We start from the raw sequence: 192,184 nt of genomic DNA, 5'->3' as shown, positions 1-192,184 counted from the left end.
CATGCCCGGGATGCCGATCTCGTGCCGCTCGTGCTCGGCGAGGTTGAACCGGCGCAGCCACAGCCACATGCTGACCCAGCTGCCGAGGGCGGCGGTCCACAGGCTGAGCCACGGGCCCCCGCGCAGGTGCACCGCGGAGGCGCCGAAAAGGAGATAGCCGATCGTCGCCAGGCTGCCGAACAGCAGGCTCGTCGCGACGCTCGGGTAGTAGAACTGCACCATTCCGTACAGCAGCCGCTGGCGCGCCCGCAGCCTGATCCCGGCCTTCGCCCGGCGGCGCAGCTTGACGTCCCAGACGCCGTACGCCCAGCGTTTCTGCTGGTTGAAGTAGTCGGTCCAGGTCGTCGGCGCCTCGCCGACCGCGATCACGTCGGGCGTGTAGACGCCTTTCCAGGGGCTCCCGGTCGCCGGGTTGATCGTCCCCTGGACCCGCATGCTGGTCAGGTGGTCCTCGATGATCGAGTCCTGGTAGCCGCCGATCTGCCGCCAGGCCGCCGGCCGGTAGAGATGGTTGGTACCGATGAGCAGCGGGGCGTCGAGGCCGTTTCCGCCGCGCTCGATCACCCCGTTGAACAGGTACTGCTGCATCGAGGCGCCCCGCGTGACCAGGTTCTCCAGCATGTTCCCGTAGACCTGGGGCGCGACGACGAAGGCGACGTCCGGATCCCGGAAATAGCCCAGGGTCCTTTCCAGGAAACAGGTCAGCGGTACGTGGTCGGGGTCCATCTGGGCCACCACGTCATAGTGGCTCTCGTGTTCGGCGCGCCAGGCGTTGTGGTTGCCGGCCTTGCTTCTCGCCCGGAACTCCCCGGTGGGCTGGTTGTATTCTGGGCGGCCGCGCCGGGTGAAATGCCTGACGCCGAGGCCGGCGGCGGTCCGGCGCACCTCGGGGTCGTTCTCCTCGTCCAGGATCCAGGTGGTCAGGAAGCCGTCCGGATAGGCGATCTCCCGCATCGCGCCCAGCGTCCGTGCCACGGCGGAGACGGGCTCCTTCGACGGGACGATCGTGGTGAGCACGGCGACGCGCAGCCCGGGCGCCGGGACCAGAGGCACCGGATCCCGGGCATGCCAGGCGAGTATCCAGATGATGGTGACCTGGACGATCCTGATGACCTCGACGAGGATGACCAGGCAGAAGCTCACCCGGGCCAGGGACAGCTGCCAGCCGCCGCGCCCGGTGACGCCGGCGCCGGGCACGTGCGCAGGCAGCAGCAGCCAGCCGACGAAGATCAGGTTCACCAGCGCCGTGAACAGGAACAGCAGTGTCAGGGCGAGCCGGCGGCCCGGCGGCACGACGGAGCGGAACTGCACCCTCGGGTTGTCGCCCCGCGGCGCGGTCAGCGGCCCACAGATCTCGGCGCAGCGGGCATAGGCCACCCGCACCGCGGTGCTTCTCCGACGGGTGCCTCTCCCCAGTCGCCGCGCGGCCCTGTGACTGGCGACCGCCAAGCCCCCTCCTCGTCAGCGTTGGTCGTGGGAAGAGCTCATCGGACGCTGACCGCGTACAGGTTGTTGTCCTCGGTCCCGAAGTACGCGGTCTCGCCGGTGACCGCGACCGAGTGCACGCCGCTGGCGGCGGTGAACTTCCATTTCTGGGCGCCGGTGGCGGCGTCCACCGCGTAGAGGTTGGCGTCGCTGGTGCCGAAGTAGACGGTGCCGTTCACCACCACGGGCGCGCCGACGTCCCCCGAGGCGGGGAAGGTCCACACCTTCCTGCCGTCCGCGGCGCCGAGCGCGTACAGGCTGCGCTGAGCACCGCCCATGTAGACCGTCCCGTTCGCGATGGCCGGCCCGGCGCCGACGGACACGCCGTCGAACTTCCAGGCCCGTTTCCCGCTGCCGGCGTCGACGGCGTACAGGCTTCCGTCGGTGCTGCCGAAGTAGACGATCCCACCCAGCACGGCTGGCATACCGGAGACGGCGCCGGCGGTGGGAAACGCCCAGTGCGGGTTGCCGGAGAAGGCGTCCACGGCGTAGAGGTTGGTGTCGCTGCTTCCGACGAACACGGTGTCGCCGGCGAGCGCCGGTGAGTGGGTGTCGTTCTGGGCGGAGAACTTCCACCGGAACGCGCCGGAGGTCGCGTCCAGCGCGTACAGGTGGGCGTCGGCGCTGCCCACATGCACCAGGCCACCGCCGGCGGCCGGGGAGTGCACGATCCCGTCGGTGTGGTACTTCCAGCGGGTCCTGCCGGTCGTGGCGTCGAACGCGTACAGGTAGCCGTCGTCCCCGCCGAGGTAGACGATGCCGCCGAGGGCCAGCGGGGTGGACCCGATCGCGCCGCCGGTGGTGAACTTCCACGCCTGCGCGCCGCTCGACGTCCGCACCGCGTGCAGGGTTCCGTCGTTGCTGCCCGCGTACACCAGGTCACCGGCGACCCGGGGGCGGCCGAGCGTGATCCCGGCGGTGGGGAAGCGCCAGCGGACGGTCCCGGGCGGGCTCGCGGGCGGCGCCTGGCGGCCGCTTCCGTCGTCCAGGAGGCGCCACACCGTCGTCCCGGCCGCGGCGGCCCCGACGGTGCCGATCGCCCCGCCCAGGAGCAGGCGGCGGCTCGGTCCCTGCCGGGCCGGCTCGGGAGTGGTGCGGCCCAGGGAGGGCTCGGACGGCACCGGTGCCAGCCGGGTCGCCAGGCCGCCTCTCGGGTCGGGTGGCGTGGAGGAGACCGTCACTTCCCTGGTGGCCTCGCTCGCCGGCGGGCGGGGCCCCCGCGCCGCCGACGGCACCGACCGGTCGCCGATCCCGGGCACCGGGACAGGAGTGGTGCCGAAGGGCGTAGGCGTCGGCCCTAGCGGGAACGCCGGCATCGGCCCGGTCGGGATCGGCGACTTGGCCAGCGCAGCGGGCAGCCAGCCCGGCGGGAACATGTCGGCCGCGGGCCGGCCGCCGGTCAGCTCCCGCAGGATGGTGGCCAGGTCGGGCCGGCGCGCGGGATCCTTGTCCAGGCAGGAGGCCAGCAGCGGGCGCAGCTCGTCCGGGACCTTGGTCAGGTCCGGCGGATTGTGCACGCTGCGGTAGAGCATCGACGGCAGCGAGCCGACACCGAACGGGCCGGTCCCGGTGACCGCGAACGTGAGGACAGCGCCGAAGGCGAAGATGTCGGTGGCCGTGCCCACCGTCTCGCCGTTTATCTGCTCCGGCGACATGTAACCGGGCGAGCCCATCACGGCACCGGCGTGCGTGAGCGGCCCGGAGTCCTCGAGCGCGGATATTCCGAAATCAATCAGCCGCGGGCCGTCGGGCGCCAGCAGCACGTTGGCGGGCTTCAGGTCCCGATGGATCAGGCCGGCGGAATGGACGGCGGAAAGCGCCTCCGCCAGGGCGGCGCCGAGCGCGCGTACCGACGCGGCCGGAAGCGCCCCGGCATCACGGACGGCGGCGTTGAGCGAAGGGCCCGGAATGAAGGCCGTCGCCAGCCAGGGCGGATTGGCCTCCAGGTCGGCGTCGATGACACCCGCCGCGAAGAAACCGTTCACGGCCCGGGAGGCGGCCACCTCGCGGGCGAACCGCAGCCGGATATGCCGCTGCTGGACGAGGTCGGGCCGGATAATCTTGATCGCTACCCGGCGCCCGCTCGGAGAAAAGGCCAGGTAGACTCGGCCCATACCGCCGGTGCCCAGCACGGCCGCGAGCTGATAGTTACCGACGGCCGTCGGGTCGCTCGGCCCCAATGCTTCCAAGGCCGCTCCTTCCCGCGCGCCGGCGGATCATGATTCTTGGCCCTGCCGAGACTCTACCTGCGCCGATCGAGGGGACGAACCTCCCCCGGTCCCGCGCTTGGTCAAGAATCCGATAATCTCTCCGCCGAGTGGTGTGGTAGCCAAAGACGACGCCGCTGCCACCCGTGGCAGAACGCATTCCGCCCGCCACCTGTTACCTCGCTCAGAGTCGTTCTTCCATTGCGGCGCGTAGCGGAATGTGTTCGTGAGCCAGCGCTGATCGGCGGTAGCCGAGGCGTGAACGCCGGGTGATGCACGTTTCGGCCAGCACAGGAAGAGTCGCAGTGCGCCGCGCCGACGCGGGCCGGACCGGCGGACGTGAGACGGTGGGGGAGTGCTGGGTGACGCTGAGCTGATCGCCTTCGTGCCGACCGTCGACCTCGACCGGGCCGTGGCCTTCTACCAGGGCGTGCTCGGGCTTCGGCTGCTGGAGGAGACGCCGCAGGCCGCGGTGTTCGCCGTCGACGGCACGATGCTGCGGGTGAGCGCGGTCGCCGACGTGGTGCCGCAGCCGTTCACGACTGTCGGCTGGCGAGTCGCCGACATCGTCGGGACCGTCCGCTGGCTGGCCGACCGGGGCGTGCGCGCCAACCGCTACGCGGGCCTCGAGCAGGACGAGCTGGGCATCTGGACCGCCCCGGGTGGCGACCGGGTCACCTGGTTCTCGGACCCGGACGGCCACACCCTCTCGGTCACCGAGTTCGCGCGCTGAGCCCGCTCGGGCCAGTCGGCGCGGGCGTGTAGCGACCGCGGGCCCGGGCGGACGCGGGCACGGTCGAGACCGGCGGCGGCCCCACCGACGGGCGGATCAGCTCGGCCGGCACTCCGGCCCAGACCTCCGAGTCGCCGACGTCCCTGGTCACGGCCGCGCCCATCCCGATCAGCGACCAGGAGCCGATCGTCAGGCCCTCCCGGATCGTGCAGTTCTGGCCGACGTAGGCGCCGGCCCGGACCCGCACACTTCCGGCCAGCGACGCGTTGGCGCAGACGGTGACGTAGTCCTCGACGACGACGTCGTGGGTGAGTACCACGTTCGGCATCACCGCGACGTGCTGACCGAGGGTGACATCGGCCGTCAGCACCACTCCGGCCAGCAGGATCGACCCCTGGCCGACCGCGCAGGACGGTGGGATCACGGCCCGCGGGTGGATCACGCTGGTGTACCGGTCGGCCGTCACCCCCATCTCCTCCAGCCGGTGGCGCAGCACCGCACGGGAGCGGCCGGTGCCCGGACCGAGCAGCAGCCGGGCCCGCGGATAGTGGGCGACCCGGTCCATCCCGCCGAGCACCTGGGCGCCGCCGATCGGCGCGCCCCACAGGGCCGGGTTGTCGTCCAGGAAGCCCACGACGTGGTGGTCGCCGGACGCGCGGGCGGCCTCCGCGGCCTCCCGTGACAGCCCGCCGGCACCGACGATCAGGAGGGGTATGGGCCCGGCGGAGGTCATGGTGTCCTTTATACGGCCTTGCTGGCGCGTGGGTCGCGCCACCGAATTTCGCGCCGACAGGCCGCCCGGGAGTTTCCAATGATCGCCGATGCGCCGGTAGATCCCGGTATGGTTCTGCCGCGACACTGTTCTCGGCGCGGCGACAAGACAGGGGTAAGCCGTGCGCGGATCGGGGAACCTTCCCCGGGGGAATTTGTGACAACGGGAAGCGGCTGCCACAGAAGCGATTGTCGCCGTGGCGCGTATCGGTCACGGACGCGCGCGCCACGCCGACCAGGTGGCCTTCCGGTGAGCGCCGCCGCCGGCGGTGTCGAGCTCGCCGGGGCGCGTTGCCTCATCACCGGCGGGGCAGGCATGATCGGCTCGGCGGTCTGCGACCAGCTGCTCGCGGCCCGGGCCAGGGAGATCGTCGTCGTCGACAACCTCGTCCGCGGCCGGCGGGCAAACCTCGCGGGCGCGCTGGCCGCCGAGGTCGACCTGTCCGTCGGCCTGCGCCGCCTGGTCGCCTGGTGGCGCGCCGGGCGGTGAAAACGGCCGGCCCGCGCACCGGACCGGCCATCAGGGGGTGAGCCGGCGGGCCGGTCCGGTTGTGTGCCGGACCGGCCGGCGCCTACTCGGCCGGAGCGTCGGTGGCCGGCGGCTCCTCGGCCGCGGGGGGCTCGGTCCCGGTGGGCTCGGTCGCGGTGGTCGCGGTGGTCGCGGCGGGCTCGCCGGCGAGGAGCAGGTAGAGGGCGCGGCGGGCGTCGGTGAGCACCTTGTGCGCCGCGGCGGCCTGGCCGGCGTCGCCGGCTCGGGCCACCTGCCAGACGGCACCGGACAGCTCCTGGACGGCGCCGAGCAGGTCGACGCCGTCGGCGTGGCCGGCCCGGGCGGTGAACGCAGCGAACGGGTCGCCGATCGTGTCCCGGTTCTTGGCGAGGTAGGCCTGCCCGGTCTCGGTGATCGTGACGAGCCGGCGCCCGCCGTCGGCCGTGACCGTGACCAGGCCCTCGTCCTCGAGCTGGCTGATCGTCGGGTAGACCGCGCCTGGGCTCGGCTGCCAGGCGCCGCCGGTCCGCTCCGCGATCGCCTGCATCAGCTGGTAGCCGTGCTGCGGGCCGTCGGCCAGCAGCAGCAGGACGGCGGCGCGGACGTCGCCGCGACCGGCACGGCCACGGCCGCCGCCGCCGCGGTGACCAGGCCGAAGCCGCGGTCCCCAGGGGCCGGGCCCCCAGGGACCCGCGCCGGGGCCCATGGGCGGCGGCCCGGAAATCGGGCCCAGGTCGCCAGGGACCGGGCCCATGCCAGGGCCGGGGTGATGTGCGTGCCAGTGGCCGTGCCGGCGGAACGGGCCGTGGTGCAGCCGCGGGTCGGCGCCGGGGCCGTCGTGCACTGATCTGCGTGGGTGGTGGGACTTCATGATTGTTCTCCTTGATGAGAGGCGCGCGGGCGCGCTTGAGGTAGGGGCGCGGGGCGCCGGCTGGCGGGCGGCCGGTGGCCGTCACCGCGGCCGGGGCGCCGGACCGCTGGTGCCGCCGGCTTCCGGCAGGCCCAGTCGAGCGGGCCGGTGTTCCAGCGACACGCTCACGATATATCGCGTTAGAACTTAAAACAAGGCCCTCGTTCGCCGGTCCGTCCCGGTGGGCCGTGACCTGGGCCTGCGTGTGGTTCGCCGGCGTCAGGAAGCGCGGCGCAGCCGCAGCGCCAGCCGCGGGCAGGTCTCCACCGCGCGGCGCGCGTGCGGGGCCAGGTCATCCGGGACCGGGATCTCACGACACTGCCGGCCGGCGCCGGGCGCCCCGTCGCGGGCAGCCGCCGCTCGGTCGGCGTCGGCCTGGGCGAGCGGGTAGCCCCACCGGTCCTGGACGAGCAGCTCCGGCAGCAGCTCGACGCACCAGCCACGGCCGTCGCACGCGGACCAGTCCACGCCGAGCATCCACCCGATCGGCACCAGGCTGGGCCCGGATGGCCGGGACGAGGATGACTGCATGGTCGGTCCTTTCTCGAAAGCAAGAAGATCAACCGGCTGAGCCGGCGCAGTGGCCGGCGGCGTGGGCGCGCAGGTCGGCGGCGAACACGCGCAGCGCGGAACGGACCAGCCGGGCGGCGCCGTCGGGGTGCCGGCAGGCGCCGCGGCCGTCGACGAGCTCGGCGACCTCGGCCGCCTGCCTCGCCCACGAGCCGGTCATGGCACCGCCCGCGGCCAGCTGCCCCATCGCCGCGGCCAGCTCCGGCAGCCCGGCGCGGCACGGACCGCACTGACCGGCGCTCTGCCCGGCCAGGTAGCCGGCGAGGCGGGCCGTCTCCGCGAGGCCGCACGCCTGGGCCCGAAGCACCTGGACCAGCCCGGGTCCCGGGCCCGCGTCCCAGGCGGCGAGGCCCGCGCGGGACAGCGGCACGTCGGGCGTCCGGTCCGCCGGCAGCCAGGCGCCGCCGTACCCGCCGACCCGGATCGCCCCCGGCCGCTCGGCCGCGCCACCGGCGAGGCCGACGACCTCGGCGAGCGTCGCGCCGATTGGCACCTCGACCAGCCCGGGGGACCGGACCGCCCCGCTGACCGTGACGAGCGTGGTGCCCGGCTCGTCGACGGTGCCGCGCTCCCGGAACCAGGCCGCGCCGTGGCGGGCGACCAGCGCCAGGTGCGCCAGTGTCTCGGCGTTGCAGACGACCAGCGGCCTGCGCAGCCGGCCCTGGCGACCGGCACCGCGCGGGGCCGGCGCGGCGAGCGGTACGAACTGGGGGAACGGCCTGGCCGCGCCGCCGTCCACGACCGCCGCCGCGGCGGAGGCCTCGCCGGCGACGAACACGCCCGGCGGAGCCAGCCTCACCCCGGCCGGCCGCTGGTCGACCCGGGCCGCTCGGCGTTCCGCCAGCGCCCGCCCGACCGCCTCGGCCGGGCGGCCGGGCTTCACATAGACAAAGGCGTCGGCGGCGGAGACCGCCTCGGCGACCAGCGCCAGCCCGTCGAGCACCAGGTGCGGGGCCCGCGTGAGCAGCCAGGCGTCCTTGGCGCTCTCCGGCTCGCTCTCGGCCGCGTTCGCGACGACGCTCGCCGGCCCGCTCCAGGCTCCGCCGCCGGTGGTGTCCGGCCCGAGGGCCGCGGCGAGCTTGCGCCACATCGGGAAGCCGGCCCCGCCACGGCCGGTCAGGCCGGCGGCGCGGACGTCGTCCACGAGCTGGCCAGGCCGGCCGCGGTAGGGAACCGGTCCGAGCCGGGCCATGTGCTCGGCGAGGGTCGCCGCGCCCGCGGCGAGCAGCCGGCCGCCGTCTCCCGGCTCCGGCGACGACGCTGTCGCCGGAGCCGGGCCGGATCCGGTCGGCGTGGTCATCGGGTCAGCGCCCCTGCGCCGGCTGGCCGGGCGGCGCCGGCCCGGAAGGATGCCGAGCAGCGCCAGCCGACGGCGAGCACGACCGCGACCGGGCAGATGACCGCGACGGCGAGCTGCCACCAGGCGCCGACGTCGGTGCCCGTCCCCAACGAGTGGATGAAGGCCACCGGCCAGGCGGCGTAGGCCGCCCAGTGCACACCCCGCCAGGCCCGCGCGCCGATCCGGTGGCGCACCAGGCTGGTGAGGAGCACCGCGAGCAGCAGGTCGGCGGCGCACGTCCCGAGCCCGGCCCACAGCGGCCGGTACCCGGCGGCGAAGGGCACCACGGTGTCGAGGACGGCGATGTGGGCGAACGGGTCGAGGACCAGCGTGGTGACGTGGACGACGAGCAGGGCCAGCGCCAGCAGGCTCGCGTTGCGGTGCACGGCCGCGAGCGCGAAGCCCGGCAGCCCCGCCGCCGGCCGTCCCCGCCTGGCCACGATCCCGAGCACGACCGTCAGCGTCAGCACCAGCAGCAGCGTCAGCCCGGTCCCGCGAGCGGTGTACCAGAGCACGTTCTGACTCACCGGACCGCTCCGGAGCGGGTCAGGGCCAGGGGGCCGGTCCGCAGCCGGCCGGTCGGCGTCGGGTCGTCGTCGGGCCAGCCGTTGACGGTGACGACGGCGCCGTCCGCCGCGACCAGCCGCGCCGGGAGGCCGAGCCCGTTCAGCCAGCCGACCGCGCCGCGGCCCCGGACCAGCGCAGCGGTCGTCGCCGTGTTCGCGGCCAGGCAGCTGGTCGCGGCGACGGTGACCGTACGCCAGACGACCGGCGCGGGCCGGCAGGTCCGCGGGTCGAGGACGTGGTGCAGGACCCGGCCGTCGCGCCGCCAGCGCCGGCCGATCGTGCTCGACGTGGCCAGCGCCCCACCGGCGGCCAGCGTGACCGAGCCGGCCGGCTCGCCGGGCCGGTCCTGGACGTACACCCGCCACCCGCCGACGGGCGGCGGCCCCGCGGTCGCCAGGTCGCCGCCCAGGCTGACCAGCGCGCCGGTGCCGAGCCGGTCGGCGACGAGAGCGGCGCAGCGGTCGGCGGTGTGCGCCTTCGCCGTCGCGCCGAGGTCGAGCTGGATGCCTGCCGGGACGGTGACCTGGTCACCGTCGAGCGTGATCCGCCGCCACGCCGGCCCGCGCCGGACCGCCTGGCTGGCGACCGCGCCGGCGGCCTCGGCTGGCTCGTCCGGGTCGCCCCGGCGGCGGCGATGTGCCGGGCGTCGACGGTCTATGGGGATCAGCGCGATGTCCCGGTCGTAGCCGAGCGCGGCGAGCGGGCCGCCGAGCGTCGGGTCGACATCGCCGTTGGTCGCCGCGGCCGCGGTCAGCGCGACGGCGATCAGCTCGGCGAGCACCGGGCTGACCCGGCGCGGCTCACCGCTGGCCGTCGCGAGCCGGCTGACTTCCGAGTCGTCGCGGAACCGGCTGGCCGCCGCGTCCACCGCCGCGAGCTGGCCGGCGACGATCCGGCGCGCCTCGTCGAGCGCGGCCGGGTCGGTGACGACGAGGCGGGCCTTCGTGCTCCAGACCGGCCACTCGGCCGCGGCCGGCTCGGGGCCGGGGCCGGCCGCGGTGGGCTTGTGGTCGGCGCCGGCTGGGGCGGACCTGGGCTCGGTGCCACGGTCGGCCGAAATGGGGCGGTGGGTTCGGTCGGGCATGTCAGCTGCCCCTCGTCTGGCCGTGGAACGTGCCGGCGGAACCGGCGCCGCCGGAGACCAGGCCCGAGCCGCCACCGTCGAGGAGTGTTCCGTCCTGCGGGGTCGTCGTTCCGGTGCTGGTCTGGCTGTCGCTGCTGGTGGTCCCGGTGCTGGCCGCGGCGGCGGTGTGCTCGTGCGCGAGGAAACCGAACGTGACGACGGCGGCGGCGCTGGCGGCGACCACGCCGGTCGTCACCCGTCCGGTCCGCCGCAGGCCGTCCTCCCGGGACGGCCGGGCGGCCGCGTCGCGCGATGCCATGGGCTGTCCCTCCGTCGGCTGGTCGCGGACCGTCCCCGCTCCCGGCCCGGCGGATCCGTTCGGGCCCGGCTTGGGCTTCGGTGCGCGTGCAACGGGTGCCTACCTCTCCAGAGTGAGCCCCAACCCTTGGAGACACCTGAGAAACCTCTGTGCGGTCGCGACGAGGCTGGTCGGGGCCGGTGTCGTGGGCCCGACAGGCCGCCGGGACGGGTGGCCTGGCCACGACCGCGCCGTTCGCCGTGGCCACCCCGGCTGCGCGATGGCCCCGCCACCGAAGTGGTTTGCCTGCCGCTCTCGGCGGCTGTGAGCCCTGCCGGCGAAGGGCGCTGTTTCTCATTCCGGCGAGCGGGTGCAGTGGGATTCCTGGCGGTGGCGCCTCCACCAGGAGTCGCCCGGTCTGGGTGTCCCCCTGATCGCCGTTTCGGCCCTTTCTCGGTCGTAACCGAGCCCGTTTCTTGGTCAAAAGGGCGCTAGGCCGATCAGGTCGACGAGCAGACCTTGGCGAGCACAGCCCATGCGTCCTTCGGAGTCGATTTCTGCTGAATGCCAGTCGTAGAAGGGCTGGTCGGCGAGGCATCTTTCTCGGGATCTGTCAAATGGCGGGGTCAGCGGCGCGGATCGGCCGGTTTGGACGGGCGGTCGAAAGCGTGCTTTCGTTGTGGCATGTCCATTGGCGCGACGGGTCCGCGGCACCACACGCTCGCCGCGCTCGACGATGTGGTCGTGAGCCTGGAGAAGCTGGCTGGCGCGAATCTCTGGGCGTTGGCCGAAGGCGAGGTGCTGGAGGTCCTCGACGGTGTCGAGCGTGCCTCCCGCCTGCTGTCCGCGCTGAAGCTCGCGGCGGTCCGCGAGGTGCAAGGCCGTGACCTGCGCCCATTGTTCGGCGAAGAGGAACTGCCCACCGTGGCGGATCTGCTGCGTAAGCACCTGAGGCTTCGGTACGCCGATGCCCGCCGTACCGTCGCCCTCGCCCGTGACCTCGACACGACGTATCGCCGGGTCGGCGAGGCACTGACCGGCGCCACGATCAGCCACGGCCAGGCGGATGCCATCGTCGCCGCGCTGAACTCGCTGCCTTCCGACACCCCGACGGAGCGGCGCGACTGGGCCGAGACCTTCCTGTTGGCTCAGGCTGAGACCCTCGACGCGGGCGAGCTCGCCATTCTCGGCAAGACCATTCGTGGCCGGATCCGCGATGAGCAGCAGCCGCCTGGTGGCGCCTCTGGGGACGATAGCGACCAGGCCCGTCGCCGGGAGCTGCACCTCACCGACCAGCCCGACGGAACCACTCGCCTCACCGGGACGCTGGACGCCGAGGCCGCCGCGGCCATGCGCGCCGCACTCGAGCCGTTGGCCAAGCCACGCCCGCTCGCGGAGAGCCCCGAGGACCGTCGGACGGTTCCCCAACTGCGCGCCGACGCCCTGGTCGAGATCATCGAACGGGTTCTGGCCTCGGGCACCCTGCCGTTGTCCAGGGGCACCCGCCCGCACCTCACCGTCACGACGACGGTCGACGCACTGCTGGGCAGAGCGGGTGCCACCCCGGCCAGCACCGGCTACGGGATGCCGCTTTCCCACGCCGTGCTCGAACGGCTCTGCTGCGACGCGGACCTGACCCACCTCCTGCTTTCCAAGGAGGGCATGCCCCTGGAGCTTGGCCGGACCCGCCGCATCGTGCCGCCGTGGCTACGCCGGGCGCTGGTTGCCCGGGACGGTGGGTGCGCCTTCCCGCAGTGCCCGAAGCCAGCGGCCTGGGCCGATGCGCATCACGTCATCCCGTGGGTTGCTGGCGGAGCGACGAACCTCGGCAACACGGTGCTGCTGTGTCCCTTTCATCACAGGGTGATCCATCGCGGCGACTGGACGGTGGCAATGGGCTCCGACGGCCATCCGAGCTTCGTACCGCCCTATTCCGTGGATCCGGCGCGCCAACCCCGTCGAAATCCGTTGCATCGAAATCTCGACCATCTGTACACCGGGATGTGGGAACCACCTGATGCGGTGGCGGCCTGACGCGTTGGCGCTATGGCCGGGGGAATGGGGCGTCCTCGGGGAGGCGGCGAACGGCTGAGTCGTAGGCGTCCAGCTCGCCGGGCATAAAGCGGCGGTTCTTCACGACCCACCAGAACCGGTTGCGGTGTTCGCCGACGAGCTTGTAGGAGCCGTCGGGCAGCAGGGCCGCCCAGCTGCCGTCGGGGAGGTCGATCAGCGTCGCGATCTCGGAACAGGTGTCCGCGTCCCAGAGCCGGATCGTCGCGTCGTCAGCACCGGTGACCAGGGTGCGGCCGTCGGGCGAGAAGGCCACGGTCCGGACTTGCGCGTCATGGCCGATGAGAAACCCGCGGGGGCTGCCGGTCGAGGTCTGCCAGAGCCGGACGGTGTGGTCCGCGGAGGCCATGGCGAGGCACTGGCCGTCTGGCGAGAACGACAGGGCATGGACCGGTTGCCTGTGTGCGGCCATCTGGACTTTGGCTCTCGGGCCTTCGGGGTCCTGGCTCCATTTCGCCTGCCACTGCGCCTGCGGGCCGTTGTCGTCGGTCTGGTCCAGGTAGGCCTGGGAGAGAATGACGATGACGCGGTCGGCTTGGCGGAGGCCCTCCTGAATGCGGTTGACGAGGTTGTCGCCCGGTACGGCGTCCCAGAGGTCGAGAAAGGACTCGTCGACCAGCGCCGGAGCCGCTGGCAGCCGGGTCAGTGCCGGGATCATGTAGTGCAGGTCGGGCAGGCACGGGCCCGACCTGTTGAACCGGCGTGGCCCGGCCCGGCCTGCCCCCTTCACGCTCGCGGTCAGGGACCGTTCTCACACCTTACGGATCATTGGCCCGCCGGCGGGTCAGGGCAGGCGCGTCGCGGCCAGCCTGCCGAGGGTGCGTGCCGCGCCGGGCGGGGCGCCGGCGCCGATCTCCAGGCTCAGGTAGTTGTTGCCCTTGGAGACGTAGGCGGTCTGGATGTCCGCGCCGGTCGTGCAGACCAGGGCGCGGTAGCTGGCGCCGTCGGCGTTCTCGAACTTGCCCGAGCAACTGGGAGCCGACCTTGCCCCGGGCCCCGCGCCGCGCCAGGTCCACAGGCTGGCGTACCCCTTCGGCGAGTTGTACCAGCAGCCGATCCTTTTCGACTGGCCCTCCGATACCTGTTCCCTGCCACGGGCGAAGGTCGATCCCACGGCGGCGCTGATCTCCGCGGGGGTGAGCAGCGGGCAGGGCGCGACGGCCTGGGACGCCGGGCCCGACGAGCCGCAGGCCGTCGCCAGCCCGCTGAGCAGGCCCGCCGCGACCAACAGCGCGGCGGAGCGGCGGATCCGGGCGGCCCGCGGGTGTGAGGTCATCGTGCGATCCTCCCGGAGCGATGTTTCCGCCCAGGTCGCGGGGGTGGCGTTCGACGCAGTGAGCCCCGGAAGGCTTGCCCGGGCGCGGTCGGCTCGGCTGAATGAGGCGTCATGGGGACGTTGCTGCGGGGCGGGGTCGTGCTGCCGATGGCGCCGGAGCGCCGGCGGCGGCTGTTGCAGCCTGGGTCGGTGCTGTTCGACGGTGTCGAGATCGTCGCCGTCGGGACCGTCGAGGAGCTCGACGCCGACCCGCGGTCCGCCGGGCCGGGCGTCGAGGTGATCGACGCGACGGGGTTCGCGGTGCTCCCGGGCCTGCACAACTGCCACCTGCACTCCGGTCTGCTGCGCGGGACCGCGGAAGGGCTCGCGCTCTTCGACTGGCTACAGACCTACGTCGATCCGGCGCACCGAGCGCTCACGCCCGAGATCGCAGAGGCGGCGAGCTGGCTGTGCTATGCGGAGGCACTGCGGTCGGGTACGACGTCCGTGATGGACATGTGGCGCTTCCTCGATGGCTCGGCGCGGGTGGCCGGGGAGCTCGGCATCCGGGCGACACTCGTCCCGTACGTCGCGGACGAGACCGGGTACGACTACTTCGAGTCGATCGACTCGACCCGGGCGCTGCTGGCGCAGCACCGGGAGTCGTACGACGGCCGGGTCCGGTCCTGGGTCGGCCTGGAGCACCTCTTCTACTGCACCGAGCGCGCCTTCGCCGACGCGTCCGCGCTCGCCGCCGAGTACGACACCGGCCTGCACGTGCATTCCAGCGAGAGCCGGTGGGAGGTCGAGGAGTCGCTGCGGCGCTACGGGCACCGGCCGCTGGCGGAGATCGCCCGGCGCGGCGCGCTGGACGGCGGACGTGCCGTCGTCGCGCACTGCGTCTGGCTCGACGACGCCGAGATCGACCTCATCGCCGCGACGGGCACCCGGGTCGCGCACTGCCCCGCCTCGAACATGAAGCTCGCCTCCGGGCCGGCGCCGATCCCGAAGCTGTGGTCCGCGGGTGTCACCGTCGGCATCGGCAGCGACGGCGAGAAGGAGAACAACAACCTCGACATCCTCGAGGAGGCAAAGATCGCCTCGCTTCTCCAGAAGCTGGTCGGGCTGGACCCGACCGCGGGCGACCCCTGGGACATCCTCGCGATGGCGACGATCGAGGGCGCCCGCTGCCTCGGCCTCGGCGAGCTGACCGGGAGCCTCGAACCGGGCAAGCGCGCCGACATCATCCTGGTCGACCTGCGCAAGCTGCACACGACGCCGTTGCTGTCCGGCGCGGACGCCAACGTGGCCGCGCACCTGGTCTTCTCGTCGTCGGGCCAGGACGTCGACAGCGTCTGGGCCGACGGCCGCCGACTGCTCGACGGCGGGAAGCTGGTCACGGCCGACGAGGCCGCGATCCGCGCCCGCGCCCAGACCGCCGCCGAGGAGCTGTTCGCCCGCCGCGCGGCGCTGACCTGAGCCGCGGGTGCCGGCAGCCCTGGCGCCAGCAGCTCAGAGTGCCGCGACGGCGGCCTGGGCGACGGCCTGGTCCTGGGTGGGACCGCCGCCGCTGACGCCGATCGCGCCGACGACGGCGCCGTCGCGCAGCAGTGGGACGCCGCCCGCCGCGGGCGGCCCACCGGCCCGGCCGGGCTCCCGGTCCGGCTCGCCCCTGGCGTCAGCCGGGTAGCCGCCGTTGGGAGACTCCCAGCGAGCGCCGGCGGCCGCCAGGTCGAACACCCGGCCACCGGCCACCCCGGCGCGGGCCCAGCACGCGTCGACCGCCTTGCGGATGGAGACGTCGACGCTGCCGGTCCAGGCGCCGTCCATGCGTACATGGGAGACGAGGTTGCCGTCCCGGTCGACGACGGCGATGTTCATCGGCTGGCCGAGCTGGTGTGCCCGCCGCTCGCCCGCCGCGATGACCCGCCGCGCGTCGGCCAGTGACAAGATCACGGTCCCCCCTAGCAGCCCCGGCGGCATCGCCCCGGCGGCGTCGACGTGTCCGGGCGGAATGCCCAGCTCACGACGCTAGGTCCCGCGACGCGCCGAACCCGCGCGCGCCACGTGGCACACCTGTCCGCGGCCGACGGCGGCCGGTGTGGCGCAGCGGGTGGCCGTGGCCGTCGCGGGGACGGCCGCGGCCACCAGGCGACCGGCTACGCCGCCGGCGGGGCGAAGAACTCCAGCGCGATGCCGTCGGGGTCCTTGAACGACAGGTTCGAGCCGTAGTGCGCGTCGACGATGTCGCCGTGCTTGATGTCCAGCTCCTCGAGCCGGTCGCGCCACGCGGCGAGCTCGGCCCGGCTGAGGCAGCCGAAGGAGACGTGGTCGAGGCCGACCCGTCGCGGGCTGAACTCGCCCGGCCACGCGTTGCCCGGGAAGTAGTGCAGCCCGAACAGCTGCTGGCCCCCGGCCAGCGCGAAGACGACATGGCGGAACGGCCCGGTGTCCTCGTCGAGCACTGGCTCGGCGCCGAACAGCCGGCCGTACCAGGGAACGCTCGTCGCGAGGTCGCTCACCGTGACCGCGACGTGGTTGACGGCGGGGAAGAACGTCATGCCAGGAGGCCGAGGCCTGGCTGGCCCGCGCCGAGGACGACCAGGCGAGGGCGAACGAGCTGCAGACCGCGGCCGGCCGGCTGTTCGACTACGCCGGCCACCCGGCCGACGCCGCCCGCTGCCACGCCGCCGCCGCGCCGGCCGGCGAGCACGCCGCCGACGCGGCGGGCCAGCCTGCAGGGTCCGGGGTCAGCAGCCCCATCGCCTCGACCGAGGCGCCGACCTGCCGGGCGACCTGGCCGGCGAGGTGGCGCAGCACGTCCTCCTTGCTGGAGAAGTACTGGTAGAACGACACCCGCGAGCGGCCGGCGCGCTTGGCGAGTTCCGCGATGCTGGAGGTGTGGTGGCCGCCCTCGGCGAAGACGCGCAGCGCCGCGGCCAGGATGCGCTGCTGGGTGCGCTGCCCGCGCCGGCCGACCGCCGGGTTGTCCGAGAACGGCGCCCGACGGGCGATCGACTCCGGCGCCGGCAGCACCCAAGTCGGCTCGCTGGTCATGGTGCAGCGATTATCGCAAATCGGGGGTGGCCGTGGGCCCGCGACGGGCTCTTGCCCGGCCGGTCCGGTCAGACCGGGTCGGGCGGGGCCGTCGCGGGCGCCGCGCAGGGCGCGGTCCAGCGGACCAGCGTGCCGGACCCCTCCGGGCCGGGGCCGATCTGGAACGCGCCGCGCAGCTCGGCGGCGCGGCTGCGCATGTTCGCCAGGCCGCTGCTGCGGGCCGGCTCGCCGACGCCGACGCCGTCGTCCACGATCTCGGCGCTGACCTGGCCGCCCGCGACCGTCACCGTCACCGAGGCGCTCCGGCAGCGGGCGTGCCGGGCTGCGTTCGACAGGCTCTCCCGCACCACCGCGAGCAGGTGGTCGGCCACCTCCGCGTCGACCGCGCTGTCCAGCGGCCCGTCGGCCAGCAGTCGTGGCGCGAAACCGAACGCGTCGGTCATCTCGTCGACCATCTCGCGCAGCGCGATCCGCAGCCCGGTGCCGCCCGCCGCCGAGCGGCCACGCAGCTCGAAGACCGTCTGGCGGATCTCGCGGATCGTCGCGTCCAGGTCGTCGACGTAGGTCGCCAGCCGGCGGGCCCGGTTCGGCTGCTGCTCGCCCTCGGCGAGCCCCTGCAAGCCCAGCGCGACGGCGTACAGCCGCTGCATCACGTGGTCGTGCAGGTCACGGGCGATCCGGTCGCGGTCCTCCAGCATCGTCAGCCGGCTGCGTGCGGACCGCGACTCGGCCAGCTGCAGCGCGATCGCGACATGGCCCGCGAACGCGGCGGCCATCTCCAGGTCCGCGTCGGTGAACGGCTCGGCACCGTGTCGCCGGCCGAGGATGACGGCACCCGACGTCAGCTGCGAGGCGACCAGGGGCACCACCATCACCGGGCCGAGCGCCGGCTGCCCGTCGAGCAGCCGGGCGATCTCGGCCGGGGCCTCGGCGGCGAACAGCGGCGCGCGCTCCCGCATCGCCCGGCCGGCCAGCGAGTCGTCGACGGCGAGCAGCCCCCCGGCCAGCCGGTCCGCCCCGGCGCCGGCGGTGATGTCCAGGCTCAGGTGCCCGGCGTCGTCCGCGCCGAGCGCGAGCGCGGCCGTGTCGGCCCTGGCCACCTCGCGGGCGCGCCGGACGATCATCTCCAGCGGCCGGTCGCCGTCGCCGAGCAGATGGCGGGTGATGTCGGCCGACGCCTGCAGCCACTGCTCCCGGTGCTGCGCCTGGCCGAACAGGCGGGCGTTGTCGATCGCGACGGCGGCGCTCGCGGCGAGCGCCTGGACCAGCTCCTCGTCCTCGGCGGTGAACGCCCGGCCGCCGCGCTTCTCGGTGAGGTAGAGGTTGCCGAACACCTCGCCGCGGACCCTGATCGGCACCCCGAGGAAGGTGCGCATCGTCGGGTGGCCCGACGGGAAGCCGACCGCTGCGGGATGGTCGGCGATGTCGGCCAGGCGTACCGGCTGCGGGTCGCTGATCAGCGCGCCGAGTACGCCCTCGCCGCGCGGCAGGTGGCCGATCTCGGCGACCAGCCGGGGGTCGATGCCGACGTGGATGAACTGTTCCAGCCCGTCGCCGTCCTTCGCGGTCACCCCGAGGGCGCCGTAGCGGGCGTCGACCAGCTCGCAGGCGGCCTCGGCGATCCGGCGCAGCACCACGTCGAGGCTCAGGTCGGCGGCGACCGTCGTCGTGGCGCGCAGCAGGCCGCGCAGCCGGCTCTGGGTGGACATCACGTCCTGGGCGCGCTCCATCACGTCCTGCGCCCGTTCGACCAGCTGGGCGAGCAGCTCGTCGAGCTCCAGGCGACCGACGCCGGCGTAGTCCGGCTGGCCGTGGACGGCGGCCGGGCGCGGCACCGAGTCCATTGAGGCGCGCGGCACCGGTGCGAGTGCCGGTGGCTCAGGCTCCATGTCCTCGAACGGTAGCCGACGGCCGCCCCCCGCCGGCGGGTCACCGGCCCCGGAACGGTCGGGCACGGCGGTTCAGTGCAGCTGGCGGCGCGCGGCGGCGGCCGCCTCGGTGATCGGTGCCGCGGTGTGGACCACGGCGGCTGACGGCCACGGGTCGGCCCGGGTCGACTGCGCCTCGTGCACCGCCGCCGTCGCGTCCGACGCGTCCGCGCGGGCCGCCGCCCGGCGGGCGATCCGCGCCGCGGCGACCTCGGGCGTCGTCACGCAGCGCAGCTCGATCAGGTCCGCGCGCGCCGCGGCCGCGAGCCGGTCCGCGGCGGCCCGGTCCGCCGCGGCCGACCACGACGCGTCCAGCAGCACGTTGTCCCCGCGGGCGAGCGCGCGGCCGGCCCGGCGCAGCAGTTCGGCGTAGACTGCCGCCGTCGCCGTCGGCGCGTACAGCCCACGGTACAGGCCGCCGTCGAACAGCTCCGGCGGCGCGGGCCGGTCCGTCGGCAGGCCGGCGAGCTCCTTGCGGACGGTGTCCGAGCGCAGCAGCACCCAGCCGTCCTCCAGCTCGGCCAGCCGGCCGGCCAGCGTGGACTTGCCGGTGCCGGGCAGGCCGCCGACCAGCACCAGCCGCACCCGGCCACGGCGCAGGTGGTCGAGCGCGAGGCCGGCCAGCCGGCGGGCCAGGTCCGCCGCGTCGGGGTCGCCCTGGCCGGCCCGGACACAGCTCACCTTCGTCCGCACGAACGCGCGGTAGGCGAGGTAGAGGTGTGCGAGCGACGGCGGATGGGTCTCGCCGGCGAACTCGCTGTACCAGCCGAGCAGCTGCTCCGCCTCCGCGCGGGCGCCGAGCCGCTCCAGGTCCATCGCGAGGAACGCGACGTCACCGAGCACGTCGCCGACCCGCAGGCGCTGGTCGAACTCGATGCAGTCCAGGATCCGCGGGCCGTCCGGCAGGCAGAAGATGTCGTCGGCCTGCAGGTCGCCGTGGCCGTCGCGGACCAGACCGGCGTCGATCCGGGCGCGCAGCAGCGGCTCCCGGCCGGCGAGGTAACGCGCGGACAGCCGGTCGATCTCGGCGATCACCGTGCCGTCGAGGACGGTGTCCCTGTACTGGGCCACCTGGTCGACGCCCTCGCGCCACAGGCCGGCGAGCGTCTCACCGCTGCCGGCGGCCGCGATCAGTTCCGACGTCGCGCAGGCCGCGTGGAAGGCGGCCAGCCGCCGGGCGATCGCGCGCAGCGCGGCGCCGACGGGCTGGCCGCGCTGGACGAGCGACGTCAGCCGGAGCCGGTCCGGCAGCCGGCGCATCACCACGGCGTGGTCCACGACCCGGCCCCGCCCGTCGCGCAGGTCGGCGACAGCCAGGTAGACGTCCGGCGCGAGCCGGCGGTTGAGCGCCACCTCCTGCTCGCAGGCGGCCAGCCGCTTCGCCCGGGTGGAGAAGTCCAGGAAGCCGAGGTCGACCGGCTTCTTGACCTTGTAGACGAGGTCGTCGACAAAGGTCAGCGTCGCGGAGTGCGTCTCGACGACCTCGCCGGGCGGCAGCGCGGCCAGGTCCCACCTCGGGACGGCGTAGCCGCCGGCCGGGGTCGCGTCGAGGGCTTCGGGCAGCACTCCTCCAGCATCCTCGGTGGCTGCCGCCGCGCCCGCCGCCATAAGTAGCGCGCCGTCGGGACGTTCGGACCGGCCCCGCGCCGGCCGACTGGCCCGGTTCAGCCGTTCTTTGCCCGGGCCGGCCAGGTTGGCTTGTCGAGACTGGTCATCCAGGCGATGTCCGCGGCGCGCACGCCGAGCCGGGACGCCAGCTCGGTCGCGTCGCGGCCCTCGCCGATGGCGGTCCGCAGGGCGTCGGCGCGGAGGTCGCGCAACTGGCCGGGCCGGGGGTGCTTCCCCCCGAACAGCTCGTGCGCGCGGGCGGCCCGGTCGACGGAATCGGCTATAGAGGCGACTTCTTCGCAGGTCGGCACAGGCACATGGTGCAGGCATGGGCCGGACGCGACAACCTCCCGCAGCGCAACGGTTACCACTGGCAGCACATTGGTGCCGGCCGGACCCGTGACCAGGCTCGCGCTGCCCTCGTCAGGCGCCCAGTGGGCCGGTCAGGCCGTGGCGCAGCAGGTTTGCCAGCTCGGCGTAGGCGTCGGCGTCCGACAGGCCGGTCGCGGTGGCGATGTCCCCGCGCTGGATCGCCACCATCACCGCCGTCGCCGACTGGCCGACGAAGGCCGCGTCGACGCCGCCGAAGACGCCGGCCGCCACCCCGGCGGCAACCAGCTCGCGGATCCGGCGTGCGGCGATCCGGGTGTTGCGCTCGTACTCGGCCCGGGTCGCCGGGTTCGCGGCCAGGTCGTGGCGGAAGACGGCCGACGCCGGGCGCAGCTCCCGGGCGACCCCCCGCAGGTAGGCCCCGACGGTGTCGGCCGGGCTGGCGGCGGCCGCCTGGGCGACGTCGCGCTCGATGCGGTCCGCGGCGGCGCGGAAGAAATGGCCGACGACGGCGACCGCGAGCTGCTCCTTGCTGCGGGCCAGCGCGTAGAGCGTGCTCTTCGAGCAGCGCAGCCGCCCGGCCAGCTCGGCGAGCGTGAACCGAGCGAAACCCTCGGTCAGGAAGATCCGCAGCAGCGCGTCGAACAGGTCGGCCTGCCGTGACGTGCGGCCACCGGCCGCTGCCGGCCCGGCCGCCGCGGCCGAGGGCTCGCCGGGCGAGTCCGCCACCAGCGCGTCGTCGACCTCCGAACCCGAGAACGCCGTCATGATCGTCAATTTACCCTGTCCCGGCGACCACCGCCGGCACCGGCGCCACACGGGCCACGTCAAACGGCGTGGGCCGGCTTTTGTCGGCGTATGTCCGCCGGCCGGGACACGCGCGGCCGCGGTCTTCCGCAGCCTACGCTGTCGCTACCTGACGTAACTACGCGACCACTGCCGACCATCTTCGGCGCCATGGCCACTCCACTCGCCCCGCGCGGCTGGCCCGTGACCTCGCGCGCTCGCGCTCGCGCTCATCGCCGTCCTGCTGCTGGTGCTGTGGCTCGACGAGCTGCCGCTGGCCACCGTCGGGCTCGTCACGCTGCTCGTGATGCGCGCGCTCGGTCAGGCCTCCGCTCTCGGCGCCACCGCGCACCAGCTGCGGGAACGGCTGACCCACCTGGACCGCGTCGAGGAGCACCTGGCCGCTGGGCGACCGGCCGCGCCCCAGGGGGGCGGTCCTGCCCCAACGTCGGCGCGATCCGGCTCGCCGGGGTCGAGGTGACCTACCCGGGCACGGCCCGGCCCGCGTTGACCGGCACCGGGCTGACGCTGCGGCCGGGCGAGCGGCTCGGCGTGGTCGGGCGCAGCGGTGCCGGCAAGACGACCCTCGCCGGCGTGCTGCTCGGCCTGCCCGAACCGAGCAGGGGCCAGGTGCTCGTCGGCCCCGGTGACCGGCCGGTCGACCGGGCCGACGTCGACCCGCGAGAGGGCCAGCGCCAGCGCGTGGCGCTGGCCAGGGCGCTGGTCCGGCTGCCCGGCCTCCTGGTGCTGGACGAGCCGAGCAGCGCGCTCGACGCCCGCGCGGAGGAGGCGCTGCGCGCCGCGGTGGCCACGATCGGGCCGGCGGCCACCGTCATCGCCCACCGAATGTCCACCGTGCTCGGCTGCGACCGGGTGGTGGTGCTGGAGGACGGTTGGCTGACGGCGCTGGCCAGCCCAGGCGAGCTCGCCGAGACCGAGGGCTTTTTCCGCGACGCGCTGCGACTCGCGAGCGCCAGCACCTCACGATCCGAACACAGAGTGCTTTGATTAACACTCTTAGTATCCATACTCGGTGTCCGTCTCGGTGTGGTCCCGGCCGATGTGGCGCCACCCACCGGAGGCCGATGTCATGAGCTTCTGCGGAGAGCTCCGCCTGGACGGCAAGCCCGGCTCGACCGAGCTGGCCGCGACCATGCTCGCCACGTCGGCCACCCCGGCCGGCGGCCCGGTCCACCTGCGCGCCGCGGGACCGCTGGCCGTCGCCGCGGCGCCCGGGCCGGGCCTCGGCGCCGCCGCCGACCTCGCGCACCCCCCGAACGGGCTGCTCGCCGTCGTCGACGGCTGGTCCACGGGCGGACCAGGCAGCGGCGGGGTGTCCGGCCGGGTCGTCGAGTCCTGGGGGAGATACGGCCTGACCTGCCTCGACCACCTGCTCGGCGACTGGGCGCTGGCCGTCTTCGACCCGGCCACCAGCCGGCTGGTGCTGGCCCGGTCCCCGCACTCGATGCGCAGGCTGGTGGTGCACCACACCGGCGAGCGGCTGCTGTTCGGCACCGAGCCGAGCCAGCTGCGGGCCGCCGGCATCCCGCTGCGGGTCGACGAGGCCGTGCTCGCCGAGACGCTGACCCGCGACCTGACCTCCCTGCACGAGACGCTGCTGCTCGGGGTCGAACGGGTGCCCGCCGGCCACGTGCTGGAGGTGGTCCCGGGCCGCGCACCGTCGCGGCGGCCCTTCACCTCGTTGTTGTCGGTGGTCCCGCCGCTGCGCGCTACCCCGCTGCCTGTCGCCGCCCGGGAGCTGCGCACGGCGCTGGACGCCGCCGTCCACGACGCGACGTCGCGGGCATCGGTGGCCATCGGGCTGTCGGGCGGCCTCGACTCGAGCACGATCACCGGGATCGCGAGCCGGCTGGCGGCCCGGGACGGGGGCCCGGCCCGGGTCGTGCCGATCAGCATGGTGTTCCCGGGCCGGTCGCACGACGAGTCCCGGTGGGTCGACGCGGTCGAGGAGCACACCGGCACGGCCGTGCTGCGGGTCAAGCCGGAGCCGTACAACTGGGACCGCTGGCGGCAGTGGACCGCCGACACCCTCGACATGCCGCCCCGGCCGAACCTCGCCCTCGCCGAGGCGGTCAGCGCCGCGGCCCGCCAGGAGGGCCTTGGGGTGCTGCTGTCGGGCGAGGGTGGTGATGACTGGCTCACCGGGTGGCGCAGCCACTGGCCCGGCCTGTGGCGGGCCGGCCGGCTCGGCCCGCTGTGGCGGCAGACCGGCGCCGGGATCAGCCCCCGGTCGGTGCGGACCCGGCTCGCCGTCGCGCGCCACCACGCGCTCGCCCCGTTCCCCCGCGGCATCGCGGGCGAACGTCTGACTCTGCCGTGGATCCGGCCGCGACGGCTGCGCGGGCTGGACCTCGATGGCCGGTTCGCCGCGGCGGACGCCGCCGACGCCGCCCTGTTCCGGTCGTACGACCAGCGGGAGCGGTGGCGGCTCGCGGTGGTGCGCTCGTCGCTGCCGCTGCTCGACACGGCGCGGACGTTCTACACGGGCGCGGGCGTCGACTGGCGCCACCCGTTCCACGACCGCAGGGTGATCGAGGTGGCCTTGTCCACCCCGGGCCTGACGCTGTACCGCCCCGGCGAGACCAAACCGGTGCTGCGCGCGGCGGCCGGCGACGTGCTCCCCGAGTCGGTGCGGACCCGGCGCGGCAAGGCGCGGTTCGACCTGGAGCTCGTCGACGCGGTGGAGGACGCGGGCGGGATCGGCATGCTGGCAGGTGGACCGCTGGTCGAGGACGGGTGGGTGGACCTCGGGATCGCCGAGGCCGCGTGGGCGACGGCGGTGGCGGCGGCTCGCGACGGCCGGATGCCGCCCGAACCGCAGCACGGGCTGGTGGCGCTCTGGCAGCTGGTTGGTTTGGACATGTGGCTCGCGCGGAGCGGGGTGCGCCTCTGAGGCCACCCCAACTGTTGCTCTCTGCAGTCGAAAGGCAATCAGGCGTCACCATCAGCAGCGTCCGTAGTCGATCCTGGAGAGTGTGGTGATCGCCGACTTCGCCGCGCCGCCCGGGCCCGCGCGGCAGGACCCCCGCTACCGGGCCAGCAGCCGGGTGAGCCACTGCAGGCGGGCGGCCTTGGCCTGGCGGGTCAGGGCAGCGTGCGGGGCGAGCAGGTCGAAGCCGTGGAAGGCACCGGGCCAGACGTGCAGCTCGGCCTGGCCGCCGGACCGCCACAGCCGAGCGGCGTAGGCGACGTCCTCGTCGCGGAAGGTCTCCGCGGAGCCGACGTCGATGTAGGCCGGGGGCAGGCCGGACAGGTCGCCGGCCCGGGCGGGCGCGGCGTAGGGGGAGACGTCGGCGCCCCCGGCGGCGTCGCCCAGCAGGGCACCCCAGCCGGTCGCGTTCGACGACCGGTCCCAGATGCCCCGGCCGGCCAGCTGGACGGCCGAGGCCGTGTCGTTACGGTCGTCCAGCATCGGCGACATCAGGACCTGGCCGATCAGGGCCGGGCCACCGCGGTCGCGGGCGAGCAGGGTGAGCGCGGCCGAGAGGCCGCCGCCGGCGGACAGGCCCGCGACGAGCAGCCGCTCGGGGTCGCCGCCGATCTCGGCGGCGTGTGCCGCGGTCCAGAGCAGCCCGGCGTAGCAGTCCTCCACCGGGGCGGGGTGCGGGTGCTCGGGCGCGAGCCGGTAGTCCACCGAGACGACGACGAGGCCGAGATCCTCGGCCCAGTCGAGGATGTCCGGCAGCCCGGAGCGGGCGTCACCGATGATCATGCCGCCGCCGTGCGAGTGGTAGACCACTGGCTGGGCCGCGGCCGGGTCGGCCCCGGCGGCCTCGATGGCCGCGGCCGCCGGCTGGCAGACCAGCAGCGCCACGTCGGGCGCGCCGTCCGGGCCGGGCACGGCCACCTCGGTGATCGTGAAGGCCCCGCCGCGGGCCAGCTCCTCGTTCGTCGGCCCGAGCTGGGGACCGCCGCGCATCAGCGGGATCATCTCCGGCGTGATCGCCATCGGCAGCACGCCGGCCAGCGCTTCCAGCGCCGCGCCCATCTCCGCGTCGAACGGCGGCGGTGGGCCGACGGGACCGGGGCCCGCGGCCGGCTGGGCTTCTGGCGAGGGCGTGCGCGGTGTCGCGGTGGTCATGCCGAGATTTGTAGCGCGCCACAACCCGGCAGGCGACCCGAACCCGCCGCCTCACGACGCCTTGGCCGGCCTCAGCCACACGAGCCGCTCAGCGGTCCGGGACGCGGACCGCACTGCCAAACGGGCAGAGGTGATGCACCGTGAGAACCGCCGCAGGTCGCGTCCCCGCTGACGACGCTGGCGCTGGCCGACGTCCCACCGGCGGACGCGGGCCTGGCGTCGGGCATCGTCAACGTCTCCATGCAGATCTCGGCGGCCGGCACCGCGGGTGGGCGACGAGCTGGCGGCCGGCTCCGGCGAGGCCGTCCGGTAGCTCGACCGGCGCGCCCACCCGCGGTGCCGGCCGCCGTGGTGCAGCCTGCCCGGTGAGATGTGTGACGAGGCCCCGGTGGTACGGACGGCGGTTCCGGCCCGGCTCGACCAACTGCCGTGGGCCCGGTTCCACCGGCTGGTGGTGGTCGGGCTCGGCGCCGTCTGGATTCTCGACGGCCTCGAGGTCACGATGATCGGCGCCGTCGGGCCGCGGCTGACCGAGGCGGACAGCGGGATCGCGCTCTCGGCGGCAGGGATCGGCCGGGCCGCCGCGGTCTACGTGCTCGGCAGCTGCCTGGGAGCGCTGTTCTTCGGCCAGCTCACCGACCGGTTCGGCCGCAGGCGGCTGTTTCTCGTGACCCTCGGTGTCTACATCGTGGCGACGACCGCGGCCGCGTTCTCGTGGACGCCCTGGTTCTTCTTCCTGTGCCGCTTCGTCACCGGCGCCGGCATCGGCGGTGAGTACGCGGCGATCAACTCCGCCGTCGACGAGCTGATCCCGGCGCGGGTCCGCGGCCGGGTGGATCTGCTCATCAACGGCTCCTACTGGCTCGGTTCGGCGGGGGGAGCGGGGCTGGCGGTCCTGCTGCTGTCCGAGTCGCTGTTCGCCGTCGACGTCGGCTGGCGGCTGAGCTTCGGGCTCGGCGCGTCGCTGGGGCTGCTGATTCTCGTCGTGCGCCGCAACGTCCCGGAAAGCCCACGCTGGCTGATCATCCACGGGCGGGGTGCCGAGGCTGAGCGGATCGTCGCGGGCGTCGAGGACGCGGCCGCGCGGGAGACTGGTGCCCCGCTGCCCCCGCCTGCCGGGTGGATCGAGATCCGCCCGCGGGAGAAGGTCGGGCTCGGCGCGGTCGTGACGGCCATCGCCAGGACGCACCGGAGCCGGGCCGCGCTGGGCCTCGCGCTCTTCGTCGGCCAGGCCTTTCTCTACAACGCGGTCACCTTCGACCTGGGCACACTGCTCTCGACGTTCTACGGCGTCGACTCGTCGTCGGTCCCGGTGTTCTTCGTCGTGTACGCGCTGGGCAACTGCGCCGGCCCGCTGGTGCTCGGCCGGCTGTTCGACACAGTGGGGCGCCGCCCGATGATCGCCTCCAGCTACCTGGCCGCCGCCGTGCTCGCGGCCGCGCTGGGAGTCCTGGTCCACGCCGGACTGCTCGGCGCCTGGACGTTCCTGTCCGGCGTCGTCGTGATGTTCTTCTTCGCCTCGGCCGGGGCCAGCGCCGCGTACCTGACGGTCAGCGAGATCTTCCCGATGGAGACCCGCGCGCTCGCCATCGCGTTCTTCTACGCGGCCGGGACGGCCATCGGCGGGATCACCGGGCCGCTGCTGTTCGGCCGGCTCATCGAGACCGGTCGCACCGGCCCGGTCATGGTCGGCTTCCTCGTCGGAGCCGGCGCGATGGCGCTCGGCGGCGTCGCCGAGCTCGCCCTTGGTGTCGAGGCCGCAGGCCGTTCCCTGGAGGACATCGCGAGCCCCCTGACGGCGGTGGACCAGCAGAGGGCCACGCCGGATGGACGCGGTCGTGATGCGGAGAGCGACCGCGATGCCTGCGGGTAGTCGGATATTCTCCCGTGCGCTGTGACCGCGTTGACCATGGTGGCGTGGCCGGCGGGTCAGTGCAGCAGCAGGACCCGCATCAGGATCAGCGCGACGCCGAACGCGCCCGAGACGAGGCCGTAGGCGAGCGAGGCCCAGGTGCCGCTGCCGCCCTGCCGGCCGGCGATCTCCCCCCACAGGATCAGCGAGCCGACGCCTGTCCACATGCCAGCGAGCGACGCGGTCTGCACCGACGCGCCGGCGGCCGACGCCAGCAGGACCGCGAGCAGCGGGACGAACGACGCCGTGACCAGCGACCACTCGTGGGACATCGTCTCGCCCAGCCGGCGCAGCCAGCCCCGGCGGCCCACGTGCGGCTGGGAGCCGAGGAACGCGGCGTACACGTGGGCGAGCCAGTAGATGAGCACCGTGATGAGCTCGGCGTAGATCAGGTCGCTCAGCGTCGTCTGTCGTTCGGCCTCGACCGCGAGCACCGAGTCGGCGAGGACCGTGCCGTAGATCGATCCGGCCGGGTTGCGCGCGAGCGCCAGCATGCCGGCCCGCCAGCCGTGGCGGGCGGCGGCCGGCCGGCCGAGGCTGTCCTGCGCGTCCACGCGGTCCATGTCCTTCTTCGCGCCCGGGCCGCTAGCCGCGCGGGCCGCGGTCGCCGATGCCGAGGGCGTTGATCCAGATGCGGGTGAGCGCCTCGATCGCGGTGTCGGGATCGGCCTCGACCGGTTCGTGGGAGCTGAACAGCAGCTCGGCGAAGTAGGCGACCATGCCGCCGAGGGCCTGGGCCGCGTAGTAGGGCTCGACGGCCGGGTCCGCGAGCCCGTCGGCCTGGAGGCGGCGGATGCGCCGCTCGATGGCGTGCGCGAAGGCGTCCTGGCGCTGGAAGCGGATGCGCCAGACCTCGACGTCGATCGTGGCGACCTGGTGGATGACGCGCATGATGCCCGCGTTGGCCGCGTAGGCACGCAGGTAGTGCTCGTTCGCCGCGCGGATGCGCCCGACCGGGTCGTGGTCGTCCTCGGACGCGGGCTCGACGGTGAGCAGGTCGAGCTCGATGGAGTCGACGAGGGTGCGGAAGATTTCTTCTTTGGAGACGAAGTAGGTGTAGAAGGAGCCGTGGGAGACGCCGGCCTCGTCGCAGATGTCGGCGACGCGGGCCTGGAGGAAGCCGTCGCGTTCGAAGACGAGGCGGGCCGCGTCGAGCAGTTGGTTGCGGGTCTGGCGGCCGCGGCTGGTGCGCCCGGTGCCGCGCCGCGTCTTCCTGGGCGCGCCCTGCCAGCCGCGGGTGGCGTTCGGGATGGCGGCCCGTTGCTCGACGCGGTCGGTTCCTTCGGACACCGTGGCTCCCTCCTGGGCGACGCGAGCCGTGCGGGCACGCTGCCGCTGTCTGCCCTCGCTGGACAGGATCTTGCTCATCGTAGTGAGGGGAGCCCGCGCTGGGCACGCCACACGAGGCGCGCCGCCCTGCGGCGCCCTCAGGCACGGGGACGATCGACCACGGCGCCGAAGCCGCCGTCCGGCCGCGTCCTCCCAGGGGTTGGCCCTGCCGTCGGGCTCCCCTGACGGGGCTGGTCAGGGGAGTGGAGAGGCTCTAGGCAGGGCCGGTAGCGACACTACCTTTCAATAAATCGACATCGACGTAGAAAACTAGTTCGCCTTTCCGCAAACGCGGTTCGGGGTGCGGAACCGCTTCTACCGGTGGCCGTCACCGCCGTCGCCGACGAAGTCGAACAGGTGGGCGTCCGGCTGGTAGGGCAGGGCGGGGCCGGCGAGCCGGTGGGTTCCGACGCCGATGAGATAGCCGTCCTCGACGTCGAAGCCCACCTCGTCGAAACCCGCGTCGGCGAACCAGCCCCGCACCCGGGGCGTGAGGTCGGGGGAGCGGCGGTGCCGGGTCCAGATCACGGTTGCTCCCGGCTGGCACAGCCGGGGCAGCTGCTCGACGGTGCGCTGGACGTCCGTGTCGCTGAGGTTCCCGAACACGCCGCACACGAGGGCCAGGTGCACAGGGGCGACGTAGTTGTACAGCCCCGCGTCGGCGGCGTCGCCCACGACGACCCGCACACCGTCCAGCCCGGCGGCGCGGGCGACGTGTGTGGCCTCGGCGGCGAGGTCGGCGTCGAGCTCGACCAGCGTCGCGCGGACGTCCCCGCGCCGCGGGTGGCCGGGCAGTACCCCGAGCAGGTCGCGGCCCTGGCCGGCGCACATGCTCAGCACCCTGATCTCCCCGGCCGGCTGCGCGTCCAGCGCCTGCCCGACCCGGCGCTGGACCAGCGCGAGCCGCCGCCGCAACGACGAGCCCTCGACGTCGTACTGCCGGTGCCATCTGACCCAGTGGCGGTCGGGCGCGGTGTGATCCACGAATGCCACCCTAGAGGCGCGGGGCGGGGCGAAGGCGGCTATCAGCCGACCGGGACTCGGTCGGCTATCCGCCAGCCCGCGTTGGTGCGCACCAGGGTGACGTCGCTGCGGGCGGGGGCGGACGCGTCCTGGTGGGCGAGCACCGCGCCGTCAGAGTCGAGGAAGTCGTAGGCGCCGGTCTGCTCGGTGACCACCAGCCAGACCTGGTCCGCGCTGGTCTGCTGGACCCGCAGCGCGAGGATCCGCGTCGTCAGCTGGGAGACGTGTGCACCCCTGCTGGTGGTGTCGCGCATCAGGGCCAGGTCGGCGGTGTGGACGGCGCTGCCGTTCTGGTCGACGTCGTCGAGCGCGGCGGGGTCCGCCACCTGGAAGGCCCGGCCGCGGGCGGCCTCCAGCCCGGCGAGGACATCGCGCCAGGCCTGCTCGGCCGACTGGCTCGGCGGTGCCGCCGCGCCGCCGTGATCGCCCGCCGGCTTGGCGGCGACCGCCACGACGGTGGCGATCACCGCGACGGCCGCGGCGGCCGCGACGACGGTGGCCGCCCAGACCGCGAGCTGCCGGCGCAGCGGCCGGCGGGCGGGGTGCGCCGCGCCCCCGCGCGGCTCCCACGTCCGGCCGGCGGGTGCGCCGGCGGGGCCGTCGGCCGGTTGGCGTGGGCGCGGGGGGCGGCTCGCCTGGGCCGGGGCGGGTGCCCGCGGGGCGGGTGGCTCGGCTGGTCCGCCGTCCTCGGCCTGGCCGCCGGAGGCCGGCCGCGCGGCCGTAGGCGCGGGTGGCGGCGGCACGGCGAGCTGGACCGGGAGTGGCCGGGTGCTGTGCGCCAGCGCGTCGGCCAGCTGGGCCGCGGTCGGCCGCTTGGCCGGGTCCGGGACCAGCGCGGTCGAGACGACGACGGCGACCGCCGCGGCGTCCGGGCCGGCGGCGCCGCTGATCGCGTCGCGCAGCAGGGCGGCGAGGGCATTGACGTCGGCCGGCCCGGTGTCGGGGTCGGGCCCGGGCCGGGGGACGGCGAGCTCGGCGATGCCGACACCGGCGAGGTGCGGCCTGCCGTTCGGTTCGAGCAGGATGTCGGCCGCGGTGAGGCTGCCGTGGCCGAGACCGGCCGCGTGCGCCGCGGCGAGCGCCTGCGCGATCGGCAGGCCGATGGTGACGGCCTCGCCAGGACTCAGCTGCGGCCGGCGGGCGAGCAGCCGGCCCAGGCTGATCGCGCTCGGCACGGCGGCCGAGACGACGGCGAGCCCCCGGCCGGTCTCCAGCACAGCCAGCACCGGCACCAGATGGGCGTGGTTCAGCGACGTGAGCCGGCGGGCCGCGTCGGTCGCGTTCTCCCGGTCGGCCGAACCAGCCGGGACGCGGGTGAGCCGCACGGTGCACGGGAGGTCGCCGTGCTCCCACGTGCCGGCCCACTCCTGCCCGACGCCGGCGTCGCCCGAGGACGGCCCGAGTGCCGCCACCCCTGGTACCGACGGCGGCACGTTGACTGGCGGCCCAGGCGGCGGGCGCTGGCCAGCCTGGGCGCGCGGCGGCGGCACGGGACCGGTCAGGCCGCGGCCGGCGGCTGCAGCTGCTCGCCGACGTGCAGTATGTTCGGGTCGGAGCCGATCACGGCCCGGTTGGCGGCCCACCACCGCGGCCACTCAGCCGCGATCTGGGCGTCGGACGCGCCCGGGCCGAGGTGGCGGGCGGCGATCGTCCACAACGAGTCGCCGCGCTGGACGACCTGCGGGTCGAAGCTGCGGTCCGCCGGCGTCGGCGCCGCCGGTGCTGGTGCCGAGACGGGCACGGAGCTGAAGGGCGGGGCCAGGTTCGGCCAGCCCGCGTCCGGCGAGGTCGCCGCCTGCCCGCCGGCGGCCTCGGTCGCCGGAGCGCTGTCGACGACCGTCGGGGTCCACGGCGCCGGGCTCGGGGTCGGGTCGGCCGTGGGCTCGCCGGCAGGCGTCCCGGCCGGGCTCGTCGGGCTCGTCGGGCTCGCGGGGCTGGCGGTGCTGGTCGGGGAGTCCGGCGTCGTCGGCATCGGCGTGGCCGTGCGGGACGCGTCCGGGGTCGGCGCGGGCGTGGGGGCCGCGGTGCCGGCGGCGGCCGGGCTGCTCGGTGCCGGCGAGGAGACCGGCGTGAGGACGAACGCGGGGATGGTGATGCTGGTCGGGGCGTCGTCCGGGGTGCTCGCCGGTGCCGTGGCCGTCGGGGGCTGCGGGGTGGGCGAGACGTCGGCCGCCGAGGCCGGTCCCGCGGTCAGCAGGCCGGTGGCCGCCGCGACGCCGCCGGCCAGGGCGGCGACGAGGACGGGGTGCTCGGGCCGTCTGGTCGTTCTCATCCTCGTCCGCCTCGCTTCGTCTCGGGTGTTCTCACGCTCAGGCCGACTGCGACGGGGGAAGCAGGTCGCCTGCCTTGACGACGAGCTCGATCCTGCTGCTCGCCTCGTACTTGGCCATCAGCTCGCTGATGCGGCGCTGGACCGTGCGTTCGGAGTAGCCGATCTGGGCGCCGATCCCCTTGTTGGTGGTGCCGGCGGCGATCAGCTGGATGATCTGGCTGTCCTTCTGGCGCTGGCGGAACTCGGCCGGGTCCGACGGGACGAGGTGCTCCCCGTCGGCGAACAGCGCGTCGATCTGTTGGGCGTAGAGGGCGACAGTCGGTGGGTGGGTGATGACGAGCGCGCCGCTGGTGAGGTCGTTCGGTAAGCGCTGGACCAGGATCGACTCGTCGTCCTTGAGGACCGCGCGGTAGGGCACGTCCGGGTTGGACCTGACCCAGCCGAGCGGGGGGAGCCGGCCGGCCGCGCCGCGCCGCGCCGCCTCGATGCACTCCGGCGTCCAGACGCTGCTGAGCTGCACGCCGCGGCCGGCCGCGCGGATCATGGCCTCGATGACCGGGGTGTTCTGCCCGAAACTCATCAGGCCGGCCAGCATGAACCGCAGGCTGTGGGTGGCCTGCTCGACCAGCTCGACGATGCGGATGTTCACGTCGGCGTGGCTGATCATCTCGCTGCCGTCGCCGCCCACCAGCTTGCGGGTGCCCTGGCGGTGCATCGACGGCAGGTGGCTGCGCAGCAGGTCGGCGCGCTGCCGGGCCCGCTCGGCGGCGGCCGTGGCCTGCTCGGCCTGCGCCCGCGCGTGCAGGGCGTCGAGCCAGGCCGCGAGGTCCTGGGCGACCCAGGTGCCGCCGACGCAACGGACCTGGCCGCGCTCCGACTGGGCGCGCAGCTCGACGTCCACCTCGTCGGGGGTGGTGCCGAGCAGCTCGGCGATGGCCTCGGCGGACGAGAACGGGTGCAGCGCCACCTGTTCCCAGATCGCGAGGCCGGTGGGGCTGAGTTCGAGGAACCCCAGGTCCAGGTCGCTCACTTGGTGCTCTTCTACGAGTCGTTGTGGTCTGGTCTGGTCTGGTCCTGACGACGGTCGGTGCTGCGTGCCATCGAGCTCCGGGGCAGGGGGCGGTGTTCGCTGGCTTACGGCCAGCCGCTTGGTGTGCGCGGACGGTACCGCGATTGCGGCGGTCGGTGCTATCCCTATGGTCCGTAATTGGCGTGGTCAGGACAACCTGGCGTGATCGCGCCACGTATGTGGAGCTGCGCCCCGTGCTCGGCGTGTCGCGTGGTGCGCCAGCGCGGTGTGGGCTGGTCGTTCCATGGTTGGGTTTGTCGTGTTTGTTGCCCTCTGGCTCGTGGCTGTGGCTGCCGGGGGCCTGGGGTTCGCGCCCTGCTCGGGCGCCGTCACCTGATCTGGCCGCTTCCTGTCAAACGATGCGCCATCACGAAACGGCCTGACTCTGCGTGCCGACCATCGGACTCGGCGGTGAACTGAGCCGTCCGACAGGGGTCCCGGGAGACAGGGCTCGAGAAGTTCGGATTGGCCGCCGGCAGCCGGCGTTTCCCGCGGCCCGGAGGTCGTGCCGGTTGGCGGGGTCACGCCACGTCACGAAAAGTTGGCGGACTCTGGCCACATCCGCGACCTATGCGCACGTTTGGTTACCAGTTATGTTCGGCCACGCCGGGGCTGGCTTCGGCTTCCACGCGGTGCTCCCCCGTCCGCGTGGGAGCAGGCGGCCGTAGCCCCTCCGAGACCATCTCTGTCGCGGGTCGGGACTTCTCCGATCGTCCGTGGGTCGGCTCCGGCATGTGCGTGCCCGATTTGCGGCATTTGCGTGCCGGTGAGGGGAGTGGACATGGAGCGATGGCCGGTTCGGTACCGGCTCGCCGCCGCGTTGGTGGTGCCGCTTCTGACCGTCGTCGCGCTCAGCGCGTTCCTGGTCGCCGCGCAGGTGCGCACCGCGCACGCCGCGTCGCGGACCAGGTCCGCCGCTGAGCTGACGATCCGGGTGAACGGGCTTGTACGGGCACTGGCGCAGGAGCGGTACACCGACTCGACCTGGGTGGCCTCGGGGTACCGCGTCGGTCTGGCTGACTCCTCGGCGTCACGTGCGCCGGTCGACAAGGCCTACGCGCAGGTGCTGGCCGGGAGCACGCCTGATGACTCCCGGCTGCGCACCGCCCTGGCCACGGCCGAGAAGCAGATGGCCCAGCTGTCGGTGGTCCGCAAGAGCATCGACGCCAAGACCGCGGTCATCGGCCCGGTCGGTGACGCCTTCAACGGCATCGTGGCCTCCTGGCTGGGCGTGACCGCCGCGCAGGTCGGCGTCGGCGCGAGTGACCAGGCGGTGGTCCGCACCGTCACGGCGCTGACCGCGATCTCGAACCTGACCGAGCAGGTCGCCCAGCAGCGCGGCTACGTCTCGCTGACCGTCTTCCTGCACGACCAGATCGACGGCAACGTCGCCCGCATCCGCGCTGCCGAGGGCAGCGAGGCCGCGTGGATGTCCCAGTTCACTGCCGCGGCCGATCCCGCCCAGCGCCAGCTGTACGACCAGCAGGTCGCCCCCGCCCGCGGACCTGCCGTCGCGATGCGGGACAAGGTGCTCGCCGAGGCCCAGGCCGGCAAGCCGATCGACATCGACCCCCTGCAGTGGATCGCCAACGTCGGCTCCGAGATCAACCAGCTGCGTGGCGTCGAGGCACAGATCACGGCGGACCTCACCCACCGCAGCAGCTCGTTGGCCTCGGCCGCGACCACCCGGGCGTGGCTGGTGGGACTTGGGGCCGCCCTGATCATGGCCTTGGCGGTGGGCGTGTCCGTGGTGATCGCCCGGCGGCTGGTCCGCCAGCTGCGCGCCCTGCGCGAAGGCGCGGTCGCGGTCGCCGAGGAGCGGCTGCCCGCCGTGACCGCCGCGATCAGGGAGCGCCGTCCGCTGGACCACACCTTCGACGACGGCACCGACCTGGAGTCGGACGACGAGATCGGTGACGTGGCGAAGGCGATGCACGACGTCTACACCGCCGCCGTGAACTCGGCGATGGAGGTCGCCGCGCAGCACTCGCTCTCGTCGTCGATGCGCAACCTGGCCCGCCGTAGCCAGGCCCTGATTCATCGGCAGCTCAGCCTGATCACGGACCTGGAGCGCGACCAGCAGGACCCGGACATGCTGGAGCGGCTGTTCCGCCTCGACCACCTGGCGACCAGGATGCGCCGGGAGGTCGAGGGCCAGATCGCGCTGTCCGGCGGCCGCCCGTCCCGGGTGTTCCGCCAGCCGGTGAAGGTGATCGACTCCATGCGGGCCGCGGTCGCCGAGGTCGAGTCCTACACCCGGGTCGAGGCGGCCACGACGGTCGAGGACCGCCTCGTCGGCCCGGTCGTCGGCGATGTGATTCACCTGCTGGCCGAGCTGATCGAGAACGCCTGCCAGATGTCGCCGGAACGGACCCCGGTGATGGTCAGCGCCAGCAGGGTCGGCACCGGCGTGGCGATCGAGGTCACCGACCGGGGCGTCGGGATCGTCGCCGCGACGATGCTCGAGCTCAACCACCGGCTGGCCGACCCGCCACCGTTCAACTCCGAGTCCGAAGGCGACAAGCTGGGCCTGTGGGTCGTCGCGAACCTCGCGGCCCGCCACGGGATCAGCGTGGAACTGGCGCGCAGCCCCTACGGCGGGGTGACGGCCATCGCGCTGCTGCCGTCGAGCGTGCTCGCCGAGGCCGATCTCGGCGACGAGCCGGACGTGCCGGACGACGAGCCGCTGCGCGCCGCGCTGGCGCGGATGAACGCGTTCGACCGGCTGGACATGGTTGGCGCCGGCTACGAGGAGCCGCCGCTCCCGCCGATGCCGATCCGCGGCCGGCCCGGCGAGGAGGTCTGGCCGGGCAGTCGGTTCGAGGAGCCGCGGCCCGCGGCCCGGTTCGGCGAGGCGCGCCCGGCCGAGCGGCGTCCCAGGCCGCTCGCCGACGCCGACGCCGACGCCGGCGACGTGCCGGAGGCGGCGGTGGTCCGGGCCGCCTTCTTCGCCCCGCCGCCCGCGCGCAACGGCGCACCCAACGGCGGGCCCCATGGCGCTCCTAACGGCGCCCCGGCCGGCGCGCCCGGCGGCCGGGCGGATGGTCTGCCCGTCTTCGACACGGTCGCCGCCGACTGGACGCGCGGCCCGGTGCCGGTGGCGCCCCAGCCGCCGCCGACGGCTCCGCTGCCCCCGGTCGCCCCGAGGCCCGTCCCGCCGGCGCCCCGGCCGGTGCCGCCCCGGCCGGTCCCGGCGGCGCACGTGCCCGGCCCGGTTCCAGACCTCCCGGCTGCCCGTGCGGTCCGGCCGGTACCGACGGACCCGCCGCTGGGCCACCTGCCCCATCGGCGCCGGGGCGTCAACCTCTCCGACGCGCTGCGTGGCGGCCGGCCGGTACCCGCACCCGGCGGCCCGGCCCGCAACGAGCCCGACCCGGAGAAGGCCCGGCGGCTGGTGACCTCTTTCCGTGCTGGTTTCCAGCAGGGGCAGGGACTGCCCGCGGCCCGCGATGACGAAAGGACTGGCGATGCCACCCACCGGTAACCTCGACTTCCTGCTGAACGACCTGGAACGGCGGATCGCCGACGTCCACTGGGCGGTCGCGCTGTCCGCCGACGGCCTGCAGCTCGCGCGGTCGGCGGCGCTCAGCCGCGAGGGCGGCGACCAGATCGCCGCCGTCGCCTCCGGGTTCCGCTCGCTGGCGCTCGGCGCGTCCCGGTACATGGACGGCGGCGACGTGCGCCAGACGATCGTCGAGATGGACAGCGGCTACCTGTTCGTCTCCGCGATCGGCGACGGCGCGTGTCTGGCCGTCTCCGCCGCCGGGACCGCCGACCCGGGGCTGATCGCCTTCGAGATGGCGCGGCTGGTGACCAGGGCCGGCCAAGCCCTTACCCCGCCGATTCGCGCGACCGCTTAGGAGCGTGTGGTGTCCCGGGGCGACGACGAGCTGCCCGAGGCGGAGGCCGGACCGGTCGTGCGCCCGTACGCCGTGACCGGCGGGCGGACCCGTCCGACCTCGACGCTGGAGATAGTCGCCCTGGTGGCCACCACCAGCCGGGGACTGGGCGCCGCCCGTAGCCCGTCCTTGCCCCCCGAGCAGCGCGAGATCGCCTTCCTGTGCCGCCACCTGCAGTCGGTGGCGGAGATCTCGGCCCATCTCGACCTGCCCCTGGGCGTGGCCCAGGTGCTGGTCGCAGACATGGCCTCCGCCGGCTTCGTCGCGGTGCATCGGCCCGAGCGCCCCGACTGGCGGCCCGACTCCGAACTGCTCCGAAAGGTCCTCGATGGCCTACAGCGGCTCTAGACCAGACACCGAGCCCACCACCATCCCCCTGAAGATCATCGTTGCCGGCGGGTTTGGCGTCGGTAAGACGACCTTCGTCGGCTCCATCAGCGAGATCCCCCCGCTGCGGACCGAGGCGCACATGACGGCGGCCTCGGTCGGCGTCGACGACACCTCCAAGGTCGCCGGGAAGACGACGACGACCGTGGCGATGGACTTCGGCCGGATCACCCTGCCCGAACAGGATGTGGTGCTCTACCTGTTCGGCACCCCTGGCCAGGACCGCTTCTGGTTCATGTGGGACGAGCTGACGCTCGGCGCCGTCGGCGCGGTGGTGCTGGCCGACACCCGGCGGCTGGAGGACAGCTTCGCGGCGATCGACTTCTTCGAGGACCGCAAGCTGCCCTTCGTCGTCGCGGTCAACCAGTTCGAGGGCGCGACCGTCCATCCGCTCTCCGACGTGCGCGGGGCGCTCGACATCGACCATCCGGTGGTGACCTGCGACGCGCGCAACCAGCCGTCGACCCGGTCCGCGCTGGTCGCGCTGGTGGGCCACGCCCTCGAAGCGACGCTCGCCGAGGAGGCGCGCGCCGCCCACAGCCCACTGCCGACAAGGAGCTGAGCCATGCCGTCCGCGCAGTCCCGCCGTGTCCTGATCACCGGTGCCGCGGCCAGCTCCGCCGCGCTGAGCACCGTGGCGGCGGCTGGTGCGGACCGGCTCGGCCACACGCCGGTGCCGGCCTCCTGGGCCGAGGCGAACCTGGTGGCGCTGGCGTGCGACGCGGCCCTGACCCCGCCGCAGCGTCGCCAGACCGCCCGGCTTGCGGCGGAAGGGTGCTGACCGTGGCCGCCACCTGGCTGGAGACAGTCGAGGCCGAGCTGTACGTGGACCGGGTGCACCTGATCCGGGCCGGCCTGCCGCCCGGCACGGTCCTGCCCGCCGTCACGGTCCGGATGCCGCCGTACACGGCCGGCGGCCTCGCCCATCTGGTCGACGACTGGAACACCATCTTCGCGATCATGAGCGGGTGTGCGTCGCCGTGGCTGGCCCTCGCCCAGGCGCTGCTGTGCGCCGGGCGGGACGCCCTGCCGCTCGCCCGGGACGTGCCCGAGCTGGTCGACCTCGCCCTCCCGCTGCCCGACGGCGGCGACGACGAGCCGGGGCTGGAGTTCGAGGTCGCGGTCGATCGGCGTCAGCTGATCCAGGCCGAGTACCCGGCCGGGAGCCTGCTGCCCGCCGTCGTCGTCCGGATGCCGCCCTACGTCGCGGCCATGCTCGCGCACATCGTCGACCAGTGGGCCGCGATCGGGGGCATGCTCGGCGCGCCTGGGGCGGAATGGGTGCCGGCGGCGCAGGCGCTGCTCACCGCGGCGCGGATCGCCGCGCCCGCCGGGGCCGCGTCCGGGGAGCTCGGCGACCTGGTCCACCACCCACTGTCCGGCGGACGCCGCGGCGACCTGGTGCCGGGAGGCGGCGGAGATGCGTGACCTGCGCGTCGACGCCATGGTCGCGCGCCTGCTGCCGGCGGACCTGCTCGACGAACTGCGGTGCGGCCCGCATCCCAGCCGGTACCGGTGCCAGATCTGCCTGGACGAGGGCGGCCTGATCGGCGGCGACCCGACGTCGCTGGTGCCCGGGGAGCTGGTCGGCCCGGTGCCCTCGCACGCGCTCGCGACCCGGCGGCAGGGCCGGGATCGAGCGGCTCCCGCACACCATCCCCGTCGAGTGGCGAGCCGCCGTGCGCGCCCGCGGCAACCGAGTGGCCCTGCTCATCGGCCGGATGGGCCTGTCCACGGCCGTCCGTGTCCCCTACCCGTCTCCCGCCAGCCCGCGTGCGCGGGTGGCCACACCCGGTCGTCCGCCGCCGCCGCGTTCGCGGTCGCGAAGGCCGCCGGCCTGGGCCGGGTCGCGGCGGGGTGCGTGACCGTCGAATGGGCTCGGCCCGTCTGACCAGGGGCCGTCCGGCCCCGCTGTTCCTCGTCGGCGGGCTGGAAGGGCCTCCGCACCCTGGACTGCCGCTGGCGGGCGCCCTCGGTCCCGAGGTGCCGTGCCGTGGCCTGGTCCTGCCGGGCCGTGCCGGCGAGAGACCCCCGCTCGACGACGTGCTGGCGATGGCCGTCCACCTGCTGCCCGGCGTGCTGGTCGCCCAGCCCTTCGGGCCCTACCAGATCGCCGGCTACGCGTCCGGCGGGCACGTTGCCTACGAGTTGGCCCGGCTGCTGCGTGGTCTCGGCCAGCCGGTCGGCCCGGTGATCCTCCTCGACACCGTGCTGCCGCTGGCCGGTCACCCGCCGGTGCCGGCGGAACCGGTGCTCGCGGTCCGGGAGCTGGCCCGGTTGCGACACCTGGCCTGCCGCTGGCAGGGCGCCTGCCGCTGCGGCGTCGACCACGCCGCGCCGCTCGCCGCGCAGGGCGCCCGCATCGCCCGCGCGCTGGGAGCAGCCGAACCGGACCGCTACGAGGAGCACATCATCGCCGCGACCGGCGTCTACTCCGCCGCGGTCCGCGCCTTCGCCGCCTACCAGCCCGGGCCGTCGGACCTGCGGGTCGTCCTGATCCGGTCGGCGGACTGGTCCAACGTATGGGGACTGCCGTCGCAGATCGCTCGGCACACCTTGCCCTGCCTTGGGTGGGAGCGCGTCCGGCTTGCCGGCCTTCGCCTGCACGTCGTGGCCACCGACCGGCCGAGCCTGTTCGCCGGCCCGGCGCTGCACGATGTCGCCGGCATCGTCCGCCACTACGTGATGCCATCGCCCACCGTGCGGGGCCAGCTCTCGACGCCGTCATCGGACGTGGCGCCCATCCTCCCCTGGCCGCTCGCTGTGACCACGACCGTGGAGGCGAAGCCGGTCGCCAGGCCGGCGCCCGTAGGCCGCCGCGGGCCGGTGGGGTGGGCCGACGACCTGCAGGTCAGCGTGTCGTGATTTTCGTCGCCGCGGTGCGGGCATCTGCCGGGACCGCGGCACCTCCTGTATCGGAGCCGCACCGCGGCGTCCGGTCCGAATCGCGCTAAATCTGTTGTCTCGCGCGCGGGAAGGTTCCGGATTGCCGGGAATCAGGACCGGCGGGGTGATCATCCCAGTATCGTGCTGGCCAGCTAGTCACCTGCCTTCCCTCCGCGCGGGCCCGGGTCCGCGAGATTGGACGACCACGTGACGCTCGCTCCGCAGGCGACTGCCCGAGCTGCCGATCTTTACCTGGACCTGATGAAGCGGGTCCTCCCGAACACGATCTATCGGGATGCACCGATTCCCAACCCGATCCAGCCCGTGCACGACTACGACTCCTCACGTCGTGCCACCGGCCAGGATTGGCCAAGCGTCGCTCACACCATGGTCGGCCGTCTCCGCCTGGACAACGTGCAGGAATGCATCACCACGGTGATCGGCGACGGCATTCCCGGAGATCTCGTTGAGACCGGCGTCTGGCGCGGTGGGACGGTCATTTTCATGCGGGCCGTGCTGCGCGCGTTCGGAGTGACCGACCGCTCGGTGTGGGCGGTCGACTCCTTCGAGGGGATGCCGGTCACTGGCGAAGACGGTCATGACCTTGATCGGCAGATCCCATGGCATATGGCGAACCACGTGATGGCGATCTCACTTGAGCAGGTCCAGGCGAACTTCGAGGCCTACGGCCTGCTCGACGATCAGGTCCGGTTTCTCAAAGGCTGGTTCGCTGACACCCTGCCCACCGCGCCGATCGAGCGGATCGCCGTTCTGCGCCTGGACGGCGACCTGTACGCGTCGACCATGGACGCATTGACCAACCTGTATCACAAGGTGTCGCCGGGCGGTTTCGTCATCATCGACGACTACCACCTGCACACCTGCAAGGAGGCGGTGCACGATTTCCGCGCGGCGCGGTCCGTCACCGAGCCCATGGAACAGATCGACCAGGACGCGGTGTTCTGGAGGCTTCCAGCGACGGCGTGACGCCCGGCCGGATGAAATGGCTGCCAGGTCACCGGACCTGGCTCGCCGACCTCGCCCGCCTGCGAGAGACGTCCGCCCGGGCCGGCCACCCGGATCTCGCGGTCGCGCGCGATCGCCGACATCGCCACAGAACGTAGCGCCTGAAATCGGCGCAGGGGGAGATGGCGCGATGACCGATCTGACGACCAAGGCCCGGCCGAACGCCGGCGTCCGGCCCGGCCAGGCCAGGCCGACCAGCGGGCCGCCTGGTGACGCTCTTCGACCACGGGGCGGGAGCACTTGCCGCCTATGGCCGGCTCATGGCGCTGATGACCCGACTAGTCGAGCAGCAACGCCAGGGGGAGGGCTTCGACACGATCTCCCGGCTGCTGTGGCATCGGGCGGCCTAGCGGGACGACGAGGCGCTCCAGGATCTCTTCGCGGTCATCGCCTCCGCGCAGCAGCCGGTGGCGTACTGGATCGGGAACACCCTGCGGCTGCTGCTGGCGGACGCCCGGTTCGCGACGCCGCTGGCCGGCGGGCGCCGCAGCGTCGGGCAGGCGATGTCCGAGGTCCTCTGGGAGGACCCGCCGGTCGCCGGCTTCACCGGCCGCTGGGCGGTGCGCACGGGCCAGCTCGGCAGCCAGCGCATCCAGGCCGGCGACATGCTGGTGCTCAGCGTCGCCGCGGCGAACAACGACTCAGGACCTACCAGCTGCGCGGCGGCCGGGTCGTGCTGGAGATCTCCGCGACCTCGGCCCGGCTGGTGTCGGCCGTCCCGGACCAGGGCTGGCGGGTCCAGGCCTGGCAGGCGGACGGCTGGCTGCGGGCCGACTTCAGCCGGGACGACGACACGTCGTCCTGCTACGTGGCCTGGAACGGGCATCCGCCGACTGTGCAGACCACCTGACCCGGACGGTGGGGCGCGGCCGGCCCGGTGACTCGTAGGCGGCCGAGAGGATCTCCAGGCCGCGGCGGCTCAGGGCTTCTCCACCGGAACCGGCGAGGCGGTTGGCGATCGCGTGGCCCAGCCCGTCGCCGCCGGCCCCGGTGACGATCGCCTTCTTGCCGGTCAGGTCCAGCGGCGCCCTGGGCGGCGCGCAGCCGGCGCGAGCCGCCGGCCCGGTGCTCGGTGGCGAGGATCGTGCGCACGAGCTCGACCGTGCTCGTCTTGCTGCGCGGGACGGAACGGGACGCCACGGCCGAGGATCTTACGGGGTCAGAACGAGTAGGTGACTCCGGTCAGCCGCTCCGAGTGCTCCCACAGCAGCGCGGCGACGTCGGCGTCCCGCGAGGCCGCGTTGGACGAGTTCGGGACCGGGCGCCCGGTCATCTTCAGCAGCCCGGACGGGCCGTAGTACGTGCCGCCCTTCGCCGCCGGGTCCGTCGCGGCCCGAAGGATGGGCAGGGAGCCCTTGTGGGCCGGCTGCACGATCGGGTTGGGGACGTGGTCGATGAACCGCTTGAGGTGTCGCTTCAGCGCGCCGTCACCGCCGAAGCCGCCGGCGTCGGTGTTCGCGCCGCCGGGATGCGCGGCGAGCGACCGGGCCGACAGGCCCGCCGCCGTGAGCCGGCGGTCCAGCTCGTAGGCGAACAGCAGGTTCGCGAGCTTCGAGCGGCCGTAGCCCCGCAGCGGCTTGTAGCCGTTCTTGAAGTCGAGGTCCTCGAAGTCGAGCTTGCCCATCCGGTGCCCGTTGCTGCCGACCGTCACGACCCGGCCGGCTTCGGCCGCCCGGATGGCGCCCAGCACCAGCCCGGTGAAGGCGAAGTGCCCCAGGTGGTTGATCCCGAGATGCTGCTCGAAGCCGTCCTCGGTCTGGCCGTACGGCAGCATGATCACGCCGGCGTTGTTGATGAGCAGGTCGATGACCGGCCGGTCGGCCAGCACCGCCTCGGCGGCCTTGCGCACCGAGGCGAGCGAGTTGAGGTCCAGCTCCAGCGTGGACACGTCCGCGCCGGGGGTGACGGCGCGGATGCGGTCCAGCGCGCCCTGCGCCCGGCCCGGGTTCCGGCACGCCAGCACGACCGTCGCGCCGCGCCCGGCCAGCACCTTGGCCGCCTCGAAGCCGAGCCCCGAGTTCGCTCCCGTGATGACGACCGACTTCCCGGTCAGGTCGGGTACGTCGACCGCGCTCCAGCGTCGCTGCACGGGCACTTCGACCACGACGGCCTCCACGATCCACGAAGACGAGGTTCAGCCCCGGTTCGACGACCTGCCGGCCGTGAGATGAACAAGATCCTCGGACCTGCCACCGCACGTGCCACATGCGCCATCTCATGGGCTGGTGCTTCCTGTCACGCGAAATGGGTCTATATCCGCGCTCAGGAGATGAGCGCATGGTAGCCGTCCGAGCCGGTAGCGGGCGATACGGGACTTCCGCGCACGCGGCGGGCGGCCGCCCCGAAATCAGGACGGCCGCCCGTTGTCCAGTGCTGGATGTCAGCCCAGTTCGAGGCCGGCGCGGTTATGAGATCGGCGCGGTCAAGGATCAGAGCCGTTCGATGATGGTCGCGTAGGCCACGCCGCCGCCCTCGCGCATGGTCTGCAGGCCGGAGCGGCCGCCGGTCTGCTCGAGGACCGAGGGCAGGGTGGTCCTCAGGCGGGCGCCGCCGGCGCCGAGCGGGTGGCCGATCGCGGTGGCGCCCCCGTTGACGTTGACCCTGGCCAGGTCGGCCCCCGTCTCGGCCTGCCAGGCCAGCACGACGCTCGCGAACGCCTCGTTGACCTCGAAGGTGTCGATGTCGTCGAGGCGCAGGCCCGCGCGCGCCAGCACCTTCTCGGTCGCCGGGGTGATGCCGGTGAGCATCAGCAGCGGGTCGTCGCCGACGACCGCGAAGCTGTGCAGCCGGGCCCGGGGCCGCAGCCCAGAGACGCCTTCCCCGGCTGCCACCTAATGTCCTCGGGTGGACACGCCCCCCTGGTGCTTCTGGTTCCCTGCGTCGCGTCGATCGTTGTGAGATCCAGCTGACCCGGTTGTGACCTTGTCGAGGGGCGGCGGGATTGGCGGTCGAGCGGTGTCAGTGGGCCGCGCCGAGTCGAACGACGCGGGTGTTCTGACCCCAGACGACGCGCTCGCCGCAGTGCGAGCGCGTTCGCGATCGAGCACTCCCGCCCTGTCTGGGCCATCGCGACCGCCTCCCTCGACGACTGCCGGCCGCCCCGGCACGCACCGGCCGGCGGGCGCGGACGAGTAAGTCCGAAACCCCAGCCTGCCATCTGCGCTGGTGGCCCCGGCCCTCGGAGCAGGCACGATCAGAGCCTCTGGACCTTCCAGATGACTCCCGCGGGGTCGACGCGCTCGATCTCGCTCCCGTTCTCGATGTAGAAGGAGCCGTCGCCGACCAGCGCGATCCGGTCCGGTCCGTACAGCGGCTCGTTCACGGCCGGCTTGCCCTCGGTGAGAGAGCCCGGGCCGTTGCCCGCGACCGTCGTTATGGTTCCGTGCGCGTCGACCCTGCGCACCCGGTAGTTGCCGGTGTCGGCGATGTAGAGAGCGCCGGAGCCGTCGAGCGCCAGCTCCGAGGTGTGATGGACGACAGTGCTGGACAGATTGAGGCTGGCCTGGTTCGCGGTGCCGGCGTCGCCCGAGTACCCCTTCTGGCCCGTCCCGGCGAAAACGCTGACGGTGCCATTCCCGTCCAGAACCTTGATCTCGTGCGACGTCTCGTCGGCGGCGTAGAGCCGGCCGTCCCCGGCGGCAAAGCCGCCGAGCAGGCCGTCGACGAGCTGGGGCAGCGCCGCGTCCGGGTCGCTCCCCCCGAGGATCGGGGTCTCGCGGGTGCCGATGTGGGCGATGGGCGTGAGCACGCCGTCGGTGCCCAGCCGGTAGAAGTGGGACGTGTCCGCGAGGTAGAGGTCGCCGGTCGACCGGTCGAGGGCGATGTCGGGCGCGAGGAAGCTGGTCGCCGCCTCCGTCGCCTTCACCGGGCCGGTCGGCTGGGCCGCCAGCCCTGAGCTGGCGCCGCCGACGATCGTGGTGATCACTCCGTCAGGGTCGATCCGGCGGATGCGGCCCTCGCCGTCCACGAAGTAGAGGTTTCCCCTGGCGTCGATCGTCAGGCCCATCGGGCCCAGCAGGGAGGCCTGCGTGGCCGGGCCGCCGTCACCGTCCGTCCTCTTGATGCCCGTCCCGGCGATGACCGTGGCCTTCCCCGTGGCGTCCCGGCGGAAGATCCGGCCGCTTGCCTCGTCCGCGAAGTAGAGAACCCCGCCGGGCCCGGCGGCCCAGCCACTGAACTGCACCGGGATCGCGGCCTGCCCGGCGACCCCGCCGGCCGTAACCCGGCTGGCGGTCGGTGTGGTGACCGGTGCCGCGCCCGATTTGCCCGTGCCACCGACGGTGATGACCAGCGCGGCGGCGACAGCCACGGCGACGACGGGCCCGACGGTGGCGAGCAGCACGCGCCAGTGCCGGAGCCTGGCCCAGCCGAACCGGCGGCCCCCGAAGGGGGTGCCGTCGAACGGGTGGGTGCGCTCGGGCCGGTCGGCCGTGGTGCGCGTGGCGCCGGTGCTCGTCCAGCCCGTCCGCGCTCCGGTCGTCGCGGGGTCCGCGCCGGTGTCGTCCGGCGTGGACGTGGCCGGCCGCGCTTGGCCGTCCGCGGCGACGGCCTCGCCCGTGAGCGGGTCAGGCGGTGGGTGGACCGTCAGGTAGGCGGGCGGCTCGTCGAGGCGCGCGGTGGCCGGCCTGAAGACGTGGCCGCCCGAGTCGGGCCGCCCGCGTGGCAGCTGGACGTCCGGGCTCTCGTGCAGCCGGACGATGAGGCCCGTGAGCGAGAGCCAGTCGGGCCCGTAGGCCGCGGCGGCGGCGTCGGCCAGCGCATGGCCGAACGCGGCCGCGTCCGGGTGCCGGTCCGCCGGGTCCTTCGCCAGCGCCCGCATCACGACGCCCTCGACGGGTGCGGGGACCCCGTCGAGGGCGGGCGCGGGCTCCTCCAGGTGGTGGCGTAGTAGTTCCGGCACGGGCAGGCCCGGGTTGAACGGCGGCCGCCCGGCGAGCTGCTCGTAGAGGACGACCCCGAGGGAGTACTGGTCGACGGCCGGGCCGAGGTGCCGGCCGATGATCTGCTCGGGCGCCATGTAGCGGGGCGTGCCGGCCAGGTGGCTGGTCGAGCCGGAGGTCTCCACGAACACCCGGCCGATGCCGAAGTCGGTGAGCTTCGGCTGGCCCGCGACGGTGAACAGGATGTTGTCGGGCTTGATGTCGCGGTGCAGCACGCCGTGGCCGTGCGCGTGGCTGAGCGCGTCGGCGACGGCGAGCCCGACGGCGCAGGCCGACGCGGGCGGCAGCCGGTGCTGGGCGAGGGTCCCGCCGCCGAGCAGCTCCATGATCAGCAGGCAGAACTCGTCCTGCCCGATGTACTCGTAGATCCGGACGATGTGCGGGTGGTCGAGCCGGCTGAGCATCCGCGCCTCGGCCCGGAACGCGGCCGTGAGGGAGGGCCCGTTCGCCGGGTCGTCGATCGGCAGGACCTTCACCGCGGCCGCACGGTCGAGGTCGAGGTGACGGCCCGCGAGGACGAGGCCGAACGACCCCGAGCCGAGCTGCTCGCCGAGGGTGTAGCGGGGCAGCGCGGCGGCCACCCGGGCGCGGTCGATGGCGGGCACGGCTGGTCCTTCGCGTCGTCAGGAGCTCGCCACGACCGGTGCGGTGGGCGACGGGAGGCCCGAGGTCGTGGTGGGGATCGGCGGGGTGGCCACGGGGCTGGCTGAGGGGCTCGCCGACGGTCCCGCCGTCGCCGAGGCTGTCGCGGAGGCGCTGGCTGACGGGCAGGGTGGGGCCGCGCACGGCGGCGGCGCGACGCGGACGGCCCGCATCCGGCCGGAGACGGTGTCGAACAGGTAGAGGATTCCCTGCTTGTCGTCGAGCGCCAGTCCGTAGGCCAGCCCGATCTCGGCCCTCACCGCGGGCCCGCCGTCGCCGGACAGGCCGGACTCGCCGGTGCCGACGATCGTGGTGATCACGCCGTGGGTGTCGATCCGGCGGACCCGGGACTGGTCGGAGAAGTAGACGGTGCCCGCCGAGTCCACGGCGATGGCCGTGCCGGTCGCGTCGATCTGGGCGCTGGTGGCCGGGCCGCCGTCGCCGGAGTAGCCCCGCGTGCCCGTCCCGGCGATCGTGGTGATCTGCCCCTTCGGGGTGACCCGCCGGATCCGGTTGTTGCCCTGGTCAGCGACGTAGAGGCTGCCGTCCGGGCCGATCGCCAGCCCTTCGACGTACTTGAAGAAGGCGTCGGTGGCGGGGCCGTTCCCGTCGCCACCGTCCTCGACCCCGCTTCCCGCGACCGTCGTGATGATGCCGTCCCGGCCGACCCGGCGGACTCGCTGGTTGGAGCCGTCGGCGATGTAGAGGTTGCCCTGCCCGTCGAAGACGACGCTGTTGGGTTCCCGGAGCATCGCCTTCGTGGCGGGGACGCCGTCGCCGGCGTAGGTGAGCCCGTCGTTGCCGACCGGGTCGTTGTAGCCGCCGTTGTCCCCGGTGCCCGCGACCGTGGTGATGACCCCGTGCGGGTCGACCCGTCGGATCCGGTTGTTCGTCGAGTCCGCGATGTAGATCGAGCCGTCGTCGTCCACCGCCACGTCGGTGGGCTGGTCGAGCTGGGCGCTGGTCGCCGGTCCGCCGTCGCCGGCGAAGCCCTCGATCCCGTTGCCGGCCACCGTCGTGATGACGCCGTTGCGGTCGATCCGCCGGACCCGCTGGTTGTAGTAGTCGGCGAGGTAGATGTAGCCGCGCTTGAGGTCGAGCGCGACGCCGCCCAGCGAGTTGAACTCGGCGAACGTCGCCGGCCCGCCGTCGCCGGCGAACCCGCTGCCGTCCGCGCCGAAGACCGAGGTGATCGTTCCGAGCGGGAGCGCGGCCGGCTGCCAGGCGGGCGGCGGCAGCGGGGGAGCAGTTGTCGCCGGCGGATGGTCGCCCCGCAGGGCCCAGCCGCCGGCCCCGCCCGCGGCCGCGCCGGCCCCGAGCGTCACGACCAGGAGCGCCGCCGTGGCGCCGACGCCGGCCCACGCCAGCGGGCGGGGCCGGGCCCGGCCGCCCGTGCCGCCGGCAGCGGTCAGCCCGCTCAGGCGGCTGGTCGTGACGGCTCGTAGGTCCTCGGAGAGCCGGGTCGGGGTGCCGGCGCGGTCGAGCCAGCCGCGGCCGAAGACCTTCGTCGCGGCGCGGGCCAGGTCGGCGGCGAAGGCACGGGCGTCCGGGTGCCGGTCCTCGGGGCGCTTGGCCAGGCTGCGCAGGACCATGTCGGCGAGCGGCTTCGGTACCCCGGGCGGCGGCGGGGGGATGACCTCCAGGTGGTGGCGCAGCAGCACCGGCAGCGGCACCCGCGGCGGGACGAGCGAGCTGCCGGACAGCAGCTCGTAGAGGACGGCGGCCAGCGCGTACAGGTCGGTGGCGGGGCTCAGCCGCCCGCCGGTGATCTGCTCGGGGGCCATGTACTTCGGCGTGCCGATGACCCGGCTCGCGGTCGAGGCGGACCCTTCGATGACCTTGGAGATTCCGAAGTCGGCGAGCTTGGGCTGGCCCGTCTCGGTGAACAGCACGTTGGCCGGCTTGATGTCGCGGTGCAGCACGCCGTTCCCGTGGGCGACGGCGAGCGCGTCGGCCAGCGCGAGCACGACGGCGCAGGAGGCGTCCGGGTGCAGCCGCCGGCCCGCCAGGGTGCCGCCGCCGAGCAGCTCCATGACGAGCAGGCACAGGTCGCCGCGGGCCACGTAGTCGTAGGTCCGCACGATGTGCGGGTGGTCGAGGCGGGCCAGCAGCCGGGCCTCGGCGCGGAACTCCGCGGCCGCCTGCGGCTCGGCGTTGACGAGCACCTTGACGGCCACCTGGCGGTCGAGGTCCTGGTGGTGGGCGGCGAGCACCAGGCCGAACGCGCCGGCGCCGAGCTCGGCGCCGATCGTGTAGCCCAGCAGCGCGGCGGCCACCCGCGCGCGGTCAACGACCGCCACGGCACCGCCCCCCTTGTTGCGTGGCCATCCGTCGGCCCTTTCGCTCGGCTTCGGCTGTGTGGGTGTCCCGGGCCCGGTGCGGGCTATCCGGTGAGGTCGATCCGCGCGAGCCGGTTCTGCGACCGTTCTGCGACGAAGAGGTGCCCGGTGTTGTCCACCGCGACCGGGCCGTCCGGGTAGAACCCGGCGGAGGCGGCCGAGCCCTTGGAGCCCGGCGGGGACGTGCCGGCGATCGTGGTGATGATCCCGGCGGTGTCGACCTTGCGGATCCGGTTGTTGTCGGTGTCCGTGATGTAGACGTTGCCGGCCGCGTCCACCGTGACTCCGCGCGGGTCGCGCAGCGTGGCCGCGGTGGCCTTCCCGCCGTCGCCCGAGTAGCCGGCGGCACCGGTCCCGGCGATCGTCTCGATGACCCCGTCGAGGCCGATCCGGCGGATCCGGTGGTTGTAGGAGTCAGCGATGTAGATCCGGCCCTGGCGGTCGAGGGCGACGTTGAACGGCTTGCTGATCATCGCCTGGGTGGCCGGCCTGCCGTCGCCCCACGAGCCATAACCGAACCGGCCGGCGACGGTGGTGATGATCCCGTCGACACCGACCCGGCGGATGATGTCGTTGCCGTTGTCCGCGATGAAAAGGTCGCCGGTGGCGTCGACCGCGATGCCGCTCGGGTACCACATCGCGGCCTGGGTCGCGGGCTTGCCGTCGTCGTCGGGGTTCCAGGGGCGCTCGCCCGAGCCGGCGACGGTCGTGATGATCCCGTCGGCGCTGACCTGGCGGACCCGCATGTTGAACGTGTCGACGATGTAGAGCGTCCCGCCGGGGCCGATCGCGACCGCCACCGGCTTGTTCAGCATCGCCGCCGTCGCGGGGCCGCCGTCGCCGCCGAACCCGGCCTGCCCGCTGCCGGCGACGGTCGTGATCGTGCCGTCCGGGCTGATCCGGCGGACCCGGTTGTTGTCGAAGTCGGCGAAGTAGAGGTTGCCGGCGGCGTCGATCACCGGGCCGTACGGGTGGTCGAGGTTCGCCGTGGCCGCCGGGCCGGTGTCGCCGGAGAAGCCGGCCTGCCCGCTGCCCGCGACGAGGACGACCGGCAGTGGCGGGGGATTGGCGGATGGCAGCGCCGCCGAGCCGGCCGCGGGCCGGACGGTCGGGGGAGCGGTGGGCCCCGCGGGCAGGACGGAGGCCCGCGTCTGGGCGGGTGGCTTCGTCTCTCCGCCGCCGAGGGCGCGGGGCAGGACGACCGCCGCGGCGACGGCGAGAACGGCCACGACTACGGCGATCGGCACCGCCGTCCGCCAGATCCGCGATCGCCCGGTCCGGGACGCGCGCGGCCCGGCGGGGCTGGCGGGCGCGCCGGCGCTGGCCGTGACCGGGCCGGCCACGGCGGTGCGCCCGGTAGCGCTCGGCGCGGCGGCGCCAGGGGCGGCCGGCGGCGCGGCGAGGAGGGCCGTCGCGGTCTCGGGTGGCCGCGGCTGCCCAGGCAGGGCCGCGAGCGTCGCGTCGGGCGAACGCTTGAGCGTGGCGTCGGGGTCGGCCGGCGCACCGGACGGTTCCGCCGGCCGGGACGTGAGCTCGCGCAGCCCGGCGGACACCCCCAGCGGGATCCCGGCCGTCTCCAGCCACCCTGGGCCGTAGCCGAGGCGGGCGGCCTCCGCCAGCTGGAGGGCGAACTCGGTGGCGGTCTGCGGCCGGTCCGCCGGCGCCTTGGCCAGCGTGCGCCCCAGCAGGTCGGCGACCGGCGCCGGGACCCCCGGCGGGGGTGGCGGGACGACCTCGCAGTGGTGGCGGAAGAGGTCCTGCGCGGTGCGGCCCGCGCCGAACAGCGGCGCGCCGGCGAGCAGCTCGTAGAGCGTCGTGGCCAGCGCGTAGAGGTCGGCCGGCGGGCCGAGCGGGCCGCCGGTGATCTGTTCGGGCGACAGGTACTGGGGCGTGCCGACGATCCGGCCGGCGGTCAGGCCCGAGTCCTCGGCGAACGCGGCGACGCCCAGGTCGGTGAGCTTCGGCTGCCCGTCGGCGGTGAACAGGATGTTCGCCGGCTTCAGGTCGGCGTGCAGGATGCCGACCGCGTGGGCGTGGGTGAGCGCGTCGGCGATCCCGAGCGCGACCGCGCAGGCGGCCTGCGGGCTGAGGTTCTGGCGGTCCAGGCTGCCGCCGGGCACCAGCTCGGTGACGAGCAGGAGCAGGCGCTCGACGGCGATGACGGCGTAGGTCCGGCTCAGGTGGGGATGGTCGAGCCCGGTCAGCGGGTGCGCACTGCTGGCCTCGGCTCGCAGCGCGGGGGAGGGGCCGGCGGCGCCCAGGTCGATGACCTTGACGGCGACGTCACGGTGCAGGTCGCGCTGCCGCGCGGCGAGCACCAGGCCGAAGGCGCCGGAGCCGAGCTCCCGGCCGAGGACCTGGCCGGGCAACGCCGCGGCGATCCGCCCACGATCGACGATCGGCACAGCCATGCCTCCCGGTCTCTAGGCCAGCGCCGCGCCCCCACCGCGCATCGCCCTCGCTCGTCCCGACCTCGTACGAGCGCAAATAGTAGCCAAAAGGGTCCAATACGGCGCCAACCGCGCACTATCCGCTAAATGACAGATCGTCTTCGGGCTCCGTGCCAGCGGCGCCGCCGGCGGTGACCCGCGGGTCGGGGCTGTCGGGGCGCAGCCGCCAGCCGCGGGCGCGCTCGCGCTGTCGCCAGAACGCGGTGTACCGGCCGTCCCGGGCGAGCAGGTCGGCGTGCGAGCCGCACTCGACGACCCGGCCGCCGTCCAGGACGGCGATCTGGTCGGCGCGGGTGATCGTGTCCAGCCGGTGTGCGATGACCAGGACGGTGCGCCGGACGGCGAGCTCCGCCAGCGCGGCGTGCACGGCGGCCTCGTTCTCGGCGTCGAGCGAGGCGGTGGCCTCGTCGAGGAGCACGATCGGCGCGTCCTTGCACAGCGCCCGGGCGATGGCGACGCGCCGGCGCTCACCGCCCGACAGCAGCCGCCCGCCCTCGCCGACCCGGCTGGCCCAGCCGTCCGGGAGCCGGGCGACGATGGAGTCCACCCGGGCCCGGCGCGCGGCGTCCCGGATCTGTTCCGGGGTGGCGTCCGGGTTTCCGAACCGGATGTTCTCCTCGATGGTGGCGTCGAGCAGGTAGACGTCCTGGAAGACGAGCGCGAGGTGCTCGAGCAGGTCGCCGCTGGTGAGCGCCCGGACGTCGACGCCGCCGACCCGGACCGAGCCGGACCCGACGTCGTGGAACCGGGCGATCAGCTTGGTCACGGTGGTCTTGCCCGCCCCGGAGGCGCCGACGAGCGCGGTGGTGCGCCCGGCCGGGATCGTCAGTGTCAGCCCAGTGAGCACCTCGGGGCCGCCGGGGTAGCCGAAGTGGACGTCGACGAGGTCGATCCCGGCGTGGGCGATCACCCCGCCGGTCGCGGGCTCGGGCAGCGGCTCGACGGCCAGCAGCTCGGTGATCCGCGCCGCCGAGGCCTGGCACGACCGCAGTGCGGAGCCGAGGTCGACGAGCGGGTCGAGCGGGCGCAGCAGACTGATGCCCAGGACGACGAGCGCGATCATCCGGGCTGGCCCGAGCTGGTGCTGGGTGGCCAGGGCGAGCCCGGTGAGCAGCAGGGCGGTGAAGGCCAGGTGGATGCCGAGCTGGCCGAGGTACTGGCCCCTCACGGCGCCGACGACGTCGCGCCGCGTCGCCCGGTACTGCCGGGCCAGCGCCTCGTCGAGCGCCGCCCGGCCGGCCGCCGTGTGGCCGGCGGCCCGCAGCGTCGGCTGGGCGCCGGCGAACTCGACCAGCCGGCTGCCGGCCTCGGTGGTCGCGGCATGCTGGGCGGCATCGAGGCGCTCGGTGACGCGGCGGCCGACCGAGAGCGCGACGAGCACCACCGGGACGGCGACCAGCGCGGTGAGCCCGACCCGCCAGTCGTAGCAGAGCAGGAACACCCCGATCGTGACGGGCGTCAGGACCGCGCCGACCAGCGCCTGCGCGAGGAACACGGTGGTGGCGACCCGGGTCACGTCGCCGATGACCAGCTGCGGCACCTCGCCCGCCCGCGGCCCGTCGAACCAGCCCAGCGGCAGCGTCAGCAGCCGGTCGCCGAGGCGGGTGTAGAGGGCGCGCCGCCAGGCCGACGACAGCCGCGGCGCCCGCGAGCCGAGGTAGTAGTGCGCGAGCCAGCCCGCGACCGCGGCGGCGGCCAGCGGGACGATCCACCGTCCGGCGGTGGCGGTGTGGCCGTCGAGCAGCGCGGTCAGCAGCGGGACGAGCACCCCGAAGGCGACGCCCTCGCTGACGGCATAACCGGCCGACGCCGCCAGGTAGCGGCGCAGCGGCCGGTGCTGACCGGCCGGGACGAGGGCGCGCAGCTGGCCTGTCACGACCGGCCTCCGTTCTGGGCGTGCCACAGCTGGGCATAGCGCTCGCCTGCGGCGAGCAGGTCCTCGTGCCGGCCGCGCTCGACGATGCGCCCGTCGTCGAGGACGAGGATCTGGTCGGCCTCGGTGATCGTGTAGAGGCGGTGCGCGATGACGAGCAGGGTCCGGCCGGTGGCGAGCTCGGCGAGCGCGTCCTGGACGGCGGCCTCGGAGTCGGGGTCGGCGAACGCGGTGGCCTCGTCGAGCAGCACGATCGGCGTCTCGGCGAGCAGGCTCCTGGCGATGGCGACCCGCTGCTCCTCCCCGCCGGACAGGTGGGCGTCCTCGCCGGCCACCGAGTCGTAGCCCCGGGGCAGGGCGCGGATCCGGTCGTCGATGCCGGCGGCGCGCGCCGCCGCGCGCACCGCGGCGTCGGTCGCGTCCGGGACGGCCAGCGCGATGTTGTCGCGGATCGAGCTGCGCAGCAGGGCGACGTCCTGGAGCAGGAAACCGACGTGGCGGTACAGCTCGTCGCGGTCGAGGTCGCGCAGGTCGGCGCCGCCCAGCCGGATCGCGCCGGCGGTGACGTCGGCGAAGCGGGCCACCAGCATGGCCAGCGTCGACTTCCCGGCGCCGGACGGCCCGACGAGCGCCGTCACGGTCCCGGGCAGCAGCGTCGCGCTGACGCCGCGCAGGACCTCGTGGCCGCCCGGATAGCTGAAGTGGACGTCGTCGAGCCGCACGGTCAGCGGTGTCCCGACCGTGCCGGCCAGCTCCGGCGCGACGTTCGGCTGGCGGGGCTCGCGCAGCAGCCCGGCGATCCGGTGGGCCGCGCCCCGGGCCCGCTGGTGGTGGTCGTGCGCGAGGTAGAGCGGGGTGAGCTGCTCGAAGAGCCCGACCCCGAGCAGCGCGAAGGCCACCAGGTCGACCGGGTCGGTCCACCCCGCGGCGACGAGGCCGACGCCGACGGCGGTGACCACGGACACCACGGTCGCCGGGGCCACGGTCGCCCGGGCGACCCCGCGGGGCCGGACGAAGATGAGCTGCGCCTGCTCGTCGGCGTCGGCGTGCTCGGTGGCCGCCGCGGTGTACCGGGCCGCGCCCCGGCCGCCGGCGAAGGCCTTGACGACGCTGATGCCCCGGACGGTCTCCAGGACGGCGGCGGTCAGCTCGGCGTTCGCGGCCGCGATCCGGTCCACCTGCTCGCTGGCCCGGGCCGCGAGGCGCATCCGGATCGCCTGGGCCAGGCTGACCAGCGCGACCGTGACCAGCGCCAGCGGCCAGTCGACCCAGAGCAGGTAGCCGACGACGACCGCCGGGCCGGCGACCGCCTCGGCCAGGTCGCCGCGGGCGTGCGCGACGGCGTGGTGCAGGGTCGCGACGTCGTCCTGCGCGGTGGTTCGCACCCGGGCGGACACGCCGCCGGCGAACCAGCTCAGCGGCAGCGCGCTGAGCTGGTCGGTCAGGCGGCGGCGCAGCAGGTAGGCGAGGTCGGCGTCGGCGAGGTGGCTGAGCAGGCTCGCCCCGGCGTACAGCGCGAACCGCGCCACCAACAGGCCGACCGCCAGCCACGCCAGCGGCCAGACCGGCCGTCCCGGCTCGGTCAGCAGCCGGCGGGCGATCTCGACCAGCACCACCGCCGGCGTGACCGCCAGCACGGTGGCCAGCGCCTGCAGAGCGGCGGCCGTGGTGATCCGGGCCAGCACCGGCCGCTGCAGCTCGGCCAGGTCCGCCCGGGCGGTGTCGGCGGTCATGACGTGGTCTCGGCGGCGTCGCGGCGTGGTTCCGGCGCCGCGGCGGGCACCGGAACCGGCGCGGGCGCGGCCCGGCGGGCGGCCGGGATCACCAGCGGCGTTCCGGACTCGGGATCGGTGATGACGCGGCAGCGCAGCCCGAAGACCCGCTCGACCAGGTCGGCCGTGACGATCTCGGACGGGTGTCCCTCGGCGACGATCCGCCCGTCCTGCATGGCGAGGAGGTGGGTCGCGTAGCGGCAGGCCTGGTTGAGGTCGTGCAGCACGAGCACGAGCGTGTGCCCCCTGGACTGGTGCAGCTCGGCGCACAGGTCGAGAACGTCGACCTGGTGGGCGATGTCGAGGAAGGTCGTGGGCTCGTCCAGCAGCATGATCGGAGTCTGCTGCGCCAGCGCCATGGCGAGCCACGCCCGCTGGCGCTGGCCGCCGGAGAGCTCGTCGACGTAGGCGTCGGCGAGGTCGCTGATGCCGGTCGCGGCCATCGCGTCCACCACGGCGAGCTCGTCCGCCGCCGACCACTGCCGCAGCAGGCCCTGGTGCGGGTAGCGGCCCCGGCCGACCAGGTCGGCGACCGTGATGCCGTCCGGGGCGATCGGGCCCTGCGGCAGCAGGCCGAGGCGCCGGGCGATCTCCTTGGACGGCAGCGACCGGATCTGCTTCCCGTCCAGCAGGACCAGCCCGGCCCGCGGGGTGAGCATCCGGGCGAGCCCGCGCAGCAGGGTGGACTTCCCGCAGCCGTTGGCGCCGACGATGACCGTGAAGGACCGGTCGGGGATGCTCACGTCCAGGTCGTGCACGATGCTGCGCTGGTCGTAGCCCAGCTCCAGGCGCTCGGCGCGCAGCTGGCTCATGTTCCTGTCTCCTTCATTGGTTCGCTCCGTCCGGGCGGCGCGCTCCGGCCCCGTACTCGCTTCGCTCCCACGGGACCTCCGCGCAGGCGCGCCTCCGCGCCTGCGCGGTCACCCGACGCTGCACGTCAGCCACGTCCGCGGCGCCACTCGCGGCTCAGCAGCCAGGCGAGGTAGAGGCCGCCGACGACCCCGGTGGCGACGCCGACCGGGAGCTGGGTGGGCGCGAAGGCCCGTTGGGCCGCGAGGTCACTCGCCGTCAGCAGCAGGGCACCGGTCAGCGCGGACGGGATGATGTTGGGCCCGGGCCGCCTCGTCAGCCGCCGGGTGACCTGTGGCGCGGCCAGCGCCACGAAGACGATCGGACCGGCGCAGGCGGTGGCGGCCGCGCTCAGACCGACGCCGACGACGACGCTGGCGGCCCGGGCCCGCTCGGCGTGCACGCCGAGCGCCCGGGCCGTGTCATCGCCGAGCTCCAGCATCCGCAGGTCGCGGCCGAGCCAGCTCGCCAGTGGCAGCAGCACGGCGACCGCGACGGCGACGGGGCGGACGTGCTCCCAGCCGCGTCCGTTGAGGCTGCCGGTCAGCCAGACGGCCGCCGACTCGGCGTCGTTGATGCTGGCCCGGGTCAGCAGGAAGTCGTTGACCGAGGAGAGCATCGCCGCGATGCCGATCCCGACCAGGATGAGCCGGTAGCCCGCCACCCCGCGCTTCATCGCCAGCAGGTACACCAGCAGCGCGGTGGCGACACCGCCGACGACGGCCCCGGTGGCGACCTGGGCCATCGTCCCGTGCGCCACCAGGATGACCAGCAGCGCCCCGGTCGCCGCGCCGGTGTCGAACCCGATGATGTCCGGCGAGCCGAGCGGGTTGCACGACAGGCTCTGGAACATCGCGCCCCCGACCCCGAGCGCGACGCCGACCAGCACCCCGGTCAGCAGCCGGGGGAGCCGCAGGGTGATCACGATGAAGCGCGTCGAGGCGTCGCCGCCGCCCAGCAGGGCGCGGACCACGTCCGGCAGCGGGATGTGGTAGTCGCCCGTGGTCAGCGCGACACAGCCGACGGCCACGAGGAGCGCCACCAGCGCCGCCCCGACCACGCACGACCGCACCGGCACCAGCAGCGACACCCGCCGCCCCGGCGTGCCGAGCACCCGGGCCCGGCCCTGGGCGGCCCGGCCCGGGGCGCGCGCGTCGACGAGGCTGGTCACAACGCGGCCAGCCGCCGCCGGCGGGCCAGCAGCACCAGGACCGGCGCCCCCACGAACGCCGTCACGATGCCGGCCTCGATCTCACCCGGGCGGGCGACGACCCGGCCGGCGATGTCCGCGGCCAGCAGCAGGATCGGCGCGAGGACCATCGAGTAGGGCAGCACCCAGCGCTGGTCGGGGCCGGTGATGGCGCGGGCCACGTGCGGGACCGTCAGCCCGACGAAGCCGATCGGGCCGGCGGCCGCCGTGGCAGCTCCGCACAGCAGGGTGGTCGCCCCGATCCCGAGGATCCTGGTCCGGCCCAGGTGGACGCCCAGCGCCCGGCCGGCCTCGTCGCCGAGCGCGATCGCGTTCAGCGGCCGGGCCAGCCCGAGCGCGACCACCGCGCCGCCGAGCAGGAACGGCCCGGTCTGCCAGACCACGGACAGGCTCCGCCCGGCCAGCCCGCCGACGGACCAGAACCGGTAGCCGTCGAAGGTCGTCGGGCTGGTCAGGGCGAGCCCCCAGACGAACGCGATCAGCACCGCGCTGACCGCCGCGCCGGCCAGCGCCAGCCGGACCGGGGTGGCGGTCGAGCGGCCCCTCGCGCCCAGCAGGTAGACGGCGACCGCGGCGACCGCGGCGCCGGCCAGCGCGAACCAGACGTAGGCGGCCGGGGAACGCAGGCCCAGCGCCCCTATGGCGACCACCACCGCGGCGGCGGCGCCGGCGTTCACGCCGAGCAGGCCCGGGTCGGCGAGCGGGTTGCGGGTCAGTGCCTGCATGACGGCCCCGGCCAGCCCCAGCCCGGCGCCGACCGTGAGGCCGAGCAGCGTGCGCGGCACCCGCAGGGTCCGGATGACCACGCCGTCGCCGGAGCCGTCGTAGTGGAACAGCTCATGGACGACGGTGCCCGGTGGGATGGGCTTCGCGCCGACCGCCAGGCTCGCCAGCGCGACGAACGCGAGCACGGCGAGCGCGGCGACGAGGCCCGCGGCCCGGGATCCCGTCCGGCCGCCACGGCGGGCCGGGGCGGCCGGCGCGGCGGAGCGAGGCCGATCGATGACGTCCACGCGCTTCGCCGGCCCTAGCCGACCGGGACCGCGGCCTCGCCGCGCCCGCCGGCGTGCGAGCGGACCTGGCCGCGGCGCTCTGCCATCGAGCGCACGAGCTCACCGGCCCGCACGGCCACGTTCGACAGCAGGGTCGAGGAGATGCCGTGCGAGTGCTCGGTCGCCCCGAGCACGTACAGGTCGGCGCGGACGTCGGGGGTCGTCGCCAGCCGGTAGTCGCGGTCCAGTGCCGGCTTCCCGGCCGCGTCGTCCAGGCAGTACCCGGACATGGTGGCGAGCAGCTGGCGCGGGTCCCGGGACCGGTACCCGGTGGCGAAGACGATGACGTCGGCCTCGACGGTCTCCCGGTTGCCGGTCGGCAGGAACTCGACGTCGGCGGCGACACCGGACTCGACCGGGCGCAGCTCGGCGAGCCGGGACGCCCGCATGATCCGCAGCCGTTCCCGGCCCTGCACCTTCTCCTGGTAGACGCGGCGGTAGAGCTCGTCGATGAGGTCGATGTCGACCACCGAGTAGTTGGTGGCCCGGTGGTAGCCGTTGAGCATGTCCTTCACCGCCGGTGGCGAGGCGTAGAAGTCGTCCACGGCGGTCGGGTCGAAGATCTGGTTCGCGAACGCGCTGTTGTCGGCCGGGCTGTAGCCGTACCGGGAGAACAGCGCGACGACCTGGGCGCGCGGGTACCGGGTGTGCAGGAACTCGGTGACCTCGGCCGCGCTCTGGCCGGCGCCGACGACGACGAACCGGTCGCGCACCATCGAGGGCAGCTTCCCGACCCGGCCGAGCAGGTCGTGGTTGTGCCAGACCCGCTCGGACTGCTCGATGCCCGGCGGCAGGACCGGCTCCAGCCCGGCGGCGATGACGACGCCGCGGGCCCGGCGCACGACCGTCTGGCCGGTCTGTCCCCGGACGGCGACGACGTCCACCATCGTGACCTCGCCGTCGACCGTCACCGGCCGGATGTCGACCACCCGGGTGTCGTACTCGACGAGGCCGTCCAGCCGGCGGGCCGCCCATTCCAGGTAGTCGTGGAACTCGGCCCGCAGCGGGAACATCGTCTTGTGATTGATGAAGTCGACCAGGCGGTCGCGTTCGTGCAGGAATGACAGATAGCTGAAATCGCTGGCCGGATTGCGCAGGGTTACCAGGTCCTTCAGGTAGGACACCTGCATCGTGGCCCCGTCGAGGAGCATGCCGCGGTGCCAGCCGAACCGCGGCTGGCGCTCCAGGAACGAAATTCTCAGCGCCGCCGCCGGCGGCACCCGCGCGTTGTGCTCCGTCGCGGCTATGGCCAGAGCCAGGTTCGACGGACCGAATCCAATTCCGACGATGTCCAGAATGCCGATGTCCGTGGACGCCGGACCTCTCACCACGCCCGATCCTCCGGTCCCTGGGCGCGCCGCCCTTTCCCGTCGGTAACGAGACGCGTACGCAAGATCTACTAAAGGAAACCTTACCTATATTCGGGGTGACCCTCCGGGGTGTCAAGCCTCGGTCGCGGCTGGGGCCGGCGGCGGGACGGGTCGCTTGGCCGGGCCGCGTTGGGGCTGGCGGGGCCCGGCATCGTAAGTTAACCTATCTTTAGTATATTGACGCATCGTAATACTATCGACACTTCAGGTAGTCGATGACCGCACCGATTGGAGGGGTTGACGATCGTCGTGAGATTAGGTTAGGAATACCTAACTTCTTCGGGCAGGCAGTGGCCGCCCGCTGTCGCCGAGCATGCGGGCCGCGGGCTGCGCCTGCGCGGGCCCCGACGGGTGCGTGGGTCATCGGACGGCGCGGGCATGATCCGTCAGGACGGTGCTGGGTTGAACAGCTCGACGGGCAGCCGGCTGTTGCGTGCGCAACTGCTGCGTCGGCGGGGGGACCTCACGCTCGGCGCGGCCGCCACCGTCGTCCAGCAGACCGCGATGCTCGCCCTCCCGTGGTGCATCCAGCGCGCCCTCGACCGCGGGGTCACCCCTGGCTCGGCGCGCGGCACGCTCACCTGGGCGATCCCGACCGCGCTGGTCGCCGTGGTGTTCATGCTCGGCGGCGTCGGCGGCCTGCGCTGGTCTGGCCGGGCCGCGAACCGGGTCTCGCACGCGCTGCGAGCGGCGCTCGTCGAGCGGGTCGCCGCCTTCGACCGCCCCGCCCTGGCCCGCTACGGGCACGGCGACCTGGCGACCAGGGCCACCCGGGACGTCGACCTGATCCGGCTGTGGGTGGCGAGCCTCGCCATCTGGGTGCGGATCCTCGTCACGATCGTTCTGGTGCTCCCGGCCCTCGCCCTGCTGGAATGGCCGCTGCTGGTCGTCGGGGTGGCCACGATCCCGCTGGTCGCGCTGGCCAACGCCTATTTCCCCGGGCGGTTCGACGCCGCGAACGAGCAGCTCTCGACGGCGTTCGCGGCCCGCGCCGACGCCGTGGAGGACCTGCTCTCGGCCAGTGCCGCGGTCCGCGGGCTCGGCGGCGAGGCTACCCTCGTGCGTCGCCATCACGAGCGCAGCGCCGCCGTCACCGACCACACGCTGACCGCGGCGCGGATCTCCGCCTCGTGGTCGGCCGTGCCGCCGGCCGTGCCCCGGCTCGCGATCGCGGCCGGCCTCGCGATCGGGGGGACGGCCGTGCTGCACGGCGGCCTGACCGTCGGCGGCCTGGTCGCCTTCACCTCCTGGATGACCACCCTGACGCTGGCCGTCACGATCGCCGTCGACCTGCTCTCCCAGCGCGGCCAGGCGCTGGTCGCCGCCGGCCGCATCGCCGAGATCCTCGACACCCCGGTCGCCGACGACGGCCCCGCCGACGCCGAGACCCCGCCGCCGGGCGCGGCGCTGGCGGCCGCCGGGGTGACCGCCCGGCGCGACGGGCGCCTGGTGCTCGGGCCGGTCGACCTGAGCGTCGATCCCGGCGAGCTCGTCGCCGTCACCGGCCCGACCGGCAGCGGCAAGACGACGCTCGCCCGGGTGCTGTGCCGGTTGGAGGACCCGGCGACCGGCTCGGTCAGCCTGGGCGGCGTCGACCTGCGCCGGGTCTCCCGGCTCGAGCTGGCCAACCGGGTCGGGCTGGTACCGCAGCGGCCGCTGATCCTCGCCGGCACGGTCGCGGACAACCTGCGGGTCGGGCGTGAGATCGCTCTGGACGAGCTGCGCGCGGCGTGCGCCGTCGCCGCCGTCGACGAGTTCGTCGAGAGCCTGCCCGACGGCTACGACACCGAGCTCGGTGAACGCGGGGCGACCGTCTCCGGCGGCCAGGCCCAGCGGCTGGCGCTGGCCCGCGGGCTGGTCGGCCGGCCGGACGTGCTGATTCTCGACGACGTGACGGCGGCGGTCGACGCCGAAACCGAGGCCACGATCCTGCGGCGGCTGCAGGCCTGGTCGCCGGGTACCGCGCTGCTGGTGATCTCGCACCGCCCGAGCGTGCTGGCCGGGGCCGACCGCGTGCTGCGGCTGGAGCCGGCCGGCTCGCGCCCGGGGGAGCCCGGGCCGGCGCCCGACCTGGGCGCGCGGGAGCCCGAACCGGCCGGTCAACCGGGCGACGAGGAGATCGTCAGGGTGGGCGGCGGCAATGGCTGAGATCCGGGTGCTGGCCGAGAACCCCTCCACCGCGCGGGTGTTCCGGCGCTTCTGGCCCTACCTGCGACCGCACCGGGCGATCTTCGCCGCCGCGCTGCTGGCCAACGTGGCCAGCTCGGCGGCGGTGGTCGGGATCGCGCCCGCGATCGGCCTCGGGGTCGACGCGGTCACGGCCGGCGACCAGCGCCGGCTGTGGTGGGCGGTCGGCCTGATGGTCGGCCTCGTCGGCGCCCGGGTGGTGCTGCTGCGCTCGTCGGAGGTGCTGCTCTCGGCGGCCGGGGAACGCGCGATCCGGGGGCTGCGTGACCTCGTCGTCGACCGGGTCGCCCGCGCGCCGCTGCGGTTCATCGAGGCCCACCGCACCGGCGACCTGCTGCGCCGGTCGACCGGCGAGATCTCCGACCTGACCCTGTTCCTGCGCGACCAGCTTCCCAACCTACTCGGCTTCGGGCTGACCGTCGCGCTCACGACGGCGCTGCTGCTGGTCTACTCGTGGCTGCTCGCGCTGTTGCTGCTCGCCCTGTTCATGCCGGTCGCGATCGTGGTCGTGGCCTGGTTCAGCCGGGGCGCGCCGGCGGCGTTCGGGCGCCAGGCCGCGGCGGACGCCGCGCTGACCGCGACTTTCACCGAGACGCTCAACGCCCACGAGGCGCTGGTCGCGCCGGGCCGGCCGCAGGAGTGGGTGCGCCGCTTCCGGGTCGACAACGACGCGCTGCTGGGCGCGGCCGACCGGACCGTCGCGGTCCAGAGCCGCCTCGAGCTGTTCGGGATGATCGAGGGCCTGGCCACCGCGGCGCTGCTGCTGGTCAGCGTCTGGCTGGTGCGGGCCGGTCAGCTCAGCGTCGGCACGGTCGTCGTGTTCGTCGTCGCGACCCGCAACCTGTTCGAGAGCATGCTGACGCTCTCGGGCCTGGCCGGCCAGGCACAGCTGGCCCGGACCGGACTGGGCCGCCTGACGGACCTGCTCGACGCACTGGCGCCGGCCGGGCCCGCCGCGGGGGAACCGGCGGTGGGGGCGCGGCTGCCGGCCCGGGGCGACCTGGTTGCCGACGGGCTGCGCTTCGGCTACGCCGAGGGCGCGGACGTGCTGCGTGACGTCTCGGTGGCGTTCCCGTCCGGTGACCGGGCCGGCCTGGTCGGCGTCACCGGGTCCGGCAAGACCACCTTGGCGAAGCTGCTGACCGGGCTCTACGAGCCCGACGCCGGGACGGTGCGCTACGGCGGCGTCGACCTGCGCGCGGCCCACCCGGACGAGGTCCGGGCCCGCATCGTGCTCATCCCGCAGCAGGTGCACATCATCACCGGCACGCTGGCCGAGAACCTGGCGCTCGCGCCGGGCGCGCCGGACCGGGCCGCGATGGAGCGGGCGGTCGAGCGGCTGGGCCTGGGCGAGTGGACGGCGCGGCTCGGCGGCCTGGACGCGGACGTCGGCATGCGCGGCTCCCGGCTGTCCGCCGGCGAGCGCCAGATCGTCGGGCTGCTGCGGGCCGCGCTCGTCGACCCGCCGGTGCTGCTGCTCGACGAGGCGACCGCCGACCTGGACCCGGACGCCGCGCGACGGCTGGAAACGGCGGTGGAAAGGCTGCGCCCGGGCCGGACTCTGATCGTGATCGCGCATCGGCCCGCGACGATCGAACGCCTGCCGCGCATCGTCCGCGTCGAAAGCGGCCAGCTGAGCTGACCCCGCCCCGAGCGTCGAAATGGGGGCAATCCCGATGACGCATCGGGGTAGACAACCATGAGCGTTTTAGGTAAACCTAACTTAAGATTAAGCGGCCCTAAGCTACCGGCTGAGATCCAAGGAGACGGCACCTCATGTCGACCAACCCGTTCGATGACGAAATGGGCAGCTTCTACGTCCTGGTCAACGCCGAGGGCCAGCACTCCCTGTGGCCGACGTTCGCGCCGGTGCCGGCCGGCTGGACGACCGTGTACGGAGCGGCGAGCCGGCCGGACTGCCTGGAGTACGTCGAGGCGAACTGGACCGACCTGCGGCCGGCCAGCCTGGTCGCCCGGATGACGGCCGATCGTCAGCCGACGGGCCCCCTGGCCACCCAGGCCAGCCCCGACGCCGGCGCGTCGCGATGACCGCCCCGGCGGTCTACCGCGAACGGACGGTGCCGCTGGCCGGTGACCCGCTCGCGGCGGCGGTGTCGTTCGCCCGCCGTGCCGACGGGCCGGTCAGCGTCTACGAGCGGGACGGCGTGTGGCACTGCGGCTCCGGTGCCCTGGCCGAGATCGTCCTGTACTGGGACGAGATCCGCTACCGGGTGGGGGAGCGGTGGCGGGTCGAGCCGGTCGACGACGCGCCGCTGCGCGTCCTGGCCGGCGTCCTGGCCGGGATCCCGGTCACGGACTGGCGGGCCTGCGGCTGGGCCGGCTTCGAGCTGGGCCCGCGCACCCTGGGGCTGCCCGGCCCGGCCGGCCCCGACCCGCTGGTCCATCTGGTCATCCCGGCCCGGGAGGCACGGCTGTCGGCGACCGGCGCGCTGCTGCGCGCGCCCGACCCGGCCGACCTGGACGTCCTGGCCGAGCTGGTCGGCGCCGCCGTGGCCGCCGAGCCGGCCGAGCCCGCGGCGCTCGCCGACCTCGAGTACGACGCCGACGGCTACCGGCAGATCGTCACCCGGGCCGTCGAGGACATCCACGCCGGCCGGCTGCGCAAGGTGATCCTCTCGCGGGTCGTCCCCGTCGAGGGCGAGATCGACCTGGTCGCGAGCTTCGAGCGCGGCCGGCGCGGGAACACGCCGGCACGGTCGTTCCTGCTCGACCTGGCCGGCCTGCGCGCGATCGGCTTCAGCCCTGAGATGGTCCTCGAGGTGGACGCAGGTGGCTGGGTCTCGACCCAGCCACTGGCCGGCACGGCGGCGTTCGACGGCCCCGGCGCGGCCGGCGGGGACGGCAACCGGGCCCGGCGCGAGGCGCTGCTGCGGGACCCGAAGGAGATCTACGAGCACGCGGTGTCGGTGCAGGCGGCGCAGGAGGAGCTACGGCCGCTGTGCGCGCCGGGCACCCTGGTCGTCGACGAGTTCATGAACGTGTTGGAGCGGGGCAGCGTCCAGCATCTGGCCTCGCGGGTCAGCGGCCAGCTCACCGCCGACCGGGACGCCTGGGACGCGCTGGCCGTCGTCTTCCCGTCGATCACGGCGACCGGCGTGCCGAAGGACCTCGCCTGCGCGGCGATCCGGCGCTACGAGCCGAGGCCACGCGGCCTCTACAGCGGTGCCGTGATCAGTGCTACCGCCGACGGCGCCCTGGACGCCGCCCTCGTCCTGCGGACCGTCTTCCAGCGTGACGGCCAGACCTGGCTGCGGGCCGGCGCCGGCATCGTCGGCGCGTCGCGTCCCGAGCGCGAGCTGGAGGAGACGCGGGAGAAGCTGCGCAGCGTCAGCCGGTTCCTCGTCCCGGCCCAGCCGGCCCCGGCCACCGCCGGCGCTGACCCGGGCGACGAGCTGGAGGCGTTGCGGCGCAGCGTGGCCGAGCTGATCGAGGAGGACCCGGCCTCGCTCGGGGACGACGACAACCTGTTCGAGCGCGGGCTGGAGTCGATCGCGCTGATCAGGGCGATCGGGCAGTGGCGGCGGGCCGGCGTCGAGGTGAACTTCGCCGAGCTGGCCGAGAACCCGACCCTGGACGGCTGGTTCAAGCTGCTGTCCGCCCGGCGTCCTGCGGCCGCGGCTGGGGCCGTGGCCGCGGTCGCCGAGACCGGGTCGGTCGGCGTCAACCCGGTGAGCGCCGGGCCGGCCGAGGCCGCGGCGGGCCCGGACGACGACGGCGAGTTCCCGCTGGCCGTCATGCAGCACGCCTACTGGATCGGGCGCGGCGCCCGACAGTCCTACGGCGGGGTCGCCGCGCACCTGTACAGCGAGTTCGACGGCGACGGGGTCGACCCGGCCCGGCTGGCCGTCGCGGTCGAGCGGCTGATCCAGCGGCACGAGGCGCTGCGGACCCGGGTCACCGACCTCGGTGGCCAGGTCGTCGAGCAGGCCGCCGGCTGGCGCGGCCTGACCGTGCACGACCTGCGCGACCTGGACGACGACGCCGCCGAGCAGCGGCTGGCCGCCGTCCGCGATCGGCTGTCCCACCAACTGCTCGACATCGAGCGCGGCGAGGTCTTCGCCACCGAGCTGAGCCTGCGCCCGGATGGGACGACCCGGCTGCACCTTGACGTCGACATGGTCGCCGCCGACGCCGTCAGCTACCGAGTCCTGCTGGCCGACCTGGCCGACCTGTACGGCCGCCCGGACGCGGTCGCGCCGGCGCCGGCTTACAGCTACCGCCGGTACCGCGCCGAGCGCGCGGCCGCCCGCCTCGGCGAGCGGGGGACCGCGCGCGGCGAGGCGGCGGCCCGGGCTCGGCGGGCCTGGCTTGACCGGCTGCCCGGCCTGCCCGGCCCGCCCCAGCTCGCGCTCACCCCGGCCGCTGATAGGCCCACCGGAGGCGGTCCGGCCGCTGCCCCCCGGGTGTCCCGGCGCCACTTCAGGCTGCCGCCGTCGGCCCGCGCGGCCCTCGACCAGGCCGCGCACCGGCACGGCGTCACGCCGGCGATGGCCGTCGCGACCGCCTTCGCCGAGGTCCTCGGCGGCTGGAGCGCGCAGCCACGCTTCCTGCTCAACGTCCCGCTGTTCGACCGCGAGCAGCTGCACCCCGACGTGAACCGGATCGTCGGCGACTTCACCAGCTCGGTGCTGCTGGAGATCGACCTGACCGACCGGGTCCCCTTCGTCGAACGCGCCCGCCAGGTCCAGACACGGCTGCACGCCGACGCCGCCCACGCCGGCTACTCCGGCGTCGAGGTGCTGCGCGACCTGGGCCGCCACCATGGCGAGCCCGTCCTCGCGCCGGTCGTCTTCACCAGCGCGCTCGGGCTCGGCGAGCTGTTCGACGCCTCGGTGCGGCGGGAGTTCGGCCGGCCGGTGTGGATCATCTCGCAGGGCCCGCAGGTCCTGCTGGACGCGCAGGTCACCGAGCTCGACGGCGGGCTGCTGGTCAACTGGGACATCCGCGAGGGCGTGTTCGAGCCCGGCGTCGTCGACGCGATGTTCGCCGCGTTCGAGCGCCTCGTCCGTGGCCTGGCCCAGCCGGGCCCGGCCGCCAGCCCGGCGGCGACCGCCTGGGCGGAGCCGGTCGACGGGCTGCTCGACCCCTCGGTGCGCGACGTGCGCCGCCGGGTCGGCGCGGTGGCCGGACCGGCGTCCACCCGGCTGCTGCACGAGGGCTTCTTCGCCGCGGCGGCCGACCGTCCCGACGCGCCGGCCCTGCTGTGGGACGAGCCGGGCCACGAGCGGCGGTCGCTGTCCTACGGCACGCTCGCCACGCGGGCGCGGGCGGTGGCCGGGGTGCTCGCCGCCCGCGGCGTCCGGCCGGGCGACCTGGTCGGCGTCAGCCTCCCGAAGGGGCCGGACCAGGTCGTCGCCGTGCTCGGCGTGCTGGCCGCCGGTGCGGCCTACGTGCCGGTCGGGGTCGACCAGCCGGCGGCCCGGATCGAGCGGATCGTCGCGACCGCGGGCTTCGCCACGGTCATCACCAGCCGTCCCGACGCCGACTGGCCGGCCGGCGTGACCCCGCTGCGCCTCGACGAGGCGCTCGCGGCCGGCACCGGCGTCGCGGCGGAGCTCATCCTGCGCGCGGCCGACGACCCGGCGCGCCTCGACGAGCCGGCGTACGTCCTGTTCACCTCGGGGTCGACCGGGCAGCCCAAGGGCGTCGAGGTCGGGCACCGGGCCGCGATGAACACCCTCGACGACCTGGTCGAGCGGCTCGGGGTCGGCCCGGACGACAGGACGCTGGGCGTCTCCGCGCTCGACTTCGACCTGTCGGTCTTCGACCTGTTCGCCCCGCTGTCCGTCGGGGGCGCGGTGGTGCTCGTCGACGAGGAGTCCCGCCGCGAGGCGGCCCGGTGGGCCGACCTGATCGCCGGCCACGGCGTTACGGTCCTCAACTGCGTGCCGGCCGTGCTCGACCTGGTCCTCGCCACCGGCACACCCCTGGGCACAGGGCTGCGCGCGGTCCTGCTCGGCGGGGACAAGGTCGGCGTCGACCTGCCGGCCCGGCTCGCCGCGGCCGTTCCCGGCTGCCGGTTCCTCGCGCTCGGCGGCACGACCGAGACCGCCATCCACTCGACGATCTGCGAGGTCGTGGGCGGCGCGGCGCGCCCGGAGTGGTGCTCGGTGCCCTACGGCACCCCGCTGCGCAACGTCCGCCTGCGGGTCGTCGACACGCTCGGCCGCGACTGTCCCGACCACGTGGCGGGCGAGCTGTGGATCGGCGGCGCCGGCGTCGCCCGGGGCTACCGGGCCGACCCCGAGCGGACGGCCGACCGGTTCGTCACCCACGGCGGTGAGCGCTGGTACCGCACCGGCGACCTCGCCCGCTACCTGCCGGACGGGGCCGTCGAGTTCCTGGGGCGCCGCGACCACCAGGTCAAGATCCGGGGCTTCCGGATCGAGCTCGGCGAGATCGAGGCGGCCCTGGCCGCGCTGCCCGGCGTCCGGGCGGGCGTGGCAGCGCTGACCGCAGGCGCGGACGGACGCCCGGCGGCGCTCGGCGCGGTCGTCGCGGCCGGCCCGGCGCCGGACGCGGCCGGCGACCCGGCGGCGATCAGGATCGCCCTGCGGTCCGCGCTGCCGCCGCACATGGTTCCCGACCGGGTCGTCGTCGTGACCGAGCTGCCGCTCAGCGCCAACGGGAAGATCGACCGCGGCGCCGTCGGCGTGCTGCTCGAACGGGAGCTGGCCGGGCCCCGGCCGGCGTCCCAGCCGCCGCGCTCAGATCTGGAACGGGTGATCCTCGCGGTCTGGCGGCACGTCCTCGGCGTCGGCGAGGGTGGCGTCCTCGACGAGTTCTTCGCGCTGGGCGGCGACTCGGTGCTGGCCACCGCTGTGGTCGCCCGGCTGCGCGAGGAGCTCGACACCGGCGAGGTGACGGTCCGGATGCTGTTCGGCGCGCCGACGGTGGCCGGGCTCGCGGAGCAGCTGCGGGCGGCCGAGACCACGCCGGGGCGGCTCGACCGCGTCGCCTCGATCGCCTGGGAGATCGAGTCCCTGTCCGACGAGGAGATCGAGGCCCGGCTGCTCGACGGCTCGGACGCCGGGATGGACCTGTGAGCGCGCCGCTGGCCGCCGCGTCGGCCGCCGGCCCGGGCCTCGCGGCGGGCTGGGTCCGCTGGCCGGCCGCCGCCGCCGACCGCTACGTGGCGGAGGGCTACTGGCAGGGCGGCTCGCTGGGTGAGCGGCTGCGCGGCTGGGCCGAGCGGTACGGCGCCGCGACCGCCCTCGTCGCCGCGCCGCCGTCAGGGCCGGTCCGGCTCTCCTACGCCGACCTCGACCGGGCCGCCGATGACCTGGCGGCGGGGCTCGCCGGGATCGGCGTCAGCGGCGGCGACCGGGTCGTGGTCCACCTGCCCAACCGGGTCGAGTTCGTGACGCTGCTGTTCGCGCTGTGCCGGCTGGGCGCGATCCCGGTGCTGACACTTCCCGCGCACCGGCGGGTAGAGATCGAGCACCTGGCCCGGCTGTCCGGCGCCGTCGCCTACGCGATCCCGGACACGCACGAGGGCTTCGACCACCGGGCGCTGGCCGAGGAGATCGTCACCGCGGTCCCGGCCGTGCGCCACGTGCTGGTGGCCGGGGCTCCCGGCCCGTTCACCGGCCTCGACGCGCTGGCCGCGGCCGGCGCCGCCGCCCGGGCCGGCGGTCCGGCCCAGCCGCAGCCCCCCGACCCGGCCGGCGTCGCGGTGCTGCTCATCTCCGGCGGCACCACCGGCAAGCCCAAGCTGATCCCGCGCACCCACTGGGACTACGGCTACAACGCCGAGGCCAGCGCCCGGCTGTGCGGGCTGCGGGCCGAGGACACCTACCTGGTCGCGCTGCCCGCCGCGCACAACTTCCCGTTGGCGTGCCCGGGCGTCCTGGGGGCGCTCGGGGTCGGCGCGACCGTGGTCCTGGCTCCCTCGCCCAGCCCCGAGACCGCCTTCGGCCTGATCGCCAGGGAACGCGTGACGGTGACGGCCCTGGTGCCGGCGCTGGCACGGATCTGGGTCGACGCCGCCGAGTGGGAGCGGCCCGACACCTCCAGCCTGCGCCTGCTCCAGGTCGGGGGTGCCCGGCTGGACGCGGAGCTCGCCCGGCGCATCCGGCCGGCCCTGGGCGCCCGCGTCCAGCAGGTCTTCGGCATGGCCGAGGGCCTGCTGAACTACACCCGCCTCGACGAGGACGACGAGCTGGCCGCCACCACCCAGGGCCGGCCGCTCGCCGCCGCGGACGAGATCCGGGTCGTCGACCCCGACGGCGCCGACGTGGCGCCCGGCGCCGTCGGCGAGCTGTGGACCCGCGGCCCGTACACCGTGCGCGGCTACTACCGGGCCGCCGAGCACAACGCCACCGCCTTCAGCCCGGACGGCTTCTACCGGACCGGCGACCTCGTCCGCGTCACGCCGAGCGGCAACCTGGTCGTCGAGGGCCGCATCAAGGACGTGGTCAACCGCGGCGGCGAGAACGTCTCCGCGACCGAGCTCGAGGAGCATCTGCTCGCGCACCCGTCGATCGCCCAGGCCGCCGTCATCGCGGCCCCGGACGAGCAGGTCGGCGAGAGCGTCCGCGCGGTGATCGTCCCGGTCCCCGGGGCGGCGCCGACCCTCAGGGCGGTCAAGGCCTACCTGCGCGAGCGCGGGCTCGCCCGCTTCATGCTCCCCGACCTGCTCACGGTGCTCGACGCGCTGCCGCTGACCCCCGTCGGAAAGATCGACAAACGGGAGCTGCGGCGCCGCCTCGGCTAGCGCCGGCCCTGCCGGCCGGCCTCACCGTTCCGGGCCCCTCCCGTCGCGCGCTCGCGCGCCCGCCTTACCCGTCGACGCCCTCAGCCCGGGCAGCACCACCGGAAGGACGTACATCGTGGCGAGTCCCGACTCCGCGCAGCGCAAGCGTGAGCTGCTCCGCCGCCGGCTGGCGGCGGAGCAGCTCACGCGCGAGCCGGCGGGTCCCGCCGGCTCCCGGCCGCGCCGGGAACCCGGCCGTGGGTACCCCGTCAGCCCGGCGCAGCGCCGGATGTGGTTCCTGACCCGGCTCGACCCGGACAGCGCGGCCTACACGATCTCGGCCGCATTCGAGCTGACCGGCCCGCTCGACGTGCCGGCGCTGCGTCGCGCGCTGCTGGCCGTCGCCCGCCGCCACGAGATCCTCCGCACGACCTACCGCGCCACCCCGGACGGCCGGCTCGAGCAGGTCATCCGGGACGACGTCGCGCCGGCCTGGCTCAGCGTCGACCTGTCGACCGAGCCGGCAGCCGGGCGAGACGACCGGGCTCGGGAGATCGCGCTGCGCGCGGCCCGGCGCCCGTTCGACCTGACCGCCGAGTCGCCGCTGCGGGTCACCGTGCTGCGCCACGGCCCGGACCGGCACACGCTGGCGCTGGCCGCGCACCACATCGCCTGGGACGACGCCTCCTGGGACGTCTTCTTCGCCGACCTGCTCGCCGCCTACGACGGCCGGGGCGACGTCGGCGGCACGGTGTCGTTCCTCGACGCGGCGGCTCCGGTCGCCGACCCGTCGGCCGAGCCGGCGGGCCTGGCCTACTGGCGCGACCGGCTGCTCCCGCTCGCCGAGGCGGTGCGGCTGCCCCGGCCGACCACTGAGGACCGCCAGCCCGAAGGGCTCCCGGCCGCCGCGGCCGCGCAGCGCCGCGACGCGGGCGACCAGCTCGTCCATCACGCGCCGGCCGAGCTGGTCGGCACCGTCCGGGCGTTCGCCGCCCGGCACGGCGCGACCCCGTTCATGGTGCTGCTCGCGGCCTACGCGGCCCTGATCCACCGGGTCACCGGCGCGACCGACGTCACCGTCGGCTCGCCCGTCGTCAACCGGGACGCCGCCGCGACCGAGGGCCTGATCGGCTACTTCGGCAACACGGTCTGCCTGCGGCTCGCGGTGGGGCCGGGCGACAGCTTCACCGAGCTGGTCGAGCGGACCCGGGCCGTCTGCCTGGGCGCGTTCGCGCACGCCGACGTGGACCTGGCCGACGTCGTCCGCGACCTCAACCCCGACCGCGCCGACGGCGTCTCCAGCGTGTTCGCCACGATGTTCGCCGTCCGAGCCCCGGCGGCGGCCGGCCTGCACCGCCCCGGCCGGGACCTGCGCGGCGAGCGCCGTCCCCTGCACAACGGCACCGCCCAGTCCCCGCTGATGGTCGTGGCCGAGCTGGGCGGCGCGGACGGCGGGCCCGGCTCGCTGGAGCTGGAGACGACCTACCAGCCCGGCGCGGTGTCGGCGGCCTTCGCCCGCTCCGTCGGACCGCGGCTGGAGCGCCTGCTGGCCGCGGCGCTGGCCGAGCCGGACGCGCCGCTCGGCCGGGTCGACCTGCTCGCCCCGGCCGAGCGCGACCGGGTGGTGCGCACCTGGAACGGCCGCGCCAGCTCCGACGGTCTCCGCCCGAACGAGCCATGGCCGGCGCGGTTCGCCGCCTGGGCCACCCGCGACCCGGGGCGGCTCGCGGTGGTCACCGCCGAGCGGTCCCTGACCTACGGCGAGCTGTCCGCCGCGGCCGACGCCTTCGGGCGCCGGCTGGCGGCCCTGGGCGCCGGGCCCGGCTCGGTCGTCGGGATCGCACTGCCGCGCACGGCCGAGCTGGTCGTGGCGCTGGCCGGGACCGGCCTGGCCGGCGCCGCCTACCTCCCGATCGACCCGGACCACCCGGACGGCCGGATCGCCTTCATGATCGAGGACGCCGCGCCGACGGTCCTGATGACCACGAAGGCGCTGGCCCCCCGGCTGCCGGCCGCGCCGGGCACGAAGCTGGTCCTCGTCGACGAGCCCGAGCTGGCCCAGATCGCCGGACCGTGGCCGCCGGAGGTCGCCGCGGACAGCCCCGTGTACGTGATCTACACGTCGGGCTCGACCGGCCAGCCGAAGGGTGTCGTCGTCGGGCACCGCTCGCTTACCGAGTTCTTGTCGTCGTTCGCCGAGACGGTGGGCATCGGGCCGGCCGACCGGGTGCTGGCCATGACGACGCTGGCCTTCGACCCGAGCACGGTTGAGCTGCTCGCGCCGCTGACGGTGGGCGCCTCGATCCGGCTCGTCGCCAGCGACGCGGTCCGCGACCCGGCCCAGCTGGCCCGGCTGCTGGAGGCAGGCGCCGTCACGGTCGCCCAGACCACCCCGTCGCGCTGGCGCTCCATCCTGGCCGCCGGCACCGCGCCCTACCCGGGAGTGCGGGTCCTGTCCGGCGGCGAGCCGCTGACGGCCGACGTCGCCCGTGAGCTGACCGCCCGCGCGTCGAACCTGACCAACGTCTACGGCCCGACCGAGGCGACGGTCTGGGCGACCACGAGCCTGGTGCGTGACGCCGATGGGGCCGGCCACGGACCGACCGTCGGGCGGCCCCTGCCCAACGCGCGGGCCTACGTGCTGGACGGCGCGCTGATGCCCGTGCCGGCCGGCGTCGTCGGCGAGCTCTACCTCGGCGGCACGGCCGTCACGCACGGCTACCTGGCCCAGCCGGGGCTGACGGCGTCCCGCCATGTCGCGAGCCCCTTCGAGACCGGCGAGCGGATGTACCGCACCGGCGACCTGGCCCGCTGGACCGGGTCCGGTGAGCTCGTCGTGTCCGGCCGCTCGGACGACCAGGTCAAGCTGCGCGGCTTCCGGGTCGAGCTGGGCGAGATCGAGTCGGTGCTGGCGCGCCATCCGGCCGTCGCGCGCTGCGCCGTGGTCGTCCGCGACGGCGGCCCGGCCGGCCGGACGCTCGTCGCCTACGTCGTCCCGGCGGGCGGACCGGCCGAGGACAGGACGCTCGCGGACCAACTGTGCGCGCACGCGGCGGCGGTCCTGCCCGGCTACATGGTGCCGGCGGCCTTCGTGACGCTGCCCGTCCTGCCGACCACCCCCACCGGCAAGCTCGACCGCCACGCACTGCCCGCCCCCGACTTCGGCGCGGCGGCCCAGCCCGGCCGGGCGCCGGCGACCCACGCGGAGGCGGTCCTGCGGGACGTCTTCGCGGCCGTCCTCGGCCAGCCGGACGTCGGGGTCGACGACTCGTTCTTCCGCCGGGGCGGCGACAGCATCCTGGCCTTCGCGGTGGTCACCCGTGCCGCCGCCGCCGGGGTGACCGTCGGGCTGGCGGACCTGTTCGACACCCCGACCGCCGCCGGCCTGGCCGCGGCGGCGAGCCCGACCGAGGGCCCGGCGCCGACCGGTGCCGGCCGGGCGCCCGCCGGCCCGCCGCCCGAGCTCCCGGACCTGCTGGCCGCCGACCCGGCGGACCTGGACCGTTGGCGGGCCCGGCTGCCCGGTCTGACCGAGGTGTGGCCGCTCTCCCCGTCGCAGGCGGGGCTGCTGTTCCACCGTCTCGTCGACGGCGACGACACCCCCGACGTCTACGTGATCCAGTTCGTCCTGGACCTGCGGGGCGAGCTCGACGTCGAGCGGCTGCGCGCGGCTTCGCGGGTTCTGGTCGACCGGCACGCCATGCTGCGGGCCGCCGTCCTGTCCGACGGCGCCGCGCCCGCCCAGGCCATCGTGGCCCAGGCCGAGCCCGAGTGGTCGGTCGTCGACCTGTCCGGCTGGCCGGCCGACGAGCGGGCAGCCGAGACCCAGCGGCTGGTCCTGGCCGACCGGGCTGCGCCGTTCGACCTCGCCGCGCCGCCGCTGCTGCGCTTCCTGTGGATCCGCGGCGGGCCGGACAGCGCCCGGCTCGCGGTCTGCGCCCACCACGTCATCCTGGACGGCTGGTCGCTGCCGCTGCTGCTGCGTGAGCTCTTCGCGCTGGCCGCCCAGCGCGGCGACGCGGCCGAAGCGGGCCTGGCTGCCCGCCCGTACTCGGACTACCTGCGCTGGCTGCTGGCCCAGGACCGGGACGCGGCCAGGGCGGCCTGGCGGGCCGAGCTGGCCGGCCTGGCGGAGCCGACCCTGCTGGCCCCGGCCGGCGGGCAGGCGGCCGGCGGCGCCGCGGCCGCCGTCGAGCGCGAGGCGAGCCCGGAACTGACCGCCCGGCTGGCCGCGCTCGGCCGCGAGCGGGGCCTGACGCTGAGCACGATCCTGCGCGCAGCGCACGCGGTGCTGCTGGCCCGCGCGGTCGGCCGCGACGACGTCGTGTTCGGCGCCGCGGCCGCCGGGCGGCCCCCGGAGCTGGCCGGCGCCGACGCCATGGTCGGCCTGTTCGTCACCACCGTCCCGGTGCGGGTGTCGGTGACCGCGCGGCGGACGTTCGCCGAGCTGATGGCCGACCCGCGGGTCGCCCAGGGCCGGATGTTCGCCCACCAGCATCTCGGCCTGGCCGAGATCCAGTCCGCCGCCGGCCGCGGCGAGCTGTTCGACTGCCTGCTCGTCCTGGAGTCGTACCCGTTCGACACGACGACGCTGCTCCCGCCGGGCGGACCGCGCCTCGAGGCCGTCGACGGCCACGACGCGACCCACTACGCGCTGACCGTCCGGGTCATCCCCGGCGAGCGGCTGCGGCTGACCTTCGGCTACCAGCGGGGCGTCCTCGACGACGCGACGGTGGCGGGGCTGGCCGACCGCCTGCTCGCGCTGCTGGCACAGATCGCGGCTGACCCGGACCGCCCGGTGGGCGCCGTCGCGGCGCTGCCGGCGGCCGAGCGTGGCCTGGCCGCGCTCACCCCGGCGGCCGTCGCGGCCGGCGACGCAGAAGCCACCCTGCCCGAGCTGTTCGAGGCCCAGGCCGCCCGGACCCCGGACGCCGTCGCCCTGCGCTGGCGCGACACGGAGCTGACCTACGCGCGGCTGGACGCCCGCGCCAACCGGCTGGCCCGGCTGCTGCGCGCCCGGGGCGTCGGGCCGGAGTCGATCGTCGCCGTCGCGCTGCCCCGGTCGTGCGACCTGGTCGTCAGCCTGCTCGCCGTCCAGAAGGCCGGCGGCGCCTACCTGCCGGTCGACCCGGCCTACCCGGCCGACCGGATCAGGTTCATGCTGCGCGACGCCGCCCCGGTCTGCGCGCTGACCACCGTCGCGACCCGCGCGGAGCTGCCGGCCCGGGCCGGCGTGCCGCTGATCGCGCTCGACGACCCGCTGGTCGAGGCGGCGCTCGCCGAGCAGCCGCCGGGCCGGCCCGGGCCGGCAGGCCGGGCCCGGCCCGACAACCTCGCCTACGTGATCTACACGTCGGGCTCCACGGGCCGGCCGAAGGGCGCACTGGTCACGCACCGCAACGTGGTGCGCTTGTTCGCCGCCAGCCAGGCGCACTTCCACTTCGACGCCGCCGACGTCTGGACGCTGTTCCACTCGGTGTCGTTCGACTTCTCGGTCTGGGAGCTGTGGGGCCCGCTGCTGCACGGCGGCCGGCTCGTCGTCGTCGACCACGAGGTCACCCGTGCGCCCGAGCAGTTCCTCGACCTGCTGCGCCGGGAGTCCGTCACCGTCCTGAACCAGACCCCGTCCGCCTTCGGCGCGCTGCTGGAGGCCGACCGGGACGCCGAGCGCCGTGACCCCGGCCGCCCGGGGCTGACGCTCCGGCTGGTGATCTTCGGCGGCGAGGCGCTGGACGTCGACCGGCTGCACCCGTGGTACGAGCGACACCCGGACGACGCCCCGGTCCTGGTCAACATGTACGGGATCACCGAGACCACCGTGCACGTCACGTACCTGCGGCTGGACCGGGCCAGTGCCGCCGCCGGCCGCCGTGGCGTCATCGGTGCGCCGCTGCCCGGCCTGCGGGCCCGGATCCTCGACCGGCACCTCACCCCGGTCCCGCCGGGCGTCGCGGGGGAGGTCTACGTCAGCGGCGGGCAGCTCGCCCGCGGCTACCTCGGACGGTCCGGCCTGACCGCCGCCCGGTTCCTCGCCGACCCCTACGGCGCGCCGGGCGACCGGATGTACCGCACCGGTGACCTGGCCCAGCTGGGCCAGGGCGGGGCGCTGGAGTACCTCGGCCGCGCCGACGACCAGGTGGAGATCCGCGGCTTCCGGATCGAGCCGGGGGAGATCGAGGCCGTCCTCGCGGCCGACCCGGCGGTGGAGCGGGCCGTCGTCCTCGCCCGCGAGGACCACGCCGGCCGGCGCCGGCTGATCGCCTACGCCGTGCGCCGGGCCGGCCAGCACGTCGACGGCCTGGCGCTGCGGGCCCGGGCCGCGGCGGCCCTGCCCGACTTCATGGTCCCGGCTGCGGTCGTCGTACTGGACGCGCTGCCGCTGACCGACAACGGGAAGCTCGACCGGGCGGCACTGCCCGCGCCGGACCTGGCCGCCGCCTCGGCCTCGGGCCGGTCGGGCGGCACCGACCTGGAGCGCACGCTCGGCGCGGTGTTCGCGGCCATGCTCGGGCTGGACCAGGTCGGTGCCGACGACGACTTCGTCGCCCTCGGGGGCGACAGCATCATCGCCATCCAGCTGGTCAACCGAGCCCGCCGCGAGGGCGTCCGGCTCACCCCGCGCGAGGTCTTCGTCCAGCGGACACCGGCCGCGCTCGCCGCGCTCGTCGCCAGCCGCGAGGCAGCCTCCGGGACCGCTCCCGAGACCTCGGCCGCGCCAGCGGCCCCGGTCGGCGCGGACGCGCCGTCGTCGGCGACCGGCCTGCTCACCCCGCCGCCGATCGTGGCCCGGCTCGCCGAGTGGGGCGGCGAGATCCGGCGGTTCAACCAGGCGTTCCTCGTCCGGACGCCGGCCGGCACCGACCAGACGGCCCTGCGCGCCGCGCTGCACGCGCTGGTCGCGCACCACGACGCGCTGCGGGCCCGGCTGCTGCGACCCGCGCCCGGCGTATGGCTGCTCCAGATCGACCCCGCCGTCCCGGCGGCCGGGGCCGACCTCGCGCCGCTCACCCGCGTCGACGTCGCCGGGCTCGATCCGGCCGCGTTGCGCGCCGCGGTCGCCGCGGCCTCCGACTCGGCCGCGGGCGGCCTGGACCCGGACGCCGGCGCGGTGGTCCGCGCGGTGTGGCTCGACGCCGGCCCGACCGAGCCCGGCCGGCTGGTACTGGTGATCCACCACCTCGTCGTGGACGGCGTGTCCTGGCGGATCCTGCTGGCCGACCTGGAGACCGCCTACGATGCGGCCCACGCCGGCCGGGCCCCCGAGCTGGAGCCGGTCGGCACCTCGCTGCGCGCCTTCAGCCAGGCCGTGGCCGAACACGCCACCGCGCCCGCCCGCCTCGGCGAGCTGACCCACTGGCTCGCGGCGCTCGCCCCGGGCGCCCGCCCGTTCCCCGAACCGTCCGCCCCGGCCACGGCGCCGGACGGCTCCCGGCTGGGACCGGCCGCGGTCGGCGTCGTGGCCGACACGGCACGCCTGGTCGTCGAGCTGCCGGCGGCGGACACCGCCGCGCTGCTCACCGGTGTGCCCGCGGCCGCGAACGCCGAGGTCACCGACGTGCTGCTGGCCGGCCTGCGGCTGGCGCTGGCCGCCGCCGTGCCCGGGGGCGACGGTGAGCTTCTCGTCGATCTCGAACGGCATGGCCGGGACGAGATCGCCCCCGGCCTGGACCTGGCCCGGACGGTCGGCTGGTTCACCAGCATCGCGCCGGTCCGGCTGGCGGCGGCCGGGGCCGACGCGCGCGCGACGCTCGCCGACGTGACGGCCCGGCTGCGGGCCACCCCCGACGCGGGGACCGGCTTCGGCCCGCTGCGCTACGCGAACCCGCTCGCCGGCCCCACCCTCGCCCGGGCCGGGCAGGCCCAGGTTCTGTTCAACTACCTCGGCCGCTTCGGCGCCGAAGCCCGGGCCGACTGGGGGCTGGCGGACGAGTTCGACGCGCTCGCCGCCACCCCCGACCCGGGTCTGGGCGTGGGCTATCCGCTGACCGTCGACGTCGCGTGCGTCGAGACCGCCGACGGGCCGGTGCTGCGGGCCACCTTCACCTACCTGACGACCGTGCTGGAAGCCCAGGCGGCGAGCGGGATCGCCGCCGGCTTCGTCGACGCGCTGCGGGAGCTAGCGGCGCTCGCCCCGGCCGCCCCGGCCGCCGCGGCGACCCGGCCGGCGGAGCTCGTCACGCTCACGGCGGCCGAGCGCGACCGGCTCGCCCGCACGTTCCCGGCCGCGGTGGCCGACGTCTGGCCGCTCTCGCCGCTACAGGAGGGCCTGCACTTCCACTCGGCGCTCGACCAGACGAGCGACGCCTACACCGCGCAGTTCTGGTTCGACTTCGACCACCGGCTCGACGCCGACCGGCTGCGCCGCGCCTGCCGCGCCCTCATGGCGGTCACCCCGACCCTGCGCGCGGGCTTCCTCAGCGACGGCCTTCCCCAGCCCGTGCAGGTCATCGCGCGCGAGCTGCCCGCGCCGGTCGAGGAGATCGACCTGTCGGCCCTGGCCGAGCCCGAACGCCTGGCCGAGGCCGACCGGATCGCCGCCGGCGACCGGGCCCGCCCGTTCGATGTGACCCGTCCGCCGCTGTTCCGGCTGACCCTGATCCACCTGGCGCCGGGGCGCGACCGGCTGGTCGTCAACCGTCAGGTGCTGCTGTGGGACGGCTGGTCCGGGGCGCTCTTCGTCGAGGGCCTGCTCGACCTGTACGCCGCCGAGGGCGACCCGGCGGCCGGTCCGCCGCGGCCGGCCGGGCCGCCGCGCTGGTCCTACCGCGACTACCTGGTCTGGCTGCGCTCGCGGGACACGGCCGCAGCCGGGCGGGCCTGGCGCTGCGCGCTCGCCGGCCTCGAAGGCCCGACGCTGGTGGTGCCGGCGGCGCGGGGCCTGCCGCCGGTCGCGCCGGTCCGGATCACCGCCGAACTGCCCGAGGCGACGGCCGACGCCGCCCGCACGGCCTCCCGCGCCCACGGCGTCACCCTGAACACGATCTTCAACACCGCGCTGGCGCTGGTCCTGGCCGGCGCGACCGGAACGGACGACGTCGTGTTCGGGACGACGGTCGCCGGCCGGCCGACCGACGTCGACGGCATCGACGAGGTCGTCGGCCTGTTCCTGAACACCGTCCCGGTCCGGGTCCGGCTCGACCCGCGCGAGACGGTCGGCGAGCTGCTCGACCGCGTCGCCGGCCAGCGTCTCGACCTGCTCGACCACGAGTACCTCGGCCTCGGCGAGATCCAGCGGGCCAGCGGCCACCAGGCGCTGTTCGACACTCTCTACGTCCTGCAGAACTTCATCGACGAGGTCGCCAACGAGCAGACCACCGCCCGCCACGGCATCGTCGGCGGGGACAGCCTCGACCACACCCACTACCCGCTGACGTTCGTGCTGTTCCCCGGCGCGCGGATCACCGTGCGGCTGGAGTACCGGGCGGACGTCGTCACCACCGAGCTGGCGGAGGGGCTGTTCGCCCGGCTGCTGGCGATGGTCGACACGCTCAGCGGTGGGCTGGACGCCCGGGTCGGCTCGCTCGACCCGCTGCTGCCGGCCGAGCGGGACCGGCTGGAGCGGGACGCCGCCGTGCCGGCGCTGCCGGTCGGCGCGGACACCGTCGCCGACCTGCTGGCCGACCGGGCCGGCGGCGAGCTCCGCGACGTCGTCGGGCTGGTCCTCGGCGACGAGCGGCTGACCTACGGCGAGCTCGACGCCCGGGTGAACCAGCTGGCCCGGCTGCTGATCGCGCGCGGCGCCGGACCGGAGACCGTGGTCGCGCTCGGGCTCGGCCGGACGGTCGACATGGTCGTCGCCCTGTTCGCCGTGCTGCGCACCGGCGCCGCCTACCTGCCCCTGGAGCTGGACCACCCGTCGGCGCGCCTGCTGGAGATGGTCGCCGACGCGCGGGCGGGGCTGCTCGTCACCACCCGGGTGACGGGCCGCTACCTGGCGGGCGCGCCGGACGAGGCCGCCGGCCAGACCTGGCTGGTGCTCGACGACGACGCGGTCGCCGCCGAGCTCGCCGCGGCCCCGCCCGGTGTGCTGTCGGACGCCGAGCTCGGCGCCTTCGCCCGCGGCCGCGCCGACCGGCTCGAGCACCCGGCCTACGTGATCTACACCTCCGGCTCGACCGGCCGGCCCAAGGGCGTGGTGACTCCCTACCGCGGGCTGACGAACATGTGGCTCAACCACCGGGACGAGATCTTCGCCCCGACCGTGGCGGCGGCCCGGCGCCGGCTGCGGGTCGCGCACACCGTCTCCTTCGCCTTCGACATGTCGTGGGAGGAGCTGCTCTGGCTCGTCGAGGGCCATGAGGTGCACATCTGCGACGAGAACCTGCGTCGGGACGCCGAGGGGCTCGTCGCCTACTGCGACCGGCACCGCATCGACGTCGTCAACGTCACCCCGACCTACGCGGCCCATCTCTTCGAGGCCGGGCTGCTGGACCGGACCGAGCCCACCGAAGCACCAGCCACCGAGGGCCACCGCCACCGGCCGGCCCTGGTCATGCTGGGCGGCGAGGCCGTCGGGGACTCGATCTGGAACCGGCTGCGCGACACCGACGGGACGGCCGGCTACAACCTGTACGGGCCGACCGAGTACACGATCAACACCCTCGGCGCCGCGACGTCCGACAGCCGGACGCCGACCGTCGGGCGCCCGATCCGCAACACCCGGGTCTACGTGCTGGACCGCTGGCTGCGGCCGGTCCCCGACGGCGCCGCCGGTGAGCTTTACATCGCCGGCGACGGCCTGGCCCGCGGCTACCTCGACCGGTTCGGCCTGACCGCGACCCGGTTCGTGGCGGACCCGGTCCGGCCCGGCGAGCGGATGTACCGGACCGGCGACCTGGTCGTGCGCCGGGCCACCGACGGCAACCTGGACTTCCTCGGCCGCACCGACGACCAGGTCAAGATCCGGGGCCACCGGATCGAGCTGGGCGAGGTCACCGCCGCGCTCGACGCCCACGAGGCGGTCAGCCAGTCGGCGGTGATCGCGGCCGCGGACCCGGCGGCCCCGGGGTCCAGCCGGCTCGTCGCCTACGTCGTGCCGGCCGAGCGGTCCGCCGCCGACCGGGCCGCGACCGAGGACGACCAGGTCGGCGAGTGGCGCCAGATCTACAGCGACGAGTACGAGCGGATCCCCGCCGCCGCGCTCGTCGAGGACTTCACCGGCTGGGACTCCAGCTACGACGGCCAGCCGATCCCGCGGGCCGACATGCGGGAGTGGCGGGCGGCGACCCTCGACCGGGTGCGCGCCCTCGCGCCCCGGCGGGTGCTGGAGATCGGGGTCGGCACCGGCCTGCTGCTCGGCCCGCTCGCGCCCGACTGCGAGGCTTACTGGGGCACGGACTTCGCCGCCCCGGTCCTCGCGAAGCTGCGCGCCGAGCTGGCCGGCGCCCCGGACCGGTTCGGCCGCGTCGAGCTGCGCCACCAGCCGGCCCACGTCACCGACGGCCTCCCGGCGGCCTTCTTCGACACGGTGATCCTGAACTCGGTGATCCAGTACTTCCCGAGCGCCGGTTACCTGGCCTCGGTCCTGCGTGGCGCGCTCGACCTGCTCGCCCCGGGCGGCTCCCTGTTCGTCGGCGACGTGCGCGACCTCGGCCGGCTGCGCACCTTCCACCGCGCGGTCGAGCTGGCCCGTTCCGGCGAGGCCGGGCCTGACCCGGCCCGGCTGACGGCCGCCGTGGACCGGCGGGTCCTCCTGGAGAAGGAACTGGTCGTCGCGCCGGCGTTCTTCGCCGAGCTGGCCGCCGAGGCCGACCTGGAAGTGTCCGTGCGGGTCAAGCGGGGCCGGCTGCGCAACGAGCTGACCCGGCACCGTTACGACGTCGTGCTACGCCGGCCCGACCGGGCAGCGGACGGCGCGGCGGCTGGGGATGACCTCCTCAGGGTGGCTTGGGGCGTCGACGGAACCGATCTCATGGCGGTCGAGGCTCTCCTCGGCGCTCGCCGGCCGGCCCGCGTCCTGGTGACCGGGATCCCGGACGCCCGGATCGCCGACGAGCTGTCGCCCGCCGACCCGGCTCCCGCCGGGCCGGTCGTGGTCGAACCCGACGACGTGTACGCGCTGGCCGACGGCCTCGGCTACGAGGCTGCCCTCACGCCGCGCCCCGACGACTCCGGGCGCCTCGACGCCCTGCTCGTGCGCGGCTCGGGCCCGGCCGCCCTCCCGGCGACCCGTCCGGCCATCGACCCGGCCGCCCGGCCGACCGCCGGTACAGCCCGCACCAACGACCCGACCGCGGCCCGCGCCGCCGCCGCGCTCGTCGGGCGGCTACGGTCCGACCTCGCCGCCGTCCTGCCGGACTACCTCGTCCCGGCTGCGATCGCGGCGCTGCCGGCGATCCCGCGCAACGCCAACGGCAAGCTCGATGTCGGGGCGCTGCCGCCGGCCGAGCCAGGGGCGGCCAGCTCGGGCCGGCCCCCGGCCACCGCGCTGGAACGGCGGCTCGCCGAGGTGTTCGCCGACGTCCTCGGCCTGCCCGCCGTCGGCGCGGACGACGACTTCTTCGCCCTCGGCGGCCATTCCCTGCTCGCGACCCGGGTGGTCAGCCGGGCCAGGGCCGCCTTGGAGGTCGACCTCGCCATCCGCGACCTGTTCGACGCACCCACGGTCGAGGCGCTGGCCGCGAAGGTGGCCAGCCGCGCCGAGACCGCGCCGCGGCGCCCGCCGCTGGTCGCGGGGGAGCGGCCGGAGCGCATCCCGCTCTCGCCGGCGCAGCGGCGCCTCTGGCTGGTCGACCGCCTGGCCGGCGGTACCGACGCGTACAACTACCCGCTCGCGTTCCGGGTCGCCGGCCGGCTCGACGTCGCCGCGCTACGCGCCGCCGTCGCCGACCTGGTCGGGCGGCACGAGTCGCTGCGGACCGTCATCGCCGTCGCCGACGGCGAGCCCTACCAGCGGATCCTGGACCCGGCCGCCGCGCGGCCCCGCCTCGACGTCACCGACTGCGCGCCGGACGAGGTGACCGCGTGGATCACCCGGGCGGTGGCCGAGCCCTTCGACTTGTCCGCCGAGGTGCCGCTGCGGCTGGCGGTGCTGCGCGGGCCGGACGACGACGCGCTCGTCGTCGTGCTGCACCACATCGTCACCGACGAGTGGTCGGACCGGCCGTTCCTGCTCGACCTGGACACCGCCTACTCGGCCCGGCTGGCCGGGCGCGCGCCGGACTGGGCGCCACTCCCGGTCCAGTACGCCGACTACGCCCTCTGGCAGCAGGCGCTGCTCGCCGGCCAGGACGCGGGCGGCAGCCTCGCCACCCGCCAGCGCGCGTTCTGGCTGGAGGCGCTGCGCGGTCTGCCCGACGAGATCCCGCTGCCGCTGGACCGGCCGCGCCCGGCCGTCCGCGACGGCGCGTCCGGGCGGGTCGTGCGGGTGCTGCCCGGCCCGGTCGCGACCGGGCTGCGGGCGCTGTGCGCCGAGACCGGCACGAGCATGTCGATGCTCGCCCACGCGGCGCTGGCCACCCTGCTGCACCGGCTGGGGTCCGGCGTCGACATCCCGATCGGCGTGCCCGTCGCCGGGCGCGCCGACGCCGCGCTCGAACGCCTCGTCGGCTTCTTCGTGAACACGCTGGTGATCCGGTCCGACCTGGCCGGCGACCCGACGTTCCGGGACCTGCTCGGCCGGACCCGTCAGACCGATCTGGCCGCGTTCGACCACCAGGACCTGCCGTTCGAGGACGTCGTGGCCGCGGTGAACCCGCGCCGCGTCCTCGGGGTCAACCCGCTGTTCCAGGTGATGGCGGGCTACCACCACCTGGCCGACGACGACCGGGAGCTGCTCGGCGGGCCGGTGGCCTTCATCAACCCCGAGGTCGGGACCGCCAAGTTCGACCTCGACGTGACGTTCGTCGACCGGGCCGCGCGGGGCGAGGTCACCGTGCTGGTCGAGTTCGCCACCGACGTCATCGAGCCGGTCGGCGGCGCCCGGCTGGCCGACCGGCTGTCGCGGCTGCTGGCCGAGATCGTCCGGGACCCGGACCGTCCCATCGGCCGGCTGGAGATCGTGGACGACGCCGAGCGCGCGGCCGCCCTGCGCGCCGCCGCCGGGCCGGCCCGGGCGCTGCCCGCCGCCGGTGGGGCGACCGTCCCGGAGCAGCTGGACCGGGCCGTGGCCGCGCATCCCGACCGGGTCGCGCTGGTCACCGGCGCGGGCCGGACGACGTTCACCCAGCTCGCGGCCGAGGTCGACCGGATCGCCGGGCTGGTGCGCCGGCTCGACGCCGGACCGCAGGCCCTCGTCGCGCTCGCGCTGCCGCGCGCCCGGATGGTCCCGACGATCTTCGGGGTGCTGGCGGCCGGCGCGAGCTACCTGCCGATCGACGTCGAGCAGCCGGCCGACCGGCTGGCGTTCCTGCGCGCCGACGCGGCGCCGGTGGCCGTCCTCACCACGCGAGCCCTCGCCGGCCGGCTGCCGGCCGGGCCGGGCACCGTGCTCGTCCTGGACGAACTCGACCTGGAGGCCTCCGGCGACCGGGCCACGGCGGCGCCCGACCCGGACGCGGCGGCCAGCGTCATCTACACCTCCGGGTCGACCGGCGTCCCCAAGGCGGTCATCGGCACCCACCGGGGCCTGGCCAACCTGTTCGCCTCGCACCTGGTCGACCTCATCGCGCCGGTCGAGCGCGCCGCCGGTCCCGACCGGGGCGCCCAACGCGTGCTGCACGCGGCCTCGTTCAGCTTCGACGGCTCGTGGGAGCCGCTGCTGTGGCTGCTGGCCGGGCACGAGACGCACGTCGTCGACGAGGCCGTCGCGCGGGACGCAGCTGCCCTCGTCGACTACGTCGAGCGGACCCGGGTCGACGTGCTCGACCTGACCCCGACCTACCTGCAGGAACTGATGAGCCACGGGTTCCTGCGGCCCGAGGGCCACCGGCCGGGCGTCCTGCTCGTCGGCGGCGAGGCGACGCCGCCACCGCTGTGGGAACGGCTGCGCGCGCTGCCCGGGATGGTCGTCCATGACCTGTACGGGCCGACCGAGTACTCCGTGGACGCCTACGGCTGGCACAGCACGGGCGCCGACCCAGGCTGGGCCGCGCCCCTCGCCAACACCCGGGCCTACCTGCTCGACGGGGCGCTCGCGCCGGTCCCGGACGGGGTCGCCGGTGAGCTTTACCTGTCCGGGCCGGGCCTCGCCCGTGGCTACCAGCGCCGCGCCGGCCTGACGGCGGCCCGGTTCGTCGCCGACCCGTTCGGGGCTCCCGGCGACCGGATGTACCGCACCGGCGACCTGGCCCGGCGCCGGCCCGGCGGCTCGCTCGTGTTCCTTGGGCGCGCGGACGACCAGGTCAAGGTGCGCGGCTTCCGGGTCGAGCTCGGGGAGATCGAGCGGGTGCTGGACGCCGTGCCCGGCGTCGCGGCGGCGGCGGTCTGGTTCCGTCCGGATGCCCCGCCCGCGGTCCAGCTCGTGGCCTACCTGGTGCCGGCCGCGGCGGCCGGGGCGGACCCGGCTGGGGCGGCCCGGGCGCAGGTCGCCCGGGTGCTCCCGGCGTACATGGTCCCGCAGGCGTTCGTCACGCTGGACCGGCTGCCCCGCACGGTCAACGGCAAGCTGGACCGCCGGGCGCTGCCCGAGCCGTCCGCGCCGGCGACGGCCGCCGGGCGGCGGCCCCGCGACACCCGCGAGGAGCTGCTCGCCGATCGGTTCGCCGCCGTGCTCGGGGTCGAGCGGGTCGGCGTCGACGATGACTTCTTCGCCCTCGGCGGGCATTCGCTGCTCGTGATGCGGCTGTGCGCGGCGGTCCGGTCGGCCTTCGGGCTGGAGATCACGCCGCGGGCGGTCTTCGAGGACCCGACCGTCGCCCGGCTCGCCCGCCGGCTCGACCAGGCCGGTACCGCGAGCCCGGCTGTCAGCCGCCGGCCGCGCCCGGTGAACCCGCCGCTGTCGTTCGCGCAGCGCCGGCTGTGGGTGGTCGGGCAGGTGGAGGGCCCGAGCCCGACCTACAACATCCCGATCACCTGGCGGCTGACCGGCCCGCTGGACCTGGCCGCGCTGCGCGCCGCGGTGCACGACGTCGTGGCCAGGCACGAGGCGCTGCGGACCATCTTCCCCGCGCCCGGCGGCGAGCCGGTCCAGTGGGTCCTCGACCCGACCGACACGGAGATCCCGTTCGACGTCGTCGAGTGGTCGGCCCAGCCCGGCGCCTCGGCCGCCGAGCCGGCCGTGGGCGACCCGGCGCTGGCGGACGTCCTCGCCCGGGTCGCGGCCTACGCGTTCGACCTGGAGCGCGAGGCACCGATCCGGGTGACCGTCGTGCGCTGCTCGCCGAAGCTGCACCTCGCCCAGGTGCTGATCCACCACATCGCCGCCGACGAGGGCTCCGACCGTCCGCTGGCCCGCGACCTGTCCGCCGCCTACCGGGCCCGGGCCGCCGGCCTCGTGCCGGACTGGGCGCCGCTGCCGGTCCAGTACGTCGACTACACCCTGTGGCAGCAGGAGCTGCTCGGCGACGAGGCCCTGGCGACGAGCCCGGCCGCCCGGTCCCGGGCGTTCTGGGCCGAGGCGCTGGCTGGCCTGCCCGCCCAGCTGGCACTGCCGACCGACCGGCCCCGGCCGGCCGAGCCGAGCCACATTGGCGGGATCGTCGAGGCGGCTCTCGACGCCGACCTCCTCGGCGCGCTGCGCGGCACCGCCCGGGCACACGACGTCAGCCTGTTCATGGTGCTGCGGTCGGCGGTCGCGGCCGTGCTGCACCGGCTCGGCGCGGGCGAGGACATCCCGATCGGCAGCCCGGTCGCGGGCCGGGCCGACGCCGCCCTCGACGACCTCGTCGGCTTCTTCCTCAACACCCTGGTCCTGCGGACCGACCTGTCGGGCGACCCGTCGTTCGGCGAGCTGCTGGGCCGGGTCCGCGCCGGCGACCTCGCCGCGTTCGACCACCAGGAGCTGCCGTTCGACCGGGTGGTGGACGCCGTGAACCCGCCCCGCCTGCTCGCCCGCCACCCGCTGTTCCAGGTCATGATCGTCTATCTGGCCGCCTCCGACACCGTCGACGAGCTGGCGCTGGACGCCGTCAGCGCCCGCCCGGAGCCGGTGCGCCGGGCGAGCGCCAAGTTCGACCTGTCCTTCGACTTCGTCGAACGGGCCGGGCCCGACGGCGGGATGACGCTCGGCGTCGCCTACAGCGACGACCTGTTCGACCGGTCGACCGCCGAGCGGATCGCCGAGCTGCTGCGCCACGTGCTCGCCGCCGTCGCGGCGGACCCGGCGACACCGCTGAGCGCGCTGAAGATCCCGGACGTCGGGCTGGAGGTCCTGGCCCGGCCGGTGGACCTCGTCGCGCGGCCACCGGCGGCGCCCTCCGTCGAGGTGGTCGCGCCGGCGTCGCCGCGGCCGCCCGCGAACGAGATCGAGACCGCCCTGGTCGCCGCGTTCGCCACGGTGCTCGGCGTCGACGACGTCGGCGTCGACGACGACTTCTTCACCCTCGGCGGCGACAGCATCGTCGCGATGCGGCTGGTCAACCGGATCCGGGCCGCCGGCCTCACCGTGACCCCGCGGCTGCTGTTCGGCCACCGCACACCCGCGACGCTCGCCACGGTGGTCCGCCACCGGGCGCCGTCGCCGTCGGCCGCCGGTGGCGGGGCGACCCGGCGTCCCGCCGCCGGCCCCGACGACCGCGAGCCGGCCGGGATCGTCCTGGTCCCGCCGACGCCGGCGCTGCTCGCGGCGCGGGCGCGGGACACCGGGCCCGGCGGCGCGACGTTCGCCTCGTTCTCCTCGCCCGTGCTGCTGTGCACCCCGGCGGGCCTGGACCTGGCGACGCTCACCGCCGCCGTCGCGACGGTCGTCGACCACCATGACGTGCTGCGCGGCCGGCTCGTCCGCTCGGACCGCCCCGGCCCGCGCCCGGCCGGAGCCCCGGCGACCAGCGCCGACGGCGGACCGGCCTGGTCACTGGCGATCGCCCCGCGTGGCGGCGTCGACGTCCGGTCCTGGGTCCGCCGGGTCGACGTTGCCGACCTCGCCGCGGGCGACGGCTTCGGCGGCGCGCGCGGGCGGGCGCTGATCCAGGGGCTCGCCGCGGCGGCCAACGCCGAGCTCGATCCCGACGGCGGCCAGACCATCCGGGCGGTCTGGCTCGACGCCGGCACCGCGCGGCCGGGCCGGCTGCTGCTGATCATCCATCACGCGCTGATCGACGGCGTGTCCTGGCCGATCGTGCTGGAGGACCTCGCGGCGGCGGCGGGCGCCCTGGCGGCCGGCAAACGGCCCGAGCTCACGCCCGTGCCGGTGTCGTTCGCCGGCTGGGCCCGTGGCCTCGACGAACAGGCCCGTGCGTCGCGCACGGACCAGCGGCTGGCCTTCTGGCTGGACCTGCTCAGCCGCGCCACCCCCGCGCCCTGGGCAGGCTCGGCCCAACCGGTGGAGCCTGCGACGGTCACCGTGAGCCTGCCACCGGCGCGGGCGGCGGCACTGCTCTCGACGGTCCCCGCCGCCTTCGGGGTGGGGGTGGACGAGCTGCTGCTCGCGGCCCTGTCCGTGGCCGTGGCCGAGCAGGCCGGCCCCGGCCCGTCGGGGACGGTCGTCGCGGTGCAGGCCCACGGGCGCCAGGAGCACGTCGTCGACGACCAGGACCTGTCCCGGACGGTGGGCTGGCTCGCCGAGATCTTCCCGTTCCTGCTGGAGCACGCGGCCGGGGACGGCGCCCCCCTGGGCGACCGGTCGCTCGACGCGGCCGTCGCCCGGGTGCACGCGCTGATGGAGCGGATCCCAGAGGGCGGAACGGATTACAGCATGCTGCGCTTCCTCAATCCCCACACCGCGCCGCTCCTCGCCGCGGCGCCCCTGCCGACGGTCTACCTGAACTACGTCGGCCGGCTGACCCGCGGCGAGATCGCGGACTGGACGGTCGCCGAGGAGGACGAGGAGCTCTTCGCCGACTGGAACTCCGACCAGCCTGACCCCTTCGCGCTGAACGTGATCGTGCGAGTCGTCGACGGCCCGGCCGGCCCCGAGCTGACCGCGCGGTGGACCTCCGGCCCGGCTGGCCCGGCGGGCCCCGTCGTCGCCGGTCTCGCGGCCGGGTGGCACCGGGCGCTCGACGCGCTCGCCGCCCGCGCCGCGCGGCTCGGGCCGCCCACCCCGGCGGCCGCCGCCGGCCGCGGCTGATCCCAGACCACGACCGCGGGCCGGGACCGGCCCGCGGCCAACCCGAAAGAGAACCAAGGTGCGAGACACTCTGCATGCCCGGGCGGTGAGTGCCGCCGGCGCGGCCGGTTCCCTCCACGAGGAGGCGCTGGACCTCGCCATCGGCCTGATGCCGAAATGGGGCGCCGGCGCCGCCCGCGACCTGATCGCGACCCTGCGGTCCGAGGCCGAGCCGTTTCCGTGCGTCTTCGCGGTGGCCGCCGCCAACAGCGGCGGGCTGCGGTTCGGCTTCGTCGACGACCTGTCCGACGAGCGGACCTGGTCGGTGCTGCCCGACATCCTCGCCAGCTACCTCGCGACCTACCAGTCGATCTCGCGGAACACCTCCCTGGTCGTGTTCTTCGGGTCCGGCAACGGGACGGTCGGGCAGGAGAGCGACGACGTCCTCGGGTACGAGCGGCGGTTCTGGTCGCTGCTGCGCTACCTGCACGACAGCGACGGCGAGCCCTGGCCGTCGGACATCCCGACCGACACCGACGACCCGGCCTGGGAGTTCAGCTTCCGCGGCTCCCCGATCTTCGTCGTCTGCAACACGCCGGCCCACCGCCGGCTGCGCAGCCGGAGCAACCCGGTCTTCAACATCACGTTCCAGCCGCGCTGGGTCTTCGAGGGGCTGGCACCGACCACCCCGCGGGGCGCGGCGGCCCGGAAGGTCATCCGCGAGCGGCTGCGGCGGATGGACGAGGTGGACTCGACCCCGCTGCTGGGCTCGTACGGCGACCCGGCGAACCGGGAATGGAAGCAGTACTTCCTGCGTGACGACGCCTCGGTCGCCGCCGGGTGCCCGTTCCGGGCGAGGTGGGAGGCCGCCGGCGGGCCGGCCGCCGGAGGCCACTCGGGCGAGACCAAGGAAGCGCACGGGCAGGCGGCTGCCGGCGGGCTGGCCGCCGCGCCGGCCCACGACGAGCCGGCGCCCCGCCTGTTCAAGGTGGTCGTCAACCAGGAGCAGCAGTACTCGGTGTGGCCCCAGGAGCGCCGCAACGCGCTCGGCTGGTTCGACACGTTCGTGACGGGGACCCGGAGCGAGTGCCTGGACAGCATCGAGCTGGCCTGGGGCGACCTGCGGCCGCGCAGCCTGCGGCGCCGCATGTCCGCGACCGCCGGGCGCACCGCCGCGACGGGCGCCGGAGCGCGGGCGCGGGCTGGCCGGCCCGGCGCGGTCGCCGCGCGGGACCGAGTCTCCGTCTGACGACGGCCCGGGCGTCGTCGAGCGGCGCCCGCCCGCCACTGTGGAACCGAAGGGAACACTGACGATGGTCGCGAGCCGGCCTGCCACACCCACGCCGTCCCACCCGCCCCGCGACGACGCCCCGGGCGGCCACGAGCCCGCGGCCGCCGCGCACGGTCCCGCGCCGCTGTCGTCGGCCCAGCGCCGGTCGTGGTTCCTGCACCGGCTCGCCCCCGACAGCAGCGCCTACCACCTGTCGGTGGGCGCCCGTCTCACCGGCCCGCTCGACCTCGAGGCTCTGACCGCGGCGTTGCGCGACGTCGTCGACCGGCACGAGACTCTGCGGACCGTCTACCCGGCCGACGCGGCCGGCGGGCCGACGCAGGTCGTCCTCGACCGCCCGGCCGCCGAGCTGTTCACCGTCACCTTCCAGGACCTGACGGCGCGGCCGGCGGCCGCGGTGCGGGCGGCGATGGCGGCCTTCGGGCGGGAGCCGATCGACCTCGGCGGGCAGATCCCGCTGCGCGCTTTGGTGGCGCGGGTCGGGCCGGACGAACATGTCCTGTACCTGGTGCTCGCCCACATCGCCGCCGACGACCCGAGCTTGGCGATCCTGTTCGCCGATCTCGCCGCGTGCTACCGGGCCCGGTGCCAGGGCGGCCGGCCCGAGCCGGGAGCGCCGTCGGCCCGGTATGCCGATCATGCCCGGCGCGAGGGCACGGCCGAGCAGCTGACCGAGGTCACCCGCCACCTGTCGTGGTGGCGTGACGCGCTCTCGCCGCCACCGCCGCTGCTCGCCGCCGCGCTGGCCGGCGCCCGCGACGACCGCGAGCCGGCGCCGGCCCGACACCCGGACCTGGCGGATGCCGACCGTCCGGCACTGCGCCGCGAGGTGACGCTGACCGCCGAGGTCACCCGGCGGCTGCGCGCCCTCGCCGTCGCGCACCAGACCTCCCTCGCCGACGTCCTGCTCGCCGCCGGAATGGTCCTGCTGCACCGCTCCACCGGCGAGACGGACATCGCCGTCGGCACCTCCGTCACCGATCGCCCGCACACCGGGCTGGAGGGCGTGGTCGGGAACTTCGCCAACACGGTCGTGCTGCGGGCCCGGGTCGACGCCAGGCGCACGTTCGGCGCGCTGGTCGAGGCGGTGCGCGAACGCAGCTTCGCGGCCAGGGCCCGCCGGGAGGCGCCGTTCGACGAGGTCGTCCGGGCGCTGCGCGACGACCAGGGCAGGTGTGCCGCGAGTGCCAGGCCCGAGGGCTCGCCCGGCCGCCCGCTGGGCCCGGGCCTCGTCGGTGGCACCGGCGGGGGCCTCTTCGACGTTGCGTTCTCCCACCGCTCGCGGCTGCTGCCCGACGTCGCCCTGCCCGGCCTGAGCGTCGAGGAGCTCGGGCTGGAGAACGGTGCCGCGCGCTTCCCGCTGGTCCTGACCGCGCAGGACGACCCGGACGCCGTCACGGTCGCCGTGGCCGTCGACGCCACCGTCTTCACGGCCGCGGCCGCGGACCGGCTGGTCGGCCGGTTCGCCCGGTTGTGCGAGCAGGCCGATGAGCACGTCGTGGTCGGCGAGCTCGACGCCCTGTCCGCCGCGGAGCGCCGGCTCGTCGTCGACGACTGGCCGAGCGGGCCGGTGAGCCCGCTCGTCGAGCGCTCGCTCACCGGCCTGGTGGCCGACCAGGCCCAGCGGGCGCCCGACGCGCTCGCGGTGGTCGGCCTCGACGGTGACGGTGGCCCCGCCGTCACGCTCAGCTACGGCGAGCTCGAACGACGGGCCGAAGAGGTGGCCGCCCGGCTGCGCGCCGCGGGGGTCGGCCCCGAGGTCACCGTCGGGGTCTGCGTCCCGCGGTCCGCCGCGCTCGTGGTCGCCCTGCTCGGCGTCCTGCGGGCCGGCGGCGCCTTCGTGCCGCTGGAAGCCAGCTGGCCGGCCCGGCGCGTCGTGGCCGTCGCCGGCGGTGCCGGGATCGCGGCGGTGGTCACCGGGGCTGGCGTCGCCCTGCCCGAGCTGCCCACGGCCGGTCCACCCGGCGTTCCGTCGACCGGGACCGTGCCGGTGATCCGCCTCGACCCCGCCGGCCGGCCTGCTGGAGTGCACGACGGCGTCGAGGCCACGGCCACCGATCTGAGCGCGGACCCGGGCCTGGTCGAAGACCCGAGCGGTGGCGTCGACCTGGAGAACCTCGCGTACGTGATCTACACCTCCGGGTCGACCGGGACGCCGAAGGGCGTGATGATCCGCCATCAGGCGATCTGCAACCGGCTGCGCTGGCAGGCCGACCTGCTGGGTCTCACGGCCGGCGACGTCCTGCTGCACAAGGCGCCGCTGGGCGTCGACATCTCGGTCAACGAGATCTTCCTGCCGCTGACGGCCGGGGCGCGCCTCGTCGTCGCGCCGCCGCGGGCCGAGAGCGACCCGGACGCGCTGCTGGAGATCATCCGCGAGCACTCCGTGACGTTCTGCTACGTCGGGACGTCCCTGCTCGACGCGATGCTCGGCCGCCCGGACGCCGCGGTGGCCGGGCTGTCGCTGCGGTACGTCTGGTGCGGCGGCGAGGTGCTGCCCGACGAGCTGTACCGCCGGTTCCGGGACCGGTGGGACGCGCGGATGTTCCACGGCTACGGGCCGGCCGAGGCGACGATCGGCGTCTCCTGCCGGGTGTTCGAGCCAGGCGGCGCAGCCCCGCGCGTCTCGATCGGCCGGCCCAACCCGAACACCCAGATCCGGATCCTCGACGACGAGTACAACCCGGTGCCGGTGGGCGCGGTCGGCGAGCTGTTCATCAGCGGTCTGCCCCTCGCGCGGGGCTACCTCAACGACCCGCGCCGCACGGCGGACCGGTTCATGCCCGACCCGTTCAGCCCGGTGCCGGGCAGCCGGATGTACGCGACCGGGGACCTGGCCCGGTTCCGCCCCGACGGGGAGATCGAGTTCCTGGGCCGGGCCGACAACCAGGTCAAGATCCGCGGCTTCCGGGTGGAGCCGGAGGAGATCGAGCACGCGCTGGCCCGCCACCCCGGCGTGCGCCAGGCCGTCGTCGTGCTAGCCACCGCCCGGGCCGGCACGGACGAGCTGCGGGCGTACTACCTGGCCGAGGGCGACGCCGCCCCGCCCACGGCCGCCCAGCTGCGGGCCTGGCTGTCCGAGCGGCTGCCCCGCCACCTGGTCCCCGATGTCTTCGTCCCGGTCGGCGAGCTGCCGCGCACGGCGGCCGGCAAGACCGACCGGCGCGCGCTCGCCGCGCTCGGCTCCCCGGCACCGGATCCCTCGGGCGCCGAGCACCTCGCCCCGGCCGCCGGCCTGGAACAGCTCGTCGCCGACGTCTGGTCCCAGGTGCTGGGGGTCGAACGGGTCGGGGCCGACGACGACTTCTTCGGGCTCGGTGGCCACTCGCTGCTGCTGATCCGGGTGCAGACCCAGCTGGAGGCGCGCCTCGGCCGGCGGGTCGCGCTGCCCGACCTGTGCGCCCACACCACCGTCGAGCGGCTCGCCCGCCGGCTGGACGCCGTGCGGGCCGACGCGGACGGCCCGGGTCGCGATGCCTGAGCGCCCGCGCCTGACTGGCTGCCCCCGCGCCCCCCACCATCCCCGCCGGAGGAGGAACCGATGACCCCGGACCAGACGACGACGACGCTGGCCGAGCTCACCAGCCCGGACCACCCACTCGACCCGGCACCCGCGGCCGGCCCCGACGACGCGCGGACCCTGACCGCCGGTGGGGACGACCTGGTCCGCCGGGTGGAGGCCGCCCAGCGCGGCGCGGGCGCGCACGCGCTGGTCCGTGCCTTCGCGGCCAACCCGGCGTTCCGGGCCGCCGAGTGGGAGGAGCTGACCACCGAGTCGGACCCCTACCGGCGCCCGGTCCGGCCCGCCGACCTGGGCTGGCTGGACTACGCCACCGAGCTGGCCGCCGCCGACGTGCTGAAGCTCTCCGGCCTGCTCGGGCACCGGATGCTGCGCAACATCTACGACGCCGACCTGCTCTACCTGCCGCCGAGCCGCAGCGAGGCGGCCGACCGGGACGGCGCCGACTTCTACGGCCCGGCGAACCGGCTGCGCGGCGCGCTCGCCCAGCCGGTCCTCGAACGCCACCTGTTCTCCTTCCTGGCCTCGGCCCGGCCATCCTCGCCCGGCGGCCGGCTCGGTGGGCTGCTGGGCGACCTGCACGGGTACTGGGAGGAACGCCGCGACCACCCGGGAGACGCGTTCGCGGTCCTGCGCGGCACCCTCGACCGGCGCGAGGCGACGACGTTCGCGCTGCTGCAGCTCTCGGCCTTCCTGCCGGCGGCGCGCACGGCGGTCGGGCGCGGCGCGCTCGGCGAGTACGACCTCGCCCAGCCCGCCGCCCGGGCCCTGCTCCTCGCCCACTACCAGCGCTGGGTGGCGGGCTCGGCCAGCTGGGCGGCCCTGCTCGCCGCGGCGGGGCTCACCGCGTCGGTCGGCGCCTACTGGCAGCTGTACCTGAACACGTCGCTGGCCCGCGGCAACCACAGCCACCAGCTGTCCCGGTCGCCGCTGCGCCACGCCGAGCTGCTCGGCGCGTTCACGCACCAGCTCGTCGACGAGTCGGTCACCGCCGAGTCCTGGGCGGACGCGGTCGAGGACGGCCTCGGCGACCGGCCCGCCTTCTTCGCCCAGCCGGTGCCGCTGGCCACCCCGGCCGCGCTCGACGAGCTGGTCGGCGCGCTGCTGGCCCCGCTGCTCGCGGTGTCCGGCGACGCGGCGCTGACCGCGTTCCACGCGGGCTTCGCCGACGCGGCCCAGCTCGCCCGGCTGTGGGACCGCGACCTCGCCGCGCAGCTGGCCTGGGCGGACGCGATTGAGGAACACAAGGCGAAGGCGCGGGCCATCGACGCCTACCTGACGGCCGAGGGCATCGAGGTCGATCTGGACACGTTCGTCGAGTCCTGCGACGAGACGTCGACGACGCATGTCCACGACGAGCACCGGCTGGTCATGATCGAGTCCGGCGACATGCATTTCTGGAACAACGTCACGCACAAGATCTCGCTGAGCGACGGCGACAAGATTCTCATCCCGAAATCGCGGCTGCACGGGTCCACCGTGCTTTCTGGGGTGTGTACGTACCACCAGCCGATCATTCCGGACGACATGTACCTGAGGTTCTAGGCCCGGCGGAGCGCCGCCTGTTTCATCGCCGACAGATGGGAATGGTTGTGAGTTCGCGCTATGAGGACGGTCTGGCGCCCGTCGGGACGGCCGGCGAGGGCACGGTGCTCGAGGACTGGAACGACTTCAGGGTGCCCGCGTCCACCACGACCGTCGCCGAGCTGTTCACCGCCCAGGTACGGCGCTCACCGGACGCGCCCGCGCTGGTGGCGCCGCAACGGCGGCTGACCTACCGGGAGCTCGGGGCCCGGGTGTTCCAGCTCGCCAGGGCGCTGCGCGCGCGGGGCCTCGGCCCGGAGGACGTCGTCGGCATCCGGCTCGCGCGGTCGGCGGAGATGGTCATCGCGGTGCTCGCGGTGATGGCCGCCGGCGGCGCGTTCGTCCCGGTCGAGCCGGCCTGGCCCGAGGCGCGCCGCCGCCAGGTGCTCGCCGAGGCGCGGGCCCGGCTGGTCGTGACCGGTCCGGACGCGGTGTCCTCGTCCGGCGCGCTGGTGGACGGTCTGCCCGCGGTCCTGGCCAGCCTGGCCGCCTGGCCCTGGGACGGTCAGTCCCGCGAGCCGCTCGATCTGCCGATTCCCTCGGCAGGGCTGGCCTACGTCATGTTCACCTCCGGGTCGACCGGGACCCCGAAAGGGGCGATGATCCGCCAGGACGCGATCGCCGAGCGGCTGCGGTGGCAGGCCACGGACCTGTTCGGGTTCGGGCCGGATGACGCGTCCCTGTTCAAGGCGCCGCTGTCGTTCGACATCTCCATCAACGAGATCCTGCTGCCGCTGGTCTGCGGCGGCCGGGTTGTCGTGGCGGGGCCGGACGGTGAGATCGACCCGGGCTATCTGGTCGATCTGATCGAGCAGGAGCGGGTCACCTTCGTCTATCTCGTGTCCTCGATGCTGGACATTCTCCTGGAGGCGGCGGAAGGGACGTCGGCGCTCGGTTCGCTGCGCCACGTCTGGTGCGGGGGAGAGGTGCTGACGCCCGCGCTCTTCGCCCGTTTCCGCGCCCAGCTCGGTACCGCGCTCTACCACGGGTACGGCCCCGCCGAAACCACGATCGGCGTTTCCCACGTGATCTACCGGGACAGCGCGGAGCGTCTGGCCGCGTCGATCGGCCGGCCCAATCCGCATACCCAGCTCCACCTGCTCGACGACCGGCTGGAGCCGGTGCCGGGCGGCGCGGTCGGTGAGCTGTACGTGGCCGGTTTCCTGCTCGGCCGCGGCTATGTGCACAACCCGGCGATGACCGCCGCGCGTTTCGTCGCCGACCCGTTCGCCGGCGGCGGCGCGCGGATGTACCGGACCGGGGACCTCGCCCGCTGGAACGCCGCCGCCGGCTGGCTGGAGTTCGTGGGGCGCACCGACAACCAGGTGAAGATCCGAGGGATGCGGCTGGAGCTGGAGGAGGTCGAGGCCGCGCTCGCCGCGCACCCCTGGGTGCGCCGGGCGGCGGTCGTGCTCTCCCAGGAGGCCGCCGCGCCCCGGCTGCTCGCCTTCGTCGTCCCCGACGCGGACCGCGCCGGCGTCGGCCGGGCCGGCTCCGGGCCAGGAGCGGCGGCGGTCGCCGGCGACCCGGTCGTCGGCGAGGTGCTGGCCTGGTGCGCCGCCCAGCTACCCCAGTACATGGTGCCGAGCGTCGTGACCGTGCTCGACACCCTCCCGGTCACCGCTGGCGGCAAGGTCGACCGCCGAGCCCTGACGCCGCCGCCAGCCGCCCACGCGTCCGTGCGCGGCTAGCGGGCCTCCGGTGCCCGCGCCGGATTTGTTCGCGTTGGGGCTGGACGGGAGCGTCTCGATCCACTTAACTAAGCCTTACTTAAATCTCGCTGGTCACGTCGGGCCCTTGAACGCTCTGGCCGCCCACGTCCCGCGCCGAGGCCGCGGCTCGCGCCCGGCCACGGCTGCCGGCGCGCAACTCCACCACGCCCCGCGTGCCGTTAGCGCGCGGCCTGACCATGAAACGAGAAGGCAGTGCGACACGGACTGAGACTCCTCCTGACGGTGCTGCTCGCCGTCGCCGCGGTGGCCACGGCCGCCGGCTGCGGCAGCAGCGATGGCAGCGGCGGCGCAGGGACGGTGGCGTCAGCGAGCGCGGCGGCGGGCAGCTTCCCCGTCACCCTGAAGAACAAGTTCGGCACGACAGTCGTCCCGGCCCAGCCGAAGCGGATCATCGCGCTCAGCTATGAGGAGGACACCCTGGCGACGCTCGGCATCACGCCGATCGCGTACGCGCGGAACCCGTACAAGCCCGACGGCGTCTTTCCCTGGCTGTCCGGAAAGATCGACCTGTCGAAGAGCACGGCCCTCGACACCAGCGGCGACCTGAACCTCGAGCAGATCGCCTCGCTGCACCCGGACCTGATCCTGGCCACGAACTTCTACGGCCTCGAGGACTACTACGGCAAGCTTTCGAAGATCGCGCCGACCGTCGGCTACACGGATGACGCCGGCATCGCGACCTGGCAGGAGAACAGCACCATCATCGGCAAGGCCGTCGGTCGTGCCGCCGATGAGCAGAAGGCGATCGCCGCGACCGAGAAGACCATCCAGGACGCCAGGTCGAGCCTGCCCGGCCTGGCCGGCAAGACCTTCAGCTACTCCTTCTACTACGAGTCCGGCGGCCTGGCGGTGATCGACGACCCGAAGACGGTGTCGGTGCAGCTCTACTCCGAGCTCGGGATGAAGCTCGCGCCAGGCGTGACCGCCAACGTGGTCGACCGGGAGCTGAGCATGGAGAAGCTCGGGGCGCTCGACGCCGACTTCATGCTGGTCGGCTACGCGGCGCCTGAGCTGAAGACCGAGATGGACGCCAACAAGCTGTTCACCGACATCCCGGCGGTGCGGGCGGGACGGGTGCTGGAGGTCGACGCGTTCACCGCGGGCGCGGTCAACAACCCGACGATCCTCAACATCCCATGGCAGCTGGAGCAGCTCAAGCCGGTCCTGGCCAAGGCCGCGGCGACCACCTGACCGTCCTCGGGCGGTCTGGTGGACGGGCCCGGCGTAGGCTGGTGCTGTTGGCGAACAGTTGGCCCGGACGGGCTGCCGCGCCTCGCCATCGCGGTCCCGTTGAGCCTCCTGTCTCGACGTTGGGCACCTCGGTGGCCTCTCTCCTCTGTGAAGGCCCTCATGTCCGCTGAGAACGGTTCCGCGCCTTCCGCCGCTCCGCCCGCCACGTCGCCGGCGGTGCTCGGTAGCCGATACGGTACGTGCGACGGCAAGGCCGCGCTCGCCCGGGAGACCAGCCCGGGCAGCTGGCAGGTCAAGGTGCACGATCCCAAAAGTCCCCAGGCGGGCCACGACGGCTGGGTGATGATCGGCCGCGACTGGCCGTCGCTCGCAGAGGCCTCCGCCGCCACCGGCCTGTCCTGAGCCCTGGCTAGTCCGCGGGCCCCTGGCCGGGCGGCCTCCTGCGCGTCTCCGAGCTGCACCATCAGCATCCCGGTCGCCTGGTGGACCTCGGCTCGGTACAGCCCGAGGGTGTCCTGCGGGCCCAGCCCTGACCGCCGGCCGGTCAGGCTGGGCGAGGCGCCGGCCGGCGGGTCGAGGAGCGTCAGCGCCGCGACGTCCGCGACGATCTACGCGTCCGCCAGCGTGTCGTCGCCGAGCGGCCCGGGCCGCCCGCACAGGAGATCGAGAGCGCCCAGGCGGACTGCGCCGATCTGCAGCGGGAACGCGAAGACCGCCCGGAAGCCGGCGGCCAGCACGGCGGGGGCGAACATCGGCCAGCGACGCTCAGGCTGCCCGGCGAGGTCCGCGACGAGCACCGGACGCCGGTGGCGGACAGCGTCCCAGCCGGGCCCCTCCCCGAGGGTGAACTGAAGATCGTCGAGGCATGCGGCAGCCGGGTCGCTCGCGCCGGCGACCCGCGCGGCACCGTCGGACGTCACCGCGATCGCGGCCCCGTCCACCGGCAGGGCCGACACGACGCCGACGCACAGCCGGTCCAACGGGGTGGCGTCCCCGGACTGGCCCGCCAGCGGGGACAGCAGCTCGCGGCGAGGCCGGCCGGGATCACTCACGTGCTCCCTGACTGGCACGCAGGCGCGGTGGGAGGCCGACGAGGTTCCCGGCCGTGACTAGCCTGTTCTCCCGGCCCGGATGGCGCGACGGTGCCCCGACCTCGTGCAGCCACCGCAGCACCTCGCCGTAGGAGCCCAGCACGCTGGCCTCCTGGTAGGCGACGCCCCGGGCCTCGCAGAACGCGCGGACCAGCGGCTGCGCCCGGCGCAGGCTCGGCCGCGGCATGCTCGGGAACAGGTGGTGCTCGATCTGGTAGTTCAGCCCGCCGAACACCAGGTCGGTGACTCGGCCGCCGCGGATGTTGCGCGCGGTCAGTACCTGGCGGCGCAGGAAGTCCGGCTCGTCGCGGGCCAGGAGGGGCATCCCCTTGTGGTTCGGGGCGAACGTGCATCCCATGTACAGGCCGAACAGCGCCTGGTGGACGAGCACGAAGACCACGGCCTTGACCGGCGACAGGACGAGGGCGACGACGGTCAGGTACGCGGTGAAGTGCACCAGCAGCAGCAGCGCCTCCACCACGGCGGCCCGCCCGCGCCGCCCGGCGAGCTCCCGCACGCTCGCGACATGCAGGTTCAGCCCCTCCAGCAGCAGGATCGGGAAGAACAGGTAGGCCTGGTACGACGTCAGCAACCGGCCCAGCCCATGGCGACGGCGGGCGTCGGCCGGTGTGAAAACGAACGCCCCGGCGCCGATGTCCGGATCCCGGTCGACCTGGTTGGGGTGGCTGTGGTGCCGGTTGTGTTTGGCCAGCCACCAGCCGAAGCTCAGCCCGGCCATCAGGTCGCCGTGCAGCAGGCCCACGGCGTCGCTGGCCCGCCGGCCGGCGACGATCTGCCGATGCCCGGCGTCATGCCCGACGAACGCGACCTGGGTGAACATCACCGCCAGGAACGCGGCGATGCCCAGCTGCCACCACGAGTTCCCCACCAGCACGAACGCCACCCAGCCGGCGCCCAGCAGGCCGAGGTTCACCGCGATCCGCGCGCAGTACCAGCCAGGCCGGCGATCCAGCAGCGACGCGTGCCTGACCCGGCGGCCCAGCTCGCCGTACTCGGTGCCCCGGGCGCCCGTCACCCCCGCCGGGGACGGTTGCCCCGCGCGAACCCCAGCAACGATCTCCGTCGTCATGGTCATCCCTCTCAGTTGACCAACGCATCAGCGAGAGGGAACCCGGAATAGGCGTTCGGACCAGACCCGGACGAGAACACAGCCACGCTGACGTAGCACTTCCCAGGCTACGCCGCCCCCGGTCGCCCCCGCCGATCCGAAGCGCCGGCTTACCTGCGCAGGCGCCGATCATCCGGGTGGCGGGGCTGGGTGCTACTCCTTGATCGAAAACTGCGCAGGGGAAAAGTGAACAAATCGGGGCATGGAACGTCGTTTTGCCTGCGCAACCAGTGATCAAGACGTTCGGGTGGGGCGTGGAGCCGCCTTGATCGCTGGTTGCGCAGGGGAAGTTGGGCCAGGCGGGGTGGGGCCGGGGCTGCCTGGGGTGCGGGATGGGGACGGACCGGGGGGAGCTGGCCCGGGCTCTGATCGTCAGGCCAGTCCGGGGGCCGAGGCCGTGAGCGGGAGCCGTAGCGGCACCGGCGGGGCGGCCGCGGCAGGCGCCTGGACCGGGGTGGCATCGCGCAGCCACGCCCGGGTGAGCCGGTAGCCGGCGGTGAGCAGGGCTCCGGTGCCGCGGAAGTCGAACGGGTTGACGATGGTCGTGCCGGGGGCGGGCAGCAGGTACACGGTCCCGCGGACGGCGGACATGTCGGCCCGGGCGGCGTTGCCGAGGATCTGGTTGAGCGCGCGCAGTGCCAGCGCGAACGCCCCGTGCGGGACCGGCTCCGGCGTCGCTGCGGCCGGGGTCGGCCCGACCGAGGGCAGTACGTAGGTCGTCATCGCGCCGAGGCCCTCGGCCTGGCGGACCGGGGTGTCGGCGCTGACGCCGCCGTCGATGAGCCGCCGACCGTCGATGGTGACCGGCGGGAACACCCCCGGGTAGGCGGAGGTGGCCAGCAGCGCCTGGACCGTGTCGCCCTCGGAGAGCACCAGCGGATGGCCGGTCTCCAGGTCTGTCGTCACGACGTGGGCCGGGATCACGGTCTGCTCCAGCCGCGCCGCGACCAGCCCGCTCTCCAGCAGGTGGCGCAGCCCGGTGCTGGAGGCCAGCCCGTCCTGCCGGCCGATGAGGCCGCCGGCCAGGGCCCGCAGCGACAGCGGCGCCACGTCCTTGCGGCGCAGCGAGGCCCACACCGCGGCCACCCGTTCGATGCCCGCCTCGGTGGGATCGGTGGCGAACGCGGCCGCGTTCAGGGCGCCGGCCGAGGCGCCGACGACGAGGTCCGGGACGATGCCCGCCTCGGTCAGCGCCCGCAGCATGCCGACCTGCGCCGCCGCGAGGCTCCCGCCGCCCTGGAAGACGAACGCGACCCGCCCGCCGGGCGCGTCCCCGGGATCGCCCGACTCGCCGGTGCCAGCCACGGCTCTCAGGTCGCCGGCAGCGTCGCGGGGCCGAGCGTCGGTCGTGGGGCCGGCGTCGTCCCGTGGCGGGACCGAGGAAAACGACGGCTGCGACGGAAGCAGCGGAGCGGTCATCGGACCTCCCGGGCATGTTCAGTGGCCTGAAGGCCCGCTGCCCCGCGTGGAGGGCGCGCCGCCCAGAGCCAATGTCAGGCTATGACAATCTCCCCAACGCAGACACCCCCGTGCGGTATGCCCCATCACGGGTAGACGTCTCCCCGGTGCTGTCCGTGGTGGTTCAGCCCGAGGATCGCGCGTCCCGCCGGTCCGATCAAGCCCTGGGCGACCGGTGGGCGCCGCCCTCCCGTGGCTGAGGCCGAGGGGCGGCGGAATCTCTCCGGGCGCGCTGCGGTCCGGTGCGGGAAAAGTTTCCTCGGCGTCGCCATTCACGAATGGTGGGGCAACCACGGGTTCCTAACGTCCGTGCCGAGCCGTCACAGAGGCTGCCACGGATGGGAAGGACCCTGATGACGACCGTCACGACAACGACCACGCCGGAATCGACCGGACCCGAGGGCGCCGAGCGCCGGGGCCGATGGCTCACGGACTGGCGTCCGGAGGACGAGGGCTTCTGGCGCCTGGGCGGGGCCCGGATCGCCCGCCGCAACCTGCTGCTCTCGGTGTTCAGCGAGCACATCGGGTTCTCGGTGTGGAGCCTGTGGTCGGTGTTCGTGCTGTTCCTGACGCCGGCCTACGGGCTGTCCGCCGATCCCAAGCACGCGGCGGCCGAGAAGTTCCTGCTGACGACGCTGCCGGCGGCGCTGGGGGCCGGCGTCCGGCTGCCCTACACGTTCGCGGTCGCGAAGTTCGGCGGCCGGAACTGGACCATCGTCAGCGCCAGCGCGCTGCTGATCCCCACGATCGTCGCCGCGGCGCTGCTGCGACCGGGAGTCTCGTTCAGCACGCTGTTGCTGATGGCGGCCCTGGCCGGGGTGGGCGGCGGAAACTTCGCCTCCTCGATGGTCAACATCAACTCGTTCTACCCGGAGCGGCTCAAGGGCTGGGCGCTCGGGCTGAACGCGGGCGGCGGCAACATCGGGGTGGCGGTCGTCCAGCTGGTCGGGCTGGCCGTGCTGGCCACGGCCGGCAAGGGCCATCCCCGGGTCATTCTGGCGATCTACATCCCGCTGATCGTGCTGGCGGCCCTGGCCGCGGCGCTGTGGATGGACAACATCGCCCACGTCCGCGCCGACAAGCATGCGATGCGCGACGCCTGCCGCCATGCCGACACCTGGATCATCTCGGTCCTCTACATCGGGACCTTCGGGTCGTTCATCGGGTTCGGGTTCGCCTTCGGCCAGGTGCTGCAGAACCAGTTCGGCGCCCACTTCCTGACCGGCACGAAGGTCGACCCCGTGAAGATCGCCTACCTGACCTTCCTCGGCCCGCTGGTCGGGTCACTGATCCGCCCGGTCGGCGGCTGGCTCGCCGACCGCATCGGTGGCGCCCGCACGACGCTGTGGAACTTCGTCCTGATGGCGCTCGCCGCCGCGATCGTGCTGACGGCCTCCCGGGAGAAGTCGCTGCCGCTGTTCTACGTCGGCTTCCTCGCCCTGTTCGTGCTGTCGGGGATCGGCAACGGCTCGACCTACAAGATGATCCCGGCGATCTTCCGCGGCCGGGCCGGCGACGCGGCGGTGGCGAACGCGGAGCCGGCGGCGGTCGAGCACGAGTCCCGGCGGCTGTCCAACGCGGTCATCGGCATCGCCGGCGCGATCGGCGCGTTCGGCGGGGTGCTCGTCAACCTCACGTTCCGGCAGTCCTTCCTGAGCTACGGCACCGGGGACGGCGCCTACATCGCGTTCATCGCCTACTACCTGCTCTGCGGCGCCCTGACCTGGGCGGTTTACCTGCGCGTCGCAGACCGACGCGGCGTCGTGATCTAACCGATCGACAATCACGCTGGGGCCCGGCTGGTGCCGGGCCCCAGCGGTGACGCGTGACATCCACTGTGCGAGAAGGGGAGAGCACATGAGCATCTACAACTCAATCGGCGGGGCACCGGCCGTGCAGGCAGCCGTCGAGGACTTCTACACCCGGGTGCTGGCCGACCCGAGCCTGGCACCGTTCTTCACGGGCACCGGCCTGGCCCGGCTGAAGTCGCACCAGCGGTCCTTCATCGCCGCGGCGATCGGCGGCTCGGAGATCTACGCCGGCCGGGACATGGCCGCCGCCCACACGGGCCTGAACATCGCCGACGCCGACTTCGACGCCGTCGTGGGCCACCTCGTCGACACGCTGACCGGGCTGGGCGTGCCGGCGGAGACAATCGACCAGATCGGCGGCGCGCTCGCCCCGCTGCGCGCCGACATCGTCACCGCGGCACCGGCCGAGAAGGCCAGCTAGCCGGCCCCGCCCCGCCACCGTTCCTGATTGTCGCTTTTGGCTCTTTTCTGGGTGGCGAATCGGGCCGGGCAACCACCGGAAAGAGGGTCAAAACGGCGATCGTACCAGCGGGCCGGTCGCGTGGCTCTTTCCACGCCGACAGACCTACCCCAACGGGCCGCAAATTCGGCGTGTCTCGAAATTCGTAGTATAAAGGCCGCTCCACCGAATTTCGCAGCGCGGGCCGACAAGTGCCCCTGGGGAAGGAACTCGTATGCCGGCTGATATCATTCTCGACGACTCCGACGACGGTCTCGTGACGATTCAAGGGGAAATCCTGAAGTCGGAGACGACCGACTTCAAGCTCGACTCCCCGGAACGCCGTTCGGTCGACGGGGGCGAGCGGCGCGCCCTTGTACACAATGTGAACGACGGTCTCACCGTCAACTTCGAGGGTGACTATCCGGGTGGCGTCAGCATTGACGGAGATGTGCTCCGGGCGCATTCGTATGAGCTGCACCTGGACTCGGCCAGCCGGCGCCACTCACCGCGCGGGAAGCGGCGGGCACTGACGCACGACACCAACGACGGGCTGACCCTCAACATCGACGGAGACTATCCGGGCGGCGTCACGATCCGCGGCGCCCACCTCAATCTGAAGGTCTCCGTCGTCGAGGGCGTGGATATCAAGCTGCCCCGGACGGCCGGCATCGGGGACCTGCTCCTCGTCCAGAACGTCGACGCGGACCCCCTGTTCGCCAACCCGCACACACTCTGGCTCTGTGTCGGGCCTGACGCCGTCACCGGTTCCACGGACGCGGTCTGGGTGCAGGTACCGCTTGGCGACTTCGTCCTGGGCACGGAGTAACCGGTGGTCTCCGTCCGAGGATCACTGGATTTCAGAGGCGATCTGCCCTTCAGCCTGCGGGCGCTCGCGCAGCTGGAGCGCAGGGACCTCCCGGTCAGTGTCCGGTCGTTGATCGATATCCAGAGCCAGTCGTGGTCGGTGCCGGTCAGTTCCGGCGACGTCACGGTGAACGTGACCTTCTCGATCCGCAACATCGGGGACTGGTCGGCCAGGATCTCCGCGCACGACCACGGCACGATCGCGGGTGACAACTTCGTCCTGGACCTGGAACTCGTCGGAACCCCCGAGCGTGTGGGCACCCGCTTCGACGCAAGCCTTGACCTGGGCTCGACCCTCGAGCTCGAGAACCACGGAGTGGACCCCGCGGTACGGACGCACTATTACCAGATCACCGGGATTCGCGCCAACCTGAAGGTCGTCCCGCACATCGGGGAGATCATCACGGGTGCGTTCACGGCGCTCCTCGTGGCCATCGCGGGGATCTTTGTCTCCCAGTCCGGCCCATCGATCGAGATGGTGCCTTGTCCAGATGACGCGCCCTTCCAGGATGACCAGAAGAAATGCGTGCAGCTGCGCCGAGGCGCATCGGGCGGAGGTTCGGAGACGCCCTCCCCAGGCTCCGGATAGCGCGGACCGCCCGCGTAGTCCGGACCGCGGCGCGAACCGGCGCCGGGCTCGGCCCCTTCAGCTCGGCCCCTTCAGTACCGCCAGTGTCCGTCGCGGCTGCTGGCGCGTTCCGGTTCGTAGGCGAGCCGGTAGCCGCGCTTGACGACCGTGAGCACGATGCGCGGGTCCCCGAGGGCGGCCCGTAGCCGGCCGACGGCGACCTCGACCGCATGCTCGTCGCCGCCGTCGCCTGGAGTCAGCCCCAGCAGGTCACGGCGCGACACGACCTGGCCGGGCCTGGCGATCAGCTGGCGCAGCAGGGTCATGCTGGCGCTGCTGAGCGGCACCAGCCGGCCGTCGACGGCGACGGCGTGCCCGCGCACGTCGAGCAGATGCCCGGCGGCCGGCACGACCTGGCCCTGCCGGGCGGGGACCTGCTCCACGATCTCGCGGGCCAGGGCCCCGAGCCGGCTGCGTGCGGGCTGCACGACGGGGATGTCCTCGCGCACCAGCGGCCCGGCGGTCACCGGGCCGACGCAGGCCGCCAGCACCGGGCCGCGCAGCGCGGCGCGCACGGCGGGGCCGCAGTCGCGCTGGTCGGCGGTCTGCAGGAAGCTGGCCGCCGCCGGCGCGCTGGTGAAGGCGACGGCGTCGAGCCCGCCGGTCGCGACCGTGTCGAGGAGCCGGTAGAGCGGTGTCGGGTCGTCCGGGGGCACCCATCGGTAGACCGGGACCTCGATCACGTCGGCGCCGGCCAGCCGCAGCGTGTCGACCAGGTCCCGCAGCGGCTCGCCGTGCAGCTGGACGGCGATCCGCTTCCCGCTCAGGTCGTCGCCGGACATCAGGTAGTCGAGCACCTCGCTGGAGGACTCCGACTCCGGCGACCAGGTCTCGCGCAGCCCGCCGGCCCGGATCGCGCCGCGGGCCTTGGGGCCGCGGGCGAGCACGGTGGCCGCGTCGACCGCCTCGGTGAGCTTCTCGGCCAGCCCCCAGGCTTCGGCGGCGTCCATCCAGCCGCGGAAACCGATCCCGGTGGTCGCGACGACGACGTCCAGCGGCGCGGCCAGGCAGCGCTCGGTGGCTTGTAGCAGCTCGCTGTCGTCGGCCAGCGGGACGATCTGGATGGCCGGGGCGTAGACGACCTTGGCGCCGCGGCGCTCCAGCGCGGCCCCGAGCTCCTTGCGGCGGCGGGCGGCGGTGATGCCGATCGTGTAGCCGGCCAGCGGTTCCAGCTGTTCGGGCTGGCCCGCTGGCGAGGACTGGTCGGTCGGCCCGGCGGCGCGGGCGGCGGCCGGGGTCACGGGCCCGGGGTCCAGATCTCGATCAGCCCGGCCCGGTCGCGGACGGGGTAGCTGGCGACGGAGACGGCCGGGTCATCGAGGCAGGCGCCGGTACGCAGGTCGAAGACCTGCTTGTGCAGCGGCGAGGTGACGGTGGGGGCGTCGCCCCGGCTGCCGACGATGCCGCGGGCCAGGACGTGGACGCCGGTGAACGGGTCGCGGTTGTCGACCGCGTAGAGCGACCCGTCGAAGGTGCGGAACACCGCGACCTGGCGCTCGCCGATCAGCGCCGCCGCGCCGCGCTCGGCGAGCAGGTCGCCGCCGCGGCACACCGGCGTCCACCGGCCGGCGGTCTCGGCCGCGTCGGCGGTCTGCGTGGTGGCGGGTGAGGTCACCGGATCACCTCCAGGAGACGTCGGCCCGGCGGGCCGGGGTCGGCAGCGGGGTGGGGCGGGGCTGGCCGCGCTCGGTGACGAACGTGATGGTGGGGTCGGGGGCGTCGGGGGCGTTGACGAACGATACGAAACGGCCCAGCAGCTGCGGGTCGTCCAGGACGGCCGCCCACTCGTCCTGGTAGCGCTCGACGTGGTGGGCCATCGCCGCGTCGAGCTCGGTGGCGATCCCCAGCGAGTCGTCGACCAGGACCGAGCGCAGGTAGGCCAGTCCGTCGGTCCCGTCCCGGGACAGCGACTCGACCCAGCCGGCCGTGCGCTGCAGCCGGTCGGCGGTGCGGACGTAGAACATGATGAAGCGGTCGATGGTGCGGATCAGTGTCTCGGTGCCGACGTCGGTGAGCAGCAGGTCGGCGTGCCGGGGCCGGAACCCGCCGTTGCCGCCGACGTAGAGGTTCCAGCCGTTCTCGGTGGCGATCACGCCGATGTCCTTCGACTGGGCCTCGGCGCACTCGCGGGCGCAGCCCGAGACCCCGGCCTTGATCTTGTGCGGGGAGCGGATGCCCCGGTAGCGCAGCTCCAGCTCGATGGCCAGGCCGACGGAGTCCCGCACGCCGTAGCGGCACCAGGTGGAACCGACGCACGACTTCACCGTACGCAGCGCCTTGCCGTACGCGTGCCCCGACTCGAACCCTGCATCGACGAGGCGGCCCCAGATCGCGGGCAGCTGCTCCAGGCGGGCGCCGAGCAGGTCGATCCGCTGCCCGCCGGTGATCTTCGTGTAGAGGCTGAAGTCGCGGGCGACCTCGCCCAGCACGATCAGCTTCTCCGGGGTGATCTCCCCACCGGGCACCCGGGGCACGACCGAGTAGGTGCCGTTGCGCTGGATGTTGGCGAGCACGTGGTCGTTGCTGTCCTGGAGCGCGGCCTGCTCGCCGGCCAGGATGTGGCCGTGCTCGAGGCTCGCCAGGATCGAGGCCACCACCGGCTTGCAGATGTCGCAGCCGCGGCCCCGGCCGTGGCGTTCGACCAGCTCGGTGAACGTCGCGGTGCCCTCGACGCGGACCAGCTCGAACAGCTCGGCCCGGGTCTGGCTGAAGTGCTCGCACAGCGCCGTGCTGACCGCGACGCCGGCCTCGGCCAGCAGGCTGCGCAGCAGCGGCACGCACGAGCCGCAGCCGGTCCCGGCCTTCGTGCAGGCCTTGATGCCGGCTACGTCGGTCAGCCCCTCGGCGGCGATCGCGCCGTCGATCGCGGCGCGGGTCACGGCGTAGCAGGAGCACACCTGGGCCTCGGCGGGCAGCGCTCCGGCGCCGACCTCGGTGCCGCCCGGGGCGATCATCGCGACCGGGTCGCCCGGCAGCGGCCGGCCGACCAGCGGGCGCAGGCTCGCGTACCGGGACGCGTCGCCGACCAGCACCCCGCCGAGCAGCGTCGTGGCGTCGTCGGAGACGACGAGCTTGGCGTAGCTGCGCCGGACCGGGTCGTTCAGCGTCACCTCCAGCGCGCCGGGGGTGGCGGCCAGCGCGTCGCCGAAGCTCGCGACGTCGACGCCGAGCAGCTTCAGCTTCGTCGAGATGTCGGCGCCGGCGAAGGCCGCCGTGCCACCGAGCAGGCCGTCGGCCAGCACCTCGGCCATCGCGTAGCCGGGGGCGACCAGCCCGTAGACCCGCCCGGCGATGCACGCGCACTCGCCGATCGCGAAGACCGCCTCGTCGGCCGTGCGGCAGGCGTCGTCGACGACGACCCCGCCGCGTTCCCCGACCGGCAGGCCGGCGGCGCGGGCGAGCTGGTCGCGGGGCCGGATACCGGCGGAGAACACGACCAGGTCCAGGTCCAGCTCGGTGCCGCTGGTCAGCGTGGCCAGCATCCGGCCGTCGCGCTCCCGGGCGATGGACGTGACCGAGGTGCCCAGGTGCACGGTGACGTCGAGGTCCTCGATCAGCTCCCGCAGCAGCGCGCCGCCGCCCTCGTCGACCTGCAGCGGCATCAGCCGTGGCGCCAGCTCCACGACGTGCGGCGACATCCCGAGCAGCCGCAGTGCCCGCGCCGCCTCCAGGCCGAGCAGCCCGCCGCCGATCACCAGCCCGGCCCGCCGGCCCCGGGTATGGGTGCGGGCGTGGGTGGCCGCCGCGCGGATCGCGTCCAGGTCCTCCAGCGTCCGGTACACGAAGCAGCCGGCCAGGTCCCGGCCCGGGACGGGCGGCACGAACGGGAACGATCCGGTCGCGAGCACCAGGGCGTCGTAGGCCACTACCCGGCCTCGGCTGGTGGTGACCGTGCGGGCGGCCCGGTCGAGGTCGACAGCCGTCTCGTCGAGGTGCAGGGCGTAGCCGGGCGTCTCGTAGCAGCCGGGCTCGACCAGGTCCAGCTCGGTGGCGCTGGCGCCGTCGAAGTAGGAGGACAGCGCGACCCGGTCGTAGGCCCGCCGCGGTTCCTCGGACAGCACGGTGACCTGCCAACGCCGGTCGGTGTCCCGTTCCCGCAGCGCCTCGACGAGGCGCTGCCCGACCATCCCGTTGCCGACCACCACCAGCCGCCCGCCGGTGGGCATCGGCGCCGGGTCCGCAGCCCTGGCCCGGGCGCGCGCGTTCAACGACTTGTCGGCCATGCCTGCACTGTGCGGGCGACGGGTTATCCGGACGGTTCGCACCCGTTACATGCGCGAGACGTCTCCCTCTCCGCCCGCGGCGCCGGCCGGTGCGTCCCGGCCCGTCCGGCGACCCGCCGGGGCCGGCGGACGGGGCCGGGCGGCGGGCCTCACCCGACAGGAGGCGTCGATGTGCGGGCGATGTAACCGCCGGCCGCGCGGCGGCGTGACCCGGGGGTAACCGCGGCTTCCTAGCCTCGGAGCCATGCAGCGGCCGGACACCTCTGTGCGCACCGTCTGCTCCTACTGCGGGGTCGGCTGCGGCCTGGTCCTCGACGTCGTCCGGGACCAGGCCGGTGCCCGCCGCGTCGTGAAGGCCAGCGGCGACAAGGCGCACCCGGCGAACGCCGGCCGGCTGTGCACCAAGGGCGCGACCACGGCGGACATGCTGGCCGGCGCCGGCCGGCTGGAGACCGCGCTGGTCCGCCGCGGCCGGGGCGAGGCGCCCACCCCCGTGCCGGTCGGCGAGGCGGTCCGCGAGGTCGGGGCCCGCCTGCGGTCGATCCTCGACACTCACGGCCCGGACGCGATCGCCCTCTACGTGTCCGGCCAGCTGAGCCTGGAGGCGCAGTACCTGGCCAACAAGCTCGCCAAGGGCTTCATCGGCACGAACCAGATCGAGTCCAACTCCCGGCTGTGCATGGCCAGCGCGGGCTCCGGCTACAAGCTGTCCCTCGGCGCGGACGGGCCGCCCGGCTCCTACGACGACCTTGACCACGCCGACGTGTTCTTCGTGATCGGCGCGAACATGGCCGACTGCCACCCGATCCTGTTCCTGCGGCTGCTGGACCGGGTCCGCACCTCCGGTGCGAGGCTCATCGTGGTCGACCCGCGGCGTACCGCCACCGCCGACAAGGCCGACCTGTTCCTGAAGATCCGCCCCGGCACCGACCTCGCGCTGCTCAACGGGCTGCTGCACCTGCTCGTCGCCGGCGGGCACGTCGACGAGCAGTTCATCGCCGAGCACACCCGCGGCTGGGCGCAGATGCCGGAGTTCCTGGCCGACTACCCGCCCGACGTCGTCGCGGAGCTCACCGGCATCCCCGAGGCCGACATCCGCACCGCCGCCGCATGGATCGCCGAAGCGGGGGAGTGGATGACCCTGTGGACGATGGGCCTCAACCAGTCCACCCACGGGACCTGGAACACCAACGCGATCTGCAACCTGCATCTGGCCACCGGCGCGATCTGCCGGCCGGGCAGCGGGCCGTTCTCGCTGACCGGCCAGCCGAACGCGATGGGCGGCCGGGAGATGGGCTACATGGGCCCCGGCCTGCCCGGCCAGCGCAGCGTGCTCGTCGCCGAGGACCGGGCCTTCGTCGAACGGCTCTGGGACCTCCCGGCGGGAACGCTGCGCACCGACGTGGGCAGGGGCACCGTCGAGCTGTTCGAGCGGATGGCCGACGGGCAGGTCAAGGCCTGCTGGATCATCTGCACCAACCCGGTCGCCTCCGTCGCCAACCGCGGGACCGTCATCGACGGCCTGGAGGCGACCGAGCTGGTGATCACCCAGGACGTGTTCGCGGACACCGAGACCAACGCCTACGCCGACGTGGTCCTCCCCGGCGCGATGTGGGCCGAGACCGACGGTGTGATGGTCAACTCCGAGCGCAGCCTCACGCTGCTGCGGCCGGCGGCCAGCCCGCCAGGGCAGGCCCGCCCCGACTGGCGGCTGATCGCCGACGTCGCCTGCGCCATGGGCTTCGAGGACGCCTTCGGCTACGGCAGCGCCGCCGAGATCTTCGACGAGATCAGGCAGGCGTGGAACCCCGTGACCGGCTACGACCTGCGCGGCGTCAGCTATGACCGGCTGCGCGAGGGGCCGGTGCAGTGGCCGGCGGCTCCGGGCGGCCCGGCCCGCAACCCGATCCGGTACCGCGCCGGCAGCCCGAGCCAGCCGGCGGGCGCCCGGCCGGACGGCACGGCCGCGCGGCTGGTCTTCCCGACGCCCGACGGGCGCGCGGTGTTCTTCGGGCGCCCGCACCTGCCCGCCGCTGAGCTGCCCGACGAGCGGTACCCGTTCCTGCTGAACACCGGCCGGGTGCAGCACCAGTGGCACACCCTGACCAAGACGGGCCGGGTCGCGAAGCTCAACCGGCTCAACGCCGGCCCGTTCGTCGAGATCCACCCCGAGGACGCGGCGGTGCTGGGCGTCACCGACGGCGACGCCGTCGAGGTCGCCTCCCGCCGCGGCCGTGCGGTGCTGCCGGCCGTCGTCACCGAACGGGTGCTGCCCGGCTGCTGCTTCGCCCCGTTCCACTGGAACGACCTGTTCGGCGAGTACCTGGCGGTCAACGCCGTCACCAACGACGCCGTCGACCCGATCTCCTTCCAGCCCGAGTTCAAGGTGTGCGCGGTGACCCTCACCAAGGTCGCGCCCGTGTCCGGCGTCGCTGGCGCGCAGGCCCCAGGCGCGCGGGCGGACGGCGACGAACCCGCCGAGCCGGCCTCGGCCCCGGCACCGTTGGCCGCGCTGGCCGGCGGCGAGACGCGGCAGGGGCCGGCGGCGCCGGGCTGGCTCGCGCAGGCGCTGGGGATCGGCGACGTGGGCCCGCCCGTCCTCACCGGCGACGAGCGCCACTACCTCGCCGGTTTCCTCGCCGGACTCGCCGCGCAACCGCCGCCCGGCCCCGGCCAGGCGCTCGACCGGGCCGTTCCGGTGCTGCCGGCGCATGCCCCGCTTGCCCCCGACCGGGCGGCCTGGGTCAACGGCGTGCTCGCCGGCGCCTTCTCGCGGGCTCCCGCGGGCCAGGCCGGGGCGCTCGACGGACCGCACACCGCCGAGGCCCCACCGCCACTGCCAGCCGGGTCGGCCGGCGCCGGTGGCGGGCGGGAGGTGCTCGTCCTGTGGGCCTCCCAGACCGGCAACGCCGAGGACTTCGCGGACCGCGCCGCCCAGCACCTCGCCGAGCGGGGACGCACCGTGGCCCGGCACCCGATGGCCGAGTTCGCCGGCCGGCCGTTGCCCGCGCAGGTCGACCTGCTGTTGGTCACGAGCACCTTCGGTGACGGCGAGGCACCGGACAACGGCTCCGGCTTCCTCGACGCGCTGACCGCCGCCGACGCGGCGCCACCAGACGTCCAATACGCCGTGCTGGCACTCGGCGACTCCAGCTACAGCGACTTCTGCGGCCACGGCCGCCGGCTTGACGAACGGCTCGCGCAGCTCGGCGCGACCCGGCTGCTGGCGCGGGTGGACTGCGAGCCCGACTACGAGGACGCCGCCGCCGCCTGGCTCGACCAGGTCGCCGCGGCCCTCGCCGAGCGCGCGGCGCCGACCGCCACCGCGGTCGTCACGATCCCGGTGAGCAGGCTGGCTCCGCCGGGCGAGACCGCCGACCCCGTCGCCACCCTGACGGGCAACCGGCTGCTCAGCGCGCCGGGCGCGACCAAGGAGGTCCGCGAGTTCACCGTTGACCTTTCCGGCGCCGGGCTCACCTACCGGACCGGGGACGCGCTGGTAGTCACACCGACCAACGACGCCGGCCTGGTCGGCGAATGGCTCCAGGCCACCGGCACCGACGGCGCCGAGCCCGTCGAGATCCCCCGGGTCGGGCGCCTGCCGTTCGCCGAGGCGCTGCGCGCGCACCTGGAGATCGCCACCGCGACCGGCGGCCTGCTGCGGCTGCTCGCCGGGCGCACCCACGACGAGGCGCTGCGCCGTCGGCTGAGCGCCGAGCAGCGCGGTGAGCTCGACGCCTGGCTGTGGGGCCGCCAGGCCATCGACGTGGTCAGCGAGTCCGGTGTCCGGGCCAGCCCGCAGGAGTGGGCGGACAGCCTCACCCGGCTGAGGCCGCGGCAGTACTCGATCTCGTCCAGCCCCCTGGTCGACCCGGACCGCGCCCGGGTCCTGGTCTCCGTTGTCCGTTTCGCCGGCCCGCGCGGCCAGGACCGCAAGGGCGTCTGCTCCACCCTCCTGGCCGACGCCATGCTCGGCGCCCGGCTGCCCGTAGCGATCCGCCCGACCACGCATTTCCGGCCGCCCGAGGAGCCGGCCACCCCGGCGATCATGATTGGCCCGGGGACCGGCGTCGCGCCGTTCCTCGGTTTCCTGGACGAGCGCCACGCCCGCGGGCACCCCGGCGAGAACTGGCTGTTCTTCGGCGAGCGCAACGCCGCCACCGACTTCTACTACCGCGACGAGCTCGACGCGCTGTGCCGCGCGGGCACCCTCACCCACCTGGACCTGGCGTTCTCCCGGGACCAGGACGCCAAGATCTACGTCCAGGACCGGATGCGCGAGCACGGCGCCCGCCTCTGGGGCTGGCTCGGCGCAGGCGCGCACCTCTACGTCTGCGGCGACGCCACCCAGATGGCCAAGGGCGTCCACGAGGCGCTGCGCGACATCATCGCCGAGCACGGCCAGCGCACCCACGACGCCGCGACCCTCTACCTGCGGCAGCTCGCCGCCGAGAACCGCTACGTCCGCGACGTCTACTAGGCCGGCGTCCGTCCCGCGGCGCCCGATCCGGCGACGAGCTGGTGGACGAGGCTCATCTTCTCCAGCGCGGCGGGCGGGAGGACGAAGGGATAGAGGTCCGGGTGGCCCATCGACCGGTTGACCATGTTGAGTGACCAGGCCAGCGGCAGCCACAGCTCGGCGATCCGCCGGAAGCCGGTCTCGCCGGCGAGCGGGGTCGCCAGGGTGGCTCCGGCGGGGGCGAAGCCGAACGCCGCGGCCGTGTCCAGGGCGTCGCGGATGTGCAGGTAGTGCGCGAAGGTCTCGGCCCAGTCCTCGGCCGGGTGCATCGTGGCGTAGGCGGAGACGTAGGTCTGCTGCCCGCCTGGTGGCGGGCACTGCTGGTAGCGCTGGTCCAGGACAGCCTGGTAGTCGGCGTCGGGGTCGCCGAACAGTTCCTCGAACCGTGCCCAGGCGTCGCCGCCTTCGGCGAGGACGGTGACGCGCCGGACGACGTCTCGTCCAGCTACGACCTGCACGCGAACGCCTACGTGTGCAAGCCCAGCGACCTCGACGCGTTCCTCGGCCCCGTCCAGTCCATCGACGACTTCTGCTTGGGCCTCGTGAAGCTCGCCCACCACTGACGGCGCCGGCCGGAGGGCGCCGGCGCGCCGAGCTCAGGCGCCGGCGAGGTCAGGCCGCCCGGAGCCCGAGCAGCGGCTCGCCCGCGCGCGTGAGCCGTTCGGCCGGGGTGGTGCCGCCCCAGATCCCGCCGGGAGCCGTCGGCGGCCGGGTTGGTGAAGCTGTGCGCGGCGCCGCCGTAGAGGATCATCCGCCAGTCGGCCCCCCGCGGAGCCGCCCGAGCGCGGCTCGCCTCCCACTGATCGGTCACCTGTTTTCCCTTCAGGCGCCGGTCATCAGCCTTTCAGACCTAGGTGAGGCGCGGTCTTCCGCCTGCCCCCTGAATCAGGGCCGCGCTCGCCACAGCTGGGTGTAGAGCGTCGCCGCCGCCGGGTTCGCGTACGCGCAGCCAGCCCCGAGCGGCCGGTCGAGGTTCGAGCCGACACTGGGGTTGTCGCAGGTGTTGAAGTACGCCTCGTAGTAGAGGCCCCGGCCGGCCCGGGCCGTCATCCAGTCGCGCATGAACCGGATGTAGCTGGCGTTGTCGCCGCCGCCTTCGGCGCCGGAGCCGGAGGCGACGCCCCACTCGGGAATGCCGAACAGTCTGCCGTGCGCGCGGGCGAAGTCGTACAGCCAGGTGATGCCGCCCATGGCCTCGGCCTGGTCGTTGAACTGGGCGAGCGTCCGCGACGCCGGGTAGTGGTCGAACGCGTCGATCGAGACGACGTCGACCCACTGGTCGCCGGGGTAGAGGTCGGTCGGGACGTGGCTCGGCGGGTTCTGCGAGATGTGCGCGTTGATCGACCAGTCAAACCGCGGCGGCGCGCTCACGGTCGAGCGGATCGAGTTGACGACCTGGCGGAAGCAGCTGATGTACGCCGCCGGGTCCGAGCCGGACCACGGGTACCAGCGGCCGTTGCCCTCCCAGGCCAGCCGGATGATCGAGCTCTGGCGGCCGGTGGCGTTCAGCGTCCGGCCGAACTCCTGCCAGTGCCCGTTGTAGGTCCCGGCGGCGCAGGCCTGCAGGTTGGATGTCCCGTCCTCCGGGAACGGCGGGACGGCGATGGCCAGCTTGCCCGGCCAGCCGGCGAAGTTGGTCTCGGCATAGGACGGCTCGACGATCGACGCCCAGGTCCTGCGCGAGACGTAGACCTGGGCCACGTCGCAGGGGTCGCCGCGCAGAAGACAGAACTGGTCGACGGCGGCCGGGGTCATCTGCGGGTCGCCGTTCACGCCGGAAAGCCAGGGCTGCCCGGACGCGTTGCCGGTGACCGGCGGTGGGCTCGGGACCGGTCCCGCGGCGGCGGCGGCGACGGCGTTCGGGGTGGCGGCCGCCTCGATCAGCAACGCGGCGGCCAGCGTGGCCAGGCCGGCCCAGCCGGCCGCGGGGCGGCGTGACCGCGGCCGGCGGTGCGAGACAGGTGGGGTCGGCTTACCGGCGGCTTCCACGCGCGCTGGCCATCCCTTCGTCCGGAGCCTCAGGACGTTCGTCCGCGACCCGTGGGCTGGTGCGGACGAACGCCTGCGACTCTATACGTAGAGTGCTTAGCTAGCTGCGCTAGGTGGTCGGTGGTCGGAGCGTCGCGTAACAGGCGACGCGTGCCGGCGAGGCGCTGGTCACACGTCCCTACCAGGCGAAGTGCTCGGGTGCGGCCCGGTACCCCGGGAAGATCTCGTCCAGCCTGGTCAGCGCCTTCTCGTCGAGGCGGACGTCGAGCGCCCCCACGGCGTCGTCGAGGTGCTGGCGGGTGCGCGGGCCGACGATCGGGGCGGTCACGGCGGGCTGGTGGAGCAGCCAGGCGAGTGCGACGTCGCCGGGCTCGTGGCCGAGCTCGGCGGCGAAGTCCTCGTACGCCTCGATCTGGGGCCGCTTGGCCTCCAGCGTGTGCGCGGCCCGGCCCTCAAGCCGGCGCAGGCCCTCGCGCTGCTTGCGCAGCACGCCGCCGAGCAGCCCGCTCTGCAGCGGCGACCACGGCAGAATCCCGACGCCGTAGTGCCGCGCGGCCGGGAGGACCTCCAGCTCGACCTCGCGGGTGATCAGGTTGTAGATCGGCTGCTCGCTGACCAGGCCGACCAGCCCGTGCTGGGCCGCGGCGGCCTGAGCCTGGGCGATGTGCCAGCCCGCGAAGTTGCTGCTGCCGACGTAGAGGATCTTGCCGGCGGTGATGGCGACGTCGATGGCCTGCCAGATCTCGTCCCAGGGCGTCGCCCGGTCGACGTGGTGAAACTGGTAGAGGTCGATGTAGTCGGTCTGGAGGCGGGCCAGGCTGGCGTCCAGGGCGCGGCGGATGTTGAGCGCCGACAGTTTGCCCTCGTTGGGCCACTCGCCCATGGGGCTGTAGACCTTGGTAGCCAGCACGGTCCGCTCGCGGCGCCCGCCGCCCTGGGCGAACCAGCGGCCGATGATCGACTCGGTGGCGCCCCTGCCCTCGCCGAGGCCGGAGACGCCGGCCGAGCGCAGGCCGTAGGCGTTGGCGGTGTCGAAGAAGTTGATGCCGAACTCGTGCGCCGCATCCATGATCGCGTGGGCGTCGGCCTCGCTGGTCAGCGGGCCGAAGTTCATCGTGCCCAGGCACAGGCGAGACACGGACAGCCCGGTACGGCCGAGATAGGTGAACTGCATCAGCGCAATCCTCTCTGGCGGCCGGAACCGCCGGCACCGGCCCGCCGGGTCTCGGCGCGGGCCCTGACCCAGTCTCCGGCCTGGTGCGCGCTCCAGGTCAAGCCCGCGGCCACCGCGTTCGTCTGGAGGGTGACGCCGGCAACGGGCCGGCCACCCGAATGGACATACCCTGATCATCCACCAGGGAGCCCTGATCGACGCCGCCGCCCAGGACGTCTACGACGTGCTGACCGATGGCAACCTCGCCACCGCCCTGGCGCATTCCGAACGGCTCGGCTTTGCCGTCCGGCAGTACGTCGGTGGTGGTTACGGATTCGCGAGCCGCGATGGTGTCGAGCTGCCTCTCGGTGCCGTCGCCGATCATCCGCCCGAGCTGCGCGGCAGGCGTATCTCCTCGTCGACGACGCCGACGAGCTCGTCGGCGAATGGCGCGCGGACGGAGTCGAGGTCCACCTCCCGCAGGACACGGACTGGGGGCAGCGCGAGGGCGCGGTGGTCGATCCCGGCGGGAAGGTCCTTCGCTTCGGCTCGCCGCTGCCAGCCTGGAAACCCGTGTTCGCCGCGTGCGCCGCGGCGGTGCCGTTTCGTCGATCCGTAGGCTTGCGGTCGCGGCGGCTGTGCGCCGGCCAGGTTTCGCGGGGAAGCCGCCACCAGGCGGGCGGCCCGGAGTGCCGAGGGCGGGAGGAACCAACGTGGTGGTCGAGGTCCCGTCCGCGCGGCTTGCCGTCCTCGTCGACGCCGAGAACGCACCGCTGGCGGCCGTCGGGCCGCTGCTGGCCGAGATCGCCCGCTTCGGCAGAGCGCAGGTGAAACGGGCCTACGGCGACTGGACGGCGGCCTCGCTGAAATCGTGGAAGAAGACCCTGCTTGATCTGTCGATTCGCCCGGTGCAGGTGTTCGCCGCGGTCCGGGGGAAGAACGCCGCGGACATGGCGCTGGTGATCGAGGCGATGGACCTGCTGCACTCCGGCGCGTTCGACGGGTTCTGCCTGGTCTCCTCCGACAGCGACTTCACCCGGCTGGCGGAACGGATTCGGGAGGCCGGCCTGACGGTCTACGGCTTCGGCGAGGAGAGGAAGACGAACCCGGGTCTCGTCGCCGCCTGCGACACCTTCGTCTTCGTGGAGACCCTTGCCGCGGCGCCGGCCCCGCCGGTCTCCGTGTGGCCCGCCCTCGCCGCGGAACAGGCCCAGGCGCTCGGACCCGCGGACACTTCCCCGCCGCCGGTCGCGCCCGGGACGACCTCTGTGGCCGAGGCGTCCGTTCCCGGGCTCAACGTCGAGATCGCGCCGACCGCCGCCGCCAGTCCCGAGAAGAGAAGAAAGAAGAAGACGAAGGCCGTCGCGGCTGCGCCTCCCACCCGCTCGACGACCGCCGAGCTGCAGGCCGATGCCGCGTTGGTCAGCCGGCTGCGCGACGCCGTCGCGACGAACCACGCCTCGGACGGCTGGACGTCCCTCTCGGCGATCGGCCAGGCCATCCGCAAGCGCCCCGCGGTCATCCTCAAGCCCTACGGCTATTCGCGGCTGAAGGACCTGATAGCCGCGACCGACCTGTTCGACATCCAGCAGCGCGGCCGAGGCGGGTCAGGCGCCGTCTACGTCCGCGTCAAGTAGGCAGCCACGGCCTGCCGGGCTCGCCGGCGTGTCACGGATCCCTCGCCGTGCCCCTCCCAGGTAACGGTGGCCCCGGCTGGTTTGACGAGTAGGTCGGCGGCCGGCCAGTGGGAGGACCGGTAGATCACGGGAAGGTCCGGTCCCACCTCGGCGCGGACCGCGGCGACGACCTCGGCCCCGATCCTGACCCCGTAGGAGGAACCCGATGGTCATCATTGCCGAGCCGTCCTCGCTGCCCCGTCCGCCCGAGCCGGCGTACGCCGCCACGCCGTCAGGGCGGCTGCTCGCCGAGCTGTTCGACCCGGCGAACCGGGCCGGCCCGTACTCGATCTACACGCGGCTGCGCGCGCTCGGCCCGCTCCATGACGGGCCGTTCGGGCTGCCGCTCGCCACCGACCACCGGGACTGCTCGGCCATCCTCGGCAACCAGGACTGGGGCCACGACGGTGAGGCCCACCAGCTGCACCCGACGCTGCCCATCGACGCGTCCCCGCGGCCTTCCTCTGGATGGAGCCGCCGGACCACACCCGGCTGCGCGGCCTGGTGACGAAGGCCTTCACGCCCCGCGTCGTCGCCGGCCTGCGGCCCCGGATCGAGGCGCTGGCCGAGGAGCTGCTCGACGACGCGCTGCGAGCCGGCGAGTTCGACCTCATCGAGACCATCGCCTATCCGCTGCCGCTGACGATCGTGTGCGAGGTCCTCGGCGTGCCCAGGTCCGACCACCCACAGGTGCAGGTCTCGTCGCAGGCGGTGGTCCGATCGCCGAGGAGCTGCGAGTGACCACCACTGTCCCGGTCCAGGAGCCGGCCGGTACCGCGCACTCACCGGTGCTGGCGGCTTTCGCCGCCGCCCGCCGGGCCGACCCCCACCGACGGATGCCTTCGTCTACCGGCCGCAGAGCGTCATCCGGGGCCTGGCCGCTCTGCCGCTTCGCCTTGCCCCGGCCATCACGAACCCCTTAGCAGCCGGCCGCCGCCGCTCGCCGGCACGCGGTTTCGTGTTCGTTCAGCCTTCCTGATGTGCATCGATGGAGACGCCCTCGGACACGCCGGAGGTCAGAGCGCCGATCAGCGATGCCCCAGCCCCGAACCACCACACCACGGCAATGGCAACCGATACCGCTACCCCGACCGCCACCCGTCGCGGCTTGCGGGCCGGAGCCTGCACCAGTCGGCCCGCACTGCTGGTCTTCGCCAGTTCGATGGCCCGGCCGGGTCTGTCCTCGAGGTCGGCACCGTCCGAGGTAGCCCGACCCGTGACCCGCGGTAGCCCGATGGCTTGGCCGGCGAGCCGTCGTAGGAACAGGCGTCCGAACAGGCTCACGATGAAGCCCGGACCAGAAAAGGCACCGATCCCGACCAGGCCGGCCGACCAGCCTACGCCTATCGAGAGCATGCCGAAGGACACCAGGCCCAGCGCCAGCTGGCCCACCACGATCCCTCCCCGGGCCAGCTGCCCGACGGCCACCACACCGGTGGCTACCTGCCCGATAGCGACCACACCGGTGGCCAGCTGGCCGATGGCCACCACACCGGAGGCGCTCTGGCCAATGGCGACGATCCCGGTCGCGTGGGTGCCAATGGCGATCAGGCCACCCGAGTCTGGCCCTACCGTCATGATCTGCATGCCGGAAGCATACGGAGGCCAAGGAGACGGTTGGCGTCGCGCGGCTGAAGATCGGCGGCCGGCCTGCGACCCGCGCCACGCAGGTCAATCAGGCTCGCGCGGGTACCAGCGCAGCTCGACGGTGTTGTCGTCGGGGTCCTTGATGTAGAGCGAGACGGCGTCGCCCTGGGCGCCGAAGCGGGTGGCTGGTCCGTCAACGACGGTGACCGTGCCGGTGTCGATGATGTCCTGCCAGTCGAGCGGGTCCACGACGAGGCAGAAGTGGTCGACGTTCGCCGAGGTTCGGGGGAGTTCCATCAGGTCGATGATGGTCGTGTCGTTCACGCGGACGGAGGGGAACGGCGCTTCGCCGGCGCGCCACTGTTCCACCCTGACCGGTTCCAGCCCCAGCACGTCGCGGTAGAAGGCGAGCGAGCGCTCGGCGTCCGCGACGTTGAGGACGAGATGGTCGAATCCGGTGACCCGCATAACCGCACATTATTCCCGGCTGCCGCGAACGCGTCCACCGTGCCCCGCAGTTCGGGCGCGCACGTTCGGAGATCTCGCCCATACTCCTTGGTACCTTGCAGGCAAGCTCAGGCCCCCCGCCCTGGCATCGGGATCGGCTGCCGGAAGGACCCAGCGCATGCGCGACAGACTGGTGCAGTCGCCGATCTTCCTGCTTTCGCCACCACGATCGGGGTCGACGCTTCTACGATGTATTCTGGACAGTCACAGCCGCATCCACTCACCGCACGAGCTACACCTGGACATGCAGCGACTGAAATGTCTCTCCTCTTTCGGCGAGACGTCCTTGAAAGCCTCCGGCCTCACGGTCCGAAGCGCCGAGCACCTCCTCTGGGACCGCCTGCTGCATCGGAGTCTGGTCGCCAGCGGCAAGGACATCATCGTCGAGAAGACGCCCACCAACGTGCATATGTGGGAACGAATCGTCGAGTGCTGGCCAGACGCCCGCTTCATCTTTCTTATTCGCCATCCGGCGGCCGTGGCCGAGTCCGCGGTGTCGGCCGTCAGGAGCTTCGGCGCGAGAGATCGCCTGAGGTACGCCCGCGACCTCACCCAGGACGCCGTCCGCCTCGTGACCGGAGGCCATGCGCGGGACCTGAAGCTCGGCATCGAACCGTTCATGACGAAGCTGGAGGCGGCCCGGCAGGCGCTGCCCGGCCGAACGGTGCGTTACGAGGACCTCACGACCCGGCCGGCGGAGGTCATGTCCGGCCTGTGCGAGTTCCTCGGCGTCGACTTCGAACCGGCCATGCTTGGCTACGGCACCGCCCGAGACCAGTTCGTTCCCGGCATCGGCGACTGGCGCGACAAGATCAGATCGGGCAGGATCCAGGCGCCGGACCAGCCGCCCGCGTCGATTCCGCCCAGGCTGCGTGCCGTCGCCCGCGCCTGGGGATACCTGGAGCCGGGCGACCCAGACCCGACAGAGCCTGGCCTGTGCGCCCGTGCCCGATCTCGCCCCAATATCGATCTTGAAGCGGCGGCCGAGGCGAGGGCACGGCTCGTTCCGCACCCGCGCGCCGGCGAGGCTGCGTCCCAGGCCGACTCCACGTTCCAGGAGACGGCACGCCCCTGGCCCGCCGGCCCGGAGCACAGTCTCGACCCGCCGCCAGTCTCGGACGTCTCAGGGTAAGGCCGATCGGATCGCCATGGTGTCGCGGTGTGGATGGCTGTTCGGGGCGGTCTCTTGTGATGGTCAGGCGGCGAGGTGGAAGGAGGTTCCGGAGCTGCTGGGTACCCAGGCGTCGGGCAGTGCGGTGGCCAGTGCGTGTTGGGCGCGCCAGCCGCTGCAGTGCGCGCTGGCGACAAGGTCGGGTGCCATCGCGGTCAGGGCGCGGACCGTTGGTGCGATGACCGGTTCGAAGGCGGGCCCGCTCAGGTGCAGGCCGCCGATCAGCGCGTGCAGCCGGTCGACGCCGGTCAGCCGCAGCGCGTGGCGGGCGATGTTGACCACGCCCGAGTGCCCGCACCCGGTCAGCACCACCAGGCCCTTGCCCCGGACCTGGACGACGAGCGCCTGGTCGTCGAGGACAAGGGGGTCATGGCGCCAGCCGGTGGTGTCCCAGGCCTGGTGCGCAGGCGGCATGCCGTGCTCGAAGTCGGTCGTACGGTCGACCTCTCCGGTGATCAGCACGCTGCCGTCGACCAAGAGCGACGGTGTCCGCCTCTCGACGACCTCGAACCCCTCCGCCTCCAGCGCGCGTCTGCTCAACGTCGGGAGTGCGGTCGGGTCGAGGCCAGCAGGCGCCAGTCGCCGGCGGGTCCAGATCCCCGGGTGCACCGCCATCGGCAGGCCGCGGACCCCGCGACGGCCCGCGAGTCCGGCGAGGCCGCCCACGTGGTCGAAGTGGCCGTGGCTGAGCACGACGCCCTGGACGTCGTCGAGGACGACGCCGAGCCGCTCGGCGTTGCTCACCATTCCGTCGGGAGACACCCCGGTGTCGAACAGCAGGGTCGTGACCGTCTCGCCGCGGCGAACCCGGACCAGCGCCGAGAATCCGTGCTCCGCCCGCAAGCCCACCGTCGTGAGCCCATCCTCGAACTGGGGAGCATCGACCAGCCCGGCGCGGATCGGAGCTCGCCGTACTCGGGCGTCGCCGGTCAGCAGGGCGTCGAAGGTGTTGTCCATCAGCGTGGTGATGACGACCTCGTCCACCGGCGCGAGCGACACTGGATCGACAGCCGCACCCACCGCCGGCCTCGGAACGGCGGCATTCACTTCCGACGCGTCGTCATCGCACATACCCGGACCCTAGGCCGCCTGCGCCACCCCGACAGGCCCGTGTAGGTCGCCGTGGCCGGCCTCATCTCTGCAGTTGCCCCTGGCGGGTGGCGGCGAGGTCGCCGTAGGCGGCGCCCGGTCTCACCGGCGACGTGAGGGAGCTTGTCGCGATCGAAGGCGGGCTAGCTGGAGATGGCGATCTGGCCTCGGGCGCGGTGGGACATCATGTGGGCGACGGCGCTGGCGGCGTCCGCGAGCGGGTAGGTCCGTTCAATGATGACCTTGACGTCCGCGGCTGCGAGGAGCGCGGCGAGCGCGTTCAGGTTCTCCCGGTTCACGACGCATGCGACGGTGCGCACGTCGGCTGGGCCCCACTTCTTCATCAGCATCGCGCGCGCGATTCTCGTCCCAGCTCCCCGGATCCACCGCGTAGACCTTCTTGAACTGCTTGATGGGCTGTCAGGTCACCTTGCCGAGTCTGGGCGCGGCGTTGGTCGCGATGGCCGGGGCACCGGACGGGTTCAGCGGCGTGAGGACGAGTTGGCGGTCCGCGTGCGGCCACGACGCGGGCTCCCGCCGGGTCCAGGTACGGAAGGCGCCGCACGCCGCGGTCGGGGCGGGCTTGCTGGACCGCGGACGAGGGCAACCACCGTCCAGGACCGGCCTAACCAGAGCAGTCGGTCCTGGACGGGCTGGAGCGCGGCCGCGTGGTTCAGTTAGCCGGCTTGGCCAGGTCTGCGATGGAGACGAGGTGGTACTTGTCCGCCGTCGCCTTGGTGACGACGATGGCGTCGCTGTCCTGTGCGGTCGCCTGGTTGAGCTCGATCAGGTTGGCGGGCAGGGCTTTTGCCAGCGCGGCGTACACGTCGGTGGGGCTGGTGGCCGTGGCCGTCGGTTCGATGAACTGCAGGATCGAGCCGGTGTACTCGGCGAACAGGTCGAGCGAGCCGTCCTTGAGCGCCGCGTAGTACTTCTCCCGGCTGCCGATGTCCAGCGTGGTCTTGATCGACGCGCCCTGCGCCTTGAGACCTTCCGCGTAGATCTCGGCGAGGATAACGTTCTCCGGGAAGTTGGCGGAGCCGATGGTCAGGCTGACGCCTGCGGCCGCGGTGCCGGTGGCGGCGAGGCCGTTGTCGGACAGCCATTGCTTGGCTACCACATCCGGGTCCTGCTTGTCGGTCTGCACCTTGGTCAGCAGCGCCGAGAGCCCGGACGTCGTGAGCTTGGCCTGGATCTTGTTGAGAGTCGTCCTGACACCGTCCGTGGCCTTGTCCTTGTTGATGACCGGCACGATGTTCTGGGCCGCGAAGTTGCTCTTCGGGTCGGTGAGGATCACGAAGTTGTTGGCCGCGATGGAGGGGTCAGTGGTGAACAGGTCGGCCGCGTCGACCTGCCCGTTCTTCAGAGCCGTCACGGTGACCGGGCCACCCGTGTCGGTAACGGTGAACTTGCCGAAGGTGACGCCATAGTTCTTCGCCAGGCCGGGCACGCCGTCGACCCGGGTCTTGAACTCCGGCGGGCCGCCGAGGATCAACTTGCTCGCGATGGTCGTGCTGCTCCCGGCGGACGAGCCGCTTCCGGAGCTCGACGACCCGCTCGACCCGCAGGCCGCCAGGCCGACGGCGGCGACGGCGGCGACGGCGGCCGTGGCCGTGGCCGACCTGAGCAACTTCCGTTTCATCTTTTCTCCCTGAGGGGCGTTGGCGTACGAATCGTTCTGATCCGGTAAGGGGTTCGGCAGGAGATCAGGCGCTGGACAGCTCCGACCCCGCCAGGACGGCCGGCTGGGCTTCCGACGCTGCGGCCGGCCTCCCGCGGGCGAACCGTCCGGTGATTCCTCGCGAGACCGCATAACGTTGGACTGTCGCGAAAATGAGATCTGTGGTCAGCGCGAGAGCGGCCACCAGCACGCCTCCGCCGATCATCTGCGGATAGTCCTGCTGCGCAAGGCCGTCGTAGATGAATCGCCCGAGACCGCCGAGAGGAATGTAGGAGGCGATGGTCGCCGTCGCGATCACCTGAAGGGTCGCCGACCGGAGTCCCGAGAAGACAAGAGGGAGGCTGCACGGCAGCTCGACCTGGAAGAGAACCTGTGGACCGGTCATGCCCATGCCCGCCGCGGCGTCGCGCACCGCCGGGGCGACGTGGTCGATCCCGGCGTAGGCGTTCGACAGGATCGGTGGTATGGCGAGCAGTACCAGCACGATCTCGGTGGGAATCAGGTACCCGACGTCCGTACGGCCGTGGAAGTGCGGAGCGATGATCACGGTCAGCAGAACCAGCACGCCCACCGTGGGAAGGGCGCGGATCGCGTTGGCCGCCGAGACCAGCCACGTGCCGCGTCCGGTGTGGCCGATCAGCATGCCCACGGGAAGCGCGACCAGGACAGCGAAGGCGAGAGCGATCCCAGTGAACCGGATATGCGCTTCGAGCTGGGTGAGAATGCCGGTGTTCAGGTGGCTGTCTTGCCAGTTGTCGCCGTCGGTGAGCCAGTTGAAGACCCTTGTGATGATCATCGGGCTGCCCTCCGCCATGCAGTCAACGTCCGGTTCAGCAGGAGGATCAGGCCGTCGAGCACGAGGGCCAGAAGAACACAGAGCACGATCCCGAGGACGATCGGCGGATAGTACGGTGTGGGGGTGGAGAGCTGGAAACCGGTCGTGAACAGCTGCCCGAGATTCGACATTCCGATCGTCCCCGCGACGGCGACGATGCTGACGTTGGCCACGACCGCCACCCGCACGCCCGCCGTGATGACGGGTACGGCAATGGGGAGCTCCACCTTGAAGAAGCGACTCAGCTCCTTGTAGCCGACGGCGCTGGCGGCCTGCAGCGTCTCCTCGGGCACCGAGGCTAGCCCGTCGGCCACGACCCGCACCAGCAGGGCCACCGAGTAGACGGTCAGAGCGATCGGCACCTGGATCGGGTCGAGTGAGCTCAGGCCGAGGACCGGCGGGATCATCACGAACAGCGCGATCGAAGGGATCGTGTAGAGCAGGCCGGTGAACGAGATCAACGGCGGGTAGACGAACCTGTAACGGCGCGCGAGCCAGCCGAGTGGGAGCGCGATCGCGAGCCCGATCACGACCGGGAGCACCGAGAGCCACGTGTGCGACCACAGCCACCCGAGGTCCTGGTGGCGGTGGTCCATGAAATACCCGATGAAGTGCAGCGGGGAAGAGCTTGAGCTGGTGCCGGCCGCGGAGATCACGATGCCGTCGCCGTCCGGGCCTCGATGAGATCGAGGACTTCGCGTGCCGTGACGGAGCCGACCAGACGGCCACCGGCGTCGACGACGACACCGCGCCCCGACGGCGACGAGAGGCAGGCGTCGAGTGCCGCCCGCAGGGTTCCTCCCTGGGTGGCGAGGGTGCCTCCGCGGTAAAGCATCTCCTCGGTCACCGTCTCTTCCCCGGCGCGCACGTGTTCGAGGCTGAGCCAGCCGTGCGGTGTGCCCGCGGCGTCGACCGCGAGGATCCAGGCGCCGTCATCGGAGCCGGCGGGCACGGGGCCGCCTAGCGTGACGGTCTGCTCGGCGTGGGTCGAGAGCGTTCCGGCGCCGGCAAAGGCGAGCGCGCGATAGCCCCGGTCCCGCCCCACGAATCCCGCCACAAAGGCATCGACGGGGCGGCTCAACAACTCTTGCGGCGGAGCGAGCTGCGCGAGCCGCCCGCCGACCCGGAGGACCGCGACCTGGTCGCCCAGTTTGACCGCTTCGTCGATGTCATGAGTGACGAACACGATGGTCTTGCCGAGGTCTCCCTGCAACCGGAGGAACTCGTCTTGCAACTGCTCGCGCACGACGGGGTCGACCGCGGAGAACGGCTCGTCCATGAGCATGACCGGTGGGTCCGCCGCGAGGGCACGCGCCACCCCCACCCGCTGCTGCTGGCCGCCCGACAGCTGCGCGGGGTACCGCTTGGCGAAGTGTGCCGGCAGCCCTACCCGTTCGATGAGCTCCATGGCACGGGTTCGCGCCTGTTTCTTGTTGTGCCCGAGCAGCAACGGCACCGCGGCGACATTGTCGACGATCGTGCGATGCGGAAAGAGCCCGGCGTGCTGGATGACGTAGCCGATCTGGCGGCGCAGCTCGTGCGTGGGCATGCCGGCCGTATCGAGGTCGTCCATCCAGATCGAGCCGGAGGTCGGCTCGATCATCCGGTTGATCATTCGCAGGCTCGTGGTCTTCCCGCAGCCGGACGGTCCGACGAACACCGTGATCTGCCCAGAGGGCGCTACCAGGCTCAGGTCATCGACGGCGACAGTCCCGTCGGGGTAGTGCTTCGATACCGCGTCAAATCTGATCATGTCCCTGTTTCCTGTTCCGCCTTCGGTAGGGGGTTAGGTGTTCCAAGCTGGGCGCTCAGTATTTGTGCCTCGTCGGCAACGATTCGCCCGTAGTCGTGCATCGTGTCGTCGTCGATGCGGTAACTCGGGCCGAGGACGCTGAACGCCCCCGCTATCCCTCCCGAGTACCGGAGGGGTGCCGCGATGGCGGTGACGTCGGGCTCGTTGCGGTCGCGCTCGGCGACGTAGCCCGACGGCGGGACGTCGTCCGTCAGCGCACGCCCCACCGCGAGCCCGGCCAGCGGCACCGTGCGGCCGATCCAGCTCGTGTGCCGCACAGCGTGGGTGCCCTCCACCATCGCGATGTAGATGGCGCTGTCGCGTGGCGCGCGCATGGAAAGGTAGGCCGACTCGCCCGTGGCGGCCACAATGCGGTGTAGCGCGGGCGTGGCGATTCGCACCAAGGTGTTACGCCCAATAGCCATCGCACCCAGCTGGATCAGCCGCGGGCCGGCTCCGAAGCTTCCCTCGCCGTTGCGCGATACGAAGCCGGCACGCTCGAGCGTGCGCAGCAGCCGCAGCGCGGTGCTAGCTGGTAGGCCGGCCCGCCGGGCGCACTCTGACAGGGAGAGTGACTCCTGTTCGCACACCTCGGAGAGCAGGAGCAAGGCGCGATCCACCGTGCGAGTCGACGCGCTGCCTGTGGCGATGCCGAGCTCCTCTTCAGCGTCGAGCGGCATGAAGCCTCACGCCCTCCCACCTGAAGCCCCCGACTCCTGCCATCTGGTGGAAGGAGCATGCCATTGGACGATAAGATGCCATACAGGGCACTGATGCCCAAGGGGTCGCCCGAGAGTTTTCGCGACTGAAACAGGATGATCTGTCGCCGCGGCGGCTCAGGAGCAATGCCATGATCGAGATCGACGGCAGCAGTCTCAGGATCGACGACATCGTTGCGGTCGCGCGCCGGCGCACGCCGGTGCGCGTGGGAGAGGAAGCACGCGACCGCGTTCGGCGATCCCAGGTGTTCGCGAACGCCGCCGCGTCCGAGAGACCGATCTACGGGCGTACGACCGGGGTCGGAGCCAACCGCATGTTGACAGTCGCGGACCCCGAGTCCGGGGCCCGGGGACTGATCCTCAGCCACGCCACGTCGGGCGGTCTGCTGCGCTCGGCCGAGCGGGTCAGGGCGATGCTGGTGGTGCGGTTGAACCAGCTGGCCGCGGATGGCAACGGTGCGTCGCCGGATCTCCTCGACGCCCTGGCCGACCTGCTCCAGCTGGATGCGCTGCCACCGGTCCGAGAGCTGGGAAGCATCGGTACGGGGGATCTCTCCGCGCTCGCCGTCACCGCCCTGGCCATCAGCGGGCAGATGAGGACCACGAATCCGATCCGCCGTCCGGTCGTCGTCGGCGGCGGGGACGCCCTCCCGTTCCTGTCCAGCAACGCGGCCACGCTCGCCGATGCCGCGCTCGCGCTGGCCGACCTGCGCGCGCTGGCGGAGGCGACTCATGTCGTCGCGGCACTGACCTTCGTCGGCGTGACCGGGAACATCGAGGCATTCGCTCCCGCGGTAGAGGTGGTCACGCCCTTCCATGGGGCGCGGCAGGTCTGTGTCCGCATGCGTGAGCTCGTCGCGGACGCCCAGGCGGGGGGGCGGATCCAGGACCCGTTCGGGCTGCGCAGCCTGCCCCAGGTGCATGGCGTCCTGCTGGACAGCCTCGCCGCGCTCGCGGACGTGGTCACCCGGATGGTCAACACCGGCTCGGAGAACCCGGTCGTCTCGGCCACCCATGGCATCGCTCACCACGGCGGCTTCCACGCCTCCTACCTGGCTCAGGCATTGGACGCCGCGGTCCTCGCGACGGCGCAGTCGGCGCAGCTTTCGCTCGCCCGGCTCACCATGCTGGCCGAGCCGGGCTATACCGGCCTCGCGCCGTTCCTCGGCGACGGCACCCCGCCGGCGTCGGGGATCATGGTTGTCAAGTATGTGGTCGCCTCGGCGCTGGCGGAGATAAGGGCCCTCGCCAGCCCGGCCAGCCTGCAGTCGGTCACGCTGTCTCGCGGGGTGGAGGAGGACGCGAGCTTCGCTTCCCTGGCCGCGTCCCAGGCCGCGCAGGCAGCGATCCGGCTGCGCACCGTGCTCGCCGGAGAGCTGGTCGCGGCCGTCCGATGCCTCCGGCTGCGGGCCCGGCCGGCTGCCGCCGAGGCCACGTTGCCGGCAGGCCTGCAGGCCGCCTGGGCGGCGGTGGCGGAGCTGCCTGGCGGCACCGGGGACCGTGATCTCACCGCCGACCTCGAGCTCGCCGAACAGCTGCTGCGCCGACTGGCTAGGACCGACCGGAAAGAGTGAGTGCGCGGGCGAGCGGGACGCCGGGACGGTAGGCCAGGTGCAGGTAGCTGGGGGCGTCCAGCACCGTGAGGTCGGCGTTGCGTCCGGGCGCGAGGACGCCGACATCGTCACGCCCCAAGGCCTGTGCCCCGCCCACGGTGGCCGCGGACAGCGCTTCGGCCGGGGTCATGAACATCTCCCGGACGGCCAGCGCGATCACCAGCGGCATTGAGGACGTGTAGCAGCTGCCGGGGTTGCAGTCGGTGGCGAGCGCCACGGTCACGCCGGCGTCCAGCAGCCGCCGGGCGTCGGGGTAAGGCGAGCGGGTGGAGAACTCGACGCCGGGGAGCAGCGTGGCCACAGTGGTCCCGCCGGCCAGCGCGTCGACGTCCGCGTCGGTCAGGTGCGTGCAGTGGTCGACGCTCGCGCACCCCAGCTCGACAGCCAGCCGAACCCCCGGCCCGGCTGAGAGCTGGTTGCCGTGGACCCGCAGGCCGAGTCCAGCCCCCCTGCCCGCCAGCAGGATCACGCGTGCCTCGTCGCCGTCGAACGCGGCCGGGCTGGCCGGCTCGCAGAAGACGTCGATCCATCGCGCGTAGGGGGCGCAGGCTGTGAGCATCTCGCCGCACACCAGCCGCACGTAGTCCGCCCGGTCGATCCCCGGTGGCACCACGTGCGCCCCCAGGAACGTGGTCTCGGGGGTGACCTCCCGTGCCAGCCGCAGCGCCCGGGCCTCCTCGGTGGTGGTGAGGCCGTAGCCGCTCTTGATCTCGACCGTCGTGGTTCCCTGCGCGCGCATCTCCGCGATCCGCGCGGTGAGCGAGGTCCGCAGCCGCTCGTCGGTCGCCGTGCGGGTGGCCGCCACGGTGGTGGCTATGCCGCCACCGTCGTAGCGGGTTCCGGCCATCCGGGCGGCGAACTCGCCCGCCCTGTCACCGTCGAACACGAGGTGCGCGTGGGAGTCCACGAAGCCGGGGATTACCGCGCGCCCACCGACGTCCACGCGATGGTCCGCCGCCGGGGCGTCCGCCTCGCGGCCCACCCAGTGGACCTGGCGCTCGCTTACCACGACGGCGGCGTCCGTCAGGATGCCGAGGGGGGACCCGTCCCCGACCGAGGAGTCGTTGGTGACCAGCTCACCGATCCCACCGACGAGGATGCTGCTCATCGTCCATGCTCCCACACAGCTGAGATCGCCGCCGCGAGCAGCCGGCCGATGTCGCCGAGGACGTGCTGTCCGCCGGCCACCACGGTCCGGCCGTCCACCACGACGGTGTCGACGTCCGCGGCGGTCGCGGCCATCAGGATCTGCTCGGCCGCCACCCCGGCGGTACGCGGGGTGTCGAGCCGCACGGCCACGAGATCGGCCCGGCCACCCACCTCGAGCCGGCCGGCATCCCAGCCGATGGCCGCATGGCCGGTGAGGAAGCCCAGCAGCTGGTCCTGCCCGAAATGGCCACGCCGCAGCGAGGTCAGCCGCTCGTGCTCCTCCACCCCGCGGATCTCACCGAACAGGTCGATAAAGGTGTTCTGGTCGCTGCCCACACTGAGCGGCGCACCCGCGGCGCGCAGCGCCCCGCCCGGCCCGATGCCGTCGGCGAGGTCGCGCTCGGTGCCAGGGCACAGGCAGACCGTGGTCCCGGAGCGGCCCAGGAGGTCGACGTCGGCGGAGGTCAGGTGGGTGGAGTGGACCGCCGTGGTGGTGGGCCCGAGCACGCCGGCCTCCGCGAGCAGGGCGGTCGGCGTGCATCCGTAGAGCCGGGCGCAGGCCTTGTTCTCGGCGGGCTGCTCGGACAGGTGGATGTGCAACGGCCGCCCCCGCGCCTGCGCGACCACGGTCGGCAGGGCCTCCCGAGGCGCTGCCCGCACCGAGTGCGCCGCGACTCCCACCCGCATCCGCTCCGACTCGCGGAGCAGCTCGACCCGCTCCGCCCAGGCGCCGACGGTGCCGTCACCGAACCGCAGCTGCGGCCCGGCCAGGGACGTGTGGCCGTCGCTCCCGATACCGCCAGCGAGGTAGCAGGTATCGAGGACCGTCAGCCGGATGCCGGCGTCGGTGGCGGCCTCGCGAAGGGCTTCCGCCATGGCGTTCGGGTCGGCGTAGGGAGTGCCGTCGCGGCCGTGATGCAGGTAGTGGAACTCGCCGACCGACGTGATTCCGGCCAGCGCCATCTCGGCGTAGGTGGCGCGGGCGAGGGCCAGGTAGCTGTCCGGGTCCAGCCGCCCGGCGACGGCGTACATCGCCCGCCTCCAGCTCCAGAAGTCGCTGGGGCCGTCGTGGGTCCGCCCCCGAAGAGCGCGGTGAAAGGCGTGGCTGTGGCCGTTCGCGAAGCCGGGCAGCACGACGCCGGGCAGCCGGGCGGCGCCGCCCGGCTCGGTGCCGGGCCGAATGCTGGTGAACCGGCCGTCGGCGGCCTCGAACAGGACGTTGCGCGCCGGGCCGGTGGACAGCACGGCGTCGTCGGCGAACCATCTCATCCCGCCCGCCTCAGCCGGCCACGTCCTCGAGGACCCGCGCCAGAGCGTCGACCCCCGCGAGGCAGTCGGCGGTCTCGGCATACTCGGCCGGGGAGTGGGAGACGCCGGTGGGGTTGCGCACGAACAACATCGCTGTGGGGATTCCCGCCTGGGCCAGGATTCCGGCGTCGTGACCGGCGCCGGTGCCCAACACAGGGGCGTCGCCGAGCAGTTTCGCCACCCGTCCGACCAGCGCGGCATCGAAATCCGTCGCGGCCGTGAAGGACTCCTCGACCGGATCGCGGCCCGCGGCTGTCGCGACGGCGTTGACGACGGAACGAACGTCGTGCTCCACCGGGCCGCGGGCGTCGAGCCACGCGGTGACCCGGGACGGGATCGCGTTGACCCCGTTCGGGATCACCCGCACCTTCCCGACGGTGGCCACGCACCCCACGATGCCGGCCGATGCCCGCGCGGCCGTGACGACGTGTGCGAGGTCGAGCATCGGGTCCCGACGGTCGGCGAGCCGGGTAGTGCCGGCGTGGTTGGCCTCACCCTCCAGATCCAGGCGCCACCGGCCATGCGGCCAGATGGACGAGCCCACCGCCACCGGGCGGCCGAGACCGGCGAGGCCGCGGCCCTGCTCGACATGCAGCTCGACGAACATCCCGATGCGCCGCAGCGTTTCCGGGTCCGGTCCGACGTGGCGCGGGTCGTGGCCGCCGCGAGCCATCGCCTCGGCCAGCGTGATGCCGTCGCCGTCGCGCAACGCGCGGGCCCGGTCGGCGGGAAGGGCTCCGGTGATGAGGCGCGAGCCGGCGCAGGCGATCCCGAACCGGGCGCCTTCCTCGTCGGAGAAGCAGACGATACCCAGCGGTACCGCCGGTCGGAAATCGCTGGCCCGCAGCTGGTCCACGGCGGCGAAGGCGGATACCACGCCGAGCGGCCCGTCGAACGCGCCGCCGTCGGGCACAGAGTCGAGATGGGAACCGACGACGACCCCCGGGGTCCCGGCGTCGGGGTTTCCCCACCAGGCCCACACGTTGCCGGCGCGGTCGGTGACGACGTCGAGACCGCGGGACGTGGCCTCTCCGGTGAACCAGTGCCGCAGCGTGCTGTCCTCGGACGTCCAGGCGAACCTCCGGTACCCGCCGGTGGCGGCCGCGCGACCGACCGGTCCGAGGTCACCCCACATGGCCTCGAAGGTCACTCGCCCTCCCGCATGGGTATCCGCACGCCGGCGGCGCGGGCGACGTCGTCGGCTCTGCCGTAACCGGCGTCGGCGTGGCGGAGGATGCCCGTCCCGGGGTCGTTGGTCAGGACCCGCTCGAGCTTCTGCCGGGCCAGCTCCGTGCCATCGGCCACCGAGACCTGGCCGGCGTGCAGGGACCGGCCGATGCCGACCCCGCCGCCGTGGTGGATCGAGACCCAGCTGGCTCCCGACGAGGTGTTCACCAGCGCGTTGAGCAGCGGCCAGTCGGCGATGGCGTCCGAGCCGTCGAGCATCGACTCGGTCTCGCGGTACGGGGAGGCGACCGAGCCGGTGTCGAGGTGGTCGCGGCCGATCACGATGGGGGCCGTGAGCTCGCCGGAGGCCACCATCTCGTTGAACCTCGCCCCGGCGCGATCGCGCTCGCCGTAGCCGAGCCAGCAGATGCGGGCCGGGAGTCCCTGGAAGGCGATGCGCTCCCGCGCTCCCCGCATCCATCGCTGGAGCCGGTCGTCGTCGGGGAAGAGCTTCAGGACGGCCTCGTCGGTGGCGTGGATGTCGGCCGGGTCGCCGGACAGCGCCACCCAGCGGAACGGTCCCTTGCCCTCGCAGAACAGCGGCCGGATGTAGGCGGGCACGAAGCCGGGGAACTCGAAGGCCCGCGAGTACCCGCCGAGGCGGGCCTCGTCCCGGATCGAGTTGCCGTAGTCGAACACCTCCGCGCCCGCGTCGGCGAACTCGACCATCGCCTGCACGTGCTTGGCCATGGAGGCGCGGGCCCGGTCGGTGAACTCCTCGGGCTTGCGCTCGGCGAGGTCGTGCCAGTCCTCGACGGCGACGCCCTCGGGGAGGTAGGCGAGCGGGTCGTGCGCGCTGGTCTGGTCGGTGACGATGTCGACGGCGACCCCGTGGCGCAGCAGTTCCGGGAAGACCTCGGCGCAGTTGCCGGTGACCCCTACGGACAACGCCCGGCGGTCCGCCTTCGCCCGCAGGACAGTGGCGATGGCGGTGTCGAGGTCCGGCGCGACCTCGTCGAGGTAACGGTGCTCCGCCCGGCGCTGGAGCCGCGAGCGGTCGACGTCGACGATGAGGCAGACCCCGCCGTTGAGGGTGACCGCCAGCGGCTGCGCGCCGCCCATCCCGCCGCAGCCACCGGTGAGGGTGAGCGTCCCGGCGAGGGTCCCGCCGAACCGCTTGTCGGCCACGGCGGCAAACGTCTCGTAGGTGCCCTGCAGGATGCCCTGGGTCCCGATGTACATCCAGGATCCCGCCGTCATCTGCCCGTACATGGTGAGCCCCAGCGCCTCCAACCGCCGGAACTCCGGCCAGGTGGACCAGTCGCCCACGAGGTTGGAGTTGGCGATCAGCACTCGCGGGGCCCACTCGTGGGTCCGCAGCACGCCCACCGGCTTGCCCGACTGGACGAGCATCGTCTCGTCCTCGCGCAGCGTCGTCAGCGTCCGGATCATGGCGTCGAAGGCGTCCCAGCTTCGCGCGGCCCTTCCGGTGCCGCCATAGACGACGAGATCGTCGGGTCGCTCCGCGACCTCGGGGTCGAGGTTGTTCTGCAGCATCCGCAGGGGCGCCTCGGTCTGCCAGGACCGGGCGGTCAGCGTGGTGCCGCGGGGGGACCGCACGGGGCGGGGGCCTGACATCGGGGGCTCCTCTGGGTGACGGGCCGGACGGCGGGGGTCAGCGGACGAGGCTCAGGTGAGACGAGGTTCAGATGAGCGGGCCGCAGGCGGCATCGGCCGCGGTCAGGGCACTTCCGGACGCCACCAGCCCCACGACAGCCTCGATCTCGGGAGACAGGTAGCGGTCCGGTCCAGGCCCTCCGACGACGGTCCGCACGAGGCCGCGGACAGCCCCGGTTCCGGCGGCGGGAGCCAGCGGGGCGCGCAGATCGAGCGCCCGAGCGGCCGTCAGGATCTCGATGGCGACCACTCGGGTCAGGCCGTCGAGTGAACGGCGCAGCTTGCGCGCGGCCGACCACCCCATCGAGACGTGGTCCTCCTGCAGAGCACTCGAGGGGATCGAGTCGACCGAGGCCGGCGTGGCCAGTCGCCTCAGCTCGCAGACGATGCCGGCCTGGGTGTACTGGGCGATCATCAGTCCGGAGTCGACGCCGGGATCGTCGGCAAGGAACGCCGGAAGGCCCTGGCTGCGATGCACATCGAGCAGGCGATCGGTCCTGCGCTCGGACATCGACGCGACATCTGCGGTGACGATGGCGAGGAAGTCCAGGACGTAGGCCACGGGCGCTCCGTGGAAGTTCCCGTTGCTCTTCAGGCGGCCGTCAGGCGTGAGCACGGGGTTGTCGACGGCGCTGGCGAGCTCGCGGGAGGCGACGAGGCGCGCGTGGGTCACGGTGTCCCGGGCCGCGCCGTGCACCTGCGGAGTGCACCGCAGCGAGTAGGCGTCCTGAACCTGGGCGCAGTCCGGGCTCCGGTGGCTGGCCATGATCGGCGACCCGGACAACAGGGCGCGGAGGTTCTCGGCGCTCGCCGCCTGCCCCGGGTGCGGTCGAAGCGCCTGCAGTTCGGGGACGAACGCGGCATCGGTCCCGAGCAGCGCCTCGATGCTCATCGCCGCGGAGATGTCCGCGGCGCGCAGCAGGAGGGTGAGGTCGTGGCAGGCCAGGGCCAACATGCCGAGCATCCCGTCGGTGCCGTTGATGAGGGCGAGGCCCTCCTTCTCCCGCAGCACCAATGGCTCGATCCCGGTTGCCGCGAGCGCGGCGGCGGCGGGGACCAGCGCACCGCCGGCGTCGCGAACCTCGCCCTCGCCGACCGCCGCCAGAGCGCAGTGCGCGAGCGGTGCGAGGTCCCCGGAGCAGCCGAGCGAGCCGTACTCGCGGACGACGGGCGTGATGCCGGCGTTGAGGAGGTCCGCGTAGGTCCGCGCCACCGACGGGCGGACGCCGGTCCGGCCCGTGGCCAGGGTGGACAGGCGCAGCAGCATCATCGCCCGGACGACCTCCCGCTCGACCTCGGGTCCCGAGCCTGCGGCGTGCGAGCGGACCAGGCTGCGTTGCAGCTGGGCTCGCGACCCCACCGGGATGGGCCGGGTCGCCAGCGCGCCGAAGCCGGTGGAGACGCCATAGTGGGGTTCGGCATCGGCGGCCAGGGCATCGATCACCGCGCGGCCCGCGGCGATCGCCTCGAGCGCCTCGGCCGAGAGCTGGACCCGGGCGTCGCCGCGGGCCACGGACACGACGTCGTCCTGGGTCAGCCCCGCCACTCCGACAGTTACGTCCTCCACACCACGAGTCCACCCGCTCCTGCCCCCAGGGCGCCATACCCGCGGAGCACAATGTGTCTGTGATCCCAGACAGTCGGCATTCGGGCGCGAGGTGAGCAACGTCCCGGCCGCGGCGCAGGTGCTCGCGATCCTGCGCCACCTGAGCCGCCAGCCCCAGCCGGTGGCCGCCGCCACGATCAGCCGGGACCTGAACCTCCCGCGCTCCACCACCTACCATCTGCTCGCCACGCTGATGGCTGAGGGATTCGTCGTGCACCTTCCTGACGAACGTCGATACAGCCTGGGGCTGAGCGCCTACGAGCTCGGAAGCGGTTACTCGCGGCAGGCTCCGCTTCAGCGCTTTGCCCGAGTCCCGGTGGCCAACCTCGTCGACCGGGCGGGGCACACGGCCCACCTGGCGGTGCTGCACGGGCGGGAGGTCGTCTATGTCATCGAAGAGCGGGCGCCACGACGCCCTCCGCTCATCACCGATGTCGGGGTCCGGCTCCCCGCCCACCTCACCGCAAGCGGCCGTGCCATGCTCGCGGCCCTGCCCGCGGCCCAGGTGCGGGCGCTGTTCCCCGACCGGGACGCCTTCGTGCTGCGCCACGACGTGGGGCCACGGTCTCTGTCCGCTCTACGGCGGGTGCTCGCTGACGTGCGCCGACGTGGTCACGCGGAGGAGGACGGTGAGGTCACACCCGGTTTTGCTTCCGTGGCGGTACCCGTGCTCACCCCCGACGGACGGCCCGCTGCCTCCGTCGCCGTCACCTACCCCGCGGCGGAGGTCACAGCCGCCACTCGGGACAGGATCGTCGGCCTCGTCGCGGAGACCGCCGACCTGGTCGCCGCCCGGCTCACCGGCGACCGCGCTGTCGCCCGGCGGACGAGCCGTTGAGAGGCGTTGTCCCGGCTGCTGCCCCGGGCTCGGTGGGGTTCGTTCCTTGTCACTCCGGCCACGGTGTTGCGGTGGCACCGTAAGCTCCTCGCCCGTGGGTGGACCTGTCGGCGGGCCTCGCCCGGGCGGCCACCGGTCCGCCGGGAGATCCGCGAGCTGGTTCTGCGTCTCGCGTGGGAGAAACCCGAGCTGGGGGCACCGCAGGAACCAGGGTGGACTCGTCGGCCTGGGCTAGGTACAGGGTCTGGAGATCGCCATGTGTCCGACCGGTACTCCGCAGTGCGTGAGAGTGGTACTCTGATACGCGTCAGACTGGTGCTTGCCGACGCGTGAGACTGGTAGTCGGCCTCGTGAGCTGACGTCGTGAGGGGCTGGCCCGCGGTGGTTGTGCATGGTTCTTACCTGCCGAGGCTGGTGGATGGCCGGATCGCCGAGATGCTCTCCGAACTGCCCGCGGTGCTTCTTGTAGGGCCTCGGGCGACGGGGAAGACGACGACGGCGGCGCGGCACGCGCGGACCGTGGTGCGCCTCGACGAGCCTGGTGAGGCCGTGGCCTTCCGGGCGGACCCGGACGCGGCGTTGCGTCAGTTCCCTGAGCCGGTGCTGCTCGACGAGTGGCAGGTGGTTCCCGATGTGCTGGGCGCGATCAAACGTGCGGTCGACGTCGATCCCAGCCCTGGGCGGTTCCTGGTTGCTGGTTCCGTTCGCGCGGACCTGCAGGCGCAGAGCTGGCCCGGCACCGGCCGGCTCGTCCGGCTGGCCATGGCGGGCCTGGCGATGCGTGAGATCACCGGTCGGATCGACGGCCCGACGTTCTTTGACCGGGTGGTCGACGGTGGCCTGGACTCGCTGCGGCCCCCGGATGACCCTCCGGACCTGGTGGGCTACATCGAGCTGGCGTTGCGAAGCGGCTTCCCTGAACCTGCGCTGCGTCTGTCGCCGGCCCGGCGCGAGGACTGGCTGGACAGCTACCTCGACCAGCTGCTCACCCGTGACGTCGAACTGCTGGGGGAGTCCCGCGACCCCGACCGGCTGCGCCGTTTCTTCGAGGTGCTGGCGCTGAACTCGGCCGGTATCGTTACCAACAAGACTGTCTTCGAGGCCGCCAGGATCAACGCAAAGACCGCCGATGCCTACGAGGGCCTGTTCAGGAACCTGCTGGTCGTCGACTCCCTGCCGTCGTGGTGGACGAACCGGCTCAAGAGGCTCGTCCAGGTTCCCAAGCGCTACCTCACCGACCCCGGCCTCATCGGCGCCGCGCTGCGCGTCGACGTCCCCGCCGTCCTGCGCGACGGCGACCTTCTCGGGCGGATCCTCGACACCTTCGTCGTCGCGCAGCTGCGCGCGGAGGTCCCGGTCAGCTCCAGCCGGCCCCGCCTTCACCACCTGCGCCAGGAAGCCGGCCGCCACGAGGTGGACATCCTCGTCGAACTGGGCGGCGGGCGTGTGATCGGCCTCGAGGTCAAGGCCGACGCCGCGCCTGGCCGTGACGCCGGCCGCCACCTCGCCTGGCTATGCGACGAGCTCGACGACCGCTTCCTCGCCGGTGTCGTCCTGCATACCGGGCGACGTATCTACCCCCTCGGCGCCAACATCGTCGCTGCTCCCATCGCCACCCTCTGGAGCTGACTCCGGCAGGGGAAGACACAGCGGCGGTCCATATGCGATCAGCTCGTCCCGGCCGGCCGGCCGGGGCGTCGGCGGCCGGCCCCGAACCGGGGCCCAGAACCAGGTACCGATTGCCGCCGGGCCGACCGCCGTGGAAGCGGAGCGTCAGGGTGCGTGGTGCTCAGTGCGGGTTGGGTGGGCGGTCGGCTGGGTCGCGGTGGGGTGGGCTGGTGTGGAGGCGGTGGGCGAGGCCGGTGTGGCGGCGGCCGGCGGTCGCGGTGTGCACGGCGCGGCCGATGGCCTTTTTCGAGCCGACGAGGACGACGAGTTTCTTGGCGCGGGTGATGGCGGTGTAGAGCAGGTTGCGTTGCAGCATCATCCAGGCGCTCATCGTCACAGGGATGACGACGGCGGGGTATTCGCTGCCTTGGGAGCGGTGGATGGTCAGCGCGTAGGCGTGGGTGAGCTCGTCGAGCTCGGTGAAATCGTAGGGGATGGTTTCGCCTTCGTCGGTGCGGACGGTCAGGGTCTGTTCGACCGGGTCGAGGGCGGTGACGACGCCGAGGGTGCCGTTGAAGACGCCGGCCGTGCCCTTGTCGTAGTTGTTGCGGATCTGGCTGACCTTGTCGCCGACGCGGAACACCCGGCCGCCGAACCGTCGTTCCGGTGTGCCGGGGCGCGGCGGGGACAGGGCGTCCTGGAGCAGGCTGTTGAGGGTGCCGGCGCCGGCGTGGCCGCGGTGCATCGGGGTGAGGACCTGGATGTCGGCGCGCGGGTCCAGGCCGAACCGGCGGGGAATCCGGTTGGCGACCACGTCCACGGTCACCTTTGCGGCGTCTTCTGCTTCGTCGCAGGCGAACAGGAAGAAGTCCGGCAGTCCGGTCACCTGGGGGAACTGTCCGGCGTTGATGCGGTGGGCGTTGGTGACGACGCCGGACTGGGCGGCCTGGCGGAAGACCTGGGTCAGCCGCACGTGGGGCACGGGGGTGCCGTCGGAGAGCAGGTCGCGCAGCACCTGGCCGGCGCCGACGGACGGCAGCTGGTCGACGTCGCCGACGAGCAGCAGGTGCGCGCCGGGCGCGACCGCGCGGGTGAGTTTGTTGGCCAGCAGCAGGTCGAGCATGGAGGCTTCGTCGACGACGACGAGGTCGGCGTCCAGGGGGCGGTCGCGGTCGTAGGCGGCGTCGCCGCCGGGGCGTAGCTCGAGGAGGCGGTGCACGGTCGCCGCGGGGTGGCCGGTCAGCTCGGTCAGCCTCTTGGCGGCGCGGCCGGTCGGCGCGGCGAGCAGCACCTTGACGCGTTTCGCCGTGGCCATCTGGACGATCGACCGGACCGTGAAGCTCTTCCCGCAGCCTGGCCCGCCGGTCAGGACCGCGACCTTGCGGGTCAGCGCGAGGCGGACCGCCTCGTCCTGCGCCGGGGCGAGCTCGGCGCCTGTCCGGGCGTGTAGCCAGCTGCGCGCCGCGTCCCAGTCCACGGCCGCGAACGCGGCGAGCCGGTCAGCGTCGGCGTGCAGGAGCCGGCGTAGCTGGTTGGCGAGGGACACCTCGGCGCGGTGGAACGGCACGAGGTAGTAGGCGATCACTGGCTGTTCCGGGTCGTCGCCGGGCATTTCCTCGCGGACGACGCCTTGTTCGGTGACGAGGTCGCCGAGGGCGTCGATCACGCCGGCGAGGTCGACGGTGAGGATCGCCGCGGCGTCGGTGAGCAGCCGCTGTTCGGGCAGGTAGCAGTGGCCGTCGCTGGTCGACTCCGACAGGCAGTACTGCAGGCCTGCTTTGATCCGTTCGGGGGCGTCGTGGGGGATACCGACGGCCTGGGCGATGGTGTCCGCGGTGCGGAAACCGATGCCCCACACGTCGTTCGCGAGCCGGTAGGGCTCGCGGCGGACGACGTCGACCGAGGCGTCCTGATACTTCTTGTAGATCTTCACGGCGAGTGAGGTGGACACGCCGACGCTCTGCAGGAAGACCATCACTTCCTTGATCGACCGCTGTTCCTCCCAGGCGGCGGTGATCGCCTTGACGCGTTTCGGGCCGAGTTTGGGGACCTCGATCAGCCGGGCGGGCTCGGTGTCGATGACCTCCAGGGCCTCGGCGCCGAAGTGCTCGACGATGTTCTCCGCGAGCCGCGGGCCGACCCCTTTGATCAGCCCGGAGCCGAGATAGCGCCGGATGCCCTGCACGGTGGCGGGCAGGACGGTCGTATAGTCCTCGACCTGGAACTGCCGGCCGTGCTGGGGATGGCTGCCCCAGCGGCCCCGCATCCGCAGGAACTCTCCCGGCTGGGCGCCGAGCAGCGACCCGACGACGGTGACGAGGTCCCCGCCGCGGCCTGGGTCGACCCGGGCGACGGTGTAGCCGGTCTCCTCGTTGGCGAACGTGACCCGCTCCAACGTCGCATCCAGCAACGTCCACCGCGGGCCGTCCACCGAGCCGGCCGTGGCACCCTCACCCGGCCGCGCAGCCCGAACGGGCCTGGGCGGTGCCGCGTACCCGTCCGGCGCCACGCCGGCATGCAGTCCACCCGTCACGTGCTCGTGGTCACCGCGCAGACTCCTCCCTGCCAGCCCAGCGCAGACCAGCCTACGGCGTGAGACCAGCCCTCCAAAGCCGGGCAACAACGGCGGCAGCGTCATGCCGTCCCGACAGCCGGTCTCCGGGGAGCCAGCGCGGCTGGTCTCCTCGCCAACTCCCTGGTCGCCCGCGGCGTCCGGCTCTCCCTCGGCGGCACCGTCTACGACCCGACCGACCCGATGGGCAGAATGTTCTTCAACATCCTCGTCACCTTCGCCGAGTTCGAGGTCGACCTGCTGCGGATGCGCACCCGCGAGGGGCGTCCAGCAGCATGAGCAGTGAGTCGCCCTCGCAGCCGGGGAAGCTCAGGGGTGGGCGTTGCCGGGCAGCCGGCCGGGGCGGGGCGGGGCGCCGTTGACGACCGGAGTTCGTAGTGCCGGCGGCGAACGTTCTGCACGACGGCGTGCCCAGAGCCGATCACCTGGGTGGAGCGCAGCCGTTTGGCCGGAGCCGCAGGACGGACACGCCGACGGTGCATCACTCGATCAGGCCTGACCGATCAGCCCGACCGCTGTACCCGACGAACGTAACAGCCCCCCAGCGCCGCCCACCCACGCCCTCGAACGCCCCGGAGACCACACCCGGCCGGGCGCCCTACCCGCAGGCCCAGGGGCGCTAGGCCGGGGGAAGCTCGATGGTCACGACGGCGCCGCCGGTGGAGGCGTCGTTGCGAAGCTCGACGGTCCCGCCGTGTGCGGTCACGATCGCCCGGACGATGGACAGGCCGAGCCCGGCGCCGCTGGTGGTGCGCGCGGCGTCGCCGCGGACGAACCGCTCGAAGGCCGAGTCCACGAGGTCGGGAGGGAAGCCTGGCCCGTCGTCGGCCCAGGTGACGGACGCGGTGTCCCGGCCGGCGGCGATCTGGACGCGGGCGGTGGCGGCGCCGGCGGCGGCGCTGTTGGCCGCGAGGTTTGTGAGTACCTGGCGCAGCCGGTCAGGGTCCGCTTCCACGACCACGGGCTCGCCGTGGACCTCGATGCGCAGGTCGGTGACCGGGCCGAGGGTGGCCGCCTCGGCGGCGGTGAGATCGGTGAGGTCGACCGGTTCGCGCTGCACGACCAGGGAGCCGGCCCGTTCGCGGGCCAGCAGCAGCAGGTCCTCGGCGAGCCGGGTGAGCCGGTCGACCTGGCTACGGGCGGCGAGCAGGGACTGTTCGACCTCGCCGCGGTCGTCGAGCGCGGCGAGCGCCAGGTCGATCTCGCCGCGCAGCACCGTGACCGGGGTCCGCAGCTCGTGGCTGGCGTCGTCGACGAACGCGCGTTCGCGGGTGAACGCGACGGCGAGCCGGGCCAACATGCTGTCCAGCGTCGCCGCGAGGCGCGCGATCTCGTCGTCGCCGTGGACGACGGGAAGCCGTTGGATGCTGTCCAGCTGGGAGATCGCCGCCGCCTGGCGGGTCAGCGCGTCCACGGGGCGAAGCGCGGCCCGGATCAGGAACCAGCCCAGCACGACAAGTGCCGCGACCAGAAACGGTGCGGCCAGCAGCAGCGCCTCGAACTGTCGGTCGCTGGCCCGGTCCACGGACGTCGCGGCGATGCCGACGGTCAGCACCATCCCGGACGTGCCGACCGGTTGGGACCACAGCCGGACTCGTAGCGGTTTGCCGTGGTAACCCAGCGGCAGGTCCCGGCTGACCAGGACGATGTCGTGGACCGCGCGAACCTCGTCGCCGTTCAGCAGCCGCCGGCCGTCCAGCTCGGCCGATCCGGCCACCACTGTGCCGTCGGCGGCGAACACCTGCGCCATCGGGTCGCGGGACACGGCGGTGAAATCCCCGGTCCGGACATCGACCGTGAGGTCGCCGCCGCGGCCGGCGAGGTCGGCGTCGAGCGCGCCGCTCAGCTGCCGTGCCAGCGCGACGTACAGCACCGACAAACCCAGGACCAGCACGAGGACGGTGCCGGCGGTGAACGCCATCAGCAGCCGGGAGCGCACCGACCGCCGCATCAGCCGCAACGCACCACCCTCACACTTCACGACCTTCTCATATGCCCAGGCCCATCCTGACAGCCATGACCACGCCAACGGCCCCCAGCCTGCCGGCGCCGCCGCGGGCGCCGGCGGGCGCCACGCACGGCCGCGGGCAGTCGGACAGCCGGACCTATTCTGGGCGAATGAGGCTGCTGGTTGTCGAGGACGACACCGCGATGGCCGCGATGTTGACCCGCGGTCTTCACCGGGCCGGCTACGCCGTCGACACCGTCGACACCGGTACCGACGCGGTGTGGAGCATCACCGAGACCGACTACGACGTGGTGGTTCTCGACGCGATGATCCCGCCGCCCGACGGGTTCGACGTCTGCCGCCAGATCCGGGAACGCGGCCGCTGGGTACCGGTCCTCATGCTCACCGCCCGCGACGGCGTCCAGGACAAGATCAACGGATTGGACGCCGGCGCCGACGACTACCTCACCAAACCGTTCGACCTGCAGGAACTGCTCGCCCGGGTCCGGGCGCTGGCCCGCCGCGACCCGATGGAGCGCCCGACCGAGTTGCAAGTCGGTGATCTGGTCCTCGACCCGGCGACCCATGCCGTCCACCGCGGAGGATCGCGTATCGCGCTGTCGGCGAAGGAGTTCGCGTTGCTGCACGAGCTGATGCGCCGGCCCGGACAGACGCTCAGCCGCACGCACCTCATCGAACACGTCTGGGATTTCTCCTACGACGGTGGTTCCAATGTGGTGGACGTGTACGTGCGCTATCTGCGCGACAAGGTCGACCGGCCGTTCGGCCGGTCGACCATCCTCACCGTTCGCGGGGCCGGGTATCGGCTCGACCCCGACGCCTGAAACGACGGTCGGCGCGTCGGCGCGGTATCTCCACGGCCGCCGGCGCCTGCCTCCGGCCGGGAGCGCGAAGCGATAGCGTCGAGCGTGAGACGCTCGTGGCCCCGGCCCGAGCGCAGCGCCGGACTTCTGGTCCCGGCAACCCGCTGACGCGACTGACGGCGGCACTTCGAGGCTTCACCGAGCAGCCCGGCCGGACGCTGGTCGTGGTGGTCGGTAACCATGACGCGCCGATCGCGTGGGGCGGTGTTTCCGGCGCGGCGGTGGCCGGGCGCCTCCGGTCAGCGCTCCGCTGAGCAGCGCGTGTGGGGCCCGTCTGTGCCCGCCCTCGGCGGGGGCGTGGTCACGGCCGGCTCAGGTCAGTTCTGCGGGAGGTGCGACCAGAGGTCCGGGCAGGTACTGGGCGATCCAGTCGATCGCCGGCCCGAAGGCCGCGGACCACACGCCCCAGTTGTGCCCGCCGGACGAAGCGAGCACGGTCGTTGTCGGAAGGGACGGGGCGTAGCGCCGCAGGGTCGCTGTCATCGCGCGTGCCTCTTGCATGGCCTCGGGGTCGCCGCCTGACGCGGACAGGTAAAGCGGGGTCGCGACCGGAGCGCGGTAGCGGACCCACCAGAGGGGCGAGTTCTCCCGGCTGGCGAACCGCCCCTGGTAGAGGCTTGGCGTTCCCGGGTCCTCGCCGGCGGTGAAGTAGCCAGACAGGCTGGCCGCCGCCGCGTAGCGCTCGGGATGGTGCAGCGCGAGATTCACCGCGCAGAACCCGCCGGTCGAGATACCCAGCGTGGCCCAGGAACGGGACGCGTCTACGCGGAAGGTCCTGGTGACGTCGTCGAGAACGTCGGCGGACAGGTAGGTCTCCCACTGCTCCCCGTGGACGGCGTTGACGCATTCGGAACTCTGGCCGCCCGCGTAGACCTGCGGGATCACCAGGACCACGGGCGGGACCCGGCCGGCGTCGATCTCGGTCTCCAACCGGGTCTGGATGTCCATCAGCCGGGGGAAGGTCTCGGGTGAGCCGGGGTAGCCGTGGAAAACCTCCACCGCGGCGAACCGGCGCTCCGTGTTGCCCGTGAAGTACGCCGCCGGCAGGTAGAGCAGCCCGTGGTGGGTCAACCCGCTGCGCGTTCCCGGGTACAGGACGTTGAGCATGATCCCGTGACCGCGCAGCCCGTCGCGGCGACCCAGCGTCACCCAGTGCGGGGTCAGTACCGCCACGTCGGCGCCGGTATGGATCTGGGCTTGCAGGGCGAGGCTATGCGTGCTGGGCGGGCGGCCGGCCAGATCCGAGACCGAGGTGTAGAAGCCGTACGAGCGGTTGACCTGAGCCAGCGCGAGGACTCCACCAAACGCCATGACCAGCAGGAGGCTTGCCACGCGCCCGGGCAGCGCCCACCGACCGGGCCACCGCATCCACGACAGGTACGTGCCCGCGGCGCACATCAGGCCGGTCATGCTCAACAGGAACATGAACGGCCATCCCGTAAGGACCATCGAACCTCCGTGTCGGCGGTGACAAGTCTGATTGTCGTGACCGAACAGGAGAGGACGATGAGAACTCCGATCGTTCGGCCCCACCCGGGCAGCGCCGCGCCGACGCCGGAACCGCGAGCGTCGTCGATCACCGCGTGGGTGCCGGTCAACGACGTGGTCGGATTCCTTGGCAAATCCTGGCAGCGGTCTGCTCCACCGCGGCGGTGGCCGCCGGGTTTCCCGCCGGCCACCACCGCCGATGCGCGCCCTTGTGGCACTCAGCCGCGCGCTCCGCTGGAGCCGGCACCGCCACCGAAGCCACCGCCACCGAAGCCACCACCACCGAAGCCACCGCCGCCGCCGGTGAGGCCCCGCAGGCTGCTGGCGCTGGTGGTAGTCGGGAGCGGGGTCGACAGGTTCGCGAGAACGACCTGCTCGCCGGCCTTCACCCCGGCGGTGATCTGCGTCATCGTCTCGCCGACCGCTCCTACCTGGACGGTCGTGCTGGTCGCTTTCCCGCCGCGCAGCACGGTGACCAGATGGACCGGTCCGAGCGAGTGCAGCGCGGAGTTCGGCACGGCGACCGCCCCGTCGGCCTGGGAGACCACGATGGACACGTCGGCGTCCGAGCCGGCGAACAGGTGCTGGCTGGTCGGGTCGACGGCGATCGTCACCGGGTAGCCGACCGACCCCGACGACGAGGCGCTTGACGAGCTGGAACTGGTCGTCGGCAGCAGGCCGATGGAGACGACCTTGCCCGGCAGGCTGGTGGCCAGCCCGTCGACGGTCACCGTCGCGGCCTGCCCGGCCTTCACAGCTGCCAGATCGGTGTCGGGGATCGACGTGGTGACCAGGTACGAGCTTCCCGAGCCGACGATGGTGACCGCATTGGAGGCGCCTGGACCACCCGAGGACGCCGAGACCGATGCGCCGACCGCGAGCCCGACCGAGCCGACGGTTCCGGTGATCGGGCTGACCAGGGCGGCCTGGGCGAGCTGCCCGTCGGCCTGGGTGACGTCGGCCTGCGCCGCGTCGATGGCGGCTTGGTCGGACGCGAGCTGGGCCGGCGAAGCGATCGTCCCGGTCGAGCTTCCCCGAGCCTGGCCGCCGGTCGTACCGCCGGTGGCCGGGCTGCCCCCGGTCGGGGTGCTGGACCCTGGGCCGCCTCCGCTCGAGGAGGTGGAACCGGTCGAGACCAGCTGGGCCACGGCATTGATGGCGCCGCCGAGGGTCGACTCCTCCCGGCCGACCGCCGTCAGGTCGGTCGCGACCCGTTGCTGGTCGGTCAGCACGGTGGACAGCAGTGCCGAGCAGGTCGAGCTGGTGTTCGCCGTCGTGGGACCGGGCGACGGGTTCGCAGGTGGAGAGGTTCGCGGCGTAGCGGCCGTGGCGGGCGTTGGGCTGCCCGACGGGGCGGTCGGGCCGGCCGCGGGCGCCCCGCCCGACGACGCGGTGAGGTAGGCGGCGCAGGATGTCGTCTCCTGCTTGAAGTCGGCGGCGGCAGTGGTGAGGTCGGGGTCGGCCGCCTGCTGGGCTGCGAGCAGCGCCTTCTGGTCGGTGACGACGGTGGCTCGCGCCGCGACGAGCTGGGGGTTCCCGCCGCTGGAGGACGTCGAGCCGCGGCTCGACGTCGGGACGACCGCCTCGGTCCCCGCGCGGGCGCCGGTGGAGGAGGCGTTGGTCACCGATGCGGTCGAGCCCTGCTGGCTGGCCTCGTCCGTGGCGAGTGTGCGTCGGTCGGCGGCCAGCGACGCGGCGTCCTGATCGACCGTGGCCCGCAGCGCCGTGTCGTCGAGGGTGGCCAACGTCTGGCCCGCTGTCACCTCCTGTCCTAGCGAGACCGCGACCGTCGCCACTTTCCCGGAGACCGGGAACGTGACGGTGGACTGGAGGGCCGGTGAGATCGTGCCGGTGGAGTCGAGGGTCTGGTGGACGGCCATCCGGAGGGCGACGGCGGTCCGGTAGCTGGGGCCAGGCGAGCTCGTGGCCGCGTAGGCCGCCGGCGCGGCCACGATCACCACGACGGCCGCGCCGCCTGCGGCCCAGGCCCGAATACGCCGCGCCCGCCGCCTGGCCAGCCAGGCGGCGGGCTGGTGCCGGGCGAGGTCAGCCATTGGTGGCGCCGTTCGCGGTCTGGCCGCCGGCCTGCGCGCCGCCGAAGCGGCCCATGCCAAAGCCGGTGGCGCAGCCCTGCCTGCCGGCGGGCGCGACGCTGATCGCTGTCGCGGTCACCGCACCGGTGTCGTCGGCCTTGCCGATCGCCGTCAGACATTCACCGACGACCAGTGCCGACGGCGTTGCCGCCTCCGTCCGCTGGAGCGTGGTGCTCGACCCGATTGTGACGGTCGTGGTCGTAGCCAGCGCGGGAGAGGCCGTCGAGTTCGCGGCCCGGGCGCGGGCCACGCCCTTGACCTCGAACGTCGACCCGGACACCGAGGTCACCGTGCCGAACGCGGTCTGGAACCGGCCCGTGCCGGCGGGCGATGTCCGGTTCGGGCGCGACGTTGCGCCGCCCGTGGCACCGCCGGGCCGGGTCCCCCGAAAGCCGCCCGCGGTCCCGCCGAGGCCGCCGGCACAGCGGCCGTTGACCGGCATGCTGAGCGTCACGGTGGTCGCGGTGAAGCCGGTGCCCGTGCCGCCGGACGCGGTGCCCCCGACCGCGGTGACACAGTCGCCTACGGCCAGGGCCGAGGCGGTGACGGTCTCGGTCCTGGAGAACCTCGTCGCGGCCGTCCAGTCGACGGTGACCTGCCCGTTGGCCGGGTTCTGGACCTGTGCGTTCGTGGCCGAGACGGCGGCGATGGTCCCCGAGGCCGCCGGTCGGATACCCGCGCCCTGGCTGGCCGCCGCGCTGGCGGTGGAACTGGGCTGCGGGGCCGCTGGGGAGCTTCCCGAGCTCGCGGTGCCGCAGGCGGCGACCGTGAGAACGACCAGCGCGCCGATGGCCGGCCACGGCAGAATGGCGGGCCGGGGCCGGCGGAGCTGGGACAGGGAACGTGGGCGCATCGGAACCTGGCTCCTTGAGGAGACGTGGGGGCGGGCGAGGTGGCTGCTCATTCGCTGCGCAGCGCTTGGATCGGAGTGAGCCGTGCGGCGCGGCTCGCCGGGTAGACGCCGAACACGACGCCGATCAGGATCGCGACGGCGACCGCACCGACGGTGGCTGTCGGCGAGATGGAGATCGGGTTGGAGATCAGGTGCGGCAGCACGCCCGCGCCAGCGAGGCCCAGGGCCGCCCCGAGCAGCCCGCCGGCGAATCCGAGAACGGACGCCTCGACGAGGAACTGCCGGCGGATAACCCGCGGGGTCGCGCCGAGCGCCTTTCGCAGGCCGATCTCGCGGATCCGTTCGGTGACCGAGACCAGCATGATGTTCATGACGCCGATCCCGCCGACCAGCAGCGAGATCCCGGCGATGCCGGCGAGCAGCACGGTCAGCGTCCTGTCGACTGAGGTCGCCGTCGAGAGGATCGTCTGCTGGCTGGTGATGGAGAAGTCGGCGCCGGCCGGGGTTGTGATGTGGTGCAGCGACAGCAGCTCGGACTGCGCCTCCTGGTAGGCGGCCGACAGGGTGTGGCTGGAGGCCGCCTCCAGGTAGATGTCCTGGACGGAGTCGCGGCTGGTGCCGCCGGTGATCCGGTCGGCGGCGGTGCTGATCGGGACGACGGCCTGGTCGTCCTCGTTGGTGCTGGCCGACGAGCCGGCCGAGTTCAGGACCCCGACGACGGTCATCGGCACGCCGGCCACGGTGACCGCCTGGCCGACGGGGTCACGCGCCCCGAACAGCTCCTGCGCGGTGGTCGGGGCCAGCACGGTCACGGCCGCGTGGGTCGCGATGTCCTGGCCGGACAGGAACCGCCCGACGCTGACTGAGCGGGCCCGGACCGACAGCCAGTCCGGCATCGTGCCGACGACCGACGTCGTCCACGATGTGGTGCCGGCGGTCAGGGTCTCCGAGTGGGAGGTCGTCGGGGCGACGGCCTTGATGTCGGGGGCGACCACGGTGGAGCTCAGTGCGGTGGCGTCGGCGGTGGTCAGCGTCGACGCGCTGCCGAATCCGCCGCGCACGCCGCCCGTGGTCGTGCTGCCCGGGGCGACGATGAGCAGGTTGCTCCCGAGGGCGTTGATCTGGCTGGAGACCTGCGCCTGGGCGCCCTCGCCGAGACCGACGGTGAGGATCACGGCGGCGATACCGATGAGGATCCCGAGCATGGTCAGCGCCGAGCGCATACGGTGCAGCCGCACGGCCTCCAGCCCTGTGCGGAGGACCTCGACCCAGCTCATCGCAGGCCTCCGTGTGCGGGGACGAGCGCCGAGTCGTCTGTGATCTCGCCGTCGCGGATGCGCAGCACCCGGTCGGCGGCGGCGGCGACCTCGACCTCGTGGGTGATCAGGATGATCGTGCGGCCCTCGGCGTGCAGCCGGGCGAACAGGCCGAGGACGTCCTCGGTGGCAGTCGAGTCGAGGTTCCCAGTCGGCTCATCGGCCAGGATCATCGACGGGTTGGTGACCAGCGCCCGGGCGACGGCGACGCGTTGCTGCTGGCCGCCGGAGAGCTCCGTCGGTTTGTGGTCGACGCGCTCGGCCAGGCCGACGTCGGCCAGCGCGGCCAGGGCGCGCGACCTTCGCTCGGACCGTGCCCCACCCGCGTAGGTCAGCGGGAGCTCCACGTTGCGCAGGGCCGACACCGCCGTGAGCAGGTTGAACTGCTGGAACACGAAGCCGATCCGCCGGTTGCGGATCTGGGCGAGCTGGTCCTCGGTCATCCGGCTGACGTCCTCGCCGGCGAGCCGGTAGGACCCGGAGGTGGGGACGTCGAGGCAGCCCAGGATGTGCATCATCGTCGACTTGCCGGACCCCGACGGACCCATGATCGCGACGTACTCGCCCTCGCTGATGGACGTGGTGACACCTCGCAACGCGGCGACCTCGACCGATCCGGTCTGGTAAACCTTGCGGACATCGGTCAGCTCGATCACGGGTCGCGCGTCCGGGTGGTCTTCGGTGAGGGTCATCGGGTCCCCCCACCCAGGCCGCCGCCGAAGGTGCCCGTCCCGGTGCCAGCGAATCCTCCGCCGCCGCCGAATCCTCCGCCGCCGCCGAAGCCGCCGCCGAAGCCTGTCCGGGTGCCCGTCCCGCCGGTGCGGGCGCGGGTTCCGCTCACCCCGGTGACGATCGGCACGACGACCTGGTCACCGGCCTTCAGCCCAGCGGTGATCTGCGTCTGCGCACCCGAGGTGACCCCGGTGGTGACGGTCGTCGCGACCTGGTGGCCACCGCTCATGCGGTACACGAGCGTCTTCGCGCCGGAGGTGTGCAGGGCCTGGCTGGGGATGGTCAGGACGTCGTTCAGCTGCTTCACGGTGATCGAGACGTCCGCGCTGGCGCCTGGGTGCAGGCCGGCCGGGCTGCCGGTGATGTTGATCGTCACCGGGAAGCTGGCTACGCCCGAGGTGGTCGTCGCGATGACGCCGATCGAGCCGACCGTGCCGTAGATCGTGCTGGCGGTGCCGGTGGCGCCGGTCGGGGTGATGACAGCCTCGTCGCCGGACCTGAGCTGGCCCACGGCCGTGTCATCGACGGTCGCGTTCACCAGGTAGCTGGTTGTGCCGACCACGACGATCTGGGCGCTCGAGGCACTCGAGGACGACACGGCCACCGACGACGAGCCCGAACCCGAACCAATGCCCGAGCCGCCGGAGCCGCCCGAGCCGCCGGAGCCGCCGGAGCCGCCCGAGCCGCCGGAGCCGCCGGAGCCGCCGGGTGACGAGCTGGCGGCACTGGAACCGGACGAGCTGGAACCACTTGACCCGGCGGCGATCTGCTGGCCGACGGTCAGGTTCACGGCGGCGACGGTGCCCGCGATGGGCGATGTCATCGAGCTTGCGGCCAGGTTCGTCTGTGCGGCAGTCAGCGAGTCCCGGGCGACCGTCAACGCGGCCTCGTCCGCGGTGAGCTGGGTACTCGACGCGCCCGAGGCCTCGTCGGAGGTGACCTTCGCCTGGTCGGTCGCCACCGTGGCCTGAGCCTGGGCGGCCTGGGTGGCCAGCGCGGCCGAGTCGATCGTGGCCAGTGTCTGGCCGGCCGTGACCGTCTGGCCCACCGTCACCGGCACCGCGGTGACCTCACCCGGCACGGCGAACGAGAGATTGGCCTGTTGGGTCGGTTCGATCGTCCCGGTCGCGCTCACGGCCTGCCGGATGGTGCTGGTGGTGGCCTGGACGATGCGAGACGTAACCGCGGCGCTCGGCGAACCGGACAGCGCCCAGCCCAGGGCCGAGCCGCCGGCGGCCAAGGCGACCACCACGACGATGGCGAGGATCCGTCCTCGCTGGCTGCTGGGCAGCTGCGGGCGGCGCCGGTGGGTCGTCCTGGCCGCCCGCCGGGGCGGATCATCCGGTGGATGCTTCCGCCCGTGTGAAGCCCCCTGCGACGCGATTTCGTCGGTCGACAGTGACGACAAGGCCCCTCCCTCAGTCGAGCGCCCGCCCCCGATCCACTTTCCGGAAGCGTGACGACATCAGTTTTCTCATTGGTGAGACGCTCGCTGGATAGACCGGCTGCGGCTCTTCTCCTGAAGCGATACGTACGCTCGTCCGGCTACCTAAAGATTGCCTGTGGCCGCGATGTGAGTTTTCTTGGCGTGCTCCGCGGGCATAGCTTCACCAAGGCCTCGGCGCCACAGAAGCGCTATTCTCCAACTTCTCGGTGCGGCGGTTTTTGACAGCCTTGTCATGGACTGGAAAATGGCACAGGAAAACGTGCACTGTCGGCCGTGTGAGTGACAGTGCGGATTCGCCGAAGCTGTTGTTCTCCGCGGTGTGCGGGTCAGCACCTCGGCTGACCCGCACACCGCGAAGGGGACGGTTACCGCTGTCTCGGTGGTCGTTGCCGCCTGTACCGTCAGGCCCTGCTCCAGGTGCTGCAGCACGGCGATCCGCTGGTCGAGGGGTGGGCGGGTGCCGAGCAGATGGTGAAGAGCGCCGGCGTGGTGGTGCAGCGGATCGTCGATGCACATCGCGGCGGTGGCGTTGAATCCGAAGACGGCGACGAAAACGAATACAAGAACGACAACGACAACGATCACAAGGCTCGTCATGGTGGCCACCTATCGGTGGGCGCCCCGGTGGGGCGCCGAGATGGACCTTTCGAGGTTCGCGGCCAGCCGCGCGAGGTCGGAGCGCAGGTGCTGGATCTCGCCGCGCATCTCCTCGGCCGCCGCACCGGCCCGCCGGGCCTGGGCCAGGTCGTGCAGCGCCACATCAGCCGCGATGCGCTCGGCGCGGCGGGCGACCATCAGCACCAGCCAGACCTCCAGCAGTGCCAGCGAGGCCAGCATGAGCCCGGCGATGGCGACGGGCCCGGCCCGGCCGTCATGCAGCACCGGAAGGGCGGTCGCCACCGCGATCCCGCCGGTGAGAAAGGTGGCGTAGCCCCAGGAGCCGGCGGCCCGGCAGAGCCGGTCGCTGACCCGCTCCCGGACCGGCAGCTGGCGTCCGGAGCGCACCCCTGGGTGCCTGTCCCATCCGGGCCGGTCACGCCGGTCGACCAGACCGGCCGTGCCGAGGATCGGCGGGTTCGGTCGGTCGGTGCGGTGCGGCTGTCCGGTCATGGGAGTGAGCGTGGGTCCGCACGGATGAGAGGAGGGTGAAAGCGTGGGCGACGGTCGCGACCGTGGACGGCAAGGCAGAGATCGACGGCGCTGGCCAATGGGCCGCTGCGCACAGGCCTCAGGTGCTGGCCCGGTTCGGCCGCGCGCTCGCCGGCCCGATCCGCTGCCGCATCCTGCTCGCCCTGCGCGAGCCCCGACCTACCCCGCCGGCCTCGCCGACGCGCTCGGTATTTCCCGCACCCGGATGTCGGACCACCTAACGTGCCTGCGCGGCTGTGGCCCGGTCGTCACCGTGCCGACGGCCGCCGTTCCCGCTACCGGCTGGCCGACCCCCGCCTCGGCCACGCCCTCGACGACCTGCGCAACCGTTCGGCCGCTCGCTTCTCGTCGCGGCCGCGGCGCGTTCGCCGGAGCGGCTGGTTCGGCTACCTGGCTCCGGTGATATCGCTGTTTGCTGATAGCGGCATACTGCAACGGATGGCGGCTCTGGCCGGGGTATGCCCAGCCGACACCTACGGGATCCTGAAAGCGTTCGGCCGCGACTGCGCGGGCGCGATCCAGGTGGCCGATCATCGACTGCGGCGGGCCCACCCACCCGCTCGACGCGTTGACCGAGCGTACCAACTGGCTGCCAGTAGTGGTCCCCTTCAGCGAGGCTCCCGTTCCTTTTCACGCGAAGGATTCCGTTGACATCGTGACCACCGCGAGTCTGAGCGACGATGGCCTCCATCCCGACTATCACTTCGAGATACGTGGCGTCAGTTCGGTCGGCGGACCTGTCACCATGCGGGTCACGTCGTCACACCACGAGCCTGGTCCCGGGCGCCTGCCGCTCTATCCGGGCCTGTTTCAACGAGGCTGACACCGGGCCTCGGCGGTTCGTGCGAGCTCCCCCGGGGCGTGCCGGCCAGGTGACGCATCCCGAGACCGGGCAGACGAGCCGTCCGCGGACCGCGGCGCCGTGCGCAGGCCGTCGGCCGGAACACCGCCAGCAGGTCCCGCAGCGTTAACCCGCCGCCCGAAACCACCAGAAACCCTCAGCACTGCCTACTAATCGCTGACAAGCGAACCTGCCGAGGCCTTGGGCAGAGCCCACACATGCCGGAGCCCGGTGTGTCCGCCGGTAACCTGGCGGCCGTGCGTCTCTATCTGTCGTCCTTCAGGATCGGCAACAGACCCGACGAACTACTGCGGCTGCTCCGAGGGCGCACACGGACCGCGCTGATCGGCAACGCCGACGACTACAAGTCCCCAGAGGACCGTGCGGCCTCGCTGGCCCGCGAAGTGGCCGAGCTCCGTGGGGTGGGGCTCGACCAATGCGAGTGAGCCTTTCCCTGCAACCGACCGTCACCCTGGGTGAGTATCAATAGTGTGATCGTGTGTTGGTCGTCAGGTGGTCCTCTGGTACTCGGTGTGGAGGATGACGAGGGACGCTTTCGCGACCAGCCCGATCTTCCAGGGGTCGATCGTGACGTTGCGGAGCAGGCGGAAGGTGACCTTGAGCAGCGCGTTCGCGCGCTCCCCGACCGCCCGCAGGGCGTAGTGGATGCGGTTGTGCAGTTTCTGTTCGGCGGTCAGCTCCCCGCCCTTCGGCTTCTTGAACGGGACCGCGAACTGCCCCTCCTGGGTTCCGAACGCTTCGTAGCCGCCGTCGCCGAGCACCTGCCCGCCGTCGGCGAACCACTCCTCGAAGACCTCCGGGGCGCCGGAGGCGCGCAGGGGGTGGTGTCGTGCTCCCGGCCGGGACGGACGTCGGACACCCACAGCGGCCAGGCCGTCCTCGGGACCCGAGACGACTTGCACGTTCGCGCCGTGGTTCTTGATTTTTCCTGACCACCACAGGTCCACGCCCTTCGTCGGGCCGGGGACGGTCACCCGGTCGGTTCTCGATCACCGTCCCGTCGACGATCACGTGGGTCGTAGCCGGCGAAACTTCGCGGCGATCAGTGCGTTGCGCAGGTCAGGGGCCTGCCAGGCCAGGACTGGCGAGGCCCTCGTGCAGGTAGCGGTAGCCCACCGACTTGCCGATGTTGTTGTCCCGACACAGCCGGATGACCGGGGTTCCGTCACAGAACCAGCGCAGGACGAACACGGCCTGCTCCCATGGAGACAGGGCGCGGGTCCCGCTCCGCGTACCGATCCGCCTACGTTCCGCAATCAGGAGCGTGGCAAGGCGGACGACCGTGTGATCGCTCAGGGGCAGGACGCTCGTGTATGTGACACTCATGAGGACGCGGGGCTCCGGCGGAAGTGATCTGTGAGAGGACTACTTCCTACCGGTTGCCCCGCGTTTCGTCGTCGGCGACCCAGCCGTCGATCACGACCCGTGATGATTACCTAGCGTGACGGGTCGTTGCAGGGAAAGGCTCAATTACACGCCAGGAGATGCCAACTCATTAACAAATCACGCGGGAACATGACGGACCTGACCAGTTACACGCCGACAAGGTCGCCTACCTGCTGGGCAAGAAGATGGAGACCCTGCCCGAGTTCATGCGGAACTCGGTGACCTGGGACCAGGGAAAGGAGATGGCCCGGCACGCCGATTTCACCGTTCCGCACCGGTATTCCCGTGTATTTCTGCGACCCGCACTCACCGTGGCAGCGCGGCTCGAACGAGAACACCAACGGGTTGCTGCGCCAGTACTTCCCGAAGGGCACAGACCTGTCCTTGCACACGCAGGAAGAACTTGATATGGTGGCCACGCAGCTGAATGGGCGGCCACGGCAGACGCTCAAATGGGCGACGCCGCTCGGAGGTCTTTACCGAGCTGCTGGAAAGTCATGTGTCGCCATGACCGCTTGATTCCGCCCATGCTAACGTCCCCTTCACCTTTCGGATCGTAACTAGTCAGGTGTTTCTTGGCTGACGGTTACTGGTTGTCACGCGGTGGCGGTGGGGGCTTGGGTGTTGGTGGGCAGCCAGGGGCGGCCCTCGGCGAGTTGGACGAGGCGCGTCGAGCATGGCGAGGCCGTGTTGGCGGTGGTCGAGAGGTAGCTGCGCAGTGCGCAGAACTGGCGGGCGCCGGTTGAGGGAGCGCAGGCAGGCCCGGGAGACCTTCTGTCTCAGCTTGACCATTCTGATGTCGCCGCTCCGGCCCGTTGTTGTCTGGTGGGATGGCCAGGTTTTCAGGAAGCGCAGGTAGTCGGCCTCCGCGCGGGTCGGCGAGGCGGCGGGCCAGGGCGTTGTGCTTACGCATCAGCTCGTCGAGCGGGCCTGGGGTCTGGCTGATCCCGATCTGGACGGCGTGGGCGCAGCCGGCGCAGCGGCTCGGCGGTCGCTTCGGGAGCGAGGGCGGGGCGCCCGCGGCGCGGGCGGTCGGCGGCGAGCGCTCGAGGTCGACGAGCGCCTCGCCGGCCTGCGTCGCCCCAGCACCAGCCGTCGGGCGGCGACGTGTCTGCGACCGCGGTCAACTCCCGCGCCACGTGGGCACCAGCAGAGCGGGTGGATCCGTCTGGACGTAGGTGTCATACGGCGACCAGCAGTCGTGCACCGCGACCCCGGTGTAGCCCGGGCAGCACGCCCAGGTAGGCCATCCCCTCGACGCCGCCGCGGCGGAGGTGGCAGACGAGCAGGGTGTACTTCTCGGTGCGGGCGCAGTGCACCCAGTGCAGCTTCCCGGCGACGCGCAGCCCGGTCTCGTCGAACCCGGCGACCGGCGCCGCCGCGATCTCGTCGCGGACCCTCGGGGAGGAACTCCTTGGCCAGGCGGGCCGCGGGCGCGGGCGAGCATCGGCGGCGACCGTGCCCGCCGACAGCGGCGTGCCGAACAGTTCGGCCATCGCGGCGCGGCCCGGTCCGCGCGCCAGGAACTGGCCGCGCCATAGAGATAGAGGGGACCGTCGCGCCTCGACCCGCGGGCCGTACTGGACCGGGCGTCCGCCCCGCGCGGTGCCGCCGCCCGGGTTCCGGGTCCCGCAGCAGGCGCACTCCCGCTCGACCAACCGGTGCTCGACGACCAGCGGGACCGGTTCCGGCAGGTCCACGACCTGGCGCCGCTCGACCGAGGTGACCGCCGCCAGCACCAGCCCGTCCCCGCAGCCCCGACACCACCGCCGGCTCATGGGTCACGACCCGGCCGGGGTCCGCGGCCAGCCTCAGCGTCGACCCCTCATGCCCTTCCTGACCCCCCCGGCTTCGGCCGGTCCGCGCACGCCGCGACTTCGGGTCCGGCTTCCCCAGCCCGTCCGAGCTCGGCGGCTTCGAGGAGTTCCGCGAGCTCGTCGCCACCTGGGCCCGCAACGCCTCGATCTCGGCGTGCGCCTTCTCCAACGCGGCCCGCAACCCGGCGACCTGCGCGGCCTGCGCCACGACCAGCACCGCGAGCTCGTCATACGACGGCGCGGGCTGATCGACGGAAGACACACGATCAACCTACGAGACGGTCACCCACCGCACCCACCCCGCGCCCACACCGATCGTCACCAAAACGACCCGACCTGCGACAACAGCAAAAGATCAGGAGGCCTGACTAGTTACTTCGGATCTAGGTAAGCCATCGGGCCGAGGAACCTCCCTTCGAGTTCCTCCCGGCCTTCGCCGGGTTCACAAACAGGCGCCTCATGGCGCACACGAGGTCTACGGAAACGACCCGACCCTGCGCCGCGAACTCGCCCGCCGCCAGGTCGGCTACGTCCTCACCGTCGCCAGCAACCACCAGATCGTCACCGGCATCGGCGCCCGCACGGCCGTCGAGCTCGCCGTCCGCCTGCCCGACCGCGCCTGGCAGCAGATCTCCGCCGGCGCCGGTTCCAAGGGCCACCGGTTCTACGACTGGGCCCTGGTCGACACCACGGATGGCGACCTGCCCGGCCGGCACTGGCTGCTCATCCGCCGCAACCAGACCACCGGCGAGTACGCCTTCTACCGCGCCCACGCGCCCCGGCCGGTCCCGCTGCGCGCCCTGGTCCGGGTCGCCGGCCGGCGCTGGACCGTCGAGGAGACGATCCAGACCTCCAAGGAACTCGCCGCCCTCGACCAGCACCAGGTCCGCACCTGGACCAGCTGGCACCGCTGGACCATCCTCGCGATGCTCGCCCACGCCTTCCTGACTGTCACCGCCGCCGACCAGCGCGACCAGCACAACGACCACGACGGCCTGATACCCCTGACCGTGAACGAGACCCGCCGCCTGTTCCTCGCGACCCTCGCCCTGCCGGCCGCGGCACTCGACCACGTCCTGCGCTGGTCCACGTGGCGACGCCGCCACCAGGCCAACGCCAAAGCCAGCCACTACCGACGCCGCAACCACCAACTCAACTGATCACAAAAGCGCGGCTGCCGTACTAGTCGGCGCGCTCGAGTTCGCCCGCGTACGGAATGATCTCCTTGTCCACGAACGTGCGCACCGCGGCCAGGATTTCGGCCTGTACGTCGGTGAGCCCGTCGGTCTGCGCGATCCTGCCCATCTGAAGGCTCCTGTCCTGGTGCTTCGCACCCGATCCGTGTCGCCGAGGATCCCGCTGCTCGCAGGAGAACCACCCCGCCCGGTATGGCCCGCGCCCCGGGGCTTAGGTCGCGGTTACCGGGCGAGGTGGTCCGTCAGGGGAGGGGAATGATCGGCTGTTGGGAGGTTCGAGTTCGGCGGTGCGCTGCGGTAGGCCGCGCGGCGCTTGCCGGCGACGACCTCAGCCATCCTCCGGCTCGCCTCGTCGCGACCTCCGCGGGCGGCACGGCTAACCGCGTAACAGCGCCCGGGACATGACTATTCGCTGGATCTGGTTGGTGCCTTCGTAGATCTGGGTGATTTTGGCGTCGCGCATCATTCGTTCCACGGAGAAGTCGCGGGTGTAGCCGGCCCCGCCGAACAGCTGGACGGCGTCGGTGGTGACCTGCATCGCCACGTCGGAGGCGAAGCACTTCGCGGCCGCGGAGATGAAGCTGAGGCCGGGTTCGCCTCGTTCGGCCCTCGCGGCCGACGCGTAGACCAGGTGCCGGGCCGCTTCGATCTTCATGGCCATGTCGGCGAGCATGAACTGGACGGCCTGGTTGTCGGCCAGCGGACGCCCGAACTGCCGGCGCTCCTTGACATAGTCGACGGTGGCGTCCAGAGCCCCTTGGGCAATGCCCAGGGCCTGTGCGCCGATGGTGGGCCGGGTGTGGTCGAGCGTGGCCAGCGCGGTGCGTAGCCCGCTCCCGGGCTCACCGATGATCCGTTCCGCGGGAATGGTGCATTCGGTGAAATGGATCTCCCGGGTAGGAGAGCCCTTGATCCCAAGCTTGCGCTCTTTGGACCCAACCTCGAAGCCGGGGTCGTCACGGTGCACCACGAACGCGGAGATGCCGTCCGCGCGCTTCGGCGCATCGGGGTCGGTGACCGCCATGACCGTGTACCAGGTGGACTCACCGGCGTTCGTGATCCACGTCTTGGTGCCGTTGAGGATCCAGTGGTCGCCGTCGAGACGGGCACGGGTGCGCATGGCCGCGCTGTCCGAACCGGCCTCCCGCTCGGACAGCGCGTACGATGCGATCGCCTCGCCGGCGGCGATCGAGGGTAGGACCAGCCGTTTCAGGCTCTCCGACCCGGACAGCAGGATCGGCATGGTTGCCAGCTTATTCACCGCCGGGATCAGTGACGACGAGGCGCAGGCGCGCGCGACCTCCTCGATGAGGACGCAGGTGGCCACCGAGTCCGCGCCCTGTCCCCCGTAGGTCTCCGGGATGTGCATGGCGGCGAAGCCGGTGCGGACCAGTGTCTCGTGCGCCTCGCGGGGATAGCGCGCCTGCTCGTCGACGTCGGCGGCGTGCGGCGCGATCTCCTTGTCGGCGAGCGTACGGACCGCTTGGCGTAGCGCGGTGTGTTCCTCGGTGAGCCGGTACAGATCAAAACTGGGGTTCACAATGGCGGACGCCTTCACGGTCGCAGGGACTTTCGGTGAGGATCACAAAGCGTAGGTGTGGAAACCGCGGCCGTTCTTCTTCCCTAGCAGACCGGCATCGACCATGCGCAGCAGCAGCGGCGGCGGGGAGTAGTGCGGTTGTTTGAACTCGGTGTACATTGACTCTGCAATGGCCTTGAGGGTGTCCAGGCCGATGAGGTCAGCGAGGCGCAGCGGTCCCAGTGGGTGCGCGCAGCCCAGAACCATCCCATTGTCAATGTCGTCCGAAGAGGCGAACCCGGACTCCAGCATCCGGATCGCGGACAGCAGAAAGGGTATGAGCAATGCGTTGACCACGAAACCGGCCCGGTCCTGCGAGCGGATCACTTGCTTACCCAGCTGCCCGGTCACGAGCTCCTCGGCTCGGCGCTGTGTCGCCTCGCCGGTCAGTAGGGACGGCACGAACTCGACCAGTCTGAGCACCGGCACTGGATTGAAGAAGTGGACGCCGATCACCTGCTCCGGCCGTGCCGTCGCCATACCCAGCTTCATGATCGGAATGGAGGATGTGTTCGACGCGAAGACGGCCCCGTCGTCGTCGACCACCTTGTCGAGCGCGTGGAACATCTCGATCTTGACCTGCTCGCTCTCCGCGATGGCCTCGACCACGAACTGCCGGTCGGCGAAGTCGGTCAGGTCGGTGGTGAAGCTGAGCCGCGCCAACGCGGCGGCCCGGTCCTGCTCGGTGAGCTTCCCGCTGTGTAGGCCCCGGTCCAGCGATACTGTGATCCGTGCTCGGCCCGCCCGGGCGGCGGCGTCGTTCATCTCCCACACCAACACGTCTAACCCGGCGCGGGCGCAGACCTCGGCAATCCCGGCGCCCATCAGACCGCATCCGACCACACCCACCCTGCGTAGCCCTACTGCCACCGTCATCCTCCCTTGCGTCGCTCACGAGTACATGAGCGCCTTCACAGAATAGCCTTCCCGACATGTACCACGCTGGTGGGTTCGGCCGGCTCGGTGAATATCAGACCAGAACGACGAACAGGCCGACGACATGGCTCCGGCCCGGCTCATCTCGGCCTGCCCACTTACTATCCGGATATCGAGAAGCACGACCACGACAATTGATTGCTGGAAACACAAAGATAGTCGCTGGAAGGCGTGGCCGCACCACTCTTTCGGGTGGCCGGTAGCCAAAATGGGGTGGGTCCACCGCCTCTGCTGGTGGTCTCCGCCGGCGTCGTGCATGAGGCGCGGCGGTCCGCGAGTTGGCCGGCCTGACTATCTGCGACGTCGGGCAGGCGGAACGCCGATGGCACGGCGGACGCGGCCTCGGCGAGCGTTAGTTGACAGACCTCGTCCTGCCCTTCCAGTACCTCGCGCGAAGGACCTTCTTGTCGATCTTTCCGACCGGCGTCGCCGGGAGCGAGTCGACAAAGTGTACGACCTTTGGCGCTTTTACTGAGCCGAGCGCAGCCTTGCTCGCCGAGATGATGTGGTCGGCGTCGGCCCACCCCGGTTCGACCGGGACCACCAACGCACATACCGCCTCGCCCCAGTTCTCATCCGGAATGCCGATGACGGCGCATTCACGGACCTCGGGCAGTGCCAGAACGGCCGACTCCACCTCTGCGGGAAAGACGTTGAACCCGCCGGTGATAATCATTTCCTTTTTACGGTCGACGATGTAGACGAAGTCGTCCTCGTCGAGGTAGCCGACGTCGCCGGTGTGGTGCCAGCCGAACGTTCGGATCGCCGCAGTGTCATCCGGACGATTGAAGTAGCCGGACGTGACCAGGCGGCCACGGACTACCAGCTCACCCCGCTCGCCGCGCGGCAGAAGGCTGCCCTGCTCATCCATCACCTCCACCTGACAGGAGAACGTCGGATGCCCGCACGACGCGAGCCGCTCCGAGTGGTCGCCCGCGACGGCGGCGGCGACCTGCTCAGGCGAGAGGTAGGTGAGCAGCATCGGCGCCTCGGCCTGCCCCCAGCACTGCGCGACGCACGGACCGAACGCCGTGACGCCTTCGCTGAACTTGTCCGGCGAGACCGGCGCGGCGGCGATCAGCAGCATCTTCAGCTTAGAGGTGTCGCGGGGTCGCGCCTTCTGACCCTCCAGCATGCGGTAGTACGCCGTCGGCGGAAGAAACACGTGCGTGACGCCGTCACGCTCGATGCGGTCCAGGGCGTCCTCCGCATCGAAACCTGGGCGGATGACCACCGTTGTGCCCTGGGCCGCCAGGATGACCGCCATGACGCCGGCCGCGTGCGTGATCGGCGCCACCATAAGGTTCACCGGGTGCTCACACACCGGCCAATGCCGCGTGCACAGTTCGATGAGGCTCGCGAACACGTCGTTGGTCCAGACGACTGCCTTGGACCTGCCCGTCGTCCCGCCCGTGGGCCAGGTAGCGCACACCGCGGTCGGTGCGCCGAACGGGTCGCTCCAGTCCGGTATGTCCACGCCGTCGCCGGCGGCGAGGACGTCGGCCATCGACTCGGCGCCGTCGAACGGCTTGTCAAGGCAGATGATGTACTTGAGGGTGGGCACGTGCGCGCGGATCTCGTTCACTTCGGCGGCGAAGAGTGAATGCAGCAGCAGCCACTGCAACTTCACCTCATTCATGAAGTCGATCGTCGCGCTCAGCGCGTTGAGGTGGTTGAGCGGTGCCCAGACGCCGCCGGCCCGCCAGAGGCCGAGCATCCCCAGTAAGGCCTCGCCGACGTTCGGGGCCAGCACGCCGACCCCGTCGCCTGGAGAGAAGCCCCGCGCGTACAGCCCGGCGGCGAGCCGCCGCGAATGCCGATCAGCCTCGGCATAGGTCACGTTGCCCTCGTCGGAGACGATGAAGAGACGGTCGCCGTTGTGCTGCGCGCCCCTGTCGAAGAAGTCGATGACCCGCATTTGGCGTCCTTCCTGTCTTGGTCAGGCGGGCCGGAGAACGGTCACGGAACTGGCGTTCACCGTCACCACGCGGCTTCACCGAGCGCCACGATTCGGGCGACAACCGTCTCCGGCGGGGCGTCGGCCGGGATCTCCCCGAACCGGAACCGCCGCTTGGCTGCCGCCTCGGCGAGCCGGGCGGCTTCGGCCGTGTCGGCCCACAGGGCAGGCGGGAGTCCCCCGCCGTAGCGGGGATCATCGGGCAGCGCATCGGCCGCTACGCGGGAAAGGAGCAGCAGATCGCCGGGCGTCGCGGTGTCGACCTGGTCAGGGCTGGTGACGCCGTCCAACCGGACTGCGGTGATCCAGCCGTAATGCCCGGCTGCGGCCAGCAGGCTCGACCAGACATCCACTTCGTCGGCGTCGGGCCCCGAGACGGTGTCGCAGGTGACCTGCAACCCACCGATCGGCCGATCGGCCACAGCGCGGATCACCTCGAGCAGTCCCGCCGCGACGTCATCGAGTTCGTCGAAACCGGCCTCCGCGCTGGGCCCTAGGAGCCCGCGCGGGGACGGGCAGTCGAGCACGATGACGGCACGCTCACCAAGCTGGTGAAGCGCCGCGTCGAGGGTCTCGGCCAGCACCCGGCGCGGTTCGGCCAGCTTTAGCGCCGCGCACACCTCGGCAGCGTCCCGAGCAGCAGCGAGGTGGCGGGAGAACGGACCTGTGACGTTGACGCTGTACACATCGGACCGCAGTAACCGCTGTGCCTGCGCGGCGGCCGCGACTAGCGTGGCCGGCTCGTCATACCAGCGATCGGGCGCGCCGGCGAACACCGACCACACGTATCGGTCGCAGTCCAGCCAGGTCAGAGTGTCGCGCCTGGCGTGGACCCAGTCGTCCAAGGCATTCATTATTCTCCCGCCGTCCTCGTCAGTCCCGCGCCGTCAGCCCTGCAGCTGCGCGAGCCTGGCCTCCAACTGCGCGATCCGCACATCCTTCGGATTGGGCATCATGACCGGCACGATCGCCTCGGCGGGGCAGGTGTCCTCGGGGGTGCCGCGGAAGAGCACGCGGGGGTCGCCCCAGGAGCCGAAGAACGGCACGTCGGCCGGGGGCACCTCGGTCTCCCACTCCTTGACGAACTCCGCATACGGCTTGGCCCGATTCAGCCGAGCGGCCCTCTCGGCGTTCCTGGCCGCCGAGGTGGCCTCGGCGGCGACCGCGGCGGTATCCGGGTTGAGCACCACGTGGTAAATGTCGCGCACGGTGTCGAGGGACACTAGGCCGTCGCGGTAGTCGGCGGCGACCGCCTCAGGGTCGCGTTCGAGCACGTCGCCGTAGCCGCCGCCGGCACCCTGGGTGATCATGTACAGTTCGCCGCGGTCAGCGAGTTCGAACTGCAGGCCCATGTGGTGCGTCGAGTAGGTCGCCTCGGGAAACGGACGGTCGTTCATGAGTTCTTCAATGGCGTAGCGCAGCAGCTCGCGATGGTTGTCCATCACCTTGAAGATGTCGACGTTCTTGATCTTACACAGCGGGAACGTGCCTGGGCCGTAGCCGCCGAAGATGCCGTGCGTGCTCGGGAACTTCGAGCCGATGCTGCATACCATGAAGCCCCACATGGCGCTGTCCTTGACGGTGGCGATCTGCTGGTATCCCTGGCCACCGCGGAACTTGCCGAAACCCTGGTTGTCCCGCATGACCCTGTTGGGCACGAGCTTGAGAAACGGGACCTCCTCCTCGGAGAGCTCCTGCTCGCCGATGTCGGCCATGGGGGCAAAGATCGGGGCAACCGCGTGCTCACCGTCCCGGTTGGCCCGCGCTGCTCCGCCCATTCCGTTGAGGTCGGCGCACAGGTTGCCCACCAATTCGCCGTGCTGTGTGACGCCGCCGTAGATGAAGGTGACGATCATGTTGTACCAGCCGGCGATGACGTCGGTTGACCGCTCGCCCGCGCTGAAAAGAAACTTCGGTACCGCCAGCTGCGCCGCGGTGAAACTCGGGAAGAACGTCATCATGCTCTGCGCGTTCGGCGCCTGCGCCGAGCAGTCCAGCGCCGAGCCCGGGTCGGTGATGACCTTCATCGGTTCGAACACGGCCTGGTTCCGCGGCAGGTCCGGCCACACGAAGGTCATGAACTCCTGGGCCAACATTCCCTTCATCGATGAAAGGATCGTGTTGTTGGCCCGGTTCAAGAACTCTGGGGAGGAACCCCGGAAGTCGAGGATCAGTTCGTCGTCTTTCTTGGTCATCTCCAGCCTGATCTTGACCAGGCAGTTCTCCCGCAGCGTCCCGTCCGGGAAGACGTTCTGCCGCACAGTGCCCTCGGGCCACGTCCGCAGCCGGCGGCGGACCTCGTCGGCGGTGTCGGTCAGGGTGCGACGCAACGTGGCGACCACCGCGTCGACGCCGTACTCGGCGATCGCGTCCAGGATGCGGTCCTTCATCCGCACCGACGCGAACAGCTTGGCCTTCATGCCCTCCAGTTGCAGCTTCGGCTCGCGCACCGAGTTCTGTAGGAAGGTCATGAGGTCGCGCCGGAACGTGTAGTTCTCGCCCACCTTGATCGGCGACATCTTCAGGCCCTCGTCGAACGGGGACTCCGCCGCCGAGGGCATACCACCGGGTTCGGTCGCGCCGTTCTCGCCCTCGTGGACAATCGCGCCGGTGAAGCAGATCAACTGGCCGTCGTGGAAGACTGGGATGACGATACTCTGATCGGTATTGTGGACGTTGCCGTAGCGGGCGTCGTTGTGCATGAAGATGTCGCCCTCGTGGATCCCGACCGTCGGCTCGTCCACCCAGTACTTGAGAATGAACTTCACCGGATGCTGGGTCAGTACTGAGAACACCAGGACACCGCCCACGCTGGACAGCGCCAGATCACCGGATGCGGTCCACACTCCGGAGATCAGGTCGCCAGCCTTCGCTCCCGGTGCCGCGCCCATCTGCTCGACCATGTCGAACGACTCGTTACATGCGGTCTGCAGCTTGTGCCGCACCAGGTTGATCGATTCGGGGTCGGTGAAACGGGCCAGGGCCTCTGTCTCGCGGGGTGACTCCGGGGCGAGATGATGGTTGTTCATGATCTCAGGATCGGGTCCGAGGAACAGGACATTTTCCTCAAGGAACTTCTCAACGAGCGACTTGTCGTCGGCGCTATCGGATTGGCTCATAACGATCCACCTTTCGGTGAGAGGTATCTAGCAGGGATGGCGAGCGGCCTTCCAGACCCCTGTGCGAGGTACGCGAAACGGGTGTGGGGTTTGATGAGGCTGTGCTCGTCTACGCGTTAGCGTGGGCACCTACGTCAATCGGCTTGCGGGGTGCTATCCGGAGATGATCGGCCTGCCGAGCGGGAACCCTTTCGCGCCGGTCTCGGCGAACAATATGCCGACGTACAGATAGGTCGCCACGGCGACGACAGCGAACACGACGTAGCCGCCGGCGTGGGTCAGCGCGGTACTGGCGTTGATGGTGCCGAGCAGCAGGAACAGCAGCGCGACGTCGACGAGCCCGAGCAGCAGGGCAAAACTGCTGGGCAGCCGCAGGAGGGCAACGGTGAGCAGGATGACGGTGACCAGCCAGGAGATCAGCCACAGCTCGGTGGTTTTGGTCACCTGGTCGGCCGGGATGTTGTACCAGTTGTGGCCGAGACCGAGGACGAATGCGCCGTAACTGCCGAAGAAGCCGCTGAACACAGCGAACAGGCTGGCTGGGGCGCTCTGCCCGAGGGCGGCCGCCCAGACCGCGGCGATCAGGAGGCCGAGGGAGGTCGCGGTCATGATGACGGGGATGGCGGCGCCGGTCGCGGCGGGCTCGATCCAGCCGGTGTCGACCAGCCCGAGTCCGACGGCCCCGGCGATGAAGCTGGGGATGCCGATCGCGCTCGGGTTGCCGCGCACCGGTTCGGCGGCCGGTGTGGTGGGTAACTCTCCAGCCTCGTTCGATGATGCACGCGAACGGGTGGAAACGGTGGGACTGTCGCTGGTCATCAGATCACTCCCCTGATTGGCGGACCGCTTCGCTGCGGGCTGCCGTGGGTATTGCGGATGTGAGCGGAGGGCCGGGTGTGCCATGGCGGGGACCGCGCCGTCCAGTACCCATGAGGCGGCACCCGACCCTCCTGGTCCCGCTGCTCCTGCGGGCGTTGCTCGCCGTCGTGTCCCGCTCGGCAGCTAGGGGTGCTCGAAGATCGCGGCAGGGACGCCGGTAGCGGGCCGTGCACGGACCAAACGAGGGCGAGCGGCTTTTCCAGCCGGCTCCGGCTAGGCGAAACGGATGAGGGCCTTGATGATGCCGTCCCCCTTCGTGTTCATCAGACTGAACGCACGTTCGACGCCGTCGAACCCGAACTCATGGGTCGTCATCGGCGTTGGGTCCACCCGGCCGGAGCGCATCAGCGTGAAGATGCGGTCGAGCCGATCGCTTCCGCCTGGGCAGAGCGACGTCAGGATCTTCTTGTCCGACATGCCCAGGCCGAACGCGTCCAGTGGGATTTGCAGCGGTTCCGGACTCTCTCCGTGGTACCCGATGTTCGAGATCCGGCCGCCGGGCTTGGCCACCCGGATGGCGGCCTCGAATGTCGCCGGGGAACCGAGCGCTTCGATCGCGGCGTCCACTCCGGTACCACCTGTGAGCTCGAGAATGCGGCTCACGGGATCACCCGACCCCGGATCAACGATCAGGTCCGCCCCGAATCGGCGGGCTAGTTCCTGCCGATGGGGCCGTCCTTCCACGGCGATGATCAATCCAGCGCCGAGCAGTCTGCACCCGATGGTGGCGGAGAGTCCAATCGGACCTTGGGCAAAGATCGCGACGGACTCGCCAAGCCGGAGCTGCGCGTTTTCCGCACCGCTGAATCCTGTGGACAGCATGTCGGTAGCATAGACAGCTGCCTCGTCGGGCAGGTCGTGCGGAATTCGAGCGAGGTTGGCAGCCGCGTCGTTGACGAGAAAGTACTCGGCCATGTTGCCGTCGCGTTGAGCGGTGAATCTGTATGCGCCGAGCATTCCCTGGCACTGGGAACTGAATCCCCGCTGACAGGGGGCGCAGTGAAAGCACGGCGTGGCGGCTCCGACCGCAACGCGTTCTCCAACGTCAAATCCGGTGATGGCGGATCCCAGTTCGTGGATCACGCCGACCGACTCGTGGCCGAGACTGCGACCCTCGGGGACGGGAAGGCCACCCCTGACGGTGTGTACATCAGACGTGCAGATGAGCGCCGATGTTGTCCGCACGACCGCGTCAGTCGGACCGGGTTTCGGTATGGGCTTCTCGATGACGCCCACCTTACCTAAACCGAGAAATGCAAACGCCTGCATGGTTGGCATCTTCTCAGCCCGTTCAGATCGCCTTGGTGAGCACTGCGGAGCCGGTGCGTCCCACTGTCAGCTGCCATCCGGGTTCGGCGAGGTAGGTCGTACGCGGGGTCTCCACCAGGGCGGGGCCCTCCACGACATGGCCCTCCTCGAGGCCGGAGACGTCGTAGACGGCGGTCTTCACCGCTCCGTCGATGCCCGGGTAGTAGCACTCTCGCCACCGGGTGGGGCTCGGCGCTGGTTGAGCGTCGGCGTGGGTGGGCTGCAAGTCGAACTTTTCGTGATCGACGTAGCTCACCACACGGATGACGTTGATCCGCACTCCGGCCTCGGGAGCCTGGCTACCCTCGCCGTACCGGTGAGCATAGAGGTTGCTGAACAGGTCCAGCAGCTCGATTACGTCCCGGTTCGAGGTGAGCTGCTCGAATGGGCAGACCACACCGATCTGGGCGAGCTGGTTGCCGTAGCGCATGTCTACCTCGACCCGCGAACGGATGTCGGCGGGGTCGGCTCCTTGGCGAAGTAGGTCGTCCCGGCCCTTCGCGGCGAGTTCCGCCACGTTCTCGTTGAAGACCCGGTAGTCGCCCAGCATCTGCCGTGTGGTGGCGTCGTAGATCATCAGATACAGCGAATGCTCATGGATGTGCAACTGGTTCATGTTGCCCGCACCCAGCGCGGAGAACACCGAGCTGAACGGTGGGACCAGCACGTTCTGGATGCCCAGTTCGTTCGCGTAGCCACAGGCGTGCAGCGGACCGCCGCCGCCGTAGCTGAGTGCCACGAAGTTCTTCGGGTTGTAGCCCTTGACCGCGACCTCCTTGAAGATCGCCGCGGCCATGTTCGTGTCGACCTTGCGCTTGATGGCCTTCGCCGCCTCGATCAGGCTCAGCCCCGACGGCTTGGAGATGTGCTCCTCGATGGCCCGCTGCGCCCTGCGCAGGCTGAGCTTGATCGTGCCACCCGCGTAATTGTCCGCGTCGAGGTAGCCCAGCACAAGGTTGGCGTCCGTCGTGGTCGGCAACCGCCCGCCGCGGCCGTAGCAGGCCGGCCCGGGGTCGGAACCAGCGCTCGCCGGGCCCACCTCGATGGCATCCCATAGGCGGTCGTAGCGGGCGATGGAGCCGCCGCCGGCGCCGAGGGTGTGCAGGTAGGTCATCGGAGTCGACACGAGCCAGCGGTCGATGACCGGGTTGAAGTCGTAGAACTTCACCCCGTCGGAGGTCACCAGCCCGATGTCGAAGCTGGTGCCGCCCATGTCGGTGGCGATGATGTTGGGCTGGTTGTAGGTGCCCGACAGGTAGTTGGTGGCCTCCAGCCCGGCAACGGGACCGGAGTGGATGGTCTGCAGGGAGGAGGTCGAGTTCAGCTGCGCCATTCCCCCGGAGTTGTGCACCAGCAGCATCGGCTTGGTGTAGCCGTTACGCCGCAGTTCGACCTCCAGCGACCCCAGACCGTGGTACATCTGGTCGTGCAGGTAGGCGTCGATGACTGACGACATGGTGCGGGTGTACTCGCCCTTGCGGCCGCTGACCCGGTGCGACAGCACGATCGGGATCGCACCCAGCAGGTGGGTGGGATACTCGTCGAGGACGATGCGCTCAACTTCCTTCTCGTGGGCGGGGTTGACCACCGCGTTGGTCAGCGCGACCACGAACGCCTGCGCGCCCTGGTCCACTAGCCGCCGCACCTGGCGGCGAACGTCGTCCTCGTCGACCGGCAGCACCACCGTGCCGGCGTAGTCGATCCGTTCCTGCACGCCCGCGATGCGGGTCACCGGAACCAGCGGGACCGGCCGATCCGCTCCCGGCAGGTCAACCTGGGCCGCCTCGGTCAGCCCGTCGCCGTAGCCACGGGCCCGCATCAGCGGCACGCTCCACTCGAAGCCGGCGGTGGTGATGATGCCGACGGCCGGCCCGGTGCGTTCGATTAGCGCGTTCGTCCCCAGCGTGGTGGCGTAGCGCACCGCGTCGACGGTCGAGAGCACCGTCTGCACGTCCAGCTCGATCTGCGTGCACGCCTGCGCGAGCGCCTCCATGAACCCGGAGGCAAGGTTGTGGTGCGTGGTCAGCGCCTTCGCCTCGACGTAGGCGTCATCGTAGACGAGAAAGCAGTCGGTGAACGTCCCGCCGATGTCAACGCTTACTTGCCGCATTCTCTAGCCCTCCACTGCGCTCAGGTGACGGCGCTTCAGCGAGTCGATGTCTAGTTCGATGTCGTGCGTCAGTGGATGGCCAGGTGGCAGGTATTCGTTCTCCACCAGCGTTGCGCAGCCCGGGCAATAGAATTCGACGATTCGACACCAGGCCGGGTCTGGACCATAGGTGAACTCATAGCTGTCGTCAAGAATCGGCCGGTGAATCTCCCGGGGATCACGGTTGTAGACCAGCAGCCCGGTCTTGTAGTTCTCGCGGGCGTTCGCAATGTCGTGGCCGCACACCCGGCACATCCATCGCTCGGCCACCAGATCGATCGCGAGATACTCGGTGATATTCACCAAGAACTGCTGGTCGCTCATCGCTGGGCCTCCAGGACCAGGTCGGAATTGCTGCTCACTCGGAAATTCCACCCAGGCTCGACCAGACAGGTCAGGTAGTCGCCCGCGACGAGCGCAGGGCCTTGGGCCTCCTGCCCCGGCTTCAGGTTCTCCGGACGATAGACCGGCACCTGCTGCTGGTCGCCGTCGGCGAGGCGGATGCTGCACAATCCGTCGGCGGTCGCCAGCTGTGCAGTGCCATGCTGGTCGGCCGCGAGCTCGAAGGTCGGCAGCGGACGCGAGGCCCGTACCACCAGCCGGTCGGCCTTGTCTCCGACCGTGTCAGGAGATGATCCGTTGACCCACTTCTCGTCCCGCAACACGCCGTCGGAAATGAATCGGTCGCGGGTCTCGAATGTGCATTCGTCGATGGAGACGCCTTCGCCGAACATGTCACGCCGCGCCCGGGTCAGCAGGTCGTCCCGTGCCGCGCCCACGTCGGCGCCGGTGCCCGGCATCGGGACGCTGTACTCGTGCGCCAGCCCGCTGAAGCCGATGCCGAAGGCACTGAACACAGCCGACAGATGCGGCACGATCACCCGCGTGATCCCGGCTGCCCTGGCGATTCCGGACGCCAGCACGGGGCCCGCGCCACCGAAGGCCAGCAGCGTGGCTTCCGAAAGGTCTCGGCCCGCCGAACCGATCATTGTCCTCACTGCGGCGCCTACCTGCTCCTCGAACGCCCGCAGCACCGCGAGCGCCGCGGCGTGGGCAGACAACGACAGCGGCTCCCCGACGTGGGTCAGCAGTGCTCGCTCCGCGCGGGCCAGGTCCAGCTTCAGATCCCCGCCCAGGTAGTTGTCCGGGTCCAGCGCGCCCACGAGCAGCAATGCGTCGGTCAGGGTCGCGTAGGTGCCGCCACGAGCGAAGCACGCCGGGCCGGGCGCGGCCCCGACGCTGCGCGGGCCGATCTGGATCCCACCGTCGACGATCGCGACCACCGAGCTGCCACCCAGCCCGACACTGCTCAGGTCCGGAATGGGCAACGAGGTCTGCGCCGATCCGACTCGGCCGTGCGCGTGCACCGTCAGGGCCTTGTCCACCACGACCGACACGTCCGTGGTGGTCCCCCCGACATCCATCCCGACAAGCACGTCCGCACCGTAGAGCGAGGCGTAGGCGACGCTGCCTTCCAGGCCACCACGCGGCCCGGAACCCCACGTCTTCAACGCGGTCGTCTTGGCGACCCGGGCCGAGTCCCCATCGTTACGGAAGATCAGTAGCGGCCGTGCCAGCCCGTTGGACTTGCACGCCTTCTCCGCCCCATACAGGAAGTGCTCCATCCCCGGATGCAGGTACGAGTTCAGCACCGCGGTCAGGACGCGCCTCGCGTCGTCGACGTCGTGCACAAGCTCGTGTGACAGGGTGAACGGAACCGCGCCCAGCAGGTGCCTCGGGTACCGCTCCAACAACAGGTTCTTGATGGCCCGCTCCGCCTCGGCGCTCCGCAGGGCGATCACGATCCTCGAGGCGCTCGTCGCCAACAGCTCATTGATCGCGGTCGTGAATTCGCCCAGGCCCACCGACCCATCGGCACCGACCGCGATCCCGACCGGGGCGTGCGGCACCAGGGCCTGCCACAGTGAGGCGTCGACCACGTTTACAATTCCATAGACATTCCCCTCCGCGCCGCTGTCGACCAGTAATCCGACCGGAGCGCCCTTCCGCTCGACCACGGCGTTCGTGCCCGACGTCGTCGAGTAACGAAGGTATTCCGTCTCGCGCAAGAGGCGCGTGGTGTCCTCCTCGCCGTACAGACGGTCGGACACAGCCCGAAGCCCATCGACAAAACACTGCGTTAAGTCGTGCGGCGTCGTCGGAGTCTTCGCATGAACGACACGTTCACCGTCCGTTACACATACGTCGGTGAACGTGCCACCGTTGTCGATATTGACAAGGATTCCCATGGGCCCTCCGCCGGCTTGTCGTGTGAACTGGGTTACAAGATTCCCGGCGCGGCGGGTGGTTGCACCACTCTTACGGGTGGCCCGCAGAGGGAAATCGGGTGGCCGGGCACCCTGCGCGAGGCCCGCTGTCTTGGCCCCGCGATCGGCCGACCAGGAGGACAGGGAGTGTCGAGTTGACGGCAGCCGGACCAGCCCCGCCCGCGCGCACAACGCCAGCACCTGACCCACAGGGCCGTCACTGCGTCCTGAGTGCCCGCGACGAACCGGGACACCGTCGAGTGATGGGGATGTCACCCGCGCAGATCACCCGGAACGCGACGTCCACCTCACACGGCCGCCCGATCCGCCGCGACCAACCGGACCTGCCGCGACCAGGCATAGATCACCAACGCAAGCAGCATGTTCGGGTCGTAGGCCTCCCGGCCGACCCCACCCGTGCGATACGCGTATGAAAACCCGACGCGTCCAGCTCCGCGACCAGATCCAGCACGACCACACCAGATGGTCGTCCGCGAGCCAGCCCTTCATGTCCGGCGGCAACAGGAACAGCTGATCCCGCCGCACCGGCCGGTACCCACGCGCCACGATCCGATCGTCCGGACAAATCATGATCGCCTGGCTAGCGACACCCCAATTGGCGACGGGTTCGGTCACGGCCGCCAGACGGCTAAGAGGGTGTCTCACGTGGCCAGTTGGATCTTGGCTCATGATCTTAGCTTGTCGTTTAACCTTGTGGCGTCACGCTGCGTGATAGGTGCAGGTGGCATGACGTGGGCCCGCGCGTCCTCCTGACCCGAAACGACCCTCTGCCGATGATGGCTTCTCGCCAAAGGAACCAGTGATCGTCAGAAGGTCGCGGAGGAGAGCTTGCCGCACGAGGCAGCGCACGTCGAGCACCTTGCCGTGTTATCGGCGTTTCGTTGCGCCACGAACTCGAAGGGAGACGCCGATCTGAGGTAGACGGTGATCTTTTGGAGGGGTGCTGCACGGGAGATGGAGGTTGGCCCTCCGTGATCGCCATGCGGGTGGTGGTCACAAACCGCCGTCAGCGGCGTCAGCCGAACAGCTGGGGTCGTGAGCGTGACGGAAAAGGCGCGGCGGTGATCGTGTCAGGTGTGGGCCGGGAAGGCGAGCGCGAGCGAACCACCGTTGAAGTGTCGAAAAGATGTGGATGGCGTCAGAACCGGGGCAGTGAAACGGCTTCGGGATGAGTCTGGGGGTTACCCGTCTACTGCCCAGACGGCGTCCGGCATGCAGGTGGCGCGAGCCCGGTCCGGGCTTCCGTGTGGAACGTGGGAACTTTCCGTATGCCACGTCTCGCGTCGAGTATGGCGTGGGTGAGGGAGAACTCCAAGCGGCGGAATCCGTGAGGACAGAGTACCGAAGGTGGAAACGGAAGGGGCGGACCGCCTCGTAGTAGCGCGGAGACTCCTGTAATGGGGGTGGAGCGAAGGGGGCGGGCTGTCCGGTGACAATGTGTCGGTCAACCGTTGGATGCGGGAGGAGCCGGTCGGCGTGTCACAGCCGAAACCGTTTGACATTGACAAGCGGCTGTTCGTGGAGGCTTTTGGGAGAGTCCGGGCCAACAAGGGTGCGGCGGGAGTCGACGGGACGTCGATCGCCACGTTCGAGAGCAGGCTTAAAGACAACCTGTACAAGACGTGGAATCGGATGTCGTCGGGTACCTACTTCCCGTCGCCGTTGCGTGAGGTGGTGATACCGAAGCCGGAGGGTGGCTCGCGCGTGTTGGCGGTGCCGACCGTGGCGGATCGGGTCGCGCAGACGGTGGCCGTGCTGGTCCTGGACCCGCGAGTGGAGCCGATGTTCCATCGGGACTCCTACGGGTACCGGCCAGGGCGCTCGCCGCTGGACGCGGTCGCGGCCGCACGTACGCGGTGCTGGAAGAACGACTGGGTCATCGACCTGGATATTCGGGCGTTCTTCGACAGCGTGCCGTGGGATAAGCTGATGGCGGCGGTGCACCGGCACCTCGACTGGGATACCCGATGGGTCGGGCTGTATGTGGAGCGCTGGCTGAGGGCTCCCCTGGTCCGAGCGGACGGGACCCGGGAAGAACGGACACGGGGATGCCCGCAGGGGTCGCCTGTGTCACCATTGCTGGCTAACATCTATCTTCACTATGCGTTCGACACCTGGATGATCCGGGAATTTCCGGGTGTCCTGTTCGAGCGGTTCAGTGACGATGTGGTCGTGCACTGCACCAGCGAGCAGCAGGCTCGCAGGGTGCTGGCGGATATACGCGGCCGGCTGGCGGAATGTGGCTTGGAACTGAACGAGTCCAAGACCCAGGTCGTTTACTGCGCGGACGACGGACGGAGGAAACCCTGGGACGGGCCGACGGGCTTCGACTTCCTTGGGTACACGTTCCATGCCCGGACGGTTCGCCGCCGGGACGGGGCACTGTTCGTCGGTTTCACTCCCGCGATCAGCGACAGGAATGCCAAACGGCTACGCCGCCAGATACGCCGGTGGAGGTTGCATCGGCGCACGGCCGGGACTCTCCAGGACCTGGCAGCGAGAATCAATCCGCTGATCAGGGGTTGGATCAACTACTACGGTGCGTTTACACCGTCTCGGTTGGCTCCGACCCTCCGCCTGATCGACGCCTACCTGGCGCGATGGCTGCAACGCAAATACAGGCGGTTCCGACGGCGGTGGCGCCGGTCGCTACGGTTCCTCGCGGAGGTACGTCGCCGCGACCCGGGACTGTTCGCGCACTGGCAGCAACCGCTGGCGGTCGGTAGGACAGCACGAGCCGGATGAGTCGAGAGGCTCACGTCCGGATCTGTGGGGGCCGGCGGGTGAGACTCCCGCCGGCTACCCGGCTCGGGAGCTGTACGGCACCCTGACCCGGCGAGGGGACGCGTTGTTCGAGCTGGCGGACGCGGTGTTGTGTGCGGAAGGGCCTGTGCGCACGCTGGTCGGCCTGTCGCTGGTGGCCGAGCACCGTCGGGGGCATGGCGCGTTGTACGACGCGGTCAACCACGGCCGCCTCGAGGTGGGTCGTCTGCGCCGTGCGCTGGCCGGGCTGCCGCTGCCGCGGGCGGCGGACGGGCGCCTCGTGCTCGGGGTCGATGTCAGCCCATGGCTGCGCCCGGACGCGGCGACCAGCCCGCAGCGGCTGTTCTGCCACACCTACGGCCGCGGGCGAGGCAACGCCCAGCTCATCCCAGGGTGGCCCTACTCGTTCATCGCCGCCCTGGAACCAGGCCGGACATCGTGGACGGCCCCACTGGACGCCGTGCGCCTCGGTCCCGACGATGACGCCACCGAGGTCACCGCCCGCCAGCTACGCGAGCTGGTCGGCCGGCTCATCGGCGCCGGCCACCACAGGACCGGTGACCCCGGTCGTCTGCGACGCCGGCTACGACGTCACCCGGCTGGCCTGGCTGCTGGCCGACCAGCCCGTTGCGCTGTGCGGCCGGCTACGGTCCGACCGGGTCTTGCGACTACCCGTGCCACCACGGCCGCCGAAGGCCGACGGCCGCCCACCACGCCACGGCCCCGAGTTCCGCCTGGCCGACCCGTCCAGCTGGCCCGCCCCGGCCGCCACCACCAGCACCGACACCGCCCGCTACGGGCAGGCGGCCGCGACCGCCTGGGACCGGCTGCACCCCAGACTGACTCGCCGCGCAGCCTGGGAAACACACGTCGGAGGGCTACCGATCCTCGAAGGCACCCTCATCCGCCTCGCCGTCGAACGGCTGCCCGGCGAACGCAACCCGAAACCGCTGTGGCTGTGGTGCTCGACCACCGGCGCCAACCCGACACAGGTGGACCGCTGGTGGCAGGCCTTCCTGCGCCGCTTCGACCTCGAACACACCTTCCGCCTGCTCAAGCAGACGCTCGGCTGGACCGCCCCGAGACTGCGCGACCCCGCGGCGGCGGACCGCTGGACCTGGCTGGTGCTGGCCGCCTACACCCAGCTCCGGCTCGCCCGCGCGCTCACCACCGACCTACGCCACCCCTGGGAGCGACCCGCCGCGCCAGGACGACTCACCCCAGCCCGTGTCCGCAGGGGATTTCGGAACCTCCGCCCGAAGACACCGCTTCCGGCCCGCGCACCGAAACCCACCCGACCCGGCCCCGGACGCCCACCCGGCCGCGCCAACCGACGACAAGCGATCACCCAACCGGTCGGGAAGACCACAGACAGATCAACAGCCGCAAGCCCTGAGAGCCAGGCAAGTTAAACGACAAGCTTAGGTGTGGACGACCGCCTTGCCCTGCGGCTGGTACCGGACGAGCTCTGGGAGCTGGTGGAGCCTCTGGTTCCCGGCTTCACCCCGCGTGAGCAGGGTGGAGGGACGGCTCCGGTGGCGGACCGGGCGGTGTTCATCGCGATCGTCTACGTGTTGACGTCAGGCTGTTCGTGGCGGCATCTGCCGCCGAACTTCGGGGTCTCGCCACCGACCGCGCATCGCCGGTTCCAGCAGTGGACCCGCGCGGGCCTGTGGCCTCGGCTGGGCCGGGCGGTACTCGACCGCCACGGCACCGCCGGGGACATCGACTGGTCGGCGGCGCTCTTGGATGCCGCGAGCCTGCGGGCGAAAAAAGTGCTCCTTGGGGTGTTCGTCGCGAACGTCAGGTCGTAGTCGGCGTCGGAGGTGTCCGCGATCGGTGCGAAGCGGGCGAGCTCGACGTTGCTGACGATGATGTCGGCGCCGCCGTAGTGCCGGTCGGCCGCGTCGAACAGTCCGCGTAGCTGATCCAGGCTCGCCACGTCGGCCGCCACGGCCATGGCGCGCTGACCGGTGGCCACGATCTCGGCGACGACCTCCAGAGCCTCGCGACGGTTCGTTCGGTAGTTGACGACGACGTCCGCCCCATCGGCGCCGAGCCGCCGCGCGATCGCCCGGCCGATGCCACGCGAGCTTCCCGTCACGATCGCGGTCTTCCTCCACACGCCGTCTCCCTTTAGTCGACTAGATCGATAGTTGATATCCTCAACAAATATGGTTGAGGATATCAACTGTCGACCAGGTAAACTTCATGCGTGCCACCCAGTCGGGACGCTCTCGACCTCGCTGCCGCGCTCGGCGCGCTGCATCGCCAGGTGAACATCCTTTACGGGGTGATCGCCCGCCGGTTCGGCTTCACCACGCAGCAGATTGAGCTGCTCTGCCACCTCGTCGACCGCGCACCGTCGCTCGGCGAGCTCGCCGCCACGCTCGGCTGTGACAAGACCAACGTGACGGGAATGGTCGACCGGCTCGAACGGCGCGGGCTCGTCCGCAGGACCACCGACCCGGCCGACCGGAGAGTCAGCCGGGTGACGCTCTCCGAGCAGGGCGCGGCCCTCGCGCCCCGAATCCGCTCGGCGGTGGCTGAGGCCATTGCGGACACCCTCGGCTCGCTTGACACGGCGGACCGCGGCCGCCTCACCGACCTCGCCCTGGCAGCCGTGCACGCCCTACGCGCGGGTCCGTCAGGGCTCGCGACATCGCCCCCTCTTCCCTGACGGCGGGGGGATCAGGGTGTTGGTGCCGCCTCGCCGGGCTTTGGTCGGTGTCCTCGGTGGCGAGCCTGGCGAGAAAGGGCGATCAGCGCGACCTCGGCACCATGGCGGCGAAATTCGCGGGTGAGGACGTCGAGGGCGGCCATCGCCCGTGCTGGTCGGTCCCGCAGCCGGGCAGCGTCGGGACTGAACGGGACGGCGGCGGGCAGCGTGTGGGCGGTGGCGAGGCTGTCGTAGAGAGTGGCTGCCCAGATCGTGAGGACGGCCGTACGCCAGCTGCGCCAGCCGCGCGACGATCCCCGCAGCAATGACGTCTCCGGAGGCGCGGCTGTTGGCGATTGCGGTAGGTCTGGACGCGCCAGACCCCGCTCGACGAGATTGGGTGGCGCTCGCATCGGCGGGGTGTCGGGCTGGCGGCGATGAGTGGCGGCCGCGGCCACGGTCGTCCGCGACCGGCCAGCAAACGGTAACGACTCAAGCGCTGGATCACCCGGACCGTCGCCCGGCCGCGCCGACTCTGACGAGCAGCACCTCCTGCTGATGGCCGTGACACGGCGGGCGACGCCGTGACCACGGACGACGTCGAACTTCGAAGACCAGAGGCGCCCCGGCGATGGGGTGGCAGCGCCAGGACCACCCGTTTTGCCTCGGGTGCCCACCCGCCGGGATGGTGTGGCCACCCCCTGTCGGGTGGGAGCTTGAGACACAGCTCACGCGACTGGTGCAGCGAGGGAGGCGGTGAAGGGTCATGGTCACTGTCGACAACGGCGGTACACGTACGTTCGCCACAGAAGGTGCTCGCCCTGCGCGCCCAAGGTTGACCGCGCAGCGTGATCTCACGCTATATTTCGCCAGCCGGCCACGGAACATCTCCAGCCGGCTAGGGAGCGAGAAGGATCTCACTCGTCTGCCGCGTGAGACGAACTACCCGCGGGATGCCGCCGCGTCGGGCACGAACGCGACGGTCGAGCGGAGGGGCCCGCCAGCGGCCATGCTCCTCGATGCCGGCGCTGAGGAACCGTGCTGGCTCCCCAATGCCGGCCGAGTCGTTGTCGGCCAACACGAAAGTGAGGTTGTCAACCAGGTGACGTCCGAGATCGATGGGCGTGTCGGGCACTGGCGTGGACGTGGTCAGGGAGCAGCCCCGCGTGGCGGTCGCAAGCCCGCCCGACTCGTCACGAGCCTCGTCGAGGCCGTCGCCCAGATGGCCACCGCGGCGGACTGCCTCGGTGCCGTTCGGCGAGTTCGCGCAATGGACCGCCGCTGGCGGCGGCTCGTCGATCTGACGGCCTGCGGCGCGACGGTCACCAGCCTGACAGCGGCGGTGATCCTACTGGTCGGCGGCTTCCCGACTGACCGCGGGTCCCCGGTCTACACCGTCTTCCTCGTTTGCTATGGAGCGGCACTGGTCGCCTGCACCGTGGCTCTGGTCGGGCCGCGTTCCTCGCCCACCGACCCGGCGGACAGCCTGCGCGGGAGTGAGACGACGCGGCCCGCTGGGTGTCGCCGGTATGCGGTCGCCCTGCTGGACTGTGCGCTGATCGCCGGCTCCATCGTCCTGCTGGAGTGGGAGACGCTGCTCGGGGCGCGTTCCCGGGCAGGTAAGCCCGACCTCGTGCAGCTGATGTTCGTGATGGTCGCTCCGGTTGCCAGCCTGATCCTCGCTACGGGCGCGGTGCTGGTCGCCTGGTTCGGCCGGCCGCGCTTCCGAGCGGCGTTGGTGGTGCTCGGTGCGGGCCTAATAGCCGACGGAGTCTTCCTGTACTGCACGGCGCAGGACCGCCGCTACTTTCCGCCGTGGACTACGGGCGGTTTCGCCGTTGCCTGCCTGCTGGTCCTCCTTGCCGGGTTGGCACCGCTACGGCCCCATGCACACCGGAACGGCCCGGCGCCGTCCTGGCCACGGGCGATGTGGATGGACGCCTTGCTGCCGTACGCCGTGCTCGGCGCCTGCGGCCTGCTGCTTGCCGGCAGGCTGTCGACCGGAGGACAGCTCGATCGGTACGAAACGTACGGCATGCTAAGCCTATTGCTGGTGACGTTCGCACGGCAGATGGTGACGTCGTCCGAGAAAACTCGGCTGCTCGCCGAGACCCGAGAGACAGAACGGGAACTGCGGTACCAGGCATTCCATGATCCGCTGACCGGGCTGGCCAACCGGACGCTGTTCACCCGGCAGCTACGACGGGCGCTCGCGCCCGACACCGACGCCGCGAACCACAGCGCCCAACCCGAAGCGCCGCAGCCCGTGTCCGTTCTGATGATGGATCTCGACGAGTTCAAGCGGGTGAACGACACCTTCGGGCATGCCGTCGGCGATGAACTCCTCCAGATCAGCGCCGAGCGGCTGCGGGCAGGCACGCGGACGGCGGACACCGTGGCCCGCCTCGGCGGCGACGAGTTCGCCATCATCCTCCACGGCGGCTGCTCCGACACCCCATGCCAAGTCGGCGAACGGCTCGCAACCGCGGTCCAGGCACCGTGCGAGCTGGCCGGGCGGCTGTACACGCCCAGCGCCAGCTTCGGCCTTGTCACTCTCGACCCAGCGGCCCTGCCGGCCAGTCCCGACATCCTGCTCCACCAAGCCGACCAGGCGATGTACACAGCGAAACGAGCACGCACCCGCAAACTGGTCATCTACCGGCCGGATCTGCCCACCCTCACCGACCATCGCCCGGGCTCGCGAGCTCTGGACTACCGACCCACCCACCTGGCGGTATAGACGATGAGAATCCTGCTGGCTGGTTCGGACTCATCGCCTGCGCGCCGGCTTCGCACAGGTGCTCCGACATCACCCGTTACACCGCTAACGTGTCAGGAGTTTGGGCCGCTGCGCTGGCCGCGGGCGGTTCGATTTGAATCTGGATCTGGCGCCGATCTTGTAATCCTTCCAGGCCCGCCTTTGATCATCTGGTGAGTAGCACGCGTTTGCGGAGCAGGTCGAAACTGGCGCGGCCGTACATCTGTCTTTTGATCGTTTTGATGCGGTTGACGTTGCCTTCGATGACGCCGGAGCTGTGGGGTTGGGTGAGTCCGGCGAGGACGGCGGCGTGGTCGCGGCGCAGGCCGTGGGTGAAGCGGTGCAAGTCGGGCTGGTCGTCGGCCTCGACGGCGCTGATCCAGGCGTCGAGCCGGTCGCCGTGGCGTTCGACGAGCATCTCGGCGGAGCCGGCGACGTGGGCCGTGGCCGCGGCGAGCGGCGGGCTGCGCTCGAGGATCTTCTTCAGGGCGGCGGTGTCGTCGGCGTCGAGCCGGTCGGGGTGGGTGAGGATCCAGCGGGTCAGTGTGCGGGCCTTCTGTGCCGCGGTCGCGTAGGAAGACCCGCAGGTGGTCGTGGTCGTAGGCCTTGTCCGCGCGCAGCTTCACCGGCCGGCGCCGCGGTGGGCCGCGTCGTGAGCGGATCGCCGGGATGGCGGTGACCAGCGGGATTAGCGCCTCGCTGTCGTGCAGGTTGGCCCCCGAGACGGCGACGACCAACGGTAAGCCGTTGGCGTCGGACAGGACATGGATCTTCGATCCTTTCTTGCCTCGGTCGACCGGGTTCGGCCCAGTCAGAGAGCCCCCTATTTCGCCCGCAGGCTCGCCGCGTCGGCGATCCCGGACGACCAGTCCACGTTCCCGACCGCGCCGTGACGATCCAGCACTGCCCGGTGCAGCCTCGGCCACACCCCAGCCCGACTCCACTGCTGGAACCGGCGGTGCGCGGTCGCCGGCGAGACCCCGAACCCCGGCGGCAGATGCCGCCACGCACAACCCGACGTCAACCACATAGACGACCGCGGTGCACACCGCCCGATCCGCCACCGAAGCCACACCCCCCACCCTGCGGGCGAAGCGCGAACGCCGGCAGCAACGGCGCTACCAACTCCCAGAGCTCATCCGGTACCAGCCGCAGGGCAAGGCGGTCGTCCACACCTCAGACCATCCACCAAGATCCACCGATACCATGTGAGACACGCTCTAAAGACTCAGGACACTAGATTCTTGCACACCGACGACACGTCGTGAGGGGCGCGTCGGTAGCCGTCGTCGCGCCCAGTCAGGGCAGCGGCGGGGCTAGACGGTCCGCCGAGCTAGGGCCGGTCAGGGCACGGTGGACGTGAGGTAGCGTTTTTCGCCTTCATATGCTGCGTGGACCTCGCGGCAAGCCCGGCGCCGCTACACAGAGTAACAGTGATGCCGATATATCGGCATCGCCCGTTGCGGCTCGGCGGCGTCGCCGGCCCGTCCCGTGTGTGCTCATTGTGTGTACGGACGTCGCGACACGATGCAGCACTCCGGGTAACTAGTCAGGCCTCTTGATCTTTTGCTGTTGTCGCAGGTCGGGTCGTTTTGGTGACGATCGGTGTGGGCGCGGGGTGGGTGCGGTGGGTGACCGTCTCGTAGGTTGATCGTGTGTCTTCCGTCGATCAGCCCGCGCCGTCGTATGACGAGCTCGCGGTGCTGGTCGTGGCGCAGGCCGCGCAGGTCGCCGGGTTGCGGGCCGCGTTGGAGAAGGCGCACGCCGAGATCGAGGCGTTGCGGGCCCAGGTGGCGACGAGCTCGCGGAACTCCTCGAAGCCGCCGAGCTCGGACGGGCTGGGGAAGCCGGACCCGAAGTCGCGGGCGTGCGCGGACCGGCCGGAAGCCGGGGGGTCAGGAAGGGCATGAGGGGTCGACGCTGAGGCTGGCCGCGGACCCGGGCCGGGTCGTGACCCATGAGCCGGCGGTGTGTCGGGGGCTGCGGGGACGGGCTGGTGCTGGCGGCGGTCACCCTCGGGTCGAGCGGCGCCAGGTCGTGGACCTGCCGGAACCGGTCCCGCTGGTCGTCGAGCACCGGTTGGTCGAGCGGGAGTGCGCCTGCTGCGGGACCCGGACCCGGGCGGCGGCACCGCGCGGGGCCGACGCCCCGGTCCAGTACGGCCCGCGGGTCGAGGCGACGGTCCTCTATCTCTATGGCGGCCAGTTCCTGGCGCGCGACCGGGCCGCCGCCGCGATGGCCGAACTGTTCGGCACGCCGCTGTCGGCGGGCACGGTCGCCGCGATGCTCGCCCGCCCGCCGCGGCCCGCCTGGCAAGGAGTTCCTCCCGAGGGTCCGCGACGAGATCGCGGCGGCGCCGGTCGCCGGGTTCGACGAGACGGGCTGCGCGTCGCCGGGAAGCTGCACTGGGTGCACTGCGCCCGCACCGAGAAGTACACCCTGCTCGTCTGCCACCTCCGCCCGCGCGTCGAGGGGATGGCCTACCTGGGCGTGCTGCCCGGCTACACCCGGGTCCCGCGGTGCACGACTGCTGGTCGCCGTATGACACCTACGTCCAGACGGATCACCAGCTCTGCTGTGCCCACGTGGCGCGGGGAGTTGACCGCGGTCGCAGACACGTCGCCGCCCGACGGCTGGTGCTGGGGCGACGCAGGCCGGCGAGGCGCTCGTCGACCTCGAGCGGCTCGCCGCCGACGCCCGCCCGCCGGCCGCACGGCCATCGCCTGCGCGGCGCACCAAGCGCCCGCCGAGCCGCTGCGCCGGCTGCGCCACGCCGTCCAGATCGGGATCAGCCAGACCCAGGCCGCCCGCACCGAAGCTGATGCGTAAGCACAACGCCCTGGCCCGCCGCCTCGCCGACCGCGAGGCCGACTACCTCGCTGCGCTTCCTGAACAACCTGGCCATCCCACCAGACAACAACGGGCCGGAGCGCGACATCAGAATGGTCAAGCTGAGACAGAAGGTCTCCGGCTGCCTGCGCTCCCTCACCGGCGCCCGCCAGTTCTGCGCACTGCGCAGCTACCTCTCGACCACCGCCAAACACGGCCTCGCCATGCTCGACGCCCTCGTCCAACTCGCCGAGGGCCGCCCCTGGCTGCCCACCAACACCCAAGCCCCCACCGCCACCGCGTGACAACCAGTAACCGTCAGCCAAGAAACACCTGACTAGTTACGTCGGCGTTACGGTCGTACGGTATTCGCACCAACATCACGAACCGGGTCGTGCGCTCGACCAGCGTGGCGATCTGCGACTTGTTGCCCTTCCCGATGATCAGGTCGCCCTCCCAGAAACCGGGGACGGCGCGGTCCTCGGCCTCCTTCGGCCGCTCGCTGATGTTGACCATGCCGACGATCCCGCCCCTGGTCAGGGTGCTGCGCGACCGGTTGACCCGCCTGGCCCGGCCCTTACGCAGCGCGATCTTCAGTTCCGTCCGCAGCTCGCCGCGCGCCTGGAGGTAGAGGCACTCGTAGATTGTTTCGTGGCTCACGCGCATGCTCTCGTCGTCGGGAAAGTCCGTGCGCAGTGAGCCTTTCCCTGCAACGACCCGTCACGCTAGGTAATCATCACGGGTCGTGATCGACGGCTGGGTCGCCGACGACGAAACGCGGGGCAACCGGTAGGAAGTAGTCCTCTCACAGATCACTTCCGCCGGAGCCCCGCGTCCTCATGAGTGTCACATACACGAGCGTCCTGCCCCTGAGCGATCACACGGTCGTCCGCCTTGCCACGCTCCTGATTGCGGAACGTAGGCGGACCGGTACGCGGAGCGGGACCCGCGCCCTGTCTCCATGGGAGCAGGCCGTGTTCGTCCTGCGCTGGTTCTGTGACGGAACCCCGGTCATCCGGCTGTGTCGGGACAACAACATCGGCAAGTCGGTGGGCTACCGCTACCTGCACGAGGGCCTCGCAGTCCTGGCCTGGCAGGCCCCTGACCTGCGCAACGCACTGATCGCCGCGAAGTTCGCCGGCTACGACCACGTGATCGTCGACGGGACGGTGATCGAGACCGACCCGGGTGACCGTCCCCGGCCCGACGAAGGGCGTGGACCTGTGGTGGTCAGGAAAAATCAAGAACCACCGGCGCGAACGTGCAAGTCGTCTCGGGTCCCGAGGACGGCTGGCCCGCTGTGGGTGTCCGACGTCCGTCCCGGCCGGGAGCACGACACCACCGCCCCTGCGCGCCTCCGGCGCCCCGGAGGTCTTCGAGGAGTGGTTCGCCGACGGCGGGCAGGTGCTCGGCGACGGCGGCTACGAAGCGTTCGGAACCCAGGAGGGGCAGTTCGCGGTCCCGTTCAAGAAGCCGAAGGGCGGGGAGCTGACCGCCGAACAGAAACTGCACAACCGCATCCACTACGCCCTGCGGGCGGTCGGGGAGCGCGCGAACGCGCTGCTCAAGGTCACCTTCCGCCTGCTCCGCAACGTCACGATCGACCCCTGGAAGATCGGGCTGGTCGCGAAAGCGTCCCTCGTCATCCTCCACACCGAGTACCAGAGGACCACCTGACGACCAACACACGATCACACTATTGATACTCACCCAGGGTGACGGTCGGTTGCAGGGAAAGGCTCACTCGTCGCCTTCCTCGATCAGCTCTGACCCAACGACCGTTATGCCGCGTCCGACCCGGACACCTTGCCTCTTGACCATCGACCACCCAGCAGGACGCGGCATAACGGCGAGCCCCTCATAAGGAACGTAATGCCGGCCTCGGCATTACGTTCCCTTCTTCAGGTCGCCCGTCTCATCGACGACCAGCACCGCGCCGCCCTCGCCGAGCCGTTCGACGACATAGCCGCGCAGGTCGTCGCGGACCTCGTCGGCGTCCCACACCGCCCGGGCGAGCAGTCGTTGCATCCCATGCGGGTTGGTCTCGCCGGCCTGCTCGGCCAGCGTCCAGCAGTTCGCCCGCGCAAGCCCCGCCATCAGCCCCAGCAGGAACGAGCGTACCCGCCGACGGGTCTCGACCCGGACGAACCGGCCCGCGACCCGCCCTACCAGAGACTCGAACTCACCCTGCAAACGATCACTGTCTATGCTGTGACCCGCGGCCACCGGTAGATCTTCCTGAGTCGTCACAAACCAGCGACGATCACCCGGTGGCCGCTTCGCGTCCCGGAGCGACGCGCGGCCATGCCGACCCGGCCACCCACCGCGCGCCCACCAGACTCAAGTGATCACAAAACGACGGCTGCCGTACTAGGGCTCGCTGCATGGGTGTCGGGGGTGAGCGCCTGCTGTAGCCGGCGGGCGAACAGCGCCCGGTTGGCCAGACCGGTCAATGGGTCGTGGAACGCCTGGTGTCGCAGTTCCCGTTCCCGCTCGCATGTTTCGGCGAGCAGCCGGGAGTTTTCAGCCGACGTGACCATCTGTCGGATGAACGCCACCAGCGACAGCCCTATCACGCCGTAGGTCTCGAATCGGTCGAGTTGGCTACCGGTTCACAGCTTGGCGACAACCAGCAGGCCGCAATTGCCGAGCACGACACAAGGCAGGAAGGCGTGCGTCCACATCGCCCATGGGCTGGGCGGCGCCGGACCGTTCGGGTTCGCGTGAGGCCGCACCGGCACCAGCCCCGCGAGGACGGCCAGGAAGAAAGCAACCGCGAATCCGATCGTGGCCCACGGCGCAAAGTAGTGCCGGTACTCCGTCGTGCCGTAGAGGAAGACTCCGCCGGTCAGTAGACCAGTGCCGCGCACTGCCAACGCCGCTCGAGAGCGCGTCTGGCGGAAGCAGGCGACCAGCCGTGCCCCCGTGGCAGGGGACAGTCCGGCGACCGGCGTGACGAGCACGAACAGGAACTGCATGAGATCGGGCTTCCATGCCCGGACGAGCGTCCCAGCACAGTCTCCCACTCGAGCAGGAAGATCGAGCCGACGATCAGCGCACAGTCCAGCAGGGCAATCACATAACGGCGTTATCCCGCGTACGCCGCAGTCTCACCGTTCCCGCGCGGGCCGTCGACCGGGTCGGTGGGCCCGGGCAGCGCCCGTCCATAGGCGACCAGGGCCGCCCCGTAGCAGACGAGGAAGACGGCGGACACCGGGGACGTGTGACCCAGGGCCGCGGCAAGATAACAGTCCGGATTGATCAAACTACACTTCCAGTCTGGTCGGGCCTGGAGAAGTGCTGAGAGTTGATCAGGAAACCCAGCAACCACAGGCGGTTCATGTCGCTGCCGGCCTATCCGTGACGGCCGAATCCGACTACCTTGAGTAGTCATGCGCTGCCGAGAGCGATCTCGCCGCAGCCCTGCGTGTGACCAGCCGGAGGGACTCCGACCAGCAGGATTACTGCCGCTGTTGTCAGGCTGGCGACCGTCGAACCGATAGGCTGCCGCCAGCGGCGCGACGCCGCGCCAGCCCGTCGAGCGGCGCGAGAGCTGTCGGCTGCGGTGGTCATCGAGGCCACGAGGTCGACGAGCCTCGTGGCGAGCTGGGCGGGCCTCAGGTTGGGACGCGGAGCTCCTCCCTGACGATGCCCACTCCGGCCCCGGAACGTCCCACCGATCTCGGATGTCACCTGGTTCATCACGTCCTTACGCTGTTAACCGACAGAGACTTGGCCGGCAGCCAAGGGGAGGCACGGTTCCTCGGTACTGGCGTCAATGAGCACAGCCACCGGTAGACCCCCTCCGCTCGACCGTCGTATTCGTGCCCGACGCCACCGCATCCCGCGGGTAGTCCGTCTCGCGCGACAGGCGAGCGAGATCCCCGCTCCCCACAGCCAACTGCACACGTTTCGTAGCCGGCGGGCGAAACACGGCCAAAGATCATGGTTGGTGTTGGACGTCATGACATGAACGGGACGATTACCTATCGTGGCGTGACAGTTGGCGGGTTTACCGCCATTGTCGACTGAGCGTGGCCCTGATCGCCTCCGCCGCTGCACCGGTCACAGGAACTGATTGACACCGTGCCACCCGGCAGCGGGTAGCCACGCCATCCCGACGGGTGGCCACCCCGGGCAAGTCGGGTGGTCGTGCCGGTGCCGCGCCACCTCCCGCCCGCCCCCTCAGGAGCATGAGGATCAGCCCTCGCCTGTGGGCATTGGGCGGTCGGTCGGGCGCCAACGCGGATCATGGGCACCAGCCGGCGGGAACGGGGCTGCGGCGAGTAGCTCGAGCACGCCGGGCCGGTCGATCTGGCTGCCCAGCAGGCGTTCGCCGGCTGGGTGGATGTGCGGGAGGGCGTCGCTCGCGGGCCAGAGATGTGGTGCCTGCGGCGGACGCGGCGCCGTTGACCGCCGGCGATCCGGACCCGAATGTCTACCGGCAGGCACGGAACGGCTGGGTTCCTGCCGTTCAGGTCAGAATCCGTCGGCGGCGTGCCTCCGCGACTGATTCCCCGCGGCGGGCGACGCCGAGCTTGGTGTAGATACTCTTGAGGTACCACTTGACGGTGTTGATGCTCAGGCTGAGATTGCGGGCAAGTTCTTTGTTCGACAAACCGCGATCCAGCAGACGAAGGATATCGACCTCCCGGGCGTTGAGTGGTTCCTCCGGAATGGGATTTCGCTCGGTCGGGCGCTCCACGATGGGGATCGCCGCCCTTTCCGCGTCCGAGTGGGCCGTGGCGAGTAGCCTGGACAGGTAGTCCGACGGCACGTCGGGCAACTCGGCCGGCGATCGGCGGCATCGGCTCGCGTCCCGAGACTTGCCGATGACCTTCAGGAGCTCGGGCCCGCCGTCAATCACGGTCCGCACAAGACCGGACCGCGAACCGGCGACGAGCGCGGGCACGAGGATGCGGACCGCCGCACTGGCGTCGCCGTTTAGCGAGTGCACTACGGCGAGTTCGATACGCGCGGTTGTCTCCGCGTAGCGCCAGCCCACGGAGCTGCTCTCCTGGTAAATTTCGGACAGCAGCAGGAGAGCACCGTCGTAGTCTGCCTGGGCAGTCCTGACGCGCGCTCGCATGGCGAGCTGGTAATGGCGGGTCGCCATGGCGATGCCGTCGCCGCCGCGGGTGATGGTTTCATCTTGGTGGGCAAGCACGTTCTGTGCGCCCGCGATTTCTCCAAGGGCCAGCTGAAGCCGCACGCGTTCGTAGTCGACGGCGGCTGACAGCCGCGGTAAGGCGAGTTGACGTGCCGCTTCGCTGCCTTCATCGAGGAGGGACCAGGCGTGTTCGATATCGCCTCGTAGGGCCTTGATTCGGGCCAGGGTGGGATAAGTTGCGATCATGAAGTCGGCGACGCCACTTTCGGCGCCGAGCTCGTGGCACTCGTCGAGGAGCCGCTCGCCGCTGTCAAGGTCACCGCGCTCGTAGTGGAGTCTGCCCAGCAGCGCTCCCGCCAGCCGGGCGGCGTGCGACTGTCGCCCGGCGGCCTTCTGCGCAAGCGCGACGGCTTCCTGGTAGAGGCGTTCGGCGGTGTCGAGGTCGAGTTGGGCGAATGCCGCGAGTCCGGCGAAGCAGTGTCCATAGACGCCGGCGAAGGGCCCGCCTGCGGCTTCGTGATACCTGTTGGCCCACTGTTGTCGCGCTTGCGCAGTGTCGTAGGCGAAGGTGTAGATATCTACAAACGTCGCGATATTGGACGAAACTGCGACCAGGAACGGTCGATAGGGCGAGTTCTCGGCGATGCAGGGCGCGACCAGGGTCGCGGCACGGTCGATCCGGTCGCCGTAGACATCGATGCAGGCCTGGACCACATCCGCTTCGCCCAGGATGTCCTTGCTGGGGTCGTCGGTCGCCGAGGCGAGGGCGTTGCGCACATGGTCGAGCGCGGCTTGAGCCGGTCGGGGGCGTTGCAACAGACAGTTGGCCCAAGCGATCGCGATCTGCAGTATCGGCCGGCCCGGTAAGAGAGACCGGGGCAGTTTGTTGACCAGGGCGAGCAGGCTGGCCATACGGCTGTGTTCGACCAGGTGCATGGCCTGGCGTTCCACCAGATCCGCCGCCCCGGCGTCGTTGCCCGCGGCCAGGGCGTGGGTGACGGCCTCGCCGAGCAGGCCATGATCGGCGAACCACGCCGACGCGGTGCGCTGCAGCGTGGCGATCTGGTCAGGGCGGTCGCGTTCCAGCCGGCGCCGCAGATAGCCCGCGAACAGGTGGTGGTAGCGGAACCATTCCCGGTCCTCGTCGAGCGGGCGCAGGAACATGTCCCGCCGTTCGAGCTCCTCCAGCCGAGCCTGCCCCTGCGGCTGCCCACTCACCGCGGCGGCGAGGTCACCGCAGAGACGATCACAGATGGAGGTCGTCAGCAGGAAGTCGAGCAGGTCGGGCGGCAGGGTGTTGAGCACGTTCTCGGCGAGGTAGTCGCCGATTGAGTGGTGGCGCCCAGAGAACCCGCGGATCCACCCAGCAGGGTTATCGCTGTCCCGTAGCGACAGGGTGGCGAGCTGGAGCGCGGCGACCCAGCCATCGGTACTCGACCACAACCGCTGGACGTCCTCGCCGTCAAGATCGAGCGCGTTGAGATCAACGAGGAACGCCGCGGACTCCCGCCGGTCGAACCGCAGCTGGGCGGCGTCGATCTCGGTCACCTGGTTGCGGACCCTGAGCCGGCCGATCGCGGGTGACCGAGTACGGCTGGTAAC

At 72.6% G+C, this 192,184-nt stretch carries 146 protein-coding genes and 13 pseudogenes (1 of these 159 cut by a window edge); 61 read left to right on the top strand and 98 right to left on the bottom strand.

What is annotated here, in order from left to right; all coding sequences use genetic code 11:
- Positions 1 to 1,383, bottom strand: a 1,383-nt coding sequence (locus FRADC12_RS01200; protein WP_232303531.1) for a glycosyltransferase family 2 protein, incomplete at its 3' end; no start/stop codon positions are given.
- A 101-nt stretch (positions 1,384 to 1,484) separates the two neighbouring features.
- Positions 1,485 to 3,674 carry an outer membrane protein assembly factor BamB family protein gene (locus FRADC12_RS01195; RefSeq protein ID WP_052710622.1) on the bottom strand — a complete coding sequence of 730 codons (2,190 nt, stop codon included), beginning with the start codon at positions 3,672 to 3,674 and terminating at the stop codon, positions 1,485 to 1,487.
- Positions 3,675 to 4,047: 373 nt separating this feature from the next.
- Between FRADC12_RS01195 and FRADC12_RS01190 the strand changes: the two genes are divergently transcribed.
- Positions 4,048 to 4,425, top strand: coding sequence for a VOC family protein (locus FRADC12_RS01190; protein ID WP_045875220.1), 378 nt, complete (start codon positions 4,048 to 4,050; stop codon positions 4,423 to 4,425).
- On the opposite strand, the gene FRADC12_RS01185 is transcribed toward FRADC12_RS01190, so the two are convergent.
- On the bottom strand, positions 4,406 to 5,158 hold the full coding sequence (locus FRADC12_RS01185; protein WP_045875219.1) for a NeuD/PglB/VioB family sugar acetyltransferase: 753 nt from the start codon (positions 5,156 to 5,158) through the stop codon (positions 4,406 to 4,408). The genes FRADC12_RS01190 and FRADC12_RS01185 overlap by 20 nt on opposite strands.
- A gap of 288 nt (positions 5,159 to 5,446) precedes the next feature.
- Between FRADC12_RS01185 and FRADC12_RS31920 the strand changes: the two genes are divergently transcribed.
- Positions 5,447 to 5,686 (top strand): NAD-dependent epimerase/dehydratase family protein, encoded by a 240-nt coding sequence (locus FRADC12_RS31920; RefSeq protein ID WP_045875218.1) that lies wholly within the window; start codon positions 5,447 to 5,449, stop codon positions 5,684 to 5,686.
- Between the two features lie 82 nt (positions 5,687 to 5,768).
- On the opposite strand, the gene FRADC12_RS32695 is transcribed toward FRADC12_RS31920, so the two are convergent.
- The 6 genes from FRADC12_RS32695 to FRADC12_RS27980 form a co-directional block, all read right to left on the bottom strand.
- Positions 5,769 to 6,557 carry a PadR family transcriptional regulator gene (locus FRADC12_RS32695; RefSeq protein ID WP_045875217.1) on the bottom strand — a complete coding sequence of 263 codons (789 nt, stop codon included), beginning with the start codon at positions 6,555 to 6,557 and terminating at the stop codon, positions 5,769 to 5,771.
- A 258-nt stretch (positions 6,558 to 6,815) separates the two neighbouring features.
- Entirely contained in the window at positions 6,816 to 7,127 is a 312-nt protein-coding gene (locus tag FRADC12_RS01170; RefSeq protein WP_045875216.1) for a ferredoxin, read from the bottom strand.
- Positions 7,128 to 7,155: 28 nt separating this feature from the next.
- A complete protein-coding gene (locus tag FRADC12_RS01165) occupies positions 7,156 to 8,466 on the bottom strand; it encodes an NADH-ubiquinone oxidoreductase-F iron-sulfur binding region domain-containing protein (protein ID WP_045875215.1) in 1,311 nt (436 codons plus the stop codon).
- Positions 8,463 to 9,032: a ferric reductase-like transmembrane domain-containing protein gene (locus tag FRADC12_RS01160; RefSeq protein ID WP_045875214.1), complete on the bottom strand. Its 570-nt coding sequence runs from the start codon at positions 9,030 to 9,032 to the stop codon at positions 8,463 to 8,465. The genes FRADC12_RS01165 and FRADC12_RS01160 overlap by 4 nt, the downstream gene beginning before the upstream one ends.
- Positions 9,029 to 10,156 (bottom strand): FAD:protein FMN transferase, encoded by a 1,128-nt coding sequence (locus tag FRADC12_RS01155; RefSeq protein ID WP_232303530.1) that lies wholly within the window; start codon positions 10,154 to 10,156, stop codon positions 9,029 to 9,031. The genes FRADC12_RS01160 and FRADC12_RS01155 overlap by 4 nt, the downstream gene beginning before the upstream one ends.
- Position 10,157: 1 nt before the next feature.
- On the bottom strand, positions 10,158 to 10,454 hold the full coding sequence (locus tag FRADC12_RS27980; RefSeq protein ID WP_052710621.1) for a hypothetical protein: 297 nt from the start codon (positions 10,452 to 10,454) through the stop codon (positions 10,158 to 10,160).
- Between the two features lie 663 nt (positions 10,455 to 11,117).
- Here FRADC12_RS27980 and FRADC12_RS01145 point away from each other — a divergent pair.
- Positions 11,118 to 12,467: an HNH endonuclease signature motif containing protein gene (locus tag FRADC12_RS01145; protein ID WP_045875213.1), complete on the top strand. Its 1,350-nt coding sequence runs from the start codon at positions 11,118 to 11,120 to the stop codon at positions 12,465 to 12,467.
- Positions 12,468 to 12,477: 10 nt separating this feature from the next.
- Here the strand turns inward: FRADC12_RS01145 and FRADC12_RS01140 are convergent, their stop codons facing one another.
- Positions 12,478 to 13,233 (bottom strand): toll/interleukin-1 receptor domain-containing protein, encoded by a 756-nt coding sequence (locus FRADC12_RS01140; RefSeq protein ID WP_045875212.1) that lies wholly within the window; start codon positions 13,231 to 13,233, stop codon positions 12,478 to 12,480.
- Between the two features lie 54 nt (positions 13,234 to 13,287).
- A complete protein-coding gene (locus FRADC12_RS01135) occupies positions 13,288 to 13,779 on the bottom strand; it encodes a hypothetical protein (protein WP_045875211.1) in 492 nt (163 codons plus the stop codon).
- Positions 13,780 to 13,890: 111 nt separating this feature from the next.
- On the opposite strand from FRADC12_RS01135, the gene FRADC12_RS01130 reads away from it, so the two are divergent.
- Positions 13,891 to 15,237, top strand: coding sequence for an amidohydrolase (locus FRADC12_RS01130; protein ID WP_045875210.1), 1,347 nt, complete (start codon positions 13,891 to 13,893; stop codon positions 15,235 to 15,237).
- Positions 15,238 to 15,270: 33 nt separating this feature from the next.
- Here FRADC12_RS01130 and FRADC12_RS01125 read toward each other — a convergent pair whose 3' ends face one another.
- From FRADC12_RS01125 to FRADC12_RS01095, 7 genes are all read right to left on the bottom strand, one after another.
- Complete coding sequence (locus FRADC12_RS01125) at positions 15,271 to 15,714, bottom strand: GlcG/HbpS family heme-binding protein (RefSeq protein ID WP_198152749.1); 444 nt, start codon at positions 15,712 to 15,714, stop codon at positions 15,271 to 15,273.
- Positions 15,715 to 15,917: 203 nt separating this feature from the next.
- The gene (locus tag FRADC12_RS01120; protein WP_045875208.1) at positions 15,918 to 16,319 is read right to left on the bottom strand and encodes a VOC family protein; all 402 of its coding nucleotides are present in this window, start codon (positions 16,317 to 16,319) and stop codon (positions 15,918 to 15,920) included.
- A gap of 88 nt (positions 16,320 to 16,407) precedes the next feature.
- On the bottom strand, positions 16,408 to 16,815 hold the full coding sequence (locus FRADC12_RS01115; RefSeq protein ID WP_232303529.1) for a TetR/AcrR family transcriptional regulator: 408 nt from the start codon (positions 16,813 to 16,815) through the stop codon (positions 16,408 to 16,410).
- 68 nt (positions 16,816 to 16,883) lie between these two features.
- Positions 16,884 to 18,704: a GAF domain-containing protein gene (locus tag FRADC12_RS01110; protein ID WP_052711234.1), complete on the bottom strand. Its 1,821-nt coding sequence runs from the start codon at positions 18,702 to 18,704 to the stop codon at positions 16,884 to 16,886.
- 72 nt (positions 18,705 to 18,776) lie between these two features.
- Positions 18,777 to 20,351 (bottom strand): bifunctional aminoglycoside phosphotransferase/ATP-binding protein, encoded by a 1,575-nt coding sequence (locus FRADC12_RS01105; RefSeq protein WP_502685217.1) that lies wholly within the window; start codon positions 20,349 to 20,351, stop codon positions 18,777 to 18,779.
- Positions 20,352 to 20,407: 56 nt separating this feature from the next.
- Entirely contained in the window at positions 20,408 to 20,662 is a 255-nt protein-coding gene (locus FRADC12_RS01100; protein ID WP_157488659.1) for a hypothetical protein, read from the bottom strand.
- 112 nt (positions 20,663 to 20,774) lie between these two features.
- The gene (locus FRADC12_RS01095) at positions 20,775 to 21,449 is read right to left on the bottom strand and encodes a TetR/AcrR family transcriptional regulator (protein WP_198152748.1); all 675 of its coding nucleotides are present in this window, start codon (positions 21,447 to 21,449) and stop codon (positions 20,775 to 20,777) included.
- Positions 21,450 to 21,717: 268 nt separating this feature from the next.
- Here FRADC12_RS01095 and FRADC12_RS32690 point away from each other — a divergent pair, with 268 nt between their 5' ends.
- The 3 genes from FRADC12_RS32690 (at position 21,718) to FRADC12_RS01080 (ending at position 24,381) form a co-directional block, all read left to right on the top strand.
- Entirely contained in the window at positions 21,718 to 21,948 is a 231-nt protein-coding gene (locus FRADC12_RS32690; protein ID WP_045875207.1) for a hypothetical protein, read from the top strand.
- Entirely contained in the window at positions 21,945 to 22,475 is a 531-nt protein-coding gene (locus tag FRADC12_RS29000) for an ABC transporter ATP-binding protein (protein ID WP_045875206.1), read from the top strand. The genes FRADC12_RS32690 and FRADC12_RS29000 overlap by 4 nt, the downstream gene beginning before the upstream one ends.
- Positions 22,476 to 22,557: 82 nt before the next feature.
- Positions 22,558 to 24,381, top strand: coding sequence for an asparagine synthase-related protein (locus FRADC12_RS01080; protein ID WP_045878898.1), 1,824 nt, complete (start codon positions 22,558 to 22,560; stop codon positions 24,379 to 24,381).
- Between the two features lie 135 nt (positions 24,382 to 24,516).
- Here the strand turns inward: FRADC12_RS01080 and FRADC12_RS01075 are convergent, their stop codons facing one another.
- Positions 24,517 to 25,569 carry an alpha/beta hydrolase gene (locus tag FRADC12_RS01075; RefSeq protein WP_045875205.1) on the bottom strand — a complete coding sequence of 351 codons (1,053 nt, stop codon included), beginning with the start codon at positions 25,567 to 25,569 and terminating at the stop codon, positions 24,517 to 24,519.
- A 388-nt stretch (positions 25,570 to 25,957) separates the two neighbouring features.
- Here FRADC12_RS01075 and FRADC12_RS01070 point away from each other — a divergent pair, with 388 nt between their 5' ends.
- Complete coding sequence (locus FRADC12_RS01070; protein WP_232303527.1) at positions 25,958 to 27,442, top strand: MFS transporter; 1,485 nt, start codon at positions 25,958 to 25,960, stop codon at positions 27,440 to 27,442.
- Between the two features lie 56 nt (positions 27,443 to 27,498).
- Here FRADC12_RS01070 and FRADC12_RS01065 read toward each other — a convergent pair whose 3' ends face one another.
- From FRADC12_RS01065 to FRADC12_RS01040, 6 genes are all read right to left on the bottom strand, one after another.
- Positions 27,499 to 28,044, bottom strand: coding sequence for a hypothetical protein (locus FRADC12_RS01065; RefSeq protein ID WP_198152747.1), 546 nt, complete (start codon positions 28,042 to 28,044; stop codon positions 27,499 to 27,501).
- A 22-nt stretch (positions 28,045 to 28,066) separates the two neighbouring features.
- A complete protein-coding gene (locus FRADC12_RS01060) occupies positions 28,067 to 28,771 on the bottom strand; it encodes a TetR/AcrR family transcriptional regulator (protein ID WP_045878896.1) in 705 nt (234 codons plus the stop codon).
- 354 nt (positions 28,772 to 29,125) lie between these two features.
- Complete coding sequence (locus FRADC12_RS01055) at positions 29,126 to 29,794, bottom strand: class I SAM-dependent methyltransferase (RefSeq protein WP_045878895.1); 669 nt, start codon at positions 29,792 to 29,794, stop codon at positions 29,126 to 29,128.
- A 41-nt stretch (positions 29,795 to 29,835) separates the two neighbouring features.
- On the bottom strand, positions 29,836 to 31,245 hold the full coding sequence (locus FRADC12_RS01050) for a protein kinase (RefSeq protein WP_045875203.1): 1,410 nt from the start codon (positions 31,243 to 31,245) through the stop codon (positions 29,836 to 29,838).
- Positions 31,246 to 31,331: 86 nt separating this feature from the next.
- Complete coding sequence (locus FRADC12_RS27975; protein ID WP_052710618.1) at positions 31,332 to 32,105, bottom strand: LysM peptidoglycan-binding domain-containing protein; 774 nt, start codon at positions 32,103 to 32,105, stop codon at positions 31,332 to 31,334.
- 37 nt (positions 32,106 to 32,142) lie between these two features.
- Positions 32,143 to 33,135 carry a helix-turn-helix transcriptional regulator gene (locus FRADC12_RS01040; protein WP_045875202.1) on the bottom strand — a complete coding sequence of 331 codons (993 nt, stop codon included), beginning with the start codon at positions 33,133 to 33,135 and terminating at the stop codon, positions 32,143 to 32,145.
- Positions 33,136 to 33,955: 820 nt separating this feature from the next.
- Between FRADC12_RS01040 and FRADC12_RS01035 the strand changes: the two genes are divergently transcribed.
- From FRADC12_RS01035 to FRADC12_RS32685, 10 genes are all read left to right on the top strand, one after another.
- A complete protein-coding gene (locus FRADC12_RS01035) occupies positions 33,956 to 36,658 on the top strand; it encodes a sensor histidine kinase (RefSeq protein WP_084011245.1) in 2,703 nt (900 codons plus the stop codon).
- A complete protein-coding gene (locus FRADC12_RS01030; protein ID WP_013425682.1) occupies positions 36,642 to 37,034 on the top strand; it encodes a roadblock/LC7 domain-containing protein in 393 nt (130 codons plus the stop codon). The genes FRADC12_RS01035 and FRADC12_RS01030 overlap by 17 nt, the downstream gene beginning before the upstream one ends.
- 9 nt (positions 37,035 to 37,043) lie before the next feature.
- Positions 37,044 to 37,421: a DUF742 domain-containing protein gene (locus FRADC12_RS01025; RefSeq protein WP_045878892.1), complete on the top strand. Its 378-nt coding sequence runs from the start codon at positions 37,044 to 37,046 to the stop codon at positions 37,419 to 37,421.
- On the top strand, positions 37,402 to 38,022 hold the full coding sequence (locus FRADC12_RS01020; RefSeq protein WP_045875201.1) for a GTP-binding protein: 621 nt from the start codon (positions 37,402 to 37,404) through the stop codon (positions 38,020 to 38,022). Before FRADC12_RS01025 ends, FRADC12_RS01020 begins: the two co-directional genes overlap by 20 nt.
- A 3-nt stretch (positions 38,023 to 38,025) precedes the next feature.
- Positions 38,026 to 38,241: a hypothetical protein gene (locus FRADC12_RS01015; RefSeq protein ID WP_045875200.1), complete on the top strand. Its 216-nt coding sequence runs from the start codon at positions 38,026 to 38,028 to the stop codon at positions 38,239 to 38,241.
- Between the two features lie 2 nt (positions 38,242 to 38,243).
- A complete protein-coding gene (locus tag FRADC12_RS27970; protein ID WP_157488657.1) occupies positions 38,244 to 38,888 on the top strand; it encodes a hypothetical protein in 645 nt (214 codons plus the stop codon).
- A complete protein-coding gene (locus FRADC12_RS01005; RefSeq protein ID WP_045875199.1) occupies positions 38,881 to 39,351 on the top strand; it encodes a hypothetical protein in 471 nt (156 codons plus the stop codon). Before FRADC12_RS27970 ends, FRADC12_RS01005 begins: the two co-directional genes overlap by 8 nt.
- Positions 39,333 to 40,325: a thioesterase domain-containing protein gene (locus FRADC12_RS01000; protein WP_045875198.1), complete on the top strand. Its 993-nt coding sequence runs from the start codon at positions 39,333 to 39,335 to the stop codon at positions 40,323 to 40,325. The genes FRADC12_RS01005 and FRADC12_RS01000 overlap by 19 nt, the downstream gene beginning before the upstream one ends.
- A 228-nt stretch (positions 40,326 to 40,553) precedes the next feature.
- Positions 40,554 to 41,333 (top strand): TylF/MycF family methyltransferase, encoded by a 780-nt coding sequence (locus tag FRADC12_RS00995; protein WP_232303526.1) that lies wholly within the window; start codon positions 40,554 to 40,556, stop codon positions 41,331 to 41,333.
- A gap of 248 nt (positions 41,334 to 41,581) precedes the next feature.
- Positions 41,582 to 41,722, top strand: a complete 141-nt coding sequence (locus tag FRADC12_RS32685; RefSeq protein WP_232303525.1) for a cytochrome P450 — start codon at positions 41,582 to 41,584, stop codon at positions 41,720 to 41,722.
- Here FRADC12_RS32685 and FRADC12_RS32680 read toward each other — a convergent pair.
- A complete protein-coding gene (locus tag FRADC12_RS32680) occupies positions 41,719 to 42,009 on the bottom strand; it encodes a hypothetical protein (RefSeq protein ID WP_232303524.1) in 291 nt (96 codons plus the stop codon). The genes FRADC12_RS32685 and FRADC12_RS32680 overlap by 4 nt on opposite strands.
- Positions 42,010 to 42,045: 36 nt before the next feature.
- On the opposite strand from FRADC12_RS32680, the gene FRADC12_RS31915 reads away from it, so the two are divergent.
- On the top strand, positions 42,046 to 42,222 hold the full coding sequence (locus FRADC12_RS31915) for a hypothetical protein (RefSeq protein WP_198153177.1): 177 nt from the start codon (positions 42,046 to 42,048) through the stop codon (positions 42,220 to 42,222).
- Between the two features lie 309 nt (positions 42,223 to 42,531).
- On the opposite strand, the gene FRADC12_RS00980 is transcribed toward FRADC12_RS31915, so the two are convergent.
- The 11 genes and pseudogenes from FRADC12_RS00980 to FRADC12_RS00930 all read right to left on the bottom strand — a co-directional run bounded on the left by FRADC12_RS00980 (position 42,532) and on the right by FRADC12_RS00930 (position 59,830).
- On the bottom strand, positions 42,532 to 43,476 hold the full coding sequence (locus FRADC12_RS00980; protein ID WP_084011244.1) for an oxidoreductase: 945 nt from the start codon (positions 43,474 to 43,476) through the stop codon (positions 42,532 to 42,534).
- A 325-nt stretch (positions 43,477 to 43,801) separates the two neighbouring features.
- Positions 43,802 to 44,179 (bottom strand): annotated as a pseudogene (locus FRADC12_RS00975) (steroid 3-ketoacyl-CoA thiolase); the annotation flags it as partial.
- Between the two features lie 386 nt (positions 44,180 to 44,565).
- Positions 44,566 to 46,917, bottom strand: coding sequence for a serine/threonine-protein kinase (locus FRADC12_RS00970; protein WP_045875195.1), 2,352 nt, complete (start codon positions 46,915 to 46,917; stop codon positions 44,566 to 44,568).
- Positions 46,918 to 46,935: 18 nt separating this feature from the next.
- Complete coding sequence (locus tag FRADC12_RS00965; RefSeq protein WP_045875194.1) at positions 46,936 to 49,254, bottom strand: protein kinase domain-containing protein; 2,319 nt, start codon at positions 49,252 to 49,254, stop codon at positions 46,936 to 46,938.
- 83 nt (positions 49,255 to 49,337) lie between these two features.
- Positions 49,338 to 51,704 carry an NHL domain-containing protein gene (locus tag FRADC12_RS00960; protein WP_232303523.1) on the bottom strand — a complete coding sequence of 789 codons (2,367 nt, stop codon included), beginning with the start codon at positions 51,702 to 51,704 and terminating at the stop codon, positions 49,338 to 49,340.
- 115 nt (positions 51,705 to 51,819) lie between these two features.
- Complete coding sequence (locus FRADC12_RS00955; protein WP_045875193.1) at positions 51,820 to 53,619, bottom strand: ABC transporter ATP-binding protein; 1,800 nt, start codon at positions 53,617 to 53,619, stop codon at positions 51,820 to 51,822.
- Entirely contained in the window at positions 53,616 to 55,349 is a 1,734-nt protein-coding gene (locus tag FRADC12_RS00950) for an ABC transporter ATP-binding protein (RefSeq protein WP_045875192.1), read from the bottom strand. Before FRADC12_RS00950 ends, FRADC12_RS00955 begins: the two co-directional genes overlap by 4 nt.
- Positions 55,346 to 56,200: an ABC transporter ATP-binding protein gene (locus tag FRADC12_RS00945; RefSeq protein WP_045875191.1), complete on the bottom strand. Its 855-nt coding sequence runs from the start codon at positions 56,198 to 56,200 to the stop codon at positions 55,346 to 55,348. The genes FRADC12_RS00950 and FRADC12_RS00945 overlap by 4 nt, the downstream gene beginning before the upstream one ends.
- 125 nt (positions 56,201 to 56,325) lie before the next feature.
- Positions 56,326 to 57,408, bottom strand: coding sequence for a FecCD family ABC transporter permease (locus FRADC12_RS00940; RefSeq protein WP_052710615.1), 1,083 nt, complete (start codon positions 57,406 to 57,408; stop codon positions 56,326 to 56,328).
- Positions 57,405 to 58,460: a FecCD family ABC transporter permease gene (locus FRADC12_RS00935; protein ID WP_045875190.1), complete on the bottom strand. Its 1,056-nt coding sequence runs from the start codon at positions 58,458 to 58,460 to the stop codon at positions 57,405 to 57,407. The genes FRADC12_RS00940 and FRADC12_RS00935 overlap by 4 nt, the downstream gene beginning before the upstream one ends.
- A gap of 14 nt (positions 58,461 to 58,474) precedes the next feature.
- Complete coding sequence (locus FRADC12_RS00930; protein WP_045875189.1) at positions 58,475 to 59,830, bottom strand: lysine N(6)-hydroxylase/L-ornithine N(5)-oxygenase family protein; 1,356 nt, start codon at positions 59,828 to 59,830, stop codon at positions 58,475 to 58,477.
- 441 nt (positions 59,831 to 60,271) lie between these two features.
- On the opposite strand from FRADC12_RS00930, the gene FRADC12_RS00925 reads away from it, so the two are divergent.
- From FRADC12_RS00925 to FRADC12_RS00870, 13 genes and pseudogenes are all read left to right on the top strand, one after another.
- Positions 60,272 to 62,017 (top strand): ABC transporter ATP-binding protein, encoded by a 1,746-nt coding sequence (locus FRADC12_RS00925; RefSeq protein WP_084011243.1) that lies wholly within the window; start codon positions 60,272 to 60,274, stop codon positions 62,015 to 62,017.
- Positions 62,010 to 62,891, top strand: a pseudogene (locus tag FRADC12_RS34715) (ABC transporter transmembrane domain-containing protein); the annotation flags it as partial. The gene FRADC12_RS00925 and the pseudogene FRADC12_RS34715, both read left to right, overlap by 8 nt.
- An 18-nt stretch (positions 62,892 to 62,909) precedes the next feature.
- On the top strand, positions 62,910 to 63,698 hold the full coding sequence (locus tag FRADC12_RS34710; protein ID WP_502685300.1) for an ATP-binding cassette domain-containing protein: 789 nt from the start codon (positions 62,910 to 62,912) through the stop codon (positions 63,696 to 63,698).
- A gap of 134 nt (positions 63,699 to 63,832) precedes the next feature.
- A complete protein-coding gene (locus FRADC12_RS00915; RefSeq protein WP_045875186.1) occupies positions 63,833 to 64,105 on the top strand; it encodes an MbtH family protein in 273 nt (90 codons plus the stop codon).
- The gene (locus FRADC12_RS00910; protein WP_084010381.1) at positions 64,102 to 69,123 is read left to right on the top strand and encodes a salicylate synthase; all 5,022 of its coding nucleotides are present in this window, start codon (positions 64,102 to 64,104) and stop codon (positions 69,121 to 69,123) included. The genes FRADC12_RS00915 and FRADC12_RS00910 overlap by 4 nt, the downstream gene beginning before the upstream one ends.
- Positions 69,120 to 70,793 (top strand): (2,3-dihydroxybenzoyl)adenylate synthase, encoded by a 1,674-nt coding sequence (locus tag FRADC12_RS00905; RefSeq protein ID WP_045875185.1) that lies wholly within the window; start codon positions 69,120 to 69,122, stop codon positions 70,791 to 70,793. The genes FRADC12_RS00910 and FRADC12_RS00905 overlap by 4 nt, the downstream gene beginning before the upstream one ends.
- A 115-nt stretch (positions 70,794 to 70,908) precedes the next feature.
- Positions 70,909 to 89,877, top strand: a complete 18,969-nt coding sequence (locus FRADC12_RS00900; protein ID WP_045875184.1) for a non-ribosomal peptide synthetase — start codon at positions 70,909 to 70,911, stop codon at positions 89,875 to 89,877.
- A gap of 58 nt (positions 89,878 to 89,935) precedes the next feature.
- A complete protein-coding gene (locus tag FRADC12_RS00895) occupies positions 89,936 to 91,105 on the top strand; it encodes a YqcI/YcgG family protein (RefSeq protein ID WP_045875183.1) in 1,170 nt (389 codons plus the stop codon).
- Positions 91,106 to 91,169: 64 nt separating this feature from the next.
- Positions 91,170 to 94,628 carry a non-ribosomal peptide synthetase gene (locus tag FRADC12_RS00890; RefSeq protein WP_052710614.1) on the top strand — a complete coding sequence of 1,153 codons (3,459 nt, stop codon included), beginning with the start codon at positions 91,170 to 91,172 and terminating at the stop codon, positions 94,626 to 94,628.
- 60 nt (positions 94,629 to 94,688) lie between these two features.
- Positions 94,689 to 96,212 (top strand): cupin domain-containing protein, encoded by a 1,524-nt coding sequence (locus tag FRADC12_RS00885; protein ID WP_232303522.1) that lies wholly within the window; start codon positions 94,689 to 94,691, stop codon positions 96,210 to 96,212.
- Between the two features lie 41 nt (positions 96,213 to 96,253).
- A complete protein-coding gene (locus FRADC12_RS00880) occupies positions 96,254 to 97,942 on the top strand; it encodes an amino acid adenylation domain-containing protein (RefSeq protein ID WP_232303521.1) in 1,689 nt (562 codons plus the stop codon).
- 234 nt (positions 97,943 to 98,176) lie between these two features.
- The gene (locus tag FRADC12_RS00875) at positions 98,177 to 99,175 is read left to right on the top strand and encodes an iron-siderophore ABC transporter substrate-binding protein (protein ID WP_232303520.1); all 999 of its coding nucleotides are present in this window, start codon (positions 98,177 to 98,179) and stop codon (positions 99,173 to 99,175) included.
- A gap of 159 nt (positions 99,176 to 99,334) precedes the next feature.
- A complete protein-coding gene (locus FRADC12_RS00870; RefSeq protein ID WP_045878881.1) occupies positions 99,335 to 99,577 on the top strand; it encodes a hypothetical protein in 243 nt (80 codons plus the stop codon).
- Positions 99,578 to 99,783: 206 nt separating this feature from the next.
- Here FRADC12_RS00870 and FRADC12_RS27965 read toward each other — a convergent pair whose 3' ends face one another.
- From FRADC12_RS27965 to FRADC12_RS00855, 3 genes are all read right to left on the bottom strand, one after another.
- Complete coding sequence (locus FRADC12_RS27965; RefSeq protein ID WP_052710613.1) at positions 99,784 to 100,227, bottom strand: GAF domain-containing protein; 444 nt, start codon at positions 100,225 to 100,227, stop codon at positions 99,784 to 99,786.
- Positions 100,220 to 101,356 (bottom strand): fatty acid desaturase family protein, encoded by a 1,137-nt coding sequence (locus FRADC12_RS00860; protein WP_084011242.1) that lies wholly within the window; start codon positions 101,354 to 101,356, stop codon positions 100,220 to 100,222. Before FRADC12_RS00860 ends, FRADC12_RS27965 begins: the two co-directional genes overlap by 8 nt.
- A gap of 411 nt (positions 101,357 to 101,767) precedes the next feature.
- Positions 101,768 to 102,814: a patatin-like phospholipase family protein gene (locus FRADC12_RS00855; RefSeq protein WP_052710611.1), complete on the bottom strand. Its 1,047-nt coding sequence runs from the start codon at positions 102,812 to 102,814 to the stop codon at positions 101,768 to 101,770.
- A 377-nt stretch (positions 102,815 to 103,191) separates the two neighbouring features.
- On the opposite strand from FRADC12_RS00855, the gene FRADC12_RS00850 reads away from it, so the two are divergent.
- The 4 genes from FRADC12_RS00850 (at position 103,192) to FRADC12_RS00835 (ending at position 106,559) form a co-directional block, all read left to right on the top strand.
- Positions 103,192 to 104,625, top strand: a complete 1,434-nt coding sequence (locus FRADC12_RS00850) for an MFS transporter (RefSeq protein WP_045875181.1) — start codon at positions 103,192 to 103,194, stop codon at positions 104,623 to 104,625.
- An 85-nt stretch (positions 104,626 to 104,710) separates the two neighbouring features.
- Positions 104,711 to 105,085, top strand: coding sequence for a group I truncated hemoglobin (locus tag FRADC12_RS00845; RefSeq protein ID WP_045875180.1), 375 nt, complete (start codon positions 104,711 to 104,713; stop codon positions 105,083 to 105,085).
- Between the two features lie 253 nt (positions 105,086 to 105,338).
- Positions 105,339 to 105,932: a hypothetical protein gene (locus FRADC12_RS00840; protein WP_045875179.1), complete on the top strand. Its 594-nt coding sequence runs from the start codon at positions 105,339 to 105,341 to the stop codon at positions 105,930 to 105,932.
- 3 nt (positions 105,933 to 105,935) lie between these two features.
- Positions 105,936 to 106,559 (top strand): hypothetical protein, encoded by a 624-nt coding sequence (locus FRADC12_RS00835; RefSeq protein WP_045875178.1) that lies wholly within the window; start codon positions 105,936 to 105,938, stop codon positions 106,557 to 106,559.
- Between the two features lie 71 nt (positions 106,560 to 106,630).
- Here the strand turns inward: FRADC12_RS00835 and FRADC12_RS00830 are convergent, their stop codons facing one another.
- From FRADC12_RS00830 to nirB, 3 genes are read right to left on the bottom strand one after another with little or no spacing between them, the layout of a single operon-like run.
- A complete protein-coding gene (locus tag FRADC12_RS00830) occupies positions 106,631 to 107,839 on the bottom strand; it encodes a uroporphyrinogen-III synthase (protein WP_084010380.1) in 1,209 nt (402 codons plus the stop codon).
- A complete protein-coding gene (gene nirD, locus FRADC12_RS00825) occupies positions 107,836 to 108,213 on the bottom strand; it encodes a nitrite reductase small subunit NirD (RefSeq protein ID WP_045875177.1) in 378 nt (125 codons plus the stop codon). The genes FRADC12_RS00830 and nirD overlap by 4 nt, the downstream gene beginning before the upstream one ends.
- Positions 108,214 to 108,217: 4 nt before the next feature.
- Positions 108,218 to 110,821 (bottom strand): nitrite reductase large subunit NirB, encoded by a 2,604-nt coding sequence (gene nirB, locus FRADC12_RS00820; protein ID WP_502685216.1) that lies wholly within the window; start codon positions 110,819 to 110,821, stop codon positions 108,218 to 108,220.
- A 244-nt stretch (positions 110,822 to 111,065) separates the two neighbouring features.
- On the opposite strand from nirB, the gene FRADC12_RS00815 reads away from it, so the two are divergent.
- Positions 111,066 to 115,301: a bifunctional nitrate reductase/sulfite reductase flavoprotein subunit alpha gene (locus tag FRADC12_RS00815; protein WP_045875176.1), complete on the top strand. Its 4,236-nt coding sequence runs from the start codon at positions 111,066 to 111,068 to the stop codon at positions 115,299 to 115,301.
- On the opposite strand, the gene FRADC12_RS00810 is transcribed toward FRADC12_RS00815, so the two are convergent.
- The 4 genes from FRADC12_RS00810 to FRADC12_RS00795 all read right to left on the bottom strand — a co-directional run bounded on the left by FRADC12_RS00810 (position 115,298) and on the right by FRADC12_RS00795 (position 118,867).
- Positions 115,298 to 115,798, bottom strand: a complete 501-nt coding sequence (locus FRADC12_RS00810; RefSeq protein ID WP_232303519.1) for a putative zinc-binding metallopeptidase — start codon at positions 115,796 to 115,798, stop codon at positions 115,298 to 115,300. The genes FRADC12_RS00815 and FRADC12_RS00810 overlap by 4 nt on opposite strands.
- Before the next feature lie 427 nt (positions 115,799 to 116,225).
- Complete coding sequence (locus FRADC12_RS00805; protein WP_084010379.1) at positions 116,226 to 117,329, bottom strand: glycoside hydrolase family 26 protein; 1,104 nt, start codon at positions 117,327 to 117,329, stop codon at positions 116,226 to 116,228.
- Between the two features lie 178 nt (positions 117,330 to 117,507).
- On the bottom strand, positions 117,508 to 118,503 hold the full coding sequence (locus FRADC12_RS00800) for an aldo/keto reductase (protein ID WP_045875175.1): 996 nt from the start codon (positions 118,501 to 118,503) through the stop codon (positions 117,508 to 117,510).
- Positions 118,504 to 118,600: 97 nt separating this feature from the next.
- Complete coding sequence (locus FRADC12_RS00795) at positions 118,601 to 118,867, bottom strand: hypothetical protein (protein ID WP_045875174.1); 267 nt, start codon at positions 118,865 to 118,867, stop codon at positions 118,601 to 118,603.
- Between the two features lie 328 nt (positions 118,868 to 119,195).
- Between FRADC12_RS00795 and FRADC12_RS00785 the strand changes: the two genes are divergently transcribed.
- From FRADC12_RS00785 to FRADC12_RS32670, 3 genes are all read left to right on the top strand, one after another.
- Positions 119,196 to 120,119, top strand: coding sequence for an NYN domain-containing protein (locus tag FRADC12_RS00785; protein WP_045875172.1), 924 nt, complete (start codon positions 119,196 to 119,198; stop codon positions 120,117 to 120,119).
- A gap of 205 nt (positions 120,120 to 120,324) precedes the next feature.
- Positions 120,325 to 120,666, top strand: a complete 342-nt coding sequence (locus tag FRADC12_RS32675) for a cytochrome P450 (RefSeq protein WP_232303518.1) — start codon at positions 120,325 to 120,327, stop codon at positions 120,664 to 120,666.
- Complete coding sequence (locus FRADC12_RS32670; protein ID WP_232303517.1) at positions 120,627 to 120,899, top strand: cytochrome P450 family protein; 273 nt, start codon at positions 120,627 to 120,629, stop codon at positions 120,897 to 120,899. The genes FRADC12_RS32675 and FRADC12_RS32670 overlap by 40 nt, the downstream gene beginning before the upstream one ends.
- A 225-nt stretch (positions 120,900 to 121,124) precedes the next feature.
- Here FRADC12_RS32670 and FRADC12_RS27960 read toward each other — a convergent pair whose 3' ends face one another.
- Together FRADC12_RS27960 and FRADC12_RS00770 are read right to left on the bottom strand one after the other, a co-directional pair.
- Complete coding sequence (locus FRADC12_RS27960; protein WP_052710610.1) at positions 121,125 to 121,745, bottom strand: hypothetical protein; 621 nt, start codon at positions 121,743 to 121,745, stop codon at positions 121,125 to 121,127.
- An 84-nt stretch (positions 121,746 to 121,829) separates the two neighbouring features.
- Positions 121,830 to 122,213 carry a VOC family protein gene (locus FRADC12_RS00770; protein WP_045875171.1) on the bottom strand — a complete coding sequence of 128 codons (384 nt, stop codon included), beginning with the start codon at positions 122,211 to 122,213 and terminating at the stop codon, positions 121,830 to 121,832.
- A 157-nt stretch (positions 122,214 to 122,370) separates the two neighbouring features.
- Between FRADC12_RS00770 and FRADC12_RS00765 the strand changes: the two genes are divergently transcribed.
- Positions 122,371 to 123,384 carry a sulfotransferase family protein gene (locus tag FRADC12_RS00765; RefSeq protein ID WP_084010378.1) on the top strand — a complete coding sequence of 338 codons (1,014 nt, stop codon included), beginning with the start codon at positions 122,371 to 122,373 and terminating at the stop codon, positions 123,382 to 123,384.
- A gap of 63 nt (positions 123,385 to 123,447) precedes the next feature.
- On the opposite strand, the gene FRADC12_RS00760 is transcribed toward FRADC12_RS00765, so the two are convergent.
- The 3 genes from FRADC12_RS00760 to FRADC12_RS31910 form a co-directional block, all read right to left on the bottom strand.
- Positions 123,448 to 124,494 (bottom strand): MBL fold metallo-hydrolase, encoded by a 1,047-nt coding sequence (locus FRADC12_RS00760; RefSeq protein ID WP_045875170.1) that lies wholly within the window; start codon positions 124,492 to 124,494, stop codon positions 123,448 to 123,450.
- Positions 124,495 to 124,655: 161 nt separating this feature from the next.
- Positions 124,656 to 124,874: a zinc-binding dehydrogenase gene (locus tag FRADC12_RS00755; protein WP_349305921.1), complete on the bottom strand. Its 219-nt coding sequence runs from the start codon at positions 124,872 to 124,874 to the stop codon at positions 124,656 to 124,658.
- A gap of 311 nt (positions 124,875 to 125,185) precedes the next feature.
- Positions 125,186 to 126,007: a glycine betaine ABC transporter substrate-binding protein gene (locus tag FRADC12_RS31910; RefSeq protein ID WP_052710608.1), complete on the bottom strand. Its 822-nt coding sequence runs from the start codon at positions 126,005 to 126,007 to the stop codon at positions 125,186 to 125,188.
- 1 nt (position 126,008) lies between these two features.
- Between FRADC12_RS31910 and FRADC12_RS31905 the strand changes: the two genes are divergently transcribed.
- Complete coding sequence (locus FRADC12_RS31905; RefSeq protein ID WP_198152746.1) at positions 126,009 to 126,167, top strand: hypothetical protein; 159 nt, start codon at positions 126,009 to 126,011, stop codon at positions 126,165 to 126,167.
- Between the two features lie 51 nt (positions 126,168 to 126,218).
- On the opposite strand, the gene FRADC12_RS00740 is transcribed toward FRADC12_RS31905, so the two are convergent.
- The 4 genes from FRADC12_RS00740 to FRADC12_RS00725 are packed head-to-tail and all read right to left on the bottom strand — an operon-like array spanning position 126,219 to position 129,500.
- Positions 126,219 to 127,007, bottom strand: coding sequence for an ABC transporter permease (locus tag FRADC12_RS00740; protein ID WP_045875168.1), 789 nt, complete (start codon positions 127,005 to 127,007; stop codon positions 126,219 to 126,221).
- Positions 126,986 to 127,684 carry an ABC transporter permease gene (locus FRADC12_RS00735; protein WP_232303515.1) on the bottom strand — a complete coding sequence of 233 codons (699 nt, stop codon included), beginning with the start codon at positions 127,682 to 127,684 and terminating at the stop codon, positions 126,986 to 126,988. Before FRADC12_RS00735 ends, FRADC12_RS00740 begins: the two co-directional genes overlap by 22 nt.
- Positions 127,681 to 128,781, bottom strand: a complete 1,101-nt coding sequence (locus FRADC12_RS00730; protein WP_045875167.1) for an ABC transporter ATP-binding protein — start codon at positions 128,779 to 128,781, stop codon at positions 127,681 to 127,683. The genes FRADC12_RS00735 and FRADC12_RS00730 overlap by 4 nt, the downstream gene beginning before the upstream one ends.
- Positions 128,778 to 129,500 carry an IclR family transcriptional regulator gene (locus FRADC12_RS00725; protein ID WP_052710607.1) on the bottom strand — a complete coding sequence of 241 codons (723 nt, stop codon included), beginning with the start codon at positions 129,498 to 129,500 and terminating at the stop codon, positions 128,778 to 128,780. Before FRADC12_RS00725 ends, FRADC12_RS00730 begins: the two co-directional genes overlap by 4 nt.
- A gap of 170 nt (positions 129,501 to 129,670) precedes the next feature.
- Between FRADC12_RS00725 and FRADC12_RS00720 the strand changes: the two genes are divergently transcribed.
- A complete protein-coding gene (locus tag FRADC12_RS00720; protein WP_045875166.1) occupies positions 129,671 to 131,113 on the top strand; it encodes an aromatic amino acid lyase in 1,443 nt (480 codons plus the stop codon).
- Here FRADC12_RS00720 and hutI read toward each other — a convergent pair.
- From hutI to hutH, 5 genes are all read right to left on the bottom strand, one after another.
- On the bottom strand, positions 131,091 to 132,260 hold the full coding sequence (hutI, locus tag FRADC12_RS00715; RefSeq protein ID WP_045875165.1) for an imidazolonepropionase: 1,170 nt from the start codon (positions 132,258 to 132,260) through the stop codon (positions 131,091 to 131,093). The two genes, FRADC12_RS00720 and hutI, sit on opposite strands and share 23 nt — an antisense overlap.
- The gene (locus tag FRADC12_RS00710; protein ID WP_045875164.1) at positions 132,257 to 133,570 is read right to left on the bottom strand and encodes a formimidoylglutamate deiminase; all 1,314 of its coding nucleotides are present in this window, start codon (positions 133,568 to 133,570) and stop codon (positions 132,257 to 132,259) included. Before FRADC12_RS00710 ends, hutI begins: the two co-directional genes overlap by 4 nt.
- Before the next feature lie 10 nt (positions 133,571 to 133,580).
- Entirely contained in the window at positions 133,581 to 134,759 is a 1,179-nt protein-coding gene (locus tag FRADC12_RS00705; RefSeq protein WP_198152745.1) for an allantoate amidohydrolase, read from the bottom strand.
- Positions 134,756 to 136,414, bottom strand: coding sequence for a urocanate hydratase (gene hutU, locus FRADC12_RS00700; protein ID WP_045875163.1), 1,659 nt, complete (start codon positions 136,412 to 136,414; stop codon positions 134,756 to 134,758). Before hutU ends, FRADC12_RS00705 begins: the two co-directional genes overlap by 4 nt.
- A gap of 67 nt (positions 136,415 to 136,481) precedes the next feature.
- Positions 136,482 to 138,020, bottom strand: a complete 1,539-nt coding sequence (gene hutH / locus FRADC12_RS00695) for a histidine ammonia-lyase (RefSeq protein WP_045875162.1) — start codon at positions 138,018 to 138,020, stop codon at positions 136,482 to 136,484.
- Positions 138,021 to 138,111: 91 nt separating this feature from the next.
- On the opposite strand from hutH, the gene FRADC12_RS00690 reads away from it, so the two are divergent.
- Complete coding sequence (locus tag FRADC12_RS00690) at positions 138,112 to 138,897, top strand: IclR family transcriptional regulator (RefSeq protein WP_045875161.1); 786 nt, start codon at positions 138,112 to 138,114, stop codon at positions 138,895 to 138,897.
- Positions 138,898 to 139,278: 381 nt separating this feature from the next.
- Positions 139,279 to 140,526, top strand: a complete 1,248-nt coding sequence (locus FRADC12_RS00685) for an ATP-binding protein (protein WP_232303514.1) — start codon at positions 139,279 to 139,281, stop codon at positions 140,524 to 140,526.
- A 160-nt stretch (positions 140,527 to 140,686) separates the two neighbouring features.
- Here FRADC12_RS00685 and recD2 read toward each other — a convergent pair whose 3' ends face one another.
- Complete coding sequence (recD2, locus tag FRADC12_RS00680; protein WP_045875160.1) at positions 140,687 to 142,936, bottom strand: SF1B family DNA helicase RecD2; 2,250 nt, start codon at positions 142,934 to 142,936, stop codon at positions 140,687 to 140,689.
- Positions 142,937 to 143,200: 264 nt separating this feature from the next.
- Here recD2 and FRADC12_RS28975 point away from each other — a divergent pair, with 264 nt between their 5' ends.
- Positions 143,201 to 143,356 carry a recombinase family protein gene (locus FRADC12_RS28975; RefSeq protein WP_084010376.1) on the top strand — a complete coding sequence of 52 codons (156 nt, stop codon included), beginning with the start codon at positions 143,201 to 143,203 and terminating at the stop codon, positions 143,354 to 143,356.
- Here FRADC12_RS28975 and FRADC12_RS34705 read toward each other — a convergent pair.
- Positions 143,307 to 143,443 (bottom strand): annotated as a pseudogene (locus tag FRADC12_RS34705) (cysteine desulfurase NifS); the annotation flags it as partial. The gene FRADC12_RS28975 and the pseudogene FRADC12_RS34705 overlap by 50 nt on opposite strands.
- Positions 143,444 to 143,696: 253 nt before the next feature.
- Positions 143,697 to 145,058: a sensor histidine kinase gene (locus FRADC12_RS00675; RefSeq protein WP_198152744.1), complete on the bottom strand. Its 1,362-nt coding sequence runs from the start codon at positions 145,056 to 145,058 to the stop codon at positions 143,697 to 143,699.
- A gap of 137 nt (positions 145,059 to 145,195) precedes the next feature.
- Here FRADC12_RS00675 and FRADC12_RS00670 point away from each other — a divergent pair, with 137 nt between their 5' ends.
- Positions 145,196 to 145,870 carry a response regulator transcription factor gene (locus FRADC12_RS00670; protein ID WP_045875158.1) on the top strand — a complete coding sequence of 225 codons (675 nt, stop codon included), beginning with the start codon at positions 145,196 to 145,198 and terminating at the stop codon, positions 145,868 to 145,870.
- 351 nt (positions 145,871 to 146,221) lie between these two features.
- Here the strand turns inward: FRADC12_RS00670 and FRADC12_RS00665 are convergent, their stop codons facing one another.
- The 8 genes from FRADC12_RS00665 to FRADC12_RS00635 form a co-directional block, all read right to left on the bottom strand.
- On the bottom strand, positions 146,222 to 147,358 hold the full coding sequence (locus FRADC12_RS00665) for an alpha/beta hydrolase (protein WP_084010375.1): 1,137 nt from the start codon (positions 147,356 to 147,358) through the stop codon (positions 146,222 to 146,224).
- A 257-nt stretch (positions 147,359 to 147,615) separates the two neighbouring features.
- Positions 147,616 to 149,451 (bottom strand): RND family efflux transporter, encoded by a 1,836-nt coding sequence (locus FRADC12_RS00660; protein ID WP_045875157.1) that lies wholly within the window; start codon positions 149,449 to 149,451, stop codon positions 147,616 to 147,618.
- Positions 149,444 to 150,343, bottom strand: coding sequence for a DUF5666 domain-containing protein (locus tag FRADC12_RS00655; RefSeq protein ID WP_045875156.1), 900 nt, complete (start codon positions 150,341 to 150,343; stop codon positions 149,444 to 149,446). Before FRADC12_RS00655 ends, FRADC12_RS00660 begins: the two co-directional genes overlap by 8 nt.
- Before the next feature lie 47 nt (positions 150,344 to 150,390).
- Positions 150,391 to 151,620, bottom strand: coding sequence for an ABC transporter permease (locus FRADC12_RS00650; RefSeq protein WP_045875155.1), 1,230 nt, complete (start codon positions 151,618 to 151,620; stop codon positions 150,391 to 150,393).
- A complete protein-coding gene (locus tag FRADC12_RS00645; RefSeq protein ID WP_045875154.1) occupies positions 151,617 to 152,351 on the bottom strand; it encodes an ABC transporter ATP-binding protein in 735 nt (244 codons plus the stop codon). Before FRADC12_RS00645 ends, FRADC12_RS00650 begins: the two co-directional genes overlap by 4 nt.
- A complete protein-coding gene (locus FRADC12_RS00640; protein ID WP_052710605.1) occupies positions 152,348 to 153,643 on the bottom strand; it encodes an efflux RND transporter periplasmic adaptor subunit in 1,296 nt (431 codons plus the stop codon). Before FRADC12_RS00640 ends, FRADC12_RS00645 begins: the two co-directional genes overlap by 4 nt.
- 297 nt (positions 153,644 to 153,940) lie before the next feature.
- Entirely contained in the window at positions 153,941 to 154,435 is a 495-nt protein-coding gene (locus FRADC12_RS30785; RefSeq protein ID WP_157488655.1) for a hypothetical protein, read from the bottom strand.
- Between the two features lie 9 nt (positions 154,436 to 154,444).
- Positions 154,445 to 154,948, bottom strand: a complete 504-nt coding sequence (locus tag FRADC12_RS00635) for a hypothetical protein (protein WP_045875153.1) — start codon at positions 154,946 to 154,948, stop codon at positions 154,445 to 154,447.
- A 1,113-nt stretch (positions 154,949 to 156,061) separates the two neighbouring features.
- Here FRADC12_RS00635 and FRADC12_RS00630 point away from each other — a divergent pair.
- Positions 156,062 to 156,274, top strand: coding sequence for a hypothetical protein (locus tag FRADC12_RS00630; RefSeq protein WP_198152743.1), 213 nt, complete (start codon positions 156,062 to 156,064; stop codon positions 156,272 to 156,274).
- A 63-nt stretch (positions 156,275 to 156,337) separates the two neighbouring features.
- Here FRADC12_RS00630 and FRADC12_RS00625 read toward each other — a convergent pair whose 3' ends face one another.
- Positions 156,338 to 156,823 carry a transposase family protein gene (locus FRADC12_RS00625; protein WP_084010374.1) on the bottom strand — a complete coding sequence of 162 codons (486 nt, stop codon included), beginning with the start codon at positions 156,821 to 156,823 and terminating at the stop codon, positions 156,338 to 156,340.
- 85 nt (positions 156,824 to 156,908) lie between these two features.
- Positions 156,909 to 157,040, bottom strand: coding sequence for a hypothetical protein (locus tag FRADC12_RS33715; protein WP_255355160.1), 132 nt, complete (start codon positions 157,038 to 157,040; stop codon positions 156,909 to 156,911).
- Positions 157,041 to 157,432: 392 nt separating this feature from the next.
- Between FRADC12_RS33715 and FRADC12_RS28960 the strand changes: the two are divergent.
- A pseudogene (locus FRADC12_RS28960) lies at positions 157,433 to 157,754 on the top strand (IS30 family transposase); the annotation flags it as partial.
- A gap of 662 nt (positions 157,755 to 158,416) precedes the next feature.
- Here FRADC12_RS28960 and FRADC12_RS32665 read toward each other — a convergent pair.
- Positions 158,417 to 158,974 carry a transposase gene (locus FRADC12_RS32665; RefSeq protein WP_232303513.1) on the bottom strand — a complete coding sequence of 186 codons (558 nt, stop codon included), beginning with the start codon at positions 158,972 to 158,974 and terminating at the stop codon, positions 158,417 to 158,419.
- A 136-nt stretch (positions 158,975 to 159,110) separates the two neighbouring features.
- Positions 159,111 to 159,260: pseudogene (locus tag FRADC12_RS34700) on the bottom strand (DUF6444 domain-containing protein); the annotation flags it as partial.
- A 286-nt stretch (positions 159,261 to 159,546) separates the two neighbouring features.
- Here FRADC12_RS34700 and FRADC12_RS34695 point away from each other — a divergent pair.
- Both FRADC12_RS34695 and FRADC12_RS27945 read left to right on the top strand, forming a co-directional pair.
- A pseudogene (locus tag FRADC12_RS34695) lies at positions 159,547 to 159,948 on the top strand (transposase family protein); the annotation flags it as partial.
- A 30-nt stretch (positions 159,949 to 159,978) separates the two neighbouring features.
- Positions 159,979 to 160,212 (top strand): hypothetical protein, encoded by a 234-nt coding sequence (locus FRADC12_RS27945; RefSeq protein WP_084010373.1) that lies wholly within the window; start codon positions 159,979 to 159,981, stop codon positions 160,210 to 160,212.
- Between the two features lie 25 nt (positions 160,213 to 160,237).
- Here FRADC12_RS27945 and FRADC12_RS30780 read toward each other — a convergent pair.
- The 11 genes and pseudogenes from FRADC12_RS30780 to FRADC12_RS00560 all read right to left on the bottom strand — a co-directional run.
- Positions 160,238 to 160,357 (bottom strand): annotated as a pseudogene (locus tag FRADC12_RS30780) (acyl-CoA dehydrogenase family protein); the annotation flags it as partial.
- Between the two features lie 267 nt (positions 160,358 to 160,624).
- Positions 160,625 to 161,788: an acyl-CoA dehydrogenase family protein gene (locus FRADC12_RS00605; protein WP_045875150.1), complete on the bottom strand. Its 1,164-nt coding sequence runs from the start codon at positions 161,786 to 161,788 to the stop codon at positions 160,625 to 160,627.
- Positions 161,789 to 161,830: 42 nt separating this feature from the next.
- Complete coding sequence (locus tag FRADC12_RS00600; protein ID WP_045875149.1) at positions 161,831 to 162,703, bottom strand: 3-hydroxybutyryl-CoA dehydrogenase; 873 nt, start codon at positions 162,701 to 162,703, stop codon at positions 161,831 to 161,833.
- A gap of 412 nt (positions 162,704 to 163,115) precedes the next feature.
- Positions 163,116 to 164,681, bottom strand: a complete 1,566-nt coding sequence (locus tag FRADC12_RS00595) for a class I adenylate-forming enzyme family protein (RefSeq protein ID WP_045875148.1) — start codon at positions 164,679 to 164,681, stop codon at positions 163,116 to 163,118.
- 62 nt (positions 164,682 to 164,743) lie between these two features.
- Positions 164,744 to 165,496 (bottom strand): hypothetical protein, encoded by a 753-nt coding sequence (locus FRADC12_RS00590; protein ID WP_157488652.1) that lies wholly within the window; start codon positions 165,494 to 165,496, stop codon positions 164,744 to 164,746.
- A 111-nt stretch (positions 165,497 to 165,607) separates the two neighbouring features.
- A complete protein-coding gene (locus tag FRADC12_RS00585) occupies positions 165,608 to 167,839 on the bottom strand; it encodes a hydantoinase B/oxoprolinase family protein (RefSeq protein ID WP_045875146.1) in 2,232 nt (743 codons plus the stop codon).
- Positions 167,840 to 167,992: 153 nt separating this feature from the next.
- Positions 167,993 to 168,658 carry a GPR1/FUN34/YaaH family transporter gene (locus FRADC12_RS00580; RefSeq protein WP_084010372.1) on the bottom strand — a complete coding sequence of 222 codons (666 nt, stop codon included), beginning with the start codon at positions 168,656 to 168,658 and terminating at the stop codon, positions 167,993 to 167,995.
- A 273-nt stretch (positions 168,659 to 168,931) separates the two neighbouring features.
- Positions 168,932 to 169,987 (bottom strand): NAD(P)-dependent alcohol dehydrogenase, encoded by a 1,056-nt coding sequence (locus tag FRADC12_RS00575; protein WP_232303512.1) that lies wholly within the window; start codon positions 169,985 to 169,987, stop codon positions 168,932 to 168,934.
- Between the two features lie 22 nt (positions 169,988 to 170,009).
- Positions 170,010 to 172,136, bottom strand: coding sequence for a hydantoinase/oxoprolinase family protein (locus tag FRADC12_RS00570; RefSeq protein ID WP_045875143.1), 2,127 nt, complete (start codon positions 172,134 to 172,136; stop codon positions 170,010 to 170,012).
- A gap of 3 nt (positions 172,137 to 172,139) precedes the next feature.
- Entirely contained in the window at positions 172,140 to 172,499 is a 360-nt protein-coding gene (locus FRADC12_RS00565; RefSeq protein ID WP_045875142.1) for an acetone carboxylase subunit gamma, read from the bottom strand.
- Positions 172,496 to 174,424, bottom strand: a complete 1,929-nt coding sequence (locus FRADC12_RS00560) for a hydantoinase/oxoprolinase family protein (RefSeq protein WP_045875141.1) — start codon at positions 174,422 to 174,424, stop codon at positions 172,496 to 172,498. The genes FRADC12_RS00565 and FRADC12_RS00560 overlap by 4 nt, the downstream gene beginning before the upstream one ends.
- A gap of 1,515 nt (positions 174,425 to 175,939) precedes the next feature.
- Between FRADC12_RS00560 and ltrA the strand changes: the two genes are divergently transcribed.
- The 4 genes and pseudogenes from ltrA to FRADC12_RS34680 form a co-directional block, all read left to right on the top strand.
- Positions 175,940 to 177,208: a group II intron reverse transcriptase/maturase gene (gene ltrA / locus FRADC12_RS00555; protein ID WP_232303511.1), complete on the top strand. Its 1,269-nt coding sequence runs from the start codon at positions 175,940 to 175,942 to the stop codon at positions 177,206 to 177,208.
- Between the two features lie 124 nt (positions 177,209 to 177,332).
- Positions 177,333 to 177,923, top strand: a pseudogene (locus FRADC12_RS34690) (transposase); the annotation flags it as partial.
- Positions 177,826 to 178,638: a transposase gene (locus tag FRADC12_RS34685; protein ID WP_502685299.1), complete on the top strand. Its 813-nt coding sequence runs from the start codon at positions 177,826 to 177,828 to the stop codon at positions 178,636 to 178,638. The pseudogene FRADC12_RS34690 and the gene FRADC12_RS34685, both read left to right, overlap by 98 nt.
- Positions 178,639 to 178,653: 15 nt before the next feature.
- Positions 178,654 to 178,851 (top strand): annotated as a pseudogene (locus FRADC12_RS34680) (transposase); the annotation flags it as partial.
- Here FRADC12_RS34680 and FRADC12_RS34675 read toward each other — a convergent pair.
- A complete protein-coding gene (locus tag FRADC12_RS34675; RefSeq protein ID WP_232303510.1) occupies positions 178,794 to 179,330 on the bottom strand; it encodes an SDR family NAD(P)-dependent oxidoreductase in 537 nt (178 codons plus the stop codon). The pseudogene FRADC12_RS34680 and the gene FRADC12_RS34675 overlap by 58 nt on opposite strands.
- 111 nt (positions 179,331 to 179,441) lie before the next feature.
- Here FRADC12_RS34675 and FRADC12_RS00540 point away from each other — a divergent pair, with 111 nt between their 5' ends.
- A complete protein-coding gene (locus FRADC12_RS00540; protein WP_045875139.1) occupies positions 179,442 to 179,906 on the top strand; it encodes a MarR family winged helix-turn-helix transcriptional regulator in 465 nt (154 codons plus the stop codon).
- 11 nt (positions 179,907 to 179,917) lie between these two features.
- Here the strand turns inward: FRADC12_RS00540 and FRADC12_RS30775 are convergent, their stop codons facing one another.
- Positions 179,918 to 180,211 (bottom strand): hypothetical protein, encoded by a 294-nt coding sequence (locus FRADC12_RS30775; protein WP_157488651.1) that lies wholly within the window; start codon positions 180,209 to 180,211, stop codon positions 179,918 to 179,920.
- Positions 180,212 to 180,987: 776 nt separating this feature from the next.
- Here FRADC12_RS30775 and FRADC12_RS00535 point away from each other — a divergent pair.
- Positions 180,988 to 182,625 carry a GGDEF domain-containing protein gene (locus FRADC12_RS00535; protein ID WP_232303509.1) on the top strand — a complete coding sequence of 546 codons (1,638 nt, stop codon included), beginning with the start codon at positions 180,988 to 180,990 and terminating at the stop codon, positions 182,623 to 182,625.
- 184 nt (positions 182,626 to 182,809) lie between these two features.
- On the opposite strand, the gene FRADC12_RS32655 is transcribed toward FRADC12_RS00535, so the two are convergent.
- The 3 genes and pseudogenes from FRADC12_RS32655 to FRADC12_RS34665 form a co-directional block, all read right to left on the bottom strand.
- Positions 182,810 to 183,187, bottom strand: coding sequence for a transposase (locus FRADC12_RS32655; protein WP_349305920.1), 378 nt, complete (start codon positions 183,185 to 183,187; stop codon positions 182,810 to 182,812).
- Positions 183,081 to 183,380, bottom strand: a pseudogene (locus tag FRADC12_RS34670) (hypothetical protein); the annotation flags it as partial. The gene FRADC12_RS32655 and the pseudogene FRADC12_RS34670, both read right to left, overlap by 107 nt.
- A gap of 86 nt (positions 183,381 to 183,466) precedes the next feature.
- Positions 183,467 to 183,673 carry a transposase gene (locus FRADC12_RS34665; RefSeq protein ID WP_157488650.1) on the bottom strand — a complete coding sequence of 69 codons (207 nt, stop codon included), beginning with the start codon at positions 183,671 to 183,673 and terminating at the stop codon, positions 183,467 to 183,469.
- Positions 183,674 to 184,298: 625 nt separating this feature from the next.
- On the opposite strand from FRADC12_RS34665, the gene FRADC12_RS32650 reads away from it, so the two are divergent.
- From FRADC12_RS32650 to FRADC12_RS32640, 3 genes are all read left to right on the top strand, one after another.
- A complete protein-coding gene (locus FRADC12_RS32650) occupies positions 184,299 to 184,553 on the top strand; it encodes a DUF6444 domain-containing protein (RefSeq protein WP_232303508.1) in 255 nt (84 codons plus the stop codon).
- Positions 184,554 to 184,680: 127 nt separating this feature from the next.
- Positions 184,681 to 185,472, top strand: a complete 792-nt coding sequence (locus FRADC12_RS32645; RefSeq protein WP_232303507.1) for a hypothetical protein — start codon at positions 184,681 to 184,683, stop codon at positions 185,470 to 185,472.
- A gap of 50 nt (positions 185,473 to 185,522) precedes the next feature.
- Complete coding sequence (locus FRADC12_RS32640; protein ID WP_502685298.1) at positions 185,523 to 185,777, top strand: IS66 family transposase; 255 nt, start codon at positions 185,523 to 185,525, stop codon at positions 185,775 to 185,777.
- A gap of 13 nt (positions 185,778 to 185,790) precedes the next feature.
- On the opposite strand, the pseudogene FRADC12_RS00510 reads toward FRADC12_RS32640, so the two are convergent.
- Positions 185,791 to 186,168 (bottom strand): annotated as a pseudogene (locus FRADC12_RS00510) (IS30 family transposase); the annotation flags it as partial.
- Positions 186,169 to 186,311: 143 nt separating this feature from the next.
- Between FRADC12_RS00510 and FRADC12_RS28945 the strand changes: the two are divergent.
- A pseudogene (locus FRADC12_RS28945) lies at positions 186,312 to 187,149 on the top strand (HARBI1 family protein).
- A gap of 213 nt (positions 187,150 to 187,362) precedes the next feature.
- Here FRADC12_RS28945 and FRADC12_RS00500 read toward each other — a convergent pair.
- From FRADC12_RS00500 to FRADC12_RS00490, 5 genes and pseudogenes are all read right to left on the bottom strand, one after another.
- Positions 187,363 to 187,698 (bottom strand): annotated as a pseudogene (locus tag FRADC12_RS00500) (transposase); the annotation flags it as partial.
- Between the two features lie 122 nt (positions 187,699 to 187,820).
- Positions 187,821 to 188,030, bottom strand: coding sequence for a GGDEF domain-containing protein (locus FRADC12_RS27940; RefSeq protein ID WP_157488649.1), 210 nt, complete (start codon positions 188,028 to 188,030; stop codon positions 187,821 to 187,823).
- Positions 188,031 to 188,084: 54 nt separating this feature from the next.
- Positions 188,085 to 188,450 (bottom strand): hypothetical protein, encoded by a 366-nt coding sequence (locus FRADC12_RS27935; protein ID WP_052710598.1) that lies wholly within the window; start codon positions 188,448 to 188,450, stop codon positions 188,085 to 188,087.
- Positions 188,451 to 188,560: 110 nt separating this feature from the next.
- On the bottom strand, positions 188,561 to 188,737 hold the full coding sequence (locus FRADC12_RS31900) for a hypothetical protein (RefSeq protein ID WP_198152742.1): 177 nt from the start codon (positions 188,735 to 188,737) through the stop codon (positions 188,561 to 188,563).
- 1,209 nt (positions 188,738 to 189,946) lie between these two features.
- A protein-coding gene (locus tag FRADC12_RS00490; RefSeq protein ID WP_045875137.1) for a winged helix-turn-helix domain-containing protein crosses the window boundary here: on the bottom strand, positions 189,947 to 192,184 show its 3' portion. 504 nt of this gene lie beyond the right edge of the window; the window shows 2,238 of its 2,742 coding nt (coding positions 505-2,742); its start codon lies off the right edge, out of view — the gene reads right to left on this strand; its stop codon occupies positions 189,947 to 189,949.

The organism is Pseudofrankia sp. DC12 (assembly GCF_000966285.1).
Taxonomy (GTDB): domain Bacteria; phylum Actinomycetota; class Actinomycetes; order Frankiales; family Frankiaceae; genus Pseudofrankia.
This window is presented reverse-complemented; position numbering and strand designations above follow the sequence as displayed.

Excerpts from the sequence above, each read along its gene's own strand:
- FRADC12_RS00600 (WP_045875149.1), bottom strand. The coding sequence starts at position 162,703 with ATGACGGTGGCAGTAGGGCTACGCAGGGTGGGTGTGGTCGGATGCGGT.
- FRADC12_RS00740 (WP_045875168.1), bottom strand. The coding sequence starts at position 127,007 with ATGGCGGAGGGCAGCCCGATGATCATCACAAGGGTCTTCAACTGGCTC.
- hutI (WP_045875165.1), bottom strand. The coding sequence starts at position 132,260 with ATGAGCAGCATCCTCGTCGGTGGGATCGGTGAGCTGGTCACCAACGAC.
- FRADC12_RS34665 (WP_157488650.1), bottom strand. The coding sequence starts at position 183,673 with ATGTGGTTGACGTCGGGTTGTGCGTGGCGGCATCTGCCGCCGGGGTTC.
- FRADC12_RS01105 (WP_502685217.1), bottom strand. The coding sequence starts at position 20,351 with ATGGCGGCGGGCGCGGCGGCAGCCACCGAGGATGCTGGAGGAGTGCTG.
- FRADC12_RS00885 (WP_232303522.1), top strand. The coding sequence starts at position 94,689 with ATGACCCCGGACCAGACGACGACGACGCTGGCCGAGCTCACCAGCCCG.
- FRADC12_RS00840 (WP_045875179.1), top strand. The coding sequence starts at position 105,339 with ATGCCGGCTGATATCATTCTCGACGACTCCGACGACGGTCTCGTGACG.
- FRADC12_RS01020 (WP_045875201.1), top strand. The coding sequence starts at position 37,402 with ATGGCCTACAGCGGCTCTAGACCAGACACCGAGCCCACCACCATCCCC.
- FRADC12_RS30785 (WP_157488655.1), bottom strand. The coding sequence starts at position 154,435 with ATGACGAGCCTTGTGATCGTTGTCGTTGTCGTTCTTGTATTCGTTTTC.
- FRADC12_RS32695 (WP_045875217.1), bottom strand. The coding sequence starts at position 6,557 with ATGAAGTCCCACCACCCACGCAGATCAGTGCACGACGGCCCCGGCGCC.
- FRADC12_RS32675 (WP_232303518.1), top strand. The coding sequence starts at position 120,325 with ATGGTCATCATTGCCGAGCCGTCCTCGCTGCCCCGTCCGCCCGAGCCG.
- FRADC12_RS27975 (WP_052710618.1), bottom strand. The coding sequence starts at position 32,105 with ATGAGAACGACCAGACGGCCCGAGCACCCCGTCCTCGTCGCCGCCCTG.
- FRADC12_RS00670 (WP_045875158.1), top strand. The coding sequence starts at position 145,196 with ATGAGGCTGCTGGTTGTCGAGGACGACACCGCGATGGCCGCGATGTTG.
- FRADC12_RS00570 (WP_045875143.1), bottom strand. The coding sequence starts at position 172,136 with ATGCGGCAAGTAAGCGTTGACATCGGCGGGACGTTCACCGACTGCTTT.
- FRADC12_RS01130 (WP_045875210.1), top strand. The coding sequence starts at position 13,891 with ATGGGGACGTTGCTGCGGGGCGGGGTCGTGCTGCCGATGGCGCCGGAG.
- FRADC12_RS01170 (WP_045875216.1), bottom strand. The coding sequence starts at position 7,127 with ATGCAGTCATCCTCGTCCCGGCCATCCGGGCCCAGCCTGGTGCCGATC.
- FRADC12_RS00650 (WP_045875155.1), bottom strand. The coding sequence starts at position 151,620 with ATGAGCTGGGTCGAGGTCCTCCGCACAGGGCTGGAGGCCGTGCGGCTG.
- FRADC12_RS01065 (WP_198152747.1), bottom strand. The coding sequence starts at position 28,044 with ATGGACCGCGTGGACGCGCAGGACAGCCTCGGCCGGCCGGCCGCCGCC.
- FRADC12_RS00855 (WP_052710611.1), bottom strand. The coding sequence starts at position 102,814 with ATGACCGCTCCGCTGCTTCCGTCGCAGCCGTCGTTTTCCTCGGTCCCG.
- FRADC12_RS00665 (WP_084010375.1), bottom strand. The coding sequence starts at position 147,358 with ATGGTCCTTACGGGATGGCCGTTCATGTTCCTGTTGAGCATGACCGGC.
- FRADC12_RS00795 (WP_045875174.1), bottom strand. The coding sequence starts at position 118,867 with ATGATCGGCGACGGCACCGAGAGGCAGCTCGACACCATCGCGGCTCGC.
- FRADC12_RS00815 (WP_045875176.1), top strand. The coding sequence starts at position 111,066 with ATGCAGCGGCCGGACACCTCTGTGCGCACCGTCTGCTCCTACTGCGGG.
- FRADC12_RS01015 (WP_045875200.1), top strand. The coding sequence starts at position 38,026 with ATGCCGTCCGCGCAGTCCCGCCGTGTCCTGATCACCGGTGCCGCGGCC.
- FRADC12_RS27935 (WP_052710598.1), bottom strand. The coding sequence starts at position 188,450 with ATGCAGTTCCTGTTCGTGCTCGTCACGCCGGTCGCCGGACTGTCCCCT.
- FRADC12_RS01120 (WP_045875208.1), bottom strand. The coding sequence starts at position 16,319 with ATGACGTTCTTCCCCGCCGTCAACCACGTCGCGGTCACGGTGAGCGAC.
- FRADC12_RS00720 (WP_045875166.1), top strand. The coding sequence starts at position 129,671 with ATGATCGAGATCGACGGCAGCAGTCTCAGGATCGACGACATCGTTGCG.
- FRADC12_RS00760 (WP_045875170.1), bottom strand. The coding sequence starts at position 124,494 with ATGTGCGATGACGACGCGTCGGAAGTGAATGCCGCCGTTCCGAGGCCG.
- FRADC12_RS27945 (WP_084010373.1), top strand. The coding sequence starts at position 159,979 with ATGCTCGCCCACGCCTTCCTGACTGTCACCGCCGCCGACCAGCGCGAC.
- FRADC12_RS00800 (WP_045875175.1), bottom strand. The coding sequence starts at position 118,503 with ATGCAGTTCACCTATCTCGGCCGTACCGGGCTGTCCGTGTCTCGCCTG.
- FRADC12_RS01165 (WP_045875215.1), bottom strand. The coding sequence starts at position 8,466 with ATGACCACGCCGACCGGATCCGGCCCGGCTCCGGCGACAGCGTCGTCG.
- FRADC12_RS00765 (WP_084010378.1), top strand. The coding sequence starts at position 122,371 with ATGCGCGACAGACTGGTGCAGTCGCCGATCTTCCTGCTTTCGCCACCA.
- nirB (WP_502685216.1), bottom strand. The coding sequence starts at position 110,821 with ATGGCCGACAAGTCGTTGAACGCGCGCGCCCGGGCCAGGGCTGCGGAC.
- FRADC12_RS01110 (WP_052711234.1), bottom strand. The coding sequence starts at position 18,704 with ATGGAGCCTGAGCCACCGGCACTCGCACCGGTGCCGCGCGCCTCAATG.
- FRADC12_RS00770 (WP_045875171.1), bottom strand. The coding sequence starts at position 122,213 with ATGCGGGTCACCGGATTCGACCATCTCGTCCTCAACGTCGCGGACGCC.
- FRADC12_RS00845 (WP_045875180.1), top strand. The coding sequence starts at position 104,711 with ATGAGCATCTACAACTCAATCGGCGGGGCACCGGCCGTGCAGGCAGCC.
- FRADC12_RS01135 (WP_045875211.1), bottom strand. The coding sequence starts at position 13,779 with ATGACCTCACACCCGCGGGCCGCCCGGATCCGCCGCTCCGCCGCGCTG.
- FRADC12_RS00730 (WP_045875167.1), bottom strand. The coding sequence starts at position 128,781 with ATGATCAGATTTGACGCGGTATCGAAGCACTACCCCGACGGGACTGTC.
- FRADC12_RS00585 (WP_045875146.1), bottom strand. The coding sequence starts at position 167,839 with ATGAGCCAATCCGATAGCGCCGACGACAAGTCGCTCGTTGAGAAGTTC.
- FRADC12_RS00560 (WP_045875141.1), bottom strand. The coding sequence starts at position 174,424 with ATGGGAATCCTTGTCAATATCGACAACGGTGGCACGTTCACCGACGTA.
- FRADC12_RS00860 (WP_084011242.1), bottom strand. The coding sequence starts at position 101,356 with ATGACGACGGAGATCGTTGCTGGGGTTCGCGCGGGGCAACCGTCCCCG.
- FRADC12_RS00945 (WP_045875191.1), bottom strand. The coding sequence starts at position 56,200 with ATGAGCCAGCTGCGCGCCGAGCGCCTGGAGCTGGGCTACGACCAGCGC.
- FRADC12_RS00880 (WP_232303521.1), top strand. The coding sequence starts at position 96,254 with ATGGTTGTGAGTTCGCGCTATGAGGACGGTCTGGCGCCCGTCGGGACG.
- FRADC12_RS32670 (WP_232303517.1), top strand. The coding sequence starts at position 120,627 with ATGGAGCCGCCGGACCACACCCGGCTGCGCGGCCTGGTGACGAAGGCC.
- FRADC12_RS00960 (WP_232303523.1), bottom strand. The coding sequence starts at position 51,704 with ATGGCTGTGCCGATCGTCGATCGTGGGCGGATCGCCGCGGCGTTGCCC.
- FRADC12_RS27960 (WP_052710610.1), bottom strand. The coding sequence starts at position 121,745 with ATGCAGATCATGACGGTAGGGCCAGACTCGGGTGGCCTGATCGCCATT.
- FRADC12_RS00645 (WP_045875154.1), bottom strand. The coding sequence starts at position 152,351 with ATGACCCTCACCGAAGACCACCCGGACGCGCGACCCGTGATCGAGCTG.
- FRADC12_RS01030 (WP_013425682.1), top strand. The coding sequence starts at position 36,642 with ATGCCACCCACCGGTAACCTCGACTTCCTGCTGAACGACCTGGAACGG.
- FRADC12_RS34710 (WP_502685300.1), top strand. The coding sequence starts at position 62,910 with ATGCTGACGCTCTCGGGCCTGGCCGGCCAGGCACAGCTGGCCCGGACC.
- FRADC12_RS01005 (WP_045875199.1), top strand. The coding sequence starts at position 38,881 with ATGCGTGACCTGCGCGTCGACGCCATGGTCGCGCGCCTGCTGCCGGCG.
- FRADC12_RS00870 (WP_045878881.1), top strand. The coding sequence starts at position 99,335 with ATGTCCGCTGAGAACGGTTCCGCGCCTTCCGCCGCTCCGCCCGCCACG.
- FRADC12_RS01185 (WP_045875219.1), bottom strand. The coding sequence starts at position 5,158 with ATGACCTCCGCCGGGCCCATACCCCTCCTGATCGTCGGTGCCGGCGGG.
- FRADC12_RS00565 (WP_045875142.1), bottom strand. The coding sequence starts at position 172,499 with ATGAGCGACCAGCAGTTCTTGGTGAATATCACCGAGTATCTCGCGATC.
- FRADC12_RS01115 (WP_232303529.1), bottom strand. The coding sequence starts at position 16,815 with ATGACCAGCGAGCCGACTTGGGTGCTGCCGGCGCCGGAGTCGATCGCC.
- FRADC12_RS01095 (WP_198152748.1), bottom strand. The coding sequence starts at position 21,449 with ATGACGGCGTTCTCGGGTTCGGAGGTCGACGACGCGCTGGTGGCGGAC.
- FRADC12_RS01155 (WP_232303530.1), bottom strand. The coding sequence starts at position 10,156 with ATGCCCGACCGAACCCACCGCCCCATTTCGGCCGACCGTGGCACCGAG.
- FRADC12_RS01145 (WP_045875213.1), top strand. The coding sequence starts at position 11,118 with ATGTCCATTGGCGCGACGGGTCCGCGGCACCACACGCTCGCCGCGCTC.
- FRADC12_RS27980 (WP_052710621.1), bottom strand. The coding sequence starts at position 10,454 with ATGGCATCGCGCGACGCGGCCGCCCGGCCGTCCCGGGAGGACGGCCTG.
- FRADC12_RS00595 (WP_045875148.1), bottom strand. The coding sequence starts at position 164,681 with ATGCGGGTCATCGACTTCTTCGACAGGGGCGCGCAGCACAACGGCGAC.
- FRADC12_RS00850 (WP_045875181.1), top strand. The coding sequence starts at position 103,192 with ATGGGAAGGACCCTGATGACGACCGTCACGACAACGACCACGCCGGAA.
- FRADC12_RS00710 (WP_045875164.1), bottom strand. The coding sequence starts at position 133,570 with ATGAGATGGTTCGCCGACGACGCCGTGCTGTCCACCGGCCCGGCGCGC.
- FRADC12_RS00575 (WP_232303512.1), bottom strand. The coding sequence starts at position 169,987 with ATGCAGGCGTTTGCATTTCTCGGTTTAGGTAAGGTGGGCGTCATCGAG.
- FRADC12_RS00910 (WP_084010381.1), top strand. The coding sequence starts at position 64,102 with ATGACCGCCCCGGCGGTCTACCGCGAACGGACGGTGCCGCTGGCCGGT.
- FRADC12_RS00580 (WP_084010372.1), bottom strand. The coding sequence starts at position 168,658 with ATGACCAGCGACAGTCCCACCGTTTCCACCCGTTCGCGTGCATCATCG.
- FRADC12_RS00915 (WP_045875186.1), top strand. The coding sequence starts at position 63,833 with ATGTCGACCAACCCGTTCGATGACGAAATGGGCAGCTTCTACGTCCTG.
- FRADC12_RS00660 (WP_045875157.1), bottom strand. The coding sequence starts at position 149,451 with ATGGCTGACCTCGCCCGGCACCAGCCCGCCGCCTGGCTGGCCAGGCGG.
- FRADC12_RS00950 (WP_045875192.1), bottom strand. The coding sequence starts at position 55,349 with ATGACCGCCGACACCGCCCGGGCGGACCTGGCCGAGCTGCAGCGGCCG.
- FRADC12_RS00635 (WP_045875153.1), bottom strand. The coding sequence starts at position 154,948 with ATGACCGGACAGCCGCACCGCACCGACCGACCGAACCCGCCGATCCTC.
- FRADC12_RS01000 (WP_045875198.1), top strand. The coding sequence starts at position 39,333 with ATGGGCTCGGCCCGTCTGACCAGGGGCCGTCCGGCCCCGCTGTTCCTC.
- FRADC12_RS00655 (WP_045875156.1), bottom strand. The coding sequence starts at position 150,343 with ATGCGCCCACGTTCCCTGTCCCAGCTCCGCCGGCCCCGGCCCGCCATT.
- FRADC12_RS00890 (WP_052710614.1), top strand. The coding sequence starts at position 91,170 with ATGGTCGCGAGCCGGCCTGCCACACCCACGCCGTCCCACCCGCCCCGC.
- FRADC12_RS01075 (WP_045875205.1), bottom strand. The coding sequence starts at position 25,569 with ATGACCACCGCGACACCGCGCACGCCCTCGCCAGAAGCCCAGCCGGCC.
- hutU (WP_045875163.1), bottom strand. The coding sequence starts at position 136,414 with ATGTCAGGCCCCCGCCCCGTGCGGTCCCCCCGCGGCACCACGCTGACC.
- FRADC12_RS00725 (WP_052710607.1), bottom strand. The coding sequence starts at position 129,500 with ATGCCGCTCGACGCTGAAGAGGAGCTCGGCATCGCCACAGGCAGCGCG.
- FRADC12_RS01035 (WP_084011245.1), top strand. The coding sequence starts at position 33,956 with ATGGAGCGATGGCCGGTTCGGTACCGGCTCGCCGCCGCGTTGGTGGTG.
- FRADC12_RS01080 (WP_045878898.1), top strand. The coding sequence starts at position 22,558 with ATGAGCTTCTGCGGAGAGCTCCGCCTGGACGGCAAGCCCGGCTCGACC.